187 protein-coding genes (2 of these 187 only partly in view) are annotated in these 230,686 nt (G+C 64.9%); 100 read left to right on the top strand and 87 right to left on the bottom strand.

The features are described from left to right. The 21 genes from ftsZ to BG023_RS06280 all read right to left on the bottom strand — a co-directional run. Positions 1–1,436, bottom strand: the 5' portion of a protein-coding gene (gene ftsZ, locus BG023_RS06380) for a cell division protein FtsZ (protein WP_069309715.1). It extends 304 nt beyond the left edge of the window; only the first 1,436 of its 1,740 coding nucleotides appear in the window; it begins with the start codon at positions 1,434–1,436; its stop codon lies beyond the left edge, outside the window. Between the two features lie 123 nt (positions 1,437–1,559). Then, a complete protein-coding gene (gene ftsA, locus BG023_RS06375) occupies positions 1,560–2,906 on the bottom strand; it encodes a cell division protein FtsA (protein ID WP_069309714.1) in 1,347 nt (448 codons plus the stop codon). Continuing rightward, entirely contained in the window at positions 2,906–3,829 is a 924-nt protein-coding gene (locus tag BG023_RS06370; RefSeq protein ID WP_069309713.1) for a cell division protein FtsQ/DivIB, read from the bottom strand. Before BG023_RS06370 ends, ftsA begins: the two co-directional genes overlap by 1 nt. Next, complete coding sequence (locus BG023_RS06365) at positions 3,807–4,829, bottom strand: D-alanine--D-alanine ligase (protein WP_069309712.1); 1,023 nt, start codon at positions 4,827–4,829, stop codon at positions 3,807–3,809. The genes BG023_RS06370 and BG023_RS06365 overlap by 23 nt, the downstream gene beginning before the upstream one ends. Further along, a complete protein-coding gene (gene murB / locus BG023_RS06360) occupies positions 4,799–5,764 on the bottom strand; it encodes a UDP-N-acetylmuramate dehydrogenase (RefSeq protein WP_233993091.1) in 966 nt (321 codons plus the stop codon). Before murB ends, BG023_RS06365 begins: the two co-directional genes overlap by 31 nt. Next, the gene (gene murC, locus BG023_RS06355; protein WP_069309711.1) at positions 5,761–7,194 is read right to left on the bottom strand and encodes a UDP-N-acetylmuramate--L-alanine ligase; all 1,434 of its coding nucleotides are present in this window, start codon (positions 7,192–7,194) and stop codon (positions 5,761–5,763) included. Before murC ends, murB begins: the two co-directional genes overlap by 4 nt. Further along, positions 7,191–8,426 carry an undecaprenyldiphospho-muramoylpentapeptide beta-N-acetylglucosaminyltransferase gene (gene murG / locus BG023_RS06350; protein WP_069309710.1) on the bottom strand — a complete coding sequence of 412 codons (1,236 nt, stop codon included), beginning with the start codon at positions 8,424–8,426 and terminating at the stop codon, positions 7,191–7,193. Before murG ends, murC begins: the two co-directional genes overlap by 4 nt. Next, the gene (locus tag BG023_RS06345) at positions 8,423–9,652 is read right to left on the bottom strand and encodes an FtsW/RodA/SpoVE family cell cycle protein (RefSeq protein WP_069309709.1); all 1,230 of its coding nucleotides are present in this window, start codon (positions 9,650–9,652) and stop codon (positions 8,423–8,425) included. The genes murG and BG023_RS06345 overlap by 4 nt, the downstream gene beginning before the upstream one ends. Continuing rightward, positions 9,649–11,022, bottom strand: a complete 1,374-nt coding sequence (gene murD, locus BG023_RS06340) for a UDP-N-acetylmuramoyl-L-alanine--D-glutamate ligase (protein WP_069309708.1) — start codon at positions 11,020–11,022, stop codon at positions 9,649–9,651. Before murD ends, BG023_RS06345 begins: the two co-directional genes overlap by 4 nt. Positions 11,023–11,035: 13 nt before the next feature. Further along, positions 11,036–12,106: a phospho-N-acetylmuramoyl-pentapeptide-transferase gene (gene mraY / locus BG023_RS06335; RefSeq protein WP_069309707.1), complete on the bottom strand. Its 1,071-nt coding sequence runs from the start codon at positions 12,104–12,106 to the stop codon at positions 11,036–11,038. Positions 12,107–12,139: 33 nt separating this feature from the next. After that, on the bottom strand, positions 12,140–13,606 hold the full coding sequence (locus BG023_RS06330; protein ID WP_233993090.1) for a UDP-N-acetylmuramoyl-tripeptide--D-alanyl-D-alanine ligase: 1,467 nt from the start codon (positions 13,604–13,606) through the stop codon (positions 12,140–12,142). An 11-nt stretch (positions 13,607–13,617) separates the two neighbouring features. Next, entirely contained in the window at positions 13,618–15,096 is a 1,479-nt protein-coding gene (locus BG023_RS06325; protein WP_069309706.1) for a UDP-N-acetylmuramoyl-L-alanyl-D-glutamate--2,6-diaminopimelate ligase, read from the bottom strand. Next, the gene (locus tag BG023_RS06320; RefSeq protein ID WP_069309705.1) at positions 15,093–16,811 is read right to left on the bottom strand and encodes a peptidoglycan D,D-transpeptidase FtsI family protein; all 1,719 of its coding nucleotides are present in this window, start codon (positions 16,809–16,811) and stop codon (positions 15,093–15,095) included. Before BG023_RS06320 ends, BG023_RS06325 begins: the two co-directional genes overlap by 4 nt. A gap of 5 nt (positions 16,812–16,816) precedes the next feature. Continuing rightward, positions 16,817–17,365, bottom strand: a complete 549-nt coding sequence (locus tag BG023_RS06315; RefSeq protein ID WP_069309704.1) for a hypothetical protein — start codon at positions 17,363–17,365, stop codon at positions 16,817–16,819. Then, on the bottom strand, positions 17,362–18,300 hold the full coding sequence (gene rsmH, locus BG023_RS06310; protein WP_150122924.1) for a 16S rRNA (cytosine(1402)-N(4))-methyltransferase RsmH: 939 nt from the start codon (positions 18,298–18,300) through the stop codon (positions 17,362–17,364). Before rsmH ends, BG023_RS06315 begins: the two co-directional genes overlap by 4 nt. Positions 18,301–18,302: 2 nt before the next feature. Then, positions 18,303–18,797, bottom strand: a complete 495-nt coding sequence (locus BG023_RS06305) for a division/cell wall cluster transcriptional repressor MraZ (protein ID WP_069309702.1) — start codon at positions 18,795–18,797, stop codon at positions 18,303–18,305. A 296-nt stretch (positions 18,798–19,093) separates the two neighbouring features. Then, positions 19,094–19,981, bottom strand: coding sequence for a hypothetical protein (locus BG023_RS06300; RefSeq protein WP_069309701.1), 888 nt, complete (start codon positions 19,979–19,981; stop codon positions 19,094–19,096). After that, positions 19,962–20,378: a hypothetical protein gene (locus tag BG023_RS06295; RefSeq protein WP_069309700.1), complete on the bottom strand. Its 417-nt coding sequence runs from the start codon at positions 20,376–20,378 to the stop codon at positions 19,962–19,964. Before BG023_RS06295 ends, BG023_RS06300 begins: the two co-directional genes overlap by 20 nt. Beyond that, a complete protein-coding gene (locus BG023_RS06290) occupies positions 20,375–21,403 on the bottom strand; it encodes a cysteine synthase A (protein ID WP_069309699.1) in 1,029 nt (342 codons plus the stop codon). The genes BG023_RS06295 and BG023_RS06290 overlap by 4 nt, the downstream gene beginning before the upstream one ends. 58 nt (positions 21,404–21,461) lie before the next feature. After that, the gene (locus BG023_RS06285) at positions 21,462–21,833 is read right to left on the bottom strand and encodes a DUF1905 domain-containing protein (RefSeq protein ID WP_083234585.1); all 372 of its coding nucleotides are present in this window, start codon (positions 21,831–21,833) and stop codon (positions 21,462–21,464) included. Positions 21,834–21,852: 19 nt separating this feature from the next. Beyond that, the gene (locus BG023_RS06280; protein WP_069309698.1) at positions 21,853–22,170 is read right to left on the bottom strand and encodes a 2Fe-2S iron-sulfur cluster-binding protein; all 318 of its coding nucleotides are present in this window, start codon (positions 22,168–22,170) and stop codon (positions 21,853–21,855) included. A 105-nt stretch (positions 22,171–22,275) separates the two neighbouring features. Here BG023_RS06280 and BG023_RS06275 point away from each other — a divergent pair, with 105 nt between their 5' ends. Continuing rightward, the gene (locus tag BG023_RS06275) at positions 22,276–22,893 is read left to right on the top strand and encodes a DNA-3-methyladenine glycosylase family protein (RefSeq protein ID WP_069309697.1); all 618 of its coding nucleotides are present in this window, start codon (positions 22,276–22,278) and stop codon (positions 22,891–22,893) included. A 111-nt stretch (positions 22,894–23,004) separates the two neighbouring features. Here the strand turns inward: BG023_RS06275 and BG023_RS06270 are convergent, their stop codons facing one another. Then, a complete protein-coding gene (locus tag BG023_RS06270) occupies positions 23,005–23,928 on the bottom strand; it encodes an alpha/beta hydrolase (RefSeq protein WP_083234584.1) in 924 nt (307 codons plus the stop codon). On the opposite strand from BG023_RS06270, the gene BG023_RS14475 reads away from it, so the two are divergent. From BG023_RS14475 to BG023_RS06255, 3 genes are all read left to right on the top strand, one after another. Beyond that, a complete protein-coding gene (locus BG023_RS14475; RefSeq protein WP_083234583.1) occupies positions 23,927–24,598 on the top strand; it encodes a TetR/AcrR family transcriptional regulator in 672 nt (223 codons plus the stop codon). The genes BG023_RS06270 and BG023_RS14475 overlap by 2 nt on opposite strands. Before the next feature lie 308 nt (positions 24,599–24,906). Beyond that, on the top strand, positions 24,907–26,982 hold the full coding sequence (locus BG023_RS06260) for a S9 family peptidase (RefSeq protein WP_083234582.1): 2,076 nt from the start codon (positions 24,907–24,909) through the stop codon (positions 26,980–26,982). 74 nt (positions 26,983–27,056) lie between these two features. After that, on the top strand, positions 27,057–27,866 hold the full coding sequence (locus BG023_RS06255) for an SDR family oxidoreductase (RefSeq protein ID WP_069309694.1): 810 nt from the start codon (positions 27,057–27,059) through the stop codon (positions 27,864–27,866). Positions 27,867–27,885: 19 nt separating this feature from the next. On the opposite strand, the gene BG023_RS06250 is transcribed toward BG023_RS06255, so the two are convergent. Beyond that, positions 27,886–28,482 carry a hypothetical protein gene (locus BG023_RS06250; RefSeq protein ID WP_069309693.1) on the bottom strand — a complete coding sequence of 199 codons (597 nt, stop codon included), beginning with the start codon at positions 28,480–28,482 and terminating at the stop codon, positions 27,886–27,888. A 1-nt stretch (position 28,483) separates the two neighbouring features. Further along, positions 28,484–28,783: a 4a-hydroxytetrahydrobiopterin dehydratase gene (locus BG023_RS06245; RefSeq protein WP_069309692.1), complete on the bottom strand. Its 300-nt coding sequence runs from the start codon at positions 28,781–28,783 to the stop codon at positions 28,484–28,486. A 65-nt stretch (positions 28,784–28,848) separates the two neighbouring features. Between BG023_RS06245 and ccmA the strand changes: the two genes are divergently transcribed. Continuing rightward, positions 28,849–29,460 (top strand): heme ABC exporter ATP-binding protein CcmA, encoded by a 612-nt coding sequence (gene ccmA, locus BG023_RS06240; RefSeq protein ID WP_069309691.1) that lies wholly within the window; start codon positions 28,849–28,851, stop codon positions 29,458–29,460. Continuing rightward, positions 29,457–30,107, top strand: a complete 651-nt coding sequence (locus tag BG023_RS06235) for a heme exporter protein CcmB (protein ID WP_069309690.1) — start codon at positions 29,457–29,459, stop codon at positions 30,105–30,107. The genes ccmA and BG023_RS06235 overlap by 4 nt, the downstream gene beginning before the upstream one ends. Positions 30,108–30,242: 135 nt before the next feature. On the opposite strand, the gene map is transcribed toward BG023_RS06235, so the two are convergent. Beyond that, complete coding sequence (map, locus tag BG023_RS06230) at positions 30,243–31,070, bottom strand: type I methionyl aminopeptidase (protein ID WP_069309689.1); 828 nt, start codon at positions 31,068–31,070, stop codon at positions 30,243–30,245. A 228-nt stretch (positions 31,071–31,298) separates the two neighbouring features. Here map and BG023_RS06225 point away from each other — a divergent pair, with 228 nt between their 5' ends. The 7 genes from BG023_RS06225 (at position 31,299) to BG023_RS06195 (ending at position 40,551) form a co-directional block, all read left to right on the top strand. Then, positions 31,299–32,687, top strand: coding sequence for a leucyl aminopeptidase family protein (locus BG023_RS06225; protein ID WP_069309688.1), 1,389 nt, complete (start codon positions 31,299–31,301; stop codon positions 32,685–32,687). Between the two features lie 108 nt (positions 32,688–32,795). Further along, positions 32,796–33,158 (top strand): hypothetical protein, encoded by a 363-nt coding sequence (locus BG023_RS06220; protein WP_069309687.1) that lies wholly within the window; start codon positions 32,796–32,798, stop codon positions 33,156–33,158. 2 nt (positions 33,159–33,160) lie between these two features. Further along, positions 33,161–34,087, top strand: coding sequence for an N-acetyl-gamma-glutamyl-phosphate reductase (argC, locus tag BG023_RS06215; RefSeq protein WP_069309686.1), 927 nt, complete (start codon positions 33,161–33,163; stop codon positions 34,085–34,087). A gap of 233 nt (positions 34,088–34,320) precedes the next feature. Beyond that, the gene (locus tag BG023_RS06210; protein ID WP_069309685.1) at positions 34,321–34,659 is read left to right on the top strand and encodes a P-II family nitrogen regulator; all 339 of its coding nucleotides are present in this window, start codon (positions 34,321–34,323) and stop codon (positions 34,657–34,659) included. Positions 34,660–34,730: 71 nt separating this feature from the next. Beyond that, complete coding sequence (glnA, locus tag BG023_RS06205) at positions 34,731–36,140, top strand: type I glutamate--ammonia ligase (protein WP_069309684.1); 1,410 nt, start codon at positions 34,731–34,733, stop codon at positions 36,138–36,140. A gap of 154 nt (positions 36,141–36,294) precedes the next feature. Beyond that, positions 36,295–37,254 carry a calcium/sodium antiporter gene (locus tag BG023_RS06200; protein WP_150122807.1) on the top strand — a complete coding sequence of 320 codons (960 nt, stop codon included), beginning with the start codon at positions 36,295–36,297 and terminating at the stop codon, positions 37,252–37,254. 126 nt (positions 37,255–37,380) lie between these two features. After that, entirely contained in the window at positions 37,381–40,551 is a 3,171-nt protein-coding gene (locus tag BG023_RS06195) for an autotransporter domain-containing protein (protein WP_069309682.1), read from the top strand. A 76-nt stretch (positions 40,552–40,627) separates the two neighbouring features. On the opposite strand, the gene BG023_RS06190 is transcribed toward BG023_RS06195, so the two are convergent. After that, complete coding sequence (locus BG023_RS06190) at positions 40,628–41,284, bottom strand: hypothetical protein (protein ID WP_069309681.1); 657 nt, start codon at positions 41,282–41,284, stop codon at positions 40,628–40,630. Continuing rightward, entirely contained in the window at positions 41,281–41,487 is a 207-nt protein-coding gene (locus tag BG023_RS06185) for a helix-turn-helix transcriptional regulator (protein ID WP_069311172.1), read from the bottom strand. The genes BG023_RS06190 and BG023_RS06185 overlap by 4 nt, the downstream gene beginning before the upstream one ends. 201 nt (positions 41,488–41,688) lie before the next feature. On the opposite strand from BG023_RS06185, the gene BG023_RS06180 reads away from it, so the two are divergent. Continuing rightward, entirely contained in the window at positions 41,689–42,279 is a 591-nt protein-coding gene (locus BG023_RS06180) for a lysozyme (protein WP_083234580.1), read from the top strand. Between the two features lie 99 nt (positions 42,280–42,378). On the opposite strand, the gene BG023_RS06175 is transcribed toward BG023_RS06180, so the two are convergent. The 4 genes from BG023_RS06175 to BG023_RS06160 all read right to left on the bottom strand — a co-directional run bounded on the left by BG023_RS06175 (position 42,379) and on the right by BG023_RS06160 (position 51,216). Next, positions 42,379–46,596 (bottom strand): translocation/assembly module TamB domain-containing protein, encoded by a 4,218-nt coding sequence (locus tag BG023_RS06175; protein WP_069309680.1) that lies wholly within the window; start codon positions 46,594–46,596, stop codon positions 42,379–42,381. Further along, positions 46,596–48,833 carry an autotransporter assembly complex protein TamA gene (locus BG023_RS06170; protein ID WP_083234579.1) on the bottom strand — a complete coding sequence of 746 codons (2,238 nt, stop codon included), beginning with the start codon at positions 48,831–48,833 and terminating at the stop codon, positions 46,596–46,598. Before BG023_RS06170 ends, BG023_RS06175 begins: the two co-directional genes overlap by 1 nt. A 67-nt stretch (positions 48,834–48,900) precedes the next feature. Further along, positions 48,901–49,746: an arginyltransferase gene (locus tag BG023_RS06165; protein ID WP_069309679.1), complete on the bottom strand. Its 846-nt coding sequence runs from the start codon at positions 49,744–49,746 to the stop codon at positions 48,901–48,903. 207 nt (positions 49,747–49,953) lie between these two features. Then, positions 49,954–51,216 carry a threonine ammonia-lyase gene (locus tag BG023_RS06160; RefSeq protein WP_069309678.1) on the bottom strand — a complete coding sequence of 421 codons (1,263 nt, stop codon included), beginning with the start codon at positions 51,214–51,216 and terminating at the stop codon, positions 49,954–49,956. Between the two features lie 142 nt (positions 51,217–51,358). Here BG023_RS06160 and BG023_RS06155 point away from each other — a divergent pair, with 142 nt between their 5' ends. Continuing rightward, the gene (locus BG023_RS06155) at positions 51,359–53,014 is read left to right on the top strand and encodes an amidohydrolase (protein WP_069309677.1); all 1,656 of its coding nucleotides are present in this window, start codon (positions 51,359–51,361) and stop codon (positions 53,012–53,014) included. On the opposite strand, the gene tatC is transcribed toward BG023_RS06155, so the two are convergent. From tatC to BG023_RS06110, 9 genes are all read right to left on the bottom strand, one after another. Then, positions 53,015–53,824: a twin-arginine translocase subunit TatC gene (gene tatC / locus BG023_RS06150; protein ID WP_069309676.1), complete on the bottom strand. Its 810-nt coding sequence runs from the start codon at positions 53,822–53,824 to the stop codon at positions 53,015–53,017. Beyond that, positions 53,817–54,212, bottom strand: a complete 396-nt coding sequence (gene tatB, locus BG023_RS06145; protein ID WP_069309675.1) for a Sec-independent protein translocase protein TatB — start codon at positions 54,210–54,212, stop codon at positions 53,817–53,819. The genes tatC and tatB overlap by 8 nt, the downstream gene beginning before the upstream one ends. Positions 54,213–54,249: 37 nt before the next feature. After that, the gene (locus BG023_RS06140) at positions 54,250–54,486 is read right to left on the bottom strand and encodes a twin-arginine translocase TatA/TatE family subunit (protein WP_069309674.1); all 237 of its coding nucleotides are present in this window, start codon (positions 54,484–54,486) and stop codon (positions 54,250–54,252) included. 106 nt (positions 54,487–54,592) lie between these two features. Next, the gene (scpB, locus tag BG023_RS06135) at positions 54,593–55,207 is read right to left on the bottom strand and encodes an SMC-Scp complex subunit ScpB (RefSeq protein WP_069309673.1); all 615 of its coding nucleotides are present in this window, start codon (positions 55,205–55,207) and stop codon (positions 54,593–54,595) included. Next, positions 55,204–55,968: a segregation and condensation protein A gene (locus tag BG023_RS06130; protein WP_069311169.1), complete on the bottom strand. Its 765-nt coding sequence runs from the start codon at positions 55,966–55,968 to the stop codon at positions 55,204–55,206. The genes scpB and BG023_RS06130 overlap by 4 nt, the downstream gene beginning before the upstream one ends. Before the next feature lie 32 nt (positions 55,969–56,000). Then, positions 56,001–57,023 (bottom strand): beta-N-acetylhexosaminidase, encoded by a 1,023-nt coding sequence (gene nagZ / locus BG023_RS06125; RefSeq protein ID WP_069309672.1) that lies wholly within the window; start codon positions 57,021–57,023, stop codon positions 56,001–56,003. A gap of 69 nt (positions 57,024–57,092) precedes the next feature. Next, on the bottom strand, positions 57,093–57,791 hold the full coding sequence (locus tag BG023_RS06120) for an SPOR domain-containing protein (RefSeq protein WP_069309671.1): 699 nt from the start codon (positions 57,789–57,791) through the stop codon (positions 57,093–57,095). A gap of 27 nt (positions 57,792–57,818) precedes the next feature. After that, positions 57,819–59,567, bottom strand: a complete 1,749-nt coding sequence (gene argS / locus BG023_RS06115) for an arginine--tRNA ligase (protein ID WP_069309670.1) — start codon at positions 59,565–59,567, stop codon at positions 57,819–57,821. 201 nt (positions 59,568–59,768) lie between these two features. Beyond that, positions 59,769–60,419 carry a hypothetical protein gene (locus BG023_RS06110; protein ID WP_069309669.1) on the bottom strand — a complete coding sequence of 217 codons (651 nt, stop codon included), beginning with the start codon at positions 60,417–60,419 and terminating at the stop codon, positions 59,769–59,771. Between the two features lie 71 nt (positions 60,420–60,490). On the opposite strand from BG023_RS06110, the gene ispH reads away from it, so the two are divergent. From ispH to rnhA, 3 genes are read left to right on the top strand one after another with little or no spacing between them, the layout of a single operon-like run. Next, the gene (gene ispH, locus BG023_RS06105; protein ID WP_069309668.1) at positions 60,491–61,468 is read left to right on the top strand and encodes a 4-hydroxy-3-methylbut-2-enyl diphosphate reductase; all 978 of its coding nucleotides are present in this window, start codon (positions 60,491–60,493) and stop codon (positions 61,466–61,468) included. Between the two features lie 19 nt (positions 61,469–61,487). Beyond that, complete coding sequence (gene thrB / locus BG023_RS06100) at positions 61,488–62,459, top strand: homoserine kinase (RefSeq protein WP_069309667.1); 972 nt, start codon at positions 61,488–61,490, stop codon at positions 62,457–62,459. Between the two features lie 26 nt (positions 62,460–62,485). Beyond that, entirely contained in the window at positions 62,486–62,932 is a 447-nt protein-coding gene (gene rnhA / locus BG023_RS06095) for a ribonuclease HI (RefSeq protein WP_069309666.1), read from the top strand. Positions 62,933–63,084: 152 nt separating this feature from the next. Here the strand turns inward: rnhA and BG023_RS06090 are convergent, their stop codons facing one another. The 3 genes from BG023_RS06090 to BG023_RS06080 form a co-directional block, all read right to left on the bottom strand. Further along, positions 63,085–63,261 (bottom strand): YegP family protein, encoded by a 177-nt coding sequence (locus BG023_RS06090; protein ID WP_069309665.1) that lies wholly within the window; start codon positions 63,259–63,261, stop codon positions 63,085–63,087. A gap of 64 nt (positions 63,262–63,325) precedes the next feature. Continuing rightward, positions 63,326–64,441 (bottom strand): NAD(P)/FAD-dependent oxidoreductase, encoded by a 1,116-nt coding sequence (locus BG023_RS06085; RefSeq protein WP_069309664.1) that lies wholly within the window; start codon positions 64,439–64,441, stop codon positions 63,326–63,328. Continuing rightward, positions 64,438–65,346, bottom strand: a complete 909-nt coding sequence (locus tag BG023_RS06080; RefSeq protein WP_233993089.1) for an alpha/beta fold hydrolase — start codon at positions 65,344–65,346, stop codon at positions 64,438–64,440. Before BG023_RS06080 ends, BG023_RS06085 begins: the two co-directional genes overlap by 4 nt. A gap of 171 nt (positions 65,347–65,517) precedes the next feature. On the opposite strand from BG023_RS06080, the gene BG023_RS06075 reads away from it, so the two are divergent. From BG023_RS06075 to BG023_RS06045, 7 genes are all read left to right on the top strand, one after another. Beyond that, positions 65,518–66,009 (top strand): A24 family peptidase, encoded by a 492-nt coding sequence (locus BG023_RS06075; protein ID WP_069309663.1) that lies wholly within the window; start codon positions 65,518–65,520, stop codon positions 66,007–66,009. 90 nt (positions 66,010–66,099) lie between these two features. Then, positions 66,100–67,209: a Flp pilus assembly protein CpaB gene (cpaB, locus tag BG023_RS06070; protein ID WP_069309662.1), complete on the top strand. Its 1,110-nt coding sequence runs from the start codon at positions 66,100–66,102 to the stop codon at positions 67,207–67,209. An 85-nt stretch (positions 67,210–67,294) separates the two neighbouring features. Further along, a complete protein-coding gene (locus BG023_RS06065) occupies positions 67,295–68,929 on the top strand; it encodes a type II and III secretion system protein family protein (protein WP_069309661.1) in 1,635 nt (544 codons plus the stop codon). Positions 68,930–68,948: 19 nt separating this feature from the next. Further along, positions 68,949–69,638, top strand: coding sequence for a CpaD family pilus assembly protein (locus BG023_RS06060; protein WP_069309660.1), 690 nt, complete (start codon positions 68,949–68,951; stop codon positions 69,636–69,638). 3 nt (positions 69,639–69,641) lie between these two features. Further along, positions 69,642–70,919, top strand: coding sequence for a pilus assembly protein CpaE (locus tag BG023_RS06055; protein WP_069309659.1), 1,278 nt, complete (start codon positions 69,642–69,644; stop codon positions 70,917–70,919). 113 nt (positions 70,920–71,032) lie between these two features. Beyond that, positions 71,033–72,004, top strand: coding sequence for a type II secretion system F family protein (locus BG023_RS06050; protein ID WP_069309658.1), 972 nt, complete (start codon positions 71,033–71,035; stop codon positions 72,002–72,004). An 18-nt stretch (positions 72,005–72,022) separates the two neighbouring features. Beyond that, positions 72,023–73,018, top strand: a complete 996-nt coding sequence (locus BG023_RS06045; protein ID WP_069309657.1) for a type II secretion system F family protein — start codon at positions 72,023–72,025, stop codon at positions 73,016–73,018. Between the two features lie 58 nt (positions 73,019–73,076). Here the strand turns inward: BG023_RS06045 and BG023_RS06040 are convergent, their stop codons facing one another. The 5 genes from BG023_RS06040 to BG023_RS06020 all read right to left on the bottom strand — a co-directional run bounded on the left by BG023_RS06040 (position 73,077) and on the right by BG023_RS06020 (position 77,969). Beyond that, positions 73,077–73,541, bottom strand: coding sequence for a MarR family winged helix-turn-helix transcriptional regulator (locus tag BG023_RS06040; RefSeq protein ID WP_069309656.1), 465 nt, complete (start codon positions 73,539–73,541; stop codon positions 73,077–73,079). Next, the gene (locus BG023_RS06035; RefSeq protein ID WP_069309655.1) at positions 73,534–74,406 is read right to left on the bottom strand and encodes a crotonase/enoyl-CoA hydratase family protein; all 873 of its coding nucleotides are present in this window, start codon (positions 74,404–74,406) and stop codon (positions 73,534–73,536) included. The genes BG023_RS06040 and BG023_RS06035 overlap by 8 nt, the downstream gene beginning before the upstream one ends. A gap of 105 nt (positions 74,407–74,511) precedes the next feature. Further along, positions 74,512–75,798 carry a hypothetical protein gene (locus tag BG023_RS06030; protein ID WP_069309654.1) on the bottom strand — a complete coding sequence of 429 codons (1,287 nt, stop codon included), beginning with the start codon at positions 75,796–75,798 and terminating at the stop codon, positions 74,512–74,514. Positions 75,799–75,987: 189 nt separating this feature from the next. Beyond that, complete coding sequence (locus tag BG023_RS06025) at positions 75,988–76,773, bottom strand: SDR family NAD(P)-dependent oxidoreductase (RefSeq protein WP_069309653.1); 786 nt, start codon at positions 76,771–76,773, stop codon at positions 75,988–75,990. A 26-nt stretch (positions 76,774–76,799) separates the two neighbouring features. Continuing rightward, on the bottom strand, positions 76,800–77,969 hold the full coding sequence (locus tag BG023_RS06020) for an acetyl-CoA C-acetyltransferase (RefSeq protein WP_069309652.1): 1,170 nt from the start codon (positions 77,967–77,969) through the stop codon (positions 76,800–76,802). A 191-nt stretch (positions 77,970–78,160) separates the two neighbouring features. Between BG023_RS06020 and BG023_RS06015 the strand changes: the two genes are divergently transcribed. Both BG023_RS06015 and BG023_RS06010 read left to right on the top strand, forming a co-directional pair. Beyond that, a complete protein-coding gene (locus BG023_RS06015; RefSeq protein ID WP_069311167.1) occupies positions 78,161–78,892 on the top strand; it encodes a 2OG-Fe(II) oxygenase in 732 nt (243 codons plus the stop codon). Between the two features lie 16 nt (positions 78,893–78,908). After that, on the top strand, positions 78,909–80,591 hold the full coding sequence (locus tag BG023_RS06010; protein WP_069309651.1) for a tetratricopeptide repeat protein: 1,683 nt from the start codon (positions 78,909–78,911) through the stop codon (positions 80,589–80,591). Between the two features lie 79 nt (positions 80,592–80,670). On the opposite strand, the gene BG023_RS06005 is transcribed toward BG023_RS06010, so the two are convergent. Continuing rightward, positions 80,671–83,631, bottom strand: a complete 2,961-nt coding sequence (locus BG023_RS06005; protein ID WP_069309650.1) for a TonB-dependent receptor domain-containing protein — start codon at positions 83,629–83,631, stop codon at positions 80,671–80,673. 321 nt (positions 83,632–83,952) lie between these two features. Between BG023_RS06005 and BG023_RS06000 the strand changes: the two genes are divergently transcribed. Next, a complete protein-coding gene (locus tag BG023_RS06000; protein ID WP_233993088.1) occupies positions 83,953–84,456 on the top strand; it encodes a hypothetical protein in 504 nt (167 codons plus the stop codon). Positions 84,457–84,533: 77 nt separating this feature from the next. On the opposite strand, the gene BG023_RS05995 is transcribed toward BG023_RS06000, so the two are convergent. The 3 genes from BG023_RS05995 to clpB all read right to left on the bottom strand — a co-directional run bounded on the left by BG023_RS05995 (position 84,534) and on the right by clpB (position 93,036). Then, positions 84,534–86,528 carry an alpha/beta hydrolase family protein gene (locus BG023_RS05995; RefSeq protein ID WP_069309648.1) on the bottom strand — a complete coding sequence of 665 codons (1,995 nt, stop codon included), beginning with the start codon at positions 86,526–86,528 and terminating at the stop codon, positions 84,534–84,536. Between the two features lie 151 nt (positions 86,529–86,679). Continuing rightward, positions 86,680–90,105: a TonB-dependent receptor domain-containing protein gene (locus BG023_RS05990; RefSeq protein WP_069309647.1), complete on the bottom strand. Its 3,426-nt coding sequence runs from the start codon at positions 90,103–90,105 to the stop codon at positions 86,680–86,682. Between the two features lie 354 nt (positions 90,106–90,459). Then, positions 90,460–93,036 carry an ATP-dependent chaperone ClpB gene (gene clpB / locus BG023_RS05985; protein ID WP_069309646.1) on the bottom strand — a complete coding sequence of 859 codons (2,577 nt, stop codon included), beginning with the start codon at positions 93,034–93,036 and terminating at the stop codon, positions 90,460–90,462. A gap of 786 nt (positions 93,037–93,822) precedes the next feature. Here clpB and BG023_RS05980 point away from each other — a divergent pair. The 6 genes from BG023_RS05980 (at position 93,823) to BG023_RS05955 (ending at position 105,016) form a co-directional block, all read left to right on the top strand. Further along, positions 93,823–96,879 carry a TonB-dependent receptor domain-containing protein gene (locus tag BG023_RS05980; protein WP_190315823.1) on the top strand — a complete coding sequence of 1,019 codons (3,057 nt, stop codon included), beginning with the start codon at positions 93,823–93,825 and terminating at the stop codon, positions 96,877–96,879. Between the two features lie 88 nt (positions 96,880–96,967). Continuing rightward, complete coding sequence (locus tag BG023_RS05975) at positions 96,968–97,753, top strand: hypothetical protein (RefSeq protein ID WP_069309645.1); 786 nt, start codon at positions 96,968–96,970, stop codon at positions 97,751–97,753. 12 nt (positions 97,754–97,765) lie between these two features. Then, entirely contained in the window at positions 97,766–99,358 is a 1,593-nt protein-coding gene (locus BG023_RS05970) for a tetratricopeptide repeat-containing sulfotransferase family protein (protein ID WP_069309644.1), read from the top strand. 138 nt (positions 99,359–99,496) lie between these two features. Beyond that, positions 99,497–101,704 (top strand): acylase, encoded by a 2,208-nt coding sequence (locus BG023_RS05965; protein WP_069309643.1) that lies wholly within the window; start codon positions 99,497–99,499, stop codon positions 101,702–101,704. A 43-nt stretch (positions 101,705–101,747) separates the two neighbouring features. After that, entirely contained in the window at positions 101,748–104,600 is a 2,853-nt protein-coding gene (locus BG023_RS05960) for a M16 family metallopeptidase (protein WP_069309642.1), read from the top strand. Positions 104,601–104,716: 116 nt separating this feature from the next. Then, positions 104,717–105,016, top strand: coding sequence for a hypothetical protein (locus BG023_RS05955; RefSeq protein WP_069309641.1), 300 nt, complete (start codon positions 104,717–104,719; stop codon positions 105,014–105,016). Between the two features lie 73 nt (positions 105,017–105,089). Here the strand turns inward: BG023_RS05955 and acs are convergent, their stop codons facing one another. Continuing rightward, positions 105,090–107,009 (bottom strand): acetate--CoA ligase, encoded by a 1,920-nt coding sequence (gene acs / locus BG023_RS05950; protein ID WP_069309640.1) that lies wholly within the window; start codon positions 107,007–107,009, stop codon positions 105,090–105,092. 244 nt (positions 107,010–107,253) lie between these two features. Next, positions 107,254–107,943 carry an OmpW/AlkL family protein gene (locus BG023_RS05945; RefSeq protein WP_069309639.1) on the bottom strand — a complete coding sequence of 230 codons (690 nt, stop codon included), beginning with the start codon at positions 107,941–107,943 and terminating at the stop codon, positions 107,254–107,256. 147 nt (positions 107,944–108,090) lie between these two features. Between BG023_RS05945 and BG023_RS05940 the strand changes: the two genes are divergently transcribed. The 12 genes from BG023_RS05940 to BG023_RS05885 all read left to right on the top strand — a co-directional run bounded on the left by BG023_RS05940 (position 108,091) and on the right by BG023_RS05885 (position 119,268). Beyond that, positions 108,091–108,834, top strand: coding sequence for a Crp/Fnr family transcriptional regulator (locus BG023_RS05940; protein WP_069309638.1), 744 nt, complete (start codon positions 108,091–108,093; stop codon positions 108,832–108,834). Positions 108,835–108,911: 77 nt separating this feature from the next. After that, on the top strand, positions 108,912–110,579 hold the full coding sequence (gene ccoN / locus BG023_RS05935; RefSeq protein WP_069309637.1) for a cytochrome-c oxidase, cbb3-type subunit I: 1,668 nt from the start codon (positions 108,912–108,914) through the stop codon (positions 110,577–110,579). A 24-nt stretch (positions 110,580–110,603) separates the two neighbouring features. After that, positions 110,604–111,371, top strand: a complete 768-nt coding sequence (gene ccoO / locus BG023_RS05930; RefSeq protein WP_069309636.1) for a cytochrome-c oxidase, cbb3-type subunit II — start codon at positions 110,604–110,606, stop codon at positions 111,369–111,371. Continuing rightward, positions 111,368–111,529 carry a CcoQ/FixQ family Cbb3-type cytochrome c oxidase assembly chaperone gene (locus BG023_RS05925; RefSeq protein WP_069309635.1) on the top strand — a complete coding sequence of 54 codons (162 nt, stop codon included), beginning with the start codon at positions 111,368–111,370 and terminating at the stop codon, positions 111,527–111,529. Before ccoO ends, BG023_RS05925 begins: the two co-directional genes overlap by 4 nt. Next, positions 111,522–112,454 carry a cytochrome-c oxidase, cbb3-type subunit III gene (ccoP, locus tag BG023_RS05920; RefSeq protein ID WP_069309634.1) on the top strand — a complete coding sequence of 311 codons (933 nt, stop codon included), beginning with the start codon at positions 111,522–111,524 and terminating at the stop codon, positions 112,452–112,454. The genes BG023_RS05925 and ccoP overlap by 8 nt, the downstream gene beginning before the upstream one ends. Before the next feature lie 115 nt (positions 112,455–112,569). Continuing rightward, on the top strand, positions 112,570–113,997 hold the full coding sequence (gene ccoG / locus BG023_RS05915; protein ID WP_069311165.1) for a cytochrome c oxidase accessory protein CcoG: 1,428 nt from the start codon (positions 112,570–112,572) through the stop codon (positions 113,995–113,997). Beyond that, on the top strand, positions 113,994–114,452 hold the full coding sequence (locus BG023_RS05910) for a FixH family protein (RefSeq protein ID WP_069309633.1): 459 nt from the start codon (positions 113,994–113,996) through the stop codon (positions 114,450–114,452). Before ccoG ends, BG023_RS05910 begins: the two co-directional genes overlap by 4 nt. Next, complete coding sequence (locus tag BG023_RS05905; protein ID WP_069309632.1) at positions 114,449–116,572, top strand: heavy metal translocating P-type ATPase; 2,124 nt, start codon at positions 114,449–114,451, stop codon at positions 116,570–116,572. Before BG023_RS05910 ends, BG023_RS05905 begins: the two co-directional genes overlap by 4 nt. Then, the gene (gene ccoS / locus BG023_RS05900; protein WP_069309631.1) at positions 116,569–116,715 is read left to right on the top strand and encodes a cbb3-type cytochrome oxidase assembly protein CcoS; all 147 of its coding nucleotides are present in this window, start codon (positions 116,569–116,571) and stop codon (positions 116,713–116,715) included. The genes BG023_RS05905 and ccoS overlap by 4 nt, the downstream gene beginning before the upstream one ends. Next, positions 116,712–116,927 (top strand): hypothetical protein, encoded by a 216-nt coding sequence (locus tag BG023_RS05895; protein ID WP_069309630.1) that lies wholly within the window; start codon positions 116,712–116,714, stop codon positions 116,925–116,927. The genes ccoS and BG023_RS05895 overlap by 4 nt, the downstream gene beginning before the upstream one ends. 44 nt (positions 116,928–116,971) lie before the next feature. Continuing rightward, entirely contained in the window at positions 116,972–118,282 is a 1,311-nt protein-coding gene (locus BG023_RS05890) for a radical SAM protein (protein ID WP_069309629.1), read from the top strand. Positions 118,283–118,428: 146 nt separating this feature from the next. Further along, entirely contained in the window at positions 118,429–119,268 is an 840-nt protein-coding gene (locus tag BG023_RS05885; RefSeq protein ID WP_233993087.1) for a metallophosphoesterase, read from the top strand. Here BG023_RS05885 and BG023_RS05880 read toward each other — a convergent pair. Further along, complete coding sequence (locus BG023_RS05880; RefSeq protein ID WP_069309628.1) at positions 119,265–120,134, bottom strand: hypothetical protein; 870 nt, start codon at positions 120,132–120,134, stop codon at positions 119,265–119,267. The genes BG023_RS05885 and BG023_RS05880 overlap by 4 nt on opposite strands. Positions 120,135–120,401: 267 nt before the next feature. On the opposite strand from BG023_RS05880, the gene BG023_RS05875 reads away from it, so the two are divergent. From BG023_RS05875 to BG023_RS05865, 3 genes are all read left to right on the top strand, one after another. Beyond that, positions 120,402–122,540: a S46 family peptidase gene (locus BG023_RS05875; RefSeq protein WP_069309627.1), complete on the top strand. Its 2,139-nt coding sequence runs from the start codon at positions 120,402–120,404 to the stop codon at positions 122,538–122,540. 89 nt (positions 122,541–122,629) lie between these two features. Beyond that, a complete protein-coding gene (locus tag BG023_RS05870) occupies positions 122,630–123,625 on the top strand; it encodes a glucokinase (protein WP_069309626.1) in 996 nt (331 codons plus the stop codon). Further along, entirely contained in the window at positions 123,622–126,387 is a 2,766-nt protein-coding gene (locus tag BG023_RS05865; protein WP_069309625.1) for a phosphoenolpyruvate carboxylase, read from the top strand. Before BG023_RS05870 ends, BG023_RS05865 begins: the two co-directional genes overlap by 4 nt. Before the next feature lie 137 nt (positions 126,388–126,524). Here BG023_RS05865 and BG023_RS05860 read toward each other — a convergent pair whose 3' ends face one another. Then, a complete protein-coding gene (locus BG023_RS05860; RefSeq protein WP_233993086.1) occupies positions 126,525–127,601 on the bottom strand; it encodes a LacI family DNA-binding transcriptional regulator in 1,077 nt (358 codons plus the stop codon). 101 nt (positions 127,602–127,702) lie between these two features. Here BG023_RS05860 and BG023_RS05855 point away from each other — a divergent pair, with 101 nt between their 5' ends. The 4 genes from BG023_RS05855 (at position 127,703) to eda (ending at position 133,062) form a co-directional block, all read left to right on the top strand. Beyond that, entirely contained in the window at positions 127,703–129,118 is a 1,416-nt protein-coding gene (locus BG023_RS05855; protein ID WP_069309623.1) for a sugar MFS transporter, read from the top strand. Between the two features lie 92 nt (positions 129,119–129,210). Then, on the top strand, positions 129,211–130,650 hold the full coding sequence (zwf, locus tag BG023_RS05850; protein WP_069309622.1) for a glucose-6-phosphate dehydrogenase: 1,440 nt from the start codon (positions 129,211–129,213) through the stop codon (positions 130,648–130,650). Beyond that, positions 130,643–132,454, top strand: coding sequence for a phosphogluconate dehydratase (gene edd, locus BG023_RS05845; protein WP_069309621.1), 1,812 nt, complete (start codon positions 130,643–130,645; stop codon positions 132,452–132,454). Before zwf ends, edd begins: the two co-directional genes overlap by 8 nt. Beyond that, entirely contained in the window at positions 132,454–133,062 is a 609-nt protein-coding gene (gene eda, locus BG023_RS05840; protein ID WP_069309620.1) for a bifunctional 4-hydroxy-2-oxoglutarate aldolase/2-dehydro-3-deoxy-phosphogluconate aldolase, read from the top strand. Before edd ends, eda begins: the two co-directional genes overlap by 1 nt. Here eda and BG023_RS05835 read toward each other — a convergent pair. From BG023_RS05835 to BG023_RS05820, 4 genes are all read right to left on the bottom strand, one after another. Continuing rightward, complete coding sequence (locus BG023_RS05835) at positions 133,059–133,961, bottom strand: alpha/beta hydrolase (RefSeq protein WP_069309619.1); 903 nt, start codon at positions 133,959–133,961, stop codon at positions 133,059–133,061. The genes eda and BG023_RS05835 overlap by 4 nt on opposite strands. Before the next feature lie 49 nt (positions 133,962–134,010). Beyond that, positions 134,011–134,871, bottom strand: a complete 861-nt coding sequence (locus BG023_RS05830) for an ROK family protein (RefSeq protein ID WP_069309618.1) — start codon at positions 134,869–134,871, stop codon at positions 134,011–134,013. Then, positions 134,871–135,956 carry a glycoside hydrolase family 68 protein gene (locus tag BG023_RS05825; protein WP_069311163.1) on the bottom strand — a complete coding sequence of 362 codons (1,086 nt, stop codon included), beginning with the start codon at positions 135,954–135,956 and terminating at the stop codon, positions 134,871–134,873. Before BG023_RS05825 ends, BG023_RS05830 begins: the two co-directional genes overlap by 1 nt. 92 nt (positions 135,957–136,048) lie before the next feature. After that, complete coding sequence (locus BG023_RS05820; protein ID WP_069309617.1) at positions 136,049–138,514, bottom strand: TonB-dependent receptor domain-containing protein; 2,466 nt, start codon at positions 138,512–138,514, stop codon at positions 136,049–136,051. 177 nt (positions 138,515–138,691) lie between these two features. Here BG023_RS05820 and BG023_RS05815 point away from each other — a divergent pair, with 177 nt between their 5' ends. From BG023_RS05815 to BG023_RS05780, 8 genes are all read left to right on the top strand, one after another. After that, positions 138,692–140,020 carry an MFS transporter gene (locus BG023_RS05815; protein ID WP_069309616.1) on the top strand — a complete coding sequence of 443 codons (1,329 nt, stop codon included), beginning with the start codon at positions 138,692–138,694 and terminating at the stop codon, positions 140,018–140,020. Between the two features lie 8 nt (positions 140,021–140,028). Continuing rightward, positions 140,029–141,060 carry a LacI family DNA-binding transcriptional regulator gene (locus tag BG023_RS05810; protein WP_069309615.1) on the top strand — a complete coding sequence of 344 codons (1,032 nt, stop codon included), beginning with the start codon at positions 140,029–140,031 and terminating at the stop codon, positions 141,058–141,060. Between the two features lie 83 nt (positions 141,061–141,143). Then, positions 141,144–142,085: a hypothetical protein gene (locus tag BG023_RS05805; protein WP_069309614.1), complete on the top strand. Its 942-nt coding sequence runs from the start codon at positions 141,144–141,146 to the stop codon at positions 142,083–142,085. A 5-nt stretch (positions 142,086–142,090) separates the two neighbouring features. Then, on the top strand, positions 142,091–142,969 hold the full coding sequence (locus BG023_RS05800) for a HesA/MoeB/ThiF family protein (RefSeq protein WP_069309613.1): 879 nt from the start codon (positions 142,091–142,093) through the stop codon (positions 142,967–142,969). Beyond that, on the top strand, positions 142,966–144,111 hold the full coding sequence (locus tag BG023_RS05795; RefSeq protein WP_069309612.1) for a hypothetical protein: 1,146 nt from the start codon (positions 142,966–142,968) through the stop codon (positions 144,109–144,111). The genes BG023_RS05800 and BG023_RS05795 overlap by 4 nt, the downstream gene beginning before the upstream one ends. Continuing rightward, positions 144,108–145,199, top strand: coding sequence for a GNAT family N-acetyltransferase (locus BG023_RS05790; protein WP_069309611.1), 1,092 nt, complete (start codon positions 144,108–144,110; stop codon positions 145,197–145,199). Before BG023_RS05795 ends, BG023_RS05790 begins: the two co-directional genes overlap by 4 nt. Beyond that, on the top strand, positions 145,196–146,185 hold the full coding sequence (locus BG023_RS05785; protein ID WP_069309610.1) for a hypothetical protein: 990 nt from the start codon (positions 145,196–145,198) through the stop codon (positions 146,183–146,185). Before BG023_RS05790 ends, BG023_RS05785 begins: the two co-directional genes overlap by 4 nt. Positions 146,186–146,194: 9 nt before the next feature. Then, entirely contained in the window at positions 146,195–146,455 is a 261-nt protein-coding gene (locus BG023_RS05780) for a hypothetical protein (protein ID WP_069309609.1), read from the top strand. 3 nt (positions 146,456–146,458) lie between these two features. Here BG023_RS05780 and BG023_RS05775 read toward each other — a convergent pair whose 3' ends face one another. Next, positions 146,459–148,756 carry a putative bifunctional diguanylate cyclase/phosphodiesterase gene (locus tag BG023_RS05775; RefSeq protein ID WP_069309608.1) on the bottom strand — a complete coding sequence of 766 codons (2,298 nt, stop codon included), beginning with the start codon at positions 148,754–148,756 and terminating at the stop codon, positions 146,459–146,461. Between the two features lie 46 nt (positions 148,757–148,802). After that, positions 148,803–149,912, bottom strand: coding sequence for a FecR family protein (locus BG023_RS05770; RefSeq protein ID WP_069309607.1), 1,110 nt, complete (start codon positions 149,910–149,912; stop codon positions 148,803–148,805). Positions 149,913–150,052: 140 nt separating this feature from the next. On the opposite strand from BG023_RS05770, the gene BG023_RS05765 reads away from it, so the two are divergent. Together BG023_RS05765 and BG023_RS05760 are read left to right on the top strand one after the other, a co-directional pair. Further along, the gene (locus BG023_RS05765) at positions 150,053–151,699 is read left to right on the top strand and encodes a ShlB/FhaC/HecB family hemolysin secretion/activation protein (protein ID WP_150122804.1); all 1,647 of its coding nucleotides are present in this window, start codon (positions 150,053–150,055) and stop codon (positions 151,697–151,699) included. Positions 151,700–151,793: 94 nt separating this feature from the next. Beyond that, positions 151,794–153,539 carry a DEAD/DEAH box helicase gene (locus BG023_RS05760; protein ID WP_069309605.1) on the top strand — a complete coding sequence of 582 codons (1,746 nt, stop codon included), beginning with the start codon at positions 151,794–151,796 and terminating at the stop codon, positions 153,537–153,539. Between the two features lie 7 nt (positions 153,540–153,546). Here BG023_RS05760 and BG023_RS05755 read toward each other — a convergent pair whose 3' ends face one another. Continuing rightward, positions 153,547–154,965, bottom strand: a complete 1,419-nt coding sequence (locus BG023_RS05755; protein WP_069311162.1) for a porin — start codon at positions 154,963–154,965, stop codon at positions 153,547–153,549. A 278-nt stretch (positions 154,966–155,243) separates the two neighbouring features. On the opposite strand from BG023_RS05755, the gene BG023_RS05750 reads away from it, so the two are divergent. Continuing rightward, positions 155,244–155,948 (top strand): VIT1/CCC1 transporter family protein, encoded by a 705-nt coding sequence (locus BG023_RS05750; protein ID WP_069309604.1) that lies wholly within the window; start codon positions 155,244–155,246, stop codon positions 155,946–155,948. A 52-nt stretch (positions 155,949–156,000) separates the two neighbouring features. Here BG023_RS05750 and BG023_RS05745 read toward each other — a convergent pair whose 3' ends face one another. From BG023_RS05745 to BG023_RS05715, 7 genes are all read right to left on the bottom strand, one after another. Next, entirely contained in the window at positions 156,001–158,634 is a 2,634-nt protein-coding gene (locus BG023_RS05745; protein ID WP_069309603.1) for a TonB-dependent receptor plug domain-containing protein, read from the bottom strand. Positions 158,635–158,811: 177 nt separating this feature from the next. After that, positions 158,812–159,942: an acyl-CoA dehydrogenase family protein gene (locus tag BG023_RS05740; RefSeq protein ID WP_069309602.1), complete on the bottom strand. Its 1,131-nt coding sequence runs from the start codon at positions 159,940–159,942 to the stop codon at positions 158,812–158,814. Positions 159,943–159,966: 24 nt separating this feature from the next. Then, positions 159,967–161,160 carry an acyl-CoA dehydrogenase family protein gene (locus BG023_RS05735; protein ID WP_069309601.1) on the bottom strand — a complete coding sequence of 398 codons (1,194 nt, stop codon included), beginning with the start codon at positions 161,158–161,160 and terminating at the stop codon, positions 159,967–159,969. Positions 161,161–161,413: 253 nt separating this feature from the next. Beyond that, complete coding sequence (locus BG023_RS05730) at positions 161,414–162,505, bottom strand: LLM class flavin-dependent oxidoreductase (RefSeq protein WP_069309600.1); 1,092 nt, start codon at positions 162,503–162,505, stop codon at positions 161,414–161,416. Then, positions 162,505–163,431 carry an aldo/keto reductase gene (locus BG023_RS05725; RefSeq protein ID WP_069309599.1) on the bottom strand — a complete coding sequence of 309 codons (927 nt, stop codon included), beginning with the start codon at positions 163,429–163,431 and terminating at the stop codon, positions 162,505–162,507. The genes BG023_RS05730 and BG023_RS05725 overlap by 1 nt, the downstream gene beginning before the upstream one ends. Then, the gene (locus tag BG023_RS05720) at positions 163,431–164,438 is read right to left on the bottom strand and encodes a LacI family DNA-binding transcriptional regulator (RefSeq protein ID WP_069309598.1); all 1,008 of its coding nucleotides are present in this window, start codon (positions 164,436–164,438) and stop codon (positions 163,431–163,433) included. The genes BG023_RS05725 and BG023_RS05720 overlap by 1 nt, the downstream gene beginning before the upstream one ends. Further along, entirely contained in the window at positions 164,435–166,423 is a 1,989-nt protein-coding gene (locus BG023_RS05715) for an alpha-glucosidase (RefSeq protein WP_069309597.1), read from the bottom strand. Before BG023_RS05715 ends, BG023_RS05720 begins: the two co-directional genes overlap by 4 nt. Before the next feature lie 164 nt (positions 166,424–166,587). On the opposite strand from BG023_RS05715, the gene BG023_RS05710 reads away from it, so the two are divergent. From BG023_RS05710 to BG023_RS05675, 8 genes are all read left to right on the top strand, one after another. Continuing rightward, positions 166,588–168,903: a TonB-dependent receptor gene (locus tag BG023_RS05710; RefSeq protein WP_069309596.1), complete on the top strand. Its 2,316-nt coding sequence runs from the start codon at positions 166,588–166,590 to the stop codon at positions 168,901–168,903. A 108-nt stretch (positions 168,904–169,011) separates the two neighbouring features. Then, positions 169,012–170,274, top strand: coding sequence for an MFS transporter (locus BG023_RS05705; protein WP_069309595.1), 1,263 nt, complete (start codon positions 169,012–169,014; stop codon positions 170,272–170,274). Between the two features lie 125 nt (positions 170,275–170,399). Continuing rightward, complete coding sequence (locus BG023_RS05700; protein WP_069309594.1) at positions 170,400–171,485, top strand: YeiH family protein; 1,086 nt, start codon at positions 170,400–170,402, stop codon at positions 171,483–171,485. Next, positions 171,482–172,975 carry a glycerol-3-phosphate dehydrogenase gene (locus BG023_RS05695; RefSeq protein ID WP_069311161.1) on the top strand — a complete coding sequence of 498 codons (1,494 nt, stop codon included), beginning with the start codon at positions 171,482–171,484 and terminating at the stop codon, positions 172,973–172,975. The genes BG023_RS05700 and BG023_RS05695 overlap by 4 nt, the downstream gene beginning before the upstream one ends. Then, positions 172,972–173,544: an NADPH-dependent FMN reductase gene (locus tag BG023_RS05690; protein ID WP_069309593.1), complete on the top strand. Its 573-nt coding sequence runs from the start codon at positions 172,972–172,974 to the stop codon at positions 173,542–173,544. Before BG023_RS05695 ends, BG023_RS05690 begins: the two co-directional genes overlap by 4 nt. Beyond that, complete coding sequence (ribB, locus tag BG023_RS05685) at positions 173,541–174,158, top strand: 3,4-dihydroxy-2-butanone-4-phosphate synthase (protein ID WP_233993085.1); 618 nt, start codon at positions 173,541–173,543, stop codon at positions 174,156–174,158. The genes BG023_RS05690 and ribB overlap by 4 nt, the downstream gene beginning before the upstream one ends. Further along, positions 174,155–175,357 (top strand): molybdopterin-dependent oxidoreductase, encoded by a 1,203-nt coding sequence (locus BG023_RS05680; protein ID WP_069309592.1) that lies wholly within the window; start codon positions 174,155–174,157, stop codon positions 175,355–175,357. Before ribB ends, BG023_RS05680 begins: the two co-directional genes overlap by 4 nt. Further along, positions 175,354–175,728, top strand: coding sequence for a hypothetical protein (locus tag BG023_RS05675; RefSeq protein WP_069309591.1), 375 nt, complete (start codon positions 175,354–175,356; stop codon positions 175,726–175,728). The genes BG023_RS05680 and BG023_RS05675 overlap by 4 nt, the downstream gene beginning before the upstream one ends. Here BG023_RS05675 and BG023_RS05670 read toward each other — a convergent pair. Further along, on the bottom strand, positions 175,698–176,285 hold the full coding sequence (locus BG023_RS05670; RefSeq protein WP_069309590.1) for a J domain-containing protein: 588 nt from the start codon (positions 176,283–176,285) through the stop codon (positions 175,698–175,700). The two genes, BG023_RS05675 and BG023_RS05670, sit on opposite strands and share 31 nt — an antisense overlap. 106 nt (positions 176,286–176,391) lie before the next feature. Next, entirely contained in the window at positions 176,392–177,171 is a 780-nt protein-coding gene (locus BG023_RS05665) for a citryl-CoA lyase (RefSeq protein ID WP_069309589.1), read from the bottom strand. Between the two features lie 92 nt (positions 177,172–177,263). Between BG023_RS05665 and BG023_RS05660 the strand changes: the two genes are divergently transcribed. The 7 genes from BG023_RS05660 (at position 177,264) to BG023_RS05630 (ending at position 184,813) form a co-directional block, all read left to right on the top strand. Continuing rightward, positions 177,264–178,424, top strand: coding sequence for a CaiB/BaiF CoA transferase family protein (locus BG023_RS05660; protein WP_069309588.1), 1,161 nt, complete (start codon positions 177,264–177,266; stop codon positions 178,422–178,424). Next, positions 178,405–179,232, top strand: a complete 828-nt coding sequence (locus BG023_RS05655; RefSeq protein WP_069309587.1) for an IclR family transcriptional regulator domain-containing protein — start codon at positions 178,405–178,407, stop codon at positions 179,230–179,232. The genes BG023_RS05660 and BG023_RS05655 overlap by 20 nt, the downstream gene beginning before the upstream one ends. 232 nt (positions 179,233–179,464) lie before the next feature. Continuing rightward, positions 179,465–181,672, top strand: a complete 2,208-nt coding sequence (locus tag BG023_RS05650; RefSeq protein ID WP_069309586.1) for a TonB-dependent receptor — start codon at positions 179,465–179,467, stop codon at positions 181,670–181,672. 15 nt (positions 181,673–181,687) lie between these two features. Beyond that, entirely contained in the window at positions 181,688–182,290 is a 603-nt protein-coding gene (wrbA, locus tag BG023_RS05645; protein ID WP_069309585.1) for an NAD(P)H:quinone oxidoreductase, read from the top strand. A gap of 27 nt (positions 182,291–182,317) precedes the next feature. Then, entirely contained in the window at positions 182,318–182,863 is a 546-nt protein-coding gene (locus tag BG023_RS05640; RefSeq protein WP_069309584.1) for a VOC family protein, read from the top strand. Between the two features lie 10 nt (positions 182,864–182,873). Continuing rightward, positions 182,874–183,683, top strand: coding sequence for an alpha/beta fold hydrolase (locus BG023_RS05635; RefSeq protein WP_083234574.1), 810 nt, complete (start codon positions 182,874–182,876; stop codon positions 183,681–183,683). A 2-nt stretch (positions 183,684–183,685) separates the two neighbouring features. Beyond that, complete coding sequence (locus BG023_RS05630) at positions 183,686–184,813, top strand: cobalamin-independent methionine synthase II family protein (RefSeq protein WP_069309582.1); 1,128 nt, start codon at positions 183,686–183,688, stop codon at positions 184,811–184,813. Here the strand turns inward: BG023_RS05630 and BG023_RS05625 are convergent. The 5 genes from BG023_RS05625 to BG023_RS05605 form a co-directional block, all read right to left on the bottom strand. Beyond that, positions 184,804–187,533, bottom strand: coding sequence for a M10 family metallopeptidase C-terminal domain-containing protein (locus tag BG023_RS05625; protein ID WP_069309581.1), 2,730 nt, complete (start codon positions 187,531–187,533; stop codon positions 184,804–184,806). The genes BG023_RS05630 and BG023_RS05625 overlap by 10 nt on opposite strands. Positions 187,534–187,535: 2 nt before the next feature. After that, positions 187,536–187,955, bottom strand: coding sequence for a hypothetical protein (locus tag BG023_RS05620; protein ID WP_150122803.1), 420 nt, complete (start codon positions 187,953–187,955; stop codon positions 187,536–187,538). A gap of 101 nt (positions 187,956–188,056) precedes the next feature. Continuing rightward, positions 188,057–190,786 (bottom strand): M10 family metallopeptidase C-terminal domain-containing protein, encoded by a 2,730-nt coding sequence (locus tag BG023_RS05615; protein WP_069309580.1) that lies wholly within the window; start codon positions 190,784–190,786, stop codon positions 188,057–188,059. A gap of 2 nt (positions 190,787–190,788) precedes the next feature. Beyond that, the gene (locus tag BG023_RS05610; protein WP_150122803.1) at positions 190,789–191,208 is read right to left on the bottom strand and encodes a hypothetical protein; all 420 of its coding nucleotides are present in this window, start codon (positions 191,206–191,208) and stop codon (positions 190,789–190,791) included. A gap of 101 nt (positions 191,209–191,309) precedes the next feature. Further along, on the bottom strand, positions 191,310–193,964 hold the full coding sequence (locus BG023_RS05605; protein ID WP_069309578.1) for a calcium-binding protein: 2,655 nt from the start codon (positions 193,962–193,964) through the stop codon (positions 191,310–191,312). A 352-nt stretch (positions 193,965–194,316) separates the two neighbouring features. On the opposite strand from BG023_RS05605, the gene BG023_RS05600 reads away from it, so the two are divergent. Continuing rightward, positions 194,317–196,698, top strand: coding sequence for a xanthine dehydrogenase family protein molybdopterin-binding subunit (locus BG023_RS05600; protein ID WP_083234573.1), 2,382 nt, complete (start codon positions 194,317–194,319; stop codon positions 196,696–196,698). A gap of 15 nt (positions 196,699–196,713) precedes the next feature. After that, positions 196,714–197,169, top strand: coding sequence for a (2Fe-2S)-binding protein (locus tag BG023_RS05595; protein WP_069309577.1), 456 nt, complete (start codon positions 196,714–196,716; stop codon positions 197,167–197,169). A gap of 16 nt (positions 197,170–197,185) precedes the next feature. On the opposite strand, the gene BG023_RS05590 is transcribed toward BG023_RS05595, so the two are convergent. Further along, entirely contained in the window at positions 197,186–198,157 is a 972-nt protein-coding gene (locus tag BG023_RS05590) for an alpha/beta hydrolase (RefSeq protein ID WP_190315821.1), read from the bottom strand. 178 nt (positions 198,158–198,335) lie between these two features. Between BG023_RS05590 and BG023_RS05585 the strand changes: the two genes are divergently transcribed. After that, positions 198,336–199,769 carry an NAD-dependent succinate-semialdehyde dehydrogenase gene (locus tag BG023_RS05585; protein WP_069309576.1) on the top strand — a complete coding sequence of 478 codons (1,434 nt, stop codon included), beginning with the start codon at positions 198,336–198,338 and terminating at the stop codon, positions 199,767–199,769. A gap of 65 nt (positions 199,770–199,834) precedes the next feature. Here the strand turns inward: BG023_RS05585 and BG023_RS05580 are convergent, their stop codons facing one another. Then, a complete protein-coding gene (locus tag BG023_RS05580) occupies positions 199,835–202,198 on the bottom strand; it encodes a TonB-dependent receptor (protein ID WP_069309575.1) in 2,364 nt (787 codons plus the stop codon). Between the two features lie 280 nt (positions 202,199–202,478). On the opposite strand from BG023_RS05580, the gene BG023_RS05575 reads away from it, so the two are divergent. Both BG023_RS05575 and BG023_RS05570 read left to right on the top strand, forming a co-directional pair. Then, a complete protein-coding gene (locus BG023_RS05575; RefSeq protein WP_069309574.1) occupies positions 202,479–203,972 on the top strand; it encodes a carotenoid oxygenase family protein in 1,494 nt (497 codons plus the stop codon). Positions 203,973–204,047: 75 nt separating this feature from the next. Beyond that, positions 204,048–205,493 carry a carotenoid oxygenase family protein gene (locus tag BG023_RS05570; RefSeq protein ID WP_069311157.1) on the top strand — a complete coding sequence of 482 codons (1,446 nt, stop codon included), beginning with the start codon at positions 204,048–204,050 and terminating at the stop codon, positions 205,491–205,493. Here the strand turns inward: BG023_RS05570 and BG023_RS05565 are convergent. Then, positions 205,466–206,197, bottom strand: a complete 732-nt coding sequence (locus BG023_RS05565) for a hypothetical protein (protein ID WP_069309573.1) — start codon at positions 206,195–206,197, stop codon at positions 205,466–205,468. The genes BG023_RS05570 and BG023_RS05565 overlap by 28 nt on opposite strands. A 156-nt stretch (positions 206,198–206,353) precedes the next feature. Here BG023_RS05565 and BG023_RS05560 point away from each other — a divergent pair, with 156 nt between their 5' ends. The 3 genes from BG023_RS05560 to BG023_RS05550 all read left to right on the top strand — a co-directional run bounded on the left by BG023_RS05560 (position 206,354) and on the right by BG023_RS05550 (position 209,027). Next, a complete protein-coding gene (locus BG023_RS05560) occupies positions 206,354–206,719 on the top strand; it encodes an ArsR/SmtB family transcription factor (protein ID WP_069309572.1) in 366 nt (121 codons plus the stop codon). A gap of 14 nt (positions 206,720–206,733) precedes the next feature. Then, a complete protein-coding gene (locus BG023_RS05555; RefSeq protein WP_069309571.1) occupies positions 206,734–207,399 on the top strand; it encodes a carbonic anhydrase in 666 nt (221 codons plus the stop codon). Positions 207,400–207,482: 83 nt separating this feature from the next. Next, positions 207,483–209,027 carry a SulP family inorganic anion transporter gene (locus BG023_RS05550; protein ID WP_069309570.1) on the top strand — a complete coding sequence of 515 codons (1,545 nt, stop codon included), beginning with the start codon at positions 207,483–207,485 and terminating at the stop codon, positions 209,025–209,027. A gap of 33 nt (positions 209,028–209,060) precedes the next feature. On the opposite strand, the gene BG023_RS05545 is transcribed toward BG023_RS05550, so the two are convergent. The 3 genes from BG023_RS05545 to BG023_RS05535 form a co-directional block, all read right to left on the bottom strand. After that, positions 209,061–209,426 carry an ArsR/SmtB family transcription factor gene (locus tag BG023_RS05545; RefSeq protein ID WP_069309569.1) on the bottom strand — a complete coding sequence of 122 codons (366 nt, stop codon included), beginning with the start codon at positions 209,424–209,426 and terminating at the stop codon, positions 209,061–209,063. 23 nt (positions 209,427–209,449) lie between these two features. Beyond that, the gene (locus tag BG023_RS05540; RefSeq protein WP_150122801.1) at positions 209,450–210,619 is read right to left on the bottom strand and encodes a hypothetical protein; all 1,170 of its coding nucleotides are present in this window, start codon (positions 210,617–210,619) and stop codon (positions 209,450–209,452) included. Between the two features lie 148 nt (positions 210,620–210,767). After that, complete coding sequence (locus tag BG023_RS05535; protein ID WP_069309567.1) at positions 210,768–211,949, bottom strand: acyl-CoA dehydrogenase family protein; 1,182 nt, start codon at positions 211,947–211,949, stop codon at positions 210,768–210,770. Positions 211,950–212,112: 163 nt separating this feature from the next. Here BG023_RS05535 and BG023_RS05530 point away from each other — a divergent pair, with 163 nt between their 5' ends. The 6 genes from BG023_RS05530 (at position 212,113) to BG023_RS05505 (ending at position 220,081) form a co-directional block, all read left to right on the top strand. After that, positions 212,113–212,919: an enoyl-CoA hydratase/isomerase family protein gene (locus BG023_RS05530; RefSeq protein WP_069309566.1), complete on the top strand. Its 807-nt coding sequence runs from the start codon at positions 212,113–212,115 to the stop codon at positions 212,917–212,919. Positions 212,920–212,934: 15 nt separating this feature from the next. Next, positions 212,935–214,965 (top strand): NADPH-dependent 2,4-dienoyl-CoA reductase, encoded by a 2,031-nt coding sequence (locus BG023_RS05525; RefSeq protein ID WP_069309565.1) that lies wholly within the window; start codon positions 212,935–212,937, stop codon positions 214,963–214,965. 105 nt (positions 214,966–215,070) lie between these two features. Continuing rightward, positions 215,071–217,551 carry a zinc-dependent metalloprotease gene (locus BG023_RS05520; protein ID WP_150122922.1) on the top strand — a complete coding sequence of 827 codons (2,481 nt, stop codon included), beginning with the start codon at positions 215,071–215,073 and terminating at the stop codon, positions 217,549–217,551. Positions 217,552–217,575: 24 nt separating this feature from the next. After that, positions 217,576–218,994, top strand: coding sequence for a M20/M25/M40 family metallo-hydrolase (locus tag BG023_RS05515; RefSeq protein ID WP_069311156.1), 1,419 nt, complete (start codon positions 217,576–217,578; stop codon positions 218,992–218,994). Positions 218,995–219,237: 243 nt separating this feature from the next. After that, positions 219,238–219,546, top strand: coding sequence for a type II toxin -antitoxin system TacA 1-like antitoxin (locus BG023_RS05510; protein WP_069309563.1), 309 nt, complete (start codon positions 219,238–219,240; stop codon positions 219,544–219,546). Next, complete coding sequence (locus tag BG023_RS05505) at positions 219,536–220,081, top strand: GNAT family N-acetyltransferase (protein ID WP_069309562.1); 546 nt, start codon at positions 219,536–219,538, stop codon at positions 220,079–220,081. Before BG023_RS05510 ends, BG023_RS05505 begins: the two co-directional genes overlap by 11 nt. Before the next feature lie 35 nt (positions 220,082–220,116). Here the strand turns inward: BG023_RS05505 and BG023_RS05500 are convergent, their stop codons facing one another. From BG023_RS05500 to nusG, 4 genes are all read right to left on the bottom strand, one after another. After that, positions 220,117–220,605 carry a hypothetical protein gene (locus BG023_RS05500; RefSeq protein WP_069311155.1) on the bottom strand — a complete coding sequence of 163 codons (489 nt, stop codon included), beginning with the start codon at positions 220,603–220,605 and terminating at the stop codon, positions 220,117–220,119. 339 nt (positions 220,606–220,944) lie between these two features. Next, positions 220,945–221,976 (bottom strand): UDP-glucose 4-epimerase GalE, encoded by a 1,032-nt coding sequence (galE, locus tag BG023_RS05495; RefSeq protein WP_069309561.1) that lies wholly within the window; start codon positions 221,974–221,976, stop codon positions 220,945–220,947. Positions 221,977–221,998: 22 nt separating this feature from the next. Next, positions 221,999–222,355 (bottom strand): hypothetical protein, encoded by a 357-nt coding sequence (locus tag BG023_RS05490; protein ID WP_150122921.1) that lies wholly within the window; start codon positions 222,353–222,355, stop codon positions 221,999–222,001. A 46-nt stretch (positions 222,356–222,401) separates the two neighbouring features. Further along, positions 222,402–222,947: a transcription termination/antitermination protein NusG gene (gene nusG / locus BG023_RS05485; protein ID WP_069309559.1), complete on the bottom strand. Its 546-nt coding sequence runs from the start codon at positions 222,945–222,947 to the stop codon at positions 222,402–222,404. A gap of 186 nt (positions 222,948–223,133) precedes the next feature. On the opposite strand from nusG, the gene BG023_RS05480 reads away from it, so the two are divergent. The 7 genes from BG023_RS05480 to BG023_RS05450 all read left to right on the top strand — a co-directional run. Further along, positions 223,134–224,684, top strand: a complete 1,551-nt coding sequence (locus tag BG023_RS05480; protein WP_233993084.1) for a recombinase family protein — start codon at positions 223,134–223,136, stop codon at positions 224,682–224,684. A gap of 64 nt (positions 224,685–224,748) precedes the next feature. Then, the gene (locus BG023_RS05475) at positions 224,749–225,630 is read left to right on the top strand and encodes a plasmid partitioning protein RepB C-terminal domain-containing protein (protein WP_069309558.1); all 882 of its coding nucleotides are present in this window, start codon (positions 224,749–224,751) and stop codon (positions 225,628–225,630) included. Between the two features lie 14 nt (positions 225,631–225,644). Further along, positions 225,645–226,664 (top strand): plasmid partitioning protein RepB C-terminal domain-containing protein, encoded by a 1,020-nt coding sequence (locus tag BG023_RS05470; protein WP_083234565.1) that lies wholly within the window; start codon positions 225,645–225,647, stop codon positions 226,662–226,664. 100 nt (positions 226,665–226,764) lie between these two features. Further along, complete coding sequence (locus BG023_RS05465) at positions 226,765–227,214, top strand: MarR family EPS-associated transcriptional regulator (protein WP_233993083.1); 450 nt, start codon at positions 226,765–226,767, stop codon at positions 227,212–227,214. A gap of 141 nt (positions 227,215–227,355) precedes the next feature. Beyond that, positions 227,356–228,399, top strand: coding sequence for a GDP-mannose 4,6-dehydratase (locus tag BG023_RS05460; protein WP_069309556.1), 1,044 nt, complete (start codon positions 227,356–227,358; stop codon positions 228,397–228,399). A gap of 8 nt (positions 228,400–228,407) precedes the next feature. Next, the gene (tviB, locus tag BG023_RS05455; RefSeq protein ID WP_233993082.1) at positions 228,408–229,697 is read left to right on the top strand and encodes a Vi polysaccharide biosynthesis UDP-N-acetylglucosamine C-6 dehydrogenase TviB; all 1,290 of its coding nucleotides are present in this window, start codon (positions 228,408–228,410) and stop codon (positions 229,695–229,697) included. Positions 229,698–229,733: 36 nt separating this feature from the next. Then, positions 229,734–230,686, top strand: partial view of a lipopolysaccharide biosynthesis protein gene (locus tag BG023_RS05450; protein ID WP_150122800.1) — the 5' portion only. Its footprint extends 592 nt past the window's final position; only the first 953 of its 1,545 coding nucleotides appear in the window; its start codon is at positions 229,734–229,736; its stop codon lies beyond the right edge, outside the window.

Below are 230,686 nucleotides of genomic sequence, written 5' to 3'. Positions count from 1 at the left end.
TCGCCGTAAGAGGCATATTCCTCGCCAAGGTCGAGCGCATCGTCCGCTTCGGGCGCGGCTGCCGGTTCGGCGCCATAGCCGGTCGCCGGAGCGCCGTAGCCATAACCGTCATCCTCGGCCCCGCGCAGTCCGGCGAGCGGATCGACGATGCCATCGACATCGTCATCATACTCTTCGCCGTCTTCGTCGGTGGCCTGCATCCCGCTCAACTCGAACGGCTCGGCCGCACCATATTCCTCGGCTTCTGCTTCCAGTTCGAGCGCGTCGTCCTCGTAGCCTGTGGTTGCCGCCGGTTCGGGCGGAGTCAGCTCGAAGGCTGGCGCAGCAGGCTGCGGCGCGGGCTCCGGCTCGGCCTCGAAGGCGGGCATTTCTTCCATCCCGGCATCGTCCGACAGTTCGAGCACCGGACGCTTGGGCGCGCGCGACAGGCCGAGCGAGACCGGCTGCGGGCGTTCGGCGTTACCGACCGCGCTCTGTTCGATCCCGGTGGCGACCACCGAAACGCGGATCTTGCCCTTGAGATCGGGATTGAAGGCGCTGCCCCAGATGATGTTGGCATCTTCGTCGACCAGCTCGCGGATGTGGTTCGCGGCTTCGTCGACTTCGAGCAGGCGCATGTCGTCGCCGCCGATGATCGAGATGATGACGCCCTTCGCGCCCGCCATGCTGACGCCGTCGAGCAGCGGGTTGGCAATCGCCTGTTCGGCGGCTTCAAGCGCGCGGTTCTCGCCCTCGCCTTCGCCGGTACCCATCATCGCCTTGCCCATCTCGCTCATCACCGAACGCACGTCGGCAAAGTCGAGATTGATGAGGCCCGGCATGACCATCAGGTCGGTGATCGAACGCACGCCCTGCTGGAGCACTTCGTCAGCAAGCTGGAAGGCTTCCTTGAAGGTGGTTTCGGCCTTCGCCACCAGGAACAGGTTCTGGTTGGGAATGACGATCAGCGTATCGACGTGATTCTGGAGCTCGGCGATCCCGGCTTCGGCGGCGCGCATCCGGCGCGTACCTTCGAACAGGAACGGCTTGGTCACCACGCCCACCGTCAGCACGCCCATGCGGCGCGCGGCTTCGGCAATCACGGGCGCTGCACCCGTGCCGGTGCCGCCGCCCATCCCGGCCGCGATGAAGCACATGTTGACGCCTTCGAGCGCCTTTTCGATCTCGAGTACGGTTTCTTCAGCAGCCGCCTTGCCCACTTCGGGCCGCGCGCCGGCACCCAAGCCGCCGGTAATGTCCGGCCCGAGCTGGATGCGCTTTTCCGCGGGCGAGGTAGCCAGCGCCTGCGCATCGGTATTGGCGACGATGAACTCGACGCCCTCGATCTCGGCCTCGATCATGTTGGCGATCGCGTTGCCGCCGGCCCCGCCGATCCCGATGACGGTGATGCGCGGACGCAGATCGTCGGCTGCGGCAGGTCCGATATTGATGCTCATCAGCTTATCCTCCAGGCGCGGGTGGCCAGAAATCTTACCCTAATTCGCCGATTACGTCCTTAGTGACACAATCGCGTGGCACATTTTATAGCGGCAAAGTCCTTATCCACAGTGACCAGCCGCTCAGAAATACTCCTTCAGGGCGCGAAACAGCCGCTGGGCCAGCGCCGTCACTCCGCTCTGTTCGATCAGGCCGCTATAGACCCCGCCCCGCCCCGCGCCCACGGCGCGGATATCGACCGGGTCTTCGGCGGCATAGAGGCACAGGCCCGCCAGCGTCGCAAAGCCGGGGGCGTGGTGCGCCTCGGGCATTCCGGTCAGCTGCGGCGGACGCCCGAGCCGCACCGCCTGCCCCAGCGCGCCCTGCATGAATTCGGCCATCCCGGCCAGTTCCGCGCCGCCGCCGGTGAGCACCACCTGACCTGCGCGCGGGCCGTGAAAACCCATCGCCTTCAGCGCCTTGCCGATCTCGGTTGTGAGAATGCCGAGCTGCTGCGTGACCACCGAAACCAGTTCGGCGCGCACGATGCGGTTCTTGTCGTCCGCCCCGCGCGCGAGTGGCCCGACGGGCGGCGGCGCCGTGCCGTCAGCCGCAACATCGCCGGGGCCATCGCCGGGCCCGTTGACCGGGATCAGCTCGCGGTGATCGGCCTTGCTGGCAATCGCCGAGCCCGCCACGCATTTGAGCCGCTCGGCCTGCGAGCGGCGGATGCCGAAGCTGCTGGCGATTGCATCGGTGATATCGGCCGATCCCATCGGTACGGCACGCAGGCCGAGCAGCATCCCGCCCGCGAAAACCGCGACATTGGTGACATCCGCGCCGATCTCGACCAGTGCCACGCCTAGCTCGCGCTCCTCGACCGAAAGGCAGGCATGCCCTGCCGCCAGCGGCGCGGCGACCACGCCTTCGACTTCAAGGTGCGCGTTCTGCACCGCTTCGGTGAGGTTCCTGACCGGCGCGCCATCGGCCAGCATCACATGGATATCGACCCCGAGCCGTTCGGCATGGAGCCCGCGCGGATTGGCGACCCCGTGGGCGCCATCCAGAGTGTAGTGCGCCGGCTGCGCGTGGAGCACGGTGCGGCCATCGGGCTGGATCATCTCGCGCGCGTGGATCAGCAGCTGCTCGACATCCTCGTCCTCGATCCGCCGCCCGCCGATTTCGATATCGACCGAGACGACATTGCTGGCGAGCCCCGCGCCCGCGCAGGCGATCCACACCGAACGCACCGAGGAATTGGCGCTTTTCTCGGCCCGTTCCACCGCGTCGCGGATCGCAAAGGTGGCTGCGGCCATATCGGTGACATAGCCGCGCTTGATCCCGGCGCTCGCGCGGTGACCGCTGCCCAGCACCTGCAATTCGCCGGTCTCGGTCTCGCCCATGATCATCGCCGAAATGCGGAAGCTGCCGACATTGACCGCCGCATAGGTGCGGGCAAGGCGGCGCGAAGCAGCGGCGCGCGAGGCCATTATTCCATCCCTCCGGTGGTGCCGGCGATGGCGGGCGCTTCGCGCACGCCTTCGGGCAGGCGCATATACAGGCGCGGGGGCGAGCGCATATCGAAGGCCAGCACCTTGCCGCCGAGCAGGCGGTTCTGCCCATCAAGCCGCGCAAACTTCACCAGCGCGCTTGCGGCGGGCACATCGCCTTCGGGCAGCGCGAGCAACTGGCCGGTCTTGAAGGTCAGGTTCCAGCGGCGGTTACCGACCCATTCGGCGGCTTCGACCTGCGGGCCGAGCGCGGGCGCGGCGGCGAGCAGGGTTTCCAGATTGCGGGTCTGCTTGCTGGCCCCCGGCCCCGCCAGCCGCAGCAGGCCCTTGGCCTTGGCCGCGGCGACCGGTTCGAGCTCCACCCCGTCGGCATCGATCAGCATCAGCCGGTCGGGCTTTTCGAGCACCGCATGGGGCTTGCGTTCGACAATATCGATCGCCAGCGTGTGCGGCAGCTGGATCGAAACGCGCGCGTCCTTGACCCACGGCAGAGTCTTCAGCTCAGCGCGCAGCTGCGCGACGTCGACCTCGGGCATGGCGCGCTGGCGCTGGCCAAGCACGCGGGCATAGACCTGCTGTTCGTCCATCCGCGACGTGCCGGTGACGCGCACATTGCGCACCTCGAACCCGGCATCGGCGGCGATCGCCGAAACCTGCGCATGGGCCAGCGCGGGCAGCCCGGCGAGATTGGCGATGATGAAGGCAATGCCCACGCCTGCGCCGATGATCATGGCGAGCCAGATGCGGCTCCACTGCTCCTCTGTGAAGGGCAGCACGCCCATCACCGTGTCGATGAACCCGCTCGCCTGACCGCGCGCACGGCGGGCAGTCACGGCGCGGCTCTGTGCCTTGGCCGCGCGGCGAACGCCGGTGGCGCCGCTACGCCGGATCTGCTGCGCCATCGCCGCCTCCCTTGCGTTGCTTCATCGCGTGCACCCTGAGCGCCTCGGCCACCAGCAATTCGACCAGATCGGCATAGGGAATGCCGCAGCCCGCTGCCTGTTCGGGCACGAGACTGAGCGGGGTCATCCCCGGCTGGGTGTTGGTTTCGAGCACGAACAAGCCGTCCTCGCCCGCTTCCTCGTCCCAGCGGAAATCGGTGCGGCTGGTGCCGTGGCAGCCGAGCACCTGGTGCGCTTTCACCGCATATTGTTCGCACAGCGCGGTGATTTCGGGCGGCAGCTTGGCGGGGAAGATGTGCTCCGTCCGCCCGGCGGTGTACTTGTTCTCGTAATCGTAGAAGCCGTTGGCGACGACGAGTTCGGTCACGCCCAATGCCCGCGGCCCATCGGGGCCATCGAGCACGGCGGCGGTCAGTTCGCGGCCCTTGATGAAGGGTTCGGCGAGCAGTTCGGCAAACTCCTGCCACGGCCCGCGCGCGTCCGGAGAAATCGGGTTGCCGACATTGCTGTCCGCCGTGACGATCGCAACGCCGACCGAGGAGCCTTCATTGACGGGCTTGAGCACATAGGGGCGCGGCAGCGGGTCGCGCTCGTAGAGTTCCTCGCGCGTCACGATCCGCCCGCCGGGCATGGGGATGCCGTGCGGCACCAGCGCCTGCTTGGTCAGCTGCTTGTCGATCGCGATCACCGAGGTGGCGAGGCCCGAATGGGTATAGGCAAGGCCCATCAGGTCGAGCATGCCCTGCACCGTCCCGTCCTCGCCGGGAACGCCGTGGAGCGCATTGAACACCACGTCGGGCTTCGCCTCGGCAAGCCGCTGGGCAACATCGCGGCCCATGTCGATGCGGGTGACGCGGTGGCCCTTGCTCTCCAGCGCGTCCGCCACACCCGCGCCGCTGGTCAGCGAGACCGGACGTTCATTCGCCCAGCCGCCCATCAGGACGGCGACGTGGAGGGGTTTGTCGAAGCTCACGGACGTCCCACTCTCTGAATCTCCCATTCGAGGCTTACGCCCGTCGCGGCGTAGACCTTGTCGCGGACCAGCTCGCCCAGCCCTTCGATATCGGCGCTGGTGGCGGTGCCGGTGTTGATGAGGAAGTTGGTGTGCTTTTCGCTGACCTGCGCGCCGCCCAGCGTAAGGCCGCGGCATCCGGCTTGGTCGACCAACTGCCACGCCTTGTGGCCCTCGGGGTTCTTGAAGGTCGAACCACCGGTCTTGGTGCGCAGCGGCTGGCTGGCTTCACGCGCGGCGGCGATGCGATCCATCTCCGCGCCAATGTCCGCAGGCTCGCCGGGGCGGCCGTGGAACCGGGCCGACACCACAATCGCGCCCTCTGGCAGGGCCGAGTGGCGGTAGGAATATTCGAGTTCCGCCGCGTTCAGCGTGATGAAGCTGCCATCGTGCAGGATCACCGCGCAATCGACCAGAACATCGGCCACCTCGCGCCCGTAAGCGCCGCCGTTCATGCGCACGAAGCCGCCGACCGTGCCGGGAATGCCGCGCAGGAATTCGAGGCCCGCGATGCCGAGGTCGCGCGCGGTCGAGGCGACCAGAATTCCGCTCGCCCCGCCGCCGCAGGTCAGCTCCAGCTCGCCCGTGTGCTCGACTTTGGCGAAGCTCTTGCCGAGCCGCACCACCACGCCGGGAACGCCGCCATCGCGCACGATCATGTTCGAGCCGAGGCCGAGCGCCATCACCGGGATTTCCCCGCCGAGCCGTTCGAGGAAAGTCTTGAGGTCGTCCATGTCGGCCGGTTCGAACAGCCAGTCGGCCGGCCCGCCGGTCTTGAACCAGGTATAGGGCGCGAGCGGCGCCTTGCAGGTCAGCTTGCCGCGAATGCCGTCGAGCGGCACGGGCGAGGACACAGCCCCGTCGACCGCGCAGGTCGGGGCCGAGCCGTCGTCATAAATATAGGTATCGCCCGGCTGGTTCATGCCGCGCCCCGCTTGTCGGCGATGGCAGGCGCGAGCCCGGCGGCCCAGCGCGTGATATCGCCCGCGCCAAGGCACACCACGATGTCACCCGCGCCGATCTCGTTCGCAAGCGTCATGGCGAGCGCATCGGCCCCGGCAATCTCGCGCGCGGCGCGGTGTCCGCGAGCCTTCATCCCCGCCACCAGCGCAGCGTGATCGACGCCGGGCAGCGGCTCCTCGCCCGCCGGATAGACGGGCGCGACATAGGCGATGTCGGCATCATCGAAGCACGACTGGAATTCGTTCATCAGATCGTTGAGGCGCGAATAGCGGTGCGGCTGGGCGACCGCGATGACGCGGCCTTCAGTGCCCGCCACCGCCTCGCGCGCCGCAGCCAATACGGCGCGGATTTCGACCGGGTGGTGGGCGTAATCGTCGATAATCGTGGCGCTGCCGCCCGGCAGATCGACCGAGCCGACGCGGGTGAAGCGCCGCCGCACGCCGCCGAAGCGGGCAAAGCCGGTGCGGATCACCTCGTCCGAACAGCCCATCTCGATTGCGACCGCAATCGCCGCGAGCGCGTTCTGGACGTTATGGCGGCCCGGCATCGGCAGGTGCACGCCCTCGATCCGGCGATCTTCCAGCCCCCGCTGACGCACGATCACATCGAAGGTGTTCCCGCCCGCATTGCTGTGGACATTGACCCCGCAGATATCGGCCTGAAGCGAGAAGCCGTAGGTCACGACCTTGCGATCGCGCACCTGGCCGATCACCGCCTGCACTTCGGGGTGATCGACGCAGAGCACCGCCGCGCCGTAGAAGGGCACATTGTGGATGAACTCCACGAAGGCTTTCTTCACCCCGTCGAAATCGCCGTAGTGATCAAGGTGTTCGGGATCGATGTTGGTGACGACCGCGATGGTGCCGTCCAATCGCAGGAAGCTGCCGTCGCTCTCGTCGGCCTCCACGACCATCCAGTCGCTATCGCCGAGGCGGGCGTTGGAGCCATATTGCTCGATGATCCCGCCGTTGATGACGGTCGGATCGATCCCGCCCGCATCGAGCAGGGTGGCGATCATGCTAGTCGTCGTGGTCTTGCCGTGCGTGCCAGCGACCGCAACGGTCGACTTCAACCGCATCAGCTCGGCCAGCATCTCGGCGCGGCGCACCACGGGGACGCGGGCTTCCAGCGCGGCGGCGACTTCGGGATTGGTGCGGCGCACTGCGGTCGAAGTGACGACCACCGCCACGCCTTCGACGTTTTCCTTCATGTGGCCGATGTGCACGGTGATGCCGCGCGCGCGCAGCCGCTCGACGCTGGGGCCTTCGGAGATATCCGAACCCTGCACCTGATAGCCGAGGTTGTGCATCACCTCGGCGATGCCCGACATGCCGATCCCGCCGATGCCGACGAAATGGATGATGCCGATGTCGGTTCCGACGCCCTTCATTGTTCGATGCTGTCCTTTGCCGCCTTGCGCGCCGTGCCCGTCGCCACCCGCGCGCTGGCGGTGGCCGCAGGCGCGACCTCGCCGACGCGGATCACGTCCATCAGATCGATCCCGCCCATGCTCTCGACCAGATCGGCGAGATCCCTGGCCGCGTCGGGCCGCCCGCAATTGAACGCGCAATGCGCGGCATTGGCGAGGCTCTGCGGGTTCATCGCCATCGCCTGAATCTGCTTGGCGAGCTCCTTGGGCTGGAACGCGTCCTGCCGGATCATGCGCGCACCGCCCGCCTTCACCATCTCGCGGGTGTTGAAGGCCTGGTGATCATCGGTCGCAATCGGCAGCGGCACGAGGATCGCAGGGCGGCCCACGGCGGTCAGCTCGGCAATCGTGGAAGCGCCCGCACGGCCGATGAACAGATGCGCGTCGGCGAGGCGTTCGTGCATATCCTCGAAATAGGTGCCGAGTTCAGCGGGGATATCGTGGTTGGCATAGCGTGCGCGCACGGCCTCAAGGTCTTCCGGGCGGCATTGCTGGGTCACCTGCAAGCGCTGGCGTAGCGCGGGCGGGAGCATGGCGAGGCCATCGGGCACCACTTCGGACAGCACGCGCGCACCTTGCGACCCGCCGGTCACAAGGATGCGCAGCAGGCTTTCTTCGGTGAAGGCGGGGAAATCCTGTTCGCGCAGGGCCAGCACCTCGGCGCGCACCGGATTGCCGACCAGATGGACCTTGGCGGCGTGCTTGGGATCGAGCCGGTCGACCCGGTCATAGGAAGTCGCGATCGCATCGACCCGCCCTGCCAGCAGGCGGTTGACGCGGCCCAGCACCGCATTCTGTTCGTGGATCACGCTCGGCAGACCGGCCGAAGTCGCCGCCAGCAGCGCGGGCAGCGCGGGATAGCCGCCAAAGCCGATCACCGCCGAAGGCTCGAACGCGTCAAACAGGCGCAGCGCCATCGCGCGGCCTTGCAGCACCGCGCGCACCCCTGCGGGCCAGCCCAGCGGGTTCTTGCCGAACCGTCCGGCGGGCAGCACGTGGGCGGTCAGATAGTCAGGCTTGCCGGGGATCGCCGCGCCGCGTTCATCGGTGATCAGCGCGACATGATGGCCGCGCTGGTGCAGCTCTGCCGCCAGCGCGAAGGCCGGGATCAGGTGTCCGCCGGTGCCCCCTGCGGCCAGCACGAAGTGGCGCGTTGCACCGGAGGGCAAGGGAGCGCGGGTCTCGCTGGTCATGGACGTTCCTCCTTGCGTTCGATCAGCTCGCGCAAGCCCCCCGCCTCACGGGCGAGAAACGGATTGCGCCGGGTGATCGCCAGCAATAGCCCAAGCGTGAAGCACACCGCCAGTGTCGATGAACCGCCATAGGAAATCAGCGGCAGCGTCATCCCCTTGGACGGGAACAGCTTGAGGTTCACAAGGATGTTGATGAAGGCCTGACCGCCGAACTGGGTGATGAGCCCCGCGCTGGCGAGCAGTGCGAAGAGGTTGTCCTCGTTCACCATGCGCATCAGCGCACGCACCACCAGCGCGCAATAGAGCACCACGATCAGGCCGCAGGCGATCAAGCCGAACTCCTCGCCGATCACCGAGAAGATGTAATCGGTGTGCGCTTCGGGCAGGTTCATCTTGCGGATGCCGAGCCACAGGCCGCTGCCCGTCCATCCGCCCGCCAGCAGCGTGCGCTGGGCGAGGTCGACCTGATCGAAGGCGGTGCCGCCGCCCAAAAACCCGTCGATCCGGTGGCGGGCATTGTCATAGAACACATAGGCGAGCGCGAGCAGCCCTGCGCCGCCGCCGAGCAGCACCGCAATCCGCTGCCACGGCACGCCCGCCAGCAGCACCATCACCAGCCAGATCCCGCCGAACAGGATCGCATCCCCAAGGTTGGGTTGCAGCATCAGCAGGCCCGCGATCAGGAAAAACAGACCGGTCACGTACCACAGCACCGGCAGGTGGGGATCGCGCAGCCGCCAGCTCAGCATCCAAGCGCAGATGATCGCAAAGCCTGGCTTGAGGAATTCCGACGGCTGGAGCGACATGCCGACATTGATCCAGCGCCGCGCGCCGTTCTTTTCCTCGCCGATAATCGGCACCACGAACAGCAGCGCCAGCATCACCGCGCCGACCAGAATGCCGATCCGCCGCGCCTGATCGCGGCTGGCGAACGAAAGCCCGATCATCAGCCCCAGCCCCATCAGCTGGAACACCAGATGGCGCTTCAGGAACATGAATTCGTCGAGCGTGACGCGCGCGGTGGAAAGCTGGTCGGCGCTCGCGGGCGAGGCCGCGGCAACCGCCATCGTGCCGATCGCCATCAAGAGGCCGATCAGCAGCAGCAGGCCCTTGTCGAGCTCGCGCCACCACACCCTCAGCAGCTCGCGCCAGCGGCGCTGCATCGGTGCGGGCGGGAGATAGCTCGCCCGGCCGCGCGTGGCGGGGGGATAGGCGGGCGTGCTCATGGCAGGATGCTCCGGCCTGCGCTGTCATCGGTGCAGGTCTCGCAGCCGGTGATCACGCCCACCATCTGGCGGAAGTGGTGGCCGCGCTTTTCGTAATCGCGGAACTGGTCATAGCTGGCGCAGGCGGGCGACAGCAGCACCACCTCGCCGGGACGCGCGGCCTCCTCGGCGCGGCGCACCGCCTCGCTGATCAGCTCGCAGCGTTCGACCTTGACCTGCCCGTCGAGCAGATCGGCAAACATCGGCCCGGCCTCGCCCACGGTGTAGGCCGCCGCGACATTGCCGAGGTGGTCGCCACAAGCGCCAAGGCCGTCTTCCTTGGGCAGCCCGCCGACGATCCAGTGGATGCGCGGCGCACCCGCGTTGATCGCCGGATCGGGCGGGAATGCGGCGAGCGCCGGCGCGGCCGAGGCGGCATTGGTCGCCTTGCTGTCGTTGATATAGACGACGCCCTTGGCCTCGCACACGCGCTCCATGCGGTGCGGCAGGCCGGGATAGGTGGCGAGCCCCTCGGCAATCTGCGCGTCGGTCAGCCCGAGCTGGCGGCAGATCGCGGTGGCGACAGCGGCGTTCTGGGCATTGTGCGGCCCGGCGAGCGAGGGCGAGCGCCCCGCATCCAGCCCGGCAGCGGCCAGATCGCTGCTCCGCACCCGCACCAGCGGCTTGCCCGCCGTCTCCAGCCCCGAGGCGATGGCGCTGGTCGGTTCATCCTCGTCGCAGATCAGCGCCGTGCCGGTCGCCTGCATCTGGAACAGCCGTTCCTTCGACGCGGCATAGGCTTCGAACCCGGCGTAGCGGTCAAGGTGATCGGGGGTGATGTTTGTGAGCGCGGCGATATCGCAATCGAGCGAAAAGGTCAGATCGATCTGGAAGCTCGACAGTTCGAGCACATAGACCCCGCCTTCAGGCAGCGGCTCCTGCGCCATGATCGGATCGCCGATATTCCCGCCCATCAGGCTCGGCACGCCCGCCATCTTGAGGATGTGGTGGGTGAGCGCGGTGGTGGTCGATTTGCCGTTGGTGCCGGTGATCCCGACGACGCGGTGCGGCGGCAGGCTGGCGCGCGCCTTGGCGAACAGCTCGATATCGCCGATCACTGGCAGGCCATATTGCCACACGTGCGGGCCGATCGGATGGGTGTTGAGCGGCACGCCGGGCGACACCACCACGCCCGCAAAGCCGGTGAGATCGAGCTCCAGCGGATCGATCAGCCGGCAACGGCCTTCGAACGGCGCACGGGCGACATCCTGCCGGTCCCACGCAATCACCTCCGCCCCGCTCGCCAGCAGCGCCTCGGCCGCAGCCGCACCCGACCGGGCGAGACCGAGCACCGCGTATTTCTGGCGGGCGAAGGCGGGGGAGGTGATCACCGCGCAGCCACCTCTAGCGCAGCTTGAGCGTCGAAAGGCCGATCAGCGCGAGGACGATGGCGATGATCCAGAACCGGATCACCACCTTGCTCTCGCTCCAGCCGAGCTGTTCGAAGTGGTGGTGGATCGGGGCCATGCGGAACACCCGGCGGCCGGTGCGCTTGAACCAGAACACCTGGATCATGACGCTGGCGGTTTCGGCCACGAACAGCCCGCCCACGATCAGCAGCACGATTTCGTGATGGCTGGCGACCGCAATCGCGCCGAGCGCTCCGCCGAGAGCCAGCGAGCCGGTGTCGCCCATGAACACAGCTGCGGGCGGCGCATTGAACCACAGGAAGGCCAGCCCGCCGCCCATGATCGCGGCACAGAAAATCGCCAGCTCGCCTGCGCCCGGCACGTGCGGGATACCGAGGTAAGTGCTGAAATCCGCGCGTCCGACCAGATAGGCGATGATCGCGAAGGTGCCCGCCGCGATGATCACCGGCATGATCGCAAGTCCATCCAGCCCGTCGGTCAGGTTCACCGCATTGCCAAACCCGACGATGATGAAGGCGGCGAACACGTAATAGGCCGGCCCCAGCGGGATGCTCACACCCGACAGGAAGGGCAGGTAAAGGTTGGTGTTGATCTGGCTGACGATCAGCCACGCGGCGAGACCTGCGACCACGAATTCGCCCAGCAGCCGCACCTTTGCAGGCACCCCGGCATGGCTGTTCTTCGACACCTTGTCATAATCGTCGAGGAAGCCGATGATTCCGAAGCCGATCGTCACAGCAAGGCAAGCCCAGACAAACGGGTTCGACAGGTCCATCCAGATCAGCAGCGACAGCGTTAGCGCGGCGAGGATCAACAAGCCGCCCATCGTCGGTGTGCCGCGCTTGGCGAGGTGCGACTGCGGCCCGTCTTCACGGATCGGCTGGCCCTTGCCCTGGCGCACGCGCAGCAGGTTGATGAAGCGTGGGCCGATCAGCAGGCCGATCAGCAGCGCTGTCATCAGCGTCGCACCGGCGCGGAAGCTCTGGTATCGCACCAGATTGAGGATGCCCTCGAAGCCCAGCCACTCGGCAAGCAGATAAAGCATTAAGTCGTCCTTTGGCGCCCGTCGCCTGCGGCGTCAGCCAGCGTCCCGGGCATCTTCGGTAAAGTGTGACACCAGCTTGCCCAACCCGACCGAATTGGACCCCTTGACCAGCACCGCATCGCCGCGCGCAAGGCCGAATTGCCCGAGCGCCGCGATTGCTTCGGCAGGGTTTTGGCAATGCGTGAAGGCAAGCCCCTTGCCAAGCGCGCCGCCGGTCTCTTTCCCCAGTTCCTCGGCGAGCGCGCGCATCTCCTCGCCGACGAGGATCGCGTAGCTGACACCGGCCTCGGCCAGCGGCTCGGCCAGCTGGCGGTGGAAAGCATCGGAAAAGTCGCCCAGTTCCTTCATGCTGCCGAGCACCGCAATGCGGCGGGTGGCATCGGTCTGGCGCAGCGCCTTCAGCGTAGCGCGCATCGAGGCGGGGTTGGCATTGTAGCTTTCATCGATCAGCAGCGCGGTGCCATCGGCAACCGTCAACGTATGCCGCGCGCCGCGACCCTTGAGGCCGCCCATTTCGGCCAGCGCAAGGCCGGCACTCGCCAGATCGCCGCCCGCCGCGCGCACGGCCGCGATCACGCCCAGCGAATTGGCGATCCAGTGTTCGCCCGGTTCGGCAATGGTATAGCAGACGCGGATATCGCCGAGGTCGGCGGTGACGAGCGAGCCGCCCCCCGCCGCCGGGATCGCATCGAGCAGGCGCACATCGGCGTTGCTGGCGCGGCCGAAGGTCACGACCTTGGCTCCGCAGGCCTTGGCATGGCCGATCATCCGGTCAGCCCATTCGCTGTCCGCCGGAATGATTGCCACCCCGCCGGGCACGAGACCGGTGAAGATCTGCGACTTCTCATCCGCAATCGCCTCAAGGCTGCCGAGGTTCTCGATATGCGCGGGCGCAATGGTGGTGATCAGCGCGACGTGCGGGCGGGCGTGGGCGGAAAGCGGCGCGATTTCGCCCTGGTGGTTCATGCCCATCTCGAACACGCCGAACTTGGTGCGCGCGGGCATCCGCGCAAGGCTCAGCGGCACGCCGACATGGTTGTTGTAGCTGCGCACCGAGCGGTGGCCTGCGCCGCGACTGGCACGGTCGAGACAGGCGAAGATCGCTTCCTTGACGCCGGTCTTGCCGACCGATCCGGTGATGCCGATCCGCACCGCCTCCACCGCACGGTCGCGCGCGGCGTGGGCCAGATCGTGGAGCGCCTGCGTGGTGTCCTTGACCAGCACGTGCGGGACATCGACCGGGCGATCGACGATTGCCGCCACAGCACCCTTTTCAAACGCGGATGCGATGAACTTGTGGCCGTCCATCGCCTCGCCCTTCAGGGCAACGAAGATATCGCCCGGCTTCACATCGCGCGAATCCATCTCGACGCCGGACGCTGCAAAATCGTGGCTGGCGGTGCCGCCGGTGGCCGCGGCGATCTCGGCTGCGGTCCACAGCGCCTGCGGCAGCGCATCGCGCGCGGTGACAGGCCAGGCGTGGAGCATGGGATGAGCCATGGGAGCGTTCATCAGCACTGACCCCCGGCGCATTCGCGCGCGACTTCGACATCGTCGAAAGCTTCGATACGCATGTTATCTCCAGACCCGATTATTTGACCCTGCTCGTGGCCTTTCCCCGCGATCAGCACAATGTCGCGCGGCCCTGCTTCCCCAATTGCGGCAGCGATCGCAGCGCGGCGATCACCGATATCGCGCAAGACGCCCGCGGGCGCTCCGGCGATGATCGCGGCGCGGATGGCGGCGGGATCTTCGCTGCGGGGGTTATCGTCGGTGACGATCGCCACATCGGCGTCGCGCGCGGCGACTGCGCCCATCTGCGGACGCTTGCCCGCATCACGGTCGCCGCCCGCACCGAACACTACGATCAGACGGCCACCATCCGCCACGTGCGGGCGCAGCGCGGCAATCGCGGCTTCGAGCGCATCGGGCGTGTGGGCGTAATCGACATAGGCAGGCGCGCCGGCCTGATTGATCCCGGCACGTTCCAGCCGCCCGCGCACCGGCTGGAGGCGGGTGAGTGCGTCAAAGGTAGCCGAGGCCGAAACCCCCGTCGCCATCGCAAGCCCCGCCGAAACCAGCGCGTTCGCCGCCTGATAGGCACCGATCAGCGGCAGGTTCACTTTGCGGGTCTCGCCTTCATATTCGATGTGAAGAAGCTGCCCCAACTGTCCGGGTTCGCGCGCGATCAGCTTGAGGAAGGTGCCACCTTCGCCCACTGTCATCACCTTCAGCCTGCGCGCCTCGGCCTGCGCGACAGCCTTGGCCGTCCATTCCGAACCGTCAGCGGCATCGTGGATCACCGCCGGACTTCCGGGCGCGACGACTTCGGTGAACAGCCGCATCTTGGCGGCGAAATATTCCTCCATCGTGCCGTGATAATCGAGGTGATCGCGGCTGAAATTGGTGAAGGCGCTGGCGGCCACCGTCAGGCCTTCGTTGCGGTATTGCGAAAGGCCGTGGCTCGATGCCTCGTAAGCGACATGGGTCACGCCTTCGCGCGCAAGACCGCTCATATTGGCAAGGAAAGTGACGATGTCGGGCGTGGTCAGCCCGGTCGAAACCGACCCGTCAGGCGTGGTTACGCCCAATGTGCCGATGCTCGCCGCGCGTTCGCCTGCCATGCGCCAGATCTGACGGGTCATCTCGACCGTGGAGGTCTTGCCATTGGTCCCTGTCACCGCGACGATGGTGGCGGGAACGGGGGCAAAGAAGCCAGCCGCCAGCCGCGCGAAGGCCCGACGCGGATTGGCGTCAGCGATGTGAAGCGCGCCCTCGACCTTGGCTTCGGGCCGCGCAACAATCGCCACCGCGCCCGCTGCAATCGCGGCCGGAATGAAATCCTCGCCGTTGAACTTCACGCCCGCAAAGGCGCCGAACACGGTGCCGGGGGCGACCTTGCGGTGATCGATGGCAAAGCCGGTTACGGCGACATCGCCTGCGCCCTCACTCGTGCGTCCGGCGTGGGACAGCAGTTCAGCCAGCCTCATTCCTCGTCACCCACCAAATAGCGCAGGTCCGAGATATCGACATCGCGGCGCTCGTCAGGCTGCACGCCCAGCATCGGGCCGATGCGCGGCACCAGCTTGCCGACGATCGGGGCCGAGGTGAAGGCGGCGGTGCGCTGGAAGCTCGAAGCCATCGTGCCCTTGGGCTCGTCGACCACCACCACCACGACATAGCGCGGCGCATCCATCGGGAAGGCGGCGGCGAAGGAGGACACCAGCGCTGTCTTGTTGTAGCCGCCCACGCCCGCCTTTTCGGCCGATCCGGTCTTGCCGCCAACGCGGTAACCGGGGGCATCGGCGCTCTTGCCGGTGCCGTAGAGCGAGATCATGCGCAGCATCTGGCGCATCCGCGAGGAGGTCGATTCCTTGAACACCCGCCGCCCGCGCGGCACGTCGGCGGGGTGCAGCTTCATCAGCGTTGCCGGACGCCAGATGCCGCCATTGACCATCGCCGCATAGGCGCTGGCGAGGTGCAGCGGGGTGACCGCAAGGCCGTGTCCGAAGCCGACGGTCATGTTGGTAACGCGGCTCCAATCCCCCTTGGGGAAGATCGGCTTGCCGCGCGCGGGCAGTTCGATGAAGGGGCGGCGGTCCATGCCCAGATCAAGCATCGCACGGCGCAGGCGTGCCGCGCCCATTTCATCGGCGATCCGCGCGGTCACGGTGTTGGACGAATGCACCAGCGCCTGCGGCACGTTGAGGCTTGCGCCCAGATCGTGCGAATCCTTGATCGTGCGGCTGCCGACCGGCACCGGCGCGGCGTTCCACTGCCGGCCAAGATCGCGCACCACACCGGCATCGATCGCGGCGGCTACGGTCAGCGGCTTGAAGGTCGAGCCGAGTTCGTAAACCCCGTTGGTCGCGCGGTTGAAGACATTGACGGCCCCTGCCGCGCCCGCTGTGTTGGGATCGAATTCCGGCAGGCTCGCCAGCGCCATCACCTCACCCGTATCGACATCGAGCACAATGCCCGCAGCGCCCAGCGCGTTGGTCGCCAGCATCCCGCGGCGCAGCTCATCCTCGAGCGCGCCCTGCACCCGCACATCGATCGACAGCGCAACCGACTGGGCGCGCAGGTCGGGATCGCCGAGCTGCTTGTCGAGCACCTGTTCCATGCCGATCTTGCCGCCCTCGTCTTCGACGACATAGCCGAGCACATGCGCGGCGAGCGTGCCTTGCGGGTAATAGCGGTCGGCCTCGCTCGGGATTTCGAGCGCGATCTCGCCGAGCGCGAAGACCTTGTTGGCCTCTTCAGGCAGCAGGCGGCGGCGCAGATAGCCTGCGCGGCCCGAAGCGAGGCGGCGGGCCATGCGCGCTTCATCGATATCGGGGAAGATCGCCTTCAGCGAACGCGCCACCTCTTCGGGGCTGCGCACCAGCGGCGATCCTGCATCGCCCATCGCCTTGGGATCGAACCACAGCGCATAGGCCGGAAAAGCGCGGGCGAGCGGCGCGCCGTTGCGATCGGTGATCTCGCCGCGCGGGGGCAGCAGGGCTTCCTGCAAGCTGGTGCGCGCGGGCGCGCTGCCGACAAAGCCGAGCGCGATGATCCGCAGCAGCGCGGCGAGCGTGATCAGCGCGAAAGCGATGGCGATGACCAGCAGCCGCATCCGCGCGGTGAGCAGCAGATGCGCGCGCAGCTGAACCAGATGGACGCGGCTTACCGGGATGGAGGGGATCGCCGCAAACGCAGCCATCCCCGTCATTCGCCAACCCCCTGCATCGCAACGGAAGCGGCAGTCTGCGCACGGGCCGGACGGATCGGCGAGGCTTCGATCAGGAAATCACCAAAGGCTTCGGTGAATACCTCGCCCGCGCCCTTCTCGTCACGCGCCGAGGCGAGCGTCACACGCTCACCCGACAGCGGCGAGCGCATCGGGGCATCCTGAGCGACCGCTTCCGGCCCGCCGAGATCGGCGCGGGCCATGCGGATCGGCGCAGGGGCATCGGGGCCAAGCCGCTGGCCGAGGCTGGCAAGCTGGCGTTCGCCATCAAGGAACTGACCGGCGCGCGGGGCCTGATAGCCGAATTCGACATTGTTCCATTCGGCGAGCTGGCGCTGGCTGGCGCGGGTCTGGAACTCGGTTTCGAGCAGCAGCGTCTCGCGTTCGAGCGCGATCAGCTGGCGTTCGGCGAGCAGCACCTCGCTCTTCACCGCGTGCACCTTGAAGCTCAGGATGGTGACCACCGCCGTGCAGATCGCCAGCACCGCGATCCAACCCAGCGAACGGGCCTGATGGCTGCTCATCATGCGGCAAGGCTCCTGGCTGGTGCGCCGGTGCGGATCGCATGGCGCAGGGTGGATGAACGGGCGCGGGGGTTGCGGTCGATTTCAGCCTCACTCGGGCGGATGCCCTTGGAGACATGGGCGAACACCGGCGGCGGGCCGGCGACTTCGCCGGGCAGGTGGCGCGAAACGGCACGCCCGGCACCGCTGGCGGCGCGCAGGAAATGCTTCACGATGCGGTCTTCGAGGCTGTGGAAGCTGACCACCGCCAGCACGCCGCCCGGCGCGAGCAGCGCTTCGGCTGCGGCAAGGCCAGCCTCAAGCTCGCCCAGCTCGTCGTTCACATGGATGCGAACCGCCTGGAAGGTACGGGTTGCGGGGTCTTTTTTGTCGTGGGGCTTGTGGCCGAGCGCGCGGCGCACCACGCGGGCCAGCTCGCCGGTGGTCGCCAGCGGACGCGCGGCAACGATGGCGCGGGCCACGCGGCGCGACTGGCGCTCCTCGCCATAGCGATAGAGCACATCGGCAATCGCGCTTTCCTCGGCGGTGTTGAGGAAATCGGCAGCGCTTTCGCCCGACTGGCTCATCCGCATATCGAGCGGGCCGTCATGCATGAAGGCAAAGCCGCGGTCGCCCTGATCGAGCTGCATCGAGGACACGCCGATATCCATCACCACGGCATCGACCTGGGTGACACCGATGGCGGCGAGTTCGGCCTGCATCTGCGAAAAGCGCGCGGGGTGGAGCGCAAGGCGGCCTTCATAGCGGGCAAGCATCACCTGCCCTGCGGCAATCGCATCGGGATCGCGGTCGAAGGCGTGGACGCTCGCGCCCGCATCGAGCAGCGCTGCGGTATAACCACCCGCACCGAAGGTTGCATCGACGATGGTCATGCCCGGGGCAGGCTTGATCGCGGCGATCACTTCATCGAGCAGCACGGGGATGTGGGGCGCCTGCATCATTACGCGGCCCCCTTCTTGGCGGCGGCGATCAGCTTGGCGCAGGCAACCTGCGCGCCCTTCCACGCGGCGTCCATCTGCGCCAGCTCGTCGGGGTTCCAGACGAAGAAGAAATCGCCCGCACCCTGGAAATAGAGCCCGTCGCCCACCTTGCCGAGATCGCGCAGGTGTTCGGGCATGACGAAGCGGCCGCTGTCGTCATAGGGCAGCTGTTCGAAACCGAACAATTGCTGCGCGCGCACGTCGCGGTCGAAACCGGCGTCCTGCAAGCGGATGGCGCGTTCTTCCTCGCGTTCGAGCTGTTCGTGCAGCTTTTCGGTGCGCGAGAGGCCGAAGCCGATCAGGCAATCGAAGCGGTCATGCGCGGCAAGGCAGAGGATACGGTTGCCGCCGGAGCTTTCCTTGACCGCCTTGCGGAAGGCCGGAGGCAGGACAAAGCGGCCCTTGTCGCCAGCGGGCGAGAAGGCCTGTCCCGAATATCCTCCAAATGCAGACACGTGCCTGCGTTCCCCTCTTGCCCCGCAACCGCAACCTTCCCCGCGAAGGCCGCCTGATGTGCCGACATGACTTGTCTGACCCGAGCGCGCGCGTGCGGCTCGGTCGCGCCAAGCCCTCCAGCCGGACGCCATGCAAACAACCATGTCTGATGGACTATGGTCATATCGGGGAAGGCGCGGGGATGGAAGGGATTTTTCGGGGATTTCACGGGAAAACTTGCTAAAAAACTGAATCTTCTAAATTTTCTGTCTAGCCGTAAGAATACGGAATCCCCGCGCGCACCCGCGAATCCCCCTCAAAAACCCGTGACCACGCGCGTTTTCCCGCGATTTTCCGGGTTCGGGGCGACTCCGAGTCCCCCGCTTCCCGCATTTTCCCCGGCCGGGGTTTCGAACGCGGCGGCGATCACGGCGCCAAGCCCCGCCCCGCCCTCGCCCGCAAGCTCGGAATGCTCGAACAGCGCGGCATCGGCGATCAGCGTGACCTGCCCCTTGCCCACCCGGCACGTCACGCTCGCCGCGCCATGCTGCACGCAGCGACGTTCGGCATAAGGCGAAAGCGTGATGTGCCCCGGATAGGCGAGCGGCACTACGGCCCCGCCGGGCAAGGTGTCGCTGCCGTAATAGGCCTCCTCGGTCTCGTGGACGCCGAAACCGACCTCGATCCCCCAGCGCCCCACCACCGGCGGGATCAGCGCGGCTTCGACCGGGCGGCGCGGATCGCCGATGGGCGCTTCGTATTCCCCCGTCAGCGCCGGATCGAGCACCATGAGCAGCCGCCCGCCCGCATTGACCCAGTTGTCAAGCGCGACGTTATCCGCCGGAGACAGCCCGCGCGGCTGGATCACCGCGAGCCGAGCAAGCCCCTTCAGCGGGTCAGTCTCGGGCGCATCCGGGGTCAGGCCCGCAATCGGCGAGAGCGTATCGAGCGGGGTGATGGCATAGCGCGCCTCGATCGCGCGGCGTTGCCACGGCAGCGGGGCGTCACCCTGCGCCAGCGCGGCGACATCGGCGCCTTCGGGCCAGTAGAGCGGCAGGCTGGTCATCAGCCCCAGCGCGGGGCGTTCGGCGGCAGTGGCGGCGGCGGGAGCGGCAGTGTCCGCAGCCGCCTGGGGTTCGGCCTCGCAAGCCGCCAGCAACAGGGCCAGCGCGGGCGCGAGCGCGCTATTTGGCCGGGGCGGCATTGCCCGCAGGGGCTTGTCCGGTGGGGCCAGCCGTCGGCGACGGGGTCGGCTCGGCGGCGATATCGGGCACCACGCCCGCATCGGCGAGCGGATTGGCCCCTTCCGACGGCGCGACCGGCTCGGTCGTCGGCGCGGCTTCGGGCACGGCGGCTTCGTCGGCCTGATCGGCCTGACTGCCGATGATGCTTGCAAGCCCCACCAGCAGCACCATCGCGCCGATCCCGAACAGCCCGACCTGCAGACGCTGGATCGCCTCCGCGCGGGCCTCCCCGGCGGGGGGATTCTCGGCATCCGCGCCGGGCGTTGTCGATGTGGTGCTGTCAGGCTGACTGACCGGCGTGAACAGGCTGCGCTGGTTCATGCGCCGCAGCCGCTCGATCAGCGACAGCCGGCTCATGCCCCGTTCCCGTTACCGGCGGTCAGCCAGTCGAATACGGGCAGGCCCTTCGAAGCGAGCCATTCGGCGTTGTAGAGCGTCGAGAGATAGCGGAAGCCGGTGTCGCACAGGATCGTCACCACCTGCGGGTTGGCGCGCCCTTCGGCGACCAGTTCCTTGCCCAGCGCCACTGCGCCCGCAACATTGATGCCCGAGGACAGGCCGAGGCACAGGCCTTCTTCCTTGAGCAGGCGTTCGACCCACACGAGGCCTTCCTCGTCGCTGATGCGGTACTGCGTATCGATCGGCGCGCCTTCGAGGTTGGCGGTGATCCGCCCCTGCCCGATCCCTTCGGCAACCGAGGAACCTTCGGCCTTCAGCTCGCCATGGGCGTAGTAGTTATAGAGCGCCGCGCCGTGCGGATCGGTGAGCGCGATGCGGATATTCTCGTCGAACGCCTTCAATCCGAGGCCCACGCCCGCAATCGTCCCACCGGTGCCCGCTGCACAGGTGAAGCCATCCACCTTGCCACCGAGCTGTTCCCAGATTTCGGGCGCGGTGCCTTCGATATGGGCGCGGCGGTTAGCGATGTTGTCGAACTGGTTGGCCCAGACTGCGCCGGGTGTCTCCTCGGCCAGCCGGCGCGAGGTGTGGACGAAGTGGCCGGCATCGGCGAACTTGGTCGGCGGCACCAGCACCAGCTCCGCGCCCAGCGCCCGCAGCGTGTCCATCTTCTCCTTGGACTGGTTGTCCGGCATGACGATGATCGTCTTGTAGCCGCGCGCGTTCGCCACCAGCGCGATCCCGATCCCGGTGTTGCCCGCCGTGCCTTCCACCACTGTCCCGCCTGGCTGCAATTCGCCGCGCGCTTCGGCATCGCGGACGATCCACAAGGCGGCGCGGTCCTTCACCGAGGAGCCGGGGTTGGCGAATTCGCACTTGCCGTAGATATCGCAGCCTGCCGCCGCACTCGGGCCAGCCAGACGGACAAGCGGCGTGTTGCCGATCAGCGCGAGCGTATCGCCAAAGGGACGGGTGATGTTCATACGCGTGAATTAGGCGCTTGGGCGGCAGGCCGCAACGGCCAAGGCGCAGATTGTGCAGTCAGGTGAGCGCGAGCACCGCGTCGATCACTTGTCCCTCGGCCAGCTTCTCGGCCTTGCGGACGGCGGCCTTTAGGGGCAGCAGCCAGCCGCCGACCTGTTTGGAGGGGAACAGCGAGGTGCGCCAGGTGGTGCCGCCGATGGTCGCCTCGACATAGACCGACCCCCATGCCGCCGCGTTCACCGCTTGAGCGCGGATTGCCTGCGCGGTTTCGCCATCGATGGTGAGGAAATACCACGAGCCCTTGGCGGGCGCGCCGTCGCTGCCCTGCCACAGCCACACGGGGCCGCGCACAGTCCACGGCCCGGCGGCATCGCCTTCGGGCGCGTGGCCCAATTCGTCGCGCAGGAAACGGGCGAGGTCAGCGTCCACTGGCCCCCGCCCCGTCAGATCAATCTTCCGGAGCGATCGTGACGTGCAGACCGTCGAGATCGGCGGTGAACGGGATCTGGCACGACAGGCGGCTGCCCGCCGCGCGGTGATCGCTCGATTCCAGCAGATCGTCCTCGTCTTCGCTCATCTTGGGCAGCTTGTCGGCGAAGGCCGGATCGACATGCACGTGGCAGGTCGCGCACGAGCAGCACCCGCCGCACAGCGCCAGCAGTTCGTCAAAGCCGTTGTCGCGGATCGCTTCCATCACGGTGAGGCCGTCGCTGACCTCGATCTCGCTGGTGGTGCCTTCGCGGTTGGTGACGACCAGTCTGGGCATGGATCGGAATTCCTTTTGGGGTTGGGCGCAAGAATAGGCGCTGTGAGAGGTTCGCCCGCGCTGCTAAGATACTCTGGGGACGGTTGCAAGTTAAGGAAAGTGCGAGTGGGGCTGTCAGCCGAAAAATTGCGTGAAGACCTCGATGCGGTGGCTGCAAGGGAGCCGCGCCTCGCGGTGGAACTGGCCCGCATCGGTTATCCCGAACCGCGCCTGCGTGCGCGGGGTTACAAGACGCTGCTGCGCACCATCGTCGGCCAGCAGGTCTCGGTCGCGGCCGCCGCATCGATGTGGGGCAAGCTGGAGGCGGAACTCGGGCCGGACTTCACCCCCGCCTGCGTGCTGAAACGCGATTTCGATACGCTGCGGGCCTGCGGGCTATCACGCCAGAAGCAGGGCTATGCCCGCAGCCTGTGCGAGCTGGTGGAAGCGGGCGAGCTCGATTTCGAAGGGCTTCCGGAAGGCGACGAGGACGCGATCGAACTGCTCACCCGCATCAAGGGCATCGGGCGCTGGTCGGCGGAGATCTACCTGCTGTTCGCCGAAGGCCGCCCCGATATCTGGCCCGCAGGCGACCTCGCTGTGCAGGAAGGCGTGAAGCGGTTGCTAGGCCTTGAGGAGCGCCCGGCAGAAAAAGCCACCCGCGCACTGGCCGAGCCCTGGGCGCCGCAGCGCGGGGCGATGGCGATCTTTACGTGGCACTACTACGCGAACCCGGCGCTGTGAGGGGGCGTCCGGTATTTGCAATTCCGGCGCAATTGCTGCCGGTCAGCAATCGACCCCATTGCGGTCGTTCAGCTTACCTTTGATGCGTGCTTGAACGTGCCGCAGGTTAAACTAACCTTTGCCCGCAACTGACCGGAGAAATTTGCCGATGGCAATAGCAAGCTCTTGATAGGCAGGCTGTTCGACCGGCAAGTGCGATCCATTGGTCAATTCAACAAATTGCTTGTCTGCCTTGATCCGATCATAAACCGCTTTGCTCTGGGCAGTTGGCGTCCAGCTATCGGCGCCTGGATGAACGAGCAGTAGCGGGCAATCCAGCTGCCAGTTTTGAGCGCGATATTGATGAACTGTCCGGAAAAAGCGCGCCGGTTTCCAGCTCGCTCCAATAAGTTTGTCGTCCGCAAAGTAGCGCTGCATTGCACGGCTGCTGCTCATTGCCTTCAACGGGGTGGCGAGCGAAAGCGGCATTCGTACACGATCAAAAAGCCAAGGGATCGTTTTCATGCTGAAGCGGCTCAAGTGACCGAGCCAACGCCAACGGGCAGCGAGCGAGAAAATCTTCGGGTCGGATAGGTCAAGCAATGTCGTCGCGATGACGCCCGAGACGTGCGCGCTCTGCTGGGCCGCGAAGAATGCGGTAAGGCCACCCATCGAAAGGCCCATTAGCACGACCGTTCCGGCCTGTGAGTCGGCGATTGCGGCGATTACGCTAGGCCATTCGGCATAATCCCAGTCATATTCTGGCGCCGTTTCGGTCAAGCCATAACCGGGCAGGTCGGGAGAAATGACGCGCCAGCCGAGTTCGACTATCGGCTCAGCCGCCGGCGCAAGGATCCTGCCGTTGCCGCCACCGCCATGCACCAGAATGACGGTCCCTTTCGCTTCCCCTTGCGGCAACCATTCATCCACACGGACGTGATGGCCACGAACCCGAAGCCAATTTTCCTTTGGTTCGCGCGTGAGAACCAGGCCGAACTCATCGGCGAGCAGCCGTCGATATACCGTCCATGACGCGCTTTGCGAAAATGTCTTCATGATCTTCTTATTGAACAAATGCTCAATTTATGAAACTCGGGTTTCTATGCCTCCTCGTCAGACCGCAAAACTGGTTCGAAAGCCTGCAAGACAGGCCAGACAGGCGCGGTCCAAAGAGACAGTCGAGGTCATTGTCGAAGCGGCAGCTCGGATTTTGGCGGAGAAGGGATCGCGCGGACTGACCACGAATGCGGTGGCGCACACAGCAGGCGTTTCAATCGGGTCAGTCTATGAGTATTTTGCCAACAAGCAGGCAATTATCGACGTAATCTTGGATCGTCATCTCGCGCAAGGTGAGACCTATATTGCGGGCTTGGCTGATCTTCCGGCGGGCAGTTTGTCTGCAGCAGATATCGTTAAGGCAACCGTCCGAGGCTTCATCCTCATTCATCAAGATAACCCGAAATTGCATCGTGTTATCTCGAACGAAGTCCCCCTGTCCGAGGATCAGAAGGCCCGGATCAATCAATTGCGCAATAGCGCAATCTCACTGGTTTCACGCCTGCTAGCCGGTCAGACGAACGACCCAAAGCTCAAAGCCTCAATGGTTGTCGATGCCGCTGAGGCTCTCACCCACCGCTGGATTGTTGATGACGCTGGAGTCCCTATCGAAGCCGATAAAATGACAAATGAATTGACGACCATGCTACGGCTTTATGTTTCAAGCTAGCGTCTGTTTCGCAAGCATGTTTGGCAAACCCGGACCTTCCGCTCCCCACCCAGTTTCAGTCATTCGGCCACAGTTTCGACCATCCCAAAACCCGCCATCCAGACAGTGTCGGATTGTCGAAGTAGTGAGCTCCCGCTGATTCATCTGCGCTAAAATGTTGAAATTGCTTCCTGCATTGCAACGAAGCGCAGCATCCTCATTCCCGAACGACGACGCCAACCCGGCGCTGTTGCCACGCGGTGCCTTGCAAGGTGGCGGCAGGTGTCTTATCTGCATAACACAGATGTACACCGGAAAGGAGAGACTCCATGTCCAACACTGCACGTTTTGCCAGATTGCTCGCCTGCGGCGCCGCCGCTGCGGCCTTTGCCCTGCCCGGCCTTGCTTCTGCCGAAAGCCCTTCGCCCACCCCCGTGACCACCGCCGGAGCGACCATGACCGATCACGCCGAAACCGCCACTCTGATCCCGCGTGCTGCCCTGTTCGGCAACCCGGTGCGGGCGGGCGGGCAGATCAGCCCTGACGGCCAATGGCTGAGCTGGCTCGCGCCCAAGGACGGGGTGATGAACCTGTGGGTCGCCCCCGCCGCCGATCCGGCCGCTGCCCGCGCCATGACCAGCGCGACCGACCGTCCGATCCGCCAGTATTTCTGGTCACCCGATGCGCGCGCGCTGCTCTACATCCAGGACAAGGGCGGGGACGAGAACTTCCTGCTCTACCGCGTGGACGTCGCCACCGGGGCGGAAACCACCGTCACCCCGTTCGAGAACACCCGCGTCCAGATGATCGGCGCATCGACCACGATCAAGGACAAGCTGCTGCTCGGCATCAACAACCGCGATCCGCAGTGGCACGATGTCTACCTGCTCGATCTCGCCACCGGCAAGCTGACGCTGGTGCTGGAAAACAACGCCTATGCCGAGTTTATGGCCGATGACAGCCTGACCTTGCGCATGGCGATCCGCCAGAACGACAGCGGCGGGAACGACTATTTCCGGGTGACCGGCAACACGGTCGAGGCGACGCCGTTCGAAAGCACGGCGATGGAAGATTCGCTCACCACCGCACCCGCCGGTTACACCTCGGACGGGGCAACGCTCTACTGGATCGACAGCCGCGGGCGGAACACCGCTGCGCTGATCGCACAGGACACCGCGAGCGGGGCCAAACGCATCCTCGCCGAAGACGACAAGGCCGATATCACCACCACCCTGCGCAATCCGGTGACGGGCGTGGTCGAGGCCTATGCGATCGATTACCTCACCACCGAATGGAAGGCGACCGATCCGGCGATGGCCGCGTCGCTGGCGTGGCTGGGCGAACGTCTGGAAGGCGATTTCGGCATCAACAGCCGCACCGATGACGACAGCGTGTGGATCGTGTGGAACGACCCGTTGGTGAAGCCGGTGGCGACCTTCATCTATGACCGCAAGGCCGGCACGCTTACCCCCTTCTACACCGCGCGGCCGGCGTTGCAGGGAATGCCGCTCCAGCCGATGCACCCGCGCGAGATCGCCAGCCGCGACGGGCTCACCCTGCCCTCCTATCTCACCCTGCCGCCGGGCAGCGACAGCGACGGCGATGGCCGCCCCGATGCAGCCGTGCCGATGGTACTGCTGGTGCACGGCGGGCCGTGGGCGCGCGATGGTTACGGCTTCAACTCGATCCACCAGATGCTCGCCAACCGCGGCTATGCCGTGCTCAGCGTCAACTTCCGCGGCTCGACCGGGTTCGGCAAGGACTTCCTCAACGCCGGCAACAAGCAGTGGGGCCTGAAGATGCACGATGACCTGATCGACGCGGTCGATTGGGCGGTGCGCGAAGGGGTTGCCCGCAAGGACAAGGTCGCGATCATGGGCGGCTCCTATGGCGGCTATGCGACGCTGGCGGGCCTCACCTTCACGCCCGAAACCTTCGCCTGCGGGGTGGATATCGTCGGCCCGTCGAACCTCGAAACCCTGCTCTCGACCATCCCGCCCTATTGGGGCCCGATCGTGAAGGTTTTCCACGAGCGGATGGGCGATCCCAATACCGAAGAGGGCCGCAAGCTGCTCCAGGCCGCCAGCCCGCTCTACAAGGCGGACAAAATCGTGAAGCCGTTGCTGATCGGACAGGGCGCCAATGATCCGCGCGTGAAGCAGGCCGAAAGCGACCAGATCGTCAGCGCGATGAAGGCGGCGGGCATCCCTGTCACCTATGTGCTCTATCCCGATGAAGGCCATGGCTTTGCGCGGCCGGAAAACAACATCGCCTTCTTTGCCATCGCCGAGAACTTCCTCGCCGATTGCATCGGCGGCCGGGCCGAGCCGCTGGGCGATGTGCTGAAGCCCTCGAGCGCGCAGATCGTCGAAGGCGCAAGCCATGTGCACGGGATGGCGAAATAGCCGCGCAGCGGTGCTGACAAAGCCAATGTGAGCCGATAAACGGTTGCAAAACGCAATCGGAGAGGGATCACCACATGGCACAGCGCAGCATCTTCATCACCGGCGGCGCGTCCGGCATCGGGCGCGCCACCGCCCTGCACTTTGCCGCACGCGGCTGGTTCGTCGGCGTGGCCGATGTCAACGAGGCCGGGATGGCCGAAACCCTGTCGCTCATCAGCGGTGAGGCGAAGTGGGCAGGACGTCTCGACGTGCGCGACCGCGCGGCGTGGGACGGGGCGCTGGCCGACTTCGCCAAGGCCGCAGGGGGCCGTATCGACGTGATGCTCAACAACGCCGGGATCGGCACCGGCGGGCCGCTCGCTGAACTCGGCAAAGACGAGATCGACGCCTGCCTCGACATCAACCTGCGCGGGGTGCTCTACGGCGCGCAGGCGGTCTATCCCTATCTCAAGGCCACCGCACCCGGATCGGCGCTGATCAACACCGCCAGCGCGGCCGGGATCACCGGCGGCAGCGGCATGAGCGTCTACAGCGCGACCAAGTTTGCCGTGCGCGGGATCGCCGAAAGCCTCGATGCCGAATGGGCGCCGGACGGGATCACCGTCGCCTCGATCTGCCCGAGCTTCATCGAAACCCCGCTGCTCGACGGCACCGGCAACCGCAACACCAACGAGGATATCCGCACCCGCGTGCGCGCCGCCGGGCTGGAGATCACGCCGGTCGAGGAGGTCGCCCAGACCGTCTGGAACGCGGTCCACGGGCACGAGCTGCACTATCTGGTCGGCAAGACCGCGCGCCAGCTCGCCTTCGCCAAGCGCTGGATGCCGGGCAAGGTGAGAAAGCAGCAACGCGCCGCCGGGCGGCAGGGGCTGCTGGGGCGGTAAGCGGCGCCCGCCACCGCCCTCAGTGAACGAGAACGATTTCCGGCGGACAGGGCGTCGGCGGTTCGGCCAGACCCGCCCGATAGTCTGCATAGACCGACATCATGCGCGCCGTGGCGGCCTCGATCGTCGCGCGCGGGATGGTGTAGCGGTCAACCACGGCCTGCTTGCGATCAAAGAAGGTGATCGTCAGTTCCGGCGCATCGCCGATGAAGTCCTTCACGGTGTGTGCCTTGAAACTGGCAATGCCGTAGAACCCGCCGCTGCGGGACACTTCCTCGGGCGGAAGTGATCGCCCGTCCGCGGCGAGCTGCGCCCAGAGCTTGCCGCGCGTCCGCATCGTCTTGGGCGACACGATGACGGAATTGGAAGACCATTCCGAAAACGGCCCCTCCGCCTCAAGGTGATGGCGATAATGCGCGTCGTAGGTGTAGGCGCTTACGGAAAGGCTCGCGCGGTCGGGGAACCAGTGCAACCAGCGCACCGAGAAATGATCGGCACTCCACCAATCGGTGGCCTCGCGCACCTCGACTTCGCGGTCGCAAGCGGGGCGCGCATCCTGCGCCTGCGCGGTGGCCGCGCCCGCCAGCACCAGCAGCGCGAGGGCGGCGCGCAGCATTTCAGACAAGCCCCTCAATCGCCGCAGCCATCCGCACATCGCGCGCCGAAAGACCGCCGCTTTCCCCCGCATCATGCGTGGTCAACGTCACCTCGACGCGGTTGTAGACGTTGAACCATTCGGGGTGGTGATCCTGCACCTCGGCCAGCAGGGCGACACGCGACATGAAACCCCAGGCCTCGGAGAAATCCTTGAAGCGGAAGGTGCGCGCAATCGCCTTGCCCTCGCGCGCCAGCTCCCATGCGGGATGCTGGGCGAGCAGCGCTTCGATTTCGGCGGGAGTCAGTTCGGGCACGGACATGGGGGCACTTCCTGAAAAAGGGGTCGCTTGTTTGCGTCTGCGCTTTTCCCTAACGCTGGGCCGCAATGCAAGCGCCCTCGCCCACCTTCGCCGCGCATGATCTCGCCTGCCGCCGGGGCGAGCGGCTGCTGTTCCGGCGGCTGTCGTTCCGGCTGGAGGCGGGCGCTGCGTGCCATGTCACAGGCGCGAACGGCGCAGGCAAGACGACGCTGATCCGCGCGGTGGCGGGCCTCACCACGCCTTACGCGGGCGAAGTCCGCCGCGAAGGCGCGCTGGCGCTGCTCGATGAACGCACAGGCCTCGATCCCGATCTGCCGCTGGGCCGCGCGCTCGCCTTCTGGTTCGGCCTGGACGGCGCACGCGAGGCCGAGGCGATCATGGCGCGGCTGCGGCTCGATACGCTGGCCGAAGTGCCGGTGCGCTATCTTTCGACCGGCCAGAAAAAGCGCGCCGCGCTCGCCCGCGTGGTCGGACAGGCTGCGCCGATCTGGCTGCTCGACGAGCCGCTTTCGGGCCTCGATGCCGCCTCGCAAGGATTGGTCAGCGAGCTGGTGCGCGGGCATTGCGAAAGCGGCGGGATTGCGCTGATCGCCTCGCACCAGCCGCTCGATGTGCCGGGGATGACGAGCTTCGCGGTCGAGGATTTCGCGCCCGCCGAAGCGGAGCACGAGGCATGATCGCCGCCCTGCTCCGCCGCGATCTGGCGCAGTTCTTTCCGTTCACCGGAAGCGGCGCGGCGCTGCCTGTCGTGTTCTTCGTCGCGGTCGCCATGCTGTTCCCCTTCGCGGTCGGGCCGGATGCGAACCTGATGCTGAAAACCGGCGGCGGGGTGGTGTGGATCGCGGCGCTGCTGGCGGCGATCCTGCCGCTCGAAAAACTGGTGGCGCGCGATATCGAGCTGGGGTTCTTCGACCAGCTCAAACTGCGCGGGATGGCCGAGGAAGCGATGATGGCGGTGCGGCTGCTGGCGCACTGGCTGAGCTTCGGCCCGCCGCTGCTGCTGGCGACCTTTCCGGCGGCCGCGCTGCTCAAGATCGAAGGCGAGACCTTCGATATCCTGCTGCTCGGCCTGCTGGCGGGCACGCCGGGGCTGGCGGCGATCGGCTTGATGATCGCGGCGCTGACCGCTTCGCTGAGGGCAGGCGCGGCGCTATCGGGCCTGCTGCTGATCCCGCTCGCGCTGCCGATCCTGATCTTCGGCGCGGGTGCGCTGGCGCGTCAGGACGTGGCCAGCATCGGCTTCGTCGGCGCAATCAGCCTCGCGCTGGTGGCGATAGCGCCCTTCGCCGCAGGCGCAGCGATCAGGGCTGCGCGGGAGAATTAGGCCTCCCCTCCAACGTCTCCCCGGGCTTGACCCGGGGCCCCGCTATTCGTCACGGCAGCAAAGAAGCTGGATCCCGGATCAAGTCCGGGATGACGGGTTAGGATTGGGGGCTGATTTAGACCTGTCCCGCAAATCTCACACGTAAGGCGGGCAATCCCGACCGGTCGGGCTCTTCGTGAAGATCTCATTGCCCGTCTCGGTGATCGCAATCGAATGTTCGAACTGCGCCGAGAGGCTCTTGTCGCGCGTCACCGCGGTCCAGCCGTCGCCGAGCACCTTGGCCCACGGCTTGCCGAGGTTGATCATCGGTTCGATGGTGAAGAACATCCCCGGCTTCAGCTCCGGCCCCGTGCCGGCGCGCGCGGCGTGGACCACCTCGGGGGCATCGTGGAACAGGCGGCCGACGCCGTGCCCGCAGAACTCGCGCACCACGCCATAGCGGAACTGGCTCGCATGGGCTTCGATCGCAGCGCCGATATCGCCGAGCCTTGCGCCGGGCTGCGCGGCCTTTATGCCGAGCATCAGACATTCATAGGTCACCTCGACCAGCTTGCGCGCCTTGAGCGAGGGCTCGCCGGCGTAGAACATCCGGCTCGTATCACCATGCCAGCCGTCGACAAGCGGGGTCACGTCGATGTTGAGGATATCGCCATCCTTCAGCACCTTGTCGCCCGGAATGCCGTGGCAGATCACGTGGTTGATCGAGATGCAGGACGAGTGGGCATAGCCGCGGTAGCCGAGCGTTGCGGGGATCGCGCCGGCATCGAGCATCATGCCGCGAACGGCGTCGTCGAGCTGGCCGGTGGTCACGCCCGGCTTCACCATATCGGCCAGCGCATCGAGGATTTCGGCAGCGAGGCGGCCGGCCTTGCGCATCCCTTCGAACCCGGCGGGGCCGTGGAGCTTGATGGTGCCATCGCGGTAGACGGTCTGGTCGCCGTCAACGAGTTGATATTCGTGCATGGCGTCCACATAGCGAGCGCGGGCGCAAAAAGCTACTTCGGCGGCACCGGGAGCGGGTGATCAGAGCCGGCTCCGCTTGCGCCAGACCCCCCTTAGACCCCCCTTAGACCCCCCTTAGGCCCCCAAAGCGTGTATGTTCCATGTGGAACATTGGCCCTTTGTCGGTCCCATCGGGCGCTCACCCATTTCTGCTGGTGACAAGCCGCGTCCGGTGGTTATGGAACAGGGATGATCGAACCCAAAGCCCTGCTCCAGCCCGACCGCGGCGAGGACGCCATTGCCATCCATCTGGTGAACAAGGACGGCTTCGAAGCCTTCGCCAAAGGCCTGTCCGCCGGGCAGCGCGCCAGCCTTGCCGCCCAGAAATTCGAAGGCGGGGCAAACCAGGTCGGCATCGTGCCCGAGGGTGACGGGTGGTTCGTGGCAGCCGGTGTGGCAAACCCCGAAAGCCTCACCAGCTGGTGCCTCGCCAAGCTCGCCGAAGAACTGCCCGAAGGCAGCTACCGCCTCGCCGCCAAGGCCGAGCCGGGGGCGGCGATGTTCGGGTGGATGACCGCGCAATACCGCTTCGGCCGCTACAAGAGCGAGGACAAACCGGCAGGCGCGCGCGTGCTCCTCACCACGCAGGTCGCCGCGATCGATGCCGCCGTCGCCGAGGCCGCCGCCGAGTGGCTGGTGCGCGATCTCGTCAATGCGCCGCCGGAAGACATGGGCCCAGCCGCTCTGGAGGCCGAGTGCGAACGCCTCGCCAAGGCGCACAAGGCCGAGCTGACCGTGGTGCGCGGCGATGCGCTGGAACAGGGCTATCCGATGGTCCACGCCGTCGGCCGCGCAGCCGCCCGCCACCATGCGCCGCGGCTGATGCACCTCGTCTGGGGCGATCCCAAGCATCCGGTGCTCGCCGTGGTCGGCAAGGGCGTGTGCTTCGATAGCGGGGGGCTCAACATCAAGCCGGGCTCGGGCATGCGGCTGATGAAGAAGGACATGGGCGGTGCCGCGCACGCGCTGGCGTTGGCGGGCCTGATCATGGGCGCGCGGCTGAAGGTGCGGCTGCACCTGCTTGTCCCCGCCGTCGAAAACGCGATTTCGGGCGGCGCTTTCCGCCCGGGCGATATCCTCAAGAGCCGCAAGGGCCTCTCTGTGGAAATCGACAATACCGATGCCGAAGGGCGGCTCATCCTCGGCGATGCGCTGACTCGCGCTTCGGAGGAGAACCCCGATCTGATCATCGATTTCGCCACGCTCACCGGCGCGGCGCGTATCGCGCTGGGGCCGGATTATCCCGCGCTGATGGCCCGCCGCGACGAGACCGCCGAGGCTTTCCTCGCCGCAGGCAAAGCGCAGGATGATCCCGCCTGGCGCCTGCCGCTGCCCGAGGCTTACCGCGAATACCTCGCCTCCGACGTCGCCGACATGGCCAATGGCTCTGCCACTCCGTTTGCGGGGGCGAGCGTCGCGGGGCTGTTCCTCGATCGCTTCGTGGGCGAAGGCATTGACTGGGTGCACTTCGATACCTTCGCCTGGAACCCCTCCTCGCGCCCCGGACGCGGGCGCGGCGGGCGCGGATTGGGGCTGCGCGCCTCGTGGCACGCGATCCGCGCGCGCTATGCGGCCTGAGGGCGAAACGGCAGCGCGCTTGCCCCTTGCGCCGCTTGCCGCTAACGGGCCTGCCACGCCTGCGCGGGGAACGCTGGGCGACCACCCACTGGGAACGACGGAACGCAGATGAGCGGCGCGACGCGCGAAGGAACCGAATATGCCGTGCCGGCGGGCGTGCTGGGCCTCAAGGGCCCGGTCGAGAAGCCTGCGCCCGGCACCCTGCCGCTGCGCGGTGACCTGGCGCACATCGCGCTCGCAGGCAGCCACCTCGCCGCGCATTACGTGATCCCGCATCAGCGCACCGTGGGCGCGGCCGGCGCCGAGCTGCGCCTCGCCCCGCGCGCCGATAGCGAGGCCTTCACCACGCTCGCCGCCGGGAGCCGGTTCGAACTGCTCGACGTGGCAGGCGAATGGGTGTGGGGTTGCCCCGGCCCGCAAGGCCCGAGCGGCTGGTGCCGGGCTTCCGAGCTCGCCACCGAAGGCGCATAGCCGTGGCCACCCGCCTGTTCATCGACGGCGCTGCCGGGACGACGGGCCTCGAAATCCGCGAGCGGCTGCAAGGGCGCAGCGAGTTCGATCTGATCATTCTCGACGATGCCCAGCGCAAGGACGAGAGCGCCCGCCGCGATGCGCTCCACGCTGCCGACATCGCGATCCTGTGCCTGCCGGATGACGCTGCGAAAGAGGCGGTGAAGCTGGCCGAAGGCTCCGGCACCCGCATCATCGACGCCTCGAGCGCGCACCGCGTGGCCGACGGCTGGACTTACGGCTTTCCCGAGCTGATCGGGCACGACGCCATCGCCAATGCCCAATTCGTGAGCAATCCGGGGTGCTATCCCACCGGCTTCCTCGCGCTGGTCGCGCCGCTGGTGCGCGCGGGGCTGCTGCCAGCCGACTGGCCCTATACCGTCAACGCGGTGAGCGGCTATTCGGGGGGCGGCAATGCCCTGATTGCGCGGTTCGAGGCCGACGGCGCACCCGCCTTCCGCGCCTATGGCTATGACATGGCGCACAAGCACCTGCCCGAAATGCAGCTTCATGCGGGCCTCGCCCATCCGGTGATCTTCGCGCCCGCCGTGGTGCCGGCCTATCGCGGGATGGTGGTCGAAGTGCCGCTCCACCTTGGCGCGATGGCTGGTGATCCGACGGCAGACCAGCTGCGCGCCGCCCTCAGCGATTTCTATGCCGCAACGCCAGTGGTGACGGTGGCGGATGGGGCCGCGCCGGGCGAACTGCTGCTCGATCGCAAGGCCCCCCCGTGGGACTCGCTGACGCTCCATGTCATCGGCAATGCGGGCGGCTGGAACGTGCGGCTGGTGGCGGTGCTCGACAACCTCGGTAAGGGCGCTTCGGGGGCGGCGATCCAGAGCCTCAACATCATGTGCGGCCTGCCCGAGACCACCGGTCTGCGCCTCTGATCCGGGCAGACTTGCCTAAAATATAGGCAAGGCCCGATCAGATGATGTGCACCATTGCGCGGCGCACCATAATGTTGCTAACCGCGCCTCATCGGCGAAAGACAGCCTCTGCCACGAGTCTTCAGGCGGCAAGGATTGTTCAATCCGAACACCAACAGGCTTGGCACGATTCTTGTTAAGATATCGGTCAGCATTCCAGCCAGGCGCGGACGGGCCAATCGGACGGGGACGACGTGAAAAAGATCGAAGCGATCATCAAGCCCTTCAAGCTCGACGAGGTGAAGGAGGCGCTGCACGAGATCGGCGTGTCCGGCATCACCGTGACCGAAGCAAAGGGATTTGGCCGCCAGAAGGGCCATACCGAACTCTATCGCGGCGCCGAATATGTCGTCGACTTCCTACCCAAGGTGAAGCTCGAAGTGGTCGTCGCTGACGATCAGGCCGAGCGCGTGGTCGAAGCGATTGCCGCGGCAGCACAAACCGGCCGCATCGGCGACGGCAAGATCTTCGTCAGCGCGATCGAAAGCGCGCTGCGCATCCGCACCGGCGAAACCGACGACGACGCCATCTGATTTTCCACCCTCTCCTGCCGACCCGCCAGAGGGGTGGATCGGTCTGACACAACCCGAAAGGCACTACACAAATGTCGAAAGCAAAGGACGTCCTGAAGAAGATCAAGGACGAGGAAATCGAGTGGGTCGATCTGCGCTTCACCGATCCCAAGGGCAAGTGGCAGCACCTCACCATGGTCGCTGGCGTGATGGGCGAAGATGAGCTGGAAGACGGCCTGATGTTCGACGGTTCGTCGATCGCCGGCTGGAAGGCGATCAACGAATCCGACATGATCCTGAAGCCCGATCTGACCGAAACTTGGGTCGATCCCTTCAGCGCCACCCCGATGCTGATCATCAACTGCGACATCGTCGAGCCTTCGACCGGTGACTGGTACAGCCGCGACCCGCGCACCACCGCCAAGCGCGCCGAAGCCTACCTCAAGTCGACCGGCCTGGGTGACACCGTCTACGTCGGCCCCGAAGCCGAGTTCTTCATGTTCGACGACGTGCGCTTCGAAGACGGCTATGCCGGTTCGGGCTTCGCGATCGACGACATCGAACTGCCGGGCAACACCAGCAAGGAATATGAAAACGGCAACATGGGCCACCGCCCGCGTGCCAAGGGCGGTTACTTCCCGGTCGCACCGGTCGACAGCGCTGTCGATATCCGCGCCGAGATGGTCACCACCATGCTCGAAATGGGCCTGCCCTGCGACAAGCACCACCACGAAGTCGCCGCTGCCCAGCACGAACTGGGCCTGACCTTCGGCACGCTGGTGCAGACCGCCGACCGCATGCAGATCTACAAGTATGTCGTGCACCAGGTTGCCCATGCCTACGGCAAGACCGCGACCTTCATGCCCAAGCCGATCAAGGCTGATAACGGCTCTGGCATGCACACCCACATGTCGATCTGGAAGGACGGCAAGCCGCTGTTCGCCGGTAACGAGTACGCCGGCCTGTCGGAAATGTGCCTGTACTACATCGGCGGCGTCATCAAGCACGCCAAGGCGCTGAACGCCTTCACCAACCCGACCACCAACAGCTACAAGCGTCTGGTGCCGGGCTTCGAAGCGCCTGTGCTGCTGGCCTATTCGGCACGCAACCGTTCGGCCTCGTGCCGCATCCCTTACGGTGCGGGTGAGAAGGCCAAGCGCGTCGAGTTCCGCTTCCCCGATGCGCTCGCCAACCCCTACCTCGCTTATTCGGCGCTGCTGATGGCGGGTCTCGACGGGATCGAGAACAAGATCCACCCGGGCGAGGCGATGGACAAGAACCTCTACGATCTGCCGCCGGCTGAACTCGCCCAGGTGCCGACCGTGTGCGGTTCGCTCCGCGAGGCGCTGGATTCGCTGGCCGCCGATCACGAGTTCCTGCTCAAGGGCGACGTGTTCACCAAGGACCAGATCGACGCCTACATGGAACTGAAGTGGGAAGAGGTGATCCGCACCGAAACCACTCCGTGTCCGGTCGAGTACGATATGTACTATTCGATGTAATCGGCTCTGCCCGCGATCTTCGGATCAGGGCTACGCCAATGCAACAAGGGGCCGTCCGGGGAACCGGGCGGCCCTTTTTGCACTTGTCGCAGCACATTGATATCGCACCGGCTGAACTTTGGGCGCGCGCCCATGTTACGTTTGAAGGATGACGATGACCGACTCGATTCTATTGGTGCTTGGTGGCCTCGTCCTGCTTGGTTTGGGCGGGGAATTGCTGGTGCGCGGCGCGGTGGGGATGGCCGCAAGGCTGGGTATTTCGCCGCTGCTGGCCGGTCTGACCATTGTGGGCTTCGGCACCTCGACGCCTGAACTGGCAACCAGCGTGCAGGCCGCGCTGGCCGGTTCGCCCGGGATCGCGATCGGCAATGTCGTCGGATCGAACATCGCCAATATCCTGTTCATTCTCGGACTTTCGGCGGTGATCCTGCCGCTGTCGGTCAACCCGGCATCGTTCACGCGCGATTCAATCGCTCTTGGCGGATCGGCGCTGCTGTGCACCGGCGCAGTGCTCTATGGCTTCATGGGTCCGGCAATCGGCATCACCCTGCTGGCGGCGCTCGTCGGCTATGTCTGGTGGGCCTACAAGGCCGAAAGCGCGGTGCCGTGCCCCGAGGGTGATCGCCATGTGCACGAGGCTGAAGACCGCCCCCCACCGCCCAACACCGGCCCAGTGGTGCTGGCGGGCATGATCATCGCCGGACTGGCGCTGGCGATTGTCGGGGCGGGTTGGCTGGTCGACGGGGCAACCGTGCTGGCTAGCGCAGCCGGCGTATCGGAAACCGTGATCGGCCTTACCGTGGTGGCAGTCGGTACGTCCCTGCCCGAACTGATCGCCTGCATCGTCGCGGTGGTCCGCAAGCACGAGGATGTCGCGCTGGGCAACATCGTCGGCTCGAACATCTACAACATCCTCGGCATTCTCGGGATCACCTCGGTGATCAGCCCGATCGCGGTGCCGGCCGAGATTGCTGCGGTCGATATCTGGGTGATGCTCGGCGTAACCGCGCTGCTGCTTGTGCAATTGCGCAGCGGCTGGAAGCTGTCACGGCTTGAGGGCGCGGTTCTGGTGGCGCTCTACATCGGCTACACCATCCTGCTCGCAACACGCTGACAATCGTTGGGCGAAAGCGGCCCGATGGCCGTGGATTCGCACAGATTTTCAATTGCACCGCCGCGCTTTGCCGTTAGCCTGATGGCATGGCAGCGGCCGCTTGCCCGTGCCTTCCGGAGACCACTCATGCCCCCGTTCCAACCCCGCCATTCGCGCCTGCTGGCGGGTAGTGCGCTTGCCGCCCTATCGATTGCCGGGGCAGCCGTCCCGGCCCGTGCTGTCGTCCCCAACGAGACCACCACCCCGACCGAGATCGTCGATACGACAGACGAGTTTCGCGGCGTGGGCATGTTCTTCCGCGCGGATGGCTTCGTGTGCACCGGCACGCTGATCAATCCGCGCACGGTGCTGTTCGCGGCGCATTGCGTCAACAACCGCCCGGCGACCGATTACAACCCCGATGATGTACCCGCGGCATGGTCGTTCAACGTCAACGCCCTGCCCGGCTTCCAGAACTGGATTGCCAACAACTTCACCAGCAATCCCGATCTGGCGGTGTTCAACGTCAACCGCATCTTCTGGAACCCGCGCTCGACCGGGGCCGCTGGCGGGCTGAACTTCATCGAGGCTGACATCGCGCTCGCCAGCCTCGATACGCCCGCGGCCGGGATCCCCACCTGGGCGCTGCTGTTCAGCACCCTGCCTGCGCCTGCCACGATCGATCCGGTGAGCGGCACCGGCTATCATGTCGAGATCGTCGGCTATGGCCGTTCGGGCAATGCCACGCAGGGTGCAGTGCTTGGCGTCGACTGGCGTCGCCGCGCGGCGGAGAACATGCTGGGCGGGTTCTTCTCGCTCGATGATCGCGACAATGTGCTGTTCGGCCCCGATGCGCCGACCTTCCCGCAGAACCTCTACCAACTCGACTTCGATTCGCAGAACCGCGACTTCACCCGCGACATCAACGTGTTCCGCGACGATGCCTTGCCCAATGAAGGCACCACGGCAGGCGGGGATTCGGGCGGCCCGCTGATCCTTGATGCGGCGAACAACACGCTTTCGAACGAAGATCTGGTGATCGGCGTGCTATCGGGCGGATCGCGCTTCTTCAGCACCCAGCCGTTCAGCTCGATCGGGACGACCAGCTTCTACCAGCCGCTGTCGCTCTATTGGCAGTATATCACCGCGACCAATCCCTATCGCTATGTCGGCGCGCGCGCGGGCAACGGCAACTGGGAGGACGCGAACCATTGGGTGACGCTGCTCGATCCCGCCTATCGCATCATCGCGGCCAACGGGCAGGTCGTGAACGGCCTTCCGACCACGCCGGAGCTGGGCACGAACGGCACCGGCAGCGATTTCGGCGCGATCTGCATCGAGTTCGAAACGCCCGAAGACTTCTGCACCGATCTCGCTTCGGCCGCGAACCCTGCGGCAGGCGCCCTGCCCGCGCCCACGCTGGCGAACGGTCTTCCCGGCGCGACCGGGTTCGTGCCGAACAATATCGATCCAGTGGTGAGCGCCGATCCCGGCATCAATGTCGATCCGCGCTACTTCGATGTCACGCTGGGCCAGACCGGCACCACCACCTTGAACAGCGACGTCACCATCGATCGGCTGACCGTGCGCGGTGCGGCAGGATTGACAGTGAACACGGCGGGCAATCTCACCTCGCTGATCGATGTGAACCAGTTCGGCGGGCGGGTGAACATCAACGGCGGGATCACCTCGATTGGTGACTACACGCTGTTCGCAGGCATGCTCGAAGGCACCGGCACGATCACCGCGCCGTTCCTCACAAGCATCACCGGCGTATTCTCGCCGGGCACGATGGGGACGACAGGCACGCTCAATATCGACGGCAATCTGGTGATGTCCTCGGGCAGCACCTTCCTCGTCGATATCGGCGCGAACGGCGTGTCGGACAGGCTGGCGGTGAACGGCCTCGCCAATATCGGCGGGGTTGTCAGCATCGGCAGCGCCATCACCCAGCAGGTCAACGGACAGGGCCAGCGCTACACCATCCTGACCGCGTCGGACGGCGTTTCGGGCACCTTCACCACCCGCGCGCTGTCAAGCATCCTCAGCCAGACCTTCGTCTACGAACCGAATGCCGTGCTGATGGAAATCACTGCCGCCAGCTACAACACCGTGATCGACGCGAATGATCCGGCGCAGGCGGCCTATGCCCAATTGTGGGACCAGAACCGCCCGAACGGCGCACTGGCGAGCCTCTACGGGCTCGACTTCGCCGATGCGACCACGATCCGCAGCACCTTCCGCAGCCTTGCACCGGTCAACGAACAGGCGGTGCGATCGCTGGCGGGGCAATCCATCAACCTGCTCCAGAACTTCAACGATGCGCGCCTGCGCGAATCCGACCGCAACAAGGCGGGCGGCACTATCGCGGTGAAGGGCGCGCCGCTTGGTGCGCTCGAAGCCAGCCTCTCGCCGATGCGCCAGCCGCTCGGCGACACGATGATGGCGTTCCAGAGCAGCGGCGATGACGCCGTGGTCACGCAGGCCAACCTGCCCGAGGATATGGCAATCTTCCTGTCGGGCGGGTTCGTCACCGGCGACATCGGCAGCCTGCCCGGCTTTGCCACGCAGAGCGACATGTCCGGCCTGTTGATCGCGGGCGGGATCGAGGTCTACCCCGGTGAACGCACGATGGTTGGCGTGTCGGGCTTTTTCAGCGGGCTCGACGCCGACACGCCGCTCGGCCAGCGGGTCGATAGCGATACCTATGCCGCATCGCTCTACCTGCGCCATGCCTTCGAGGGCGGGCCGGTGATCGACGGGCAGATCAGCATGGGCAGCATGGGCTTTGACACAAGCCGGCAAGTCGAATTCCTCGGCGCGACGCAGACGCTCGAATCGGCATCGGACGATCGCATAGTCTCGGGCGCGCTGGGCCTGTCCTATGACCTAGAGAGCGGCATCGGCACGATCTCTCCCGGGATCGAGGTGCGTTATGCCAAGGTTGATCTGACGACCGCCCGCGAGACAGGCGGCACGCTGGCTCTCGCCGCAGCGCGGGAAAGCTTCACCAGTTCGCAGGCGCGCTTCGGCCTGGATTACCAGAAGGAAGGGCAGCAGGTAGCGATCAGAGCCAATGCCCACTTGGTGTGGGAGCTGGAGGACGGACCGCAGCTCCTCGCCGCCAATTTCGCGCAAGGCATCGGCCCCAACGCCAATTTCGTGCTCGAAACCGCCGATCACACCTGGGGCGAAGTCGGCATCGCGGCAAACTTCGGCACTGGCCCGCTCAAGGTCAGCGCGGGGTTCGAAACCACCATCGGGCGGGACAACGCCGACACGCAGGTGCTGCGCGCGACAGCGACTTACCGGTTCTGATCGCCAGATCCGCGCAAGCAATCATCGGGGGCGTTCGCAACCATGCGGACGCCCCCAAATTTGCCGAACCGGTCCGTCACCGGATCGTCAGCATTCCGCGCCGGCCAACCGCGATGAAACTCGCCAACAGCACCAGCACATACAGCAGGCTCAGCAGATCGAGCGGTGCGGGCGCGGCGGCATAGCCGAGGTGCGCGAGCATCGCCCACATGCCGACCACCAGCGACACGATGCCATAACTGAGAGCGCCAGCTTCGAGATTGACCGCCGCCATCAACTCATCAGAGTGCCGATAGACCAGCACCGAAAGGCCGATACCGATCACCAGCCCGCACACGCCGATCACCAGTGCGGCGGTCTGCGGCAGGGGGCCATCAGGCGCCGCCAAAGCCAAAGCCAGCAGGGAAATGCCCCACAGCAGCATCGACGCGCCAGACAAGGTCAGCATCTTTTTCTGCTCGAGCAGCTCGTCGGCATCTTCGACATTGAGGAACTTCGCGCCGAGCCGGGGCCTTGCCGCGCCGAACAGGATGCCGAGCGCAATCACGCAATAAAGCACCCCGACCAGTGCGGCGATGCTGGCTGAAGCTCCCAGACCGCCCACCGCATCGCTGTCGATGAAGCGCATCATCGCCGAACTTGCGGCAAAACCCACAGTCCCCCCGATCAACGCGGGGATCAGCAATTTGCGAACCCAGCGCGGTGTTTGGGTCGACTTGTCCTCGGTCATCATGCTTCAGGCTCCCAGTGATCGATAAACAGCTCAGGCACCGCAACCTCGAAGAGGCGGGCCATGCGCAGCGCCAGGGGCAGGGACGGATCGTACTTGTCGGTCTCGACTGCGTTGATCGTCTGGCGCGAGACACCGAGCCGACGGGCGAGTTCGCCCTGGCTCCAGCCCTTCGCCTCGCGGTAATGCCTCAACCGATTTTCCACGTCCGTCCTGACCGGCACCTTGCCGAACTGCATCCCGGAGTCGCGCGCGAACAAAGGCATTCCCGCTGCTCCTGACAAGAGCTCTTTACAGACAAGAATTCTTGTCAGTCAAGAGCTCTTGTCACCCGCCTGAAAAGATTTTCCTACTCGCACCGATCGTGCTGAATCGGATCGCCTCACCTGCCAACAGGAGGCCCCGCCATGTCCTATGAGCCCTCGACCTCGCTGCTGTCGCTAATGCGGCGGATTGCGTCTCTGCCCGCTGCTGCACCCCTTGCCGCGCCAATTTCCGCGAAATCCGTCACGGCGCGCTGCATCAGCCCGGACGGCATCGCCCTCATCAAGCGGTTCGAAGGCTGCGCGCGGCTGCGCGCCGATGGTATGGTCGAAGCCTATCCCGATCCCGGCACCGGCGGCGCGCCGTGGACGATCGGCTGGGGCGCCACGGGCCGCGACGATGTGCTCGGCGGCCGGATCGGCAAGGCGACTGTCTGGACGCAGGCTCAGTGCGACGAGCGGCTGGCGCGCGATCTGGAGCGCTACAGCGCGGAAGTCGCTGCCGCGCTGGGCGACGCGCCGGCCACGCAGGTGCAGTTCGATGCGCTGGTCAGCTTCCACTACAACACCGGCGCGATTGCCCGTGCGACCCTGACCCGCAAGCACATCGCGGGCGACTTTGAGGGTGCAGCGCGCGAGTTTGCCCGCTGGACCCGTGCTGGCGGGCAGGTGCTCAAGGGCCTCGTGCGCCGCCGCGCCGCCGAGGCGGAGCTTTATCTGAATGCAACGGACTGAGAGAACCCGGTTCGGCGGCGCCAGCCGCCGCAAGCGCGAATGCGCGCCCGCAGCGCCGCAGGCGCGAGGATTTCGCACGCCGGAGGGCGTGCGGAAAAATCAGTAGTCCCGGCTAATTTCGGCCAATACGCTGTCGCGCCCGATGGTCGAGACCGTGCCCAGCAGCGCAAGCCAGCTGGTGATGCGGTATTCGACCTGGGTGGCGCTGTATCCACGCCCGTCGGTCACCAGCTCGACATAGATCTTGCGGGTGATGTTCTTGCCGATGGCAATCCCCGCGCCGCGACCGATCAGCGGATCGGCGCTGATGATCCGCAGCTGATCGAGTCCGATCGAGCGCCGCAGATCGCCAATCGGGTCAAGCCCCGCGCCCCCGCCCTGCAACGCCGCCAGCGCTGCGGCGAGCTGCACCGCATCCGTGGCCGAAAGCGAGGTGACCGACCCGCCGAACAGCAGCCGCGCGAGGATTTCCTCCTCGGGCAGCGCGGGATCGCTGGAGAAGGCGATGCTGGGCGACTGGGCGTTGCCGGTGATCGCGATATCGACATTGGTGTTGTTGCGCGCGGCTTCGGCGAGGATGTCGAGCCGCGGGTTGATCGGCTCGTTCACGTCGAACAGGATGCGCCCTCGGGTCAGCTCGAAGCGGGTGCCGGCGAAGGTATAGTCCCCGCGAACCAGCCGCGCGCTGCCGCCGATGCGCGGATCATTGACCGTGCCGCGCAGCGCGATGTCGATACCCCATTCGCTTTCGAGGCCCAGCCCTTCGACCAGCACCCGATTGGGCGCGGTGGCATCGACGAGATAGCGCCATGCCGCACCGCGCGCGGAAACCTGCGTGCGGCTGCGTCCATCCTCGCCATTGATTTCGCGCGTGGCGATGCGCGGCAGGGCCACATCCTCGGCGGCGTTACCCAGCGCCCAGCGCGCGCCATTCAGGCGAACCCGTCCGGCGATCGTGCCGCCCATCCCGTTCGAGACGATCCGGAGCGGCCCGGTCATGGTGGCCCGGAGCCCGGTGGCGTCAAGCAGGCGTGCATTCTTGACGGCGGCGCGCAGATCAAGCTGCGGCCCGCGCGCCGCGCTCATCCCCGCCAGATCCACGGTGCCGCTGCCCACCACGCTCCCGCCACCCGGGGTGGTTCCGGCAAAGCGCGTCAGTTCGAGCCGTGATCCGGCAAAGCGGCCGCGCGCGCTGATCTTTTCGATCCGCGTGCCGGTCAGCGCGCTGGCGACGGTCAGATCATCGCTCGCAAGCGTGCCGGTGATGCGCGGCTCGGCGAGCGTGCCTGTCGCCCGCGCAGTCATGGCCACCGGCCCGGTCAGATCGAACAGATCGACCGCCGCCAGCCGCCAAAGGGTCTCTGCCGCGCCGTCGAACACCATCCGCGCATCGAGCCGCCCGCGCTTCAGCCGGTCGGCCAGCGCGCCATCCGCCTCCAGTCCGTTGATCCGCAGCGCAAAGTCGCCGCGCCGCGCGTCACCTTCGAGCAAGCGGCCCGCCGCGGTCAGGCGATCAGCCGACAGGTCAATCACTCCCAGCACATTGACCGGCTTGGATGACAGCACCAGCCCGGCGCGGCTGAAGCGGTCGATCCGCACCCGCGCGCGCGCGGTCGGGGCGGCACGGCCCTGCTGGCGATATTCGACAATGCCCGACATCCGTCCGCCGAGGCCGAGTTGCGCCCCGGCAAGGTCGAGCAAGCGCAAGGGCATCCGCGCGAGCTTGAGTTCGAGCGCGGTGTCCTCGCCGCCCAAGTGGCCCGAGGCAATGGCATAGCCGCTGGCAAAGCCTATCTGCGCCGGTTCCAGCCGCCAGCTGCCATCCTCCTCGCGGTTCAGCACCGCGCGGCGCGGCATGGTGATCGTCGCCCCGGCATACTGCCCGCGCACCACCGCCGCGATCTGGCGGGGCGCCACAGCGGCATCGAAATTGAGCGCGAAGCGGTCTGCCCGCCGCCCGCTGATCGCCCCGATGATCTTGCCCCGGCCGTTGTCGATCGCGGCCTTGGCGGTGAGATTGGCGAGCCTGAGCGCACCATATTCGACCCCGGCTGCGGCGAGATCGGCGTCGAAATTGGCATTGCCCTCGGCATAGCGCCCGGTCGCGGCGATATCGGCGCGGGCGATGGTGATCGGGATGTCGCCGCCGAAGCGGGCATTGCGCGCCGCCAGATCGACCGCAAAGCCGACCGCGCCCTCGCCCTGCGGCCGGAACGCCAGCGTGCCGTCGATACCCCCTCCGGCAAGCCGCAGTTCGCCCGATACGCCTTCCTCGCCCAGCACCACCCCGCCGGTGACATTGGTGCGGTAGACATCGAGCCGGTTGATCGCGATCCGCGCAGGCTTCCCTTCTGGCAGAAACAGTTCGAGCGCGCCCTCGAACGGCCCGAGCAGCGATCCGCCCGCCACATCAAGCCCGAACCCGTCACGGCTGGGGGCGAGCGCCACGCGCACGTCCTTGAGCCCGGCGGCGGGATAGGGATCAGCCAGCACGAGCTGCGCGCGCGGGCCATCGGCGGCGAATTCCGCCTCGAAGCTGAACGGCCCGTATTCCACCTGCCGTCCGCTGCCTGCGAGCATGGTGCGCGTGCCTCGGCTGCCCGGCACCACCTTGCTATCGAACCGGGCGGTCAGCCGCGGGGACGACAGCGCGACCTCGCGCAGCACGGTCTGCTGGCCCTTGCCCATGCCAAGTTCGCCATTGAAGCGCACCTGATCGCCCGCGACATGGCGGACGCTGGAATTGCCGATCCTGGTCAGCACACCGGCGAGATTGGCGCGCAGGCTCCACGGCACCTTGGGCCCGAACTTGAGCAGCATCTTGGCGCTGGCATTCACATCGCCCGCGCCCTCGATCTTGAGACCGCGTGCGGTCACTGGCCCGGCAAGCGCATAGGCGCCGCCCGGAACATCGCCGCGCAGGGTCAGCGCCGCCTCCAGCCCGGGGAAAGTCACCTTCGCCGCGTCCGCCGCCAGCCGGTGGCGCGCGAAATCATAGGTCAGAACGCCGCTGATCCGGCCCTTGACCAGCCGCGGATCGGCATAGGCATTGCCGGTCGTCACCCGCTCGCCCGTCACCGCCATCGGCACCGAGAGCACGGTGCCGTCAAACCGCGCGCTGCCTTCCTGTGCCAGCGTGGTCGCGGTCACCCCGCCCGAGATCAGCCGCGCCACATCGATCCGGTGCCGGATGCCGAGATCATCGAAATCGCCCGAAAGATTGGCGGCGAGCTTGGCCCCCTCCAGCCGCACGACATCGCCGAACAGGTCAGGATCGCGCATCGTGAGCATCACCCGCGCGCCGTCGACCCGCTTGTCCGCGAGGTCGACCACCCCGCCGCTGCGCCAGTCGAGCGCGTCGGAAACGGCGGCCATGCGCCCTTCGACGACACTGTCTTCCAACGTGAAGCTGGCGGCGAGAGACAGCACATCGCCCAGCGCGCGTCCGGCGATGGTGGTATCGCCCATGCCGGCCCGCACCTGCCCGAGCACGCCGTAGCGCCCCGCATCATTGCTGATCCGCAGCGCCGCGACCGGCTTGCCAACCGCGCCGACCCGCCGTGCCACCGCCGCGCCGCGCCACCGCTGCCACGTGCCTTCGCCGACGATGCGTCCGGTATAGCCCGCCTTCAGCCCCGTCAGCCCCGCCAGAACGCCGTCCGCCGGGGCCTGATAATCGCCTTCGAGATCGAAGCGGTCGCCATCGGGTTCGGCATCGAGCAGCAGGGCGATGCGGTCGCGCGCGCCCAGCTTTGCCGTGGCATCGATCAGCGCCCGGCCCTCGCGGATATCGACTTTGGCGGCGAGATCCGCGCGTTCATCGCGGGCCGTGGCGACCCCCTTGGCGATGACCAGATTTTCGACCCGCAGCCGGTCGATCCGGATATCGAAATCGGGCAGCAACGGCGCGTCGGGATCGGCGGGCAGCAGCTCGGGCAATCGCTCCAGCCGCCCGCGCCGCGCGGTCAGTTCGCGGATATCGAGACCGCTCCACAACCAGGTCAGCGGTCGCCAGTCGAGCGCGACTTCGGGAATTGTCAGGAACACTCCCTTGGGATCGCTCACCACCACCCGGCGCAGCACGGCCTTGCCATAGATATCGCCCTCGATCCGGCCGACCTTGAAGCGCAGACCCGATGCCGGGGCGACAGCCGCGATCTGGTCGGCAATCACGCGCTTGCCGATCGGGGTCGCGAAGAACCCGGCGATCAGCACCACCGGCCCTAGCAACAGCGCCAGCAGCCAGCCCAGCCGCTTGCCCCAGCGGCGGCGCGCACTCGTACCGGTTTCGGCAGGAGGCATCGGCGTCTCGTCCATCAGAACGCCTGCCCGAGACTAACATAGACCACCACCGGGCTATCGAACTGGGTGGGATTGAGCGGCGTTGCGACATCGACGCGGATCGGGCCGAAAGTGGTCTTGTACCGAATGCCGATCCCGGCGCCGAAGCGGATGTCGGCGAAGTCCGGCGTGGAATCGCGGCCGACCGATCCCGCATCGAGGAACGGCACCACCTCAACCGCCCCGCCCAGCAGCGGCGTTTCCACCCGCGCTTCGAGCGCGAATTCGACCAGCGAGGCCCCGCCGACCGGGTTACCGACCGTGTCGCGCGGGCCGACACCCTGGAACCCGTAGCCGCGCACCGATGCGCCCCCGCCGCCATAAAGCCGCCGCGACGGCGCAATATCCTCGGCAGGCGCACCCTGAATGGTCGCCGCACGCACCCGTCCGGCAAGCACGGTCGATCCGACCAGCTGGTAGGCGCTCGCATCGGCCTGGGCGCGCAGATAGAAGGTTTCGGCCCCGCCCGCTCGCGAGACTTCCGGCGCGAGGAACATCGTCGCGCGGTAACCCTCGCTCGGGTCGAGCAGATCATCGCTCGCATCGAGCGTGATGCTGCCGAACAACCCGCCAATGGTGTAGGTGCGGCGTGGCAACGGCCCGCCCGGCCCGATGCGCACCGTGCGGTTTCGCTCGTCGGTGTAGAGCAGTTCGCCGCCGAGCTGCCAGCTGACCGGCTTCTGGAACAGGATGTTCGACACCTTCTCGAACGTCGTCCGCATCCCGAAGCCGCGCGCATCGACCGCCTCCGTGGTGATATCGCTCGCAAACAGATCGACGCTCAGCACCTGATCGCGGCCGCGGAAGTTGTTGCGCCGCACCCCGATACTCGCGAGTGTTTCGCGCGTGCCGAGGATGCCGCGCAGCCTGAGCGCTCCCTCGGGCGGGAACAGATTGCGGTGCTCCCAGCGCGTCTCAAGCTTGAAACCGTCCTCGGTTCCGTAACCGATCGCGCCTGCGATCGTACGAAGCGGCGCCCGTTCGAACGCGACGTCGAGTGCGACTTCGCCCGGCTGCCCATCCTGCGGCGCACGGGTTTCGCGCGGGGTGACGGTGACGCTCGAGACGAGGCCGGTGGCGATGATCGCGCGGCGCAGATCGGTCTCTAGGCTTTGCTGGAAGACATCGCCCTCATCGAAGCGCGCGATCTCGGCAAGGTGACGGCCCGACAGGAAGCGCGGGTCGCTGCTGGTGACGTCGCCGAACACATATTTGCCGCGCGGCTGGACATCGAGCGTCAGGTCACCTTCGGCGCGGGCGTGGTCGATCAGCAGCTCCGGCTCGGCGACGGCTGCGAAGGGATAGCCGCTTTCACCCAGCGCCACCCGCAGTTCGATCTCGCGTTCGATGATGCGGTCGGCATAAAGCGGATCGCCCGAAGCGATGCCGAAGGCCTGCGTCAACCGGCTGGCATCGGGCTCGGGCAGCGTGGGCAGCGCGCCCAGATCGATCCGCCCGAAGCGGTAGCGTTCGCCGGGGAGGATGTCGAAGCGGACGCTGGGCTCGCTCGCGCTGTCATCGACTTCGCCGGTTTCCTCCTCGCGCGCGCGGCGGCCGCCCGAGAGCTGGCGCACCACATCCCCGCCGTAATAGCCATAGGTGCGCAGAATATCGCCGAGCAGGATCTCGTCCGAACGTGCCCGTGCGGCCACCTGCGGCGCCGAATCCTTGCCCTCATCCAGACCGCGCAAGGTCGACAAATCCCTGAAACGCTGTACGAATTCGGCGCGCTCCGGAAATGCGTCGGGGTTTTTGGGCAAGGCCAGAACGAGCGTGCTGCTGACCTTGGTTTCGGTCAGTTCGGGCACATCGCCAAGCACCGGAGCGGCGATCATTGCAAGCGCCTCAAGATCGGGATCGGACGGTAACGGTTCCGGCACATCGAAGGCGGATTCGGCCAGCATGGCCTCGGTTTCGGGCAGCAAGCCGGGGTCAACATCGGGGCTGCCCGGGGTCAGGGCGGCGTCAAGCTCGGCCAGGACGGGGTCAAGATCGGGGCTGGCGAGATCAGGTTCGACTGCCATCGCGTCCACCCCGGCAGCCGCCCAGGCTTCGGGATCGGTCACCGCCGCATCCGGGATCAGATCGGCAAGGTTTTGCGGCACCTCGACCGGTTCGGGAGGCGGCGCATCCTCGCTCACTTCTGCTGCGGGCTGGGATTGGGCGGCGAGCGGGGTGGTAGCAGCCCAGAAAGCCAACGCCAGCGCCAGCATCAGCGCTGACGCCCCGTGACCCCATCCTTCGCGAAAGAGAAAACCGGACGCGCGAGCGCGGCTGTGCTCAGCTTCCCGGAAACTTGATAGGCTGGCCATCCTTGCCTCGCACTCCGGCCAACGCCAAGTCCGGCGTACGGCGCGGCGCGGTCGCTGCGACGATCAGCCGATGCTGTTCCTCGGTGTCCATCAACTGCCAGCCTTCGCGGGTCAAGCGCTCAAGCGGGCGATAGCGCACTTTGTACTGCATCCGCGGGCTGCCCTCGACCCAGTACCCGAGATAGACATAGGGCAGGCCCTCAGCGGCCGCGCGCATGATGTGATCGAGGATGATGTAGTTCCCCAGCCCCGCCCGGCCTTCCAGATCGGGATCGTAGAACGAATAGATCATCGACAGCCCGTCGCCCTGCCGGTCGGTCAGGCAAGCGCCGACCAGCCGACCGGGCCGGCCGCCGACATCGGGTTCGCGATACTCGGTCACCACGCTGTTGACCGGCGTGTGTTCGATCATGTCGGCATAATCGAGCTCGTCCATCGCCGACATGCCGCCGTCGGGATGGCGCGCGCCGAGATATTTGGCGAGCAGCGCGAATTGTTCGTCAGTGGCCCAAGGGCGGCATTCGGTGACGACCAGATCGGCATTGCGCTTGAGATCGCGCTTCTGCGTGCCGGAAGGCACAAACTTGCTGGCCACCACGCGCACCGACACGCAGGCATGGCAATCGAGGCAGGAGGGCCGGTAGGCGACCGTCTGGCTGCGGCGGAACCCGATGCGGCCCAGCGCCTCGTTCAACTGATCGGCGTGCGCGCCTTTGAGTTCGGTGAACACCTTGCGCTCGCTGCGGCCCGGTAGATAGGGGCACGGCGCAGGGCTGGTCACGAAGAACCGGGGAAAGCGGATCGGTGCCGTCACAGCTGGGGCCTATCCTTCTGCGCGCGTGAATCGCGGGTGCGAGTGTTAAGAAAATCTTATGCCTGCACCTTCGCGTCGGTAAAAGTCCCTTAACCATGAAAATAGCGCGAAAGTTGCTTGAGCCGCAGAACGCAGCCGCAAAAGCGCGCACACCACGACACATCCCGGGACAATCGCCCGGCCAGCCTCACCCGATTTTCGCTTGGATCAGCCCAGTTCGACCAGCTGCACCGAATAGCCCTTGGCGCGCAGCCCTTCGACCAGCCGTTCGACCTGCTCGGCATCGCGCGCCTCGCATTCGATATCGGTTATCAGGCCCTTGGCGGGCAGCGTGGTGAAGATGCGCTGGTGATAGATCTCGATGATGTTGACGTTGTGCTCGTCAAACAGGCGCATGACCTTGAACAGCGCGCCGGGGCGGTCCTGCAACGTGATCCTGAGGCGGGCCAGACGTCCCTGCCGCGCCAGATCGCGCAGCAGCACGTTGGCGAGCAGGCGGGTGTCGATATTGCCGCCGCATAACGCGAGGCCGATGCTCTTGCCGGCAAATCGCGCCGGATTGCTGAGCACCGCGGCAAGACCCGCTGCGCCCGCGCCTTCAACCACGGTCTTTTCGATCTGGAGCAGCAGCGCCACCGCCTTTTCGAGCGCGGGTTCGTCCACGAGAAGAATGTCGTCCACCCGTTCGGCAATAACCTTGGCGGTGAAGTCACCCGGCTGCTTGACCGCAATGCCTTCAGCCAGCGTGTCGCCGCCGCAGGGGAGATTCGCGCCCTTGATCCGGTCGAACATCGACGGGAACAGCGCGGCCTGCACGCCGACAACCTCGATCGCCGGGTTCATCGCCTTGGCGACGGTCGCCATCCCCGAAATCAACCCGCCCCCGCCAATCGGCGTGACGATGCAATCGAGATCGGGCTTCACGGTGAGCATTTCGAGCGCGACCGTGCCTGCGCCCGCCGCAACGTGCGGATCATCGAAGGGGTGGACGAAGGTCAGGCCCAGCTCGCCTTCGAGCTTCCTCGCATGGGCATAGGCTTCATCGAAGGTCTCGCCTTCGAGCACGACCTTGCCGCCGACGCTTTCGGTCTGCATCACCTTCACCGTCGGCGTGGTGCGCGGCATGACGATGGTAACCGGCACGCCGAGGCGGGTGCCGTGGTAGCTGAGACCTTGCGAATGGTTGCCTGCCGAGGCCGCGATCACACCGCGCGCGCGCTGCTCGTCATTGAGCTGGAGCAGCGCGTTGAGCGCACCGCGTTCCTTGTAGGCGGCGGTGAACTGAAGGTTCTCGAACTTCAGCCAGATATCCGCGCCGGTAATTTCCGACAGGGTAATCGAGTGCATCATCGGCGTGTTGACCACCGCACCGGCAATGCGGGCGGCGGCGGCGCGAACGTCGTCAAGGGTCAGGTCGGCCGGCGTGGCGGCGGCACCTTTGGGGCTGGATGATGCAAGCTGCGTGGACATAGTGCCGCCGCGATTAGGCGCTTGGGGCCGCAAGGGCAATCACTTGGCCGAGGATTTCGTATGCGCGCGCCCGTTGGCAAGCGTGCGGCAACGCGATAGCAAGCGCTCCACCCGCATTTCCCTGCCTAGTCCAAGGATCGCCATGCTCCGCTTTGCCGCCGTTTCGCTTGCTGCCGTTTCCACCTTTGCTCTCTCGGCGCCCGCGTGGGCCGATACGCTGGTCGACAATGTCGACGGGGTGACCATCGACGCCGACGGCAAGGTCAAGCGCTTCACCGGCCTGGTGTTCGACGAGGACGGCAAGGTTACGCAGGTGCTCGCCCGCGGCGAGGCGCGTCCGCAGGTCGATTACCGGCTTGATGGCGAGGGCAAGGTGATGCTCCCCGGCATGATCGACGCGCACGTCCACGTGATGGACATCGGCTTTGCCGCGCTGACGCTCGACCTGTCGGATACGACTTCGCTCGAGAACGCGCTCGCCAAGATCAAGGCCTTTGCCGAGGCCAATCCGGGCCGCCCGTGGATCCTCGGTCGCGGCTGGAACCAGGAGAAGTGGGGCCTCGGCCGGTTCCCCACTGCCGCCGAACTCGACGCGGTGGTGAGCGACCGCCCGGTGTGGCTCGAACGGGCGGATAATCACGCCAACTGGGCGAACACGCTGGCGATCACCACGGCAGGCATCACCGCCAAGACCCCCGATCCGGCGGGCGGCAAGATCATCCGCGATGCCAAGGGCAATCCGGCGGGCGTCTTCGTCGACAAGGCGGTGCCGCTGATCGGCGCGGTCGTTCCCCCGCCCCGCCCGGAAGACCGCGATCTCGCCTTCGCCGCCGCGCAGGACGTGCTGCTGGCCAAGGGCGTGACTGCGGTGGCCGACATGGGAACCAAGGCCCCTGACTGGACGACCTTCCGCCGGGCGGGCGATGAAGGGCGGTTGCGGATCCGCATCATGTCCTATGCCGACAGCTTCGAAACGCTCGAACTGATGGCCGGGCCGCAGCCCACCGGCTGGCTCTATGGCGACCGGCTGCGGATGGGCGGGATCAAGCTGTTCCTTGACGGCGCATTGGGATCACGCGGGGCCAGCCTCAAACAGCCCTACGCCGACGAGCACGGCACACGCGGGTTGCCGCTGCTCTCGCCGACCCAGCTCCGCAACCTGATGAGCCGTGCGGCGATGGACAATTTCCAGACTGCCGTTCACGCGATCGGCGATGCCGCCAATGCCGAAGTGCTAGGGGCTATCGAGGAATTGTCGGCGAGCTACGAGGGCGACCGCCGCTGGCGGATCGAACACGCGCAGATCGTCGATCCGGCAGACCTGCCGCGCCTCGGCCAGCACGGGGTGATCGCCTCGATGCAGCCGCTGCACCAGACGTCCGACCGGCTCATGGCCGAAGCGCGGCTCGGGCCGGACCGGCTCAAGGGCGCCTATCCGTGGCGCTCTGTGATGAGCGTGGGCGGTCGACTGGCGTTCGGTTCCGACGCGCCGGTGGAACCTGCCGATCCCTGGGCCGGCATGGCCGCCGCGATCAGCCGCACCGATGCGAGCGGCCAGCCCTTTGGCGGGTGGTTCCCGGAGGAGAGCGTGAGCCGCGAAGCCGCGCTCGCCGGGTTCACCTCCGATGCTGCCTATGCCGGATTTGCCGAGGGCCGCTTCGGCCGGCTGATCCCGGGCGAGCGGGCGGACTTCCTGCTGGTTGACCGGGACCCGCTGTTCGCCTCGCCCGACGCGATCCGCCAGACGCAGATACATGAAGTGTGGATCGGCGGGGTGAAGGTCAAAGGCGCGGAGTAACTACTCCGCTGCCGCCTTCTCCGCCGCTTCCTCGGCTTCGCGCGCGGCCTTGTCGGCGGCGACCGCCTTTTCCTGCCAGCGCATCAGGAACAGCGAGGCTTCAAACAGCAGGCACAGCGGCAGTGCGAGAATGATCTGCGAGCCGGGATCGGGCGGGGTTACGATCGCCGCGATGACGAAGATCACCACGATCACATAGCGCCGCGCCGCCACCATCTGCGCGCGGGTGACGATCCCGGCGCGGTGGAGCAGCAACAGCAGCACCGGCAAAAGGAATGTGATCCCGAAGCCGAGAATGAACTGCATTACGAGACTGAGGTATTCCCCCGCGCTCGGCAGCGCCTCGACCTTGAGCCCGCCCGCCTCGCCGCCAAAGCCGAGGAAGAACCGGAACGCGGTCGGCATGACCACGAAATAGGCCAGCGATGCGCCCGCGCCAAACAGCACCGGCGTTGCGAACAGGAACGGCAGGAAGGCTTTCTTCTCGCGCGCATAGAGCCCCGGCGCGACAAAGGCCCAGAGCTGGTTGGCGATGACCGGAAAACTCACCATGAACCCGGCGAACAGCGCCACTTTCAGTTCGACGAAGAACACTTCTGGCAGCTTGGTGAAGATCAGCTGGCCCTGCCCGTTGGGGAAAGCCTGCTTGAGCGGAAAGATCAGCAGGCCGAGAATTTCGTCCGAGAAATAGAGGCAAATCGCAAAGCCCACACCGAGCGCCAGCAAGGCACGGATGATGCGGGTGCGCAGCTCGATCAGGTGGTCGAGCAGCGGCGCGCGCGTCTCGTCGAGATCCTTGACCTCAAACATCGCCTGCCCCCTTCGGCGCAGGATCGGCGGGCGGTGTTTCGGCTGGTGGCGGGGTGTCAAGCGGCGGCGGCGCGTCAACCGGCGGCGGTACCGGCGCTGCCACGGGGGGCGGGCCGGTCATCACCGGAGCGCCCGCTTCGGCTTCCGTCAAAGCAGCGGAACGGCGCATGATTTCCTCGTTCTGCGCCTTCCACTTCTTTTCCATTTCCTCCAGCTCGGCCTCGCGCACCATCGCGTCGATGCCCGAACGGAAATGCGCCGACATCCGCCGCATCTTGCCGATCCAGCGTCCGGCGGTGCGCATGGCGAGCGGCAGGTCCTTCGGCCCGATCACGACGACCGCGACGATCAGGATGACCAGCAGTTCGGAAGCACCGATATCGAACATGGCGCGGTGCGGCCGTGCCGCCTCCTTGACCGGGCGCTCAAGCGCCGGTGGTGTCGGTCTTGTCGGCCGTAGGGGCGGTTTCGCTCGGCGTGGGCGCAGGCGGTTCGATCCGAGCGGCCTTGGCGGCGGTTTCCTCGGTCTCGTTGAGGCCCTTCTTGAAGCTCGAAATGCCCTTGCCGAAATCGCCCATCATCTCGGAGATACGGCCGCGGCCGAACAGCACCAGCACGATCACCAGCACAATCAGCCAGTGCCAGATCGAAAAGCTACCCATGTCTCAACTCCTGAACGGCGGCGGGGGAATGGCCGCTCCGATTGGCCGGGGCGCACCCCGGCTGCTCATAACGCTCCATTTAGGGCAAGCCTTCGGGAAATGCGAGTCAGTCCGCCAAATTTGCGTCGCTCTCGTCGACCTCGTCAGCTTCGAACTGCATCGCCGCCTCCATCGCCTCGTCGACCGGATCGAGCAGACCTGCGGCGCGCAATTCGTCGATGCCCGGGAGGTCACGGCGGCTGGCAAGGCCGAAGTGGTCGAGGAATTCGGGCGTGGTGGCGTAAATCACCGGGCGGCCCGGCACCTCGCGGCGGCCGGCGAGCCGGATCCACCCCGCTTCAAGCAGCACGTCGAGCGTACCCGCGCTGGTCTGCACCCCGCGGATCGATTCAATCTCCGCCCGGCTGACAGGCTCGTGATAGGCGATGATCGCGAGGACCTCGGTCGCGGCGCGGCTGAGGCGGCGCACCTGTTCCTTCTCGCGGCGCAGCAGATGGGCCAGATCAGGCGCGGTCTCGAAGTGCCAGCGACCGCCGCGCTCGACCAGTTGCACCCCGCGCTGGCGATAGGCGGCTTCGAGCTGCCCCAGCGCCTCGCGCACGTCCGCCGGTTCCAGCCCGCCGAGATGGGCCGCGAGCGCCTCGACGCTCAGCGGTTCTTCCGAAGCGAACAACGTCGCTTCGACCGCGCGTTCCAGTGTGCCGGGTGCGTTCTCGTTCATGCCGCCGCGCCCTCCTTGAGACGGCGGATGCGCAAGGGGGCGAAGGCACCGTCCTGTTCAAGTTCGGCCTTGCCGCGTTTGGTCAGTTCGAGCGCCGCGACGAAGCTCGATGCCAGCGCCGAACGGCGCAATTCGGGCGAGGCATGGGGCGGCAGGAAGTCACGGATATCCATCCAGTCAAGCGTCACGCCGAGCATCGCCGAGACCCGCTCCAGCGCGGAATCGAGCGTCATCACGGGACGGTTGGCGATGTGGTAGATACGCGGCGCTGTGCGCGCCTTGACCTGCCCATAGGCCTGGATCAGCGCGAACATATCGCTGCGCCAGACGATCTTGCGATCGGTTCTGAGACCTTCGGGCGCGCCCCGCAGAAACACGTCGCGCCCTATCCGGTCACGCCCCATCAGCCGCGCGGCGGCCTCGCGCATCGCGCCCAGGCGTTGCAGCCGCAGTTGCAGCCGCAGCGCGAGTTCTTCGGGCGAGGGGTCTTCCTGCTCCTCCTTGGGCAGCAGCATCGCCGATTTGAGATAGGCGAGCCACGCCGCCATCACGAGGTAATCGGCGGCCAGCTCCAGCTTCAGCGCGCCCGCCCGCTCGATATAGGTGAGATACTGGTCGACCAGCGCGAGGATCGAGATCTGCCGCAGGTCAACCTTCTGCCGCCGCGCCAGATCAAGCAGCAGGTCGAGCGGGCCTTCCCAGCCGTCGAGCTCAAGGTAGAGCGCATCGGCATCGGGCTTGCCGGTCTCCGGCGGGAACATGAAGGGCACCTCGCCCCCATCCAGAACCGCGTTCATGCCGCCGCTCCCGTCAGCGCCAGCAGCGCATCGCGCTTGGCCAGCAGCTCGCGCTGTTCAGGCGCGATCGCGGGAGCAATGCGGGTACCGGCCAGCGCCCGGTCGAGCCGCGCGGCAGTGGCATCGGACATTTCGGGGAGCACTTCACAGATGCCCTCCATATCGTGCATCTTCGCCCAGCAGTTGAGGATGATGTCGCACCCAGCCTCATACGCCCGCGCGGCGCGTTCGGGGATGGTGCCGCCCAGCGCCTCCATGTCGATATCGTCGGTCAGCAGCAGACCATCAAAGCCGATGCTGCCGCGGATGATATCGCGGATCACAGTTTCCGACAGCGTCGCCGGGTTCTCGGCATCCCAGGCGGTGAACACCAGATGCCCGGTCATCCCGATGGGCGCATGATTGAGCGTGCGGAACGGGACGAGATCGTCCTCCAGCTCTTCGGCGCTGGCGGTGACGGTGGGTAGCGCCTTGTGGGTATCAACGTCGGTGCGGCCGTGGCCGGGCATATGCTTGATGCAGCCCGCCACGCCGCCTGCCGCCAACCCTTCGAGGATTGCGCGGCCGAGGCTCGCAACCTGCACCGGATCGGCGCCCAGTGCGCGGTCGCCGATCACGTCGTGCGCCCCCGGCACCCTGAGATCGAGCGGCGGGTGGTAATCGACCGTGATCCCCATCGCCGACAGCTCCAGCGCCATTGCAGTGGCACTGGCGCGCGCGGCCTCAATCGCGCTGGCGGGGGCGATGTCGTAAAGCTGCGCGAAGGCATCGCCGCAGGGGTAAGGCGACCAGTGCGGCGGACGCAGACGGGCGACGCGGCCGCCTTCCTGATCAATCGACACCAGCAACCGATCACGCCCGTGGATACTCCGCAAATCGTCGGTCAGCGCGCGCAGTTGCTCGGGATCGACGCAATTGCGCCCGAACAGGATATAGCCCGCCGGGTCAGCCGCGCGGAAGAACGCGCGCTCGTCAGCCGTCAATTGCGGGCCGCTGAGGCCGAAGATCGCCGGAGTCATCCTGGCAAGGTCGCACTCTGACCGAGGACAGGCAAGGGCGAGAGCAGGTCAAGAACGGGGAAAAACCCCTTACTTGATCTGGCAATCGACCCCGTCGGCCTTGAGCGCGGCGCAAAGGCGCTCGGCCTCGGCGCGGCTCGGAGCCACGGCCTGCAAGCGATAGACAGTGCCGATATCGACCTTGCCCTCGACCACGCGGTATTTGACCCCGGTGAGCACGTCGGTGCGACGGGTGACCTCGGCCCAGCCCTGTTCGGCGCGGGCGCGGGTGCCATAGGCGGCAAGCTGCACGCCCACGCCCGGAACATTTGCCGCTGCCGCACTCGGCGAAGCGCTGGGCGCGGTGACGGGGACAAGCTTGGGCGACGGCACTGTCGGGGTCGCGGCGGGCGCGGGATCCTTGCTTGCAACCACGGCATCGCGCTTGCCGCCCTCGCCAACCACAGGCGCGAGGTTACCGGTGCCGGCGAATTCCTTGCCCCCCGGATCATCGGGGCGTTGCTTGATCGGGCCGGCCGGCGCCTCGATCACAGAGCCATCGGCGACCACCTCGGTCCCGATATTCTGGTTCGAAATGACCCAGACACCGCCCACAACCGCGCCGAGCAGCACCAGCAGCACGACGGCGAAGCCGAGGATCTGCGACGTATCGAGCCCGCCCGCATCCTCGTCTTCCTCATCGGATTCGAGCCACGGCAGGCTGTCGGTCGCGGCGAGATCAAGCTCGTCGTTCCCGCCGTCCAGTTCCTCGTATTCGGCATCGATCATCACGAAACCCCGTGCCCCCCGGCTGTCTTACATGCTTTCGACCGCCTCGACGCCGAGCACGCCGAGACCGTTTCGGATGACTTGCCCGATTGCTTGGGCAAGGAAAAGCCTTGCCGCAGTCAGGCTGGCATCCTGTTCCACGATGAAGCGCTTTTCCACGCGGTCATTACCCAGGTTCCAGAAGGAATGGAGATCGGCCGCAAGGTCATAGAGGTAGAAGGCAATCCGGTGCGGTTCGCGCGCGCGGGCTGCCGCCTCGATTTCGCGCGGGAACTGCGCGGCACGGGCGACCAGCGCCAGCTCCTCCGCGCCCAGCAGATCGAGGTTGGCATCAGACGGCGCAAACCCCGCCTCGGCGGCCTTCCGCAGGGTCGAACGGATCCGGGCGTGGGCATATTGCACATAGAACACCGGATTGTCCTTCGAGGCTTCGACCACCTTGTCGAAATCGAAGTCCATCTGGGCGTCGGGCTTGCGGGTGAGCATGGTGAAGCGCACCACGTCCTTTCCGACCATCTCGACGACGTCGGCCAGCGTCACGAAGTTACCCGCCCGCTTCGACATCTTGAACGGCTGGCCGCCCTTCATCAGCTGCACCATCTGGACCAGCTTGACCTCGAACGGCTTGGGCGCAGCACCGTCCGCGCTGGTCAGCGCAGCAACCGCCGCCTTGATCCGCTTGACCGTTCCCGCATGGTCAGCACCCCAGATATCGACGAGAGCATCGGCATCCTGCGCCTTCTGGAAGTGGTAGGCCAAGTCCGCGCCGAAATAGGTCCACGCCCCGTTCGATTTCTTGATCGGGCGATCCTGATCGTCCCCGAACTTGGTCGAACGGAACAGCGGCAGCGAGACCGGCTCCCAGTCTTCGGGCGGGGCCTTGCCCTTGGGGGCTTCGAGCACGCCGTCATAAACGAGATCATGGTCGCGCAGCCACTTCTCGGCCGCATCGACCTTGCCCGAGGCCTGCAATTCTGCCTCGGAAGAGAACAGGTCGTGCTTGATGCCGAGCGTCGCCAGATCCTCGCGGATCATGTCCATCATCGCCGCGACCGCGCGGGTGCGGAACAGGATCAGCCAGTCGCTCTCGGGCGCGGCGGCATATTGGTCACCGAACTCGGCCGCGAGCGCCTTGCCCACGGGGACGAGGTAATCGCCGGGATACAGGCCCTCGGGGATCGTGATCTCTTCGCCCAGCGCCTCGCGATACCGCATGTGCACTGAGCGGGCGAGAACATCGACCTGCGCGCCGGCATCGTTGACGTAGTATTCCTTGGTGACGCGGTGGCCGGCGAATTCGAGCAGCCCGGCGAGCGCATCGCCCACCACCGCGCCGCGGCAATGGCCCATGTGCATCGGGCCAGTGGGGTTGGCCGAGACATATTCGACATTGACCATGCGGCCCTCGCCCATGCCCGAACGGCCATAATCTGCGGCGAGGCTGGCGATCGCGGCCAGCTCGTCCAGCCATGCCTGCGGGGCGAGCCGCAGGTTGATGAAGCCGGGGCCGGCGATGTCGGCACTGGTGATCGCGGGATGCGCGGCGAGCTTGGCGACAATCGCCTCGGCCAGCGCACGCGGGTTCATCCCGGCGCCCTTGGCCAGCACCATCGCGGCATTGGTCGCCAGGTCGCCGTGCGAGGCATCGCGCGGCGGTTCGAGCGTGACGTTGGCAAAGGAGGTGCCCGCAGGCAGCACGCCTTCGCCGACCAGATCGGTCAGCACGGTTTCGGTCAGCGCGGCATAGGCCGCATAAAGGGTCTTGGGCTTGGTCATGGTTATCTCGTGCGTCAGGCGCGGTGTATCGCGCGTGCAAGAAAGGAAGCGGGGTCCCGGGTCAAGTCCGGGACGACGTTAGACTGAAATCACCCCTCGACGCCAAAGGCGTCGCGAGCGCACGCGCGCGAGCCGCAGGTGCCCGGAGCGCAGCGGAGGAACAGCACCGAGGACGGGGGTGCGGAGGCGCCCCCGCAATCGTCAACGCGTCACGTTATACTTCAGCTGGTCCTCGGTCAGCTGGAAGCCGACCAGCATTTCGAACCGGGTGCGGGCGATTGCCGCCTTCACTTCCGGATCGGCCAGCGGATCGAGCGCGGCCTCGGCATCGCCGGCGCGTCGTCGCTTGGTGATCTTCTCGCGAATATCCTCGGGCAGCGCGGCATCGGCGCGGTTGACGAAGCTGCCCGCCTTGCCGGTCGCGGTTGCGCGATCCTGCCCGTCGGCAAAGGTCAGCGTGACGGTGCCGATGCGCTTGGCGACGACCGCACTGCCGCCGCGCAGCACCGTGATGAAATAAGGCAGCTCAACCGTCCGCGCCCCGCGCGTATCGGTGCGGCGCGCGTTCACGGTGAAGGTCGCCTCGGAATAGACCTGTTCGGCGGTATCGTTGCAGGAGGCGCGCAGATCGGTCATCGCCGCGCTCACATCGATGTTCGCCGCAGTGGTATCGCCGGGAACGCGGAAGGTGGTGACATCGCCGGTGTAATCGGGAATCCCCACCGCCGGACACAGCGTCAGCACGCTGGCGATGCCGACGCCCTGATCGATCACGAGCTCGCCCTTCTGCGAACAGGCAGACAGAGCCGCCACAGCGGTCAGAGCAAAAAGGGCGCGTGCGCGAAGCATCATTAAGGCCGTCCTCGAATTTACGATCCCGTGCGCCCTAGCGAGGACGGGCACAAAGCGCTAGAGGGAGCAATATGAACGCGCCCTTTCCCGCATCCGATGCCCCCGCTGCCGAGCGCCCGCCGCTCAATCTGCTGATCGCTGCCCCGCGCGGCTTCTGCGCCGGGGTCGACCGCGCGATCGAGATCGTCGAGAAGGCGCTCGAACGCTATGGCTCACCGGTCTATGTCCGGCACGAGATCGTCCACAACAAATATGTTGTCGAAGGGCTGAAGGCCAAGGGCGCGATCTTCGTCAAGGAACTCGACGAAGTGCCCGATGATGCCCCGGTGGTGTTCAGCGCCCACGGCGTGCCCAAGGTGGTGCCGGCCGAAGCCAAGCGCCGCAACCTGCTCTATGTCGATGCCACCTGCCCGCTGGTCAGCAAGATCCACCGCCAGGCCGAACGCCAGATCGAAAAGGGCCGCCACATCATCTTCATCGGCCATGAAGGCCACCCTGAAGTGATCGGCACGATGGGGCAGGTCGAACCGGGACAGATGACGCTGGTGGAAACCATCGAGGACGTCGACAAGCTGCCGTTCGATTCCGATGAGGAACTGGCCTACCTCACCCAGACCACGCTTTCGGTGGACGACACGCGCGAGGTGATCCAGGCGCTCGAATGGCGCTATCCCAACATCTCCGGCCCGCGTGCCGAGGACATCTGCTACGCCACCTCCAACCGCCAGGCGGCGGTCAAGGAACTAGCGCATGATTGCGATCTTGTGCTGGTGATCGGTGCGCCCAATTCGTCCAATTCACTGCGACTGGTCGAGGTGTCCGAACGGCTCGGCACCCCCGCCAAGCTGATCCAGCGCGCCAGCGAGATCGATTTCGCGTGGCTCGAAGGGGTCGAGACACTGGGGCTCACCGCCGGGGCATCGGCGCCCGAAGTGCTGGTGCGCGAAGTGGTGGCGGCGCTGGGCGAACAACGCACCATCCGCGAAAAGGAAATCACCGCCACGGTCGAGAAGATGGTCTTCAAGCTGCCGCGCCAGCTGACCGAATAGAAGCGCAGGCGGGGAGTCAGTGGCGGTCTACACCCATCTCGGGGCCGAGGATCTCGCCCGGCTGATCGCGCAATATGACGTGGGCGATCTGGTGATGGCCAAGGGCATTGCCGAGGGCGTGTCCAATTCCAACTGGCTGGTTGAGACGACAGGTTCGGGCAACAGCGGCACGCGCTTTATCCTCACGCTCTACGAACGGCGGATCGACTATGCCGATCTGCCCTATTTCCTCGATCTGCTCGATCATCTCGCGGCCAAGGGTTGCCCGGTGCCGCGCACCATGCACGACCGCGAAGGCGCATCCTACCGCATGGTCGAAGGCAAGGCCGCTGCGCTGATCGAATTCCTGCCGGGCGTATCGCCAACGCGCCCCAGCGCGGTGCAGGCACGGGCCGTGGGCGAGGTGCTGGCAAAGCTCCACCTCGCCGCGCAGGATTTCCCGCACAGCCGCGCCAACGCGATGGATTTCGCCGCCAGCGCCGCGATCCTTGACGCGTGCGGAGCAGAGCGGCTGGCGACCATCCACCCCGATCTGCCCGCGATGATCGGCCATGCCGATGCCGCCGCCGCGCTCGATCTGTCGGCGCTCCCGCAATCGCAGACCCACACCGATCTGTTCCCCGACAACGTGCTGATGCTGGGCGGCAAGGTGACGGGGCTGATCGATTTTTATTTCGCCTGCACCGGGCCTATGGTGCTCGATCTGGCGGTGACGCACGCGGCGTGGTGCTTTGGCGCGGATAACCGCTATCTGCCGGAACTCAGCAGCGCGCTGGTCGCAGGGTATGAAAGCGTCCGCCCGCTCGAAGCGGAGGAACGCGCGCTGTTTCCCGAAGTTGCCAAGGGTGCCTGCCTGCGGTTCGTGGCGAGCCGCGCCGAAGACTGGCTCGATACGCCCGACGATGCGCTGGTCACCCGCAAGGACCCGATGCAATTCGCCGCGCGCTGGCGGTTTTACGCGGATAGCGGCGCGGCGGTGCTTGCGGGCTGAGGCTTGCCCCGCCAAGGCATTGGCCGATGAAACAGGTCGACATCTTCACCGACGGCGCGTGCAAGGGCAATCCCGGCCCCGGCGGCTGGGCGGCGATCATGCGGAGCGGCGGGCACGAAAAGGAACTCGTCGGCGGCGAGCCTGAAACGACCAACAACCGGATGGAGATGACCGCGATCCTGCGTGGCCTCAGCGCGCTCAAGGAGCCGTGCAAAGTCACGGTCCATACCGATAGCCGCTATGTGATCGACGGCATGACCCAGTGGATCTTCGGCTGGCAAAAGCGCGGCTGGGTGAACGCCGCGAAGAAGCCCGTCGCCAACGAAGACCTGTGGCGCGCGCTGATCGAAGCGGTGCATCCGCACAAGGTTTCATGGGAATGGGTGAAGGGCCATGCGGGCCACCCGGAGAACGAGCGGGCCGACGCGCTCGCGAGCGCCGAGGCCGTGAAGCAGGCGGCGGGGCCCACCTAACCCCGCCTGACCTCGTGTTGGCGGCCACCTTGTGGTGGCACGGACCACCCGCCCCACCTCCCCACCCGGCCACCATATCCTGATGGCATCATTGGTGGCCGGGTGGGGAGGTGGGGCAGGTGGTCTGAACCGCGCCTAAGCGCGGCGAAAAATCAGCTGTTGTCTTCGACCGCGGCGTCGGGGCCGTTCTTCTTGATCGAATCGATCGCGTTCTGCGCACTGGCCTTGCTCGAATAGCCCTGCGTCGAGAACATCACTTCCGAGTTGTACTTGAACCGCACGCGGAACTCGCCGGCGTTGTCTTTGTAGATTTCGAACGTATGCGCCACTGGCCTTCCCCTTCGCTTTGTGTCTGATTGGGCTTGCGAACCTGCCAGATCATGCAGGCCTTGGCTAGGCCGATATCGCCTCGGCGCGCGACTTCAATCGGTCGGGTGCATAGACAGCGGGATCGATCCGTGCGGTGATCGCATCTGCTCCCTGTCCGAGCAGCACTTGAGCGCCCAGCCGTGCGGCGGCGGGCGCGGTCTGGATGCCGAAGCCGCCCTGCCCCGCGAACCAGAAGAAGCCGTCGGCCTCCGGATCGAAGCCATAGACGGGCAGGCGGTCGGGCGCGAAGCTCCTCAGCCCTGCCCAGCGCCGTTCGACCGCCGCAATCCGCCAGTCGGTCACAGCCATGAACCGGTCGATGGCGATGGCGACATCGATCTCCTCGGGCGCGGCATCGCAGGGTTCCGACGGGATTTCGTCATGCGGGCTGAGCCACAGGCGCCCTGCATCGGGTTTGAAATAGAAGCCGCCATTGATGTCGAGCACGAGAGGCAAATCGGCAGGCGCCTGCGGTTCGACCCGCAGCACGGCAACAGTCCGGCGGAATGGCGCGATGCCGACGGGGCGCACACCGGCAAGCACCGCTATGTAATCGGCCCAAGCCCCTGCGGCATTGACGATCGCTACCGCGCGCCATGTCTCGCCGCGCTCGCCGGTGATCGTCCACACGCCGTCGGCCCGCGTGATCCCCGCCACCCGCGCGCGGCAGGCGATATCGACCCCCAGCCGCCGCGCTGCGCCGAGATAGTGCTGGTGCAGCCCGGCCACGTCGATGTCCGCGCAGGCCGGCTGGTGCAGCGCCTCGGTCCATTCGCGGCGGATATGCGGCACCTTGTCGGCCAGCGCCTCGGGAGACAGCCGCTCGATGGTGACACCGGTGCCAGCAAAGGTCGCGACATGGGCATCCATCGCCGCGCGGTCTTCCCCGCGCCCGACATAGAGGGCGCCGCGCGGGGTAAGGAAGCCGTGCTCTTGCAGGTAGGTGCCGGATGCGAGCGTCAACGGCACCACGCCGGGGCCGCCATAGGTTTCTTCCCAGAACGCCGCCGAACGGCCGGTGGCGTGGTAGCCGGGGGCATCCTCCGCCTCGAGCAGCAGCACGCGGGCATAAGGCGCAAGCTCGGCAGCCAGCCCCGCCCCGGCCATCCCGGCCCCGATCACGGCGACATCATAGATCATGCGTGAGGCACCACCCGGTCAAGAAACTCGGCAATCGCCGCCACGGCGCGGCCGCGCACAGCGTCGCCTTCGCGCAGGATCTCGTGATGCGCTTCCGGGCCGAAGGCGACCATCTCGCCATGCGGCAGGCGGCGCGCGGCGCGCAGGTTGGCGGCGTGGCTCACCAGCTTGTCGGCCGAGGTGGAGATGAACAGCACCGGCACGGTCACACGTTCGAGCACGCCCGGAGCTTCAAGCTGCCGCCACGAGGCATAAGCGCGTTCGACCCAGCGCCAGCTTGCCGGACCCATCACCAGCTGCGGGCGGTGATCGCGCCACCATTGCTCGTCGGCATAGCGGTCGGGATCATGGGTGAGGAGATTGGCGCGCGCCGCGAGCAGTTCGCCCGGCTTCTCGCTCCACTTCCACGCCTGCCGCGTCGGATCGCCGATCCGGCACATAAGCCTGGCGACAGTGTGCAGCACCGGCAGCGGCAGCGGGGGGCCGTTCATGCCGGTCATCGGCGCGCTCAGCACCACGGCATCAGGACTGACGCGGTGATCGACGAGCGCGCGCAAGATCAGGTGGCCGCCCATCGAATGCCCCGCGAGCACATGCGGCCCGGGCGTTTCGGCGACCCAATCGGCCCATAGCGCGGCCAGATCAGCCACCCAGATGCCGAAGTCTTCGATATGACCGGTGACCGCATCCTTGCCGAGCCGCCCGGAACCCGCCTGCCCGCGCCAGTCAGCCGCCGTCACCCGCCATCCGGCGCGGTGCCATTCTTCCAGCGTCTCGAGATATTTCTCATAGGCATCGCCGCGCCCCGGAAGGAACAGGATCGATCCCCGCGCCGTCCCAGCCGCGCCCGGCCAGTCGATCCGCCGGATCGCATGACCATCGCGCGCCGCCCAGGTGCCTTCCACCGCATGGGGCGGAATCGCGCGGCGATCGATCGCTCCAGCCGCCGCTGCGTCTGTCCGGTTGTCGTGAATAGCGCGCCTCCGAGCGTGGTTACTATTTGGTAAGTGATACCCTGTAGCACTGTCCCAATGAAGGACCGCCCGTGCCTGTCGCACGGCAACTTCGGGGGCACAATGTTGACGAGCACCATTCACTACGGTCTGCTGATCGCCTTGGCAATTGCGCTGGTCGTGGCCGCATTCACCGATCTCCGCCGGCGTCAGATCGACAACTGGCTGAACGCCGCCATCGCACTGGCCGCGCCCGCTTTCTGGTGGGCCAGCGGCCTGTCGCTGTGGCCCGGCGTGGCGATGCAGCTGGGCGTGGCCCTGGCGGCCTTTGCCGTGCTGGCCGGGATGTTCGCCATGCGGATGATGGGCGGCGGCGATGTGAAGCTGCTGACCGCGCTCGCGCTGTGGATCCCGCCGACGATGTTTGTGCAGCTGCTGGTGATCATGGCGATCGCGGGCGGCGTGCTGACCGTGGTGATGTTCTTCTGGCACACCGCCCGCAAGCAAAAGGACAAGCTGGCCATTCCCTATGGGGTGGCGATCGCTTTCGGCGGGCTCTGGGTGCTCGCGGCAAACTACCTCCCGGACGGCGCAACCAGCGCGTTAACGGCGTGAACCCGATTTTAACCAATCAGGACGTAACCATCGAAACCATACCTGCCCGGCTATCAACCAACGGGCGCTTTCAAGGGGGCTTTGTCAGCCATGGATAGGAAGAAACTGGTTCTGCTGATCGGCGCGCTGATCATCGCAATCGGGACCGCTTTTGCCGCACGCAGCATCTTCGCCGGAGGCGCAGCCCCCGCAGCCGAAGCTGCCGCCCAACCCACCGGCCCGCGCGTGCTTGTCGCCAAGCGCGCTCTGACCGCTGGCACCATCATCACGGCCGATGCGCTGGTTTACCAGCCCTGGCCCAAGGAGCTGGTGCGCGACGCCTACTTCATCGACGGCGAAGCTGACCTCAACAAGCTGCTCGGCACTGTCGTGCGCTATCCTGTGACCGCCGGCGAGCCGGTGACCCAGGGTTCGCTCGTCAGCCCCGGCGACCGCGGCTTCCTTGCGGCGGCTCTCGGGCCGGGCATGCGCGCCGTGACGGTGCCGGTGTCGGCCAAGACCGCTGTCGGCGGCTTCGTCTTCCCGGGTGACCGCGTCGACCTGGTGATGAGCGCCGAGATCGAAGGCGAAGGCGGGCAGCAGAAGCTCCACACCGCCGAAACCGTGCTGCGCAACCTGCGCGTGCTCGCCACCGACCAGGCCACCGAGACCACCACCGATGAAAACGGCAAGACCGTGGTCAAGGAATTCCAGACCGTCACGCTCGAAGTGACGCCGAAGATGGCCGAAAAGGTCGCCGTGGCGCAGACCGTGGGTACGCTCAGCCTGTCGCTGCGCTCGCTCGCCGACAATCCGTCGGACCTCGAACGTGCGATTGCCTCGGGCGATGTCAACATCCCGGCCAATGCCACCCCCGATCAGGAAGAAAAGCTGCTCAAGGCGGCCATGTCGCGCCCGATCGACAAGGGTGTGAGCGCTGTGACCGGTGGTGACATCTCGCGCTTCCAGCGTTCGACCATGCCGAGTCAGAATTCGCCTGCCGCGCAGTCCTACGCTCCGCAGCCGAGCTACAATCCTCAGGGCGCGGGCAACCCGGCCCCGGTCTATCGTGGCCCGAGCGTCCGGGTGAGCCGTGGCACCTCGACCAGCGAAGAGCAGGTCAACGCCAAGGACACCGGCATGATCCTCAGCGGCCAGTCGCGCAACATCAAGCGTGCAGGCTCCACGGTGCCGGCCGCCTCGATGACCGCGGCATACTGAGGGGGATCAGACCATGCCGACCACCATTCCGCATCAACCGCTCTGTAACCAGGCGGCCACTGGCAAACCCAAGGGGGGCCAAAGCATGACTCGCAAGTTCAAGACCAAGCTGCTGGTGGCTGCGCTCGCAGTCGTCCCGATGGCCGCGATGCCCGCGACCACCGCGACCGCCCAGCAGGTCGTCAGCCCCGGTTCGGAGATCGTCCTTTCGATCGGCCGCGGGGAACTGGTGACCGTGCCCGGCAACATGGCTGACGTGTTCGTCTCGAACGACGCGGTCGCCGATGTGCAGATCAAGTCGCAGCGTCAGCTCTACGTGTTCGGCAAGGCGGGCGGTGAAACCACCATCTATGCCAGCGACGCGAGCGGCAACATCATCTTCTCGGCCAATGTCCGGGTCGGCTCGAACATCGGCAGCGTCGATCAGATGCTGGCGATGGCGATGCCCGATGCCAAGGTGAGCGTGTCGACGATGGGCACCAACACCGTGCTGCTGACCGGCACCGTGGGCGCTCCCGACGATGCGGCGGAAGCCGAGCGTCTGGTGAAGGCCTTCCTTGGCGAAGAAGCCAATGTGATCAGCCGCCTCAAGACCGCGACCCCGCTTCAGGTTAATCTGCAGGTCAAGTTCGCCGAAGTCAGCCGCAGCCTTTTGCGCCAGATCGGCGGCAACCTGCAAACCGCCGACGGGTCGAGCGGCTTCCGCTTCGGCGTCGGCACCGGTCGCTCGGTTGGCGGCGAGGCCTTCAATTACGGCGGCCCGCTGGGCGTCGGCAATGGCGTCCAGAACCCGACTGTCACCGTGCCAGTGATTGGCGCGAACGGCCTGCCGGTGTTCGACGCTGAAGGCCTGCCCGTCACTCAGGACATTGCCGGCCCGGGCATCGACTCCAAGGGCGGCACCAGCCTTGGTGCACTTGGTAAGCTGTTCGGCATCGACGTGCTTGGCGCGCTCGACCTTTCTGAACGCATGGGTCTGGTGACCACCCTTACCGAGCCCAACCTCACCGCGCTTTCGGGCGAAACCGCGACCTTCCTCGCGGGCGGCGAATTCCCGATCCCGATTGCTCAGGGCCTCGGCCAGGTGACGGTGCAGTTCCGCCAGTTCGGTGTGAGCCTCGCCTACACCCCGACCGTGCTCGCCAACGGCCGCATCTCGATGCGTGTGCGTCCGGAAGTCTCCGAGCTGTCGACACAAGGTTCGATCACGCTCAACGGCTTCCAGGTTCCGGCTCTCACCACCCGCCGCACGGAAACGACGGTGGAACTGGGTTCGGGCCAGAGCTTCATGATCGCCGGCCTGATGAGCGCCAATTCGCAGAACCTGCTCGACAAGGCCCCGGGCCTTGGTGACGTGCCGATCCTCGGCAACCTGTTCCGCAGCCGCGAATTCCGTCGCGGCGAAACCGAACTGGTGATCATCGTCACCCCGTATCTGGTCAAGCCGGTCGACGCCAAGGACATCAAGCTGCCGACCGACGGCTTCCGTGCCGCGAATGAGTTCCAGCAGCTCCTCGGTTACCGCGAAAATGCCGGCGTGTCGGGCGAACAGCGTCCGATGCCGACTTCCTCGCAGCCTGAAGCACCCCAGCCCAAGGTGAGTGAGGCCGATCCGGCCGCCATCATCCCGACGCAGCCGGAACAGCCGCGCCGCGCCGAAAAGAAGAACCGCAAGGACGAACGCGCTGCGAGCGCCGCTGTCCCGGGCTTCAGCCTCTAACGTGAGAAAGGTGAGTACGATGCCTGTTGCACGACACAAATCGATGGCCCGGATTCCGGCCCTCGCCCTCGCGCTGACGCTCGGCTTCGGTCTGGCTGGTTGCGGCGGCATGGCGGAAAACGCCTCGCTGAACAGCACCAAGCAGGCGGTGGTCGAACGGACCAGCTTCACGCTGGATGTCGCCACCAGCCCGTCTGGTCTGCCGATCTCGGAACAGCAGCGTCTCGACGGCTGGTTCCAGACGATGGACCTGCGTTACGGTGATCGCATCGCGATCGAAAATCCGGGGCAGAACCCCGCTGTCGCCAATGCGATCCGCGAACTGGCAGGCCGTTACGGCATGATGGTGAGCGAAACCGCGCCGGTGACCAGCGGCTTCGTCAATCCCGGCTCGGCCCGCGTGGTGATCACCCGTTCGACCGCCTCGGTCCCGGGTTGCCCCGACTGGTCGGCCAATTCGGACATGAACTACAAGAACGCCACCAGCCCCAATTTCGGCTGTGCCACGAACAGCAACCTGGCAGCAATGGTCGCTGATCCGCAGGATCTGCTCGAAGGCAAGAAGGGTTCGAGCGAGACGGTCATCGTTACCTCGAACAAGGCGATCTCGACCTATCGTGAAACGGCTCCGACCGGCAAGGGCGGGCTGATGGATGCAACCGGCGGCAGCGGCAGCAGCGGCGGCTCCGGCGGTTCAGGAGGAAACTGACCCATGAACGCTCCCTGGAAATCCGGCCTGCCCGGCAATCGCGATCCCTTCGCGGCCTATATCTGCGACGACAACGCGCTGGACGTGATCCGTCCCGTGGTTATCGAACTGGGCTGGCAGACGGAAAAGTGCAACAAGGGTGGCCTGCGCAACGCGGTGCAATCGCTCTCGGTCAGCGCCAGCCCGGCGATCCTCATGGTCGACCTGTCGGAAAGCGGCGATCCGCTCAACGACATCAACGCGCTGGCTGAAGTCTGCGAACCCGGCACGGTGGTGATCGCCATCGGTCAGGTCAACGACGTGCGCCTCTATCGCGACCTGCTCTCGAGCGGCATCCATGACTACCTGCTCAAGCCCCTGTCGCCGCAGGCGGTGCATGATTGCCTCAATCAGGCGCTGGCGGTGTTCATGTCGCCCAAGGCTGGTGACGCGGATTCGCCCAAGCGGCACATCTCGACCGCTGTGGTCGGGACCCGCGGCGGCGTTGGCGCTTCGACCATCGCGACCTCGCTGGCCTGGCTGTTCAGCGAACAGCACAAGTCGCCGACCGCGCTGCTCGATCTCGACGTGCACTTCGGCACCGGCGCTCTGGCGCTCGATCTCGAACCGGGCCGCGGCCTGACCGACGCGATCGAGAACCCGAGCCGTATCGACCCGCTGTTCATCGAACGTGCCATGGTGCGCGCCGGTGACAACCTGTCGATCCTGTCGGCCGAAGCTCCGATCAACCAGCCGCTGATGACCGATGGTTCGGCCTTCGTGCAACTGGAGGACGAGTTCCGCCAGGCGTTCGAGATGACCGTCATCGATCTGCCGCGCAACATGCTGATCAACTTCCCGCAGCTGCTGGCCGACGTGAACCTCGTCGTGCTGACCTGCGAGCTGACGCTGGCTTCGGCCCGCGACACGATCCGCATCCTGTCGTGGCTTAAGACCAACGCCGGTCACGCTCACCCGATGATCGTCGCCAACAAGGTCCAGCCGGCCGTCGCCGAAATCAGCAAGGCCGATTTCGAAGCCTCGATCGAACGCAAGATCGATTTCGTGGTGCCTTACGACATCAAGGCAGCCTCGAACGCGGCCAAGCTGGGTCAGGTGTTCGTCGACGCCAACCGTTCGAGCAAGGCAACCGCGGCGATCCGCCAGATTGCCGAGCGCGTCGCTGGCGTGAACGGGGAAGACCTCTCCAGCTTCGGCGAAGAGCGCAAGTCGCTGCTTGGCGGCTTCGATCTCAAGTCGCTGCTCGCCAAGAAGGCGAAGAGCGAACCGGCAGAAGCATAAGCGCCCAGTCCGGCCAGGGGAGCCGATGCGCCCTACCCGCGCATCGCTTCCCCGCCGGGCGGCACAGAAACACGGCCGCCGCATGAATGCGGCACCAGGCAGGAAGCAACAGCATGGACTTTTTCCAAACCCTGCTCATCACGACGGTGATCTTCGCCGTGCTGGTCGTGGGCTATCTGCTCGTCGGCGGATCGGGCGCGGCCAAGGCGCAGAAGCGCCGGATGGAAGCGCTGCGTTTCCGGCACTCGGAAAGCCTCGATGCCAAGGTGGACGCCCAGTTCAAGCGCGCCGTCGCCGCCCGCAAGCCCAAGACCTACAAGGTCAAGGGGTCGGGCTCACGCATGGAAGCGCTGGCCGCGCGGCTTGACCGCACCGGCAAGGGCTGGACGCTCAGCCAGTATATCTACGCCTCGACCGGCCTCGCTCTCGCGGTTACCGTGGTGGTGCTGGTGCTCAGCAAGGCGCCGCTGCTGTCGCTCGGTGTCGGCCTCGTGGTCGGTGCAGGCGTGCCGCACTTCGTCGTCAGCCGCGCGATCAACAAGCGCACCGAAGCCTTCATCACCAAGTTCCCCGACGGCATCGAACTGCTCGTGCGCGGCCTGCGTTCGGGTCTGCCGGTGACCGAAACCCTCGGCATCGTGGCCACCGAAGTGCCCGGGCCTGTCGGCATCGAATTCAAGAACGTGATCGATCGCATCAAGGTCGGCAAGACGATGGAAGACGCGCTGCAGGATACTGCCGACCGTCTGGCGATTTCGGAATTCAACTTCTTCACAATCACGCTGGCGATCCAGCGCGAAACGGGGGGCAACCTTGCCGAAACGCTGTCGAACCTCGCCGAAGTGCTGCGCAAGCGCGGGCAGATGAAGCTGAAGATCCGCGCGATGAGCTCGGAATCCAAGGCCTCGGCCTACATCGTGGGATCGCTGCCGTTCATCGTGTTCGGCCTGATCTCCTACATCAACCCGGATTACATGGGCGGCTTCTTCAACGATGATCGCCTGATCGTGGCCGGGCTTGGCGCTGGCGTGTGGATGGCCATCGGCGTGTTCATCATGGCCAAGATGGTCAATTTCGAAATCTGACGCGAGGGGCACCAGACCATGATCGACCAACCCAACGGCCCCATGCTGCTCGGTTTCGACGTTATTCTCGTCGGCACCATTCTGGCCGGCATGGCCGCCTTCGCGGTGATGCTCGCCATCTATGCGGCGGTCACCATCCGCGATCCGATGGCCAAGCGCGTCAAGGCGCTCGAGGGCCGGCGCGAACAGCTCAAGGCCGGGATCGTCGTCTCGGGCTCGAAGAAGCGCGCCAGCCTGGTGCGCCGCACCGGATCGACCGACAAGGTCAAGGACAGCCTCAGCAAGTTCAACGTGCTGCAGGAAAGCCAGGTCAAGGAGGTGCAGCAGAAGCTCGCCTACGCCGGCTACCGCAACAAGGAACTGGCGGTCATCATCATCGGCCTGCGGGCGATCCTGCCGGTCGTGCTGGGCGGCCTTGCCGCGCTGCTGATCTACGGCATCGAACTGTGGCCGACGATGGGCCCGTTCAAGCGGCTGTTCGCCTTCGCGATCATCGTGTTCCTGAGCTACAAGGGTCCGGAGCTCTACATCGGCAACAAGGCGACCAAGCGCACCAAGGAAATCCAGAAGGGCCTGCCTGACGCGCTCGATCTGCTGGTGATCTGCGCCGAGGCCGGTCTGACCGTGGACGCCGCGTTCAACCGCGTCGCCAAGGAACTGGGCCGCGCCTATCCGGAGCTGGGTGACGAATTCGCCCTCACCGCGATCGAACTGTCGTTCCTGACCGAACGCAAGATGGCCTTCAACAACCTTGCCTACCGCGTCAATCTTGAAGCGGTGAAGGGCGTGGTGACGACCATGATCCAGACCGAGCGTTACGGGACGCCGCTGGCCAGCGCGCTGCGCGTGCTGTCGGCCGAATTCCGCAACGAGCGCATGATGCGCGCCGAAGAAAAGGCCGCCCGTCTGCCCGCGATCATGACCATCCCGCTGATCATGTTCATTCTGCCGACCCTGTTCGTGGTCATCCTTGGCCCGGCGGCCTGTTCGATCTCGGACAACCTGGTCAAGTAAGGCAGCGCCAGAACAGCAAGGGCCGGATCGGGGAATACCCGGTCCGGCCCTTCGCGTTTCAATCGCCCGTCAATTCTCCGGCCCGCGCGCGCAGGCCTGCCAGCAGACGGCGCAGCAGCGCTTCCTCGCCCGGAGCAAGCCCGGCCAGAAGATCGCGCTCGGTTGCACGGGCGAGCGGCATCACCTCGGCATGGATCGCGCGGCCCTCCCCCGTCAGCGCCAGCACGTGCGAGCGCCCATCCTCGGGATTGGGCACACGCGCCACCAGCCCGCGTTCCTCCAGCACCTTGACCGCGCGGTTGACTGCCACCTTGTCCATCACTGTCGCAGCGGTCAGCGCGCGCTGGGTCATCGGCCCGCCAGCCTCACCTGTATCGCCCAGCACCGCCATGATCCGCCATTCGGCGATCCGGAGGCCGAAGCGCTTGCGATAGCGTTCGGCGATCAGCCCGCTGACCGCGTTGGATGCGACCGAAAGCTGATAGGGCAGGAAGCCGGCAAGCTGCCCTTCGGGTTCACTCATAGGGGCGTTCGTCCCACCACGGGTAGAAATCGGGCATATCGGCGCTTACCTTGCCGGGATACATCGCCTTGCGCTTTTCAAGGAAGCTGGCGATGCCTTCCTTGGCATCGGCCCCTCGGCTGAGGCGGTAGATCGCGCGGCTATCGATCTTGTGCGCCTCCATAGGATGATCGGCGCTCGCCAGCCGCCACATCATCGCCCGCGTCATCGCAACCGAGATGGCCGACGTGTTCTCGGCAATCTCGCTGGCGAGGGTCTTGGCGGCGTGGAGCAGATCCTGCGGGGCGTGGACCGATCGCACCAGCCCGCCGGCCTTGGCTTCGTTCGCGTCGAAGATGCGGCCGGTATAGCACCATTCAAGTGCCTGGCTGATGCCGACGATGCGCGGCAGGAACCAGCTCGATGCGGCTTCGGGCACGATCCCGCGCCGGGCGAAGACGAAGCCGTAACGCGCGGTGGTGCTGGCAAGGCGGATGTCCATGGCGAGCTGCATCGTCGCGCCCACACCCACGGCCACACCGTTGCAGGCGGAAATCAGCGGCTTCTTGCTTTCGAACAGGCGCAGGGTCAGCAGGCCCCCGCCATCGCGCACGCGCTTGTCGGACAGGCTGGCAACCTCGTCACCGCTGGAGAATACCTGCCCGCCGCCTTCGGGGGTAAGGTCGGCACCGGCGCAGAAGGCGCGCTCGCCGCTGCCGGTGAAGATCACCGCGCGCACGCCATCGTCCGCGTCGATATCGTCCATCGCCGCCATGATCTCCTCGCCCATGGTACGGGTGTAGGCATTCATCTTGTCGGGACGGTTCAAGGTGATGGTGGCGATGCCATCCGCCTTGGTGACGATGATCTGGGTGTAGTTGGTCATGCGGGGTGCCTCTCCTGATGTGGAACCAGTGATGCCACGGCCAGAGCAAAAGAAAACCCCCGCAAAAGCGAGGGCTTTATTTCGACTGGACACGGCGGCTCGGTGCTAAAGCGCGAGATTGAAATGCAGCATTGTCAGGCGGGGATTATCCGGCTTCATGCCTAACGAGAGCGCCTCATCGAGCACGATTTGCGCGGCCTCCTTGTTCACGATCTTCGCAAGATAGCGAAGCGGATCATATTGGATGTTGACCGGAAGCGCTCCTTTGGTGAGCTGCGCCACGACCGACTTGCGCATGAAGTCGAATTCCCGCCATTCGCACAATTCGGCAGGCGTCATGGTTCCGGTTTGTAATCCGAGGTAGTCCTGCACACTGTTGACGTACGGAGAAAGCTTCATCGCTTCCAATCCCCGTCTCCAGAGGCTGGACTCTACGCCCTTGAACCAGACCAATGGGATAGACTCCCCGCCCATGCCCAAATCGAGGGCACGTGCCGCGAGAATTGCGCGTGCCTCAGGATCGGCAGAGCCCGCAGCCATCGAAAAGGAGCTCGTCTCGAAGTCTTGCAGATCGGCGCGCTCGGCGAGCTGAGCGCCCGTGAGACCGAGCGCGTTGGCGAGCGCTTCGAACGTCACACAGGCAAACTCCCTGAACAGGAAGCCCATCGGATTTTCCGGCGGCACCTTCCACGAGACCCGATCTGCCGTCACCATCAAGTGCCCAGCAATGACCCGAGCATATGCCTCGACCGTGGTGAATTCGCCCATCTTGTCCAATTTGGTTTTGGCAATCATGCGCGGCTTGTCGGATGGATCGCGAAGAAAATACTCCAGCAACGGCACCTGCCAAGGGTAGCAGCCATCAAAGCTCCCCCATGCGTGGATCGACGACGCAAGCTCAACCCGAACCGACACAGGGTTCGCTTCAGCAATCGCCCGGATCTGGGAAAAATCATCACCCCGACCCTCGCGGATCAGCTTCTTGACCGGATCGTCGCGCTGTGACGGAGCAAAGCGGCGGTAGTTTTCGGGAGTGATCGTGTTTCCGCTATGAAACTTGGTGAAGCCCTGCTCGGATAGCCAATCGACCCACGGCTGGTAGAGCTCGGGGTGCCGCCCCGCATATTTCCAGTCGTAGTCCGGAATCCAGTCACACGGATGCGCAGCAAAGCCGCGCGCTTCAGCCAAGGCCAGAAAATCGACCAGAGAGCCGTTGGCCGATGGCTTTTCGTATGCAAGAACTGCGCGAAAGGCAGCCCGGGCTTCCTCGCCCATCGTCGGCAAGCGCAGCTTTGGCAATTGCCCAGCCAATGTCTCATCGACAGCCTTGAGCTTGATCGTGCCAAATTCCCGGTGGCGATGCCGGTTTTCGATAAGCTGGCCTGTAAGCATGGTCGGTATTCTCCGCTAACCTGGCGGTCCATACCGGTTTGGAGTTAACATCGCGCTTGAGGCAAGAAAAAAGCCCCCGCAAAAGCGAGGGCTCCCTTTGGACCGTGTCAGGTCGATCTAGACCCCGTCTAGACCCCCCTTAGACCCCTTCTAGGCCCATGTTCCACGTGGAACATTGGCCGTTTTGGCTCAGCGCGGGGCCATGCGGATCGCGCCGTCGAGGCGCACGTCCTCGCCGTTGAAGTAGCCGGTCTCGATCATGGTCATGGCGAGCTTGGCATATTCGGTCGGCATCCCCAGACGCTTGGGGAACGGCACCGAAGCGGCCAGCGCATCGCGCACGTTCTGCGGCGCAGCGGCGAGCAGCGGGGTGTCGAAAATGCCCGGCAGGATGGTGTTGACGCGGATGCCCTCGTTCATGAGATCGCGTGCGATCGGCAGGGTCATGCCGATCACGCCCGCCTTCGAAGCCGAGTACGCCGCCTGGCCGATCTGGCCGTCTTCACCCGCGACAGACGCGGTGTTGACGATCGCCCCGCGCTCGCCGAACTCGTCGATCGGATCGAGGGTCATCATGCCCGCCGCCGACTTGGCGATGCAGCGGAAGGTGCCGATGAGGTTGACCTGAATGACGAAGTCGAAGGCCGAAATCGGGAAGTGCTTGATCGAGCCATCTTCCTTGGAACGGCTGGCAGTCTTGATCGCGTTGCCGATCCCGGCGCAGTTCACCAGAATGCGCTCCTGCCCATGGGCGGCGCGGGCCTTGGCGAAACCGGCGTCGACGTCAGCGTCGCTGGTCACGTTGACCATGCAGAACACGCCGCCGATTTCCGCCGCCAGCGCCTCGCCCTTTTCGGCGTTCATGTCGAAGATCGCGACCTTCGCGCCCTTGGCAGCCAGCGCGCGGGCAGTCGCCGCGCCGAGGCCAGAGGCACCGCCGGTGACGACGGCGGGGGTATTGGCTGAAACTTCCATTGGTTAGTCCTCTCAGATGGGAGTGATTACAGGGCCTCGACGATGGTCACGTTGGCGACACCGCCGCCTTCGCACATGGTCTGGAGGCCGTATTTCTTGCCGTGGCGCTTGAGCGCGTGGACCAGCGTCGCCATCAGCTTGGTGCCCGAGGCGCCGAGCGGATGGCCGAGCGCGATCGCGCCGCCATGGACGTTGAGCTTCGTCGGATCAGCACCGGTGTGCTTGAGCCATGCGAGAGGCACCGAAGCGAAGGCTTCGTTGACTTCGAACAGATCGATATCGTCGATGGTCAACCCGGCACGCTGCAAGGCGCGGTCAGTCGCGAACAGCGGTTCTTCGAGCATGATCACGGGATCACCCGCGGTCACCGTGAGGTTGTGGATGCGCGCCAGCGGGGTGAGACCATGGGTCCTCAGCGCGGCTTCCGAGACCACCAGCACCGCCGAGGACCCGTCGCAGATCTGGCTCGACGAAGCGGCCGTGATAGCGCCATCGGGCGAGAGCAGCTTCACGCCGGCAATGCCTTCCAGCGTCGCATCGAAGCGGATGCCTTCGTCGACCGTGTGCATCTGGGTGCCTTCCGGCGTCTCGATCTCGACCGCCACGATCTCGCGATCGAAGGCACCGGCCTTGGTCGCGGCAATCGCCTTTTCGTGGCTCGCCAGCGCGAACCGGTCAAGATCGTCCTTGGTGAAACCGTGCTTCTTCACGATCATTTCCGCGCCCATGAACTGGCTGAAATTGATGCCGGGGAACTTCTCCTCGATCCCGGCGGCCTTGGCGTAGAGCCCTTCCTTCATGTGAAGCGTGACGTTCGAGCCCATCGGCACGCGGGTCATGCTCTCGACGCCGCTGGCGATCACCACGTCCTGCGTGCCGCTCAGCACGGCCTGCGCGGCGAACTGGATTGCCTGCTGCGAGGATCCGCACTGGCGGTCGATGGTGACGGCGGGGGTCGACTGCGGCAGCAGCTTCGAGGCCAGCACGCCCATGCGCCCGACCTGCATCGCCTGCTCGCCCGCCTGGCTTACGCAGCCGGTCACCACGTCGTCGATCGCCTTGGGATCTATGCCCGAACGCTCGACAATCGCGTCGAGCGACTTCGCCAGCAGGTCGACGGGATGAATCCCCGCCAAGCGCCCACCGCGGCGGCCACCGGCCGTGCGAACAGCTTCAACGATGTAGGCAGTGCTCATCAGTCTCTCTCCAATCCGTTGCTCGGACAAGGCGCGAACGCGGCAAATAAGTTTCGTATCGCCACTCGCCTTTGGCATCCCGCCTATTGAAGGCAGCGGAGCAAATCAAGCGGGCAAAATGATGGGTGCCCCGGCTTGACGGACGCTTGCCTTGGCGCGTGTGCAGTGGCAGGCCCCCGCGGGGAGTGGTGATGAAGACGCTGTTCGAACTCAGTACCGATCTGGATGTGCCCGCGCTTGCAGCGCTCTTTGCTGCAACAGGCCGGGTGCAGCTGCGCGATGTTCTTACACCTGACAGTGCCCGCGAATTGCAGACGGTGCTGGCACGCGGCACACCTTGGGGTATGGCCATCGGCGCAGGCTCAGCCCGGCCAGAAAGCTTCCGCGCCGACCAGACCCGCACGCCGCAGGGACAGCAGGCCATGGCGCAGGCCTCGCGCAATGCCGATCAGCACTCAGCCAGCGGCGAATACGGCTTCCGCTTCGCGCATTACCCGATCCTCGAAGCAATGCGCGAAGGCTGGGACCCCGGCGGCGCGCATGAGGTGCTAATCGAGCATCTGAATGCCCCCGCTTTCCTCAATCTCGTCCGCGCGGTGACCGGCATCGACAGCCTGATCAAGGCCGACGCCCAAGCCACTCTGTTCGCCCCCAACCACTATCTCGGACGGCACAATGACAGCCACGTCGGCGAAGGCTGGGAAGTGGCCTATGTCCTCAACCTTGCACGCGAAGACTGGCACCCGGACTGGGGCGGCTATCTCTTGTTCCTCGACGAGGATGGCGATGTGATCGAAGGCTTCCGCCCGCGCTTCAATGCGCTCAACCTGTTCCGCGTCCCGCAATCCCATCTGGTCAGTTATGTGCCGCCCTTCGCTCCGCTGGGCCGGATGGCAGTGACCGGATGGCTGCGGAGCAAGTGATCCCGCGCGAGGCACGATGACAGGCAGCGCACAGGCCATTGCCCAACAAGCCAGCCTGCTTGCAGCACAGGGCAACAATGTCGACGCGGCCGCGCTCTATGCACGCGGCCTCGCCGAATTTCCGCATGATGCACGGTTCGCCAACAGCGCGGGCAATTTCCATTTCAAGAGAGGCGAACTCGATCAGGCACTCACGCTGTTCGAACGCGCACTCGAACTGGCACCCGATCTGGTCGAAGCCGGGGTCAATGCCGCAATCACCCTCGGTCGCCTTGGCCGACCGGAGCGGGCCGCCGCGTTGCTTGGCCCGCTGGAACAGGCCGGTGCGAACAATTCGGGCTACTGGAGGGTCCGCGCGGATTCCGAACGGCAGGCTGGTCGTCATCGCGAAGCCTCGGCCAGCATTGCCCGGGCACAGGCGCTCGATCCGGGAAATCCGAAGACCGCCCGCAGTCGGGCACGGCTGGCGCTCGAACGCAGCGAACCCGATGCTCCGGCACAGATCGAAGCCGCGCTCAATCTCAACCGCGGCGATCCTAACCTTTTGTTCGATTATGCGCAGGCCCTCGCGCTGCACGGCCGGCTTGCCGAAGCGCTGGAATATTCCGGAGCGCTGGTGAGCCAGCTTCCGGGTTGGGTCGAAGCCCATACCTTGCATGCCGAACTACGATGGGCATCGGGAGACAGGGAGAGTTTCTCCGATCACTTCGCAAGCACAGCCGCGAAGCCCGGTGCGGATCCGAAGATCTATCTTGCATGGAGCGCGGTGCTCGACGGCGTTGATCGTCCCGCCGAAAGCGCCGCGATCCTTGCGCGGGCCCGGTCGATCTGGCCGGATGATCCCGCTCTCGCGCTCGCCCAGGCGGTATCGCTCGGCGAGGCGGGCGAGGCGGTTGCAGCGCAAGGCGTATTCCAGCAGTTCGCCAGCATCGCCGACCCGGACTGGAAGGTCGCGCGAGGGCGCAATCTTGTGCGACTTGGCGAAATTGCTGCGGCAGAAGACACGCTGGCGCAGGCGCTCGCCGCCCGACCCGATGATGTCGGCGCCTGGGCACTGATCGATCTGTGCTGGCGGCTTGAAGGCAACGCGCGGCACGAATGGTTGCATGGTCAACCAGGATTGGTGCGCCAGATCGCCCTGCCCCTCGATCAAAGCGAACGTGACAGCATCACCGCCCTGCTACTCGAGCTTCATCGCCATTCGGCCATGCCGATCGGACAATCGGTCAAGCGCGGTAGCCAGACCAAGGGCGCACTGTTCGCACGTGCCGAGCCCGAGCTCGCACGGCTCGAGGCGGCACTTCATGAGGCGATGGCCGAATATCGCGCGGGCCTGCCAGCAGTCGACCCCACGCACCCACTGCTCGCGCGCCGCAATGATCCCTGGCGGATCGCCGGGAGCTGGTCGATCCTGCTCGACGGCGAAGGGCATCATGCGGCGCACATCCACCCGCGCGGACTGTTGTCCTCTGCAAGCTACTGGCTGGTTCCGGACGAAGTGGACGCGCCCGGACAGCGCGGATGGCTTGAACTCGGCAATCCCCCGCCGGGACTGGCCGAAGCGCTCGGCAGCCTGCACACCATTCGCCCCGCCGCTGGCACGCTCGTGCTATTTCCCAGCACGCTCTACCACGGCACGCGCCCGATTTCCGAAGGCACCCGCATGACGGTCGCCTTCGACGTCACGCCAACCGCCTGATCCGTTCTATCCGGGCAAAGAAAAAGGGCGGCGGATCGTGTGATCCGCCGCCCCTTTCTGATTACGTTTCTGATCTGGATCAGAAGCGGAAGTTCACACCCACGAAGAAGTCGCGGCCAAGCACGTCGAAGAAGCTCGGCAGGGTGTTGGCCTGTTCGGCTGCCGAACCGAGAACCGGCGGCTGCTTGTCGAACAGGTTGTTGACGCCCGCGTTGATCGTCATGCGCTCGTCGATATCGAAGCTCGCAGCGAGATCGATATAGTTCCAGGCAGGGATCGAACGGAGCGGCAGCGCATTGTTTTCGATGCGAGTGTTGCCGCTGAAGGTGTTCTGGACGCGGAAGTCTTCCGTCGCACCTTCATAACGCCAGCGCACCGAGAACAGGGCCGGACCCTGCGTGTAGGTGACGCGCACGTTGTGGCGGTAATCGGGCAGACCGTAGGTGCCTTCAACGATGTTCTCGCGCAGCGGCAGGAGGGCCACCGGGGTGTTGCGATACTTGTCGAGGTAGGTGCCGAGGTAGAAGAACCCGAGTTCGCCCTTGAACAGCGGGAGGCTGTAATCGACTTGGATGTCGATACCTGCGGTTTCCAGCTTACCGACGTTGTCTTGGACCAGCACGGGGTTCAGACCGCCCGAGTTGAGGCCCAGAGCACCGGTGCCGGTGTTACGACGACCAACGAAGGCCGAGCACGCCGGATCGCTCAGGTTCTGCACGGTATTGAAGCACAGCGACAGCGCGCTGGCGAGGCCGCCCAGACGGGTGTTGATCGTGTCTTCAACCTTGATGTTGAAGTAGTCCACCGTGATGTTGAGGCGCGGCACGAAGCTCGGCTGAAGCACCACACCGAAGGTGTAGGTGTCCGAAGTTTCCTCGCCCACATCCGGGTTACCACCGAAGTCGGACTGGATCTGCGTGTTCGGCTGCACACCGCGGGTGAACACGGCAGCCGCCGGCACGCCCGAAGCGATACAGAAGTCACGCAGCGCCTGGGTACGCTCAGCGACCGGGCCACGATCCGAGCACGGATCGGTTGCCGCCGGGAAGCCGGTCGATGCACCACCGAACAGATCCTGCACGTTCGGCGCACGAACAGCGCGCGAATACTGGCCCCGGAACCGGATGCCTTCAAACGGCGAGAGTTCGCCACCGAAGTTGTAGGTCCAGTTGCCGCCGACGCGGTCAAGCGAGTAGTCCGAGAAACGGAACGCACCGTTCACTTCGAGAGCGTTGATGAAGCCGTCCTCGATGATCGGGACGCGAACTTCGCCGAATACTTCCTTGACGTCGTAGCCGCCGCTGGTCGGCAGGCCGGCGTTGAAGCCGAGCACGTCGCCCGAGGCGAGGAAGGTGTCAGGGATGAAGGCCGAGTTCATCTTGCGGTATTCAACACCGGTCGCGAAACCGATGTCGTCCGCACCGAAGCCGAGGTTGAACAGAGTGCCGTTGATCGAAGCGACGGCGTTGGTCAGTTCGGATTCGGTGATGTTGGTCGCGTTGATCGACAGGTAGTTCAGCGCCGCCTGGCTGGCGAGGCCGGTCCCGAAGACGTTCAGCGGCACACAACCTGCAGCACGAGCCGATGCGTCACGACAACGCGTTTCGGTGGTGCTGCCCGGTACGAACTCGGTCGTCAGCGCGTTGATGAAACGGCTGCGCGAGATGTTGCCCTTCTGGATGTTGGTGTTCGTCGTACGCGAGTACGAGTAGAACGCATCGAAGCTGATGTTGTCGGTGATCCCGCCGCGAACACCGCCAAGCACGCGGAACGCCTCACGAGCGAACGACGAGTTGCGGCTGCCGAGGTCGTTGAAGCGGAAGTTGACCTGGGTGGTGCGGTAATCGGCACCAGTCGCAGTCGCAACCGGGTTCTGGTTGATCAGATCGCGGGTCTGCTGGTTGAAGAACGGGCTGTTGATGAACAGCGGCGCGGCGACGCCGGCCGGAGTCGGGGCCAGTTCCTGATCAACGTCGTTACGAACGAACGAGAGTTCCGAATAGGCTTCGATGCCGTCGGTGAACTCGTAGTGCCCGTAAGCACCGAGCAGGTAACGCTCCTGCGGCAGCTGGAGGTAGTTATCCGGGGCGAAGTTGTAGAGATCGCCCGGATCCTGGAACAGACGCGAACCGCCACCAGTCGGGTTAGCAATGTAGGTCTGCTGCGCACCGGCCGGACCAGCAACGAAGGTGCCGGTCGGGGTGGTTGCCGAACCCTGCGGCACGAAGCCGAGTTCGCCGCCACGAGCAAGACAGGTGCCAACGGCAATGCCGCTCGGGAACGGAGTGCCAATGCCACCACGGCCAGTGCTGCCCGGGACGATACAGCCGTCACCAGCAGCACGTTCCGAGAAGACGCGTGCATCCTGGAACACCGGCTTACGACGGGTGTAGTTGGCAAACATGGTCACAGCGCCGCGACCGTCGTCAAACGCCGAACCGATGGCGGCGTTGAACTGGTAACGGGCCGCATCGCCGCGGCCGGTCAGCGAGTAGCTGCCGCCGAGCTCGAGACCTTCGATGTCGCGCAGCTTGAAGTTGACGACGCCGGCAACCGCGTCCGAACCGTAAACGGCCGAGGCACCGCCGGTCACGACTTCAACGCCGCCCAGCAGGAACTGCGGGATGGTGTTGAGGTCGACGATCTGGTTGGTATCGTAGAACATCCAGCGGCGGCCGTTGACCAGCACCAGAGTGCGGGTGGCGCCGAGGTTACGCAGGTTCAGCGTGACCGCGCCGTTGCCAGGGTTGTTCGAGAAGCCGGTGACGCCCGGAAGCACCTGCGGCAGAGTGTTGAGCACCTGCTCGACGTTGACCGCACCGGTCAGTCGGAATTCTTCCGGCGAGACGACCGCGATCGGGCTGGTCGAGTTGAGATCGGTGCGCTGAATGCGCGAACCGGTCACGACAATGGCCGTAGACTCAGCGGCCTGCTCGGCCGAATCAGTGACGTCAGCGTCTTGTGCGTAGGCAGGTGCACTGAGCATGGCACCAGCCATGATCGTGCCCGCGAGCAGCGAACCCTTGTTGAAACGAGTCATTTTTGTCCCCTTGATGCACGCACACCAAAATGCGGCGCACGCTATCCAAAGTCACGGGCGGATGCCCGGATTTGGGGGCTCTAGGTTATTCGACGCATATCCCGCAATCGCAGGCGTGCCCCGCGTTTCGAGATAAAAAGGGAGTGTTGCATTCTGGCGACACCCGAGTTTCAGAGCGTCTTTATCTCACTTCAGTTTGGCAATAATGCTGCGCAAGGACGCAACGCCCGCGCGCAAATCCGTCATATGGCAGCACGCGACATAGGAGTGGACAATATGACGAGATTGAGGCCGACAACCTGCAATTGGACGCGCGTTTTGGTGGGTGCCGCCGGCATTGCATGCCTCGCCACCTCCCTCCCCGCCTTGGCGCAAGAGGTCGATTACCTCGCGGAGCTCAAGGCCTGTCGGAGTATCGCCGACGAGGCGGCGCGACTTGCGTGCTACGACGCGAAAGTCGGCGCGATTGTCACAGCAAGTGATGAGGGCGACGTCAAAGTCGTCAGCCGGGACGAGGTTCGTCGTACCCGTCGCCAGCTGTTCGGAATCAGCATGCCCGATATCGCCATCCTGAAAGGCGACGGCAAGGATGATGAGGAACTTTCGGATCTGTTCGAGACCACAATCGCCTCAGGCCGCCAGACCGGGCCATCAAGCTGGCGCTTCACCACAGCTGAAGGCGCAGTGTGGGAAATCAACAATCCGCCGCGCAAGCTCGCCCCGATAAGCCCAGGCGACAAGGTGGTCTTCAAGAAGGCTTCGCTCGGCTATTTCTTCATCCGCATCAATGGCCAGATCGGGGTCAAGGGGCGGCGCGTACAGTAAGGCTTGGGTTTGCCCGAAAACTAAGGAGCCCGGTCATCGCTGACCGGGCTCCTTGTCCTTTGGGCAATGCCGGTAATTTACAGCCCGCCCGGCCCGCAGTCATTCGCCAGATAGTCGAGCATCTTGGTGTAGAACTGCTGCTGGTGGGTATACATCAGCGTGTTGTAGAAGTGGTCGGCGTTTTCCAGCGTGACGAACTCGCCAACCTTGCCGGCAGCCTCGAACTTCTTCTGATAATCCTTCATGTGGTAATACATGACCCGGCGATCGTCTTCGCCGTGTACCATCAGCACGGGAATGTTGACCTTGTCGACCTCGTTGATCGGATTGATCCCGATCGTCCCGCGCCGCTTTGACCATTCGTCGAGCGCCTTCAGGTCGGGATTCCGGCGGCCGAGATACTGCTTTTCAGCATCAGCCACGGCTGCACCCGCAATCACACACTGGTAGATGTTGGGATCGCGGCTCGCGGCAACCAGCGCGGCATAACCGCCATAGGACCAACCGAACATTGCCATGCGATTGCGATCGACCAGGCCCTGTTCGACGAGGTAGAGCGCCCCATCATCCTTGTCGTCCTGCATCTTGCCGCCGTGCTCACCATAGGCTGCATCGAAGTGATCCTGACCCCAGCCCACCGACATGCGGTATTGCGGCTGGAGCACCATGTAGCCCGCATTGGCAAGCAGCTGGCCCCATTCATCATAGGTGATGATCTCGTTCACCTGCGGGCCGCCGTGGGGGAGCACAATCAGCGGAAACGGCCCCTTGCCCTTGGGCTTGGTCACGTAGGCCGGAATGATACGGCCATCGCGTGCCTTGTAGCGGATGTACTCGACATCCGACAATTGCTCGGGGTTGAGCAGCGGGTTGCGGCTGCCGAGCTTGGCCAGCTTGCCGTTCTTCACCAGCCAGAACGAGCCCGGATCGCGCGGGCCGCGGTTGGTGACGATCATCGATTTGCCGTCCAGCGAGCGGCTGGAAATGCTCACCTGGTAGGCATAGGGAATCTGCTTCTCGAGCGCCTCGTGAAGCGCCTTTTCCTCCTCGTCGAACCAGTGCCGCTCCATAATGCGGCCCGAATATCGGGCTGCCACGAGCTTGTCGTTCCCCGGGATCGAGTGGAGCTGGATGCCCATAACGTCCGAATCCTGGGCCTGAAACAGCTTCTTGCCGATCTTGCCGGTGGTAAAATCAAACTCATAGAGCCCGGCCTTGTCCTCGCCCTCGGGGTTTTCGATCAGGTAGCCGATGTTCGGGTTTTTTGGATCAAAGCCGACGATCCCGTGGAAACCGCCGAGAATGCGATAGAGGTTCTTGGGATCGTTGAGGTCGAACTCCTGAAACTTCTTCCACTCTCCATCACCAGGAAGACGGTAATAGGACGAAACCGTGCCGGCGGCCGTATCCTGCACCTGTGTGAAGCGCGGGTTGCCTTCGTTATCCCAGCGGTCGACCACCGGGAACTTGCCGCCACCACGCAGCACCAGTGAACGCGCGCCGGTCTTGAGGTTGAACTTGTAGTAGGAGCGCGGGCGGAAGGCCGCGAAGGGATCAACCCCTGTCCCGTCACCCACCGTGGTGCCGGTGCTGACCAGCACGTTGTCGGGATCATTAGGCAGCAGGTTGACGATGCCGAAATTGCCGTCGACGCTGGTGAACTTGTTGTCCGAGAGGCTGTACGCATAGGTCTTGTAATCGCGGACGTCTTCTTCCGGGCCCTTCACGGTTTTGCGGTTAACCTGCCAGGCGGTGCCGAAGATCACATCGTTGCTGACCCACTGCGCAGCGATGATCTCCATCGGGTCGGCGTTCAGGCGGCGCACCGGCTTTGACAAGTCCTCGGTGCTATAGATCTCGAGGATATATTCGCCTTCGCGGCTTTCAACCTTGTGCACCAGCATATGCTTGCCGTCAGGCGAGATCTGCACTGCGTTTACGACATCACGGAGCGCCCACACTTCGATGGGAACGCTGCCTTGCGCCTGCGTGGGCGATGGGCCGGCGAGCGTGAGGCCGAGAACCGAAACACCGACCATGGCGGCCATGAGGGGAGCTTTGATAAGTTTCATGTGTCGCACTCTTCCTGCAACGCTGGATTGAATAAGATCGACGCATTCAAGTTGGGGGGACCTGAACGCATCATGGCATTAAACGAAAAATGCGGCCTCTCGGCAATTGCCGGGAGGCCGCATTGTCTCAGGTATTCAGATCATTCGTCGATCAGAAGCGGTAAAGCAGCTGTGCGAAGAATTCACGGCCTTCAAGGTCATAACCGGTACCGAGCGGTGTGTTGGTGATCTGAGTGAAGCCACCTACGCGCGGCGAAACCCGCGGCGGAGCGGTATCGAAGATATTGCGGACACCGGCGATGATCCGGAAGTCCCCATTGTCCCAACGGAGCGACGCGGTGTGCTCGAAGTATTCATCCGCGGTGCCGACCGGGCGACAGAACACGCCGTTGCCAGCAACAACACCGTTTGCCGAACCCCGACCGAGACAGGTCGGCGAGAAGGCAGCCGGACCGCCAACTTCGCCGCGCGAGAACGCATCTCCGAAGGGCGTACGGTCACGATAGGTAACGCCGTTGATGGTGTTGTTGATCTCGCCGATGTAGCGCACCTGGTAGGTGAACAGGAAGTCTTCCCAACGCGCCCCAAAGGTCCCGCGGCCGGTCCACTCGGGGAAACCGAAGCGATCAACGAACTCGGTCTGGACGAAGGTATCAACACCGGTACGCTGGATGTTCGAACGCTCAAGCAGCTTATTGGCAATGAAATTGAGGGAAAGCTCAATCGTTTCCTGACCGATCGACAAATCGTAACCGAAGGTCGTGTTGATATCGATCCCCCGCACCGCTTCTACGTCACGGTTAAGGAAGCCGGCCTGCACGGCACGAATCAACTGGCGTTCCGTCTGGTTGTAGGTCAGACGATCACAGAACTCGCTTCGTGCAGGGTCATCGCGCAGGAAGCAGTCATTCGCGATGAACCCTGCCGTCGGCTCGATGATCGCGCCTTTGATCTTGATGTCGTAGTAATTGAAGTTGAAGGCAAAGCTGAAGGTGCTCGCCCAGTCTTCCTCAAACGCGAAGCCGGTCGTGATCGAGCGCGAGGTTTCCGCTTCGATGTCAAGCGAACCGCCCGTCGTCAATTCGACGTTTGTGATCGCCTGGGTGCTCAGACCGAGCGAATCGATACCGACGCGGGTCGGATCGCGGCCTTCGCGGCGGCAGTTCGCCAGGATGAAGGGCTCACGCGTATCAAGCGCGGGATTGTAGGCACCAGCAATAAAAGCAGCTGCCGGTACCGCGCAAGGATCAGTGATGTTGGTGAAGCCCGACTGGCCGCGCAGGAAGTTCTCGCGCAGGTTCGGCGCACGGAAGGAAGTGCCGTAGCTGAACTTGAGTAGCAGCGGAGCCACCGGACGCCAGCCGCCCTTCAGGGCGAAGGTGCCGTTGGTGCCGTAGAACTCCTCGTCGGTCAGACGACCCGAAACGTTGACGGTCAGTTCTTCGACCATCGTTTCCCCCGCCATGAGCGGAAGATCGAGTTCCCCGAACAGTTCGCGGATCCACTTCGAGCCGTTGGCACCGCCGTCGGCGAAGAAGCCCCACAGCAGACCGTTCGAAGCCACGAAGCTGGGCTGCGAGTCAATCTTGTCTTCGCGCCATTCACCGCCAAGCACGACGCCAACCGGACCGCCCGGCAGGTCGAACAGATCGCCGGTCACATAGGCCGAGAGCAGCTTCTGTTCGTAGATGGTGTTGAAGTCGCGGCTGTCGAACAAATAGTCGCGTTCAGCCTGGGTGGCGAAATCGCCCACCGCACCCGTCAGCACACTTGGCGCGAAAAGATTGACCGGCACACAGCCCTGCGTCAGGTCCGGAGCGGCAAGACCCGGGTTACGCAGGCCGGCGGTGTTGCACGGACCGATGTAAAGCGGGTTGCCGATGCGGATTTCGAGACCGTTGTTGTAATCGTCGGCAATGCCATCGCCGTCGTTGTCAAAGCGACCGTCACCGTTGAAGTCACCGGTCGGGTCGATACCGAGAGCAAGTGCCAGTCGGTCTTCACGGATCCCGAGACGGGACGACTTGCCTTCCGAACGCGAGTAGCTCCCTGCCACTTCGAAGGTCCACGAAGAACCGATAAAGGGCAGGTCACCGCGCACGCCGAGCACGCCGCGGTACTGTTCCTGCACCACCTGGAAGTTGTTACGGTCGCCACGGATTGCAACGATCGGCTGGATCGACGGACGGGTGCCAAGCGGCGTTGCGGTGCCGCCGTTACGCGCACGGTCCACCGCAATACAGTCAACACCAGCAGGGTTGTCGACGAAGTTGCAGGGGCTGAATGGGTTGGCCGCCGGAACAAACGGGAACAACTGCGGGTTGCCCGCGCCGGTGTTGCTGATTTCCGAACGCGTGTACTGCGCTTCGAAGAACGGCGTAATGTTGGCTTCGCCCGGGAAGGTGTATTCCCCGTAGGTGAAGACGTTGATGAGATCTTCACCGGAAATGAAGGTGCGGTTCAGTTCTTCTGGGCCGCCGTTGATGTTGACGTTCTGGAAGTCGACATCGTTGACCCCATCGCCGTTGACGTCAAGATCAACCCCTTGGAACGTAATGTTATCGCCGAAGTTGAACGGACGACCGGTAACCGGATCAACTGGGAAGTTGGCGATATTGCCGTTTGCCGGAAAATAGACCGAACCCATGCGGGTCTGGGGCACAAAGATACGGCCCGAAATACCCGAAACGATACATTCGCTTTCCGATGCACCGACAAGACCGTTGGTGCGCGAACGGATCAGCTGGTTGTCCGAGATACCGAGGCGGTAGATATTGCCGTCACGGTCTTCCTCGTAGTTGGTGGCGCAACCGCGCAGGAAGTCACGGTCACGCAGCTTGACCTCTTCACGCACGCGGTATTCCACACCGACGCCGAACACGGCACGATCGGTGTTGAAGCCCCATGCACCGCTGAGCGTGTAGTCTTCACCTTCACCGCCGGGATTGATGTCGCCGCTGGCCTGAAGCTCAAGTCCATCGAAATCCTTGCGGAGGATCACGTTGATCACGCCTGCGACGGCGTCCGAACCGTAAACCGACGAAGCACCGTCGGTCAGGATGTCATAACGGTCGACAAGCGAGGCCGGAATGAGGTTGACCGAAACACTGGTCGGCGCACCTTCCACACCGGCAGGAGCGAGACGCCGTCCGTTAGCAAGCACGAGCGTACGGTTAGCGCCCACGCCGCGAAGGTTGATGGTCTGCGAACCCGGGCCATTGTTAAGAACGAAGCCCTGGAAGGTCGCATCGATCTGCACCCCCGCTGCCGCCTGCGAGCGCTGAAGGATCTGCGCCGGATCAAAAGCGCCTACAGACTGCTGGTTCTCGGTCGTGATAATCTGGAGCGGCGAGATCGAACTATAAGTGTCGCGCACGATACGCGAACCGGTGACGGTGATGTTGCCACCTTGTGAGCTACGGCCTTCAGCGTCGGTTTTGACGTCTACCTGCTCCTCTTCTTCTGCTTGCGGCTCAGCATCAGCGTCCTGCGCGAAAGCAGGAGCCGCGACGACGAACGCCAGCGCGGAAGCGGAAAAGGCCAGCGCCTTGATCGAATTGCTCTGAAATTTCTTCATGATCACTCCAGTTGCCCGAACCGGAGACTTAAAAACAACCACTCGCTCCCGTCACATAATTGCCCCATGTGACAGGCGCGCACTCATATGGTTGTCCAAATCAGTCCCCGAAGGCCTGATTTGTGCAATAGCGTAGGTTTGATGTCAAAGCGGCGCAGGGCACCACCACACTTTTCCGGGGGGGTGTTGCGTTAATCCCACATTCAGGCGCATCGGCCGGAAATTGCCGCAATAATGTTAGAATGTGACTTTGCGATCGTTAAAAGAAAGGGCGGACTGCACGCAACAATCCGCCCTGCTTATTGGATCGAACGATACTACGTTACATTCTTGCGCGCCCTCTGCGGGCAGCAATCAGCGAATCGCCATCGACAGCTGGCCGTCACCTTCGTCGATCACCAGCGTGCTGCCGTCAGGCAATTTACCCTCGAGCAGCATCTCGGCGAGCGGATCCTGAAGATAGCGCTGCACCGCGCGCTTGAGCGGCCGCGCGCCGTAGACCGGATCATAGCCGACGCGCCCGAGCCAGCGCAGCGCCGCATCGGTCAGATCGATGGATATCTTGCGCTCTGCCAGCAGCTTTTGCACCCGGCCCACCTGAATTTCGACGATCGGTGCCATGTGTTCCTGACCCAAGCGGTGGAACAGGATGATCTCGTCCAGACGGTTGAGGAATTCGGGGCGGAAATGCCCGCGCACAACGTCCATCACGTCCTTCTCCACGCTCGCTACGTCCGCGCCGTCGGGCAGGTTGGCGAGATACTGGCTCCCGAGGTTCGAGGTCAGAATGATCAGCGTGTTGGCAAAGTCGACCACGCGGCCCTGTCCGTCGGTCAGGCGTCCGTCGTCGAGTACCTGAAGCAGCACGTTAAAGACATCCGAGTGCGCCTTCTCGACCTCGTCGAACAGTACGACCTGATAGGGCCGGCGCCGCACCGCTTCGGTCAGCACCCCACCCTCTTCATAGCCGACATAGCCCGGAGGCGCACCGATCAAGCGGGCGACGGCGTGCTTTTCCATGAACTCGCTCATGTCGATCCGGACCATCGCGCTGTCATCATCGAACAGGAAACCCGCGAGGGCTTTGGTGAGCTCGGTTTTGCCGACGCCCGTGGGGCCGAGGAACAGGAACGAGCCAAGCGGACGGCCCGGGTCCTGAAGCCCTGCGCGCGCGCGGCGGACGGCCTTGGACACAGCTTCGATTGCCTGGCTCTGACCGATCACCCGCTTGCCGAGAATTTGCTCCATCTGGAGCAACTTCTCGCGTTCGCCTGCCATCATCTTGTCGACCGGAACACCTGTCCAGCGGCTGACGACGCTGGCGATGTCTTCCTCGGTCACTTCCTCGCGCAGCATAGCGTTGGCGACCTGACCCACTGCCTCGGCAAGCTGCTTCTCCAGCTCGGGGATGCGCCCGTAGGACAGCTCGCCCGCCTTGGCGAGATCGCCCTCGCGCTGCGCCTGCTCGAGTTCAAGCCGCGCGGCATCGAGGGCTTCCTTGATGCGGCCCTCCGCAGCGATCTTGTCGCGCTCGTTTTGCCAGCGGGTGGTGAGCTCGGCGCTCTGCTGTTCAAGGTTGGCCAGCTCTTCGCGCAGCGCGACGAGCCGGTCCTTGGAAGCTGCGTCGCTTTCCTTCTGGAGTGCCTGCTCTTCGATCTTGAGCTGGATGATCCGCCGGTCGAGCGCCTCGATTTCCTCGGGCTTGCTCTCCACCTCCATGCGAATGCGGCTCGCCGCCTCGTCCATCAGGTCGATCGCCTTGTCGGGCAGGAAGCGGTTCTGGATGTAGCGATCAGACAGCTTGGCCGCAGCGACAATCGCGCCGTCCGTGATCCGCACGCCGTGGTGCAGCTCGTACTTGTCCTTGATCCCGCGCAGGATCGAGATTGTATCCTCGACCGTCGGCTCGGCGATGAACACCGGCTGGAAGCGCCGCTGGAGCGCCGGGTCCTTCTCGACATACTTCTGGTATTCATCGAGCGTGGTCGCGCCGATGCAGTGCAGTTCGCCGCGCGAAAGGGCCGGCTTCAAGAGGTTCGAGGCATCCATCGACCCTTCGCTCGCGCCCGCCCCGATCAGGGTGTGCATCTCGTCGATGAACAGAATGATCTGGCCTTCGGCGTGCTTGACCTCGTCGAGCACGGACTTGAGCCGTTCCTCGAATTCGCCGCGATACTTTGCGCCGGCGATCAACGCGCCCATGTCGAGCGACATAAGCGTGCGCCCCTTGAGGCTGTCGGGCACGTCGCCATTGGCGATGCGCAGCGCGAGGCCTTCGGCAATCGCGGTCTTGCCGGTGCCGGGCTCGCCGATCAGGGCAGGGTTGTTCTTGGTGCGGCGGGCAAGGATCTGGATGGTGCGGCGGATTTCCTCGTCGCGGCCGATCACCGGATCGAGCTTGCCGTCACGCGCGGCCTTGGTGAGGTCGCGGGCGAATTTCTCCATCGCATCATAGGTGTTCTCGGCGCTGGCGCTATCGGCGCGCTTGCCTCCGCGCAGTTGTTCGATGGCGGTGTTGAGGCCTTGCGCCGTGATGCCCGCGCCCTTCAGCGCCTCACCCGCCGGGGTCGGCGACAGCGCGAGCGCGGTCAACAGGCGTTCGACCGTGACATAGGCATCGCCCGCTTTCTCGGCGATCTGCTCGGCGGAATCGAGCACGCGCACCGCATCATTATCGAGACCGGGGGTCGCCTGCGCGCCGCTTCCGGTCACCGCCGGCACTTTGGCAAGCCCAGCATCCACCGCCGACACCGCCAGCGCAGGGGTTCCGCCAGCGCGCTGGATCAGCCCGGCAGCCATACCTTCGCTGTCTTCGAGCAGCGCCTTGAGCAGGTGCAGCGGCGTGATTCGCTGGTGGTTCATCCGGATCGCGACCGTCTGCGCGCTTTGCAGAAAGCCCTTGGCCCGATCAGTGAACTTTTCGAGATTCATGTCGTCTAACCCCTCCAAAGGTTGCCCCGCCCAGATAGTGTTGCGTATTTGCAACACAAGGGCTCGATGCCAAAAATAGTGCCTTCAGGTGTATTGCCCAACTAGGTGGGTTCGCCTTTGACTCAAGACAAGAGGGGTACCACTATGCATCTGTTCATGAAGCTTTGCGTTCCCCGCCAATGCTTCCTGTTCCCCGCCGAATCAAGGTAGCCACGTCGCCCGAAAGCGGTAACCTCCGATGGGCGGCAGCAATGACCTCCTTGCATGGAACAAGTCCGATGCGTGCCGTTGATAGTTTTTGAGTGATAATGGCTAAGAAAACGAATCCGGCTCGCACTCATTGAATCCCGACATGCAAAAACGCTTTACCTGAAAAGCTGGATTGACCTTTGCGCAAGACGCCGACGCGGTGGACGATCAACCTGTCCCGGGTACGGCTTCAAGCGTTGCACAAACATGCGGGCCACAGTTGATCCTGGGGACAAAGATCGTTTCGTCACATCCGCACTGAGCGCTCACGCCCAACATCAGAGCGGCCAAGCGAGTGTGGCATTTTAAACACATTTTCGCGTAAGGTTGCCCTAACACCTTATCTGCAGGTTTCTTTAGCTTGGAATGTGCGTCCATCTTTTGCAGTGTGGCTTCATCACCCAAGGGGGAAAGGTCTTTCTAATGAAATCGTCTTTGATCAATCGTAGCAATCGAGTGGGTCTGCTGGTTGGCGTCGCGCTTGGCGCTATCGCAACCTCGCAACCGGCATTTGCTCAGGACGCCGCAGCGGAAGAAGTGTCTACAGAAGAGGCTACCACGGCTGATCCCGCCGACGGGATCGTCGTGACGGGGTCCCGCCTCCGTTCGGTCACACCGTTCAACAGCCCGGATCCGATTGCGGTACTTGATCCGGAAGTTGCCAAGAAGGAAGGTCGCACCGACCTGGCGAGCACGCTGCAGGGCTCCTCGATCGCTGCAGGCTCGACGCAGGTGACTGCGGCGCTGTCGTCCAACTTCGTGACCAACGGCGGACCGGGTGCCCAGACGATCGACCTTCGCGGTCTCGGCGCCAACCGAACCCTCGTCCTGCTGAATGGCCGTCGCGCCGGTCCGGCCGGCACCCGCGGCGGGGTGTCGTCTTTCGACCTCAACGTGCTGCCGCTGTCCATCGTCAACGACATTCAGATCCTCAAGACCGGCGCATCGTCGGTCTATGGTTCCGACGCTGTCGCGGGCGTGGTGAACATCTTCACCAAGAACAAGCTGGACGGCCTGACGCTCGATCTCAACGCGTCGGTTCCGTTCGACAGCGGGGGTGAGACATTCCGGGTCAGCGGCGCGTGGGGCAAGACCTTCGACCGCGGCCACATCATGATTGCGGGTGACTACACCAAGACGCAGGAACTGGCCCGCGGCGACCGCGCCTATCTTGCATGCCCGGAATCGAACATCTTCAACGAAGCTGGCGAAAGGTCCGACCTGATCGATCCGCGCACCGGCCAGCCGATGTGCGACGATCTGCGTTGGGGTCATATCTGGACCTACAACCTGATCGATAACCTGCGGCTTGATGGCCCGGGCGGCCCCGATACCGGCATCCAGACCACCCCCGGCGCCGTCAACCTGCTGCAATACCAGTATGCCTCAGGCCCTGGCGCCGGCACGCTCGGCATTCCGGCCTTTGGTGCGCCTGCCTATCCGGGCGACTTCGGTGCGCCGGCCGGCTGGTTCCCGACCGGATACAACGCCGCGTCGATGGCTGTGCAGAACGCCTACCATCCCTTCGTCGAGCAGCAGACCATCATCCCTGAAACCGATCTCTACACGACCTATGCCGAAGGCGCCTTCGAGATTTCGAGCGCGGTCGAAGTGTTCGGCGAATTCCTGTTCAACCGCCGCGAAACCTACCAGAACGGCTGGCGTCAGTTCTGGAACTTCGGTTACACGGGCGACGTCTATGGTTACGGCACGGGCTTCGGTACGCTCTGGGCGCAAGGATTTACCGGCATCAACTACCTGAGCCCGACCGGTATCACCGATCTGTCGGACTCGAGCCAGAAGGTCGATTACTATCGCGGTGTTGCCGGCGTCCGGGGCGAACTTGGCGGCAAGGGCAACTGGACCTATGACATCCACGGCCAGTACAGCCGCAGCATCGGTCGTTATCGCAGCCAGCAGATCCTGCAGGATGCCTACGACACTGGCTATTTCCAGACCCAGTCCTGCGTGGGCACCGTCACCCCGATCTCGGGTCGGCAGTGCATCGACATTCCTTGGACTGATCCGTTCTTCCTGCGCGGCGAGCTTACGCCCCAGCAGGCCGCCTTCCTGACCGATTGGGAAGAAGGCCGCACCCTGTATACGCAGAAGTCCGCCGAAGCGTCGCTGTCGGGCGAACTGCTCAATCTGCCGGCAGGGCCTCTGGCGTTGGCGATCGGCGCCACGATCCGTGAAGACAAGATCAATGACACGCCGGGCGAAATCACTCTGGCTGCCAACGCCTGGGGCGCTTCTGCCAGCGGCATCACGGCTGGCAAGAGCATCACCTCCGAAGCATTTGCGGAAGTGAACATCCCGGTTCTTAACGACATTACGTTCATCGAGGATCTGACCGTCTCGGCTGCCGGGCGCGTCACCAACGTCAAGGCCACCCGCGCCTCCGACGGCGTCGACAGCAGCGACAATGGCAACTGGACCTACAAACTCGGCCTGAACTGGACTGTTACTGATTGGCTGCGTTTCCGTGGCAGCTTCGGCACGTCCTACCGTGCGCCGGCGCTGTTCGAGCAGTTCCTTGCCGACGAAACCAGCTTCCTTCCGCAGAACCGCATCGATCCTTGCGTTGCATGGGGTGCGAACCTGGCTGCGGGTGCCATTTCGCAGACCCGGGCGAATAACTGCGCAGCTGACGGCATTCCGGCCACCTACGGCGGCGGCGGCATCAGCGCGACGATCATTTCGTCAGGCGGTCTCGGCATTCTCGAATCCGAAACCTCTGAAGCCCTCGTGGTCGGTACGATCCTGACCCCGAAGATTTCGTTCCTGCCGGATACGGATATCAGCATCGCGGTCGATTTCTTCGACATCAAGGTCGAAGGCGAGATCTCGCAGCTGGGGGCAGGCACGATCTTGGCTGGTTGCTACGACTCGATTGCCTTCGCGACCGAGCCGCTGTGCAACCTCTTCACCCGCGGTCAGAACGCCACGGCTCCGTTCCAGATCGCTACGGTGCGGGACTCGTTCATCAACGTGTCGAGCCAGCGGAACCGGGGTATCGACCTCTCGTTCCGTGCCGGCCACGATCTCGGCTCGCTCGGCAAGCTTGCGCTGACGGCGGACATGACCTGGCAGATCAAGGATGATTCCCAGCTGCTGCCGACCTCCCCGGTTCTCAACGAAAACGGCCTGGTGGGCTCGCCCAAGTGGGTGGGTGATTTCCGCGCCAACTGGGAGCACCCGTCGGGTTTCAGCCTGTTTTACGGGGTGAACGTGATCGGTTCGGCCAGCAACCGGGAGATTTTCGACCGCGGGCGGCCCACGGCCAATGGCTGCCTCAACTCGTTCAACAACCAAGGCACTGCCGACCCGGCGGACGACCTGCCGATTTATGGCCGTTTCTGCCCCGACCTCGATGTGCCCGCGACCTTCTACCACAACATCTCGGTCACCCAGGAAATCGCCGACGGCCGTTTCACGATCACGGCTGGTGTTTCGAACCTGTTCGATACCCGTCCGCCGCGCGTCTCGGTTCGCAACGGCAACACGGTCACCATGCTGGGTCCGGTGGTCGCAGCATCGCAGTACGACTTTGTGGGTCGTCGCGGCTTCATCAACGTTTCGATGAAGTTCTGACAACTCCACGAATGGCCTAACGAAGAGGCGGCATGGCAACATGCCGCCTCTTCTGTCATAGACGCAGGCGGGAGGCCTGATTTTCGCGATGCCAGAGATTTTCGTCCGTTCAGACAAGCTTGATGCGGAGAATGCCCGGTACGCGCAGGTGCCCTTGCAGCATCCGGTTTTCCTCAATTCCGTGCCCAAGAGCGGCAGTCATCTGCTGCGTAACATCCTGCGGATGTTTGTGCCTGTAAGTCAGCACTACACCGCCGACTTCATCCAGTGGGGCAACCTGCCGCAACACCGCCACGCCTTCGATCCAGCACATCCACGCCTGAGTTGGGGCCATCTGTTTTTCGCCGACGCTTCCGTTGTCGAAACCGCGCACGCGCGCCGGATCGTACTTTATCGCGATCCGTACGACTGGGTGATCGCCCGCGCGCGGTTCCTGCTTTCGGACCAGTTCTCGGGCAATGTCGAGCATCTCAAGAACGGCCAGATCGCAGCCGACGAGCTACTGACAATGATGATATTCGGGCTGCCCACCAAGCTACCCTCGCTCAACGATATCTACGAACTCAACGCCGTCGCTTGGCTGGGTGCGCGGGCGCATCTGCTGAAACTTGAAGACCTCGTTGCAGCTGTTAAGGCGCTCGACACGCCAGAGGCCGAGCAATTCTTCGCTGACCTGCTGGATGCCTGCAGCATCGCCAAGCCCGCCGACTGGAAAGACAGGGTGAGAACGGGGTCTGACCCGGCGCAAAGCGGCACCGCCAGACAAAATCTCACCGGTGTGGGGCTCGATCTGCCGCAAGAACTCGGCCCACGTCATAGGGCCCTCGTGGATTACCACGCGCCCGGGCTTCGCACCGTCCTTGGTTATGCCTAGGCTGGGCCTGAGATGACTGCGAACACTGTCTCCACCGCCATCTACCCGCGCCTTTCCGAGGCCATCAGGCTGCGCGAACAGGGCGATCATCACCGCGCAGCCCAATTGGTCATGGCCCATCTGAGAGACCGGCCGGACGAACCGCGCGGCCTGGCCCAGCTCGGCTTCATCGCTGCACAAACCGGAGCACTCGGCCAGGCAGAGCACTTTCTGCGCCGGGCGCTGTCAATGGGTGAAAAAAGCCCCGAACTGCTGCGCACCCTGGCCACGATCTACAGTCAGCAGGAAAGACTACATGTCGCCGAATCCTTCACCAGTCGATTGATCGCCGAGGAAGGCGACCTCGAGCTTCGCGCTTTGCGGGCCAACCTGCTTGACCGAATGGGGCGACATGAAGAAGCGCTCGCGATCCAGAAGCAGATGGTCGACGAGAACCCGAACAGCATTCCAGCCCTGCTGGTCTATGGCTACAGCCTGCGGGCTGCAGGAGACGTCGAAGGCGCCATTTCTACCTATCGCAGGGCAATCGCCCTGGATTATGAATATGGCGAAGCCTGGTGGGGACTGGCCGGCATCAAACGCAAGGTCCTGACCGACGAGGATATCGTCGTCATGCAGCGGGCGCTGACAATTGCGATCGACGAGCGCAATATCGTCCCGCTTAACTTCGCCCTGGCACGGGCGTTCCATGACCGGGGCGATTTTGCCAGCGCCTTCCATCACTACAACGAGGGGAACCGCATCCGCGCCGAGGCCATCGGCTATGACGCGCGGGCATTGACCGATGAGGTTGCCGAGGTGGAGCGGCTTGCCGATGCCGATTTCTTGAGCGCCATGCCATCGGCACCGCTGGGGTCGGACCAGCCCGTGTTTATCGTCTGCCTACCCCGCTCGGGCTCGACCCTGCTTGAACAGATGCTGGGAAGCCATCCTTCGATCGAACCTGTCGGCGAACTACCTTATATCCCTGCAATCCTGCGCTCGTTCATTGAGATCAGCTCGCGGAAGGCCAAGCTTTCGGTGCCGCAGGCGATTGCGGCCATGACCGATCAGCAGGCATCGCTTCTGGGGCAGGACTATCTCGCGCGGGCGCGCCTGCATCGCAAGACCGACCGCCCAATCTTCATCGACAAGCTGCCGCAGAACTGGAGCAACATCCTGTTCATCCGCCGGATACTGCCACAGGCACGCTTCATCGATGTCCGGCGGCCTGCGATGGACTGTTGCTTCTCGAACTTCTCGCAGTCCTTTACGGCGGCCCATGCCTCCTCCTTCGCTCTCGAAGACATCGGGCAATGCTATGTAGATTATGTGCGGCTAATGCGGCACTTTGACACCGTCGCCCCCGGAATGATCCACCATGTCAGTTACAGTAACCTGGTAGAGGATCCGGAAACGACCTTGCGCCCCGCACTCGAGTATCTCGGCCTGGATTGGGACGACTCCATCCGGTCCTTCCATAAGCTCGATCGGGTTGTTCGCACACCGAGCAGTGAGCAGGTGCGTCGTCCCCTCAATCGCGATGGCATGGATGTTTGGCGCCCCTATGCGCAGTGGCTCGACCCGCTCAAGCGTGTATTGGGCGATCTTGCCGATATCTGCTGACGCTGGGCGTTGAATTGGGCCTGTGTGGCCCGACTAGGTCAGTTCGCCTTTGACCCAACACAAGAGGGCCGCGCGCAGCTTGACCTCATCGATGCCGCGGGCAATGAAACCGCCGCGCGAGGCAGGAGAGCGAGCGGGATGACAAGGCTAAAGATTGCAGGGATTACGCTGGTGGGCACGCTGGCGCTGGGGTTCGCAGGTCTCGCCAGCTGGGAGCCGATCCTTGCCAGCGCCGGTACGGCTCCTCCCGCCCGCATCTACAGCGCCGAGATCATCCGCGACCGGTTCGGCGTGCCGCACATTTCAGGCAAGACTGACGCCGACACCGCCTTCGGCGTCGCCATCGCCCATGCCGAGGACGATTTTTTCACGCTTCAGGATGTCGTCGCGATGAGCCGCGGGCGTTACGGCGCGATTGCTGGCGAGGACGGCGCCAAGATCGATTACGTCTACCACCTGATCGATGCGCGCGGGACAGCCTCGCGCGAATATCCGAAGCTTCCCGCCGACACCCGCGCTCTGTTCGAAGCCTATGCCGCAGGGCTCAATCAATACGCTGCTGATCATCCGGCCGAGGTGAAGCTCGCCAATCTGTTCCCCGTGAGCGGGGTCGATGTGGCCGCAGGCTTCGCGCTGCGCCAGCCGTTCTTCTTCGGGCTCGACAGTGTGATCGGCCCGCTGGCCGCAGGCGAGGAGCTGCGCCGCGAGCACGGCCCCGACATTCCCGGTTTCCCGCGCCCGTCGCTCGATGACGCCGATACGGCCGAGGATTCTTCGCCCAAGCAGGCGCGCACCCTGGTCCTGCCGCTTGGCGAGGATGCCGACCACCTTGGCTCGAACGCCTTTGCCGTCGCACCGCAAAAGGGAGGCGGGACAACGACGCTAATCTCGAATTCGCACCAGCCCCTGCGCGGCGGAGTGGCGTGGTACGAACTGGTGGTCGAGAGCGGCGAAGGCTGGCATTTCGCGGGCGCAAACTTCCCCGGATCGCCCTTCCCCTTCCTCGGCCACAACGAACATCTAGGGTGGACCAATACGGTCAACACCCCCGACATGATCGACGTTTATAAGCTCGAACTGGACGAGACTGGTACCCGCTACAAGCTCGACGGCAAATGGCGCGCGCTGGAAAGCGAATGGGTCACCCTGCCGGTCAAGGTGGGGCCAGTGGTGCTACCGATCCGGCGCGAGGTGCTGCGGTCAGCCCATGGGCCGGTGATCCGCAATGACAATGGGGCCTTTGCAATCCGTTATGGCGGGATCGGCAAGCTCGATCAGCTCGACGCCTATTACCGCCTCAACAAGGCAAAGACCTTTGCCGAATGGGAAGGCCAGCTGGCGCGCATGGCGATCCCTTCGACCAACTTCATCTATGCCGATGCAGCCGGCACGATCGCCTATGTCTACAACGCTGCCATCCCCGCCCGGCCCGAAGGCGTGAAGGCCGACTGGCGCAATGTGCTGCCCGGAGACCGGTCGGATCTGATCTGGCAAGGCGCTGTCGACTATGCAACGCTACCTAGGCTGGTGAACCCCGCTTCGGGCTGGCTCTACAACTCGAACAACACGCCGTTCACCGCCGCTGGTGCCGGGAGCGATCTTGATCCTGCTGCCTTCTCGCCGCTGCTGGGGATCGAGCTCAAACAGACCAACCGCTCGCGCCGCGCCTACAAGCTTTTGTCGGAAGCGAGCGTGCTCGACCGGGCGACGCTGGAACGGATCAAATATGACAACGCCTACGAACGCGAAGGCTATGTCGCGCGGCTGTTCGATGCGCTTGATCGGATACCGCGCAACGGCGATCTCGCCGAAGCGCGCGACTTGTTGGCGAGCTGGGACTTCACTGCCGACAGCAAGGGGCGCGCCGACGCGATCGCGCTGTTGATGATCCGCGACTTCATGTCGGCCGATTACAGCAACAAGCCCTTCCCCGATGTCGTCGAAAAGCTTGCCGCTGCGCGCGACCATCTGATGACCCACTTCGGGCGGCTCGACCCGCCCATGGCCGATCTCCTGCGGCTGCGGCAGGGCGCGCTCGACCTGCCGATGGACGGCGGTTCGGATACGCTGCGCGCTGCGACCACCTGGGATGTGGCCGAGGACGGGCGCCTCAGCCTCAAGCATGGCGACAGTTTCATCATGTGGGTCGAATGGCAGCCCGGACAACGGGTTGCCTCGCGCTCGATCCAGCCATTCGGTGCCGCCACGACCCGGCCTCGGAATCCGCATTACACCGACCAGATGAAGCTGTTCGTCGAACACAAGCTGAAGCCGGTGCATTTCTGGCGCGATGACCTGCTGGCGAATGCCAGCAACCGGCAGGTTGTGACCAACGCCCGCCGCTGACCCAACCCACATTCCTTTAGACACGCCATCGGAGCCCTCTTCCATGACCTATCGCTTTGCCGCCGCCAGCCTTTCGGCGCTTGCCCTCGCGCTGGCCGCGCCCCTGACTCCCGCCGTAGCCAAGGACCATGCGCCGAGCAGCGCCGTCCCGCAGGCGACCGCCGATCTTCCGGCTTTGGTGGAGCAGGTGACGATCCCCTTCACCGAGTTCAAACTCGACAATGGCCTCACCGTGATGGTGCACGAGGATCGCAAAGCGCCGGTGGTCGGCGTTGCAGTGTGGTACAATGTCGGCTCGAAGGACGAACCCAAGGGCAAGACCGGCTTTGCCCACTTGTTTGAACACCTGATGTTCAACGGCTCGGAAAACGCGCCGCAGGATTACTTCCAGTACCTCGCCGAAATGGGCGCGACCGATTACAACGGGACGACCTGGTTCGATCGCACCAACTACTTCCAGACCGTGCCCCGCCCCGCGCTCGAACGCGCGCTGTGGCTGGAGAGCGACCGCATGGGCTACCTGCTCGGTGCGGTGACGCAGGGCAAGCTCGATAACCAGCGCGGCGTGGTGCAGAACGAAAAGCGTCAGGGCGACAACGAGCCGGGCGGTCTGGTGTTCTACGACGTGCTACGCACGCTCTTCCCCGACGGGCACCCCTATCAGCACGAAGCGATCGGCTCGATGGCAGATCTCGATTCCGCTTCGATGGAGGACGTGAAGACCTGGTTCCGCGACAACTATGGCCCGAACAACGCGACGCTGGTGATCGCGGGTGATATCTCGGCCGCTGAGGCCCGCCCGCTGGTCGAGAAGTACTTCGGTGCGATCGCGCGCGGTCCGGTGAACGATCCGGCGCAGGCTGGCGTGCCGACCCTTGCCGAACCCGTTCGCAAGACCTTCAAGGATCAGGTCGCGGCAACCAGCGTCACCCGCTACTGGGCGGTCGAAGGCCTGACCGGCAAGGACCGCATCGCACTTGATGTCGGCGCATCGATCCTCGGCGGGCTTGCTTCGAGCCGGCTCGACAAGGTGCTGGTGCGCGACGAGCAACTGGCGGTGAACGTGTCCGCAGGCAACTCGTCATTCCAGCGCATCGGCATCCTCAGCGTTTCGGCAACCGCCAAGGACGGCGTCGACATTGCGACGCTCGAGGCGCGCATGGACGCGGTGGTCAATCAGCTGATTGCCGAAGGTCCGACCGAGGATGAGGTGCGCCGCGCGGTGACCAGCAATCTCGGACGCACGATCCGCGGGCTCGAACAGGTGGGCGGTTTCTCGGGCAAGGCCCAGACACTTGCCGAAGGCGCGGTGCTGGCGGGCGACCCCAAGTTCTACGCCCACGAATTCGCCACCCTCGCCAAGCTCACGCCGGCCGAGGTCAAGGCCGCGATGGCCACCTGGATGAACCGCCCGGCGATGACCGTGGTGCTCGAACCCGGCCCGCGCGATGCTGCTTACGAGGAAGCCGCATCGGTCAAGGCCGACGGCGCCAATGCCTCTGAACGCGATCGCGCTGCCGAAACGATCACAGTCTCGCTCGAACGGCCCAAGCCGCCAATCGACACGACCGCCAAGCTCGATTTCCCGGATCTTGAGCGGGCGACGCTGAAGAACGGCATGAAGGTTACCTATGCTCGCCGCACTGCGGTGCCGGCGACCTATGTGGCGATGTCGTTCAACGCCGGCGGCGCTTCCGACCCGGCCGACAAGCGCGGAATCGAAAATCTCGCGATGGCGTTGTTCGACGAAGGCACCGCCAAGCTGACCGCGCAGCAGATCGCCGAAGCGAGCGAGCGGCTGGGGGCGACCGTTTCGGTCGGCGGCGGCGATGACCGCTCGACTTTCACCCTCTCGGCCCTCACCGCCAATCTTGCACCCTCGCTCGATCTCATGCGGCAGATCATGCGCGAACCCGCCTTCAACCCCACCGATCTCGAGCGGGTGCGGACCCAGACCCTGACCGGCATCCGTCAGGCGATGAAATCGCCGCAGGGCATCGCCCAGCGCACGCTCACGCCCGAACTTTTCGGTGCGGACAGCCCCTATGGCGGCGTCAGCACCATCGCCAGCGTCTCGAGCATCACCCGCGATGATCTGATCGCATTCAAGGACAACTGGATCCGCCCCGATAACGGCGAGATCTTCGTCATTTCCGACAAGCCGCTGGGCGAGATCGTGAAATCGCTCAATGCTGCGTTCGGCAACTGGAAGGCCCCCAAGACGCCCAAGGGCAACAAGGCCTTTGCCGTCAAGCAGGCAAGCGCAGGCGATCGCATCATCCTCGTCAACCGTCCCAATTCGCCGCAGAGCTTCATTTATGGCGCACAGGTCACGCCGCTCGACGCGGGCGATCCGGCCTTCATTGACTTCGGCAGCGCCAACAATTCGCTGGGCGGCAACTTCCTCGCGCGGCTCAACATGAACCTGCGCGAAACCAAGGGCTGGAGCTATGGTGTGCGCGGCGGCACGCAGGCACGTGAGAATGCCGTAGCTTACAGCATTTCTGGCGGGGTGCAGGCCGATCGCACAGGGGATTCGCTGGCGGAAATGATCCGCGAGACCAAGGAATTCCTGACGGTGAACGGCGTTACGCAGGCCGAGCTTGAACGTAGCATCGCCTCAGAAGTGGGCGCATTGCCGGGCCGCTTCGAAACCTCGCCCGCGGTGCTCGGCGCGATCCAGGGCAACGCCCTGTTCGGCCGACCGGACAATTATCAGGAAACCCTCGCCGACATCTACCGCGCGCAGACCACCGATCGTCTCGACGCTGTCGCGCGGGCGACCATCGATCCGGCCAAGTTCGTCTGGGTGGTGGTCGGCGATGCGGCCAAGGTGCGCGCGCAGCTCGAACCGCTCGGCCTGCCGATCGAACAGCGCGAGATGGAAGGCGAGTAACCGGCAACCGGCGCGCTTCGGCCCAAATACGGTTGAAGCGCGCTGACATAACTGTAAATAACGCAATCAGAAGTGCCGGGTCGCCAAGGTCCGCACCCAAGCCAAGGAGTTGGATCATGTCTGTTGCAGGTACCTACAAGACCACCGTCAAGAGCCCGATGGGCGACCAGACCGGCACGCTCACCGTTGTTCCCGATGGCGATACCTTCAGCGGTTCGCTGGTCGGCAGCCTCGGCTCGATGGACATCGCCGGCGGCACCATCAGCGGCAACACCATTTCGTGGAAGATGAACATGGTCGTCCCCATGCCGATGACGCTCGATTGCGAAGCGACCATCGATGGCGACACGCTGACCGGTTCGGTCAACGCTGGTGCCTTCGGTGCGATGCCCCTGTCGGGCACCCGCGAAAGCTGATTTCGCCGCCCTCAGCAGGGCACAGCAAAAGGCCGCCGGAGTTCATGCTCCGGCGGCCTTTTTGTGTCGGTGATCAGCGGTTCTGTCGGCCCTCGATCAGGCGGTCTACCAGCGAGGGATCGGCGAGGGTTGAGGTGTCGCCGAGCGATCCGAAATCGTTCTCGGCAATCTTGCGCAGGATGCGGCGCATGATCTTGCCGGAACGGGTCTTGGGCAGCCCGTCGGTGAAGTGGATTACATCAGGCGTGGCGACCGGCCCGATCTCCTTGCGCACCTGCGCCTTCAGTTCGGCAAGCAGCGCATCGGTGCCCTCTTCGCCGACGTTGAGGGTGACATAGCAGTAGATGCCCTGGCCCTTGATGTCGTGCGGATATCCGACCACCGCTGCCTCGGCGACCTTGGCGTGGAGCACCAGCGCGCTCTCGACCTCGGCGGTGCCCATGCGGTGGCCCGAGACGTTGATCACGTCATCGACGCGGCCGGTGATCCAGTAATAGCCATCCTCGTCGCGCTTGCATCCGTCGCCGGTGAAGTACTTGCCTGCATAGGTGCTGAAATAGGTCTGCACGAAGCGATCGTGGTCACCATAGACCGTGCGCGCCTGTCCGGGCCACGAGTGCGTGATGCAAAGGTTGCCCTCGGCCGCGCCTTCAAGCACGCCGCCCTCGTTGTCGACCAGCTGCGGGCGAATGCCGAAGAACGGCAGGCCTGCGCTGCCGGGCTTCATATCGTGCGCGCCGGGGAGCGTGGTGATCATGCAGCCGCCGGTTTCGGTCTGCCACCAGGTGTCGATCACCGGGCAGCGGCCCTCGCCCACGACGTCGAAATACCAGCGCCATGCCTCGGGGTTGATCGGTTCGCCGACTGACCCGAGCAGTCGCAGCGAGGCACGCGAGCGGCTGGTGACGTGGTGGTCTCCCTCGCGCATCAGCGCGCGGATTGCGGTGGGGGCGGTGTAGATGATGTTGACCTGATGCTTGTCGACCACGTCCCAGAACCGCCCGTGATCGGGGTAGTTGGGCACGCCTTCGAACACCACCGCGGTCGCCGCGTTCATCAGCGGTCCGTAGACGACATAGCTGTGCCCGGTGACCCAGCCGATATCGGCGGTGCACCAGAACACCTCACCCGGTTGATAATCAAAGATATAGTGGAAGGTCGTGGCCGTCCAAACGCCGTAGCCGCCGGTGGTGTGGAGCACACCCTTGGGCTTGCCGGTCGATCCGGAGGTGTAGAGGATGAACAGCGGGTCTTCCGCACCCATCACTTCGCAGGGGCAATTATTGTCGCTGGCGAGAGTATCGAGCCAGTGGTCGCGGCCCTCAATCATGGCGATGTCGCCGCCGGTGTGCCGGATGACCAGCACGCCATCAACCGGCACTGTCTCCAGCGCAGCATCGACGTTCGCCTTGAGCGGCACCCGCTTGCCGCCGCGCAGGCCTTCGTCGGCGGTGACGACGAAACGGCTGCCGCAATCCTCGATCCGGCCGGCAAGCGCTTCGGGCGAGAAACCGCCGAACACCACCGAATGCACCGCGCCGAGCCGCGCGCAGGCGAGCATCGCGACCACCCCTTCGAGGATCATCGGCATGTAGATCGTCACCCGGTCACCGCGTGTAACACCCAGCTTTTTCAGCGCATTGGCCATCCGCACCACCTCGCGGTGGAGCGCGCGATAGGTAAGGCTGCGTCCTTCTGCCGCCGGATCATCGGGCTCGAAGATCAGCGCCACCTTGTCCGCGTGGGCGGCCAGATGCCGGTCTACCGCGTTGTGGCAGAGGTTGAGCTGGCCGTCTTCGAACCACTTGATCGCCACCGGATCATAGGCCCAGTCGCCGCCGATGGTGGGCGCCTTTGCCCAGTTGAGCCGCTGCGCCTGATCGAGCCAGAAGGCATCGGGCGTTTCCACCGAGGCGCGGTACATCGCGGCATATTGCGCGGGCGTGCAGTGGGTCGGGGTATCGGGGCGGGGCCGCGCGACGAGGGTGCTCATCAAATCTCTCCCTTGATCGGGGCCGGTCTACCAAACAGGCCGCGCGAGACAAACACTTCCGCCATAATGGCCGATGTTCCACGTGGAACATCCCCGCTTTGCCAGCCTAAGGGGGGTCTAGAGGGGGTCTAAGGGGGGTCTAGAAGGGGTCTAAGGGGAGCCTAAACCACGGCCATCGACCCCCAAAAAAGCAAACCCCGCCAGCCGCATCGCAGCCAGCGGGGTTCATCGAATTCTGGCGGCGTCAGAAGCGGTAGGCAAGCCCCGCGCTGATCACCCAGGGATCAAGCTTGTGATCGGTCTCGATCGCCAGCGTGTTGCCGACATACCAGCGCGCGGTGGTATCGATGAAGTAGCGCTTCACATCGACGCTGAGACCCAGCCCCTTGTCGTTCACCGGCACATCGAACCCGGCCTGCAGCGCCACCCCGAATTCGTTCGAGAGGTTGGTCTCGGTCACCCCAAGCGGCGCCGGCACCGTCGCCGCGCCCGGATCATCACCCACCCACAGGAAATAGGCCGGACCCGCCCCGACATAGGGCTTCACCCCGCCCAGATCGAAATGCAGCTTGGCGGTGACTGTCGCGGGGATCAGCTTGGCATCCGATACCAGTTCGGCCCCCGCAGGCAGACCCGCCGTCGCATCGACATCATGCTGGGTCATCCCCGCGATCGTTTCGATCGAGAAATTGTCGGTCACGAAATACTCGATCGCGATGGTCGGGGTGACATTGTCGTTGGCCTTGGTCTGGGTGGTGGCTGGCAGACCGGGCAGATTGACGTTGATGTCGGTAATCTTGCCATCGGGCAGCACCGCAGTTGCCAGCACCTTGATCTGGATATCGCCAGCCCGGTCAGCATCATCGCCCTGCGCCATTGCGGGAGTGGCCACCAGCGCCAGTCCGGCGGCACCAAGCATCACAAGAGTCTTCATTTTACGCGTCCTCATCGGCAGCAGTGGCCGCCCTCCGCGGCCCAGGATGGTTGCTGCCTGTGAGCGCCCGATAGCCTTGGCAGCACCTCGCACTCATTGATCGGGATCAAAGACTGTTGCCACGCCAGCCGCCAAAGCGGCACCATCATGGCGACGATCAGCCCCCTGCCGCCCGCAACCGCCGGGCTTGCCGCATTCCGCGCCGCACTGCCGGCGGGAACCGGCGATGCGCCTACCGCAGACAGGCTCTGCGCGCTGGGCGGAGCCGCGTATCTGGCACGCGGCGAGCAGCTTTCCCCCGATCCGCAGGACGACCGGCTGGTGTGGCTGGTGAGCGGCGCGGCCAAGCTGATCGCCCCCTATGCAGGCGGCGCGCCCGGCGGGCAGATTCTCGCCTTCCATTTCGCGGGCGATCTGGTTTCGGTGCCGCGCCTCAGCACTACCGAACCCTGCGGCGATTTCCGCCTTGTCGCGCTGGATGATTGCGAACTGCTGATCTTCCCGGCGGGCAGCTTCCTCGATGCGGCACAGGGCGATCCGGCGGTGCTGCGATCGGTGCTGACCCGCTCGCTTCAGGCGCTCCACCGCAGCCGCACCCGGATGATGCAGATGGGGCACAAATCCGCTGCGGCGCGGATTGCCGATTTTCTCGTGGCGATGGCCGAACGCCTCACCGGTTGCACCGCCGGGCCGTGCAGCTTCTCCCTGCCGATGAGCCGCCGCGACATCGGCGATGCACTGGGCCTCACCATCGAGACGGTCAGCCGCCAGTTCACCGAGCTGCGCGAGGCCGGGCTGGTCGCCACCGAAGGGCGATCGAAGGTGTGCCTGTCGGACGTGGGGGCGCTCGCCCGCATCGCCGGACGGCAGCAGGGCAGCCCAAAAATCTGAGCCAAATTTGATTTCAGTCAAACACAGGGATTGCGGTGGCGCGGTAGGGACCGTGCCGACGGAAGGGATACTTCAACATGGAAACAGTCGTTAAGCGGCTGGGGATCTGGGCGCTTGTCCTGCTCGCCAGCATCGTGGCCATTGCGCTCACCCCCGATAGCGGGTTTGCCATCCATATGGGGATCGTCGGCCTTGTCGCCGTGATCCTGATTGTCGCCACGGCGACCAGCTATGACCCGCTGGCCCGCGCGCAAGGCATCTTCCGGATGCCTCCGGGGCCGAGCCGCTATGATGATGACGTGATCCGCTGGGGCGTGATCGCGACGATGTTCTGGGGGATTGCCGGGCTCTTGACAGGCGTGTTCATCGCCGCGCAGCTCGCCTTCCCGCAGCTCAATTTCGAACCCTATCTCAATTTCGGCCGCGTGCGCCCGCTGCACACAAGCGCGGTGATCTTCGCCTTCGGCGGCAATGCGCTCCTGGCGACCAGCTTCTATGTCGTGCAGCGCACCTGCCGCACCACGCTGGCCCTACCGGGCGTCGCGCGCTTCGTGTTCTGGGGTTACCAGCTGTTCATCGTGCTGGCCGCGACCGGCTACCTGCTCGGCATCAGCCAGGGCAAGGAATATGCCGAGCCCGAATGGTATGTCGATCTGTGGCTGACGGTCGTGTGGCTCGCCTACCTCGCGGTGTTTGTCGGCACGATCCTCAACCGCCGCGAACCGCACATCTATGTGGCGAACTGGTTCTACCTCGCCTTCATTATCACCATCGCGATGCTGCACGTGGTCAACAACCTCGCGCTGCCTGTCAGCCTGCTAGGGGCCAAAAGCTACAGCGCCTTTGCCGGTGTGCAGGATGCGCTGACCCAGTGGTGGTATGGCCACAACGCCGTGGGCTTCTTCCTCACCGCGGGCTTCCTCGCGATGATGTATTACTTCGTGCCCAAGCAGGCCGGGCGGCCGGTCTATTCCTACCGCCTCTCGATCATCCACTTCTGGTCGCTGATCTTCCTCTACATCTGGGCTGGCCCGCACCACCTCCACTACACCGCGCTGCCCGATTGGGCGCAGACGCTGGGCATGGTGTTCTCGGTGATGCTGTGGATGCCCAGCTGGGGCGGGATGATCAACGGGCTGATGACCCTGAACGGCGCGTGGGACAAGGTCCGCACCGATCCGATCATCCGCATGATGGTGCTGGCGCTCGCCTTCTACGGGATGAGCACCTTCGAAGGGCCGATGCTGTCGATCAAGGCGGTGAACAGCCTGTCTCACTACACCGACTGGACGATCGGCCACGTGCACTCCGGCGCGCTGGGGTGGAACGGGATGATCACCTTCGCCTGCGTCTACTACCTCGTGCCGCGGCTGTGGCAGAAGGAACGGCTCTACAGCCTGCGGATGATCAACTGGCACTTCTGGCTCGCGACGCTGGGGATCGTTTTCTACGCCGCCAGCATGTGGGTCGCCGGGATCACGCAGGGTCTGATGTGGCGCGAATACGGGTCTGACGGATACCTGGTGAACAGCTTCGTCGATACCGTCGCGGCGCTCCACCCGATGTACATCCTGCGGGCCGTGGGCGGGCTGATGTATCTCGCCGGTGCGATCATCATGGTCTGGAATATCGCCATGACCATCGCGGGCAAGCAACGCGTCGAAGCCCCGATGGGCGAGACCGCGCATGATGATGCCGCCGACCGCCCCCTCCCGCAGCCGCTCGCCGCTGAACCGGCTGAATAAGCGCTCGTCAGGAAAGCTGGAAACATGAGCAAGAATGCACCCCAATCCGACGTGTTCGAGGGCCACAAGAAGCTTGAGAAGAACGTCACCCTGCTGGCAGCCGCGACCCTAGGCGTCGTGGCGATCGGCGGGATCGTCGAAATCGCGCCCCTGTTCTGGATCGACAACACGATCGAGAAGGTCGAGGGGATGCGGCCCTATACCCCGCTCGAACAGGCAGGGCGCGACATCTACATCCGCGAAGGCTGCTACGTCTGCCACAGCCAGATGATCCGCCCCTTCCGCGACGAGGTCGAACGCTACGGCCATTACAGCCTCGCCGCCGAGAGCATGTATGACCACCCCTTCCAGTGGGGTTCCAAGCGTACCGGGCCGGATCTGGCGCGGGTCGGCGGGCGTTACTCAGATACCTGGCACGTCGATCACCTGAAGGCGCCCCGCTCCGTGGTGCCCGAAAGCATCATGCCGAGCTACGGCTTCCTTGCGGAGACGATGCTCGAAGTGCCCGATGTCGCGGCGAACCTCACCGCCTTGCAGCGGGTGGGCGTGCCCTATTCCGATACCGATATCGCCAGGGCCGAAGCCGATCTGATCGCCCAGGCCGATCCCAATGCCGATGCGGACGATCTCGCGACCCGCTATCCCAAGGCGCAGATCCGCGATTTCGACGGCGATCCGGCCCGCGTGACCGAAATGGATGCACTGGTCGCCTACCTCCAGATGCTCGGCACACTGGTCGATGTGAACAGCGCCGCCGCGCAGGAAGAGCTCAGCAAGGAGGCGGGCCGGTGACCCTCTACACCGCTCTCCGGCATTTCGCCGACAGCTACGGGCTCGCGGTCATCTGCGCGCTCTATCTGACCCTGTGCCTGTGGCACTTCCGCCCGGGCGCGAAGCCCCATGTCGCGGATGCCAAGCACTCGATTTTCAAGGACGAGAACGATGACTGACAAGCGCATCGACGAGCCCACCGGCACCGAATTCGTCGGCCATGAATGGGACGGCATCGAGGAGCTCAACACCCCCCTGCCGCGCTGGTGGCTCTACACCTTCTACGCGACGATCCTGTTCAGCCTCGTCTATGTCGTGCTCTACCCCGCCTGGCCGCTGATCGACCGGGCGACGGCAGGCACGCTCGGCTGGTCGAGCCGCGGCGATCTCACCAAGGCGATGAGCGCCGCCGATGCGGCGCGGGCGGGCACCGTGGCGCAGATTGCCGCGACCGATATCGAAGCCCTGCCCGCCAATCCCGATCTGATGCAGGCCGCCATCGCCGGGGGTGAGGCCGCGTTCAAGGTCAATTGCGTGCAGTGCCACGGCTCGGGCGCGGCAGGCTCGCCGGGCTATCCCAACCTCAATGACAATGACTGGCTGTGGGGCGGCACACTGACCGACATCCAGTACACCCTGACCCACGGCATCCGCTGGGAGGGTGCCGAGCAGACCCGCGCCAACTTCATGCCGGCCTTCGACGGGATGTTCGACGCGGGCCAGACCAGGGCGCTGGCAGGCCACGTGCTCTCGCTCAGCGGCAAGGCCAAGGCGAGCCCGGCGGGCGCACAGCTGTTCGCCGACAATTGCGCGGCCTGCCACGGCGCGGGCGGCGAAGGGATGGCGGCAATGGGCGCACCTGCGCTGAATGACGCGATCTGGCTGTTCGGCGGCACCGAGGCCGAGGTGACGAAACAGATCCGCGCGCCCCGCCACGGCGTCATGCCGGCATGGCAGGGACGGCTTGATCCGGTGACGATCAAGATGCTCGCCGCCTATGTCCACTCGCGCGGCGGCGGGCAGAAACCGGCTCCGGCGACGGCCGCAGCCGCACCGGCGGAACCCGCCGCCCCTGCCGCCACGAAGGCCGACAGCGATGGCTGAAGCTGACGAGCTCGATCGTCCCACCCCGTCCGCACCCGAAGGGCCGCGCGATTGGGGCGGGGCGCTCGGGCCACCCCCCACCGCCAAGCCCGCCCCGGCACCGGATGCCGGCTTCATGGGCAGCGCGCTCTACGAAAAGGGCCAGACGATCCACAACAAGCGGATCGACGGCCCCTTCCGGCGCTTCAAATGGGCGGTGATGGCGATCACGCTGACGATCTACTACGCCACCCCGTGGATCCGCTGGGATCGCGGCCCTTACGCCCCCGATCAGGCGGTGCTGGTCGATCTCGCCAATCGCCGCTTCTACATGTTCGATATCGAAATCTGGCCGCACGAATTCTACTTCGTGGCAGGCCTCCTCATCATGGCGGGGATCGGGCTGTTCCTCGTCACCTCGGCGGTGGGTCGCGCGTGGTGCGGCTATGCCTGCCCGCAGACCGTGTGGACCGACCTGTTCCAGCACGTCGACCGCTTTTTCGATGGCGACCGCAACGCGCGGATGCGGCTCGACAAGGCCCCGTGGACTGCGGGCAAAACGGCGCGGCGGCTGGCCAAGTGGACCACCTATCTCGCGATCAGTTTCTGGACCGGCGGCGCGTGGATCATGTATTTCGCCGACGCGCCTACGCTTACTGTTGATTTCTGGACCGGAAAGGCCGCCCCCGTCGCCTATGCCACGGTCGCGATCCTCACCGGCACGACCTTCTGGCTGGGCGGCTTCATGCGCGAACAGGTGTGCATCTATATGTGCCCCTGGCCGCGCATCCAGACCGCGATGCTCGACGAGAAATCGCTGATCGTCACCTACAAGGACTGGCGCGGCGAACAGCGCGGCAGCCTCAAGAAGGCGGCCAAGAACCCTGACCAATACGGCGACTGCATCGATTGCAATATGTGCGTCGCCGTCTGCCCGACGGGGGTCGATATCCGCGAAGGCCAGCAGATCGGCTGCATCACCTGCGGGCTGTGCATCGATGCCTGCGACCGGGTGATGAAGGAGGTCGGCCGCCCGCGCGGGCTGATCGATTACGCCACGCTCGACCAGTGCAAGGCCGAAGCCGCGGGCGCGCCTGCCACACCGGCGTGGAAGGCGCTGCTGCGACCGCGCGTGTTCATCTATTTCGGCGTGTGGGCGGCGATCGGCGCAGGGCTGCTATTCGCGCTCGGCACCCGCACCCACACCGATCTCAGCGTCGCACCGGATCGCAATCCACCCTTCATGTTGCTGAAGGATGGCTCGGTCAGGAATGCCTACACGCTGCGGCTCAGGAACATGGAGGCCCGCCCGCGCGACATGGAGATTGCGCTGCAAGGCCTGCCGCGCGGCGCGGTGATGTGGACCGAGGCTGTCAGCCTCGAAAACGCGGCGCCCACCCAGACTGTCAGCGTTCCGGCGAACGAGACCAAGGTCGTGCGCGCCTATGTCATGCTGCCCCCGGGCGAGCGGGCCGAAAACTTCGCCTTCCGCCTCACCAGCCGCGACGAACAGCGCGAAAGCGATGTTGCAGAAACCACCTTTGCCATGCCGGAGAACCAATGATGGCGAGCCAATCGAAAGCCTTTACCGGCAAGCACATGGCGGCAATTTTCGTCGGCGGCTTTGCGATCATCATCGCGGTCAATCTGCTGATGGCGAGCGTCGCGGTGGGCAGCTTCCACGGCACTGTGGTCGATAACTCCTATGTGGCAAGCCAGAAGTACAACGGCTGGCTGAAGCAGGCCTCCGCCTCGAAAGTGCTGGGCTGGCAGGCCGTGCCGCATCGCCGCGCGGATGGGCGGGTGGTGGTGGAAACCATCGCCGCGCCCGCCGCCGCACGGATCACTGCCACGGCCGAACGCCCTCTGGGCGCGCGCGAGGATACCACGCTGACCTTTACGCCGCAGGGTCAGGGCCGCTGGCTTTCCAACGAAAGCCTTGCACCCGGACGCTGGCAGGTGCGTCTCGCGATCCGTGCGGGAGAGCAGGCCTGGGCCGGGGAGGCTGAAATCCGGTGAACGCGCCCGCCCACCTTTCCGCCGACGATGCCGGAACGCTTGCCACCACGCGCTTTACCGTGCCGGGGATGAAATGCGCCGGCTGCATCGGCAAGATCGAGCGCGAGCTGCCCAAGCTGCCCGGCATCGCCGCCGCGCGCGCCAATTTCTCGGCCAAGCGAGTCGCCATCCGGCATGATCCGGCGCTGGGCGAAGATGCGCTTGTCGCCGCGCTGCTCGGCCTCGGCTTCGAGGCGCAACCGGTGTCTGAAAATCCGCTCGGCGATGAAAGCAAGGAGCGCAAGCGCCTGAACCGCGCACTCGGCGTCGCGGGCTTCGGGATGATGAACGTGATGCTGCTCTCGGTCAGCGTCTGGTCGGGCGCGGACGGGGCAACGCGCGAGCTGTTCCACTGGCTTTCCGCGCTGATTGCCCTGCCGGTGATCGCCTATGCGGGCCGCCCGTTCTTCGACAGCGCGTGGATGGCGCTCTCCCACCGGCGTACCAACATGGACGTGCCGATCAGCATCGGCGTCATCCTCGCCACCGCGCTCAGCCTTTACGAGACCATCACCGGCGGGGCGCACGCCTTTTTCGATTCCGCAGTGATGCTGCTGTTCTTCCTGCTCGCGGGCCGCGCGCTTGATGCCGAGATGCGCACCCGGACGCGGGCGGGGATCGGCGCGCTGCTGGGGCGGATGGGCAAGAGCGCCAGCGTGATCGGCCCCGACGGCCCGACCCGGCGCGTGGCGGCCAGGGACCTTGAGCCCGGAATGCTGGTGCTGGTCGCCGCAGGGGAAGCCCTCGCCGCTGATGGCGAGGTGGTGGAGGGGGCAAGCGCGCTCGACAACGCCATGCTCACCGGCGAAAGCGCGCCCGAACCCGTGGGACCGGGCAGCGCGGTCCATGCCGGAGCGATCAACCTTTCCGCACCCTTGCGCGTTCGCCTTACCCGCGTGGCCGAGGACACCGCGCTTGCTGAAATCGCGCGGCTGATGGACGAGGCGGGGCAATCGCGCAGCAGCTATGTCCGCATCGCCGACCGCGCCAGCCGGCTCTATGCGCCGGTGGTGCACAGCCTTGCCGCGCTGGCCTTTGCCGGATGGATGATCGCAGGCGCAGGCTGGCACCAGTCGCTGACCATCGCGATCGCCGTGCTCATCATCACCTGCCCCTGCGCGATGGGCCTTGCCGTACCCGCCGCACAGGTGGTGGCGAGCGGCGCGCTGCTGCGGCGCGGCTTGCTGGTGAAGGATGGCAGCGCGCTTGAACGCCTCGCCGAATGCGATGTCGCGCTGCTCGACAAGACCGGCACGCTGACGCTGGGCGAACCCCGCGCCGATGTGAGCGCGCTTTGCCAAGAGGCGCGGAGCATCGCGCTCGCGCTCGCGCAGACCAGCCGCCATCCCTTGAGCCGGGGCCTCGCCGCCGCACTGCTGCGCGAAGGAGTGCAACCCGCCGCCGTCACCGCCATCACCGAAGCAAGCGGCCACGGTCTTGCCGGGCGCTGGCAGGGGATCGCCGTCGCGCTCGAACGGCCCGATGATGTCGCCGCCGATCTCGCGACAACCTTGCGTATCGGTGACACCGTGCAGACGATCCGCTTTGCCGATCCGCTGCGCTCTGATGCCGCCGCCGCGCTCGCCGCGCTGAAGGCGCAGGGCCTGCCCGCCAGCATCCTCTCGGGCGATCGCGCCGCGCCGGTCGATGCGCTGGCGCAGGCGCTGGGCCTGCCCGCGCAGGCCGAGGCCCGCCCGCAGGACAAGCTTGCCGCGCTTGAGGCATTGAAGGCGGCAGGCCACCGCCCGCTGATGGTGGGGGACGGTCTCAACGATGGCCCCGCCCTCGCCGCCGCCCATGCCTCGATTGCTCCCGGCACCGCCTCGGATGCCAGCCAGCAGGCCGCCGACGCGGTGTTCACCGGCGAAGGGCTGATGCCGGTCGCGCTGGCGGTACGGGTGGCGCGGATGACGATGCGGATCGTGCGGCAGAATTTCGGCTTCTCGATCCTCTACAACTTCCTCGCCGTGCCGCTCGCGCTGCTGGGCCTTGTCACCCCGCTGGTGGCGGCGATTGCCATGTCGGTGAGCTCGCTGGCGGTGGTCGCCAATTCGCTACGCCTTGCGGGAGCCGCAAGATGACCGGTCTCGCCTTCCTTATCCCGATTGCGCTCGGCATGGGGCTGATGGGCCTTGTCGCCTTCCTGTGGTCGATGCGCGACGGCCAGTATGACGACATGGACGGAGCGGCCAACCGCATCCTGATCGAGGACGAGGAGCCATGAGCCTCGCCCTTCCGCTCGCCCTCGCAGCGCTGGTGCCGGTGATGATCGGCCCGCTGCCCGCAACCGAGACCACGATCACCGCCAAGCTGTGTGGCGGCGGCACGATCACCATTCCCCTTGGCGATGGCAATGCGCCCGAGGACGACGGCTTCTGCCATCCCAAGGGCTGCCACGCGGGCACCTGCCGCGAAAAGGACAAGCGCCGGATTTGATCTGGCGCAAAGACCGTTCCTGCCTGAGCCGCTCTAAGCACCCCATGTGGACCTATCACCCAGAGCTGCTCGCGACTCCCGTGCCGCGCTACACCAGCTACCCCACCGCTGCCGATTTCGGCATGCTCGACGAAGGCACAATCGAACGTGCGATTGCCGGGGCGGTGGGGGACATATCACTCTACCTCCATATCCCGTTCTGCGAGCAGATCTGCTATTACTGCGGCTGCAACACCGCCGTTTCGGGCAAGCGCGCGCGGGTCGAGGCCTATCTCGCCGCGCTGCATCAGGAGATCGCGACGGTCGGCAGCTTGCTGCCCCAAGGCGCGCGGGTGCGGCGCATCGCCTTTGGCGGGGGCAGCCCCAACGCGATCGAGACCGGCGATTTCCTCGCGCTGGTGGATAGCCTCCACGCCCATCTGCCGCTGTTCGCCCCCGAATGGTCGATCGAACTCGATCCGCGCAGTCTGACCTCGGCGTGGGGCAAGGTCATCGCTGCCACCGGCATCACCCGCGCCAGCATGGGCGTGCAGACTTTCGCCGCCCATTGCCAAAAGGCGATCGGGCGCGAACAATCGCTGGCGATGATCTGTCGCAGCGTCGACTGGCTGCGCTCAGGAGGGGTGACCTCGCTCAACTTCGATCTGATGTATGGCCTGCCCCATCAGACCGAGACGGATCTCGAAGACAGCTTGGCCTATGCCCACAAGCTCGGCGCCGACCGGATCGCAGTGTTCGGCTATGCGCACGTGCCTCACATGGTGCCGCGCCAGACGATGATCCGCGAGGACGCGCTTCCCGCTGCCGAGACGCGCTTTACCATGGCGAGCGAGGCGCACCGCATCCTCACCGGGCAAGGGTATGACGCAATCGGGTTCGATCACTTTGCCCTGCCGCATGATCCGATGGCCCGCGCGGTGCGCGGCGGCACGCTACGCCGTAATTTCCAGGGCTTTACCGATGATCCGGCAGAAGTGCTGATCGGCCTTGGCGCAAGCGCGATCAGCGGCTTCCCGCAGCTCTTCGCACAGAACGAAAAGCACACCGGGCGCTATCGCCAGTTGTCGGGCGAGGGCCGCCTTTCGGCCAGCCACGGCATCATCCGCAGCCCCGAAGACCAGCGCCGCGGTGCGGTGATCGAGGCGCTGCTGTGCCGGAGCGAAGTGCTGCTGCCCGACGATCTGCGCGCCGAAGTGGCCCCGCGGCTCGCCCCGTTCACGCAGGCCGGTCTCGCCGCGCTCGATGGCGCAGTTCTCTCCATCCTGCCCGGCGGGCTTCCCTATGCCCGGGTGATCGCCGCGCTGTTCGATGCCTACCGCGCACTGGCGCCGCGCCGCTTCAGTTCCGCAATCTGAGCGGCGGTCACTTCGCGTTAGCAAACGCCCTCTATAGCCGCGCCGGAAAACGTGATAAAAAGCGAAATTATGCCGTAACTGGCGGCGCTTAGGGATGGGTAATGGGGGCAAAAGCGGCAGTCTCGCGGGCGGTGCTGATCGCCCAGATGACTGATATTCATGTCGGCTTTGCGCCTGATGAGGCGGGCGAGGAGCTCAATCTGGTGCGCCTGCGCGCTGCGCTCGCGCGGCTTGCCGATGGCCCCAACCGCCCCGACTTTCTGGTGCTGTCCGGCGATCTGACCGAAAACGGCGATGCCGCCAGCTTTGCCGAGCTCGGCACGCTGCTGGCAGACTTGCCCTGCCCGATCCTGCCGATGGTCGGCAATCACGATAGCCGCGCCACCTTTCTCGCCGCCTTCCCGCAGGTCGAGGCCGCCGCAGATGGCTTCGCGCATTATGTCGTCGACGCACCGCTGGGCCTGAGGATCATCTGCCTCGATACGCTGGAGGATGGCCGCCACGGCGGAGCCTTCTGCGAAAGTCGCGCGGCATGGCTTGCCGCCCGCCTTGCCGAAGCGCCGGACACGCCGACGCTGATCTTCATGCACCATCCGCCCGTGGTTGCGGGGATCGACTGGATGGATCCTGCCCCCGGCGAGCCCTGGATCACCCGCCTCGCCGCCGTGCTCGAGGGCCAGAGGCAGGTGCAGGCGATCCATTGCGGGCATCTTCACCGCACGATCAGCACCCGCTTTGCCGGCATCCCGCTCGGCATCACGCCCGCGATTGCGCCGCTGGTAGCGATGGACCTTTCACCGATCGACCCCGACACGCCCGACGCGCGCGAGCTGATCGTGGCCGAACCGCCCGGCTATGCGCTGCACCGCTGGGATGGCGAAAACCTCGTCACCCACTACGAACAGGTTGGCGACTGGGCCGTGCTGGCGCGGTTTCACGCCGGGCTGCAGCCGATGGTGGCAGGGATGTTTGCCGAGCGCGATTAGTTCGCGGCGGCCAGCATCACCTTGGCCGATGCGCCCGACAGCGCGCCTGCTTCAACCGGCAGCTTGGCCGGTCGCGCGGCGCCCGGATAGGCCTGCTTGAGCAGCGCCAACGCCTCGGTGATGCGGGCATGGAGCGCCGCGTTCTCGGCCTTGATCGCGCCGCCCGAGGTGGCGAAGGCGCTCGCGGCGACCCGCGCAAAGCCATAGCCGTCGAGATAGGGCTCGTAAGTGCTGCCCTTGCCCGCGATGCGGTACATCGCGCTGGCGCGTTCGATCATGTCGGTGATGACGCCCGTGGCAACCTTGGCCTTGCTCGCCTCGCTGGCAGGTGCCTTGGCCGCCGCTCCGCGCAGCGCAGCGATAATCTTGTCATAGGCGGCGTTGACCTCGGCCACGCTCTTGCCCTCGGACGCGGCGACCGAGGCATCGGTCAGCAGCGGCTTGAAATCCTTGACCCCGAGCTTGGCGAACACCGGGTCCATTTCCACCAGCACTTCGGCGGCCGGGTGGGCGAACATTTCGGCCGCGGCATCCTTCTTGCCCGCCGCATAGGCATCGCGCGCGGCGACGACGTGGGCTTCGGTCACCGCGAGCGCGATGCCATAGGCGACCGGATCCTTGGCCGCATCGGCCACCGCAACGCCGCCTTCGCCTTCGCCGCCAGCGGCCGCGCCGCCGCCTTCACCTTCGCCGGTGCCACCTTCGCCTTCGCCGCCGGCTGCGCCAGCCTCCCCCGGAGCGGCTGCCTGGGTGCTCGCACCCTCGCCGCCTTCACCACCCGCCTCGCCGCCGCACGCCGCCAGCATCCCGCCCGCAAGCGCAGTGCCAAGGCCGAGCTGGGTCCAGAGCTTGAGGGTGGTTTTCATGGGAAGCGGTATCCTTGTGCCGGAAGGGGAAATTGGTTCGGCCTGTCTTTAGTCGGAAGTGATAATCATTCGCAAGAGGCAAATGGCCAGGCGCCGCAGTCGGCGCTGGCCTGTCCCCGTCAGCACTTTGTCGAATGGTCAGATTCGGTCTTTTCACACCCCGCCCAAGTGCCCTAACACGCCGCACCCGGCCGCCTTGCGGCCACCCTCTTCCCATTGACCGCACCCCGACCGGGGGCGCGGCATCCAGACAAGGTAAGACCCGCGATGAAGTTGTTCCTGCGTGCAGGCGTCAGTGCCCTGATCCTTTCGATCCCCGCCATGGCCCAAGCCGATGAAGGGATGTGGCTGCCGAGCCAGACCGGCGCGATTGCCGAGGAGATGAAGGCGGCAGGGCTCGAACTCGATCCGACCACGCTGGGCGATCTGAACCGCCCGCCGCTGACCGCGATTGCCTCATTGGGCGGCTGTTCGGCGGCGTTCCTTTCGCCGCAGGGTCTGGTGGCGACCAACCACCACTGCGTTGCCGGTTCGCTCCAGTACAATTCCTCGCCCGAGAACGATTACCTCACCAACGGCTTCCTTGCGAAGACGCTCGGCGATGAACTGCCCGCCGCCCCCGGCAGCCGGATCTATGTGATCGAAGACCTGCGCGATGTGACCAAGGCGATGCTCAAGGGCGCCGACAAGCTCGAAGGCCGCGCCCGTTATGACCGCCTGCAAGCCAACCGCACCGCGCTGATCGAGGCGTGCGAGAAGCAGGCCAACCGCCGCTGCGACGTGCGCGCCTATTTCGGCGGGCAGCAGTACTGGCTCCAGCAGCAGCTCGAAATCAAGGACGTGCGTCTGGTCTACGCTCCGGCGGCGGGCGTGGGCAATTTCGGCGGCGAGAAGGACAACTGGATGTGGCCGCGCCACACCGGCGACTTCTCGTTCTACCGCGCTTACGTGGCCCCCGATGGCTCGTCGGCCGCGTTCAGCAAGGATAACGTGCCGTTCAAGCCCAAGGCCTGGCTGCCGATCGCCAAGCAGGGCGTGAAGGAAGGCGATTTCATCATGGTCGCCGGCTTCCCCGGCACCACCGAACGCCTGCGCACCGCCGAGGAAGCGCGGTTCTACTACGAAGAGCTCTACCCCTATCAGCAGAACATGCTGGCCACCTATGGCGACCGGATCGACGAACTGACCGCCGGCAATCAGGCCGCCACCATCGCCTATGCCGCGACGCTTCAGGGCGTCGAGAACTATGAGAAGAAAATCGCCGGACAGCTCGCCGGGGCCGACGCTATCTCGTTGACCGCCAAGAAGCAGGCCGAGGAAGCCGGTTTCCGCAGCTGGATCGCCGCCGATCCCAAGCGCGCGGAGCAATATGGCCCGGCCCTCGCCGAACTCGACCGCCTGATTGCCGAAAGCAACGCCGAAGCGCTCGCCGATGCCAAGCGCGGGCTGCTCGGGCGCGGCCAGCTCTACAGCGCGGCGCGCACGCTCTACCGCTGGGCCAACGAACAGGCCAAGCCCGACAAGGATCGCGAACCCGGCTACCAGGCGCGCGACAAGGCCTTCATGACGCAGCGCCTCCAGGTCATCGAGCGTCGCTATGTCGCCGAAATCGACAAGGCGCTGTGGGCTGACGGGATCGCCGAATACCGCACCCTGCCCGCCGACAAGCGCAGCGCGGCCTTCGATGCCTTCATGGAAGGTCGCGACCTTGCAACCTTCTACGCCGCAACCGAGCTCGGCAACACGGCCAAGCGGATGGAGTGGATGGGCAAGTCGGTCGCCGACTTCAAGGCATCCGGCGATCCCTTCATCCAGCTCGCCGTCGCCACCTATGACGAGGCGATGGCCAGCGAAGCCAAGGAAAAGGCGCGTTCGGGCGAAGTCCAGAAGGCCCGCTCCAAGGTCATGGAAGCCCGCCTCGCCTATGCCGCCTCGCAGGGCAAGACCATGTACCCCGACGCCAACGGCTCGCTGCGCTTCACCTATGGCAAGGTCACCGGCAAGGCTGTCGACGGGCAAATCTGGACGCCCTTCACCACCGCCGAGGGCATCGTTGCCAAGCACACGGGCCGCGGCGAATTCGACGCGCCCGACAAGATGGTCGAGCTGATCAAGGCCAAGGACTACGGCAGCTACATCGCGCCCGAACTCGGCACGCTGCCGGTCGACTACCTCTCGACCGTCGACATCACCAACGGCAACTCGGGCTCCTCGACGCTCAATGCCCGCGGCGAATTCGTCGGCCTCGCTTTCGACGGCACGATCGAAGGCGTGGTCAGCGACTGGATGTATGATCCCAAGATCAACCGCACCATCCACGTCGACAGCCGTTTCATGCTGTGGACCATGGACAAGGTCGACGGCGCGCACCGCCTGCTCGCCGAAATGGGCGTCGCCGGCCACTGAAACTTGAATAAGTATGCGGCGCGTGGGAATCCCGCGCGCCGCCTGCTAAGGCCTTTTCCCTGATGCAGACGCACGGGGAGTTCAGGGTCATGCGCGAAGTTGTGGCGGTCGATATCGGCGGGACCCATGCGCGTTTCGCGGTTGCGACGATGGCCGATGATGGTGCGATCAGCCTCGACGAGCCGGAAACGCTCCACACCGCCGATCACGCCAGCTTCCAGACCGCGTGGGAGGCATTCCGCGACCGCAAGGGCGGCAGCCTGCCCGCCGCCGTCAGCATGGCTATTGCAGGGCCGGTCGGCAGCCCGGGCAACCTCAATCCCGTCATCCGCTTCACCAACAACCCGTGGATCATCCGCCCCGCGCTGATCCCCGAAAAGCTGGACGTCGAGCGCTTCACCATCGTCAATGATTTCGCTGCGGTCGCCCATGCCGTGGCGCGCGCGGATGACAGCCAGTTCCTCCATCTCGCCGGGCCGGAAGAACCGCTGGGACGCGAAGGCACCATCAGCGTGATCGGGCCGGGCACCGGGCTGGGCGTTGCGCATCTGTGGCGCTCGGGCGCCAATTACCGCGTGCAGGCGACCGAGGGCGGCCATATCGACTACGCCCCATTGGACAGCATCGAGGACGCGATCCTCGCCCGCCTGCGCCAGCGCCACCTGCGCGTGTCGGTCGAGCGTGTGGTCGCCGGCCCCGGCATCGTCGATATCTACCATGCGCTTGCCGCGCTCGAAGGGCGCACCGTGCCCGAACGCGACGCGATCGAAATCTGGACCCTTGGCACCAGCGGCGAGGACAGCCTTGCCGCCGCCGCGATCGACCGCTTCTGCCTGTCGCTTGGATCGGTCGCGGGTGATCTCGCGCTGGCGCAGGGCGGCTTTGCGGGCGTGGTGATCGCAGGCGGGCTTGGCTACCGCATCCGCGACACGCTGCTCGCTTCGGGCTTCGCCGCGCGGTTCAAGGCCAAGGGCCGGTTCGAAAGCCTGATGGCCTCGATCCCGGTCAAGCTGATCGTCCACCCGCAGCCCGGCCTGTTCGGCGCGGCCGCCGCCTACTTCGCCGAGCACGGGGATAGCGCATGAAGCGCATCGCAGAACTTGAGGCGCGGCTGGGCGAATTGCACCAGCGCACCCGCGAAACGCCGCTGTTCAATCCGGTGTTCCAGCTCTCGCTCGATCTTTCGCGCAGGATCGAAGCGGGCGAGCTGACGCTCGACGAGGTGACCGAACTGGTCGCCATGCTGGAATGCGATGGCCTCAAGGCGCGCGCCAACAAGCTCAAGGGCCTGCTCGCAGCCCCCGCCTCGGGCGCCGCGCCATTGGCTGGCGCGGAGGAGGATTTCGAAACCTTCGCCAAGCGCTGGGAGCACCCGCAGCTGCACGCGGTGTTCACCGCCCACCCGACCTTCCTGCTCTCCGCCGCGCAGGCCGAAGCGGTCGCCGTCTCCGCCTCTGCGCCGGGCGAGGTCGATGACGCGGTCTGCGCCGTCCCGCCCTCGCACACCGCCGTCACGCTCGAAGCCGAACACGGCGCGGCAATGGCGGCAATGGCGAGAGCGCAGGACGCGCGCGATGCGATCGTCGCCCGCCTGTTCGAGACCGCGCAGGCGCGCTGGCCAGACGATTGGCGGACGCTTCGCCCGCTCCCGTTCCGCTTTGCCAGTTGGGTCGGCTACGACATGGACGGGCGCACCGATATCGGCTGGCACACCTCGATCGCCTTCCGCCTTCAGGAAAAGGCCGAACGGCTGGCGCGCTACACCGCCGCGCTCGAAAGCATCGATCCGGCCCACGCGCTGCTCGCCACACTGCGCCCCGCCACCGCCTTCGCTGCGGCGCGAGCGGCCGATTTCGCAGGCGATCTCGCCAGCGGAGAAGCGCTGGCCGAGGCCGCCAACCGGCTGACCACCCACAGCCCCGACAACCTGCTCTCACTCAGCCCGCTGATCGATGCGCTGGAAGCCGAAGCGGACAAGGCCCCCGCCGAGCGCGCGGCCCGCCTGCTCACCCTCGCCGCCGCAATGCGCGCCGATGGCCTCGGCATGGGGTGGATCCACTTCCGGGTGAACGCCAAGCAGCTCCATAACGCGATCCGCCGCCGCCTGCCCGAAGGCGAGGAAATCGAGCTCGCCAGCAAGAGCGCACTCGCCACGCTGCGCGCGATGGTGGACGCGGCGCGTCCGCTACGCACCAATTTTGCCGCGCTCGCGACCGAAAGCTCGACCGCGATCCGGCAGTTCATCGCGATGGCGCAGATCGTGAAGCACATCGATGCCGATGCACCGATCCGGATGCTGGTGGCCGAATGCGAACAGCCCGCCACCGTGCTCGCCGCGCTCTATTTCGCACGCCTGTTCGGGGTCGAGGACAAAGTCGATGTCTCGCCGTTGTTCGAGACCGAGACCGCGCTGGAGCACGGCGGCCGTTTCCTCGACGCGCTGCTGGCTGAGCCTGCCTACCGCGCCTATGCGCGGCAACGCGGCCGCGTGGCGGTGCAGACCGGGTTCTCGGATGCCGGCCGGTTCGTCGGGCAGATCCCGGCAAGCCTCGCGATCGAGCGCCTGCAAGGGCGGCTCGCCGAAGCAATGGCGGCGAATGGACTGGGCGATCTCGCCGCACTGGTGTTCAACACCCACGGCGAAAGCATGGGTCGCGGCGCGCACCCCTCCAGCTTGCGCGACCGGCTCGAATGGCCGCTCTCGCCCTGGGCGCGGCGGCGCTTTGCCCGCGCAGGCATCCGGCTGGAGCCCGAGGTCAGCTTTCAAGGCGGCGACGGCTATCTGTTCTTCGCCACCCCCGAACTCGCGTTGGCGACGCTCACCCGCATCGCCGAACTGCGCCCCGCCGAGGCCGATCTCGCCGCGCCCGCCGACCCGTTCTACCACCGCACCGATATCAGCCTCGATTTCTACCGCGCGATCAAGGAGCATCAGGGCGATCACCTCGCCAGCCGCACCTATGCGCGCGCAGTGACGGCCTTCGGCCTCGGGCTATTGAACCCCACCGGCAGCCGCGTCTCGCGCCGCCAGAGCGACATCAACGCCGACCGCGAGATGAGCCTGCGGCAAATCCGCGCGATCCCGCACAACGCGATCCTCCAGCAGCTCGGCTACCCGGTGAACGTGATCGCCGGGGTCGGCAGCGCCGCCGATGCCAACCGCGAAGAAGTGGCCGCGCTGCTATCGGACAGTGCGCGCGGGCGGCAATTGCTGCGACTGGTGCGCGCCGCCAATTCGCTGGCCAGCATCAAGACGATGGCGGCCTATGGCGAGCTGTTCAACTCGGCCTATTGGGCCAGCCGCACCTATCGCGGGACCGAGGATCATCTCGCCGGTGCCTGCGCGGCGCTGGCCGAGTATCTGGTCGGCGACGATCGCACCGGAGTGTTCCGCCGGCTGGTCTCGCGCCTGCGGATCGATGCGCTGAAATTCCACCGTCTGACCGATCTCATCCCGGACGAGGCGCCCCACCCCGAGCGCGAGCATGTGCGCCGCCGGATCGGAGTGTTGCAGGCGCTGCGGCTGGCGCTGCTCCAACACATGTTCCTCAAGGTGGTGTCGGTCCCCGCGTTCAGCCGCGCCAACGACATCAGCCGCCGCGACGTGATCGAGATGGTGCTGACCCTGCGCGTCGACGAGGCACTGGCACAGCTGCGGCGCGCCTTCCCGGTGCGGATTCCGGGTCCGCGCGATTTCCCGCTGGATGAACAGAGCGATTACCCTGATGGCGGCGAGGAAGGCTATGGCGCGATCGAGCGCGATTGCCTCACGCCGATTGCGCGCGCCCATGCGCTCTCGCTGAGGATCAGCACCGCGATCGCCAACGAATTCGGCGCGCATGGGTGATATTTGAGGCCCCTGACGGGGCCTTGCAGACCTCCCGCCCCGCCTCCCCACCCGGCCACCACAGAATAGTGGTACTATTGGTGGCCGGGTGGGGAGGCGGGGCGGGAGGTCTGCATCGCGCGGAAGCGCGATCGCAATTACGAACGCGCAGTGCTAGCCCGCCCGATCAGGGCCACGGGCACGCGGCTGTGGACCTTGGAGCCATCTTCGTCGAGCACCGCTTCAACGAGCGCCGCGCCTGCTTCGGCCGGATCGGGCGCGATGGTGGTCAGCGCAGGGCGGCTGAAGCGGCCGGCGAGCAGATCGTCGAACCCCATCACCCCCATGTCACCCGGCACTGCCAGATCGGCGGCGACGAAGGCCTCGATCGCGCCCAGCGCCATCGCGTCGCAGGCCGCAAACACGGCATCGACCCCGTCCCCGCGCTCGATCAGCCGGCGCGCGGCGCGGCGGCCTTCCTCCTCGCGGCTGGCGGCGTTGACGGTGGGGGCAAGGCACGGCTCCAGACCGGCAGCGCGCATCGCCTCGGCATAGCCTTCGTAGCGTTCGGTGAACTGCACCTGCGGGGTATTGAGCGCTCCCATGAAGCACGGGCGGCGGTATCCGGCGGCCAGAAGATGTTCGACCGCGAGCCGTCCGGCGGCGCGGTTGTCCGAACGCACCCAGTCAAGCTCATCGAAGGGTGAGCCCCAATAGGCGACGCGGCGCCCGTCGCTTTCAAGTGCGCGGAAATATTCCCACGCCGCCTGATTGGTGGTGGTGCCGATCACGACGAGGCCATCGGCCCGCCCCTGTTCCTGATAATGGCCGAAGAACGCCTCGGGCCGCGCCTGGAAGCTCACCAGCGTTTCGAACCCGCGCTCGGACGCGGCGACGCAGACCGAGCCGAGCAGCGCATAGGCGAAGGGGTTGATCGTGGCGGCGCTATCGCCCTCGCGGCAGATCACCACCACCGCGAGCGTGCCGGTGGAACCCCGACGCAGGCGCGCGGCGCGTTCATCGACGAAGTAGCCGAGCGCCTCGGCGGCCTCGATCACCTTGCGACGGGTGGCTTCGGCAATCGCGGGGCTGCCCGACAGCGCGCGGCTGACGGTCGGCTGGCTGACACCTGCCCGTTCCGCGACATCGAAGGATGTCGGCCGTCTTTTCGGTCCCCCGCTCATCGCCGATACCTCTACGGCCCATTGCCACGCCCGCGCAAGATGCAGGTGCATTGCTATTCGCACTGGAATTGTAGGCGCGGGTCTTGCAAATCTGGTGCGAGAGAGTGATTGTGAACGTTCGCAGGGATCAGCGAGACGGGGAGAGAACAGCAATGGCAATGGCACCGGGCACCAGCACGGCGAGCGGGTTCGAGCATGGCGCGGGGGATACGCCGCAGGTCGATGCACCGGGCCTCAACTACTTCGTCTTCGCGCTGTTCTTCATCTTCGGCGGGATCACCTCGCTGAATGACGTGATCCTGCCTAAGCTGAAAGAGCTGTTCGGTCTGTCCTTTACCGAGGCGATGCTGATCCAGTTCTACTTCTTCACGGCCTATCTTGTGATTGGCGTCCCCGGTGCCGCGCTGGTCAAGCGACTTGGTTACATGAAGGGCGCTGCCTTTGGCTTGATTGTCATGCTGATCGGATGCCTGCTGTTTATCCCCGCAAGCACCACGGCAACTTACGGACTGTTTCTGACCGCGTTCTTCGTCCTCGCCAGCGGCATCGTCGTTGTGCAGGTTGTAGCAAACCCTTTGATTTCCATGCTCGGAAAGCCCGAAACGGCGCACAGCCGCTTGACCTTTGCCCAAGCGTTCAACTCCCTTGGCACGACGATTTTTCCGCGAGTTGGTTCGGCGCTGATCCTCGGAGGGCTGGCTGGCGTGACCGCAGCAGACCTCTCAGGCGCAGAACTCGACGCTTATCGCACGGCTGAAAGCCAGGCGATTGTGAACGGCTATCTCGGCATCGCGCTCGCTCTGGCGGTAGTGGCGGCAGTGGTCTGGGCGTTTCGCAATCGCTTGCCTCACGATCCGGCGATGGTGAGTGAAACGCCGCTTGTCCCCACTGCCCGCTACATCGCAGGGCTTGCACTGATCATTCCCGGCACGATCCTGACGACATATGGCCACAACGTCATCGGCCTCATCCTGATGATCGCAGGCCCTGCCGTCTGGCTCTTTCGCAACGACCTGCTCAATCGCACCCGGTTCAGCTTCGGGGCCTTGTGCATCTTCCTTTATGTCGGTGCTGAAGTCGCGATCGGTTCGCTGATCGTCAATTATCTCATGCAGGACCATGTCATGGGCCTCACGGAAAAGGCCGCAGGCGACCTGATATTCCTCTATTGGGGCGGCGCTTTGGTCGGGCGGGTCATCGGCTCGGCAGTGTTGCGGTTCATCAGCCCGGGGATGGTTCTAACGGGGGTTGCGATGGGTGCCATCGCTCTTGTGCTATTCTCGATCAGCACGGGCGGGGTAATGTCGGGCTACAGCCTGTTGGCAGTCGGCCTGATGAATTCAATCATGTTCCCAACCATCTTCAGCCTCGCCTGCGAGAAGCTGGGCGCGAAGGCACCGGACGGATCAGGGATCATCAACATCGCCATATTCGGCGGCGCGGTGATCCCGCTGCTGACCGGCGTCCTTGCCGATGCAAGCGGAAGCCTGGGCATCGCGATGCTACTCCCGATCGCGTGCTATGCCATTATCGCGGGCTTCGGGTTCTATGCACGCAAGCCTGCCTGATCTTGCTCGCCCGACTTGAATAAGTATGCGCCCACTGGCGGATAATTCCTCGTGCGCCTAGGTAGAGCGCACGAGGAAAAGGGCCTTTGTGCATGAGCTTTACCGCTGACCGCCTGCTGCTGTTCGGAGCCACCGGCGACCTTGCGCAGCGCATGCTGCTGCCGAGCCTGTTCGCGCTCGATGCCGACGGGCTGCTCGCGCCCGATCTCAAGATCGTCGGCACCGCGCGTAGCGCGATGAACGATAGCGAATATCGCAACTTCGCCCGCGCCGCGCTGGAGAAGTTTCTGCCTGCCGATCGCCGCGGACGGATGGCGGATTTCCTCAACCGCCTCGCGTACCAGCCGCTCGATGCGACTGCGACCGATGGCTACGCCGCGCTCGCCGCCAAGGTTGGGACGCCCGCGCGCGGCCTCGCGATCTTCCTCTCGACCGCGCCGAGCCTGTTCGAGCCGACGATCAAGGGCCTCCAGTCCGCCGGGCTGACGGGCGAGAATGTCCGCATGTGTCTCGAAAAGCCGCTCGGCACCGATCTCGCCTCGAGCCGCGAGATCAATGATGCGGTGGCGGGCGCCTTCCCCGAAAGCCGGATTTTCCGGATCGACCACTATCTCGGCAAGGAGACCGTGCAGAACCTGCTGGCGCTGCGCTTTGCCAACCTGATGTTCGAGCCGCTGTGGAATGCGGCGCATATCGATCATGTGCAGATCACCGTCGCCGAAACCGTCGGCCTCGAAGGGCGCGTCGCCTTTTACGACGATGCCGGCGCGATCCGCGACATGGTGCAGAACCATATGCTCCAGCTGCTCGCGCTCGTCGCGATGGAGCCGCCCGCGCATTTCGATGCGACTGCGGTTCGTGACGAGAAGGTGAAAGTGCTGCGCGCGCTGCGCGGTGTGGAAGCGGGCGAAACCGTCACCGGCCAGTACCGCGCAGGCGCGATCAACGGCGCGGCTGTCCCCGGCTATGACGAGGAGCTGGGCAAGGACAGCGGCACCGAGACCTTCGTCGCGATCAAGGCGCATGTCGATAACTGGCGCTGGAAGGGCGTGCCCTTCTACCTGCGCACCGGCAAGCGGATGCCCAAGCGCGTGACCGAGATCGTGATCCAGTTCCGCTGCGTGCCGCACTCGATCTTCGCCGGAAAGGGCGCGACGATGCAGCCCAACCGGCTGGTGATCGGCATCCAGCCGGAAGAGAACATCACCTTGTCGCTGATGGCCAAGGTCCCGGGGCTTGACCGCGAGGGCATCCGCCTGCGGCAGGTGCCGCTCAACATCGCCATGCCCGATGCCTTCAGCGGTGCGGTGCGGCGCATCGCCTATGAACGCCTGCTGCTCGATCTCGTGGAAGGCGACCAGACACTGTTCGTCCGCCGCGACGAGGTGGAAGCGCAGTGGGAATGGGTCGATGCGATCCGCGCAGGCTGGGCCAACGAGGGCCTCACCCCCAAGACCTATACCGCCGGCAGCTGGGGCCCGAGCGCAGCCATCGCGCTGGCCGAACGCGACGGAGTGACGTGGCATGAGTAACCTCAACGACACCCTTCACAAGGTGACGCAGCGGGTGATCGAAAACTCGCGTGCAAGCCGCAGCGCCTATCTCGATCTCATCCGCCGCGAAGGCGATAACATGGGCAGCCGCAGCGCGGTCTCGTGCTCGAACCTCGCCCATGCCTATGCCGGGGCGCTGGAGGATCAGGCTGCACTGGTTTCTGGCAAGGGCGCGAATATCGGCATCGTCACCAGCTATAACGATATGCTGTCGGCGCATCAGCCCTATGGCCGCTACCCCGATCGCCTGAAGATCTACGCCCGCGAGATCGGCGCCACCGCGCAGGTCGCCGGCGGCACGCCCGCGATGTGCGACGGGGTGACGCAGGGCGAGACCGGGATGGAACTGTCGCTGTTCAGCCGCGATGTGATCGCGCTGTCGGCGGCGGTCGCGCTGTCTCACGCGATGTATGATGGCGCACTGATGCTCGGCATCTGCGACAAGATCGTGCCGGGCCTGCTGATGGGCGCGCTCCGGTTCGGCCACCTGCCTGCGATCTTCGTGCCCTCCGGCCCGATGCCGACCGGCATTCCGAACAAGGAAAAGCAGCGCGTCCGCCAGCTCTATGCCGAAGGCAAGGCGACCCGCGCCGAACTGCTGGCGAGCGAGATGGCGAGCTACCACTCGCCCGGCACCTGCACCTTCTTCGGCACGGCCAACTCCAACCAGATGATGATGGAGATGATGGGCCTGCACATTCCGGGCAGCGCCTTCATCCAGCCCGGCACGCAGCTGCGGCAGGCGCTCGACCGCGAGGCTGTGCACCGGGTCGCGCAGATCGGACGCAAGGGCGATGACTACCGCCCGCTCGGCCTCGTCGTCGATGAAAAGGCGGTGATCAACGCGGCTGTCGGCCTGCTGGCCACCGGCGGATCGACCAACCACGCCATCCACCTGCCCGCCATGGCGCGCGCGGCAGGCGTGATCTTCGACTGGGACGATCTTTCGGAACTTTCGGGCGCAGTGCCGCTGATCGCGCAAGTCTATCCCAATGGCTCGGGCGACGTGAACCAGTTCCACGCCGCAGGCGGCATGGGCTATGTGATCGGCGAATTGCTGGCCGAAGGACTGGCCCATCCGGACATTCTCACTGTCGGACGCGGAGACTTCTCCGATTACGCCAGGGAACCGGGCCTTGATGGCGAAGCACTGGTCTGGCGCGAAGTTGGAGAGAGCATGGACGACACCATGCTCCGCCCGGTCAGCAACCCGTTCAAGCCCGATGGCGGGATGCGCCTGCTCACCGGCAATCTCGGCCGCGCCTGCTTCAAGACCTCGGCGGTCGATCAGAGCCGCTGGACCATCGAAGCCCCCTGCCGCGTGTTCGAGGATCAGGCCGCCGTTGCCGCTGCCTTCAAGGCGGGCGAGCTTGACCGCGATGTGGTCGTCGTCGTCCGCTTCCAGGGCCCGCGTGCCAACGGGATGCCCGAACTCCACAAGCTGACCCCGCCGCTGGGCGTCTTGCAGGACCGCGGGTTCAAGGTCGCGCTGGTCACCGATGGGCGGATGTCGGGCGCGAGCGGCAAGGTGCCTGCCGCGATCCACTGCACGCCCGAGGCACTCGGCGGCGGTCCGCTCGCGCGGCTGCGCGACGGCGATATCGTCAAGGTCTGCGCGGTGACCTGCGAACTCAACACTACCGCCGATCTGGCGAGCCGCGAGCCCGCGCCCGATCCGCGCCCCGAACTTGGCACGGGCCGCGAGCTGTTCGGGATGATGCGCCACTTTGCCGACGGGGCCGAACAGGGCGCCAGCGCGATGCTCGCCACCGGGGGAATGTAATGAATATCGACGCCATCATGCGCACCGCGCCGGTGATACCGGTGATCGTGATCGACGACGTTGACCACGCCGTCCCGCTGGCCGAGGCGCTGGTGGCAGGCGGCCTGCGCGTGCTCGAAGTCACCCTACGCACGCCTGCCGCCCTGCCCGCGATCCGGGCGATGAAGCAGGTCGAGGGCGCGATTGTCGGCGCGGGCACGGTCACCAACCCGCGCGAGCTTGACGCGGCGCTCGAGGCGGGGAGCGAGTTCATCGTTTCGCCCGGCCTCACCGAACCGCTCGGCAAGGCGGCGATTGCGGCGGGCGTGCCGTTCCTCCCTGGCATTGCCAATGCGGGCGACATCATGCGCGGGCTCGATCTGGGGCTCGACCGCTTCAAGTTCTTCCCGGCGATGGCGGCAGGTGGCCTCCCCGCGCTCAAGGCGCTCGCTGCGCCGTTCGGCCAGTGCCGCTTCTGCCCCACGGGCGGGATCAGTCTGGAGAATGCGCCCGAGTGGCTAGCTTTCGATCCGGTGCTGTGCGTCGGCGGCAGCTGGGTTTCACCCAAGGGCGCGCCGGACAAGCCGGTGATCGAGAAGCTCGCACGAGAGGCCTTCGCGCTGCGTTAGTCCTTGGCGAGTAGCCAGCCGAAAATCTCGGGCAGGCGCGCCGCCCAGGCGTTTTCCTCGTGCTCGGCACCTTCGTAGACGCGGCTCTCCCAGTCGCGGCCCTTCTGCCAGCCCGCTGCGGCGAAGCGCGCGTCGACCACCTGCTGATAGGGCGCGTAGTACTGGTCGAGCGTGGCGGTGCCGTGGTCCATCCACACCCGCCGTCCGTCGGGCTGGCCAAGGTGCGCGGCGAACCATGCGTCCCACAGGCCCTTGAGCTCCGCCTCGTCGATGGTGCGCGGATCGACCGCAGGCCAGTGCGAGCTGACACAACCCGCGCGGCCGAACACCTCAGAGCGCTCAAAGAAGGCATAGCAGCTCATCAACCCGCCCATCGAGGAGCCGATGATCGCGGTATCATCGCGCCCTGGGCGAGTGCGGAAGCTGGCATCGACCCATGATTTGAGCGGCCCGGCGATCCATTCGAGATAGCGGTCGGAAATCACGCCACCCTTGGTCATCCCGTCCATCTGGTCGCGCAGATTGCCGCTGCTCATGTCGTAGAGGCTGCGGGGGAGATATTGCCGATGCCGGTCCACGCCCGGCGCCCAGATGCCAATGATGATGTGCGGCTCGACCTTGCCGCTCGCCCCCACGGCCAGCATTGCCTTGTCGGCAGCCCAGATCTTGTTGAAGTTCGACTTGGTGACGTCGAACAGATTGTGCCCGTCATGCATGTAGAGGACGGGGTAACGCCGGTCGTCCGCGTCGTAGCCCGGCGGCAGCCAGATGCTGAGGCGCTGCTCGGGCAGGCCGGCGGCAGAGACATTCTGGTACTCGACAAAGCGCCCCTGTCCCTGCGCCGCCAAGGGCGCGGCAAGGCCGATCAGCGCGAGCAGCGCGGCGATTAGTCGGATCATCCGGTCTCTCCCTCTCCGCCCGCAACTATCGCGCGAGCGGCGGGGATTCTCAAGCCCGCGCGGCAGCCTCGGCCAGCATCAGCGCGCCGGTGATCCCGGCATTATCGCCAAGGCGCGGGGTGATGATCCGGTGGCGTGCGCCGCCGGGCAGGTAGCCCGCATCGAGCGCCTTGGCCCGTTCGATCACGCGCGCGATCAACCCGGGCGTCTGTGCCACCCCGCCGCCGATCACCACCTCCTCGATGGCGAGGCTGGCGAACAGCATATGCGCGGCCTGCGCGATATAGTCGGCGATGATGGCATGGCCGGGATGATCGGCGGGCAGATCGGACAGCGAGCAGCCCCAGCGCGCGATGATCGCCGGGCCGCAGGCCAGCCCTTCGAGACAGTCGCCGTGGCTCGGGCAGATGCCGGCAAAGTCGCGGTCGTCGGGGTGACGGCGGGGATAGATGTGCCCCATTTCAGGGTGCGCTGCGCCGTGGACGGGCTTTCCGCCCAGCACCACACCCCCGCCGATCCCGGTGCCGATGGTGAGATAGGCGAGCCCGCCCTGCCCCCCGCCGGCAGCGGCGTGCTCGGCCAAAGCGGCGGCGTTGACGTCGGTATCGAATCCCACCGGCACGCCCAGCCGGTCGATGAAGAAGCCCGCGATGTCGCAATCGGCCCAGCCCGGTTTGGGCGTATTGGTAATCCGCCCCCAACTGACCGAGGCCGGATCGAGATCGACCGGCCCGAAGCTGCCGACGCCGAGGGCGACGAGCGGCCCCTGCGCGTCGAACCATTCCGCCGCCTCGGCCAGCGTTGTCGCCGGATCGCGGGTGGGGATGGTGTGCCGCGCGGTAATGGTGCCGGATGACGGCCCGACGGCGAGCACGAATTTGGTGCCGCCCGCCTCGATCCCGCCGAACATCAGGCAGCGGTCTCCGGCGCGAATGCGCGCAGGCTCGACCGGTCACCGTCGAGTTCGAGTTGCAAAAGCGGCGCGGGCACGCCGCCGAAGGTGCCATCAGGCAGCACATCGACAAAGCTGCACACGGTCAGGCTCGCATCGACGAACCAGCTATAGGTCTGCTGCGGGCGGTCTGCCGGATTGGCGAGCACCAGTCCGGTGCCGTTCAATGGCCGCCACGGCCCCTTCATGCTGTCTGCCACCATCCCGTACAAGCCCCCCGGTGCATGGCGCAGACCATCGGCGAAGGTCGCGGTCTGCGTCGACCAGAAAGCGTAGTAATGTTCCACGTGGAACACCAGATGGGCGCGCTCAAGTTCGTTGTTAACGCCGTCTGCGTGGAGGCAAGGGGGGGTCAAGACCCACCCTGAGGGGGTCCTGCGCGCCAATCCGAAGGCGCCGTTGAAGGCGGATTGCGAACCGGCGAGCGAAGCGGTGAAGGCGAGATATTCCGCGCCATCGGCCGGATCGCGGAAATAGGCCGGATCGCGGAAGGCCTTGATCATGCCCGGTTCGCCGTCATGGGCATCGGCGGGCATGTACCACGGCGCAGCGCCGGTGATCAGCGGTGCCGGGGCCGACCAGTCCTGCGGCAGATCATCTCCGCACAGGGGCGCATGCGTCGCCCATAATTGCTGCTGGTATCCGCCAGCCTTGGCGGCGGTGCCGGCGGCGGTGAAGAACAGCGTCACCGCGCCGTCATCAAGCAGGGCAGAGCCTGCCCATTCACGCTCGTAGCTGACCGGCATGTCGGGCAGCACCGGGCCGCAATCGTGCCACTCGCCGCCGCGCCGCTCGATCCAGTGGATTTTGGCTTCGAAGTGCCGGAGCGCCGGATCGCCGCGGTCAGGCGCGGTCAGCGCCATCCACATTTCGCGCCCGCCGATGGTTGCGCGCGCGCCGGCTGCATCCTGGAGCGGCCACATGTCCCAATAGACGCGGTCCGCGGCAAGCGCCGATCGCGTCGGCACAAGCACGGGCGGGATACGCACCGCGCTGCCGGGTTTGATCGCCCGCACGTGTTCCGCAGTCCAGACGCTGGTCATGACCATCGCTGATCCCGATCCGATAATTCAAGAAAGGTGAGGCTGGCCGCCAGGAGGAGTTGGCGGCCAGCCCCGATGCATGGCTGCGACCCTTAGAAGTCGAACCGCACCGATGCGACAACCGTCCGTCCGGCGATCGAGCGCGCGCGCACGATGCCGTTGGCCGGGATCGAACCTTCTTCCGCCTCGGTGAAGCCGGTGGCGTTGAACAGGTTCTGCGCATTCAGGCCCACCTCGATCCGCTCGATCGGGCGGAAGGCGACGAAGGCGTTTACCTGCGTGAAGGCCGGCAGCTTGAGCTGGTTGCTATCCTGCGTGAAGCTGTCGGTAGTGCCGACGAGGTTCGCGCCCAGCGTGAAGCTGTCGGTGTCGTACTGGGCAGTCGCCTGATAGACGAGATCGGCCTGACGACGCGGCTTGTTGCCGATCGTGCTAGCATCCAGCGCGTCCTTGATCTCGGCATCGGTCCAGGTCGCACCCGCCGACAGCGTGAACGGCCCGGTGCGATAGGCACCTTCGAGTTCGAGGCCGAAGGCTTCGTAAGTGGTGTCGAACAGTTCCAGCGGCGCGAGTTCGACGTTGGTTTCCGCCGTCTTGGCGAAGAACCCGGTGGCGAACAGCGACAGCCCGCTGGACTGATACTTCAGACCCGCTTCGAGCTGGTCGACCGAGGCGACCACACCCGCATCGCCGCCCGGCAGGCTGCCGTCGGTGGTGCTGACCGCGGGCGAGAACAGGCTGCGGTCGGCGGTGTGGCGGCCGCCCTGGCTGTAACGGGCGAAGACACCCAGATCGTCGGTCAGCAGGTAGTTCGCACCCAGCGAGAAGCTGAAGTAATCGAACTCGTAATTGACCGGACGCGCGCTGCCGAGCGGCAGGACACTGGTCTGGCCTTCGGCGGTGCTGATCGAGCCGTTGTTGTTGAAGTCGAAGCTGGTCAGGCCGATCCCGAAGCCGCTGTCCGATCCGGTGATCGTGCCGCTGGCATCGCCGTAATCGTAGCGCATCGAGGCATCGAGGGTCAGGCGGTCGAGCTCGACCGAGAGCGAGGCGAAGGGCGCATAGGTGCTGTAATCGACATCATAGTTCCGGCGGCAGCAATTGCCGAAGAAGGTCGCACCGAAGCCGACCACGCCGTTCTGCGTGACGAGCTGGCCCGCCGAATTGCGGATATCCACCAGCACCGCCTGCCCGTCGCCCTGCACGGTCTGGACGTGGCTGGTCCACAGCCAGTCGGTGTTGATCGTCTGGCGCGACAGGTAGAAGCCCGAGGTGAAGTTGGCGGTGCCGCCGCCCACATCGAAGCTCTTGTTGACGCGGAAGTCGTTGGTGACGTTGTCGAGGCTGTTGAGGCGGGTGTTGAACACCACCACGTTGGTCAGCAGGCCGTTACCGCCGATGGTCGCCGCATTGGCGGTCTGCCCGGCGTTGGGGCCGGTGGCGAAGACGAGCGTCGAGCCTGCGCCGCCGATGGAGTTGGCGACCGACTGGGCCGAACCTGCGCCCGCCGGGAAGGGCGACTGGAAGCTGCCCGAGTTGTCGGCAAAGCGGAAGCGGTTGGTCAGCGTCCAGCCGCCACCCACGTCGATCTCGCTCTCGATCCCGAAGGCGAGGCTCTTGACCGACAGGCCGTCACGGAAGTCGTAGCTGGCCGGGTTGTTGTTGCCGTCGAGCGTCACCGCCGGCGTCAGGAACGGGCTGTAGAGCGAGTCCGTGCGCGGGTTGAAGCCGGGGATGGCGTTGTAATCGGGGTTGGCGTTGGTGCCGCCCACGAACACCGGCTGCGGCAGGATCGTCGGGGTCGTATCGTCGAGATACTTGGCCGAGAAGCGGACATAGCCGCCATCGAATTCCTTGGTGATGTTGGCCTTGATCTGGCCGCCGTCATAGCCGTTGTAGCCGATGTCGCGCGGGCCTTCGCCGGTGCGGTAGAAGCCGCCGACGTGGAAGTAGAGATCATCGGCCAGCGGCGCGCCGTAATCGAAATCGAGGCGGTAGGTCTCGAAGTCGATGCCGACGGTGCCCTGGATCGCGCCGCCTTCCTGCTTGCCGGTCTTGGAGATGAAGTTGATCACCGCACCCGGCGCGTTCGAGGCGAAGGTCGAGGCCGAACCGCCGCGCACCGCTTCGACGCGGGCGACCGAACGGTCGGCGCGCAGGAAGTTGTCGGCGTTGCCGAAGATGATGTCGCCGAATTCGAGGATCGGCAGGCCATCTTCCTGAAGCTGGATGTAACGCGCACCGCCGGTCGAAACGGGGATGCCGCGCACCGCGATGTTGGCGTTGCCTTCACCGCCCGACGCTTCCGAGCGGATGCCCGGGATCTGGCGGATGAGGTCGGCCGAAGACGGCGCGGCGAGATTGGTGATGGCTTCGGCGCCGATGGTGCTGACCGAAACCGAGCTTTCGATCCGGTTCTGGCCGCGGGCAACCGCGGTGACGATGATTTCGGTGCCTTCGGTTTCGGCCGATTCGGCGGCCACATCATCCTGCGCCAGAGCCGGGGTGGCCAGGCTGCACAGGGCGACACTTGCGCACAGCGCGCTACGCAGATTCATGGTGATTCTCCCTCTTGTGTTCGCGCTTCTCCGGCGCCGACCAGCGTTGCCTACTTTGATTGCAAACGATTGCAATAGAAAAAATGCAATCGTTTGCAATTTGCCCTCAAACGTGTCACTCGGATAGCACAGCACGGCATAGACCGGCATATGGGACAGGATCGGGAGAGGCACGACATGGCGAACAAGCCGCGGCTTTCGTTGCTCAGAATCATCGAGATGAACATCGGCTTCTTCGGGCTGCAGTTCAGCTTCGGTCTGCAACAGGCCAATATGGGACCGATCTACGGCTTCCTCGGCGCAGACGAGGCGACCATGCCGCTGCTGTGGCTGGCCGGGCCGATGACGGGTCTGATCATTCAGCCGATCATCGGTGCGATGAGCGATCGCACCAACACCCGCATGGGCCGCCGCACGCCCTATTTCCTGATCGGCGCGGTGATCTGCACGCTCAGCCTGTTCGCGATGCCCTATTCGAGCGCGCTGTGGATGGCGGCGAGCCTGCTGTGGATCCTCGATGCCGGCAACAACATCACGATGGAGCCCTATCGCGCATATGTCGCCGACCGACTGGCAGCGGATCAGCGATCGGTCGGGTTCCTGACCCAGAGCGCCTTCACCGGCCTTGCCCAGACGCTGTCCTATCTCGCGCCGAGCCTGCTCACCGCCTTCGTTGCGCGCGATGTGCTGGATGCCAACGGCATTCCGGTGATCGTTCGGATCGCTTTCGTGATCGGGGCGATCCTGTCGATTTCGACCATCGTGTGGTCGGTCTTCCGGGTGCCCGAGCTGCCGCTCACCGAGGCCGAACAGGCCGAGCTCGCCGAAAAGCCGCTGACCGTGCGCGCGACGATCGCCGAAATCGGCGATGCGCTGCGCGATATGCCGCGCCCGATGAAGCAACTGGCGGGCGCGATGCTGTGCCAGTGGTATGCGATGTTCGCCTATTGGCAGTACATCACCTTCGCGGTGGGCCGCACGATGTACAACACCAGCGATCCCGCCAGCGCAGCCTTCCGCGAGGCGACGCTGACCACCCAGCAGGCGGGGGCGTTCTACAACTTCATCGCCTTCCTCGGCGCGCTGGTGCTGATCCCCGTAGTGCGGCGCTTCGGCGCGCGGCACACCCATGCAGCCTGCCTTGCCGCTTCGGGCGTCGCGATGCTGCTGATCCCCGGTGCGAGCACGCCCGCGGCGCTGTTCGTGCTGATGCTCGGTATCGGCATCGGCTGGGCCGGAATGATGGGCAACACCTATGTCATGCTGGCCGACTGCATCCCCCCGCAGCGCAACGGCATCTACATGGGCATCTTCAACCTGTTCATCGTTGTGCCGATGCTGATCCAGACGCTGACGATGCCGCTGATCTACGGCCCGGCGCTGGGCAGCGACCCGCGCAATGTGCTGATGCTCGGCGGAGCCTTGATGCTGGCGGGCGCCTTGGCTACGTTGCTGGTCGACGCCGGGCACCGCCGCCCGGCCGAACAGGGGCTGGTCACCGGTTAGGGGCAAGCATGTCCGCACAGGACGACAGGAATACGCGCACGACAGTGCGCACCATTACCGATCTGGCTCGGCTGGCCGGGGTCTCCCCCGGCACGGTCAGCCGCGCGCTGGCCGGCAAGAGCCTCGTCAACGCCAAGACCCGCGACAAGATCGTCAGCTTGGCGCGCGAACACGGCTTCCGCCCCAACCAGATGGCGAGCGGGTTGCGCCGCCAGAAGACCGGGGTGATCGGCGTGGTCATCCCGCTCGGCCATGACAGCCGCCAGCAGATTTCCGACACCTTCTTCATGACGCTACTCGGCTTCCTCGCCGACGAGCTGACCCGCGAAGGCTATGACCTCATGCTGCGCCGCGTGGTGCCGGAGACCGATCCCGACTGGCTCGACCGGTTCATCGGCTGCGGCATGATCGACGGGGTCATCGTAATCGGCCAGTCCGACCAGTTCGAACGGATCGAGGACGTGGCCGATGGTTATGATGCGATGGTGGTGTGGGGCAACCACACCGAAGGCCAGCGCCACTGCGTAGTCGGCACCGACAACCGGCTCGGCGGTCGGCTTGCGGCAGAACGCCTGGTCGCTGCGGGTGCCAAGCAGATCGCCTTCCTCGGCGATACCACCGCGATCGAATTCGCCGCGCGTTTTGCCGGGGCCGATGATGTGGTTCGGCGAATGAACCTGCCGCCAATCATCACCCTGCCCACCCACCTCTCGCCCGACCGCGCGAGCGAAGAGATCGCGGCGCACATGGCCGCCATCGCGGGCCGGGTCGACGGCATCTTCGCCGCGACCGACACACTCGCCGCGCTGTGCCTTACCGCGCTGCGCGAACGCGGGATTGCAGTGCCCGACGACGTGCGACTGGTCGGGTTCGACGATCTGCCGATCGCCCGCCAGACCGTGCCGCCGCTCACCACCGTCCGGCAGGATATCGGCGCAGGTGCGCGCGGGCTGGTCGACCTGCTGCTGCGCCGCATGGCGGGCGAGCAGACCGAAAGCCTCGTCCTGCCCCCGCAGCTGACCGTGCGCCAAACCGCCTGAGCGCCTCGCAACCCTCTGCAGTTGCCTGTTAACCACTTTTCGCTAGTCTCGCGTGCAGGGGTCATGCCGGTGGGGTCGCGCACGTGTTCCATGTTCTGAAGGCGATTGCCGGCGACACGCTGTCGGTCAGCTTCAATGCGAGCCGCGAATACCGCGTGTGGATCGTCGAGCGGCCCGGCGCGACCTTGCCTGCCGAAGGCCTCGCGCAGCTCAAGCAGCAATGCGAAACCGTGGTGCGTGCCTGCCTGTCGGGCGAGCTGCTCGACTACGGCCTGTTCGCAGAAGACGGCGCGGCCTGGTCGCGCAGCGTCATAACCCTTGTCACCCGAACCAGCGATGGCCAGCCGGTCGCCTTCAACGCCATGCCGCTGCTCGATATCGTGCGCGGCGGCCAGCGCGAGGCGGTGCTGCACCTGGGGCTCGTCATGGTCGATCCGGCCGAACGCAGCGGGGGGCTCAGCTGGATCCTCTACGGCCTCACCTGCTTTGCGCTGTTCCTGCGGCAGGGGATGCGGCCCCTTTGGGTGAGCAGCGTCACGCAGGTGCCCGCCGTTGTCGGGATGGTGGCCGAGACATTCAGCAATGTCTTTCCGGCGCAGGGGCGCACCCCGCAATCCTTCACCCACCGCCACCTTGCCCACCAGATCATGCGGGCGCATCGCCATGCCTTCGGCGTGGGCGAGGATGCCGGCTTCGATGCTGATCGTCAGGTGATCACCAACGCCTATACCGGCGGGTCGGACAACCTCAAAAAGACCTTCGAAGTCGCCGCCAAGCACCGGCACGAGGCCTTCAACGCCTTCTGCCGCGAGCAGCTCGATTACGCGCGCGGGGATGATGTGTTGCAGATCGGCGCGCTCGATCTCGCTGCGGGAGGACGCTTCCTGTCGCGCAGCGTGCCGCGCGCGGCGCTGCCGCAGCTTGCCGTGCAGGCGATCGTGCTGCTGACCGGCGCGCTGCTCGCCCCGGTGATCCAGTGGCTCGACCCTGCCCGCCCCTATGGCCGCCTGCGGGCGAGAACGTGAGCACAATGATGACCGCATTCGATTATGCCGAAATGACCACCCGCAACCGCGGCTTCGTGACCGAGGCCGAACAGGCGCGGCTACGCGAGGCCGCCGTGTTCATCCCCGGCGTCGGCGGCATGGGCGGCGCGGCCTTCATGGCGCTGGTGCGCGCGGGCGTGGGCCGCTTCGTGATCGCCGATATCGACGTGTTCGAGGTCTCGAACCTCAACCGCCAGCTGTTCTGCCGTGCCGACACCATCGGCGAGCTCAAGGCCGAAGCCGCCGCGCGGCTGGCGTTGGAGATCAACCCGGAGTTGCAGATCGAGGTGCTGGGCCGCGAATGGACGCAAGCCCTGCCCGATATTCTCCCGCGCGTCGATGTGGCGATCAACGGGACGGACGATGCGGCGGCAGGCGCGGAATACTACCGCCAGTGCCGCACCCACGGGCGCACGCTGATCGATGCCTATGCCTCGCCCCTGCCCTCGGTTACCGTGGTGCGCCCGCAGGACCCGCGCCTCGAAGAACGGCTCGGCTACCCTACCATCGGCGTGCCGTGGCAGAGCATCACCAAGGACATGGGCGTCGAATGCCTGATGCGCGAGATCGAATATGTGCTGGTGCACTCCTCCAGCCACAAATATGTCGACCTTGATGTCGCGGGCGAGGTCGCGTCGGGCAAGCGTTCGCGCTTCAGCTTTTCGACGATGGTGACGATGGCAGGCACGCTGATGGCCGAAGAGGCGATCCGGGTGATCCTCTCACGCCCCGGCGGCACCGATTATCGCGGCTATTTCTTCAACGCCCACGCGATGAAGACGGAGCGCCCGCTCCCCGCCCCGCTGGCTTTTGCCAAGCGCGCGCTGGTCCGGCGGTTCATGGCGAAGTTGCTGGCCGAATGACCGCTATCGGCGCGCTGCTGACGGCCATCGGGCTGATCGCCGCGCTCGTCGCGCGGGCCGGTGTCGCGCAGGCGGCACGGCGCGCGGGCGGCGGCGGTGTGGCCGGACACCTGCGGATCGTGCTGACCCTGATCGCGCTGCTGCTCGCGCTGCGGCTCGCCAACGCCGCCTTCCCTTCGAGTGTGGTGGTGGCGTGCATCATGGTGGTCGCCGCGTGGCTGCCGCTGGCAACTTTGCGGCTGGCCGAAGAGCTGGTGCGCCGCCACGCTGCCCGCTGGCTCAAGCTGCTGGCGCTTGGCGGGGCGATCGGATTTTCGGTCCTGGCGGTGACGCTGGGCCTCGTCTGGACCGGCCCTGCGATCATCGCGCTCGCGCTGTATCAGGCGGCGGTGATGGCGGCCGTGCTGGTGCATCTGATCGTTGAGCGCCGCGCGGTCTCGCTCGCGGAGCGGCGCGCGATCGATATGCTGGCGCTGGCCTTTGCCATCGCCGTGCCGCTGCTGGCGACCGATTTCCAGCGCCTCTTCCCCGATCTGCCGTTCCGCGGCGGGCCGTTTGCGGCGCTCGTGTTCGTGCTGGCCTGCTCGCGGCTGGCGGGCGAGGCGAGCCGGCCGCTGCGGCTGCTCGGCGATGTCGCGATTGCTGCGGGGGCTGGCGGATTTGCCGCGCTTGGCGCGCGGCTCCTCGCTGCGCCCGATGCGCTCGCGCCTGCGCTGTCGGCGACGGCAGCGGGCGGCGCGGCGCTGGCGCTGCTGATCGAACGCTTCGCCGATCCCGCCAGCCGTGATGCAGGGCTCATCGCCCCTATCGCACGCGCCGGGCCAGACGAGGCCGCGATCCTCGCCGCCCACCCGCTGCTGGCGAGCGGCGTGCCGGTGACCGCCGGGTCGCTCGCCGATCTGCCCGAAGACATCATCACCGCCCTCGCCGCCAAGCCCGTAATTGGCATCCCCGCCGATCAGGTGGACGACACGCTGGATGGCGCCGCGCGCGAACTGCTCGGCCGCTACGGCGCGAGCCACCTGCTGCGCCTCTCGCAAAGCCCGCCGCGCTTTCTCGCCGTATCGGGCGGGGCGCTCAATGCCGACCGCCTGACCGACGAACTCACGATTGTCGCCCGCCTGCTGGAGCATGCCCCATGACCCTCACCTTGCGCGAAGGCGACGCCTGCGCCTTCTTCGACGCGCCGTTCAACGCCTATCCCGAAAGCGTCGGCTACGTCTCGCCGATGAAGGGCGATGTCGAAAAGATGCTCGATCCGGCCAAGAACCCGCTCTGGCTCTCGGGCAACCCCTTCCGCTTCTGGACGGTGCACCGCGATGGCCGCGCAATCGGCCGGATCATCGCCCATCTGCACCGCCAGTCGAACACCCGCTGGGGCTGGAACCGCGCGCAGTTCGGGTTCTTCGACTGCGCTGATGACCCCGAGGCTGGACAGATGCTGCTGTCCGCTGCCGAAGGCTTTGCCCGCGAACAGGGCGCAGACGAACTGGTCGGCAACTTCAACCTCACTGCCATGCAGCAATGCGGTGTTATGACCGGCGGCTTCGGTGAACAGGCCTATACTGACATGATCGTCGGCGCGCCATGGCTGCCGGGGATGCTCGCGGCGGCAGGCTTTGCGCCCTACTTCCCGATGACTACCTTCGAGGTCGATCTGACCCGCGCCAGCGTGCCCGTGCCGCCGCTCGATCCGGCACGGTTCGAATTCGCCCCGATCAAGAAATCGACCTTCCCCGAACGGATGGAAGAGGCCCGCCAGCTGCTCAATGACGGGTTCTACGACAACCCGATGTTCGTGCCGCTGACGCCGGAGGAATTCCAGTTCCAGGCGGGCGAATTGAGCACGATCCTCGATCCGCGCCTGTCGTCGGTGCTCAAGCGCGACGGCCAGCCTGTCGGCGTGATCATCGCGATCCCCGACTTGAACGGCTTCCTGAAAGCCACCCGCTCGCGTTTTGGCCTTTCCACGCCGTGGCACTTCCTGCGTTACCGGATGAACCGCAAACGCGCGGTGCTGATCTTCTATTCGGTCGCCCGGGCGGCGCACAGCCAGGGGATCATGGGCGCCATGATCGCGCATACGCTGGGCCGCGTGCAGGCAGCAGGATACGAAACCGTCGGCGGCACGTGGATTTCGGATGAAAATCCGGCCAGTCTCAGGCAAGTTGAAAAGCTGGGCGGGCGGGCACTGCACAAGCTCCACCTGTTCCGCAAGGAACTGACATGAGCACCAAGATAAACCCTGACCGGCTGCGCGGACTGGTGGCGGCGGCGCTCGCATCGCCGAGCGTCCACAATGTCCAGCCCGCGCGCTGGAAGATCGACGGGGACGCGCTGATCCTGCTGGAAGATCCGTCGCGCAGGCTGTCGGTGGGCGATCCGCGCGGCAATGATGCTGCCATCAGCCTCGGCGCAGCGGCAGAGGGCGTGGCGATCGCTGCCTCGGGCGAGAAGCTGACCACCCATGTCGAGCGGTTGAGCGGCATGCACGGCCGGTTGCACGCAATTGCGCGGCTGACGTTCAAGGGCCGGGGAAAGCCCGATCCGTTGCTGCCAGTGCTGTCCGAGCGGGCCTCGTGGCGCGGGGACTTCACGCCGCCTTCGCCCGATGATCGCGCCGGCGTGGCAGCCCTTGCGGGCGATGACCGCATCCTGATCACAGATCCCGCCGCGATTGCCGATCTGGCGGCGCGCTATGATGCAGCCAGCTTCGCGATCATGGAGGAGGCGCGGTTCCGGGCCGAGCTGCGTCACTGGATGCGGTTGAAGCCAAGCCACCCCGGCTGGTCGCGCGACGGACTTAACGCAGCGGCGATGCAGCTTTCAGGACTGGAGGCGACCGCCGCCGGCGCGGTGCTCGGCCCGCTATTCCGCCCGCTCGCCGCGCTGGGCCTTGCTCCTGCGCTGCTGGCAGAGGCCAAAAGCTTCACCAATGCCGCTGGTGTCGCGCTGTTCCATCGTCCGGCGGACGAAGACCCGTTCGAGAGCGGGCGCGCCTTCCACCGCTTCTGGCTCGCAATCGATGCGGCGGGCTTCGGCGCCAACGTGCTCGCTGCGCTGGCCGACCATCGCCCGACCGCAGCGATGCTGGCGATCGACTATCCCGTGGGCGAAGGTCGGCGGCTGGTCAGCGCCTTCCGTATCGGGCGGCGCGACGGCCCGCCTTTCGCCCGCGCACGCCTGCCGCTCGACGAAGTGCTGCTGCAAGGCTAGAGCGCCGCGATGGACATGGCCGACCTTCTCCAGCGCTATTTCGGCACCCGCGAATTGGGCGAGGTGGCGCCTGCTGCCCTGTCTGCCGGGATCGAGCGGATGGAGGTCGATTTCGGGCTTGAGCAGGAACGCGGCCCGCGTTTTGCACTGTGGACGCTGCTGCTGGTGCTCGGCTCCGCACCCGATCTCGACATCGCTTTCGAGCACGAGGAAGACCGCGAGGCCGCGCGCAATCTGATGGATATGCTCGCCGCAGCGGAGCCTGAATAGGCGTCAGGCAGCGATCATGGCGGGCTGCTTGACAGCCACCACGAGATCTTCCGCCGTCATCGGCCGTCCGACAAAATAGCCCTGTGCGTAATCGCAGCCGATGGCTTCGAGGAACGCGAGGCAGACCTCGTCCTCCACCCCTTCGGCCACCACCTTGATGCCGAGCTCGTGCGCCAGCTGGATGGTCGAGCGCACCATCATCGCATCGCCGCGATCAACATGGGCGTGTTGCACAAAGCTGCGATCGATCTTCAGCTCGGACACAGTGAGGACCTTGAGATAATTCAGCGTCGACTGGCCAGTCCCGTAATCGTCGAGTGCGATGTTGATCCCCGCCTCGCGGAAGGCAGCGAGCATAGCGATGGCCCTGTCAGTATCTTCGAACTTGGCGGATTCGGTCAGCTCGAAGGTAAGCCTGTGCGCCGGCGCGCCTGTACGCGCGAGCAGCGCCAGCACTTCGCCTGCGAAAGCATCCGATCCCAGCGCCCGCGCCGAGACATTGACCGCAACCTGGATCACAAGCCCCAGATCGCAACAGCGGCGCATGTCCTCGATCGCCAGCGCCATAACGTGCAGCGTCAGATCATCGATCCGTCCGCTTTCCTCGATCAGCGGGATGAACAGATCCGGCGGGATCAGCCCGCGTTCCGGGTGGTGCCAACGCACCAGTGCCTCGACCGCGTCGATCTGGCCCGTGGCGATGTTGAGCTTGGGCTGATAGAGCACCCGGATCTGGCCTTCGCTCATGGCATCGTCGATCTCGCCAAGCAGCGAAAACTGCCGGGCGAGGGCTTCACTCTCACCTTCGGCGTGGAGCCGCCACTGCTTGCCCGACCGCTTGGCGAAGGCAGCCGCCTGCGCCGCGTAGACGGCGGGCAAGGGACCATCGGCCGGCGCCACACCAAAGGTCAGCGCAACAGCGACCCGCCGGCCGTCAATCTCGAACGGGCTCGACATCACCGCCCGCAGTGCCGCCATCTGGTCTTCCAGATCGCAGATTTCCTGCCGCGTGGCCCATGCCAGCATCCGGTCCTCGATCCTGCAAATGCGCGTCTGCGGCATCGTGCTCCCGAGGCGTTCCGCAAGGCGGCGCATCAGCTTGCCGAGATTGTCTTCACCGACTGTCAGCTTGATGACATCGAAGTCCTCGATCTGCGCTGCAATGACGTAGCGATGCTCGTCCGCGCGCAGGAGCAAATCGAGCGCCAGCTTGTTCGGCAGGCCGCTATCGGGATCGGTCCGCCGTGCGCGGCTTGCTGCGCGGTGGGTGATCATCGCGGTCAGCACGCTTGTTGCCAGCGCAACCAGCGCGAGCGCGGGAACAATCTCGAACCATATCCCCCACAGACCGCGCGCCGCAGCCCAAAGCGCAAACAGCAGCACCGTAGCAATTGCGGCTCTCGCTAATACGACGCGGCGTCGCTTGGCATTCCCGACCAGCAGGCCGAAAAGCCCGACGAGAGCCAACGGGGCAACCCAGCCGCCATAGGACGGGACCCCGCCACGCAGCGTCTCGGCCGCCAACGCCTGGACCATCACTCCCGGAATGACGCCGTAACGCGGCACCGGGTAGCGATCACCCATCTCGATCGCGGTCGCGCCGATGATCACGTCCTTGCCCTTGAGCGCGTCGGCTTGAAAGGCGCCGCGCTCCACTGCCGAAAAGCTGTGACGCGGGATGGTGTCGAGCCTTATCGCGTAGTCGATCGGAAAGCTCCGCCCCACCGTGCCAGAGCGTCCTGCCACCAGTGCAGCGATCGATGGGCGCGGGGTGCCACCGGTGATCGTGCCCAGCGGCATCCGGCGCACAAAGCCGTCGGGATCGGGAATGACCGAGACCGACGCGAGTTGCGCATGGCGTCGCAGCAGCTCGATCGGCAGTGAATCGAGCTGACGCCCCTCCTGGAAGCCGGCGTTCTGGGCAAAGGTCGGCAAGGCCACAGGCACCCGCGAGCGGGCCAGCGCTGCGGCGAAAGCGCGATCCTTGTCGGGCTCGGACGTACCCGAGAAATCGAGGTCGAAGCTGATCGAGCGCACCCCGGCAGCATCCAGCTGGCTGACTATGCGCGCATAGTGATCGCGCGGCCACGGCCAGCTGCCAACGCTGGCCATGCTGGCGGCGTCCATTTCCACCACATGGACCTGTCCGCTCGAGGGACGGTCGAAGAGCAGGAAAGACAGCGCATCGAGGCGTTGCTCAGCCGCGCGGAACCAGCCGCCAAATGCAGCCAGCACCACGAGCATCGTCATGGCCAGCGTTGCCACGGCAGGCTGCAAGCGCGGCCCTGCCCGCTTGGACATCAGGATGGAGAGGTCTGGCACGTGGGCAAGCCCGGCTTTCCGGCCCTCAACGCGGCGGGGTGCGGCCACCCGAGCGCGGATCGGTCGGCGTGCCGGAGCCAGCGCGGAGAGTATCAGCGCCTCCGGACGGGGCGCGTGCTCCTGCGCCCGTGCCCGTCCCCGCCGTTGCGCCCGCGCCAGTACCCGCCGTACCGACAGGGGCGACCGGCGCCTGGGTCGGGCTGGTGGCTGGCGTGGGGGCAGCAACATCCGTCGGCGTGACTCCGGCCACAGCGCCCTCGCTGGTGTCGCCAATGCGTCCGCCATCGCTGCTCAATGCGGGCTCGGTTCCGCGCGCCGTGTTTTCCGACACAACCGCTGCCGCGAGCACCGACACCTGACCAGAGGCAAATCCGCCCGAATAGCTGCCAATGTCGGCGGGGCTGCTGGCGATCACGCCGTCGATCCGATTGCTTCTGTATTCGGACGACGGTTCTGCTGACGCAGGCGTAGCTGACCCATCAGACACCGCGTTCGCCCCCGCTGTGGGCGCAGCCGCAGCCGAGGCAGATGCGCTTTCGCTGCGGGCAGGCGAATCGACGACCCGCTGGCCAACGCCTTCGCCTTCGACCACCAGTCGCAGATTGTCGTTCGCAGCGATCATCGCCACCGCGCCGGGGAGTATCAGCTCGCGCGCACCGCCATCAAGAGTCGAAGCTTCAACCGCGCCCTCGGTCACTTGCAGCGTCGCGCCTTCATCATTGACCGCAATGATGAAGGTCGTGCCCTTCACCACCGCGACCAGATAGGGGGTCTGCACGCCGAAATGCGGATCAGCCTGCTTGCCGATGTTGAACAGCGCGCTGCCATAGTCCTGAATGATCTGCACGAGCGAGCGCTCCTGCTTGGGCGGCGCAATCCGGATCTGCGCGTTCTGGCGCAAGGTAACGAATTCCCGCCCGCGCACCAGCACCGCACTCGATTGCGCCTTGGTGCGAACGATTGCACCCGGAGCAAGGATTGCGCCTGTTTCGGCCCGGCGTTCGCCGCGCGCGTCGATGAGAACGACCGCGCCCTTCGCTTCGCTGATCGTCCAGTCCATGCCTTGTGCAAAGGCGGGAACACTGCCGAACAGGATCAGAAACAGCGGAAGAAAGAAACGGAAAAGCTTGGACATAGGAATACCCCTCATCCAGCGCCCTTACGCCTCACAAGCAGACGCTTCGTTGACGCATGAGGTTAAGAGAAGGTTTCGCAGAATTTTGTTTAACCATTTGATCCTAAGCACGAGGCCGATTCCAAAAAAGTGACGGGTTCGTGCGGCTGGTAAAATTCATCATTGTTGTGCCTTTGCTGGTGTCCGGCCAGGCGGTCGCGGCGCAGGACGCGCTCGACCGCACGAACCCCGTGCAGCAGGTCGACCGCGAACGCACGCTGATGCCCGTCAGACAGCAGGTCAGAATCGACATTCAGCCGGTGATTGACGCAACCGCGCCGTCAGATGATGTGCCGCCGCTCGAGGTCGGTTCGATCGTGATCGACGGGCTCGACACACTTCGCCGCAGCGATTTTGCCGCCGTGATCGAACCCTATGCCGGCCGCAGCCTTTCACGTGCAGAATTGCGCCAACTCACCGATCAGGTCGCCGATCATGCGCGCAAGCAAGGCTATATCCTCGCCACAGCCTGGATTCCGGAGCAGGCCTTGACCGGCGGCATGCTCCGCATCCGGGTGGATGAAGGCGGTATCGATGCAATCCGGCTTGAAGGCGTGGATGATCCGGCGGTGCGCGCCCAGCTCCAGACCCTGATCGATCAGCGCCCGATCACGCTTGAGCGCCTGCAACGCGCCGTGCTGCTGGCCGACGATCTGCCCGGTGCATGGATTCGCTCCACCCGGTTCGAAAATGAGGGCGCACGTCGCGTGCTGGTGGTCGATGCCCGGCGCGAGGATTTCCGGGGCACAGTTCAGGTCAGCACCGACGGGACCAAGCCGGTTGCCCCGGTGCGCGCGCGGATCGATGTGGATGCCAGCGGCCTCTTGTCCCCGCGCGATCAGATTGATCTCAGCTATACGATGGCGCCCCTCGATCCCAACGAACTCGCGTTCTTCAACACACGCTACAGCATTGTCGTGAACAACGCCGGCACGCGGGTCGAAGCATTCGGCACCTATTCGCAAACCCGGCCCGGGGCCTATCTGGCTGAATTCCAGCTGCTCGGCGAGGCGTGGCAGGGCGGCATCCGGGTGCGGCATCCAGTGATGCGGACCCAACGCCGCAGCCTCTGGATCGACGCTGCCGGCGAACTGCAAGATCTGCGTCAGGACCAGCTTGGCGCGCTGTTCCGGCAAGACCGGATCGCGCTCGCGCGGGTAGGGCTCTATGGCTACGGACCGCTCGCAGGCGGCACCTTGCGCGGCAGCGCGACTCTTTCCCAGGGTCTCTCGATCCTCGGCGCGACACAGATGGGCGATCCGCTGGCCTCGCGGCTCGATGCCGAACCCGATTTCACGACATTTGCCTGGTGGGCCAGTTGGGAGCGCAAGCTCGCCAGCCGGCTGAGCCTCTCGCTTGCCGGACGCGGCCAATTCTCGTCCGCACCGCTCCTGATCGGCGAAAGCTTCACGCTGGGCGGAGGCATGTTCTTGCGCGGCTATGACGTTGCCCAGCGGGTGGGTGATCAGGGCATCGCCGGGTTCGGCGAACTGCGCTACGATTGGCCGGACGCTTTGGGGAATGAGCGCAACCTGCAGCTTTACGCCTATGCCGACGGGGGCACAGTCTCGAACCTGAACGGCGGGATCGGTGACGGTACGCTGGCTTCAAGCGGTGGCGGGCTGCGCGCCGATCTAACGTCGATGCTCAATCTCGGTCTTGAAGTGGCCGTGCCGCTCACCGAGGTGCGCTACGACACCAACGACAGGTCGCCGCGGATCAACTTGCGGGTCGCACAGTCGTTCTGACCGGCGCCGGCTTGGCCCGCGCCATTTATTCGCAAGCCAAACACCGCCGAAGCGTGTATGGGCCGCCGCTTTCCTCCCTAGAGAGCCTGTCCCCATGTCATTTCCCGATCTCCCCGCTGGCCTTGCCGAGGCCCTGACCGCGCGCGGCTATACTGCCCTCACGCCAGTTCAGACCGCCGTATGCGAGCCTGAAGCGCAGGGGCGCGATCTGGTGGTCTCGGCGCAGACCGGGTCGGGCAAGACGGTGGCTTTCGGCCTCGCCTTCGCCGAGCAACTACTTGGCGAGGACGGGCGCATCCGTCCGGCGCGGGCACCGTTGGCGCTCGTGATCGCCCCGACGCGCGAGTTGGCACTGCAAGTCGCACGCGAGCTTGACTGGCTGTACCGTCAGGCCGGGGCACGGATCGCCACCTGCGTCGGCGGGATGAACCCTCAGACCGAACGCCGCGCCTTGGCAGCGGGCGCAAGCATCGTGGTCGGCACCCCGGGCCGCCTTCGCGACCATCTCGAACGCGGCGCGCTCGACCTTTCGGCGCTCGCCGCAGTGGTGCTCGACGAAGCCGACGAGATGCTCGACATGGGCTTTCGCGAGGAGCTCGAGGAAATCCTCGACGCAACGCCCGATAATCGCCGTGTGCTGATGTTCTCGGCCACCATGCCGCGCCCGATCGAGGCACTCGCCCGCCGCTATCAGCGCGATGCGCTGCGGATCAGCACCGGCGGCAGCGAGCGCGGGCATGGCGATATTGCCTATCAGGCGGTGACTGTCTCGCCCTCCGAGATCGAGAACGCGGTGGTCAACCTGCTGCGCTTCCACGAGGCGGAAACCGCAATCCTGTTCTGCGCCACGCGCGACAATGTCCGCCACCTTCACGCGACCTTGCAGGAACGCGGGTTCGGGGTTGTGGCGCTGTCGGGCGAACATTCGCAGCAGGAACGCAACCAGGCGCTACAGGCCCTGCGCGATCGCCGCGCGCGGGTGTGCGTGGCGACCGATGTGGCTGCGCGCGGGATTGATCTGCCCTCATTAAGCCTCGTCATCCATGTCGAAATCCCGCGCGATGCCGAAACGCTCCAGCACCGTTCGGGCCGCACCGGGCGTGCGGGCAAGAAGGGCGTGGCCGTGATCATCGTCCCCTTTCCGCGCCGCAAGCGCATCGAATCGATGCTGCATCACGCCAAGATCAACGCCGAGTGGATCCCCGCGCCCGATCGCGAGGCGATCCTGGCACAGGACAAGGCGCGGCTGCTCGAGAAACTGATGCAGCCGGTCGACATCAACGAGACCGACCGCGAGCTGGCCCAGCGGCTGCTGGCCGAACGCTCGCCGGAAGATATTGCCGCGATGCTGGTGCAGGCGCACCGCGCCGCGATGCCCGAGCCCGAGGAACTGCTCGCGCAATCGTTCGAAGCCCAGCGCGCCGCGCAAAAGGAGCGGCACCGCGAAGGGTTCGAGGACACGGTGTGGTTCAAGATGGACATCGGCCGCCGCCAGAACGCCGATCCGCGCTGGATCTTGCCGCTGATCTGTCGCCGCGGCCATGTTACCCGCAGCGAAATCGGCGCGATCCGCATCGGCCATCAGGAAACCTTCTTCCAGATCCCGCGGGCGATCGCCGGCAAATTTGCCGATGCGGTCGAGGCGACCGCCGGGAGCGAGGAAAACGGCGGCTATATCGCGATTGCGGCATCCAGCGAACCGCCGCGCATGGCGGCACGCGAGAACGCGAAACGGGGCAAGGCCAATGGCCCCGCCCCGCAACGCCCGTTCAAGGCCAAGCCTCGTCCGCCGGGCAAGCCCTACGCCAAGCCGCACCCCAAGGGGAAGGGCCGCGGCTAGCGCAGGCTTAGTAGTTCCACTGCGCCTGCACGCGGAAGATCTGGCCTTCCGCCTGACCGAAGCGGCGCTCGTCGGCTTCCTTGCGCGAGGCAAAGCCGTAGGTCGTGGTGATTTCCAGCGCCGGATCGAGCTGGAATTCGAAGCCCAGTTCCAGTTCCTCGGTTTCCAGACGGGGCGCGTTGACCGCGGCCTTGAACCCGCCGCGGTAATACTGCCAGCGCGCGAAGGGATAGAACGGGCCGACCGGCGACTTGTCGATCTTGCCCATCAGCTGGACATAGCCGCCATCAAGCGGACGTTCTTCAATCCGGCCGGTGGCGGGGACGAATTCGGGACCGGTGCCCCAGTTCCATTCCGCCTGCACGCCAATGGGCTTCGGATAGAGGATCGCGTGAATGCCCACGCGCTCGTCCTTGAACGCCGTCGGGCTCAGGCCACCGGTGCGGATCTCGGGGCGGATGCGGTTATGCATCACCGACCCGCCGATCTCGAACACCTGGCCATCCAGCCCCAGACCGTCGAGTTCGAACGGCCAGGTGGCGAGGCCGACCAGCATTACGCCGTCATTGCCTTCGGTGCGGTTGAGACCCTGCCCATTGAACGCGCCAAAGCCAAACGCGCCGTAATTGCCGAACAGCTTCTGGCCGTCAGCCGTCAGACGATCCCAGATCTTCTGCACCTTAGGCGGGGTGTAATAGGCGACGATACCGAGATCGCGCTCGCCGGCCGCAGCGGTGTTGATCGAATCGGTACGATCGAGCGCCAGGCGGTTAGACGAGGACTGCATGTTCTCCCAGCCGTAAGGCACCTTCGACTGGCCGAGACGGATGCGGAAAGCCTTGTCGCCGGTCGGGAAGACGTCGGCATACATGTCGCGCAGCGAGACGCTGCCCTCGCGCCGTTCGCCCACCGACTGGTTCGAGACCGCAGCGGCGAAATCGGGCTGGAAGTAGAGCGAGACGTGTTCGTTGAGATCGCCCTGAAGGATCAGGCGCATCCGGCGGAAGCTGAAGTTGCTGTCGCCGCGCACGTCGCCGTCACCAATGGTGCGCAGGCGCGAAATGCCGGCGGGCGCATCGGCATCGCCCGAGACGATCTGGTTGAAGCGCATCTGGGTGTAGCCGCGCAGGCGCAGCTTTTCGTACCATGCCTTGGGCTTGGGCTTGGCCGCCGGGGCGGGATCGGCATTGGCAACGACGATCGGCTTTTCGACCGGAACGCCGATGGGTGCGGCTTGGGCGGGCTGCTGCTGCGCGAGAGCCGGAGCCGGCATCGCCGGGGCCGCAGCGACCGGAGCCGGAGCGGCCTGCGCCGCCTTGAGCTGTTCGAGCATCGCCTTCAGGTCATCGATCTGGCGCTGAAGATCGGCGATGGTGGGCGCTGCGGCAGGTGCTGCAGGAGCGGTCGCCCCGGCAGATTGGGCCATCGCCGGCGCCGGCACGATGACCGCAGCGGCAAGCGCGAAGAAGCTGACAGAAAGGCCACGGACGGCAAACGACATGGATCAACAACCTTTGGCAACGCCCGCGGAAATGCTTGGGCTGCCCCGGCCAATATGTCGGCCAAATGTCATCTATGTGACAAATGCGACGGGTTTGTGATCTTTGTCATGGAGCGTAGCGCAGCCCGCTTGCATTCTCGCCCCATTCGGCCGATTTTTCACAGGCCTGCCCCGTTTACGGCAAGCGGAAGGATGACCATCCGATGACCCAACCGAGCGCGCATCCCGATGATCCGCATTATGTCCATCGTACCGGCTGGCTGCGCGCCGCGGTGCTGGGCGCGAATGACGGGATTATCTCCACCTCATCGCTGATCATCGGTGTGGCGGCTGCAACGCCCGAGGTGCAGCCGATTCTCGTCGCAGGGGTCGCCGGGCTGATGGCGGGTGCGATGTCGATGGCGGCGGGCGAGTATATCTCGGTCTCCTCCCAGCGCGATTCCGAGCAGGCCGACATCAAACGCGAGCGCGAGGCGCTGGTCGATAGCCCCGAGATGGAGCTGGAAGAACTGGCCGCCGTCTATCGCAGCCGCGGACTGAGCGCGGAAACCGCCGCCACTGTCGCGCGCGAGTTGTCGGCGCTCGATCCGCTGGCGGCGCATGTGCGCGACGAGCTGGGATTGTCGGAACATCTCGCTGCCCGGCCCTTGCAGGCTGCAATCGCCTCGGGCGCGACTTTCAGTGCGGCAGCGGCGGTGCCCTTGCTGGCAGCCTATCTCGCGCCGGCCAACGCAATCATCCTCACCGTAGTGACGATTTCGATCCTGTCGCTAGCCGTCCTCGGTGCGCTGGGTGCCAAGGCCGGAGCCGCGCCGCTGGTGCCGGCCGTGCTGAGGGTTGTCGGCTGGGGAGCCTTTGCGATGGCAGTGACCGCCGGGGTCGGCCGATTGTTCGGAGTGAGCGTCTGATCCGCGCGCGGCGTGCACCAACGGGCACGCCGCGCGCGGGTAGACGAAGGCTTTAGAAGCGGTAGCTTACGCGGCCATAGACAAACCGGCCATTGAACCCGAACGGCGAGAAGCTCGAGAACGGCAGGAAGTAGTTGTTGGGCGAGTAGTTGCGCGGGTTCCCCGTGGCCGGATCACGGCCCACGCCGACCGGGTTGGCGGTGGGATACTGGTCGAACAGGTTGTTCGAACCCACGGCCAGTTCCAGCCCGTCGACCGGTTCGGCCCGCACTTCGAGATCGAACACCCACGCCGCTTCGATCGGGAGGTCGGTGAAGACGTCGTTGCCCGGTGCCAGCACGCGTCCGAAGCGATTGGCGCGCAGCGTGAACGAGGCCCAGTCCTGCGAATAGTCGGCACCGAGATTGATGCGGTCGCGCGGCTGACCCTGTTCTATCCGCAGCGATTCGAGACGGCCGAACAGGTTGATCCCCGGCACCTGGTTGAGCGCACCGGGAGCCGCGTTGCGGCCGGTGATCTTGTTGTCGGTCCAGTTGTAGCCCGCCATCAGGTTGAGCTTGCCCTCGCTGCCGATATCCATCCGGTAGGTGGCAATCGCATCGACGCCGCGGGTGCGGGTATCGATCCCGTTGATGAAGAAGCGCGCGGCCGAAATCGTGTTGAAACCGGCGTCATTGAGGATCTGCGCGATCGCACGGCCCGATCCGGTCCCACTCGGATTGCCGGCGGCATCGCGGGTGGCGGTGAGGTTTTCGGTCAGCACGATGCGGTCATCAATGTCGATCTGGAACCAGTCGACGGTGAGGTTGAAGCGATCGACCGGCGTGAACACCGCGCCGACCGACCAGTTGACCGCGGTTTCCGGCTTGAGCGGCGAGGAGCCGAGCGCCTGCGCCACGGGGTTGCCTACCGGCAGCGTCACCGCATCGACGAGCACGCCCGCGACGTTGTTGGTCGCCGCCGCCGCGAAGAACTGCTGTGCGACGCCCGGAGCGCGGAAGCCGGTCGACACGGCGCCGCGCAGCGCCACCCAGTCGGCCAGTTCGAAGCGGGTCGCGATCTTGCCGTTCCAGTCGCTGCCGAAGTCCGAATAGTCTTCGTAGCGGCCGGCAATCTGGACGTTCCACGGCTCGATCACGTCGATATCGAGTTCGGCATAGGCCGAGAAGTTGTTGCGCGCATTCACGCCAACCACCGACACCCCGCCGATCGTCGGCTGGAAGCCGGGAAACACCTGCGAACCTGGCGCGGCGCCGGCGGTGCTGGTGTTGAGCGGGTTGTTCTGGTTGATCGTGACGCCGCCCGAACGGTAGCTGTCGGGCTCACCCGGGCTCACCTGGAAGGATTCGCGGCGGTATTCGAGACCGAAGGCCAGCGTCGTGCGTTCAAACAGACCTTCGATGTCGCGGCTGATGTCGAAGTTGTTGACCCATTGGTTATAGGTCAGACCGCCCGCTTCGAACTCGGTCGGGCTGGCCGCGCCGAGCGAGGCGTTGAGCGTGTTGATGATGCGGTAATCGATCGCGTTCTCGCCATATTGGGACGAGAGATCGAAGTCCCAGCCGGCGATCTCGCCCTTGATGCCGCCGGTGACCGACCAGTCCTTCGACTTCGAGGTGATCAGCGGCAGGAACCCGTCGGGATAGATCGCCACGACGTTGCGGGCGTCAGACGCGATACGGTAGAAGCCCGCCGAATTGCCGCGGCGCTCGCCGTAACCGCCGAAGGCATAGAGCTCGACCTGCTCGCCGAGCGGCATGCCCACGTTGGCGAACAGCGAGAAATCCTCGGTGCGGGCATCGCCATAGCGGTGCGAGCGGCGATCGAAGGTCTGCTCGCGCGGATCGCGCAGGCCGCCGACGATGTTGTACTGCGTGCGCCGGTCGTAACCGGTGCGGTTGGTGTCATCGCGGTCACGATATTCGGCGGTGAGGTTGATGAAGCCCTCGTCGCCCAGCGGCAGGGCGAAATTGGACGACAGCGTCAGCATCGCGCCATCCTCGACCTTGAGCTTGCGACCGGTATCGTTCACCGCCAGCGTGCCATCGGCAGCGAGGACGGGCTGACCATTGGCGCCCAGCACCAGTCCGGTGACTTCCTGGACGGAATCGATCGCGGTCACATAGCCGCCATAGGTAGCGCTGAAGGTTGCGCCTTCGCGGGCATTGTTGAGCTGGAAGTTGATCACGCCCGCAATCGCATCCGAGCCGTATTGCGCCGCGGCACCATCGCGCAGCACTTCGATCTGGGTGATCGCCGAGGCCGGGATGAAGTTGATGTCGACCGCCTGCGTGCCACGACCGACCGACCCGTTGATGTTGAGCAGCGCCGAGGCGTGCCGGCGCTTGCCGTTGATCAGCACCAGCGTCTGGTCGGCACCAAGGCCGCGCAGGGTTGCCGGACGGATCACGTCGGTGCCGTCGGTGATCGAAGGCTGCGGGAAGTTGAGGCTCGGCACCAGGTCGCGCAGCACGCGCGCGGTTTCGGTGAAGCCGGTGTTGTTGATCTGGTCGGCGCTGATCAGGTCGATCGGAACAGCACTATCGCCCACGGTGCGGTCAGCGCGGCGCGAGCCGGTGACGACGATGGGTTGGCCAGCCTCTTCGACCGCCTGGGCCGCGTCCTGGGCGAAAGCCGGCGCGGCGGGCATGACGAGCGAGGCGAGAAGCAATGCGCGAAGTTTCATGAATGCACCCTGTTTGTTTTTGCTGTGATGCAAAACAAACGCGCAAGCGGCGGGTTGGTGCAACAAAAATGCAACTCAGGGCCAATTGACTTGGCTAACGTTGCCAATCGGCCACAGGGGAGAGGGCCGAGGGAATTGGCGGGGCGCGCCCGGCGCGATGCCGGACGCGCCGCCGGATCAGGCCAGCGCCACGTGTCGCTTCATGTGGTGATCGACGTTGCCGAATTCGGAATCGAAGATCGTCAGGCGCTTGAAATAGTGGCCGATCGCATATTCATCGGTCACGCCGTTGCCGCCGTGGATCTGCACCGCTTCCTGCCCGATCAGCCTTGCCGACTGGCCGACGCCGACCTTCGCCGCCGAGACCGCGCGCTTGCGCTCCTTGTCCGACGCGCCGAGGCGCAGTGTGGCGAGGTAGGTCAGCGACACCGCGGTTTCGTAAGCCGTGTACATGTCGACCATGCGGTGCTGGAGCACCTGGAATGATCCGATGGGAACCCCGAACTGCTTGCGCTGGCGGCTGTATTCCACCGTCATCGCGTGGGCGACCTTCATCGCCCCGCAGGCTTCGGCACACAGTGCGGCGATGGCTTCGTCGGTGACAAGCTCGATCAGCGCCAGCCCTTCGCCCTCCGCGCCGATCAGCGCTTCGGCGGGGACGGACACGTTCTCGAAATAGACTTCCGAGGCGCGGCGGCCATCGACTGTCACGTAATCGCGGGTGGTGATCCCGGCGCTGTCCTTGGCGACGACGAACACCGAAACGCCCGAACGGTCGCGCCGCTCGCCGCCGGTGCGCGCGGTCACGATCAGGTGGCTGGCCCAGGGCGCGCCGATGACGACCGCCTTGTGGCCGTTCAGCACATAGCCGCTGCCGTCCTTCTTCGCGGTGGTTTCGAGATCGGCGTAGTCATAGCGCCCGCGCGGTTCGGCATAGGCGAAGGCGTAAACGCCCGCGCCCGAGACAATCGCGCCGATATGCTCTTCCTTCTGCGCGGCCGTGCCGCTGTGCTTCAGGAACCCGCCAGCGCACACCACGGTCGGCAGGAACGGCTCGACCACGAGGCCCTTGCCGAATTCTTCCATGATGACCATCGCATCGACCGCGCCGCCGCCAAAGCCGCCGTCGGCTTCGCTGAACGGCATGCCGAGGATGCCGAGCTCGGCGAGCTGCGCCCACACTTCGGGCCGCCAGCCTTCCGCGCTGGCAATCGCCTTGCGCCGGGTTTCCCAGTCATACTGTTCGCGCACCAGCCGCGAGAGGCCGTCGCGCACCATGCCCTGTTCTTCGGTGAAGTTGAAATCCACGATAAAACTCCCGTCCTCTGGCGCTTACAGACCGAGGATCATCTTAGTGATGATGTTGCGCTGGATCTCGTTTGATCCGCCGTAGATCGAGGTCTTGCGCATGTTGAAATAGACCGCCGCTGCGTGCTGGGCATAGTCGGGGCCGACCGGGTGCTCGTTCGAATTGTCGTTCGAAACCCCGCCCATATAGGGCGCGCCATAGGTGCCGACCGCTTCGAGCGTCAGCTCGGTCAAGCGCTGCTGGATCTCGGTGCCCTTGATCTTGAGGATCGAGCTTTCCGGCCCCGGCCCCTTGCCCGCCTGCTCGCCTGCAAGAGTGCGCAGCTCGGTGATTTCGAGCGCGGCGAGATCGATTTCGAGTTGGCTCACCTTGCGGGCAAAGTCGAAATCCTTGATCAGCGGTTCACCGCCCAGGGTCTCGTGCGCAGCGATTTCGCGCAGCTTTTCAATACCGCGCTTGGAACGCGCCACGCCGGCGATGCCGCTGCGTTCGTGGGCGAGCAGGAACTTGGCATAGGTCCAGCCCTTGTTCTCCTGCCCCACCAGGTTCTCGACCGGCACGCGCACATCAGTGAGCCAGGTCTCGTTGACCTCGTAGCCGCCGTCGAGCAGCTTGATCGGCTTCACTTCCACGCCCGGCGTCTTCATGTCGACGAGGATGAAGCTGATGCCTTCCTGCTGCTTGGCAGTGGGGTCGGTGCGGCACAGGAAGAAGCCCCAGTCGGCGTGCTGGGCGAGCGTCGTCCAGGTCTTCTGGCCGTTGATGATGTAGTGATCGCCGTCGCGCACGGCGGTCGTCTTGAGGCTGGCAAGGTCGGAGCCCGAACCCGGTTCCGAATAGCCCTGGCACCACCACACTTCGCCGCTGCGGATGCCCGGCAGGTGCTTGGCCTTCTGCTCTTCATTGCCGAAGGTATAGATCACCGGCCCGACCATCGAGACGCCGAAGGGCAGCGGCATGAAGGTGTTGGCGCGGGCGTTTTCTTCCGACCAGATATAGCGCTGGGTCGGAGTCCAGCCGGTGCCGCCATATTCGACCGGCCACGCGGGGACCGACCAGCCCTTGCGCCCGAGGATCTTGTGCCACGCGACCATTTCCTCGCGGGTCATATCTTCGCGCATGCCGAAGTCGCCCAGTTCCTTGGGGTGGTTTTCGGCGATGAAGGCGCGGACTTCCTCGCGGAAGGCCTGTTCTTCGGGGGTGAATTCGAGGTTCATGGGGGGTGCTCTCCTGAACGGGTTTGTGCTTTGCCATACGTCTTGTCACGCCATGCGGACGCGGAAAAGAGGCAATTGCGAAGCGCTTTGCGAAGGCGGCCATGCAGTAGCGGAATGTTCCACGTGGAACATCGTTCTATGGCCCGCCAAAGGGGGCAAGCGGGGCCTAGAGGGGGTCTAAGGGGGGTCTAGAGGGGGTCTAGAACGGGCTGGAGCGGCACAGATTCGCAGCCCGCTCCAGCCCGCATCCCGATCACATCTCCAGCGGGCCGTGCTGGATATGCGGCAGCACATGGCGCGCGAACAGATCGGCTTCCGTCGCATGCGGATAGCCGGAGAGGATGAAGGCCTCGATCCCTTCGGCCTGATAGGCGCGCAGCTTGGCGAGCACCTGATCGGGCGTGCCGACGATCGCCGCCCCGCAGCCCGAACGTGCCCGCCCGATGCCGGTCCACAGGTTCTCCTCGACGAAGCCGTCGCCGTCCGCCGCGCCGCGCAGTTCCTGCTGGCGCTGCACGCCGTAGTTCTTGGCATCGAGGCTCTTTTCGCGGATCGCGCGGCCGGTCTCGTCATCCAGCTTGGACAGGAGCCGGTCGGCATAGTGGCGCGCCTCGTCCTCGGTCTCGCGCACGATCACGTGGACGCGGTAACCGAACTTGAGCGTGCGCCCGTAATTGGCGGCCCGTGCCTTGAGGTCGGCGATATTCTCGCGCACCTTGTCCATCGTATCGGGCCACATCAGGTAGACATCCGCCGCCTCGGCCGCACATTCGCGCGCCTCGTGGGATAGGCCGCCAAAGTAGAACGGCGGGCACTTGCCGCTAAGGGTGGTGATGCGCGGCGGATCGAGCTTGAGCTTGTAGAACTCGCCGTCGAAATCGAGATGTTCGCCGTTCAGCAGCGTGCGGACGATTTTCATGATCTCGGTGCCGCGGCGATAGCGCGGGCCGCTCTCGATCTTTTCGCCCGGCATGTCCGAGGAAATGATGTTGACGTTGAGCCGCCCACCGGTGCCGGCCGCATTGGGGCCGAGGATGCGATCAAGCGTGGCGATCCGGCGCGCGAGCTGCGGCGGCCAGTCTTCGCCCATGCGGGTCGCCCACAGCAGCTTGATGCGCTTGACCTGCGTCGCCACAGCCGCAGCGAAGATCGTGGTATCGACGCCGAGCTGATAACCCGAGGGCAGCAGGATATTGTCGAACCCGCCTTCTTCGGCGCGCATCACGATATTGCGGCAATGCTCCCAGCTCGACTGGAGATACTTGTCGGGCACGCCGAGGAATTCATAGTCATCGTCGCACAGCGCGGAAAACCACGCGATTTCGCATTGTTGCTTGTCGGTCATCAGGGCAGCCTCTCTCCACGCGCGGCGACGAGCACCGCGTACCAATCTGTCCGCGTCCAGCGCACCTTGAGCGCCTCGGCACCTTCCGCGATGCGCGCGGCGTTCTGCGAGCCGATGATCGGGATGATCCCGGCGGGGTGGGCCATCAGCCAGCTATAGGCCGCGACCGTGCGCGACACGCCCTGCGCCTCGGCGACGATGTCGAGCGCAGCGGCCACCGCCTTGTCGCGCGCGGTTTCCGGCGCGGCGAGCCTGCCGCCCCCAAGCGGCGACCATGCCAGCGGGGTCAGCCCCATCATCATCGCCTGATCAAGCTCGCCATTTTCGAAGCAGGTGATGCGCAGCGGGCTGATTTCGGGCTGGGTCGCCACCAGCTTGTTGCCGAGGAAGTGCTGGAGCGCCGCGATCTGAGCCTGCGTGAAGTTCGAGACGCCGAGCGTCTTCACCTTCCCGCTCGCCACCGCATCATCCAGCACCCGCGCCACTTCCTGCGGGTGGGCAAGGATATCGGGGCGGTGGATCTGCCACAGATCGACGCTGTCCACTTTCAGGCGGCGCAGCGAGTCCTCGATCGCGGTGTTCAGATAGGTCGCGCTCTGATCGTAGGGCAGCGGGGGCAGGATGCCGCCCTTTGTCGCCAGCACCATCTTGTCCCGCAGTCCGGGTTCTGCGGCCAGCACTTCGCCGAGCAGCGCCTCGGCATCGCCGAACCCGCCCTTGCCGTCAAAGCCATAGATATCGGCGGTGTCGAGGAAGGTGATCCCGGCATCGAGCGCCGCGTGAACCAGCTTGGCCGCGTCGGCGGCCGTGCGGCCATTCTCGGCCAGCCGCCACATCCCCCAGGCAATCGGGGAGACTTCAATCCCGCTGCTGTCAAGCTGGCGGCCAAGAACTCTCGACGCGGGAGGCAGGGGCAGTTCACTCATCAGATGTTCCTCTTTGGGGGAGCGACCGAAGCGCGCTCGACAAGTTCATGCGGTAGGCGTTTGTGGGTGATGTCCCCGCCTGCAATCAGGATTTGGGTGGCGGTACGCGCCAGATCGGCCATCGGCTGGCGGATGGTGGTAAGCGGCGGCCACACGGTGCGCGCCAGCGTGGTATCGTCGAACCCGGCGACCGAAAGATCGGCCGGCACATTGATCCCGCGATCATGCGCCACGGCGAGCACACCGGCAGCCATATCGTCGTTCGAGGCAAAGATCGCGGTCGGGCGGTCGGGCTGATCGAGCAGCACCTTGGCCCCCGCCACTCCGGAATCGAAATCGAACTCGCCATCGACCACCATCTGCGGCTCGAACGGAATACCGACGCGATCGAGCGCGCGGCGGTATCCGAACAGGCGGTCGTCGGATGCCATGTGGTTCGAATGGCCCTTGATGAACCCGATCCGGCGGTGGCCCGCATTGATCAGATGCGTGGTCATGTCATCGGCGGCCTGCGCGTCGTCCATGAACACGCTCGACGTGAGCGCATGGTTGGTGCCCGGCGAGATGCGCACGAAGGGCACGTCCATCGTCTCGAGCGCGCGCAGCACGCTGTCGCAATCGGTGACGGGCGATGACAGGATGATGCCATCGACATGGGTCTCGCTCACCAGCCCGCGCACCTGATCGCCGACGCGCGGATCGGCGACATCGACCGGCTGGGCCAGCAGGCGGATGCCGCTTTCATGGCACACGTCCCAGCACCCCTTCTGGATCTGGAACATGTAATAGGGGCTGTGATTGTCGTAGATCAGCGCGATCTGGCCCGACTTCGCGCCCGACAGGATGCGCGCCGCCACCGAGGGGCGGTAATCGAGATCGGCCATCGCCTGTTCGACCCGCTCGCGCAGCTCGGCGCTGACATAGGGGTGGCCGTTGAGCACGCGGCTGACGGTCTTGACCGCCACGCCCGCGCGGGCGGCGACATCACGGATGTTGGCGCGGCTCATACGGCGAGTCTCCTGAACAGGTCGGCAAAGGCGCTGTGCTCGCGGTAGAACACGGGCGGCGCGCCGATGGGGGCAGGAACATCGTGCCAGCCGGGCGCGTAGGCCTCGCCGCTCCACAGGTGCCGCCATGTGCCCTGCGGCAAATAAACCCGCCGCATCGTCGCCCCCGCTTCGATTACCGGGGCGACCAGCAGGTCGGCACCGTAGAGGAACTGGTCCTGGATGGTGAAGGTCTCGCGGTCGTCAGGATAGTGCAGGAACAGCGCGCGCTGGGCGGGCAGCCCGGTGGCCTGCGCCTCGGTGACGAGATGCTGCACATAGGGCGCAAGCGCGGCGTGGACGCGGCTCCAGCGCACGAAGCCGGCGACAAGTTCGGGGGTGCTGTCGATCTGGAGGTTGTCGTCGGGGCGGTTGCCCTCGTGCGTGCGGAACACCGGGCTGAACGCGCCCAGCTCGTACCAGCGCAGGATCAGCTCGATGGTGCGGACATTGCCGAACAGGCTGGTGTAGCCGCCGACGTCCGAGTGGCTGAATGCATTGCCGACAAGGCCTGATGAGAGCGCGGCGGTCACCACCGTCCCGATCCCGTCGTGGCGGCTGAAATCGACCGACTGGTCGCCCGCCCACAGCAAGGGGCAATGCGCCTGCACGCCGGTGTGCCCTGCGCGCATGAACCACAGCACATCGCCTGTCCGCCCGCGCGAGGCGACGGCGCGGGCGTTGACCTCGGCCCAGCGCACCGGCCAGCGGTTGTGCTCCTGCATCGGGTCGCCATCGTGGAGACGCAGGTCGGTGGGCAGATATTCGCCGAAATCCGCCATCCAGCCATCGAGCCCGAAATCGAGCATTCGCTTGCCGATCACGTCCTCGGCGAACCATGCGGCGGCCTCAGGGTTGGTGAAGTCCACCACGCCTGCCTCGAACTCGCCGAAATCGACGAGATAGGGTTCGTCCGAGTCCAGCCGTTTGGCGAAGAAGCCGAGCGCCGCCGCCTCGGGGTAAAGCGGGCCATCGACGGCGAGATAGGGGTTCACATAGCCGAGGAAACGGATGCCTCTCGCCTTAAGGCTGGCGATGCGGGCCGGCAGATCGGGGTAACGCGCTGGGTTCCACTGCCAGTCCCAGAACAGGCGGCGGCCGAAGCTCGTCTCGCGGATGCCGACCCAGTCCTCGCACCACAGGCCCGAGGCCGCCGCGCCTGCATCGATCAGCGCCTCGAGCCGGTCGAAGCTGGCCTCGCCCTGCTTGAGGCCAACCACCGCGCCGCCCAGCGCCCATTCAGGTAGCGCCTGTCGCGGGCCAAAGCGTGCGCCGAGCTGGCGGGTCAGTTCCGCAGGCGCGCCTTCGAACAGATCGATGGCGACTTCGCCCGACCAGACATGCACCCGCAGCCGCTCCGGCGCAGTGCAGTCGATTTCGCAATATTCGGCATTGGCGAGGCTCATCGCCCAGCCGGCCGAACTCAGAACTGTGGGTTCGGGGTAATTGGTGGTCCAGTAATCCCCGCCCGCGAAGCTTCCGTCCGCGCTGGCCTGATCGGTCAGCGGCGTGCCGGGGTCTCGGCCGACGCCAGGCTCGCTGGTCCACATCGGGAATTTGCGGCCATTGAGGGCAAGGTAGCTCATCTGCTCGCCTCCGCCCCACACGATGTCATCATCGCCCAGCACGAAATCGATGGTGATCCGGTCATGCCCGCCCGGCGCCTGGACGTTGAGGCGCGATGCATCCGGCGCAAGACTCACACCCGCGCGGACGCTGCCATCGGCGCTGGAAAGCACCCACTCCCCGCCTGGATCGCGATTGCTGTGGGTGAGTGGCTCTGCTGCCACAGGCGCATCATCAAGGCGGAAATTGCCGCGCACCATGGTGACTTGCGGTTGGCCGGAAGCAACGGAAATTGCAGGACAATCCGGGCGATGCTTAAGGACGGCGCGGCCAGCCAGCCGCACATCAATGCCCCCCTCGCTCGCCTCCAGCTGCACCATGCCAGCCCCGATTTCCTCTCCCGGCCCGTCCCTTGGCCGTGTCTGACACCGCTTGACATAACGGGACAGAAAGCGCAACCCGATGGCCGAAAGATCGACCGCACGGGCGAAGGTCTTAGCCTGCCGCCCGCACGAGTCGACCAACAGGAGGGGAGAGAATCACCATGTCTGCCAACACCCGTATTGCGCTCAAGGCGCTCGCACTTTCGGCCAGCTCGCTGGCGCTGATGTACACCGCACCCGCCGCCGCGCAGGTCGAGGAAATCATCGTCACCGCGCAAAAGGTCGAGGAAAATGTGCAGGATGTGCCGATCGCGATCACCGCGGTCTCGGCCGATCGCCTTGCGCAGGCAGGGGTCATCAGCCTCGAAAACATCTCCACCGTCGTCCCCTCGGTGACCTTCCGCAAGGGCACCACCAGCGCCAACAGCGCGATCGTGATGCGCGGCGTCGGCACCATCTCCTTCTCGGTCGCGGCGGAACCGAGTGTGTCCACCGTTGTCGACGGCGTCGTGCTGTCGCGTTCGGGCCAGGCCTTCATGGACCTCGTCGACCTGCAGCGGATCGAAGTGCTGCGCGGCCCGCAGGGCACGCTGTTCGGCCGCAACGCGAGCGCCGGCCTCGTCAACATCGTTTCCAAGGGCGGCACCGACGAATTTGAAGCCGAATTCAACGCCGACTGGTTCGAAAAGGACGAATACCGCCTGCGTGCCGCGCTGTCGGGTCCGATTGGCGAGAACCTCAGCGCCCGCCTGACCGGCTTCTACGGCAGCTATGATGGCAACATCACCAACATCAACGGCGGCACCAACCGCAAGGTCAACGGCTACGAGCGTTACGGCCTGCGCGGGATCATGGATTACAACGACGGCGGCAACAAGGTCCGCCTGATCGCCGATTACTACAAGGCCGATGACGATTGCTGCGCCGACGTGACCGGTGCCAGCCGCGGCGCGGTGCAGGATGCCGAACTGGGCCTGCCGCGCGGTGTCGCACTGGGTGAAGACCAGCGCTTCATCAACCACAACCTCGTCACCAGCACGCAGGATACGCAGTGGAGCCTCACCGGTTCGGGCGATTTCGAGGTGAGCGACACCCACACGCTCAGCGTCGTGCTCGGCTACCGCAACTGGGAAAACACCGAAAACCGCGAAGGCGATTTCCTGCCGCGTGCGATTGTCGGTGCGGGCCAGCTGCATGACGTCGGCACGGTGAAGACCGAACAGGTCTCGGCCGAAATCCGCATCGCGTCGGACCAGACCAAGCCGTTCTTCTATCAGGCCGGCGTGTTCGCCTGGCAGTCGGACAACACGCAGGACTTCACCCGTCGCAACGTGACCTGCACGACCTCGACCCTGCCGGTCGCGCCGAGCGGCGCCACCCCGTGCAACCTCAATGACCCGGTCAACACCCTGTTCCCCTTCGCCACCTCGCGCAGCGACGTGCGTTCGCAGAACTACGCCGTGTTCGGTCAGGCGACCTACCAGTTCACCGATGCGCTCTCGCTGACCGGCGGTCTGCGCTACACCTGGGATGATCTGACCTTCGTCCACACCCGCGCACCCGCGGTGAACGCCACCACCGGCCTGCCCGCGACCGGCCCCGGCACCAACGGCAACCCGGCTGGCGGCACGATCGCCAGCGGCGGCAATGGCACCAACACCAGCCGCGGCGACACCACCAACGGCAACCTGTCGGGCAAGGCCGTGCTGCAGTTCAAGCCGGCTGACGACATCATGCTCTACGGCTCGTACACCCGCGGCTACAAGGGTCCGGCGTTCAACGTGTTCTTCAACCACACCGCGCCCAACAACGCGGTGCCGATCAGCGAAGAACTGTCGGACAGCTTCGAAGTCGGCGTGAAGTCGCAGTTCCTTGATCGCCGCGTGCAGCTCAACGTTGCCGCCTTCACGGTCGAATACGACGGCTTCCAGGCGAACAACTTCATCGTCGTCAACGGCGCGACCATTTCGAACCTGACCAACGCCGGTACGGTGAAGAGCGAAGGCTTCGAAGCCGACCTCGTGGTCAATCCGTTCGACGGGCTGAACCTGCGTGCGAGCGCCGTCTATGCCGATGCGCGAGTGAAGGAATTCAACCCCAACCCGACCACCAACGCGCCCGACGCGCGCAACGGCACCAAGCTGCCGCTCGCGCCCGAGTTCGTCTACACCATCGGCGGCGATTACACGGCTGATCTGGGCGGGGTGCAGATGTACCTCAACACCGATTACCGCCACACCAGCCGCCAGTGGTCGGACCTTGGCCAGGCTGCGTCGACCGTGATCGATCCCTACGGCATGTGGAACGCCTCGCTCGGCTTCTCGGATCCGGACGACAAGTACCGCGTGACCTTCCACGCCCGCAACATCGCCGATGAAAGCTACGTGCTGCTCAACGTCGAAGGCGGCCGCCGCCTGCAGATCCCGCGCGATGCGGACCGTTACTTCGGCATCAGCCTGCGCGTCCGGACGTTCTGAGCGCCCTCAGGTCGTGACAAAAATACAGGGCCGTCGGAGCGATCCGGCGGCCCTGATAATTTCCGCCTCCCGATGGCCAGCGTGGCCGCTCATCGATAGGATGCCGTGATGACCGCATCGTCCTCGCCCCTGACCACGAAGCTGCGCTGGTCGCTGTTCACAGTGCTGTGCATCGCGGGCGTGTTCAACGCGATGGACCGCCCGATCATCGCGATCCTCAAGCCCGACATGATGAAGGATTTCGGCTGGACCGATAGCGACTTCGGCGATCTGGCCGCCGTCACGCAGTTCTCCGCCGCCTTTGCCTTTCTGTTCACCGGCTGGCTGGTCGACCGGCTCGGGGTCAACCGCTCGATGCAGGTCGGCGCATCGGCCTGGAGCCTCGCCGCGATGGCGCATGGTTGGGCGCTGAGCACCTGGCAGGTGGTCGCGGCCAGAATGGGCCTCGGCGTGACCGAGGCGGTGCAGACCCCGCTGACGATCAAGACCGTCGCCACCCTGTTCCCGCCCGACAAGCGCAGCTTCGCTTTCGGCTTTGCGACGATGCTGGCAGGCGCGGGAACGATCGCCATGCCCTTTGTCATTCCGGCGCTGGCACTGGCGGTGGGCTGGCGCGGTGCGCTGGTGGCGGGCGGGATCGGCGGATTTCTGTCGCTCGCGGCATGGATGTGGCTGGCGCGCGGCCTTTCGCAGCTCAATGAGCGCAGCCATGTTTCGGCGTCGAGCACGGCAGACGTGGACGACAGCTACGGATCGATCCTCGCCAATCGCAAGACCTGGGCGATAATCGTCGCCAAGGCGCTGTCGGACATGACCTGGTGGTTCATCAATTTCTGGCTGGCCGATTACTACCGCAAGGAATTCGGGCTTTCGACGCTGGAGCTGGCAATACCGCTCGCCATCGCCTTTGCCGGATCGGGCCTCGGCGCGCTCGCGGCGGGCTGGATTTCGACCCGGCTGCTGGAACGCGGGGTGAGCGTCAACCGCGTGCGCAAGGGCGTGATGCTCGGCTCGGCCCTGCTGGTCGCGCCGCTGCCGCTGGTGCTCGAGCTCAACTCGTTCTGGCCGGTGGCGGTGATGATCGGGGTGGTGATGGCGGGCCATCAGGGCTTCTCGCTCTCGATCTTCTCGACCATCACCGATGTCGTGCCCGAGACCAAGGTCGGGCGCGTAACCGCGTTTGGTGCCTTCATGGGCAATATGGGCGGGGTAGCGATCAGCCTGATCACCGGGCGGGTGCTGGACGCGGGCCTCGGCTTTGTGCCGCTGTTCGTGTTTGCCGCCTCGTCCTACCTCGTCGCGCTGGCGTGGTTCCAATGGCTCCTGCCCACCATCCGTCGCCCGGAGGAAGAGGACAACCTGTTCGCCTGACCGCCCCGCGCAGTTGCAATGCGGGTGGGTGCGCGGTAAGCTTGTGACACCGTAGGACACACGTGCGAGACACGCGTGCGCAGAGAGAGGCTTCGGGCATCGGCGATGGGCAGGGCTGACGACAGATGAAGCGCGCGGGCCGCCCCGATTTTGATGCCTATGCCGGCGATCTGTTCGGCGAGATGGTGCTGGCCGACGCCAGTGCCACTCCCGCTCCGCCCAAGCCGTGGTCGCGCTTCGTCCCCGGCCTTGCGATCTGCGCCATCGCCAGCGTAGCCGCCGCATGGTTCGCGCAGAATTACGGCGTGCCGATTATCCTTGCCGGATTGCTGCTCGGCCTCGCGCTCAACTTCGCCTCGGGCGACCCGCGCACGCATGACGGGCTCGATTTCGCCTCGCGCCACGGCCTCAGGGTCGGGATCGTGCTGCTCGGCTTTCAGGTGACCGCAATGCAGGTCGTCGCGATGGGCATCATCCCCTTCGCCGGCCTTGCGCTGGTGATGGGCGCATCCCTGCTCGCCGCCCTCGCCGCCGCGCGCGCGACCGGACAGAGCGCCGCCGTCGGCCTGCTCGCAGGCGGGGCGACCGCGATCTGCGGCGCATCGGCAGCGCTGGCGCTTTACGGCGTGATCGGGCGCGAGCGGATCGAACAGGCGCAGTTCACCCTGACGCTGGTGATCCTCGCCGCCGCCTCCGCGATCGCGCTGACGACCTATCCCGCGCTCACCCAGATGCTCGGATTCACCGACGCGCAGGCCGGTTTTCTGGTCGGCGCATCGATCCATGATGTCGCGCAGGCAATCGGCGCGGGCTTTGCCGTGTCGGACGCGGCGGGCGCGCAGGCGACTGTGGTGAAGCTCACCCGCGTAGCCCTGCTCGCCCCGCTGGTGACGCTGGCGGCGCTGTGGATCGCCCGCGTCCAGCCGCTCGCGGCAGGGAGCAGCTCTGCCCGCGTGCCGCTGCTGCCGGGCTTCATTCTCGCCTTCCTCGCGCTGGTCGGCGTGAATTCGCTGATCGCCCTACCCCCGGCGCTGGCGGGCCACGCGCTGACCCTGTCCAAGACCTTGCTGCTGCTGGCGGTGACGGCAACGGCGATGCGAACCCGCACCGACCTGCTGCTGGAACTCGGCTGGCGCGCAGTGATGCCGGTGCTGGCGGCGACCATCGCCTCGCTCGGCGTGGCGCTGGCCTTCGCGCGGTGGGCGATATGAGCGAAGGCGTGTTCGATCTGGCGGTCATCGGCGGCGGGGTAAACGGCGCAGGCATTGCGCGCGATGCTACCGGGCGCGGGGCAAAGGTGCTGCTGCTCGAACGCGGCGATCTGGCGCAGGGCACCTCGTCCAATTCGACCAAGCTGATCCACGGCGGCCTGCGCTATCTCGAGCATTACGAATTCGCTCTGGTGCGCGAGGCGCTGTCCGAGCGCGAGGTGCTGTGGGGCATTGCCCCGCACATCATCTGGCCGCTGCGCTTCATCCTCCCCCACCGCCCCGGCCTGCGTCCGCGCTGGCTGCTGCGGTTGGGGCTGTTCCTCTATGACCACATCGGTGGGCGCAAATATCTGCCCGCCGCGCAATCGGTCACACTGGCGAGCCACCCGGCGGGCGCGCCGCTCAAGCCCGAATACACCCGCGCCTTCGCCTACTCGGATGGCTGGGTGGATGATGCGCGGCTGGTGGTGCTGAACGCCCGCGATGCCGCCGATCGCGGTGCCGAGGTGCGGACGCGCTGCGAAGTGACGACGCTCGCCCGCGAAGGCGATCTGTGGCGGATCGAAGCGGGCGGAGAGACCTTCCACGCCCGCGCCGTGGTCAACGCCGCCGGCCCGCGCGTGCTCGATCTGCTCGGCCGTGCAGGCGAGCCGACCACGCAGAAAATGCGCCTCGTGCGCGGTTCGCACATCGTGGTCCGCAAGCTGTTCGACCACGACTACGCCTATTTCTTCCAGCTGCCCGACGGGCGGATCTTCTTCGCCATCCCCTACGAACAGGACTTCACCCTGATCGGCACCACCGATGTAGACCATCAGGCGGGGCTCGACGAGGTGAAGGCGAGCGCCGAGGAGATCGCCTATCTGTGCGAGGGCGCCTCGGAATATTTCCGTACCCCCGTCACCCCCGCTGATGTGGTGTGGACCTATTCCGGCGTGCGCCCGCTGGTGGATGACGGATCGGGCAAGCCGGAGGCGGCGACGCGCGGCTATCGCTTCGAGCTTGACGGTGGCACCGATGGAACCGCGCCGCTGCTGTCAGTCTTCGGCGGCAAGATCACGACCTATCGCCACCTGTCCGCCGAGGCGGTGGAGCAGCTCAAGCCCTTTCTGCCCGCGCTGGACGACCAGGACTGGACCGGCACCAAGCCCCTTCCCGGCGGGGATTTTGGCATGACCGAGGCCTCTGCCAAAATGGCCGAATTGCGCGCCCGCTATCCCTTCCTTTCCGAGCGCGAGGCGCAGCGTCTGATCCGCCTCTACGGCACCCGGGCAGTCGCTTTCCTTGGCGCGGCAGCATCGGCCTCCGACCTTGGCGAGGATTTCGGTCACGGCCTGACCGCTGCCGAGGTTGATCATCTCATTGCCCACGAATGGGCCCGCACCGCCGAAGACGTGCTATGGCGGCGGACCAAGCTGGGGCTGCACTTCACTCCCGAACAAACCGCGCGCCTCGCTGCCTATCTCGCTGAAAGGACTTCCCAAGCATGACCCGAATCGTAGCCCTTGGCGGCACGGTCAATCCCGGCAGTTCGACCGAACAGGCGCTGCGCCTGGCGGCCAGCATCGCCGAGGCCGAAGGGGCGGAGGTGCAGGTGTTCGGCGGCGAATATCTGACCGCGCTGCCGCACTATCTCGGCCCGGATCACGATGCGACGATGGGTGCGGAAATGGTCGAGGCCGTGCGCCGCGCCGATGGCTTGCTGGTCGCCGCACCGGGCTATCACGGCACGATTTCGGGCGTGGTCAAGAACGCGCTCGATTACCTCGAGGATCTGGCGCGCGATGAACGCCCCTATCTCGATGGCCGCGCGGTCGGGCTGATTGCGACCGCGTTCGGCGATCAGGCCTCGATGTCGACGCTGCTGACGATGCGGGCGATTACCCACGCGCTGCGCGGCTGGCCGACCCCGATGGGCGCGACGATCCGCACCTATCGCGGGCTGTTCTCCCCCGATGGCGAATGCCTCGATGAACGCGCGCGGGGCCAGCTTGAACTGGTCGGCAAGCAGGTCGTGCTCGGCGCGCGCAGCTTTGCCGCGGGAAGGGATCTGGCGTGACCGGCGCGGCGGGCCTCGATGCGGCGCTCGCGGCGATTGCGGCGGGCCGGATGGCGGTGATCGCGGGCGACCGGCTGCGCGGCGGCGATATCGATCTGATGATCGCCGCCGAGGCAGTGACGCCCGAGGCGATCAACTTCATGGCGACCCACGGCCGCGGGTTGATCTGCTTATCGGTCACGCCCGAGCGTGCCGCGCAGCTGGGCCTTACCCTCGTCAACCCGGGCACCGAGCGCCAGACCGGGCGGCCCTTCGCCCGCTCAATCGAGGCGGCGCACGGGGTTTCGACCGGCATCTCCGCGGCCGACCGCGCGCACACGGTGCGGGTGGCGATCGCGCCGGGGGCGAGCAATGCCGATATCCATTCGCCCGGCCATGTCTTCCCCTTGATCGCGCAGAGCGGCGGTGTGCTGACGCGTGCCTCGGCCTGCGAGGCCTCGATCGATCTCGCGCGGCTGGCCGGCGCGGGCGATGCGGCGGTGATCTGCTCGATCATGCGCGACGATGGCGAAATGGCGCGGCTCGAAGATATCGGCGATCTAATCGCAGCGCATGGCCTGGCGGTGGCCGAAATCGGCGAGCTGATCGCACGGCTTGAGAGGGCAGACGCATGACCGACAGCAGGCTTTCGCGCCGTATGCTGCTCGCCGGAGCGGGCGGCGCTGCGATTGCCGCGCCGGTGCTCGCGCAAAAGCTGATCGACCTTCACCTGCCCGGCGGGCCGAGCCTGCGCCCGCTTGAGCCGGCCTTCCCCGGCAAGGGCGAAGTGATCGTGCAGCGGGTGCGCCCGCCGCTGCTCGAAACCCCGATGAGCGTGTTCCGCGAAGGCACGATCACCCCCAACGACCGCTTCTTCGTCCGCTGGAACTGGGACCTGCCGACCGAGGTCAAGGCGGCCGATCACCGCGTGGCGGTGGGCGGCGCGGTGAAGCAGGCGGTGTCGCTGACGCTCGACGAGGTTGCAGCGGCAGGCGAGCATGTCGATGTCGTCGCGATCAACCAGTGCGCGGGCAACGGGCGCGGGCTGTCCGAGCCGCGCGTCACCGGCACCCAGTGGGGCAACGGCGCCATGGGCTGCGCCAAGTGGACCGGGGTGCGTCTCAGGGACGTGCTCGCCAAGGCAGGCGGCACCGCGCCCTGGGCCAAGCGTGTGCGCTTTGCCGGGCTCGACGTGCCGCTGACCGATGGCGCGCCGCAGTTCATCAAGTCGATCCCGATGGATATCGCCATGCGCGATGATGTGCTGGTCGCCTGGGGCATGAACGACGAGCCGCTCTCGCTGCTCCACGGCTTCCCCTTGCGGATCGTGGTGCCGGGATGGTTCTCGACCTACTGGGTCAAGATGCTGAGCACCATTGAGGTGCTGAGCGACGAGGAAGATCCGGCGCACTACATGGCCGATACCTATCGCTTCCCGGCTGCGCCAGTGAAGCCGGGTGACAAGGACTTCCCGACCGTCCCCATCACCACCATGCCGCCGCGCGCTTTCATTACCAGCCATGCCGATGGCGAGGCGGTGGCGCGGGGCGAACCCCTGACGCTCAAGGGGATCGCGATGGGCGGCGATGCGGCGCTCGCCAAGGTCGATCTGGTCGGCGCCGGGCTGGAACTGCCATGCGAGCTTGGCCCCGACGAAGGCCCTTACGCCTTCCGCCGCTGGCAGGTGACCATCCCCGCGGTGACGCAGGATCTCGCCGGGATAGGCGTGCGCGCCGCCAATGCGAAGGGCGCAGTGCAGCCCGAAGTGCTTGTCTGGAACCCGAGCGGCTATGCCCGCAACGTGATCGAACGCATCACCCTGAGGGCGCTATGAGACAGCTCGCCATCATCCCCGCCGTGCTGCTGCTGGCCGCCTGCGACCGCGCGCCCGAGGTTGCCTTTGCCGATGCATCGATCACCCTGCCCGATGATCCGGCCCAGCTTCCCGATCTGCCCGGGCGCGATGCGGTGATCGCCAATTGCACCGCCTGCCATTCGCCCTCGACCATGATGCAGCAGCCGCAGGTCGACCGCGCGAAGTGGGAATCGCTCGTGGGCAAGATGGTCTCGACCTACAAGGCCCCGGTGGACGAGGCGGCGATCCCCCAGATCGTCGATTACATGCTCGCCATGCAGGCCGCGCAGGCCCGCCGCGAAGCGGATATCCGCAGCGATCAGGCCTCGGACGAAGCCGCGCCGAAGTAACGCGCCTGCTCGATCTGGAGCTTTTCCTGCGCGTGCATCTTCGACATCGCGATCACGTGATCGACCCCGACCACGGTGATCGCCAGCGTGCCGTCCTCGGTGTATTCGATGAAGCCCTTGCCGCGCAGATACCACATGTGGAACTGGAAGGTCTCGTCCGAGCAGTTCAGCATCTGCTGAAGGGTGTATTGCCCCACCCCCGGCTCGCTCGCGACATCGCGCCGGCGCTTGTAGAGATGCATCAGGATGCGCGAATGGGCATCCCCGTCCGACAGCGCCTCGCGCTCGTTCTTCTCGTCGGCGGCATCGGCCACCTCGAAGGAAAAGCCGGTGTGCAGCGAATATTGCAGATCGTACTGCGCGCGGTCTTCGGGTTCCTTGATCGCGCGGTAGGCCTGAAGCACCTCGCGGAACTTGTCGGTATCGGCGGTTTCCGGGTGATCGGGGTGATAGATCTTGGCGAGATCGCGATAGGCGGCCTCAAGCGTCTTCTGGTCGCACTGCGGGTGGACCTTTAGTACGCTGTAGAAATCGACAAAGGCCTGGCCGCTGTCCATGATCGGATATCCCCCCTGGTTCCCACGCCCGCCAGCGGGGAAACGTCACCGGATTCCAGTATCATCGGCGCGGGTGGCTGGCGCAAGGTCTTTCTGGGCAGCCGGCTCACGCCTCGTCGGCAAAACCGATCCGTTCGGCCGCCGCGCCCGACATGATGAAGCCGATCGGGCGTTCGGTCTCTTCCTGAAGGTGCGCGATCAGGCTGGCGGTGCGGGCGAGCAGAGAAATGCCCTTGAGCGCTGCAAGCGGGAAGCCCGCGTCGAGCATCACGGCGGGAATCGCGCCGTTGACGTTGATCGGCAGGCTGCGGCCGATCGCGTCGGGCAGCACGGCTTCGATGGTGCGGAGCATCGCGATGTGCTTGCCCTCCATCCCGTGCTCCTTGGCGAGCGCCAGCAGTCGATGCGCGCGCGGATCGCCGCCCGAATGCTGCGGGTGGCCGAAGCCGGGTATCGCCTTCTTTTCCGCGCGCAGGGCCTTGATCGCCGCGGTGGCCGTGGCGGCTGGATCGCCGCCCTCGCTATCGGCGACGACCTGCGCGTAGAACTTGCCCGCAACTTCCGCGCTACCCAGCACCACGCTGCCGCACCCGAGCAGGCCAGCGGCAACCGCCCCGTGGAAGGCTTCCGGCGCGGCGGCATAGGTCATGCGGGTGGCGACAACGCTCGGAACCAGCCCATGTTCGGCAATCGCGCACAGCACCGCATCCGCCAGCGCCTTCTGCGGGGCAGAGGGCATGGTGCCGGTCACCAGCAGCCAGAAGTAGCTCGTGAAATCGACATGGCCGATCACTTCGCTACACAGGTCCATGCCCCGCACGGTGATGCTGGTGGCATCCGAGGTGCAGATCGAGGTGACGGCGTTGTCCTGTTTGCCGATACGCATCGGGCGTTCCTTTTCGATATTCGAAGTTGATTTCGTTATGCGAAGAATATAGTGTCACATCCGCATCAAGGCAAGCAGATGGGATGTGTTGGATGACCGCGAGACCCCTACAGGGCGTTACCGTGCTTGAAATGGGCACCTTCATCACCGGCCCGGCGGCCGGGATGCTGCTCGCTGATCTGGGCGCGGATGTCATCAAGGTCGAACAGCCGGGGACCGGTGATCCGTTCCGCAACTTCAAGGGCGAACTCTACGCCCCCCACTTCCAGACCTATAACCGCAACAAGCGTTCGATCACCATCGATCCCAAGAACCCCGACGATCTCGCCGTGCTCGACCGGCTGGTCGAGGATGCCGACGTGTTCATCCAGAACTTCCGCCCGGGTGTGGCGGGGCGGCTGAATGTCGATGCGGCGCGGCTCCAGGGGATCAACCCGCGGCTGGTCTATGCCACGATTTCGGGCTTCGGCAGCGAGGGGCCGGAGCGCGATCGCCCCGCCTTCGACACCGTCGCGCAGGCCGCATCCGGCTTCCTGCGGCTGCTGGTGAACCCCGAACACCCGCGCGTGGTCGGCCCCGCAATCGCCGATGCCATGACCGGCTTCTACACGGCGCTCGGCATCCTTGCGGCGCTCAACGAACGCCATGTCACCGGCAAGGGCCGCGTGGTCGAAACCTCGATGTTCGAGGCAATGTGCCACTTCAACCTCGACGACTTCACCCACCTGCTCTCCGCCGGAGAGGTCATGGGGCCGTATAGCCGCCCGCATGTCAGCCAGAGCTATGTGTTCCAGTGCTCGGACGGCAGGTGGCTGGCACTGCACATGTCATCGCCGCCCAAGTTCTGGGAAAACCTCGCTGCTGCGGTCGGCCATCCCGATATGCTCGAACAGCCCGCCTTCGCCACCCGCGAGGCGCGGATCGCGCATTACGAGGATGTCGCCGCCTTCCTCGCGCCGATCTTCGCGACCCGCACCCGCGCCGAGTGGACCGAGGAACTCACGCTGCGCGAAGTGCCCAATTCGCCCGTCTATGACACCACCGAGGTGCTGGCCACGGAGCAGGCCAAGGTGCTCGGGATCGAGGTCAGCGATCCCGATGGCCCGCATGGCGAATTCCGCACGATCCGTTTCCCGGTGAGCTTCGATGGCGAACGGATGGACAGCGTCACCGCCCCGCCCGTATTGGGAGCCGACGACGCGGCAATCCGCCGCTCCATCGAAAGGCCGGTGCATGGGATCCGCAGGGGCTGAAGCCACGATCAGGGAACAGGGGAAGGACCCCGAGTTCCTCTCCACGCTCGAACGGGGCCTGCGCGTCCTCAAGGCGTTTGACGAGGATCACCCGGAGATGACCCTGTCCGAAGTGGCGGCCAAGACCGGCCTGCCCCCGGCGGTGGCGCGGCGGTGCCTGATCACGCTGGTCGAGCTCGGCTATGTCGGTCAGCACGAACGCAAGTTTCTGCTGCGCCCGGCGGTGCTGACGATCGGCTCGGCGTTCCTCGCCTCGATGCAGATCGAACAGGTCGTGCTCCCGCCCTTGCAAGCCCTGCGCGACCAGACCGGCGACAGCGCCTCGCTGTGCGTGCTTTCGGGAGCAGAGATCCTCTATGTCGCCCACGTTTCGACCGACCGGCGGTTCCGCGTCGCGGCGGGCGTCGGCACGCGCTTTCCCTTCCACGCGACCTCGCTCGGCAAGGCGCTGGCCGCGCATCTGCCGGAGGCCGAGCGCGCTGCCTTGCTCGCACGCGCGCCGTTCCAGCGCTTTACCGAGCGCACCGTCACCGACGGCGCGGCGATGGCCGAACGGCTCGATCTGATCGCGGCGCGGGGGTACGATTCCGCGCTCGACGAGCTCGATTACGGGATCGTCTCGGTCGCCGTGCCGATCTTCGGGCGCGGGGGACGGGTGATTGCGAGCATTAACTGCTCGACTTCGACCACCCGCATTTCGCAGGACGAGCTGGTCCGCACCCGCCTGCCGCTGCTGCGCGCTGCTGCGGGCGAAATCGAGGCTTCGCTGAAGCGCTGGCCGACGCTCGAAGCAGCGCTGATGCCCTGATCGAAGGGTCCCGAAACCCCGTTCTGGAGGGGTGCAACGTGGGGTCAACAAGGGGTCAAGACAGGTCTAACCAGGGTCTGGACCGGGCCGGGCAAGGCCTGGGATGCCCGCTGACGTCCTACAGCCATTTTTCGCATATCGAAGTTGACTTCGCATTGCGAAGTTTGTAATTCCGCGCTAGGGAGGGGTCGCCATAAGAGCTGCGCGTCATGCGCACACAGGGGAGAGTTGTATGAAGTTTCCGGGCACCAGCCTCGCCAGCACCGTTGCGCTTGCCGCAGCCACGCTGACCGCCGCACCCCTCGCCGCGCAGGATGCCGCCGCACCCGCCGCCGATACCGCCGCCGATGAAGGCATCGTCGTCACCGGCCTGCGCCGCACCGAAACCTTGCAGGACACGCCCGCCGCGGTCACCGCGTTCGATTCGAAGGCGATCGAGAATGCCGGGATCGAGCGCCCGTCCGATTTCATCGCGCTCACCCCCAACGTGAACCTCGTCGAGACGCAGAACGCAGGCAACGCCTTCGTCATCATCCGCGGCATCACCCAGAACCGCAATTCCGAGCCTTCGGTGGCGGTGATCGTCGACGGGGTGCAGCAGGTGAACCCGGCCCAGTTCAACCAGGATCTGTTCGATATCGAGCAGATCGAAGTGCTGAAAGGCCCGCAGGGCGGCCTCTATGGTCGTAACGCCATCGGCGGCGCGATCATCATCAGCACCAAGAAGCCGACCGACGAATTCGCCGGCAACATCACCGCCGGCATCGACAACGGCTTCGGCTACTTCCTGCGCGGCGGGGTGAGCGGCCCGATTGCCGAGAACGTCAAGTTCCGCATCGCTGGCTCGTGGTACGATACCGAAGGCTTCATCCCCAACACCTTCCTGGGTGAAGATGCCGATCCGGTCGAAGACTTCAGCCTGCGCGGCAACCTGCTGATCGAAGCCACCGACCAGCTGACCTTCGATCTGCGCGCCAGCGTCAACCAGCTGCGCACGCAGGGCCTCTATTACAACATCGTCGCCGACGTGAACGACATTGCCGACGTGCGGGTCAACAACACCGGCCAGAACGACCGCGATATCTACAACGTCGCGCTCAAGGTCGAATATGCCGGCGACAACGCGGTGCTGACCTCGATCTCGTCCTATGACACCGTCAAGGAAATCCTGACCGGCGACGCGTTCGATTTCCAGCCGATCCCGGACAGCTTCTTCTTCAACCTGTTCGAATTCCTGTTCGGCCCCGGCAACGGCTTCGACCTCAACCAGAGCCAGTATCTGAACGTGAAGGCGTTTAGCCAGGAAGTGCGCCTCGCTTCGCCCGAGGATGGCCGTCCGTTCAACTGGATGGTCGGCGGCTACCTGATCGACACCACCCGGTTCATTTCGACCGGCAACATGATCGATACCGGCAACGGCGTATTCCCGGTCTATCGCAGCCCTTCGACCAACCCGCTCAACCCGCAGTTCTCCTATCTGGCTGACGGGCAGGAAAACTTCGCCTGGGCGATGTTCGCCAATGCCGGTTACGAGCTGAGCCCCGAGTTCCGGGTCGATGCCTCGCTGCGCTATGACCGTGATCGTCGCCGCCAGACCACGCTGACCCCGCAGGGCTTCCTTCCCAATGTGCCCGGCGTGCCGCAGGCGCAGAGCGGTGAAGTCCGCACCGCGGTGTTCGATGACTGGCAGCCCAAGATCACGCTGACCTATGAACCGAGCCCCGACTTCACGCTTTATGGCGGCTATTCGCGCGGTTTCCGTTCGGGCGGGTTCAACCAGACCGGCGTTGGCGCCGAAGCGGTCAACAACGGCATCGTCGGCGTGGGCGACCTGTTCCAGGACGAAACCGCCGATACTTTCGAAGTCGGTGCCAAGGCCCAGCTCGGGCCGGTGCGTCTGGCAGGTGCGGCCTACACCACGCTGTCGAAGAACAGCTACTTCTTCGTATTCCTCGCACAGTCCTCGACCCAGAACCTCGGCAATATTCCCGAGACGCGGATCAACGGCTTCGAACTGGAAGCGAGCGCGGAAGTGCTGCCCAACTTCGATATCAACGCTGCGATCGGCGTGACCGACAGCGAGATCAAGGACTTCGCCGATCCCTCGGTGATCGGCAACGAAGCTCCGCAGATCTCGCGCTACACGCTCAACCTCGGCGCGCAGTATGCCGGGCCGATCTCCGACACCATCGATGGCCTGCTGCGGATCGACTATCGCCGCACCGGCAAGACCTGGTGGGAGCCGTTCAACACCACCGTGCGCAATCCGGTCGATCTGGTCGATGCGCGTGCAGGCGTGAAGCTGGAAAACGGCGTGTCGATCACGGCCTTCGCCCAGAACCTGTTTGACGAGACCTACAACGCCGAATTCTCGCCCGGCGGGTTCGTGTTCCGCGCCCGTCCGCGTCGTTACGGCGTTGAAATCGGCTACAAGTTCTAAGGGAAAGCAAGACACATGACCAAGGTGCTGGTGCTCTATTATTCGAGCTATGGCCATATCGAGGCGATGGCCGCTGCGGTTGCCGAAGGCGCCGCCAGCGTCCCCGGCACCGAAGTCAGTGTGAAGCGCGTTCCCGAACTGGTGCCCGACGATGTTGCGGCCGCATCGGGCGTGAAGCTCGATCAGGCCGCACCTATCGCCGATCCGAACGAGCTGGCCGATTATGACGCGATCATCTTCGGCACGCCCACCCGCTTCGGCAACATGGCGGCACAGATGCGCAACTTCCTCGATCAGACGGGTGGGTTGTGGTTCACCAAGGCGCTGGTCGGCAAGGTCGGCTCGGTGTTCGTCTCAACCGCCAGCCAGCACGGCGGGCAGGAGACCACCATCACCTCGTTCCACACCACCCTGCTGCACCACGGCATGGTGATTGTCGGCCTGCCCTACACGTTCGAAGGCAATGCCGAGATGAACGAAATCAGCGGCGGCACCCCCTATGGCGCGAGCACGCTGGCTGGTAATGACGGCAGCCGGATGCCGAGCGCGAACGAGCTCGCCGGGGCGCGCTTCCAGGGCGCGCACGTGGCGGCCATCGCCGCCAAGCTGGCCGCCTGACACTGACCGAATGACGGAGAGAGCACGATGACGAAGATTCTGGCGAACCGCCTCCACCACACCGCCTATGTCACCAAGGACCTCGAAGCCACCCGCGCCTTCTATGAAGACGTGCTCGGCTTCCCGCTGATGGCGACCTATTGCGAAAAGGACGAGCTGTTCGGCAAGGAGCGCACCTATTGCCACGTGTTCTTCGAACTCGCCGATGGCAGCGCGCTCGCCTTCTTCCAGTTCGCCGATCCCGAGGATCAGGCCGAATTCGGCCCGGAAATGCCGGCCAGCCCCTTCATCCACATCGCGCTCCACGTCGATGCCGATGGTCAGGCCGAACTCGCCCGCCGCATCGCCGCCGCCGGTATCGTCGAGCCGCAGACCTATGTGCTCGAGCACGGCTATTGCCGCTCGCTCTATGTCGTCGATCCCAACGGGATGATCCTCGAGTTCACCCATGACGACGAACGCGCCGCGCCGCTGGACGCGGATCGCCGCGCCTCGGCCCATGCCGAACTGAAGCGCTGGCTGGCGGGCGATCACCACAACAACAACCCGTTCCGCGCCGCCGAAGCGGCCTGAGCCTGACCCCATGCTCGCTATGCGCTCAACCGAGGCTTGCGAGCTGTCCTATGGCGAGGTTGCCGTCGCAGGCGGCACCTTGCCGATTGCGATGGCGGGAGATGGCCTTCCGGTGATCCTGCTCCACGGCTGGACGCTCGATCACCGGATGTGGGCGCCGCAGGTCGAAGGGCTGGCAGGGGGTCACTTCCTCGTCATGCCCGACCGGCGCGGCTGCGGGCGCGCCACCGCCCCGCCCGATCTGGCGCGCGAGGCCGAGGATGTCATTGCCATCGCCGATTTACTCGGGTTTGACCGCTTTGCGCTGGTCGGCCTGTCGCGCGGCGCGGTGGTCGCACTCGATACCGCACGGCGATATGGCGGGCGCATCTCCGGTCTCGTCCTGTCGGGCGCGCCGCTCCCCGCACTGGTGCCGCGCGAGGAGGTGATCGATTTGGACCGCTATCGCGCACTGGCGGCGGCAGGCGATATGGCGACATTCCGCGCCGAATGGTCCGCCCACCCGCTGATGGCGACCCACTCTGCCGCAGCGCGCGCGCTGGTCGCCAGCATCCTCGCCGATTACGACGGGCGCGATCTGCTGGTGGCGAGCGAGCCGCCCGGCTTCCCGCGCGAGGTGCTGGCGATGCTTTCCATGCCCGTGCTGGCGATGACCGGTGAACACGACACGCCCTGGCGCCGCGCCTGCGCCAAGGCCCTCGCCGCCGCCGCACCGCGCGCGCGCCACGCCGAAATCGCGGGCGCGGGCCATATTGCCAATGCCGACAACCCGGCCGCCTTCAACGCGGCCGTCGCTTCCTTCCTCCACACAAGGCCCTGACCATGACCACCACCCGCTTCGCCACCACCCATGTCGGCAGCCTGCCGCGCCCCGAAGCGCTGCTCGATCTGGTGTTCGCGCGCGAGGGCGGCGAGGCCGTGTCCGAAGCCGCCTTCGATGCCGCGGTGGAGGAAGCGACCGCCTATGTCATCAAGCGCCAGATCGAGGCGGGCATCACCATCGTCAACGATGGCGAACAGTCCAAGCCCAGCTACGCCACCTATATCAAGCACCGCCTGTCGGGCTTCGGCGGCGAGGCGGGCCAGTATGAATTCGCCGATCTGGAAGCCTTCCCCGGTGCCAAGGCGCAGGTGTTCGGCAACAAGGGCCGCGCCAAGCGTTCCGCGCCCGCCTGCACCGCGGCCATCACCGTGATCGACATGGAGGCCCCGCGCATCGATGCCGAGCGGTTGAAGCGCCTCGCGGGCGGCCACGCCACCTTCATGTCGGCAGCGTCCCCCGGCGTGACCGCGCTGTTCTTCCCCAACCAGTTCTATGCCAGCGACGAGGAATATGTCTTTGCCCTCGCCGAAGGCCTGCGCCACGAATATGAGACCATCGCGGCGGCGGGAATCACCCTGCAAGTGGACTGCCCCGATCTAGCGATGGGCCGCCATGTGCAGTTCACCCACCTTTCCCTTGAGGACTTCCGCAAGCGCATCGGCATGAACATCGCCGCGCTCAATCACGCGCTCCAGAACATCCCCGCCGAGCAGCTGCGGATGCACCTGTGCTGGGGCAACTATCCCGGCCCGCACCACTGCGACGTGGCGCTGGGCGAGATCGCCGATATCGTCTGGACCGCCAAGCCGCAGACCGTGCTGCTGGAAGGCGCCAACCCGCGCCACGCGCATGAATTCGCCTTCTTCGCCGATCACCCGCTGCCCGAAAACAAGGTGCTGTGCCCCGGCATGGTCGAGCCGCAGTCACCCTATATCGAGCATCCCGAACTCATCGCCCAGCGCATCGGCCGCTATGCCGATCTGCTCGGCGCTGACCGCGTGATGGCGGGCGTCGACTGCGGCTTTTCGGTGCACGCGGGCAGCAATGCGCTCGATCCCGAAATTGTCTGGGCCAAGCTCGCCGCGCTGGCAGAAGGCGCCGAGATCGCGCGGAGCCGCTACCCGTAGAACTCCGGAGCAAGCACTTCGGTCGGGATGGTGAACATCGGGTGGAAGCTGTGGGGGGTGCCCGCCAGCCCTGCGTCCAGCGCGCCGGTGCCGAGCGTGTCTGATCCGGGATCGCCCTTGACGAGGCTCGCATCATCCTCGCCGATCAGGCTCGCCTCGCCGCTGGTGGGTTGCGGGAACCAGCCTGCCCAGGTCGACGGGCCAAAGCCGTTGGCGGTGAGGTAGTTGATCACCTCCTGCTGCGACTGGTAGTTGGCGTAGCGGATGTTGCCGTCAGCCTCCATGATCGCGCGCAGATAGGCCGTCCCGTCGGTCAGCGCGAAGTAGACCTCCTGCAAGCCATCGCGGTCGTAGTCGCTGGCACCCAGCACGCGGTTGATGTTCTCGATCTGGAGATCGTTCTGGAACCGGCGCTGGCTGTCGTTGGCGCTGCCTGCAACCACCTGCCCCGAAGCGACCAGCGGATCGATATAGATCCCCGCCACGCGCGTCTCGCCCGCCCAGCTGTGATCCGAGAAGTAGACGAGGCCATCGGGGGCTGTGCCGATGGTGGCGAACCGTCCGATGGTGCGGTTGACGAGGATCTGGTCAACGTCGCCATCCCCGTTCACGTCCGCCGAACCGATCCGCAGCCACGAGCCATTGCCGCCCAGCGCATTGCCGTCAAAGTCGCGGATATTGTTCATCGCCGACTGGTATACCGAGGGATCGGCAGTGTTGAAGTTGACGCTCACTCCGGTCCCGGGCCGCAAGCGAAGCACCTGATCGTCGAACTGCAGGAACTCGATCGCGGTCAGCGTATCCGTCCCGTCCGGCCCCACCACCTGGAACACGCCGGTCGAGGTCTGGGTCACGGTATAGGCCGAGCGCAGACCGCGCACGACCGCCGTATCCACATTGCTGCCGCCGTTGATCGTGTCGTTGCCGCCAAGGCCCGTCAGGCGGTTGCCGACCGCGTTGCCGATGATCGTATCGCCGCCCGATCCGCCGATCGCATTCTCGATGATCGTGCCGCGCGCGATGCTCATATTGCCGGTGCGGCCGCCAACGTTCGAGAAGGTTTCCGGGTTGAGATCGATCCGCTGGGCCGCGCTGATGCTCGAATAGTTGAGCGTGTCGGTGCCGCCATTGTCGACAATGGTGAAGGCCAGCGTGGCGTTGGCGATATCGAACACGGCGCGGCCCGAATTGTTGCCCACCCCGTAGGTGGTGTCGCCGGTGCGGGTGCTCGTGGCAACGCCATAGGCCTGCTGGATCGCGACCACATCGGCCTGCATCGGCGTGACGGCAAAGGCCCGACTGAAACCGCGCCCGGCGAAGAACGGATTATCGGTCTGGTCGAAATAGGACATCACCGTGGTCGACCAGGCATCGTTCAGATAGAGCGCGTCCTGCTGGAAGGTGGCGTTGTTGTTGTAGTTTCCGCCGTGACCGAGGCCGAGCGCATGGCCGATTTCGTGGACATAGGTCTGGAACGAATAGGTGCCCAGCGTGGTGCCATAGGTGGTCAGCCAGCCGGTGCCGACATTGACCGCCGCGCTGAGAATGAAGCTGCCGCTCCTCGATGAAGTAGCAAAAGCACCTTCCTGATTGTCGTCGAAGGTGATCTGCGCGGTGGTGGTGACTTCGGTGAAACCGATCCCCAGCACGTCCGCCCAAAGGTTCAACGCCTCGCGCGCAAGGAAGGCCCCCTCGCTAGTCAACGCGGTCAGGTTGACTGTGATCGCCCCCCCCTGCGTCACGTTGAAACGTCGCGCCGTTCCCGGGCCGCCCCAGTAGCCGTTGAGCAGCTGGTCGGCGATCTGGTCATTGGTGAATTCGGTCAGCGGCGCGGCTTCGGTGACCGACAAGCGGTAGTTGCCGGTGCTCTGGTCGATCCACGCGCCGACATCGATAAAGTAAGTCCCACTCGTGGTCGGGGTGAAGCGGATGCGCGAAAAGGTGCCCGAACTGTCGTCGTTAAACGCCAGAACGTTGCCCGAGCTGTTGCGCAGGGTCAGCGTGGTATCGAAGTCCCCCGAAGCCGGCGCGCTGGTGACGAATTCATAGGTCCTGCCCGCTTCCAGCGTCACGCGGTACCAGTCGCGGTCACCGGTTTCCTCCAGCACGCCGTTGGTCGCCGCGCCCCCGACAGTGATTGTCGCCGTGGTCGAGGTATCACCCCGCGGCGTATCGATCACCGGGCGCGAGCTGTGGATGGTGAAGTTGCCCGTCGCCCCGCCAAAGGACGTGACATCGAGGAAGAAAGTGCCGGTGGTGTTCGCCGTGTAGCGGATCTCGGAATAGAGCACGCTTGAGTCTTCGGTCGCGTCATCATTGGTGACCAGCGGCGTGCCCACGCTATCGCGCAGCGTGAGGATACTGTCGCGCAGCCCGCCTGCGTTGGGCGGCAGATAGACCGTGAAGATATAGGTCTGCCCGGCCACCAGCGTGATCCGGTACCAGTCCGAATCCGTCCCCGTTTCGATCGTGCCGTTGACGGCGCCGCCCGGAGTAAGGGATGCGGTGGTGAAAGTGTTGCCGGGCACAGTGTCCGAAGACACGTTGTCCGAGCCGTCAAGCCAGACCTTGCCGCCATCGTTCATGTAGCAGGACATGCAGGCGCAGCCGGTGTTGTGGATCACCGATTTGGGCAGATCGGTTTCGGTCCCGCCGGGAAGTGCATCCTCGATCAACAGGCCGGCCCGGCCGCTACCACCACCGAAGAAGTCCTGAAACATGCCTATGCGTCCTTGTCATGCGCAGCGGTGGCTGCGGCGGGATCATTCAATACCTGCGCCGCGGCCTTGGCCAGGCGGGTGATATCGTCGGATTGCAGCGCGCGGTCGGACACGTCGACAGCGATGCTGGGATAGGTGACGTCGCGACCGTTCTGGCGCGCGCTCAATTGCGCTTCGATGGTCCCGCGCTGGTGCAGCGTCAGCGCCACGGCGATATTCCTGGTGGCCGCGTCTTCGCCGAGCGCAGCGTTCAGATCCTGTGTGAAGAGGTCGCAGATGGCCTGCGTGTCCATGCCGGGCAGGGCCGAAAGCTCTCCGGAAACCTGGCAGGCGGGCGGAATGGAACTGGTTGCGCAAGCGGGTTGCAGAACGGCTGCAGCAACAAGAGCAGGAACGGCTTGCACACGCAGCGACATCAGCATGACCCAGACAGGCCGCCCAGCCGGCGGCACGGCAGGCGACACAATAACAGAAAGTCCGTTGGGATTAAGCGGATAATCGTAAACGAAACCGAAATACCCGCTTACCCGTAGAATTCGGGGGCGAGCACTTCGGTCGGGATGGTGAACATCGGGTGGAAGCTGTGGGGGGTGCCCGCCAGCCCTGCGTCCAGCGCGCCGGTGCCGAGCGTATCTGATCCGGCATCGCCCTTGACGAGGCTCGCATCATCCTCGCTGATGAGGCTCGCCTCGCCGCTGCTGGGCTGCGGGAACCAGCCTGCCCAGGTCGACGGGCCAAAGCCGTTGGCGGTGAGGTAGTTGATCACCTCCTGCTGCGACTGGTAGTTGGCGTAGCGGATGTTGCCGTCAGCCTCCATGATCGCGCGCAGATAGGCCGTACCGTCGGTCAGCGCGAAGTAGACCTCTTGCAAGCCATCGCGGTCGTAGTCGCTGGCACCCAGCACGCGGTTGATGTTCTCGATCTGGAGATCGTTCTGGAACCGGCGCTGGCTGTCGTTGGCGCTGCCTGCAACCACCTGCCCCGAAGCGACCAGCGGATCGATATAGATCCCCGCCACGCGCGTCTCGCCCGCCCAGCTGTGATCCGAGAAGTAGACGAGGCCATCGGGGGCTGTGCCGATGGTGGCGAACCGTCCGATGGTGCGGTTGACGAGGATCTGGTCAACGTCGCCATCCCCGTTCACGTCCGCCGAACCGATCCGCAGCCACGAGCCATTGCCGCCCAGCGCATTGCCGTCAAAGTCGCGGATATTGTTCATCGCCGACTGGTATACCGAGGGATCGGCAGTGTTGAAGTTGACGCTCACTCCGGTCCCGGGCCGCAAGCGAAGCACCTGATCGTCGAACTGCAGGAACTCGATCGCGGTCAGCGTATCCGTCCCGTCCGGCCCCACCACCTGGAACACGCCGGTCGAGGTCTGGGTCACGGTATAGGCCGAGCGCAGACCGCGCACGACCGCCGTATCCACATTGCTGCCGCCGTTGATCGTGTCGTTGCCGCCAAGGCCCGTCAGGCGGTTGCCGACCGCGTTGCCGATGATCGTATCGCCGCCCGATCCGCCGATCGCATTCTCGATGATCGTGCCGCGCGCGATGCTCATATTGCCGGTGCGGCCGCCAACGTTCGAGAAGGTTTCCGGGTTGAGATCGATCCGCTGGGCCGCGCTGATGCTCGAATAGTTGAGCGTGTCGGTGCCGCCATTGTCGACAATGGTGAAGGCCAGCGTGGCGTTGGCGATATCGAACACGGCGCGGCCCGAATTGTTGCCCACCCCGTAGGTGGTGTCGCCGGTGCGGGTGCTCGTGGCAACGCCATAGGCCTGCTGGATCGCGACCACATCGGCCTGCATCGGCGTGACGGCAAAGGCCCGACTGAAACCGCGCCCGGCGAAGAACGGATTATCGGTCTGGTCGAAATAGGACATCACCGTGGTCGACCAGGCATCGTTCAGATAGAGCGCGTCCTGCTGGAAGGTGGCGTTGTTGTTGTAGTTTCCGCCGTGACCGAGGCCGAGCGCATGGCCGATTTCGTGGACATAGGTCTGGAACGAATAGGTGCCCAGCGTGGTGCCATAGGTGGTCAGCCAGCCGGTGCCGACATTGACCGCCGCGCTGAGAATGAAGCTGCCGCTCCTCGATGAAGTAGCAAAAGCACCTTCCTGATTGTCGTCGAAGGTGATCTGCGCGGTGGTGGTGACTTCGGTGAAACCGATCCCCAGCACGTCCGCCCAAAGGTTCAACGCCTCGCGCGCAAGGAAGGCCCCCTCGCTAGTCAACGCGGTCAGGTTGACTGTGATCGCCCCCCCCTGCGTCACGTTGAAACGTCGCGCCGTTCCCGGGCCGCCCCAGTAGCCGTTGAGCAGCTGGTCGGCGATCTGGTCATTGGTGAATTCGGTCAGCGGCGCGGCTTCGGTGACCGACAAGCGGTAGTTGCCGGTGCTCTGGTCGATCCACGCGCCGACATCGATAAAGTAAGTCCCACTCGTGGTCGGGGTGAAGCGGATGCGCGAAAAGGTGCCCGAACTGTCGTCGTTAAACGCCAGAACGTTGCCCGAGCTGTTGCGCAGGGTCAGCGTGGTATCGAAGTCCCCCGAAGCCGGCGCGCTGGTGACGAATTCATAGGTCCTGCCCGCTTCCAGCGTCACGCGGTACCAGTCGCGGTCACCGGTTTCCTCCAGCACGCCGTTGGTCGCCGCGCCCCCGACAGTGATTGTCGCCGTGGTCGAGGTATCACCCCGCGGCGTATCGATCACCGGGCGCGAGCTGTGGATGGTGAAGTTGCCCGTCGCCCCGCCAAAGGACGTGACATCGAGGAAGAAAGTGCCGGTGGTGTTCGCCGTGTAGCGGATCTCGGAATAGAGCACGCTTGAGTCTTCGGTCGCGTCATCATTGGTGACCAGCGGCGTGCCCACGCTATCGCGCAGCGTGAGGATACTGTCGCGCAGCCCGCCTGCGTTGGGCGGCAGATAGACCGTGAAGATATAGGTCTGCCCGGCCACCAGCGTGATCCGGTACCAGTCCGAATCCGTCCCCGTTTCGATCGTGCCGTTGACGGCGCCGCCCGGAGTAAGGGATGCGGTGGTGAAAGTGTTGCCGGGCACAGTGTCCGAAGACACGTTGTCCGAGCCGTCAAGCCAGACCTTGCCGCCATCGTTCATGTAGCAGGACATGCAGGCGCAGCCGGTGTTGTGGATCACCGATTTGGGCAGATCGGTTTCGGTCCCGCCGGGAAGTGCATCCTCGATCAACAGGCCGGCCCGGCCGCTACCACCACCGAAGAAGTCCTGAAACATGCCTATGCGTCCTTGTCATGCGCAGCGGTGGCTGCGGCGGGATCATTCAATACCTGCGCCGCGGCCTTGGCCAGGCGGGTGATATCGTCGGATTGCAGCGCGCGGTCGGACACGTCGACAGCGATGCTGGGATAGGTGACGTCGCGACCGTTCTGGCGCGCGCTCAATTGCGCTTCGATGGTCCCGCGCTGGTGCAGCGTCAGCGCCACGGCGATATTCCTGGTGGCCGCGTCTTCGCCGAGCGCAGCGTTCAGATCCTGTGTGAAGAGGTCGCAGATGGCCTGCGTGTCCATGCCGGGCAGGGCCGAAAGCTCTCCGGAAACCTGGCAGGCGGGCGGAATGGAACTGGTTGCGCAAGCGGGTTGCAGAACGGCTGCAGCAACAAGAGCAGGAACGGCTTGCACACGCAGCGACATCAGCATGACCCAGACAGGCCGCCCAGCCGGCGGCACGGCAGGCGACACAATAACAGAAAGTCCGTTGGGATTAAGCGGATAATCGTAAACGAAACCGAAATACCCGCTTACCCGTAGAATTCGGGGGCGAGCACTTCGGTCGGGATGGTGAACATCGGGTGGAAGCTGTGGGGGGTGCCCGCCAGCCCTGCGTCCAGCGCGCCGGTGCCGAGCGTATCTGATCCGGCATCGCCCTTGACGAGGCTCGCATCATCCTCGCTGATGAGGCTCGCCTCGCCGCTGCTGGGCTGCGGGAACCAGCCTGCCCAGGTCGACGGGCCAAAGCCGTTGGCGGTGAGGTAGTTGATCACCTCCTGCTGCGACTGGTAGTTGGCGTAGCGGATGTTGCCGTCAGCCTCCATGATCGCGCGCAGATAGGCCGTACCGTCGGTCAGCGCGAAGTAGACCTCTTGCAAGCCATCGCGGTCGTAGTCGCTGGCGCCCAGCACGCGGTTGATGTTCTCGATCTGGAGATCGTTCTGGAAGCGGCGCTGGCTGTCGTTGGCGCTGCCTGCAACCACCTGCCCCGAAGCGACCAGCGGGTCGATGTAGATGCCGGCCACGCGCGTCTCGCCCGCCCAGCTGTGATCCGAGAAGTAGACAAGGCCATCGGGGGCGGTGCCGATGGTGGCGAAGCGGCCGATGGTGCGGTTGACGAGGATCTGGTCGATATCGCCATCCCCGTTCACATCCGCCGAACCGATCCGCAGCCACGAGCCGTTCCCGCCCAGCGCATTGCCGTCGAAATCGCGGATCGCGTTCATGGCGCTCTGGTAGACCGAAGGATCGGCAGTGTTGAAGTTGACGCTCACCCCCGTCCCGGGCCGCAGGCGGAGCACCTGATCGTCGAACTGCAGGAACTCGATCGCGGTCAGCGTGTCAGTCCCGTCCGGCCCCACCACCTGGAACACGCCGGTCGAGGTCTGGGTCACCGTGTATTGCGAACGCGTGCCGCGCACCACGGCGGTGTCGACGTTGCCGCCGCCCTCTAGCGTATCGTTGCCGCCAAGGCCGGTCAGCACATTGGCTTCGCTCGATCCGACCAGCCGGTTGGCGATGAAATTACCGGTGGCGTTGAACGCGCCAGTCATGATGACGAGGGTTTCAACCGATGAAACGATTGTCGCGTTCATCCCGAAGACCCGCATCGTGTCGTTGCCGCCGGTCGCGGTCTCGATGATCGAATCGCCGGCATCGTCGATCTCGTAGATATCGTCGCCATCCCCGCCTTCGAGCCGGTCGGCACCCGTGCCGCCAGACAGCAGATCGTTGCCATTGCCGCCGAACAGCCAATCAATACCGGCGTCGCCGTAGAGCTCGTCGGCGCCATCGTCACCGTAAAGATCATCATCCCCGCCGCGCCCGCGCAGCACGTCGTTGCCGGCCAAGCCGATCAGCAGGTTGGCGGCGCCATTGCCAGAAAGACTGTCGTTGAATGCAGAGCCGCCGAGCCCTTCGATTTCGGAAAGGGTGTCGCTTCCGGCACCTGACGTCGCCTGCGCGGTGGTGATCGCCAGATCGACCACGACCCGAGTGACGGCGGTTTCATAGCCGGCAATGTCAAAGCCGGCACCGCCCACCATCACATCGTCGCCCGTGCCGCCGACCAGCCAGTCATCGCCGCCAAGCCCGTAGATCTGGTCGGATCCGCCGCGCCCGTCGATCACGTCAGCGCCGTTCGTGCCGTTGAGCACGTCATTGCCTTCGGTGCCGCGATCCGGAAGGTCGATCGTAACCGTGACGATACCCGATGAGGTGTTGAACCACACCCGCGAACCATCAGCCGAAACCACCAGCTCGGCCCCGCGCTGCAAGGTCAGGAAACTGCCAGCAGGCGATGGTACCGTTGCCACCAGGTTATAGGTGTAGGCATCCAGCACCACGATCGAATTCGAGGCGCGATCCATGAAGTAGAGCAGATCGCCATCGGGGCTGAAGGCCACGCCGGCCGCATTTCCGAGGGTGGGATAGAGCGAGGTCAGATCGGTCAGATAGCCCATCGTGCCGGTGTAAACATGGACCCCGCCGCCGGTGACGATCACGATCCGGTCGTTCGCGGTGTTGCCCGAAGCCGCCTCTATCCCTGCAGCATAGCCGTAGACATTGTTCTGGTAGGTACCGTTGTTACCCATCGATGTACCCGACGGCGAGATGAGGTAATATTCCGCCGAGGACAGGCCGAGCTGGCCAAGCAGCACAGTCGTGGAGCCGGGCATGGTCAGCAGCGATGCCGCCGATCCGAGCCCCGCATAGTAGGAGTTCTGGCTATATGTCAGGCTGCCGTTCGACAGTTCCAGCGTACCCAGCGAGGCCCATCCGCTCCAGCCCGGAAGAATGTTGCGCGAGATCTGCAGCGTGTCCGCATCGCTCCACGCCACATCGGCGAAGGTCCAGTCGGACCCGCGCACGGTGTAAGTGAATTCGCTCGCCCCGAAGGTGTTGAGGTCGACCACATAGATGCTGACATCGGCCGAATTCTCGGTCCACGACTGGAACTGCCGGACGTTCTCGGCCACTTCTTCGATAACCGCGAGACGCGTTCCATCGGGCGATAGCGAAATTGACCCGAGGTTGTTGCCGAGCTGGGTCTGGAACAGCAGCTGGCCCGTCACCGAATCGTGAACCCGCAGCATGCCGCTGTTGGTGGCAACGAAGATCAGCGTACCGTCCGCGCTCAGCGTCCAGTCTTCGTTGCCAGCCGTCGCTATTAGCAGACCACTCATTCTAACATCCCCAAGGTGGCACCTGCCGGGCAGAGCCATTCAACACCGGGATGCAGTCGACCCTGGATCCCCAAAGGGCCAAAGTATCGCTCGCTCCATGGCGGGTCAATGCTGTATTTACTTGATTTTCTGGCACTCCATGAGCCCATGTGCCATTTTGGGTTCACAGCCATGCCAAGGCCTGTGCACTTGCGATGCTGGCACCATCAACCAGATCCCTCGCGTCCATCCCTGACCTGTTCGGCCACTCGCGCTGGGGTATTTGACCCAGCATGGTTGCCAGCGCATCTCGTGTGGCGCACAGTCTGCGGGCCGGACGCGAGGTGGGCGTCCGGCTGAAGGAGCAAGGCTCATGCTGATCCGCGATCTCGGTATCATTCCTGCAAGAAAGACACGCGGGGGAGCAGGTGAGCCTAGCCCCTACGTCAATCTCAGCCGCCGCGCTTTTGTCGGCGGTACGGGCCTGTTCGTGCTCGGCGTCGCGCTGGCGGGCTGTTCAAGCTACGTCGAGCCCGAGATCGATGCCGATGCCTTCAAGCTCAAGGATCCCGGCCCCAGCCCGCTCACCGGCGTGAAGGGCGGGGACGCCACCCCGGCCCTCTGGATCGAAATCGAGCGCGACGGCACGGTCAAGATCACCTGTCACCGCTCGGAAATGGGCCAACAGGTCTGGACCTCGATGGCGCAGATCGTTGCCGACGAACTCGAGGCCGAGTGGGATAAGGTCCGCATCGTGCAGGCGGAAGGGCACGAACGCTATGGCGACCAGAACACCGATGGTTCGCGCTCGGTGCGGTTCAATTTCCATCGCCTGCGGGTGGCCGGCGCAGCGATGCGGCAGATGCTGGTCGCCGCAGCCGCGCTCTACTGGAAACTGCCGGTTGACCAGTGCTCGGCGCAGGGCGGCCTCGTCAGCAACACCCAGAACGACGAGACGCTGTCATACGGCAATCTTGCGGAACTGGCCGGCAAGCTCGAAATTCCGGCCGAAGCCGACATCAAGCTCAAGACCCCTAAGGAATGGCGCTACATCAATGAGGAAATCCCCTCGCTGACAGTGCCGCGCATCGTCAAGGGCGACAGCACTTACGGGATCGACGTGAAGCGTCCGGGCATGGTCTATGCCGTCGTCGCCCGCCCGCCGCAGCTGTTCGGCAAGATCGGCAGTGTAGATGATGCCAAGGCACTCGCGGTTCCCGGAGTACTCAAGACGGTGCGCCTGCCCGATCCCACGCCCCCGGCCCTGTTCCAGCCGCTCGGCGGCGTGGCGGTAGTCGCGCGTGATACCTGGGCTGCGATCGAAGGGCGCCGCGCCCTGGAGATCACCTGGCGCGATGGCCCCAATGCTGGTTACGATTCCGATGTCTTCGCCAAGCAGATGCAGGCCACCGCGCGGCGCAACGGCAAGGTGCGCCGTTCGCGCGGCGATGTCGGCAAGGCGCTGGCCGCGGCGGACAAGCGGATCACGGCGGAATATTATGCCCCCCACCTCAACCAGTCGCCGATGGAGCCACCGAGCGCCACGGCCGAATGGAACGGCGATCTGCTCGAATGCTGGGCCTGCGTACAAGACCCGCAAAGCACCCGCGATACGCTCGCCGGGGCGCTCGGGATCGACAAGACCAAGATCAAGGTCACGCCCACCTGGCTGGGCGGTGCCTTCGGGCGCAAATCGAAGCCCGATTTCGTTCTGGAGGCCGCGTTGATCGCCCGCGAGGTGGGCAAGCCGGTCAAGGTCACCTGGACGCGCGAGGACGACATCCAGCACGGCTATTACCATTCGGCCAGCGCGCAATATTGCGAGGCGGGGCTCGACAAGAACGGCAAATGCACCGCGTGGCTGCACCGCACGGTCTTCCCGCCGATCAGCTCGACCTTTGACCATACGGTATCCGAGCCGAGCGATGGCGAGATGGGTCTGGGTGCGACCGACCTTCCCTTTGCCATGCCCAACCTGCAGATCGAATCCGGCAATGCCAAGGGGCACGTGCGGATCGGCTGGCTGCGTTCCGTTTCCAATATCTACCACGTGTTTGCGGCGCAGAGCTTTGCGGCTGAACTGGCCCACGCCGCTGGCCGCGATCAGAAGGACTATCTGCTCGAACTGATCGGCGCAGCCCGTCTGGTCGACCCCAATGCCGAGGGCGCGAAATACGACAACTATGGTGCCTCGCTCGAGGAATACCCGATCGACACCGGGCGCTTGCGGACGGTGGTGGAAAAGGCCGCTGCAATGGCCCGATGGGGCCGCAAACTGCCCAAGGGTCGCGGCCTCGGCATCGCGGTTCACCGTTCATTCCTGAGCTATATCGCCACGGTCGTCGAAGTGGCAGTGCGTGCTGACGGGACGATCAGCATTCCCGGCGTGTGGCTGGCGGTCGATGCCGGCACCGTGATCAATCCGCGCCACGTGCGCGCGCAGATGGAAGGCGGCACGATCTACGGATTGTCGAACGCGCTCTATGGCGCGATCACCGCCAAGAACGGGGCGATCGTGCAGGACAACTTCCCCAGCTGGCGGCTGCTGCGGATGAACGAGGCGCCGCGCGAGTTCGAGGTCGAAATCATCGCGTCCAATGCGGTCCCCGGCGGCGTGGGCGAACCTGCGACCCCGCCCGCCGCCCCCGCGCTCGCCAATGCGATTTTCGCGGCGACCGGGCACCGCCTGCGCAGCCTTCCGCTGATCGGGCCGGAGGGCAGCAAGCTCAAACTGCCTGCCAAAAAGACCGCGTAGGACGAGGAGACGAACATGGCCATTACCCTGACAATCAACGGGAAATCCACGAACGTCGATGCCGCACCGGGCACCCCGCTGCTTTGGGTGCTGCGCGATCATCTGGGGATGACCGGCACCAAATTCGGCTGCGGTGTCGCCCAGTGCGGGGCTTGCACGGTGCACGTCGATGGCGAGCCGACGCGAGCTTGCATCACACCGCACGACGCCCTCGAAGGCGCCGAGATCACCACCATCGAAGGCGTGGCCGGCGATGCTGCGGAAGCCATTCGCGAGGCATGGATCGCCAATGACGTCCCCCAGTGCGGCTATTGCCAATCGGGCCAGATTATGGCGGCGGCAGCGCTTCTGCGCGACAACCCTTCGCCCGATGATGCCGCGATCGATGAGGCGATGAGCGGCAACCTGTGCCGCTGCGCGACCTACATGAGCATCCGCCGCGCGATCAAGGAAGCCGCCGCCTCGCTCTGATCGCGCGGGGCTGCTCTTATTCGACGTAGCCCCGGATAAAGGCGATTTGCGACGCGGTGAAGGCGTGCGCGAGCGGATTGTCGTCCATGTCGAAAGCGTGGATCCCGCCGTCCACCTCGTCATAGCTGACCGCCACACCCGCCTCGCCAAGACGGCGCGCATAGGCCCGCACTTCATCAAGAAAGAGATCGCAGGTTCCCACCCCGACCCATGCCGGGGGTAATCCGGACAGATCGGCTCGCCTTGCGCCAACCGCGTAGGTCAGCGCCGCCGGATCGGCCGTGTTGCCGAGATAGGCAGGCCAGGCGAAGCGGTTGTTGCCATTGCTCCAGATCGAGTGGCGCGGCGCATCAAGCTCGCGGCGCTGCGCGGTGCGATCATCGAGCATCGGATAGATCAGCAACTGGGCGGCAGGTTGCTGCCCGCCTTCATCATGCAACCGGTGCACAAGATTGGCCGCCAGCCCTCCGCCCGCGCTGTAACCGCCGACCACGATCTTCGCCGGGTCGATCCCCAGCGCATCGGCGCGGGCGAGCACGCGGTGCCATGCAGCGTGTCCATCATCGAGTGCCGCAGGAAACGGGTTCTGCGGCGCCAACCGGTAGGCCGGACAAATGACCGGCACGCCCAGCGCCTTGGCGAACAGCGCGGCCTTGGGCAGGGTATCCTCGGGCCGTCCGAACACGAAGCCGCCACCGTGAAACAGGATCAGCGCGCCTGCACCCTTCCGCTCATCAGGCGTGACAATCGCCATCCGCTGCCCGCGCGCATCGTCCCACGTCAGGCTGACACCCGAAGGATCGAACGGCGGGCGCAGAAAGCGCCCCACCACCCGCAGCAGCCGGTAGGTGAAACGGTTGACCACCAGCTTGCCGAGCTTCTTGTCCAGCGCGGCAAGTTCGGGCGCGATGGGCGGCGGATTGGCGGAGCTGTGCGGCGGATCGGCTAGTGGAATGCGGCCCGGGCCGGTCGATGCGCTAATCGTCATGGGAAGCCTTTCTGCCGCTTGCCATGCATCGTAGACGCGGCGGCATCCGAGCCGCAAGCTAGCGATGATGCCAAGTCCTGCCTTGTCCGCTCGCGCAAATTGCACAGGTCTCTTGCCAAGCCGCATCGGCTAGGCAGAAGCGGCTTATCGGCAGCAGGCACAATCAGGGGAACGGGCTATGACCCAGAAATACACTTCGGACCTTGCGCTCTTCATCAATGGCGTATGGCGCAGCGGCGAGGGGCGCGAGACCCGGCCGGTGCTCAACCCGGCGCTGGGCGCAGGCATTGCCGATCTTCCGGTAGCGACCGCGGCCGATCTCGAAGAAGCGCTCGCCGCAGCCGAGCAGGGCTTCAAGGCGTGGCGCGCGGTCGATGTCGACACGCGCGCGGGCATTCTGCGCAAGGCCGCCGATCTCCTGCGCGAGCGGGCCGAGACGATTGCCGTGCTGCTCACCACCGAACAGGGCAAGCCGAAGGCCGAGGCGCTGGGCGAGGTCATGGGATCGGCCTCGATGTTCGATTTCTACGCCGAGGAGGCCAAGCGCGCCTATGGCCGGGTGCTGGTGCGCCCAACCGGACAGCGCGCGATGGTGATCAAGCAGCCGGTCGGCCCGGTGGCGGTGTTCACGCCTTGGAACTTCCCGGTCTACATGCTTGCCAAGAAGCTCGCGCCGGCGCTGGCAGCGGGTTGTTCGGTGATCGCCAAGCCAGCCGAGGAATGCCCGGCTTCCACCTCGGCGCTGATCCGCTGCCTCGCCGATGCCGGGGTGCCTGCCAATGTCGCGCAGATGGTCTATGGTGATCCCGACTTTATCAGCCGTACGCTGATCGCCTCTCCGGTGATCCGCAAGGTCAGCTTCACCGGATCAACTGCGGTCGGCAAGCATCTGATGCGGCTTGCAGCGGACGGGGTGAAGCGGATCACCATGGAGCTGGGCGGCCATGCTCCGGTGCTGGTGTTCGACGATGTCGATCTCGCCAGGGTGCTCGATGTGCTGGTGCCCCAGAAGTTCCGCAATGCCGGACAGGTCTGCGTCTCGCCGACGCGCTTCTATGTGCAGGAGGGAATCTACGACGCCTTCCTCAAGGGCTTTGCCGAGCGCACCGCAGCACTCAAGGTCGGCAATGGTCTCGAGGCCGGTGTGCAGATGGGGCCTCTCGCCAATCCGCGCCGTCCGGCAGCGCTCGCCGGCCTGATCGGCGATGCCGCCGCGCGGGGCGGGAAGCTGCTGGTGGGCGGCGAAGCCTATGGCGACGGGTTCTTCTTCCAGCCCACGCTGATCGCCGATGTGCCGAACGATGCCGAGATCATGAACACCGAGCCCTTCGGCCCGGTCGCGGTGACGCGTCCTTTCGTCACGCTCGACGATGCCATCGGCGAGGCCAATCGCCTGCCCTTCGGCCTTGCTGCCTTTGCCTTCACCAATAATCTGCGCACCGCAAATCTGGCGGGCGATGCGATCGAGGCGGGGATGGTGGGGATCAACAGCTTCGCCATCTCGGTCGCGGATGCGCCGTTCGGCGGGGTCAAGCATTCAGGCTTCGGCAGCGAAGGCGGCTCTGAAGGCCTCGATAGCTACATGGTGACCAAGGCCATCCATCAGGCCTGATAAAGGCGGGGCCTGAAGACCGGGCTGCCGATTGTGCAGCCGCGACCTTCAGGCCCGCATCCGGATCAGAATTCGATGCTGAATTCCACCCCGCCTTCGCGGTTGGCACTCACCACGCCGAAATAGAACACACCGGCATCCAGCGTGTTGGTCAGGCGGTTGCCCTTGTTAAGCAGATCGCGGCCGTAGACTGCAATCCGCATCCGCTTGAAGGTGTCGCCCGTGTGAAGGAACGCGAGCGAGGCATCGAGCGTGGTGTGCGCCGCGATCGTATCACGGTTGCGCCCGGTCGGGTCGCGCCGCGGCGAGGTGAAGAAGTCGTCCAGATAGGCAAGGTTGGCATTGAAGTTGATGCTGTTGCGATCATCCAACTGCTTGTCGTAATCCATCCCGACATTGCCGGTCCACTTCGGCGCGCGGCGGAAATTGGCGACGTTAGTAATGTCGATGAACTGGCCCGGGACGGCAAGGTTGGGGATCAGGAAGTCCTTGTACTTGGCCGAGAGATAGGCCCCCGCTGCCCGGAAGGTGAGTTCCGATGTCGGGCGCGCGATCCACTCCAGTTCGATCCCCTTGGTCTGCGCGTTCGCCGCGTTGTCGACGATGGTTTCGGTCCCGCCGCCCACGGCAGGGCGGATGATCTCTTCCTGCTTGTCGTCGTAATTGACGAGGAAGGCAGCGAGATTGACCTGCATCTTGCCGTCGGCAAATTCGGTCTTGGCGCCGATTTCGTAGCTGTCGACGGTTTCGGGATTGTAGGGCCCGATCGCCGCAGCCGTGGTCGCCCGGCCATTCCAGCCGCCCGAACGGAAGCCACGCGACCAGCTACCATAGAGCATCGTATCGTCAGTCGGCTTCCAGTCGAGAATGACGCGCCAGGTCGGATCGCGCCAGGTTTCCTTGCCTTGCCCGGTAAAGGGCACGGCAAGCGTCTGGTTGAGCGCGAACTCCTTGGTCTCGATGGTGTAGCGACCGCCGGCGGTCAGACGAACATTGTCGCTGAGCTTGAAGATGCTTTCGGCAAACACCGCGAAGGAATCGAGCTCCTGCGATGCGGTTGCGCCCTGGATCGGCACGTTGATGAAGGTCGGCGCCGGCACTGCAGGCGGGAACAGCGGCACCGCAAGCCAGGCGAGGCCCGCCCGCGATCCGTTGAACTCACCGGGCCGGATCGAATATTTGGTGTTAAGGTAATAGACCCCGGCTACGATATCCATCCAGTCGGTGATGTCGCCGGCGACACGGATTTCCTGGCTGAACTGCTCGTAATCCTGATCGCGCGCGGCCACGAACAGCGGCACGCCCTGCCCCGGCACGCCGGTATAGGAGACCGGCGGCGTCCCGGTGTTTTCCTCGGTCAACTGGTCGTTCGACTTGCGCCATCCGGTGATCGCGGTGACGTTAAAGCCGCCGACCTTGCCGTTCAGTTCGAGCGATGCGGCCCAGCCTTCGAAGAAGCTTTCGAACGGAATACTGGTGTTGGCGAGGCGGAAGTTCTCCGTCGCCTGTCGCACCGAACCCTGCGTGTCACAGCCCAGATCGCCAAGGCCGACCGCGAGCGTATAGTCGCAGATGTTCCCGCCCGCCCCGAAGGCCAGACCCGACGCCCGCGTCAGGTTGATCGCGGTCGGATAGCGCGAACGATCCTTGTTGTAGGCAACTGTCCCGAGCGCGGTGAAATCGCCGACCTCCAGGAGGGCCGTGGCGCTGAGGTTGTAGATGTCGCGGCCGTCTTCACGCTCGTTGGTGTAGCGGTTGATGGTCGGCGAATCCGAGGTGCGGCGCAGGCCCGCAAGCTTGATCGACAGCGCATCGGCGATCTGGGGCAGGTTGAGCACGCCTTCGAGGTCGAGCGAATTGAAGCTGCCGTAGCGGGCCTTGAACTTGCCGCCGAGCTCGCCCGTCGGGCGCGTGTGGCGCACGCTGATCGTGCCACCAATGGTGTTGCGGCCAAACAAGGTGCCCTGCGGACCGCGCAGAACTTCGATCGATTCCAGATCGTCGAAGTCGATATTGGCGCCGGTGTTGGTGCCAAGGAACACCCCGTCGATCACCACCCCGATCGCCGGATCGAAGCTCTTTTCAAGGTCGGCAAAGCTGATCCCGCGGATCGATGCGCCCAGCGCTTGCCCGGCAAAGTTGATGCGGCTCAGCTGCACGTTGGGCAGCAGGCGTTGCAGGCTGTTGACGTCAGTGATGACGATCTTCTCGACCGATTCCGCGGCGACCGCGCTGATCGCGATCGGGGTGTCCTGCAAGGTTTCCGTGCGGAAGCGGGCAGTCACCACGATTTCCTTGATGGAATCGTCGGCATTGCCGGGATCCTGCGCAGCATCTTCGGACTGCGCGAAAGCCGTGGTGGCGGTCAGCGCCGTGCCCAGCAGGGCCGCCCGATAGATAGCCACGCGCGCGCTCTTGAAAAACGTCATGCCACTCTCCCCCTGTTGAACCTTCGTTGTGCTTACCGCAGCGGCATGGTTCGGACCGCAGCAGCCATTATTGCAATTAGTGCATCGCATTTCACTGGGACCCGCAACTGATCAAAATGAGCGTGAGATCGGGACAGGTGTCATACCGTTACGGAATGCATGACTCGAGGCAGCTTGGCTGGTGCCTTGCCTGATATTTCTGGGGGCGGCTTCTGGCGGCCTGATTGCTATAACTGCAATCCGAACGTTCTCCCGCTTCGTCGAACAAGAGGCTGCCGTCATGAATGCACCGGGCAAGATCGCTGCACCCCAGGGCACCGATCCCTATGGCCACCCCGGCTTTGATCCGGTGCACGAGGAGCTGTGCGGCGTGCCGCTGACGATCGAGGGGAACTTGCCAGCCGAGCTCGACGGGGTGTTCCTGCGCAACGGCACCAATGCGCGGTTCGCACCGCGTCGCCGCCGCCACATGTTCGATGGCGAGGCGATGCTTCACATGATCGAATTGCGCGGGGGCGAGGCGCGCTATTCCAACACCTATGTCCGCACTCCGCGCACCGCGTGGATCGAACAGGCCGGGCGCAACCCCTTCATGGGGATTGCCGATCTCACCAGCGGCGGCAAGGGCGCGCTTGCGGGCCTGATGCTGGAACGATTGAAGACGCGGCTGGGCCTGCTCCCACGCATGAACCCGATCGAGGCGGGCAGCAATGGCACCGCCGTGCTCCATCATGACGACCAGCTCTACTGCTTGCAGGAAACCGCCCTGCCCTTCCGGCTCGATGTGAAGCGCGATGCGCAGGGCTGGCTGGCGCTCGACGGGCGCGGCATCAACGAGACCTTCGGCGGCGCGCTCGACTGCCCGTTCAGTGCCCATCCCAAGACTGATGGCGCATCAGGCACGGTCTATTCGATCGGGCAGGATTTCACTTCCGGCACGACACACCTGACCAGGCTCGGCTGCGGCGGCACCATCGCGACAAGCACGGTGATGAAGGACAAGCCCGCAGCCTTCTTCATTCACGACTACATCCTGACCGATACGCACATCATCTTCCCCGACAGCTCGCTGCGCTTCAATCCGGCGGGCCTTGCGGGGCCGGACGGCAGCGTTGCCAGCTTCGATGCCGCCAGACCCCTGCGCTTCGGCATGATCACGCGCGACCACCGCGACGGCGATCCGGTGCGCTGGTTCGACACCGCCTTGCCGGGACACATCTGGCACATTGCCAACGGCTGGGAAGCCGATGGGGCGGTCCACGTCTACGCCCCGGTGTTTCGCGATTATCCGCCGTTCATGCCGATCCACACGCCGGCTGAACCCCATTCGCAATTCGTCCACTGGCGCCTCGATCTGGCAAGCGGCGCGGTGACGGAGCGCGTGCTGCTTGATCATCACTACGAGCGTCCGGGCATCGACTGGCGGCACCATGGCCAGCCAACACGCTTCACCTGGCTGCTGGACGAAAGCGACGGGGTGATGGGCAAGGGCGTGCTGAAGTACGACATCTTCGCCGAGGAGGAAGCGGGCTATCTCGATTACGCCGGGCTGCTCGGCGGCGAACCGGTGTTCGTACCGCGCGCCGATGCCAGTTCGGAAGATGACGGGTGGCTGATCGACCTGCTCGCCGATGGCACGCGCGCTGTGCTGATTGTGGCCGATGCCGCCACCATGACCGAGCAATGCCGCATCCCGCTGCCCCTGCCCGTGCCCTTCGGGGTGCATGCGCTGTGGCTCGACCGCGCCGCGACGGACGCCCTGATCGCGACCTGACCTGCCCCTCATAATGCTAGCAGAAGGCCTGCCCGCCCTGTGGCAGCTTCCGGCGAAACCGAAAGAGCCCGCACCATGACCCAGCCGTTCTTCAACCACCCCTACCTTTCCGGCCATCACGAGCCCGTGCGCTTCGAAGCGACCGCGCCCGATCTGATCGTCGATGGTGAACTGCCCGATGATCTGGCCGGCGTGTTCTACCGCAACGGACCAGAGCCGCTCTATCCCACCCGCGAGGGCGATTATCACTGGTTCGATGGTGACGGCATGGTCTACGCCATGCACTTCCAGAACGGTCGCGTGTCTTTACGCAACCGCTGGGTTCGGACCGAGAAGTTCGAGCTGGAAAAGGCTGCCGGTCGACGCCTGTTCGGGATGTTCGGCAACCCGATGACCGCCGATCCTTCGGTGCAGGGCAAGCACTACAACACCGGCAACACCAACATCATCCTGCACGGCGGCAAGCTGCTGGCGCTGATGGAGGGATCCCAGCCGGTGGCGATGGACCCGTTCGAGCTGTCGACCCTCGGCGTGCATGATTACGACGGCACCATCGCCTCGACCTTCTCGGCTCACCCCAAGATCGACTATGCCACGGGCGAGCTGGTCAACATCGGCGCGAACATCAACGGCTGGACCGGCGAAGCGGCGCTGCAATATACGATCACGACGGCGGAAGGCGTTGTGCGCCACGCGGTGACGCTGCCGATCCCGCACTTCGCGCTGATCCACACCTTCTTCCTGACCGAAAACTGGGTGGTGATCCCGGTGGTGCCGCTGGATACCGATATCCAGCGCGGGATGCGCGGCGGGCCGATGACCGCGTGGAACACCGGCCGCCCGACCAAGCTCGCGATCCTCCCGCGTGAAGGCACGGCGGATGACGTGCGCTGGTTCGAATTCGATCCGCGTCACATGTTCCACGAATGCAACGCGTGGGAGGAAGACGGCAAGATCATCGCCGATGTCGCCGCCGCCAATGGCACCGCGCTGTTCCCCGATCAGGACGGCAACTGGCTGACCCATGCCGAAACCAAGATGAGCTTGCGCCGCTGGACCATCGACATCGCCGGGGCGAGCATGAAGGAGGAAACCCTCAACGATCGCGACATCCAGTTCCCGCGCCCCGATGACCGGTTGATGGCACGCAAGACCCGCCACGCCTATGGCAATATGAACCTCTATTCGGTCGATGGCCGGGTCGACGGGATGGACGCCGTGCTGCATTTCGACACCGAGAGCGGCAAAGAGGATTACTACCACTTCGGCCCCGGTTCGGCCGCAGGCGAGCTGGTGTTCGCCCCGCGCGTCGGCGCGACGCATGAGGCGGATGGCTACGCGATGAGCCTCGTGCACCGGGCCAATTCACCCACCAGCGAACTGGCGATCTTCGCCGCAACGGACATCGCTGCCGGGCCGATCGCGACGGTGCGCATCCCGTTCCGTGTGCCCTCGGGCTTCCACTGCAACTACTACTCGGCCGACAATCCGTTCTATCTCGCAGCGGCCAACGGCGGTTGAGCAGGAGCCTCATCGGGCAGGCCGGGCCGGTGCAGCACCAGCGCCGAGAGGCCAAGCCAAGCGGTGAACATGATCAGGTAGGGCCAGCGGCGCGGCCATAGCCGGACGACCAGCAGGGTCGCCGCGGCTGTGCCGGCCAAGGCTGCCAATTCCCAGACCGCCAGTGTTGCACCTGCCTCACTGAACGCCGAGCGGATCGCTGCGCTCGCCCATTGGGCGGGCAGCAGAGCCAGCAGCCAATCGGGCAGCGCCCCCGGCTGGGCCCAGGCGACGAACAGCATCGCGCCTTCCCCGCCAACCACCGCCACCGCAATCCACCAGCCTCTGCCTTGTGCACTGCGGGCAAACAGGGCGCCGCGGGCCGCAAAGCTGATGCTGGCGAGAAGGAAAGCAAGGCCCAGCGAGGCCGGATCGGGAAATCCCGCTTGACCGCTTGCCGACGCCAGCGTGGCAAGCCCCACCCCGCACACAAGCGCCAGCGCGAGACCGATCAGCAAGCGCCCCGCCGCCGCAGCGCCGATCATCCCGGCCCCCATCATGCCGACCGCCAGTATCGCGCCCATGGGAGCGATCGGCCGTCCTTCCGCCGGGGCACCCGCCATCGCAAGCAGCAGAAGCGCAGGCGCTGCCAGCCCCGCCACGGCAACGCTCGTCCAGGCCAGAAACGGTCGATGCGGCGACTGTATGCTGAAGGCGGATGTCATCGACACACCTCTGGTGGAAGCGCTGCCCAAAGTCGAGCGGCGTCTCAATCGGCGCCAAGTCTAGCCCGTTCAAACCCACTTGCTTGACCCATTCGCGCGAATCACTTACCTGCATAGCTGCACATCTGCGAGTGTTCGCAGATATGAGGAGATGCCATGCCCAGCCGGGTTATCGTGTCGCGCGAGCTCGCCGAGCTTTTCAAGCTTTTGGCCCATGCCGATCGTCTGCGCCTGATTGAAGAGCTCCGGCTCGGCGAAAAGGATGTCAGCGGCCTCGCATCTTCGCTCGATCTGCCTGCCACCCGCGTTTCGCAGCACCTCGCCGCACTGCGCGCCCAACGCCTCGTCGAAGAGCGACGTGACGGGCGCAATCACTTCTACCGGCTCACGCACCCGCACCTCGCTGCCTGGATCGTCGACGCGCTTCAGTTCGTCGATATCCGCAACCGCCTGAGTGAAGCCGAACACATCGATAGCGTGCGCGCAATGTGGAGCGCGCCAAACCCTAACTCGTCCCACTGAAAGGATCTCTGCACATGTCTCGCTTTGCCCTTGGAGTTATCAAGTTCCAGCGCGAGGTTTTTCCTGAAAAGCAGGAACTGTTCGAACGCTTGAGCACGGGGCAAAGCCCCGAAGCGCTGTTCATCACTTGCTCCGACAGCCGTATCGAGACTGCGATGATCACCCAGACCGATCCGGGCGAGCTGTTCATCTGCCGGAACGCGGGCAACATCGTCCCGCCGCACACCAACCAGACCGGCGGCATGACCGCGTCGATCGAATTCGCCATCGGCGCCTTGCAGATCCCGCACATCGTCGTGTGCGGCCACACCGAATGCGGCGCGATGAAGGGCGCGATGAACCGCGAAGGTCTGACCAACCTGCCGCACGTGCGCGAATGGCTCGGATTTTCGCAAGGAGCCGTCGATATCGTCGAAACACTTGGCGCCGGGCTCGACCCGGAGGCTAAGATGCGGATGCTGTTGGAGCAGAACGTGATGCTGCAACTCCAGCACCTCAAGACCCATCCAACCGTGGCCGTCGCGCTCGCACAGGGGGCCGTCAAGCTGCATGGCTGGGTGTACGACATCAAGACGGGAGAGGTGTCCGCCTACGACGAAACAATCGGTCGCTGGGTTCCGGTCGAAGAACGCTATGCGACCGAGCTCGCATCGGCCGCAATCTCAAAGCACGCCTGCTGACCGGCCAGCACCAATCAGCGCTTCCGCTTTCGAACATCCTCTCCCCGGAGCCCCTTGCAATGAAACCCCCGAGTGCCACGACAATGACGACCGCCATCATCGGGCGGGATTTCCTGGCATCCATCGTGGTCTTCCTGGTCGCCTTGCCACTCTGCATGGGGATCGCGATCGCTTCCGGTGCACCGCCAGCTCTCGGCCTGATCACCGGCATCGTCGGCGGCCTGGTGGTTGGCAGCCTGGCGGGCTCCCCCTTGCAGGTGAGCGGGCCGGCTGCAGGGATGGCCGTGCTGGTTTATCAGTTGGTGCAGGATCACGGGCTGATCATGCTCGGCGTGGTGGGGCTCATCGCAGGTGCGCTGCAATTGCTCGCCGGTGTGTTCAAGCTGGGCCAATGGTTCCGGGCGATCTCGCCCTCGGTGATCCACGGGATGCTGGCGGGGATCGGGGTTCTGATCTTCGCCTCTCAGCTCCACGTCATGCTTGATGATGCTCCGCGCGCCAGCGGCCTGTTGAATATCGCCGCGATTCCGGAGGCTTTTGTGAAGGTGTTTCCGGCAGATGGATCGGTGCACCATCTTGCCGCGATGGCAGGTGTCATCACCATCCTCACGATCGTGCTTTGGAACCAGTTCAAGCCCAAGATGCTGGCGCTCATCCCCGGTCCGCTTCTCGGGGTGATCGTTGGCACGGTGTTCGCCATTACATTCAGTTTGCCGATCACGCTGGTCGGACTGCCCGCGACCCTGACCAGCGGGCTGAACATTCCTACCGCCGAGGCATTGGCCGGGTTCACCGATCCCGACATCCTCAAGCTCGGCCTCGTCTTTGCCTTCGTTGCCAGTGCCGAAACGCTGCTGTGCGCAACTGCCGTGGACAAGATGCACATTGGCGCGCGCACCGACTACGACAAGGAACTTCGCGCGCAGGGCATCGGCAACATGATCTGCGGGGGCCTTGGCGCGCTGCCGATGACCGGAGTGATTGTGCGCTCGTCCGCCAATGTCGATGCCGGTGCGACCACGCGCCTCTCGGCGATCCTGCACGGGGCATGGCTGCTGCTGGCCGTTGCGGCCTTCCCGTTCATTCTCAACGAAATCCCGACTTCGGTGCTGGCGGCGATCCTCGTCTATACCGGCTACAAGCTCGTCAATGTCGCGCAGATCCGCAAAATCGCCGAATTCGGCAGGCAGGAGCTGGCCATCTACTTCGCAACCCTCATTGGCGTGGTGGCGATTGACCTTCTCACCGGTGTCATCGCCGGCTTCGCTTTGGCAACTCTAAAGCTGGTTTACACCTTCTCGCACCTCGACATCCGGCGCGAGCATGACACCGAAGCCAACAGGATCGATCTGTGGATGACCGGTTCGGCCACGTTCTTCTCGATCCCCCAACTGGGGCAAGCATTGGAAAGCTCGCCGTTCGGATCGGAAGTCCACATCCATGTCGAAAAGCTCGACTATATCGACCACGCCTGCCTTGAGATGCTGTCTTCTTGGGAGAAGCTGCATCAGAGCACGGGCGGCAGTCTGATCGTCGAGTGGAGCGAACTGGTCGAACGGTATGGGCGGCGATCGGAAGATCCCACCAAGACTGCGATCCCAAATCTCATGATCCGGCCGGCGGCCTGACACGCAAGGTTGGGCGCGGGAAGGCCGGCAGGATCAGATTTCCATATCTGCTGCTTTTGCCTGCCAAAGCAACTTGGCCTGCTCGATATCCTTCGGACTTGCCCGTCCGAGGCGATGGGCGATGAAATCGATCCCTTCAATCAGCCATAGGGCAAACTCCGGCTGGGTCAGGCGATAGACTCGTGCCTGACCCTTCGCCTCGGTCTCGACCAGTCCGATTGCGCGCAGCACACTCAGGTGCTGCGATGCGCGGGTCGGTGTCATTTCGAGCAATTCGGCAAGCTCGTTGACCGACAAGTCGCCCGCCTGCAATTTTAGCAGCAGCCGAATACGATCAGCGTTCGATATCTGTCGCAGCATATGCGCCAGCTCATGGGCGACAATCTTCCGGCTCGGCATCTTTTTTCTCTCTTCTGGCGAGGTCAGACAGCGACATTCGATGCAACGACGCGCAAGCCCGAAGGCTGGCGGACTGCGTCGACCGGTTCTGGACACCCAAGAGCTCGCCAGGCACGCACCGGGCGTCGACTGACTCCCGCGCCATGGCAAAGCATCGCGATGAAATCGCTGTCTCTGACTTGCGTCACATAAGGCGCATCCTGCCCGCGCCCGGCCACAGTCACCCCGCTATCGCGCAGCCGCGACCAGGCCTCGTAAAGCCGGCGGGCCGCCTGAACGCTGCCGGCATGATGCAAGCACAGTGCAAGTGCGTGGATCAGCACCGAGGCATCAAGTGTGAAACCAGCTCCGCCGCCGCCAATCGCTTCGGAGGTTATCAGCGGAAGCTCGCGACCGCGTTCGCCACCATGCCAAAGCATTGGCCAGGGTCCTTTCACGCCGCTTGCTTCGGCGAGCATCGTGAAAACGATTCCGCGAAGATCAGGCATCGCGATGATCGCGTCCCAAGGCGACGTCCGCGCACCGAGCGGGCTCAGCGCTTCCTCGATCGTCAATATCTCGATATTCAATCCGTCGCGGGTTAGTCCGCGATTGGCTGACAGTAACTTGCGCGCCAGGGCATTGCGCTGGTGTGCATGAAGAATGATCGCCAGCTTGTCGCGCCCTTCCGCCTTGGCTGTGCGGATCATCGCTTCCAGCACCTGCAAGCGGGGCAGCGGTGCCTCGCCAGCCTGCTCCACAGCGCATACAGCCGGATGCGGCGACATCAGCACCAGATCAATGCCCCCTCGTGCCACCGCCTGCCCACGGTCATGCTCGATCAGGTAGCTTGCCATAAAAAGTGCCTGCGGCAGGCCAGGCGCCCCGCCCTGTTGCAATGCAACCGGAGACCAGGCCAGCCATGGCGCGAAGATCGTGAAATAGTCGCTCGAGTTGCGCCCTGCTGGTACCACCCAGTCGGCAACTTTGGGCAGACGGCGCGAGCGCTCGGCAGGGACAAAGTCAACATCGATCCCCAGCCATTCCAGCAACCGGGCAAGTCCCTCGCGCCAATGCTCCGGAGTTGACGGCGCTGGCTGACCCAGCCGGAGGCGCGATGTTACCACCAACAAGTCCGCAACGCGCGACACGGGCTTGCCTTGGTCGGAAGGATCTTCCGAAAACCGGTTCGTCGTCTGATTACCTTGACCCATGCTTCAGGTCCTTTGGTGGGGGATGAGAGGCCCCTCCTCTAACGGCGCATGGATAATCGTAAAAATTCAATCTATCTTCATAAACGTTCTATTTTATCGAATGTCAGGGTTGGCGCTAGCATCACGTTGGCCAGCACCCGCGTCCCGCCTACTGTGCCGCCTTCCAGTCGCGCCGGAGCTTCTTGGCGAGGCTCCACTTGTGGACTTCGGTCGGCCCGTCATAGATCCGGAAGGCACGGATTTCGCGGAACATCGTCTCGACGATGGTCTTGTCGGTCACGCCCGTCCCGCCCATCACCTGCACGCACTTGTCGGCCACGCGCATCAGTGCCTCGGACACGGCGACCTTGGTCATCGAACTTTCGACCGTGCCCAGTGAGCCAGTGTCGAGCACGCCCGCGCACCAGTCGATCATCAACTCGCATTGCTTTAGGTCGATCATGTTTTCGGCGAGCATGAAGCCCACACCTTCGTGGTCGATCAGCTGCTTGCCGAATGCCATGCGGCGGTTGGCGTAATCGACCGCGATTTCCTGCGCGCGGATGCAGCCGCCGAGCCAGCGCATACAGTGCGACAGGCGAGCAGGAGACAGGCGGATCTGGGCATATTTGAACCCCTCGCCCGCATCGCCCAGCATCTGGTCGGCAGGCACGCGCAGATTATCGATGGTGATTTCGGCATGGCTGCCGGGCATCGAGCTATCGATGGTGTTGGGCACGCCGGTGATCTGGATTGCCGGATCGGGCAGGTCGACAAGGAACATGCAGGCCCCGCCGTGGCTGTCCGGGTCTTCGGACTTTGCCATTACGATCCCGACCTTCGCGCCCTCGGCCCCGGTGATGAAGCACTTCTTGCCGTTGATGACCCAGTGGTTGCCGTCCTTGCGGCAGGTGGTGATCATCATCGAAGGATCGGCGCCCGCGCCGTTCAGCTCGGCCGGTTCGGTCATGAAGAAGGCAGAACGGGCGCGGCCTTCCACCAGCGGGGTGAGGAACCGCTCCTTCAGATCGCTGCTGCCCACCTTGCCGATCAGATACATGTTGCCCTCGTCGGGCGCCTGCGTGTTGCAGGCGAGCATACCCAGCGGCGTGAGGCCGGACTTGATGAGGATCACCGCGGTCTCGCGCTGGTTGAAGTGGCTGCCGTCGGGCCGGATATGCGGGGTGAGCACACCTGCCGCGCGCGCCAGTTCGCGCATCTCCATCACCAGTTCGTCGGTCGGCGCGCCGTGGTGGTCGCGGCGCGGGTCCTGTTCGTAGGGAAAGATCGTCTCCCGGACAAAAGCCTCGACCCGTGCGGCCATTTCGAGCGCTTCGGTGCTGATCGTCATGTCAATTCTCTTCCCTTGTGCCAGATGCCTGACTCGCATCCCTCTAAGGAGCCTTAGCGACCCAAATGCACCTGCACGAATTGCTAGAGCAACAAGTCCTTTGCGCCCGCTACAAGCCTTGCGCAAAGTGACCGCCACGCGTTTGGCGGTGACGGAGAGCAGGATGGCAGGGCAGTACAACACGATCACGATCGAGAAGCGCGGGCAGGTCGACTGGCTGACGCTGAACCGCTCCGATGCATTGAATGCGATCACCACCGAAATGGCGGGCGATCTCAACGACTATTTCGGCGCGCTCTATCATGATCGCAACACCCGCATCGTCGTGATGCGCGGCGCGGGGCGCGCGTTCTGCGCGGGGCTCGATATCAAGGACCACGGCACCCGCGATCCCGCCGCTGTGCCCTTCGGCGGGGGCTTCGGCTTTCAGGGCTTTCTTGCCGATGTCTATGTGAAGATGCGCCGCTGCCCGCAGCCGATCATTGCGCTGGTGCACGGTGCGGCGTGCGGCGGGGGCTTCGCCTTCGCGCTCGCCTCGGACATCCGCATCGCGGGGACGAGCGCACGGATGAACGCCGCCTTCATTCGCCTAGGCCTGTCGGCCTGCGACATGGGGGTAAGCTATTTCCTGCCGCGTCTGGTGGGCGGATCGGTCGCCTCGGAACTTATGCTGACGGGGCGCTTCATCGAGGCACCCCGTGCGCTGGCGACAGGCCTCGTCAGCGAAGTGGTGCCCGACGATCAGCTGGAAGCCGCCGCGCAAAGCTACGTCGATGACATGCTCGCCGCCTCGCCGATGGGCCTCAGGATGACCAAGGAAGGCCTCAACATGGCGGTCGATGCGGCCAGCCTCGAAGCGGCCATGGCGATCGAGAATCGCAACCAGCTGATGACCGCAGCCAGCCCCAATTTCGCCGAGGGCATGCGCGCCTTCCTTGAAAAGCGCCGCCCTGACTACATTCCCGACTGAAGGCCAAAAACGACCATGACACACCCCAAGTACCCGCACATCTTCAGCCCGCTGCGCATCGGCAGCAAGGTGGTGAAGAACCGCATCATCATGGGTTCGATGCACACCGGCCTTGAGGATGGCCCCGAACCGGCCAAGCGGCTTGCCGCCTACTTCGTCGAGCGGGTGAAGGGCGGGGTCGGCATGATCATCACCGGCGGCATCTCGCCCCATCCGACCGGCGGCATGGGCGCGAAGCTTACCGGGCCGGACGAAGTGGCGATGCACCGCGAGGTGACCACGGCCGTCCACGCCGCCGATCCGGACGTGAAGATCTGCATGCAGATCCTCCATTCCGGGCCGCTCGCCGGTGTGCCCGATGCGGTCGCCCCTTCGGCGGTCAAATCGCGGATCGGCCGCTACGCGCCGGTCGAACTCGACGAGGCAGGGATCGAGGAGCAGATCGACGCCTTCGCCCGCTGCGCCGCGCTGGCGCAGGAGGCGGGCTATGACGGGGTCGAGATCATCGGTTCTGCCGGCTATCTGATCTCCACCTTCCTCGTCGAAAAGACCAACCTGCGCACCGATCAATGGGGCGGCTCGTGGGAAAACCGGATGCGCTTTCCGCTTGAGGTCGTGCGGCGGACACGCGCGGCGGTGGGGCCGGATTTCGTCCTCATCTTCCGCATATCCGCGATGGACATGCTCGAAGGCGGGCTCGCCTGGGACGAAGTGGCGAGCCTCGCCCGCGCATTGGAAGCCGAAGGGGTCGATGTGATCTCCACCCACTTCTGCTGGCACGAAAGCTTTGTGCCGACGATCGCGACGATGGTGCCGCGCGCCGCCTTCGCGCAGGTAACGGGCAGGCTGCGCAAGGAAGTCTCGGTCCCGGTCATCACCAGCAACCGCATCAACATGCCCGATGTCGCCGAGGCGGTGCTGGCGCGGGGCGATGCCGATCTCGTCTCGATGGCACGCCCGATGTTGGCCGATGCCGATCTGGTGAAAAAGGCCGCCGAGGGGCGCGAGGACGAGATCAACACCTGCATCGGCTGCAACCAGGCATGTCTCGATCACACCTTCACCGGGCGCGAGACATCATGCCTCGTCAACGCCCGCGCCTGCCGCGAAACCGAGCTGACGCTGGCCGCCACGCAGGCGCCCAAGCGCATCGCGGTGGTCGGTGCCGGCCCGGCCGGCCTCGCCTATGCGACGCTCGCCGCCGAGCGCGGGCATCACGTCACCCTGTTCGACGCCGCTGACGAAATCGGGGGTCAGTTCAACCTCGCCAAGCGCATCCCCGGCAAGGAGGAATTCTACGAGACCCTGCGTTATTTCGGGCGAATGATCGAGAAGCACGGCGTGGATCTCAAGCTTTCGACCCGCGTTTCCGCCGACGATCTGCTGGCGGGGGGCTATGACGAGATCATCATCGCCACCGGCATCGAGCCGCGCACGCCCGCGATCCCCGGCATCGATCACCCCAAGGTGGTGCGCTATATCGACGTAATCCGCGGCACTGCCAGTGTCGGCCAGCGGGTCGCGATTATGGGCGCGGGCGGGATCGGCTTCGATGTCGCCGAACTCATCACCCACGATGGCCCCTCGGGTGCGCTCGATGTCGAGGTGTTCGCCAAGGAATGGGGGATCGATTTCAAGAACCATCCGCGCGGCGGCGTGACCGGCGTAACGCCCGAAGTGCAATCGAGCGGGCGCGAGGTGTGGCTGCTCCAGCGCAAGACCAGCGCGGTCGGCAAGGGGCTGGGCCGCACAACCGGCTGGACCCACCGCCTGACGCTCCAGCGGCGCGGAGTGAAGATGGTGGCCGGGGTCGAATACGACCGGATCGACGATGCCGGGCTGCACATCAGGATCGAAGGTGAGCCGCAATTGCTCGCAGTCGATACGATCATCGTCTGTGCCGGCCAGCTTCCCGCACGCGCACTGCATGACGAACTGGTAGCCAAGGGCGCGCAGCCGGTGCTGATCGGCGGCGCTTACGAGGCGGCCGAACTTGATGCCAAGCAGGCGATCAAGCAGGCAACCGAGCTGGCTCTGGTCGCCTGAGCCACAAGGAGCGGGTCAGCTTTCCTGCTTGAGCTTTGGCGCTTCTTGCCCGAACATCGTCGCGGCCAATGCGCCGGGGGCAAAAGGGCGAGCAAAGGGGAAATGATGAGAACGACGCGACGCGTGCGCCTGGGTGCGCTCCTGCTGGCTCTGTCCTTGCCTTGCACGCCGCTCGCCGCGCAGTCCGGCCCGCAGGAGATTGCCGCACCCGCCGGGGAGACCGGGCTGGTTCCGGTTCGCACCGATGCCGCGAAGGGTCGCATTCTCGTTACCCTACCCCGCCCGGCCGACGACGGGGTGGCGCTGCGGGTGCTTTACACCACCGCGCTGCGGACCGGGCTCGGCTCGGCCCCGCTGGTGCTTGATCGCGGCAAGACCGGCAACACCCAGCTTCTCGCCTTCCGCCGGATCGGCGGCAAGATCGCGGTGCAGTTCGAAAACCCGCGCTTTCGCAACGCCAGCGGCGGTGCCGACCGGCAGAAAGCCGTGGCGAGCGATTTCGGCATTTCGACCGTGTGGCTGACCGACATTGCCGAGACCCTGCCCGACGGACGCATCGTGCTCGACATCGCGCCGTTCCTGGCGATGGACACGCTCGGGATCGCGCCGTCCTTGAACCTCGAACTGGATTCGCTCGGCGTCGGCACGTCGGCCTCGCTCGGCGGCAAGGGCTTCCGGCTGGAGGACAAGCTCAGTCTTGCCGATCCTGCCTCGGTCAAGCTGTTCCCCGATAATCTCGAGATCGATGCAGTGCAGACCTATGTTTCGGATAGTCCCGGGGCCGAAGTCGAGAACATCGTGCCCGATCCGAAGAAGGTGACGCTCAGCGTCCACCACAGCTTCGTGCGCCTGCCCGCGCCGGGCTTCAAGCCGCTGCCGTTCGATACGCGCCTTGGCGGGTTCGCGACGCAGGTGGTGGATTTCGGCGCTCCGCTGGGCGCAGCGGTGGTCACCGATCTCGCCAACCGCTTCCGGCTCGAGAAGGTCGATCCGGCTGCGCCGCGCTCGCGGGTGAAGAAGCCGATCGTCTACTATCTCGATCGCAATACGCCCGAACAGATCCGCCCGGCCCTGCTCGAAGGGATCGGCTGGTGGTCGCAAGCCTTCGATGCCGCCGGCTTCATCAATGCCTTCAAGGTCGAGCTGCTGCCCGAAGGCGCCGATCCGCTCGATGTGCGCTACAACATGGTCAACTGGGTAGACCGGGCAACGCGCGGCTGGGCCTATGGCCAGCAGATCGTCGACCCGCGCACCGGCGAGATCGTCAAGGGCATGGTGGTGCTGGGATCGCTGCGCGCCCGGCAGGACATCCAGATTTTCCAGGCGCTGGTTGGCGCGGGCGAACTCAATAGCGGCGGGCCGAACGACCCCGTTCGCGTGGCGCTCGACCGACTCGCCCAGCTGGGCGCACACGAGGTCGGCCACACGCTCGGCTTCGCGCACAACTTTGCCGCCAGCACGCAGGACCGCGCCTCGGTGATGGACTACCCGCCGCCGCGTATCGGCCTTGTCGATGGCAAGCCCGACCTGTCAGACGCCTATGCCAAGGGCATCGGCAGCTGGGACACGGCAACCGTGCGCTGGCTCTATGGCGAGGCGGGCGCGGCCGAAGTTGCCGCCTCCGCCGCCGCATTCCGTTTCGTGCAGGACGATAACGCCCGCGCGCCCGATACCGCCTATGTCTTTGGCGGGTTGTGGGATGATGGTGCCGATCCCACCGGCGAACTGAACCGGTTGATGGAGGTGCGCGCGGCTGCGCTTTCCCGCTTCGGGCTTGGCGCATTGAGCCCGGGCGAACCGGTCGCCAACCTGCGCCGCCGCTTTGTGCCGCTGTGGCTGCTCCACCGCTACCAGCTGGTCGCCGCTGCCAAGCAGGTCGGCGGAGTGGACTTCACCTATGCCGTCAACGGCAGCGGGCGCGAGGCGGCCCAGCCGGTCGCCCCGGCGCAGCAACGCGCGGCGCTCGATGCGATCCTCGCGACGATCAAGCCCGAAGCGCTGCGCGTGCCGCCTGCGCTGCTGCCGCTGCTTTCCGCCGCGCAGAACGGCACCTATGATCGCCAATACGAGACCGAGATCTTCGCCACCGCCGGCGGCCCGGTGTTCGATCCGTTGGTCGCCGCCGATGCCGCCGCGCAGCTGACCGTGCAGACCCTGCTCGCCCAGCGCCGCCTTGCGCGGATGGTGGCGCAGCAACAGGCCGATCCGGCAATGCCGGGCGTGGGCGAGATGCTCGACCGGCTGACCGGCACGGTGCTGGCCTCGACCACCGACGATCTGGGCCGCCGTATTGCCTACCGCACGCTCGCAACGATGGCGCAGGTTGCGCGGCGGGGCGACACCACGCCCGAAGTTGCTGCCGCGATCGACCAGTCATTGACCGACATCGGCACCAGCCTCGCCAAGCGCAAGGGCAGCGCGGCGGAACGCGCCTGGGCGCTCAGCCTATCGCGCCGGCTGCTCGATGCAGCGGAGCGCGAAAAGCTCGCCGCCAGCCTGCCGCGCATGGTGAACGTGCCGCCGGGCGATCCGATCGGCGAGGATGACTGGATGGACCTCTCCAGCCTCCTGACAATCGGCGAATGATGATCTGACCGGGAAGGAATGACGATGACCAAGGCTTTCACCGCGCTGGCGCTCGCCGCAACCCTGCTGGCATCCGGCGGCGCAGCGCATGCCGCAGACCGCGCGCCGCCGACCGCGGATCAGCAAGTCGCCCTCGATATCTACCGCGATATCATCGCCATCCGCACCGCGCGCGGACAGGCCAAGACCCCCGAAATGGTCGCCTATCTGGTCAGCCGCCTCAAGCAGGCGGGCTTTGCCGATGCCGATATCATGGTCAGCGACTATGACAGCGCGGGCGAACGGGTGCAGGGCCTGATCGTGCGCTATGCCGCCGCCAAGCCCGACGGGCGCAAGCCGATCGTGCTACTCGCCCACATGGACGTGGTCGATGCGCTCGAGCAGGACTGGGTGCTCCCGCCTTTCACCCTGACCGAGAAGGACGGATACTTCTTCGGGCGCGGCACGACCGATAACAAATACGGCGTCACCAACCTCACCCAGACCTTCATCCGCCTGAAGAAGGAGGGCTGGAAGCCCACGCGCGATCTCTACCTCGTGTTCTCGGGTGACGAGGAGACAGGGATGATCTCCACCCGCGCGCAGGCCGATTATGTCGCGTCCAAGATCGACCCGGCCTACGTCCTCAATTCGGACGCGGGCGGGATCACGTTGGCATCGGACAACCGGCCGCTCGCGATGGCGGTGCAGGCGGCGGAAAAGACCTTCGCGACCTTCGAGATGACGGTCACCAACCCCGGCGGCCACAGCTCGCGCCCGCGCAGCGACAATGCGATCTACGAACTGTCTGATGCGCTGCAGAAGATCGCGGCCTATCGCTTCCCGGTTCAGGCGACACCGCTGACGCGCTCGTTCCTCGGCGCATTGGGGCAGATCACCCCCGGCGAGGTGGGCGCAGCGATGCGCGCCTTTTCAGCCAATCCGGCGGACGAGGCGGCGATCGCCGTGCTCCGGGCCAATCCCGAAACCGTGGGCACGCTCGGGACGACCTGCGTGGCAACCATGCTGAAGGCCGGTCATGCCGAGAACGCTCTGCCGCAATCGGCCACCGCCACGGTCAATTGCCGGATCTTCCCCGGTGTCGGCGCGGCGGCGACCGAGGCGACGCTGCGCAAGGTCGTGGCCAATGACGCGGTGCAGTTCAAGCTCCTGACCGATGTCACCGAAAGCCCGGAATCGGCGGTGCCTACTGAAGTCATGGCCGCGCTGCGCAAGACCATCGATGCGCGCTACCCCGGCCTGCCGATCCAGCCCTACATGGAATCCGGCGGCACCGACGGGATGCACTACCGCGCCCGCGGCTACCAGACGGTCGCGATTTCGGGCGCAGCCAGCCGTCCCGAGGACATGTACGCCCACGGCCTCAACGAACGGCTATCGGTGGATGCCTTCGATGGCGGGCTCGACCACTGGTACCGGCTGCTCAAGGAACTCGCCCGCTGATTGCGGCGGGGCGGTTCACCTGCGTCCCGGGGCGGGGCATGGGTCGGTGGCGGTGGGAAGGAGACTGGGATCTAACCTTCTCTGCAAACTAACCCATTGATTATTATATAATCTAGCTGAGTTCGAATCCCGCTCAGAGCGGTTGGCAAAAGTTGGATTCGTACAGGTCCTCAACACTGGAGAAAATCAGCCTTCTTGAAATGTCCGGCGTTATACCGTACAAGGGCTGTAAGGAGATTGACCATGTTTGCCTTGGAAACCGTTACCCCGACCCCGGGCAAAATGGAGGCCCGCAAAGAGGTGCGCATGCACCGTGCCGACGAGGAGCGGATCAGGGCCGCAGCTGCCGCCACTGGCCTGCAGGAGGCGGACTTCATTCGTCAGGCCGCTCTTCTCCGTGCGCAAGAGGTTGAGCAGCGCATGTCTCTATCGATTTTGCCGATTGAGGCATTCGAAGCCTTCAAAGCCGCTGTCGATGCACCAGGCAAGAAGGTGCCCGGCCTCGCCCGAGCAGCCAAGGCAACGAAGGACCTTCTAAAGGATGCCGGCTGAAACCGGGGCTGAACTCCCAGCCCTGAGAATCGCCAAATTCGACAAGGCGCTGCATGATCGCAGCGCTTTTTCATGCGGCTTTGCGCCGATCGACAATTTCCTGAAATCATCCCTGTCTGACCAGGTCAAGGACGGCATGGTCACCGCGTGGATCGCAACGGCGGACGAAGATAGCGCGGTACTCGGGTTCTATACGCTTGGTGCCATGGCCGTGAGAGCGGAATTTGGCCCGAAGAAATGGCAGCGAGCGCGGGTTCCAGATGTCCCGGTCATTTACATTCGAGCGGTAGCCGTCCGCGAGGACATGCAGGGCAAAAGCCTTGACACCGCCCTCGTCATTGATGCGATGAAGCGATGCGCCGGCATCGCCGACCAGATGGGCGCAGCCGCCATCGTGCTGGATGTGCTAGATGGCGACCACTTCGATCGGCGATGGAAATTCTACGCTGATCTCGGCTTCTTGCCGCTGGGTGATCCAGAGAATCCCCGCCGGGTGTTCATTCCAATAGCTAATGTCAGGGCCACACTGGCATAAGGTCGTGGCAAGCCGAAGCTGTGAGCCATCAGGATTTATACCTGCTCCAAGCTCACACGCGCGTTGATCTTCTGTGCGGCGGGTGCAGATGCAAACCAACCACGCGCGTTCTGGAGAGCATCCCTTACCTTTCCAGGCTGCGCTTCCAGAGCGGGCAGCATTTCAGATGCGCGGAACAAGCCACCAAGCGACGGTGGTGGCATATCCCGTTTCTGAAGCGCTTGGCGTGAAACCTGAAGCCGAGCAGCAACATCGGCAAGGCTCACGAGATCAGGCTTCACTTCACGCAGTTTCGCACCCTCAGGGAAAGCAGACAAAACCTGTTTTACAGTCTCCAAGATGACAGATTCAGCGTCAGCCCCGGAACGCGTGAAACCAAGGCCCACGAGTCCAGCATTGCCTAAACCAACCACTGCATCATCGCATCCCGCATCAAACAGGCTATCCAGGATGATGGCTTCGTCAGGCGCGCCCTTCGGCAGTGAGACAACGATGTCGAATTCGAATTCCATATCATCAGTCATCGTCATTTCCCTTGAACACACAGCCCACGGCCTTGCGGAGCAATTCACGGGCGTGGTTTTGAGGATTGGTCGGCGTACTCCAGATCGACATTCGGCAGAAAACGCCAGATCTGCAATCGCTTTGCATATTCCTCGGACAAAGCACAAAACCCCACGAATGGGCGCTACGGCCTTTGGCCTCCTCTACCATCCAACCCAAAGCCTCGAGTTCTCGAAGGGCATTTTCGATCTCTTTGGATGGATGCTTTCGTCTGGCCATTAGATAGTCCTGCAAAGGTCCGGTTGTCAAGTGACAACCGCAATTGGGGCTGGCAAGGATGCCTTGCTGCTTCTCGTTCCTTATGTCGCTGTGGCTTGCGGCGAATTGCTTGTCGCCAGCATCCGTTCGAAACGCCACATTGAAGAGCACATGTCTTCCAGGCCAAGGGCCGCCTCCCAACCCAGCTCCGCTTTCGCCTTGTCAGGGCTGGCATAGCAGGAGGCGACATCGCCGGGCCGACGATCTGCGATTTGGTAGGGCACGCAGACCCCGTTCACGCGTTCGAAAGCGCGGACCATTTCCAAGACGGAATAGCCTTGGCCTGTTCCCAGGTTCCAGGTCGAGATGGGCTCGTTGTGGCTGGAGATGGCTCCCAGAGCCGCGAGATGACCTGCAGCCAGGTCGGTGACATGGATGTAGTCGCGCACGCCCGTACCATCAGGCGTGTCGTAATCGTCACCGAAAACCGACAGCCTCTCCAAGCGCCCCGACGCGACCCGGCTAATAAACGGCATCAGGTTGTTGGGAATTCCGTTCGGGTCTTCACCGATTAGCCCGCTCTCATGGGCTCCCACCGGATTGAAGTAGCGCAGCACCGCAATGCGCCAGTCAGGATCGGCTGCCGCGATGTCGGTCAGCATTTCCTCGATCATTAGCTTTGTCCGGCCATAGGGATTGGTCGCCGAGGTCGGGTGAATTTCATCGAGCGGTAGGTACTGCGGTTCGCCGTAGACGGTGGCGCTGGAGGAGAACACCAGCGTCCTAACACTACAGGCGATCATTGCCTCAATCAGGCTGAGTGTGCCCCGAACGTTGTTGTCATAGTAGATAAGCGGCCTAGCGACCGCTTCACCCACGGCTTTCAAGCCGGCAAAATGGATCACAGCCTCAATGGCATGGCTCTGCATGGCTTGTTCCAGTGAGGTCCTGTCACGAATGTCGCCAACGATCAGTGGAATGGACTGTCCAGTGATGGTCTCCAGCTGGTCCATGACTTCGGCCCTGCTGTTTGAGAGATTATCAAAGCAGACGACCTCGTGCCCGGTAGCGGCTAGCGCCACGGCAGTGTGGCTGCCGATGTACCCAGCTCCACCGGTCAGAAGAATGCGCATGCCTGTATTTCTCCTAATCCGTTTATGACTGCTCGGCAGGTGCATTGCCGGCAGCCCCGACGATCTTACCCACAAAAGCCATAAGACCCATGGTTACAGCGACTGCGCCGCAGTCGGCCAGCCAGTCGTGCAGGCTGGCATCGCGGTGCAGCATAGGGATTGCCTGGACCGCTTCGATCAACGCGCCCAGGAATGCAAGGCTGACGAAGAGCCTCCAACGCTTTGTGGCTGGATAGGCCGACCGGGCCAGAAGTGTCAGCACCGCAAAGGCAATGATGTGCTGCACCTTGTCGGACGGCTGGCCTGGAATTTGCGGAGGCTGCGGCAAACTCGCCATGATCACCGCAAACAGCACCGCCCCGAAAAACACGAAGCGCATGATGGGGATTCGAAAGCGTTGTTGGCCAGCCATGAGGCCGCCTCTATCAGCCAGCGAGACGTAAATCAGCAGACCTGATGGCCACGCGGGTATTTTTGCCAAGGATGTCGAGAAGAACCCAGATCCGCTGATCGGGTGCGATCTGCTCGACGGTTCCGATGAAGTTGGCAAACGGACCATTGGTCACGCGCACGACATCGCCGCCATGCAGGAATCGTGGCGGGAGCAATTTGCCGGCCGGGTCGCAGCGACGCATCAGGCTTGAAATCAGCCCGAGCGGCACTTGCGCAGGTCTGTCTTCGGCAAAGCTCACCAGCCGACTGACCCCAAGGGTGCTGTTCACCGTTCGCCATCGAACCGCCTCTTGGTCGAAGCTGACAAAGAGATATCCCGGGAACAACGCCTTGCAGGCCTGAACCAGCTTGCGTGCCTTGCGGGCGGTCACTTCCTCAAAGGGCGCGAAGATCTGCATGCCCTGCCGCAGGAGATTGCGCTTCGCGATGGCTTCGGCGTTCGGCTTGAGCTGAACCACAAACCATGGCTGCGTCACGCTCGCTAGGGGTTTTGCAGCGGCAAGAGCAATCTCGTTCATAGATGAACGACGTGCTTGGATTGCCGAAAGAAGTCAACTCAGATCAGGTGCGCATCAAGTAATATCAAACTGAACCCCAGCCATTCCATTGAAAGTAATGGTGAATATCTTGAATTGAGTTGCTAGCGTCGCCGCCCCGAGCAAACACCGCCTGACCCGAAGACATCAGGAGGCGAGTTGCTGGTAATGAACGACATGCAGGGGACATTCCGCGCAGCGCAATACGTTCGCATGTCGACCGAGCACCAGCAGTACTCCACTCTCAACCAGGCCGACACGATCAAGGAATATGCCGAACGGCGGGGCATCGAGATCGTGCGGACCTATGCTGACGATGGCAAAAGCGGCCTGTCCTTTGGCGGCCGGGCATCTCTCCAGCGGCTGATTTCTGACGTCGAGACCGGCAAGGCCGATTTCAACGTCATCTTGGTCTATGATGTCAGCCGCTGGGGCCGCTTCCAGGATGCCGACGAGAGCGCCTATTACGAATACATCTGCAAACGCGCGGGCATTCAGGTCGCCTATTGCGCCGAGCAGTTCGAAAACGACGGCTCGCCTGTTTCGACTATAGTCAAAGGCGTCAAACGCGCCATGGCCGGTGAATACAGCCGCGAACTCTCCGCGAAAGTCTTTGCCGGCCAGTGCCGGCTGATTGAGCTGGGGTTTCGCCAAGGCGGTGCCGCTGGCTTTGGCCTGCGCCGCGTGCTGATCGATGAACGCGGCAACATCAAAAGCGAACTGAAGCGGGGCGAGCACAAATCCCTGCAAACCGATCGCGTCATCCTGATGCCGGGTCCCGAAGAAGAGGTGGCCCAAGTCCACGAGATGTACCGCTGGCTGATCGAGGAGGATCTGACGTTTGCCGAAATCGCCGAGCGGCTGAACCTCGCAGGCGTGATGTCCGACTTGGAGCGGCCTTGGTCGCCCTCAGCCGTGCGGACGGTACTGACCAACGAGAAGTACATCGGCAACAACGTTTTCAATCGTAGCTCCTTCAAACTCAAAAAGACCCATGTCGACAATCCGCCCGACATGTGGATCCGCAAGGAGGGCGCCTTCGACGGGATCGTGCCGATCGAAGTATTCATGACCGCGCAGGAAATCATAACGGCGCGCAGTCAGAGGCTGTCCGATGAAGAGCTGTTGGAGCATCTGCGCCGGCTTTATGCTGAAGCTGGGGAGTTGTCCGGGTTCCTGATCGATCAGGCAGGCGACATGCCGTCGGCAGCCGCCTATCGCAGCCGCTTTGGTTCGCTGGGCCGCGCTTATGAACTGATTGGCTACCGCGCTAATCTCAACCGTGAACAGACGGAACTGAACCGGCGCCTGCGCGCGATGCATCCCGAAATCATCGACCGCACCCAGGCCGCCATTGCCGAAGTTGGCGGCGCAGTCGAGCGCGACAGCAAGACCGACCTTTTACGGATCAATGGTGAACTTGCGGTCAGTCTGGTCCTCGCCCGCTGCCAGACCCTCGATGACGGTCGGCATCGCTGGCGGATCCGCTTCGACCCGGAGCGGCTCGGCGCCGATGTCACTTTGGCGGTGCGCCTCGATCACGCCAATGAGGCCGAACTCGACTACTTCCTGCTGCCTTGGCTCGACCTGCCCCGTCAGGAGATCCGGCTCTGCAATCGCAACAGCATGAATTTCGAATGCTTCCGCTTCACCGACCTCGGCTTCTTTTACGGCATGGCCGAGCGGGCGCCGCTGCTGCGCCGCCGGGAGCGTGCCTAGTAATTTTTACCACCAACCGGAGACAAACCATGAACAAATACCCCTGCCGGCAAAAGGACCCATCATGCTGACCGACACACCCGAAAGCGTCACGCTCGTCCCGATTGACCGGATCGAGGTGCTGAACTCCCGCGACCGCAACATGAAGGTCTTTGAGGAGATCGTCGAAAACATCCGCGTGATCGGGCTCAAAAAGCCGATCACCGTGACCGAACGCAAGGGAGCAGATGGGGCGCCCGCCTTTGTTCTGGTGTGCGGCGAAGGGCGGCTCAATGCCTTCCGTCTGCTGGGCGAGACCCACATCCCGGCGCTGATCGTCAATGTCAGTGACGAAGACGCCTTCATCATGAGCCTGGCGGAAAACATCGCCCGACGCGGGCACCGACCGCTCGAGATCCTGGCTGACATCGAACTGCTGCTGGCCCGCGAGTTCAGCGTCGACGACATCGTGCAAAAGACTGGCCTGTCCCAGAAATATGTCCGGGACATCATCTTCCTGCTCAACAAGGGGGAGGAGCGCCTGATTGCTGCCGTTCAGAATGGCGACATCCCGCTGACGACCGCGCTCGAAATTGCGCGTGCCAAAGACGGCGACGAAGACCTCGGCGACATGCTGCAGGAGGCTTACGAAACCGGGCAGCTCCGCGGTCATCAGGTCACCGAAGCCAAGCGGCTGCTGGAAAAGCGCAAGAGCCAAGCCTTCAAGTCTGCGGGCGCCCGCAGCAAGCTGCCGGCCTCGGCCCACTCCTTGGTCAAGGTCTACCAGAAGGAGGTCGCCCGCCAGCACAAGATGGTCCTCAAAGCAGAGCACGCTCACCAACAACTGCTGCTCGTGGTCCAGGGGCTGAAGGCGCTCTTCGCCGACAGCAACTTCGTCAATCTGCTGCGCGCCGAAGGCCTCGATACTTTGCCTAAATACCTCGCCGAACGCCTTGAATTTGCCTGAGAGAGGAAGTCCCCATGAACACTGCCATCCAGTCCATCTACCCCGGAGCCTACCCCGAGCCTGCGGCCGAGGACGAGCCTGATCTTGCCTTCCCACGCGCGCCGCTCAACCTGACCTTAGGCTTCGACCTGGAAACCTATCAGATCCCGATCGATCAGCTGATGCCAAGCAAGAAAGTGCCCGACGGAGTCATGTCGACTAGGAAGTTCAAGCAGATCGTCTCATCGATCCGCGAGATCGGACTTATCGAACCCCTGTCCGTGATCCAGCCGGATCCCGAGCAAGAGAACTTTCTTCTGCTCGACGGCAATCTGCGCGTTCTGGCCCTGAAAGAGCTGGGCGAGGAGTTCGCGCCGTGCCTGGTGGCCAAGGATTTTGAGACCTACACCTACAACCATCGGATCAATCGGCTTTCCACCGTGCAAGAACATTACATGCTGCGCCGCGCGATCGACAAAGGTGTCAGCAAGGAGCGATTGGCACGCGCCTTCAATGTCAATCTTTCCAGCATCAATCGGCGGGTCAATCTTCTCCAAGGGATCTGCCCCAAGGCGGTCGAGCTTCTGCAGGATCAGCAATTCCCGCCCGATGTGACCCGCATCCTGCGCAAGATGAAGGCCGCCCGACAGATTGAGGCGGTTGAGTTGATGATCGCGTCGAACAGTCTGACGTCAGCTCATGCCGACGCATTGTACAAAGCCACACCGCCCGAGCAGCGCACGGACTACACTCCGCCTGCGCGGGAAAAGCCAGCGGGCGATCCGTTGGAACAGATCGTCAAGCTCGAGCGCGAAATGAGCCAGGTGCAGACCAAGTACAAGGATGCCGAGCAGTCCTATGGCTCTGAGCTCCTCAATCTGGTCGTAGCACGGGGCTTTTTGGCAAAGCTGCTCGATAATGAAGCAATCCAGGAGTTCATTGGCGGAGCACAGCCTGAGATCCTGGCGCATTTTCTGATGATCGTGAACGCTGCAACTATTGAGGAGGAGATCGCTTCGCAATCTGGAGATGACCTGCTCGACGCAGCCGAGTAGGGAATCGGCTCGCTGAGATTTTATCCAGGGGGCGCCTGAAAACCCTTTTCGAATCTGACGGGATCGCCTAGGCGTTCAGGAATGAACGAGAGGCTTCAGCTTGCTCGTAGACCGCAGCAGTCACGGAAGGTGCAGAGTCACCTGCCGTGCGGTAGCTTTGGTCCGAGCTTTATCGGTCGATCCCATGGTCAGTGACAAAATCGCTCAGCAGCGCGACGACGTGCATTTCAGGGTCCTGCGCCTTCTCGAAGCGCGGCCCGATGCATCGCAGCGTGAAATCGCCGAGGAACTTGGGGTGAGCCTGGGAGCCATCAATTTCTGCGTCAAGGCGCTGATCGACAAGGGTCACATCAAGCTCGCCAACTTCAAGGCATCGAAGAACAAGCTTGGTTATGTCTATGTCCTGACCCCGGAAGGCATTGGTCATCGCGCCCAGCTTGCCGCCGGGTTCATCAAGCGCAAGATGGCCGAGTTCGAGGCGATCCAGGCTGAGCTCGAACAACTCCGCGGCGAATTTGACGAAGACCAGGCGGGCTTGGCGCGCGAGTGAGCGGAACAGGTTGTCCGGGTGTTTGGGCTCGAGAACTATCGTTGGCCTGCGTTACCGGCAGTTTGACAGCTTCGCGCCGCAGATAAGCGCCGCACCGGACCGTCCCGACAATTCATTACTCTCAGAAAACTGAAGAGATAGATGCCCCCTACCGAAACCACTCAAAAATCCCCACGGCGGGTGCTGATCACCGGCACAGCAGGGTTCATCGGCTTTCATCTCGCACAATTGCTGCTCGCCGAGGGCTTCCAGGTCCACGGCTACGACGGGATGACCGACTACTACGACGTCAACCTCAAGCGCCGCCGTCACCAGATGCTGCTGCTGCATCCGGGGTTCCAGGCAACCGAAGGCATGCTCGAGGACGAAGAAAAGCTCTGGAGCGTTGCCGCGCGCTTCCAGCCCGAAGTCATCGTCCATTTGGCGGCCCAGGCCGGGGTGCGGTACAGTCTCGAGAACCCCCGCGCCTATCTCGACAGCAACGTCATTGGCACGCTCAACGTGATGGAGGCCGCACGCAAGCTTGGCGTCGGGCACCTGCTGATGGCCTCCACGTCCTCGGTTTACGGCGCCAACGAGGACATGCCCTTCACCGAGGTGGAGAAGGCCAACACCCAGCTCACCATCTATGCTGCGACCAAGAAGGCCAACGAGAGCATGGGGCACAGCTATGCCCATCTCTGGGATCTGCCCACAACGATGTTCCGGTTCTTCACGGTCTATGGTCCGTGGGGACGGCCCGATCTCGCGCTGTTCAAGTTCGTCGATGCCATTCTCGATGGTCGGCCGATCGATATCTACAATCACGGCGAGATGTACCGCGACTTCACTTACGTCGCCGATCTCGTCCGAGCCATCCGCCTATTGATTGATGCGCCGCCAGTAAGGCCGACCAGCAGGGACGAGATCGAGGAAGGCGACAGCCTTTCGCCTGTCGCGCCGTTCCGGGTCGTGAATATTGGCAACAGCGACAAGGTCCGCCTACTCGATTTCATTGATGCGATTGAAGACGAACTCGGGATCAAGGCGGTCCGCAATTACATGCCGATGCAACCCGGCGATGTGCCCGCAACCTGGGCCGACGCCTCTCTCCTGCAGCGACTGACCGGTTACCGGCCACAGACGGATTTTAGGGACGGAATTGCCCAGTTCGTGGCGTGGTTCCGCGACTATCACCAGAAATAGGATCGAACGTGAGCGACACTTCTGAATGGCTGGATGATGCGCGTATTGCAGTCATTGGCCTAGGCTATGTCGGGCTGCCGCTGGCTGTCGAGTTCGGCAAGAAATTCCCGGTGATCGGCTTCGACATCAAGCAGAATCGCATTGATGAACTGCGCGAGGGCCGCGACGCAACCCTTGAAGTTGATCCTGAGGAATTTGCGTTGGCGAAAAAGCTTACATTCACTTGTGATATCGCTGACTTACAGCACTGCAATGTATTCATTATCACGGTTCCAACGCCAATTGATCAGTATAAGCGGCCAGACCTGACCCCGCTCGTCAGGGCATCCGAAACCGTCGGGCGTGCCCTCAAGATTGGCGACGTCGTAATTTACGAAAGCACCGTCTATCCTGGAGCCACCGAGGAAGATTGTGTCCCGGTTTTGGAGATGATGTCTGGGCTGAAGTTCAACCAGGATTTCTTCTGCGGTTATAGCCCTGAGCGTATCAACCCCGGAGACAAGGATCATCGCTTGGCTACGATCCGCAAGGTAACCTCAGGCTCTACGCCTGAAATTGCGGCCAAGATCGACGCGCTGTACGCCAGCATTGTAACTGCTGGGACCTATCAAGCTGAAAGCATACGGGTGGCTGAGGCGGCGAAGGTAATCGAGAACACGCAGCGTGACCTAAACATTGCGCTTATCAACGAATTGGCAATCATCTTCAATCGAATGGGTATCGACACCGAAGCAGTCTTGGAGGCAGCCGGCACAAAGTGGAATTTTCTGCCCTTCCGGCCCGGCCTAGTTGGTGGCCACTGCATTGGTGTCGATCCCTACTATCTGACCCATAAGGCTGAAGCGATTGGCTATCACCCGCAGGTGATCCTTGCTGGGCGAAGGATTAACGATGGCATGGGGGCTTACGTTGCCAGTCAACTGGTCAAGGCGATGATTGCTCGGCGCATCCAGGTTAATGGCGCGCGCGTGTTGGTTTTGGGACTGGCATTCAAAGAGAATTGTCCTGACTTGAGAAATACGCGCGTGGTCGACGTGATCTCAGAACTAGAGGGATTTGGCTGCCGCGTCGACGTACACGACCCTTGGATCGATCAGGCGGAGGCTCGTGCTGAGTATGGGCTTGAGTTAGTGCAAGCGCCCGAAATCGGTGCATACGATGGCATCGTATTGGCTGTAGCGCATAAGATGTTCAAGGAGATGGGGTTCGAAGAAATTAAACGATACGCTCTAGATACACACGTTTTCTATGATCTTAAATCGCTCTTCGGCGCCCATGAGGCGGACCTAAGGCTGTAGAAACTTAATGATGCTCAGCTTTTATAATTACATAGATTGAGCGTTTTTATCATGTACTCCAGAAAATCTCTTTTCCTGAATGGGGCTGGAATTCTCGTAAGTCGCGTAGCAGCAATGCTAATTACGTTTCTTGCGACACCTATTATCATTTCTGAACTGGGCATTGGTGGTTACGGTGCTTGGGAGTTCATACTTTCGCTCGCTGTAATCTGCAGCATCTTGCAGACCAGCGTTGCGGCGAGCCTGCTATGGATGATTTCCACAGCCTTTGGTGCTGCCGACATCGCAAGTGCGCAGAAATATGTACGCATGGCGACTTTCTTTTCGCTGACAGCGTTCAGTATTGTCACCCCGATTATATGGATTTTCAAAAAACCAATAGCTCAATTGTTTTCCTTATCGCAATATTTGCAAGAAGAAAGTCTTTGGCTGCTGCCTTGTCTTGTCGGACTAACGTTGCTGAGTAGCGTCAATGAAATCATGAATTCGTTTATCTCCGGGTTCCAGCGATCCGGCGTAGCAGCGCTCGCGCAGGCGGCCTCCGTAATAATTGGCAATACTTTCATGGTAGCGCTGGTGATTGCTGGCTTTGCTCACATCGGTCTATTGATCGGCTCCGCCTTGACGATGATGATTGCCTTTTGTGTACTCTTTTTAGTCTCTCGTCGAATTGCACCAAGCTTCACTGTTAGACCACTACTGCCTAGCCGTCGCGTGATACGCAAATGCGCTCCATTTACTGCGTTTACGATCGTCGGCGTGCTCGCATCGATGTCCCGCGAGCAGGCCGACAAGCTTTTCATCGCTGCAACGGCCTCGTCCGCTTGGGTCGGCTATTATGGCATTGCATCGCGACTAGCTAACCTAGTGATGGTCGTCTGCACGTTTCTGTATGTACCGACCCTGGCAGCCGTCGGCGGTTTGAGTAGCAACCCGGATTCGAGTAAACTCAATCGTGTCTATGGCGATGTCTGCACTATGACGATCGC

Source organism: Porphyrobacter sp. LM 6 (assembly GCF_001720465.1).
Lineage (GTDB): Bacteria > Pseudomonadota > Alphaproteobacteria > Sphingomonadales > Sphingomonadaceae > Erythrobacter.
This window is presented reverse-complemented; position numbering and strand designations above follow the sequence as displayed.

What these genes read in the sequence shown, in the direction of transcription:
- nusG (WP_069309559.1), bottom strand. Translation starts at nt 222,947, where the DNA reads ATGAACGAGATTGCTCTTGCCGCTGCAAAACCCCTAGCGAGCGTGACG.
- zwf (WP_069309622.1), top strand. Translation starts at nt 129,211, where the DNA reads ATGAGCTTTACCGCTGACCGCCTGCTGCTGTTCGGAGCCACCGGCGAC.
- scpB (WP_069309673.1), bottom strand. Translation starts at nt 55,207, where the DNA reads ATGAACGAGAACGCACCCGGCACACTGGAACGCGCGGTCGAAGCGACG.
- BG023_RS05710 (WP_069309596.1), top strand. Translation starts at nt 166,588, where the DNA reads ATGTCTGCCAACACCCGTATTGCGCTCAAGGCGCTCGCACTTTCGGCC.
- BG023_RS05475 (WP_069309558.1), top strand. Translation starts at nt 224,749, where the DNA reads ATGCTGACCGACACACCCGAAAGCGTCACGCTCGTCCCGATTGACCGG.
- BG023_RS05735 (WP_069309601.1), bottom strand. Translation starts at nt 161,160, where the DNA reads ATGAACCTCGAATTCACCCCCGAAGAACAGGCCTTCCGCGAGGAAGTC.
- BG023_RS06010 (WP_069309651.1), top strand. Translation starts at nt 78,909, where the DNA reads ATGACAGGCAGCGCACAGGCCATTGCCCAACAAGCCAGCCTGCTTGCA.
- BG023_RS05825 (WP_069311163.1), bottom strand. Translation starts at nt 135,956, where the DNA reads ATGACCAGCGTCTGGACTGCGGAACACGTGCGGGCGATCAAACCCGGC.
- BG023_RS06225 (WP_069309688.1), top strand. Translation starts at nt 31,299, where the DNA reads ATGATCGAACCCAAAGCCCTGCTCCAGCCCGACCGCGGCGAGGACGCC.
- BG023_RS05720 (WP_069309598.1), bottom strand. Translation starts at nt 164,438, where the DNA reads ATGAGCCGCGCCAACATCCGTGATGTCGCCGCCCGCGCGGGCGTGGCG.
- BG023_RS06300 (WP_069309701.1), bottom strand. Translation starts at nt 19,981, where the DNA reads ATGCCGCCCCGGCCAAATAGCGCGCTCGCGCCCGCGCTGGCCCTGTTG.
- BG023_RS05855 (WP_069309623.1), top strand. Translation starts at nt 127,703, where the DNA reads ATGGCAATGGCACCGGGCACCAGCACGGCGAGCGGGTTCGAGCATGGC.
- BG023_RS06330 (WP_233993090.1), bottom strand. Translation starts at nt 13,606, where the DNA reads ATGGCTCATCCCATGCTCCACGCCTGGCCTGTCACCGCGCGCGATGCG.
- BG023_RS05545 (WP_069309569.1), bottom strand. Translation starts at nt 209,426, where the DNA reads ATGCCGAGCCGGAAGATTGTCGCCCATGAGCTGGCGCATATGCTGCGA.
- BG023_RS05790 (WP_069309611.1), top strand. Translation starts at nt 144,108, where the DNA reads ATGACCCTCACCTTGCGCGAAGGCGACGCCTGCGCCTTCTTCGACGCG.
- ccmA (WP_069309691.1), top strand. Translation starts at nt 28,849, where the DNA reads ATGCAAGCGCCCTCGCCCACCTTCGCCGCGCATGATCTCGCCTGCCGC.
- BG023_RS05755 (WP_069311162.1), bottom strand. Translation starts at nt 154,965, where the DNA reads ATGGCCCAATCTGCCGGGGCGACCGCTCCTGCAGCACCTGCCGCAGCG.
- BG023_RS06220 (WP_069309687.1), top strand. Translation starts at nt 32,796, where the DNA reads ATGAGCGGCGCGACGCGCGAAGGAACCGAATATGCCGTGCCGGCGGGC.
- BG023_RS06110 (WP_069309669.1), bottom strand. Translation starts at nt 60,419, where the DNA reads ATGATGCTTCGCGCACGCGCCCTTTTTGCTCTGACCGCTGTGGCGGCT.
- BG023_RS05520 (WP_150122922.1), top strand. Translation starts at nt 215,071, where the DNA reads ATGAGAACGACGCGACGCGTGCGCCTGGGTGCGCTCCTGCTGGCTCTG.
- BG023_RS05770 (WP_069309607.1), bottom strand. Translation starts at nt 149,912, where the DNA reads ATGTCCAAGCTTTTCCGTTTCTTTCTTCCGCTGTTTCTGATCCTGTTC.
- murC (WP_069309711.1), bottom strand. Translation starts at nt 7,194, where the DNA reads ATGAAGGGCGTCGGAACCGACATCGGCATCATCCATTTCGTCGGCATC.
- BG023_RS06120 (WP_069309671.1), bottom strand. Translation starts at nt 57,791, where the DNA reads ATGATCGATGCCGAATACGAGGAACTGGACGGCGGGAACGACGAGCTT.
- BG023_RS06315 (WP_069309704.1), bottom strand. Translation starts at nt 17,365, where the DNA reads ATGATGAGCAGCCATCAGGCCCGTTCGCTGGGTTGGATCGCGGTGCTG.
- BG023_RS06175 (WP_069309680.1), bottom strand. Translation starts at nt 46,596, where the DNA reads ATGGACGAGACGCCGATGCCTCCTGCCGAAACCGGTACGAGTGCGCGC.
- BG023_RS06155 (WP_069309677.1), top strand. Translation starts at nt 51,359, where the DNA reads ATGCTCCGCTTTGCCGCCGTTTCGCTTGCTGCCGTTTCCACCTTTGCT.
- BG023_RS05575 (WP_069309574.1), top strand. Translation starts at nt 202,479, where the DNA reads ATGAATGCACCGGGCAAGATCGCTGCACCCCAGGGCACCGATCCCTAT.
- BG023_RS05610 (WP_150122803.1), bottom strand. Translation starts at nt 191,208, where the DNA reads ATGCTGATGTCGCTGCGTGTGCAAGCCGTTCCTGCTCTTGTTGCTGCA.
- BG023_RS05590 (WP_190315821.1), bottom strand. Translation starts at nt 198,157, where the DNA reads ATGACGATTAGCGCATCGACCGGCCCGGGCCGCATTCCACTAGCCGAT.
- BG023_RS06255 (WP_069309694.1), top strand. Translation starts at nt 27,057, where the DNA reads ATGGCACAGCGCAGCATCTTCATCACCGGCGGCGCGTCCGGCATCGGG.
- BG023_RS05670 (WP_069309590.1), bottom strand. Translation starts at nt 176,285, where the DNA reads ATGGACAGCGGCCAGGCCTTTGTCGATTTCTACAGCGTACTAAAGGTC.
- BG023_RS06295 (WP_069309700.1), bottom strand. Translation starts at nt 20,378, where the DNA reads ATGAGCCGGCTGTCGCTGATCGAGCGGCTGCGGCGCATGAACCAGCGC.
- BG023_RS06005 (WP_069309650.1), bottom strand. Translation starts at nt 83,631, where the DNA reads ATGACTCGTTTCAACAAGGGTTCGCTGCTCGCGGGCACGATCATGGCT.
- BG023_RS06075 (WP_069309663.1), top strand. Translation starts at nt 65,518, where the DNA reads ATGTTGACGAGCACCATTCACTACGGTCTGCTGATCGCCTTGGCAATT.
- BG023_RS06040 (WP_069309656.1), bottom strand. Translation starts at nt 73,541, where the DNA reads ATGAGTGAACCCGAAGGGCAGCTTGCCGGCTTCCTGCCCTATCAGCTT.
- BG023_RS06085 (WP_069309664.1), bottom strand. Translation starts at nt 64,441, where the DNA reads ATGATCTATGATGTCGCCGTGATCGGGGCCGGGATGGCCGGGGCGGGG.
- BG023_RS05655 (WP_069309587.1), top strand. Translation starts at nt 178,405, where the DNA reads ATGGGATCCGCAGGGGCTGAAGCCACGATCAGGGAACAGGGGAAGGAC.
- rsmH (WP_150122924.1), bottom strand. Translation starts at nt 18,300, where the DNA reads ATGCAGGCGCCCCACATCCCCGTGCTGCTCGATGAAGTGATCGCCGCG.
- BG023_RS06130 (WP_069311169.1), bottom strand. Translation starts at nt 55,968, where the DNA reads ATGTTCCCGCCGGAGACCGGCAAGCCCGATGCCGATGCGCTCTACCTT.
- BG023_RS05945 (WP_069309639.1), bottom strand. Translation starts at nt 107,943, where the DNA reads ATGAAGACTCTTGTGATGCTTGGTGCCGCCGGACTGGCGCTGGTGGCC.
- BG023_RS06195 (WP_069309682.1), top strand. Translation starts at nt 37,381, where the DNA reads ATGCCCCCGTTCCAACCCCGCCATTCGCGCCTGCTGGCGGGTAGTGCG.
- BG023_RS06050 (WP_069309658.1), top strand. Translation starts at nt 71,033, where the DNA reads ATGGACTTTTTCCAAACCCTGCTCATCACGACGGTGATCTTCGCCGTG.
- BG023_RS05640 (WP_069309584.1), top strand. Translation starts at nt 182,318, where the DNA reads ATGACGAAGATTCTGGCGAACCGCCTCCACCACACCGCCTATGTCACC.
- BG023_RS05785 (WP_069309610.1), top strand. Translation starts at nt 145,196, where the DNA reads ATGAGCACCAAGATAAACCCTGACCGGCTGCGCGGACTGGTGGCGGCG.
- BG023_RS05625 (WP_069309581.1), bottom strand. Translation starts at nt 187,533, where the DNA reads ATGTTTCAGGACTTCTTCGGTGGTGGTAGCGGCCGGGCCGGCCTGTTG.
- BG023_RS05940 (WP_069309638.1), top strand. Translation starts at nt 108,091, where the DNA reads ATGGCGACGATCAGCCCCCTGCCGCCCGCAACCGCCGGGCTTGCCGCA.
- BG023_RS05990 (WP_069309647.1), bottom strand. Translation starts at nt 90,105, where the DNA reads ATGAAGAAATTTCAGAGCAATTCGATCAAGGCGCTGGCCTTTTCCGCT.
- BG023_RS06015 (WP_069311167.1), top strand. Translation starts at nt 78,161, where the DNA reads ATGAAGACGCTGTTCGAACTCAGTACCGATCTGGATGTGCCCGCGCTT.
- map (WP_069309689.1), bottom strand. Translation starts at nt 31,070, where the DNA reads ATGCACGAATATCAACTCGTTGACGGCGACCAGACCGTCTACCGCGAT.
- BG023_RS06200 (WP_150122807.1), top strand. Translation starts at nt 36,295, where the DNA reads ATGACCGACTCGATTCTATTGGTGCTTGGTGGCCTCGTCCTGCTTGGT.
- BG023_RS05530 (WP_069309566.1), top strand. Translation starts at nt 212,113, where the DNA reads ATGGCAGGGCAGTACAACACGATCACGATCGAGAAGCGCGGGCAGGTC.
- tatC (WP_069309676.1), bottom strand. Translation starts at nt 53,824, where the DNA reads ATGTTTGAGGTCAAGGATCTCGACGAGACGCGCGCGCCGCTGCTCGAC.
- BG023_RS05550 (WP_069309570.1), top strand. Translation starts at nt 207,483, where the DNA reads ATGACGACCGCCATCATCGGGCGGGATTTCCTGGCATCCATCGTGGTC.
- BG023_RS05730 (WP_069309600.1), bottom strand. Translation starts at nt 162,505, where the DNA reads ATGACCGACAAGCAACAATGCGAAATCGCGTGGTTTTCCGCGCTGTGC.
- BG023_RS05725 (WP_069309599.1), bottom strand. Translation starts at nt 163,431, where the DNA reads ATGAGTGAACTGCCCCTGCCTCCCGCGTCGAGAGTTCTTGGCCGCCAG.
- galE (WP_069309561.1), bottom strand. Translation starts at nt 221,976, where the DNA reads ATGCGCATTCTTCTGACCGGTGGAGCTGGGTACATCGGCAGCCACACT.
- BG023_RS05555 (WP_069309571.1), top strand. Translation starts at nt 206,734, where the DNA reads ATGTCTCGCTTTGCCCTTGGAGTTATCAAGTTCCAGCGCGAGGTTTTT.
- nagZ (WP_069309672.1), bottom strand. Translation starts at nt 57,023, where the DNA reads ATGACTCCGGCGATCTTCGGCCTCAGCGGCCCGCAATTGACGGCTGAC.
- BG023_RS05680 (WP_069309592.1), top strand. Translation starts at nt 174,155, where the DNA reads ATGACCGACAGCAGGCTTTCGCGCCGTATGCTGCTCGCCGGAGCGGGC.
- BG023_RS05775 (WP_069309608.1), bottom strand. Translation starts at nt 148,756, where the DNA reads ATGTCCAAGCGGGCAGGGCCGCGCTTGCAGCCTGCCGTGGCAACGCTG.
- ccoG (WP_069311165.1), top strand. Translation starts at nt 112,570, where the DNA reads ATGGGCAGCGCGCTCTACGAAAAGGGCCAGACGATCCACAACAAGCGG.
- BG023_RS06270 (WP_083234584.1), bottom strand. Translation starts at nt 23,928, where the DNA reads ATGAAGACATTTTCGCAAAGCGCGTCATGGACGGTATATCGACGGCTG.
- ccoP (WP_069309634.1), top strand. Translation starts at nt 111,522, where the DNA reads ATGACTGACAAGCGCATCGACGAGCCCACCGGCACCGAATTCGTCGGC.
- BG023_RS05470 (WP_083234565.1), top strand. Translation starts at nt 225,645, where the DNA reads ATGAACACTGCCATCCAGTCCATCTACCCCGGAGCCTACCCCGAGCCT.
- BG023_RS05675 (WP_069309591.1), top strand. Translation starts at nt 175,354, where the DNA reads ATGAGACAGCTCGCCATCATCCCCGCCGTGCTGCTGCTGGCCGCCTGC.
- BG023_RS05490 (WP_150122921.1), bottom strand. Translation starts at nt 222,355, where the DNA reads ATGCGCTTCGTGTTTTTCGGGGCGGTGCTGTTTGCGGTGATCATGGCG.
- ispH (WP_069309668.1), top strand. Translation starts at nt 60,491, where the DNA reads ATGAACGCGCCCTTTCCCGCATCCGATGCCCCCGCTGCCGAGCGCCCG.
- BG023_RS06025 (WP_069309653.1), bottom strand. Translation starts at nt 76,773, where the DNA reads ATGGAAGTTTCAGCCAATACCCCCGCCGTCGTCACCGGCGGTGCCTCT.
- BG023_RS06290 (WP_069309699.1), bottom strand. Translation starts at nt 21,403, where the DNA reads ATGAACATCACCCGTCCCTTTGGCGATACGCTCGCGCTGATCGGCAAC.
- BG023_RS05620 (WP_150122803.1), bottom strand. Translation starts at nt 187,955, where the DNA reads ATGCTGATGTCGCTGCGTGTGCAAGCCGTTCCTGCTCTTGTTGCTGCA.
- BG023_RS05760 (WP_069309605.1), top strand. Translation starts at nt 151,794, where the DNA reads ATGTCATTTCCCGATCTCCCCGCTGGCCTTGCCGAGGCCCTGACCGCG.
- BG023_RS06160 (WP_069309678.1), bottom strand. Translation starts at nt 51,216, where the DNA reads ATGTCCACGCAGCTTGCATCATCCAGCCCCAAAGGTGCCGCCGCCACG.
- BG023_RS05810 (WP_069309615.1), top strand. Translation starts at nt 140,029, where the DNA reads ATGTCCGCACAGGACGACAGGAATACGCGCACGACAGTGCGCACCATT.
- BG023_RS05695 (WP_069311161.1), top strand. Translation starts at nt 171,482, where the DNA reads ATGAGCGAAGGCGTGTTCGATCTGGCGGTCATCGGCGGCGGGGTAAAC.
- BG023_RS05665 (WP_069309589.1), bottom strand. Translation starts at nt 177,171, where the DNA reads ATGCGTATCGGCAAACAGGACAACGCCGTCACCTCGATCTGCACCTCG.
- BG023_RS05460 (WP_069309556.1), top strand. Translation starts at nt 227,356, where the DNA reads ATGCCCCCTACCGAAACCACTCAAAAATCCCCACGGCGGGTGCTGATC.
- BG023_RS06235 (WP_069309690.1), top strand. Translation starts at nt 29,457, where the DNA reads ATGATCGCCGCCCTGCTCCGCCGCGATCTGGCGCAGTTCTTTCCGTTC.
- BG023_RS05965 (WP_069309643.1), top strand. Translation starts at nt 99,497, where the DNA reads ATGACAAGGCTAAAGATTGCAGGGATTACGCTGGTGGGCACGCTGGCG.
- BG023_RS05700 (WP_069309594.1), top strand. Translation starts at nt 170,400, where the DNA reads ATGAAGCGCGCGGGCCGCCCCGATTTTGATGCCTATGCCGGCGATCTG.
- ccoN (WP_069309637.1), top strand. Translation starts at nt 108,912, where the DNA reads ATGGAAACAGTCGTTAAGCGGCTGGGGATCTGGGCGCTTGTCCTGCTC.
- ccoO (WP_069309636.1), top strand. Translation starts at nt 110,604, where the DNA reads ATGAGCAAGAATGCACCCCAATCCGACGTGTTCGAGGGCCACAAGAAG.
- BG023_RS05995 (WP_069309648.1), bottom strand. Translation starts at nt 86,528, where the DNA reads ATGAAACTTATCAAAGCTCCCCTCATGGCCGCCATGGTCGGTGTTTCG.
- BG023_RS06345 (WP_069309709.1), bottom strand. Translation starts at nt 9,652, where the DNA reads ATGAGCACGCCCGCCTATCCCCCCGCCACGCGCGGCCGGGCGAGCTAT.
- BG023_RS06055 (WP_069309659.1), top strand. Translation starts at nt 69,642, where the DNA reads ATGAACGCTCCCTGGAAATCCGGCCTGCCCGGCAATCGCGATCCCTTC.
- BG023_RS05580 (WP_069309575.1), bottom strand. Translation starts at nt 202,198, where the DNA reads ATGACGTTTTTCAAGAGCGCGCGCGTGGCTATCTATCGGGCGGCCCTG.
- BG023_RS06180 (WP_083234580.1), top strand. Translation starts at nt 41,689, where the DNA reads ATGTCCTATGAGCCCTCGACCTCGCTGCTGTCGCTAATGCGGCGGATT.
- BG023_RS05535 (WP_069309567.1), bottom strand. Translation starts at nt 211,949, where the DNA reads ATGACGATCAGCACCGAAGCGCTCGAAATGGCCGCACGGGTCGAGGCT.
- BG023_RS06140 (WP_069309674.1), bottom strand. Translation starts at nt 54,486, where the DNA reads ATGGGTAGCTTTTCGATCTGGCACTGGCTGATTGTGCTGGTGATCGTG.
- BG023_RS05510 (WP_069309563.1), top strand. Translation starts at nt 219,238, where the DNA reads ATGTTTGCCTTGGAAACCGTTACCCCGACCCCGGGCAAAATGGAGGCC.
- BG023_RS14475 (WP_083234583.1), top strand. Translation starts at nt 23,927, where the DNA reads ATGATCTTCTTATTGAACAAATGCTCAATTTATGAAACTCGGGTTTCT.
- BG023_RS05865 (WP_069309625.1), top strand. Translation starts at nt 123,622, where the DNA reads ATGAAGCGCATCGCAGAACTTGAGGCGCGGCTGGGCGAATTGCACCAG.
- BG023_RS05795 (WP_069309612.1), top strand. Translation starts at nt 142,966, where the DNA reads ATGACCGCTATCGGCGCGCTGCTGACGGCCATCGGGCTGATCGCCGCG.
- murG (WP_069309710.1), bottom strand. Translation starts at nt 8,426, where the DNA reads ATGACCAGCGAGACCCGCGCTCCCTTGCCCTCCGGTGCAACGCGCCAC.
- BG023_RS06035 (WP_069309655.1), bottom strand. Translation starts at nt 74,406, where the DNA reads ATGACCAACTACACCCAGATCATCGTCACCAAGGCGGATGGCATCGCC.
- BG023_RS05955 (WP_069309641.1), top strand. Translation starts at nt 104,717, where the DNA reads ATGTCTGTTGCAGGTACCTACAAGACCACCGTCAAGAGCCCGATGGGC.
- edd (WP_069309621.1), top strand. Translation starts at nt 130,643, where the DNA reads ATGAGTAACCTCAACGACACCCTTCACAAGGTGACGCAGCGGGTGATC.
- BG023_RS05715 (WP_069309597.1), bottom strand. Translation starts at nt 166,423, where the DNA reads ATGGTGCAGCTGGAGGCGAGCGAGGGGGGCATTGATGTGCGGCTGGCT.
- rnhA (WP_069309666.1), top strand. Translation starts at nt 62,486, where the DNA reads ATGAAACAGGTCGACATCTTCACCGACGGCGCGTGCAAGGGCAATCCC.
- BG023_RS05860 (WP_233993086.1), bottom strand. Translation starts at nt 127,601, where the DNA reads ATGCACCTGCATCTTGCGCGGGCGTGGCAATGGGCCGTAGAGGTATCG.
- BG023_RS05635 (WP_083234574.1), top strand. Translation starts at nt 182,874, where the DNA reads ATGCTCGCTATGCGCTCAACCGAGGCTTGCGAGCTGTCCTATGGCGAG.
- BG023_RS06060 (WP_069309660.1), top strand. Translation starts at nt 68,949, where the DNA reads ATGCCTGTTGCACGACACAAATCGATGGCCCGGATTCCGGCCCTCGCC.
- BG023_RS05525 (WP_069309565.1), top strand. Translation starts at nt 212,935, where the DNA reads ATGACACACCCCAAGTACCCGCACATCTTCAGCCCGCTGCGCATCGGC.
- BG023_RS05890 (WP_069309629.1), top strand. Translation starts at nt 116,972, where the DNA reads ATGTGGACCTATCACCCAGAGCTGCTCGCGACTCCCGTGCCGCGCTAC.
- eda (WP_069309620.1), top strand. Translation starts at nt 132,454, where the DNA reads ATGAATATCGACGCCATCATGCGCACCGCGCCGGTGATACCGGTGATC.
- BG023_RS06030 (WP_069309654.1), bottom strand. Translation starts at nt 75,798, where the DNA reads ATGCTTACAGGCCAGCTTATCGAAAACCGGCATCGCCACCGGGAATTT.
- BG023_RS05560 (WP_069309572.1), top strand. Translation starts at nt 206,354, where the DNA reads ATGCCCAGCCGGGTTATCGTGTCGCGCGAGCTCGCCGAGCTTTTCAAG.
- BG023_RS05815 (WP_069309616.1), top strand. Translation starts at nt 138,692, where the DNA reads ATGGCGAACAAGCCGCGGCTTTCGTTGCTCAGAATCATCGAGATGAAC.
- BG023_RS05500 (WP_069311155.1), bottom strand. Translation starts at nt 220,605, where the DNA reads ATGACTGATGATATGGAATTCGAATTCGACATCGTTGTCTCACTGCCG.
- BG023_RS05880 (WP_069309628.1), bottom strand. Translation starts at nt 120,134, where the DNA reads ATGAAAACCACCCTCAAGCTCTGGACCCAGCTCGGCCTTGGCACTGCG.
- BG023_RS05690 (WP_069309593.1), top strand. Translation starts at nt 172,972, where the DNA reads ATGACCCGAATCGTAGCCCTTGGCGGCACGGTCAATCCCGGCAGTTCG.
- murB (WP_233993091.1), bottom strand. Translation starts at nt 5,764, where the DNA reads ATGAACCAGCCGGGCGATACCTATATTTATGACGACGGCTCGGCCCCG.
- BG023_RS05745 (WP_069309603.1), bottom strand. Translation starts at nt 158,634, where the DNA reads ATGAAACTTCGCGCATTGCTTCTCGCCTCGCTCGTCATGCCCGCCGCG.
- BG023_RS05910 (WP_069309633.1), top strand. Translation starts at nt 113,994, where the DNA reads ATGATGGCGAGCCAATCGAAAGCCTTTACCGGCAAGCACATGGCGGCA.
- BG023_RS05970 (WP_069309644.1), top strand. Translation starts at nt 97,766, where the DNA reads ATGACTGCGAACACTGTCTCCACCGCCATCTACCCGCGCCTTTCCGAG.
- BG023_RS06370 (WP_069309713.1), bottom strand. Translation starts at nt 3,829, where the DNA reads ATGGCGCAGCAGATCCGGCGTAGCGGCGCCACCGGCGTTCGCCGCGCG.
- BG023_RS06280 (WP_069309698.1), bottom strand. Translation starts at nt 22,170, where the DNA reads ATGCCCAGACTGGTCGTCACCAACCGCGAAGGCACCACCAGCGAGATC.
- BG023_RS05895 (WP_069309630.1), top strand. Translation starts at nt 116,712, where the DNA reads ATGAGCCTCGCCCTTCCGCTCGCCCTCGCAGCGCTGGTGCCGGTGATG.
- clpB (WP_069309646.1), bottom strand. Translation starts at nt 93,036, where the DNA reads ATGAATCTCGAAAAGTTCACTGATCGGGCCAAGGGCTTTCTGCAAAGC.
- BG023_RS05960 (WP_069309642.1), top strand. Translation starts at nt 101,748, where the DNA reads ATGACCTATCGCTTTGCCGCCGCCAGCCTTTCGGCGCTTGCCCTCGCG.
- wrbA (WP_069309585.1), top strand. Translation starts at nt 181,688, where the DNA reads ATGACCAAGGTGCTGGTGCTCTATTATTCGAGCTATGGCCATATCGAG.
- BG023_RS05630 (WP_069309582.1), top strand. Translation starts at nt 183,686, where the DNA reads ATGACCACCACCCGCTTCGCCACCACCCATGTCGGCAGCCTGCCGCGC.
- BG023_RS05615 (WP_069309580.1), bottom strand. Translation starts at nt 190,786, where the DNA reads ATGTTTCAGGACTTCTTCGGTGGTGGTAGCGGCCGGGCCGGCCTGTTG.
- BG023_RS06365 (WP_069309712.1), bottom strand. Translation starts at nt 4,829, where the DNA reads ATGGGAGATTCAGAGAGTGGGACGTCCGTGAGCTTCGACAAACCCCTC.
- BG023_RS05540 (WP_150122801.1), bottom strand. Translation starts at nt 210,619, where the DNA reads ATGGGTCAAGGTAATCAGACGACGAACCGGTTTTCGGAAGATCCTTCC.
- tatB (WP_069309675.1), bottom strand. Translation starts at nt 54,212, where the DNA reads ATGTTCGATATCGGTGCTTCCGAACTGCTGGTCATCCTGATCGTCGCG.
- BG023_RS06245 (WP_069309692.1), bottom strand. Translation starts at nt 28,783, where the DNA reads ATGTCCGTGCCCGAACTGACTCCCGCCGAAATCGAAGCGCTGCTCGCC.
- BG023_RS05585 (WP_069309576.1), top strand. Translation starts at nt 198,336, where the DNA reads ATGACCCAGAAATACACTTCGGACCTTGCGCTCTTCATCAATGGCGTA.
- BG023_RS05820 (WP_069309617.1), bottom strand. Translation starts at nt 138,514, where the DNA reads ATGAATCTGCGTAGCGCGCTGTGCGCAAGTGTCGCCCTGTGCAGCCTG.
- BG023_RS05800 (WP_069309613.1), top strand. Translation starts at nt 142,091, where the DNA reads ATGATGACCGCATTCGATTATGCCGAAATGACCACCCGCAACCGCGGC.
- BG023_RS05830 (WP_069309618.1), bottom strand. Translation starts at nt 134,871, where the DNA reads ATGTTCGGCGGGATCGAGGCGGGCGGCACCAAATTCGTGCTCGCCGTC.
- BG023_RS06325 (WP_069309706.1), bottom strand. Translation starts at nt 15,096, where the DNA reads ATGAGGCTGGCTGAACTGCTGTCCCACGCCGGACGCACGAGTGAGGGC.
- BG023_RS05750 (WP_069309604.1), top strand. Translation starts at nt 155,244, where the DNA reads ATGACCCAACCGAGCGCGCATCCCGATGATCCGCATTATGTCCATCGT.
- BG023_RS05480 (WP_233993084.1), top strand. Translation starts at nt 223,134, where the DNA reads ATGAACGACATGCAGGGGACATTCCGCGCAGCGCAATACGTTCGCATG.
- BG023_RS05515 (WP_069311156.1), top strand. Translation starts at nt 217,576, where the DNA reads ATGACCAAGGCTTTCACCGCGCTGGCGCTCGCCGCAACCCTGCTGGCA.
- BG023_RS05835 (WP_069309619.1), bottom strand. Translation starts at nt 133,961, where the DNA reads ATGATCCGACTAATCGCCGCGCTGCTCGCGCTGATCGGCCTTGCCGCG.
- BG023_RS06065 (WP_069309661.1), top strand. Translation starts at nt 67,295, where the DNA reads ATGACTCGCAAGTTCAAGACCAAGCTGCTGGTGGCTGCGCTCGCAGTC.
- ccoS (WP_069309631.1), top strand. Translation starts at nt 116,569, where the DNA reads ATGACCGGTCTCGCCTTCCTTATCCCGATTGCGCTCGGCATGGGGCTG.
- BG023_RS05885 (WP_233993087.1), top strand. Translation starts at nt 118,429, where the DNA reads ATGACTGATATTCATGTCGGCTTTGCGCCTGATGAGGCGGGCGAGGAG.
- BG023_RS05565 (WP_069309573.1), bottom strand. Translation starts at nt 206,197, where the DNA reads ATGACATCCGCCTTCAGCATACAGTCGCCGCATCGACCGTTTCTGGCC.
- acs (WP_069309640.1), bottom strand. Translation starts at nt 107,009, where the DNA reads ATGAGCACCCTCGTCGCGCGGCCCCGCCCCGATACCCCGACCCACTGC.
- BG023_RS05600 (WP_083234573.1), top strand. Translation starts at nt 194,317, where the DNA reads ATGCTGATCCGCGATCTCGGTATCATTCCTGCAAGAAAGACACGCGGG.
- BG023_RS06250 (WP_069309693.1), bottom strand. Translation starts at nt 28,482, where the DNA reads ATGCTGCGCGCCGCCCTCGCGCTGCTGGTGCTGGCGGGCGCGGCCACC.
- BG023_RS06020 (WP_069309652.1), bottom strand. Translation starts at nt 77,969, where the DNA reads ATGAGCACTGCCTACATCGTTGAAGCTGTTCGCACGGCCGGTGGCCGC.
- BG023_RS06190 (WP_069309681.1), bottom strand. Translation starts at nt 41,284, where the DNA reads ATGATGACCGAGGACAAGTCGACCCAAACACCGCGCTGGGTTCGCAAA.
- cpaB (WP_069309662.1), top strand. Translation starts at nt 66,100, where the DNA reads ATGGATAGGAAGAAACTGGTTCTGCTGATCGGCGCGCTGATCATCGCA.
- BG023_RS05595 (WP_069309577.1), top strand. Translation starts at nt 196,714, where the DNA reads ATGGCCATTACCCTGACAATCAACGGGAAATCCACGAACGTCGATGCC.
- BG023_RS05605 (WP_069309578.1), bottom strand. Translation starts at nt 193,964, where the DNA reads ATGAGTGGTCTGCTAATAGCGACGGCTGGCAACGAAGACTGGACGCTG.
- BG023_RS05975 (WP_069309645.1), top strand. Translation starts at nt 96,968, where the DNA reads ATGCCAGAGATTTTCGTCCGTTCAGACAAGCTTGATGCGGAGAATGCC.
- mraY (WP_069309707.1), bottom strand. Translation starts at nt 12,106, where the DNA reads ATGCTTTATCTGCTTGCCGAGTGGCTGGGCTTCGAGGGCATCCTCAAT.
- BG023_RS06260 (WP_083234582.1), top strand. Translation starts at nt 24,907, where the DNA reads ATGTCCAACACTGCACGTTTTGCCAGATTGCTCGCCTGCGGCGCCGCC.
- BG023_RS05505 (WP_069309562.1), top strand. Translation starts at nt 219,536, where the DNA reads ATGCCGGCTGAAACCGGGGCTGAACTCCCAGCCCTGAGAATCGCCAAA.
- argS (WP_069309670.1), bottom strand. Translation starts at nt 59,567, where the DNA reads ATGACCAAGCCCAAGACCCTTTATGCGGCCTATGCCGCGCTGACCGAA.
- BG023_RS05870 (WP_069309626.1), top strand. Translation starts at nt 122,630, where the DNA reads ATGCGCGAAGTTGTGGCGGTCGATATCGGCGGGACCCATGCGCGTTTC.
- BG023_RS05660 (WP_069309588.1), top strand. Translation starts at nt 177,264, where the DNA reads ATGACCGCGAGACCCCTACAGGGCGTTACCGTGCTTGAAATGGGCACC.
- BG023_RS05780 (WP_069309609.1), top strand. Translation starts at nt 146,195, where the DNA reads ATGGACATGGCCGACCTTCTCCAGCGCTATTTCGGCACCCGCGAATTG.
- BG023_RS06045 (WP_069309657.1), top strand. Translation starts at nt 72,023, where the DNA reads ATGATCGACCAACCCAACGGCCCCATGCTGCTCGGTTTCGACGTTATT.
- BG023_RS05570 (WP_069311157.1), top strand. Translation starts at nt 204,048, where the DNA reads ATGACCCAGCCGTTCTTCAACCACCCCTACCTTTCCGGCCATCACGAG.
- BG023_RS05650 (WP_069309586.1), top strand. Translation starts at nt 179,465, where the DNA reads ATGAAGTTTCCGGGCACCAGCCTCGCCAGCACCGTTGCGCTTGCCGCA.
- BG023_RS06170 (WP_083234579.1), bottom strand. Translation starts at nt 48,833, where the DNA reads ATGCTGGCGCTGGCGTTGGCTTTCTGGGCTGCTACCACCCCGCTCGCC.
- BG023_RS05875 (WP_069309627.1), top strand. Translation starts at nt 120,402, where the DNA reads ATGAAGTTGTTCCTGCGTGCAGGCGTCAGTGCCCTGATCCTTTCGATC.
- ftsA (WP_069309714.1), bottom strand. Translation starts at nt 2,906, where the DNA reads ATGGCCTCGCGCGCCGCTGCTTCGCGCCGCCTTGCCCGCACCTATGCG.
- BG023_RS06320 (WP_069309705.1), bottom strand. Translation starts at nt 16,811, where the DNA reads ATGGCTGCGTTTGCGGCGATCCCCTCCATCCCGGTAAGCCGCGTCCAT.
- glnA (WP_069309684.1), top strand. Translation starts at nt 34,731, where the DNA reads ATGTCGAAAGCAAAGGACGTCCTGAAGAAGATCAAGGACGAGGAAATC.
- BG023_RS05705 (WP_069309595.1), top strand. Translation starts at nt 169,012, where the DNA reads ATGACCGCATCGTCCTCGCCCCTGACCACGAAGCTGCGCTGGTCGCTG.